The organism is Phytobacter cepae (genome assembly GCF_054165735.1).
This window is the reverse complement of the sequence record NZ_CM135107.1, coordinates 2,528,586-2,759,271: the sequence shown is the minus strand read 5'-3', so window position 1 is coordinate 2,759,271 and position 230,686 is coordinate 2,528,586. Positions and strand designations below refer to the sequence as shown.

Here is a 230,686-nt window from a genome sequence, read left to right as displayed (position 1 = left end):
CTGCCGATTGAGCCGGTTTCTCAGGCGTCGGCGAACCAGCGTAAAGGGCGCTGCGGTCGTGTGTCTGAAGGGATCTGTATTCGTCTCTATTCGGAAGACGATTTCCTGTCGCGCCCGGAATTTACCGACCCGGAAATTCTGCGCACCAACCTGGCCTCGGTTATTTTGCAGATGACCGCGCTGGATTTGGGCGACATCGGTGCTTTTCCTTTCGTTGAAGCGCCGGATAAGCGCAATATTCAGGACGGCGTGCGCCTACTGGAAGAGTTAGGGGCCATCACCACTGACGAGCAGCAAACGGCGTATAAACTGACGAACCAGGGCCGCCAACTGAGCCAGTTGCCGGTCGATCCGCGTTTGGCACGGATGGTGCTCGAAGCGCAGAAACATGGCTGCGTGCGTGAAGCGATGATCATCACTTCCGCGCTGTCGATTCAGGATCCGCGTGAGCGTCCCATGGACAAACAGCAGGCGTCTGATGAAAAACATCGTCGCTTCCATGACAAAGAGTCGGACTTCCTGGCCTTCGTCAACCTGTGGAACTACCTCGGCGAGCAGCAAAAAGCGTTGTCCTCCAATGCGTTCCGTCGCCAGTGCCGCGTGGACTATCTGAACTATCTGCGCGTGCGCGAATGGCAGGATATCTACACCCAGCTACGCCAGGTGGTGAAAGAGCTGGGCATTCCGGTCAACAGCGAACCCGCAGCGTACCGCGAAATTCACGTCTCCCTGCTGACCGGCCTGTTGTCGCATATCGGGATGAAAGATACCGATAAGCAGGAGTTTACCGGTGCGCGTAATGCCCGATTCTCCATCTTCCCGGGATCTGGCTTATTCAAAAAACCACCCAAATGGACGATTGTCGCCGAACTGGTGGAGACCAGCCGTCTCTGGGGCCGTATCGCAGCCCGCATCGATCCCGAATGGGTCGAGCCGGTAGCGCAGCATCTGATCAAGCGTTCCTACAGTGAGCCGCACTGGGAACGGTCGCAGGGTGCGGTGATGGCGACGGAAAAGGTGACCGTTTATGGTCTGCCGATCGTGGCAGCCCGTAGCGTAAATTACAGCCAGATTGATCCGGCGCTTTGCCGCGAGCTGTTTATTCGCCACGCGCTGGTGGAAGGCGACTGGCAGACGCGCCACGCTTTCTTCCGCGACAACCTCAAACTGCGGGCGGAAGTCGAAGAGCTGGAGCACAAATCCCGTCGGCGTGACATTCTGGTCGACGACGAGGCGCTGTTTGAGTTTTACGACCAGCGCATCAGTCACGATGTGATTTCTGCCCGCCATTTCGATAGCTGGTGGAAAACCGTCAGCCGCGAGACGCCGGATCTGCTCAATTTTGAAAAGAGCATGCTCATCAAAGAGGGCGCAGAGAAAATCAGCAAACTGGATTACCCGAACTTTTGGCACCAGGGCAATCTTAAGCTGCGTCTGAGCTACCAGTTTGAACCGGGCACCGATGCGGACGGGGTGACGGTCCATATTCCGTTGCCCCTGTTAAATCAGGTGGAAGAGGCCGGGTTTGAATGGCAAATTCCAGGCCTGCGCCGTGAACTGGTGATTGCGCTTATCAAGTCATTACCGAAACCCGTGCGACGTAACTTTGTGCCTGCCCCCAACTATGCGGAGGCCTTTTTGGGCCGGGTGACCCCCCTTGAGCTGCCATTACTGGACTCGCTTGAGCGTGAATTACGCCGCATGACCGGCAACAGCATTGATCGGGAAGACTGGCACTGGGATCAGGTCCCCGATCACCTGAAAATTTCGTTCCGCGTGGTGGATGAAAAGAACAAGAAGCTGCAGGAAGGCCGGGACCTGACGGCGCTGAAAAATGCGCTGAAAGGCAAGGTGCAGGAAACCCTCTCCGCAGTAGCCGATGACGGCATCGAACAGAGCGGATTGCACATCTGGAGTTTTGGCCAGCTTCCTGAAAGCTACGAGCAAAAGCGCGGCAACTACAAGGTGAAAGCCTGGCCTGCGCTGGTAGATGAACGCGACAGCGTCGCCATCAAATTGTTTGATAATCCGCTGGAGCAACAGCAGGCGATGTGGCGCGGTCTGCGGCGTTTACTGCTGCTCAATATTCCGTCGCCTATCAAGTATCTGCATGAGAAGCTGCCGAACAAGGCCAAGCTGGGCCTCTACTTTAACCCGTACGGCAAAGTGCTGGACCTGATTGACGACTGTATCTCCTGCGGCGTCGACAAACTGATTGACGAAGCGGGCGGGCCGGTCTGGACAGAAGAAGGTTTTGCGAAGCTGCATGAGAAAGTCCGCGCGGAGTTGAACGAAACCGTGGTGGTGATTGCAAAACAGGTCGAGCAGATCCTGACGGCAGTGTTTAGCATCAATAAACGGCTGAAAGGGCGCGTGGATATGACCATGGCGCTGGGGCTGTCGGATGTTAAAGCGCAAATGGCCGGTCTGGTTTATCGCGGCTTTGTCACCGGCAACGGTTTCCGCCGTCTCGGCGATACGCTGCGTTACCTGCAGGCCATTGAAAAACGGTTGGAAAAAATGGCCGTCGATCCGCACCGCGACAGAGCGCAGATGCTGAAAGTGGAGCAGGTACAGCAGGCCTGGCAGCAGTGGCTCAATAAACTGCCGCCGGCGCGTCGTGAAGACGAAGACGTGCAGGCTATCCGCTGGATGATAGAGGAGCTGCGCGTCAGCTTCTTCGCGCAGCAACTGGGAACACCGTTCCCGGTATCTGATAAGCGTGTATTGCAGGCGATGGAACAGATTGTCGTGTGAGCATCAGGCCCGGTGAGCAACACTTACCGGGCCACTTTGCCGCTACGGGTTCCAGCCGCCGCCCAACGCCTTGTACAAATCAATTTGTGCCACTAACAGATTCCCCTTCGCCTGCACCACGCTAAGCTGCGCTGAAAACAGCGTACGCCGTGCATCCAGCTCATCGATATACGAGGAGTACCCGTTACGGTACCGATTCTGGGCAATGCGCAACGTTTCCTGAGCGACCGTGGCCTGCGCCTGTAATTCGCTTAACTGTTCCTGCAAACGGATGATGGCATCGAGGCTGTCATTCACTTCTTTGAACGCATTTCTTACCGTCTTTTCATAGGTATAGAGCGCCTGATTGCGTTGTGACGCTGTCACGTCTACCTGTGCATTCAATGCCTGTCGGTTAAGCAACGGCGCTAAAATACTGCCCCCCACGCTCCACAACTGGAGTGGATTATCCAGCAGGCCAGGTAGCGTGCGATCCTGTACGCTACCCGTTGCCGTGAGATTAAGGGACGGCAGCAGACTGGCACGGGCTGAGGCCAGCGTCGCATCGGCAGCAATCAACTGCTGCTCCGCCTGGGCAATATCCGGGCGGCGATTCAGCAGTGAAGAGGGCAGTGAAGAAGGGAGCGTCAACGGGGTGAGCGCGTCCAGTCCCTGGGTGCGGGCAACGTTACCGGGATTAGCCCCGAGCAGCAGGCTCAGCGCATTTTCCTGCTGATTAATCTGATGGCGTAATCCTGGGATTTGTGCCCGGGTGGCGCGCACTTCAGAATCGGACTGCATCAGTTCCAGGCGTGAGCTGTAGCCCGTTTCAAACTGCCGCTGCGCCAGCTTAAGGGCTTCCTCTCGTGCCTCCAGCGTCGATTGCGTCACGCTTAATTGATCGTCGAGCGATAACAGTGTGATGTAGCCGGAGGCGACAGAAGACGCGACGGTAAGATCGGCCGCCGCTGCCGCGGCTTTTTGTGCGGCTAATGAAGCCCGTGCGGCATCGGCGGTACTGCGGTTAACGCCCCAGATGTCCACATCATAGCTGGCGGTCAGGCTACCTTTGTATAGCGTGCTGTAAACCGGCAGCCCGGTGGCGGCGGATTGCGAACGGGCGCGCGTACCGTTGAGACCGGCATCCAGTGACGGGAAAATACTCCCTTCTGCGCCATAGACCCGCGCCTGGTATTCATTCACCCGTTCGCGGGCAATCAACACATCACTGTTAAAGCGCAAGGCTTGGTCCACGTACGCGTTCAGGGCGTTATCGTGAAAGCGCCGCCACCACACTTTTTCGACGGGACTGTCAGGACCGGTGGCCGAACGCCAGGCCGCGGGGATCTGCAGCGAAGGTTTGGCGGGCTTAACGTCAACGGACTGGCAGCCTGCCAGCGCCAGACAGAGGGCAACCGCGAGGGGGCGAACGATCATTGCGCGTTCTCCCGGGTATCGATTTTCACCTGTACCGACATCCCCGGTCGCAGGCGGGCGACCTCTTCTGCTTTGCCTTCAACCTGGATGCGTACCGGGATACGCTGGGCGATTTTAACGAAGTTGCCGGTGGCGTTATCCGGCGATATGGCACTGAATTCCACTCCGGTTGCCGGCGAAATGCTCTCAACCCGGCCCCTGAACGCCTGACCGTCCAGCGCGTCGACGGTGAAATGGACCGGCTGACCGATACGCAGATTCGCCAGTTGGGTCTCTTTAATATTGGCAATCACCCAGTGTTGAGCGGGCACCAGGGTGGTGAGATGCGTTCCGGCTGAAACATAGGCCCCCAACCTGACGCTGATTTGCCCCAGTTGGCCGTCGCGCGGGGCGACGATGCGGGTGTTTTGCAGGTCAATTTCCGCCAGCTCCAGTGCGGCTTTGGCATTCTCGACGTCGGCTTCCAGCGAAGCGCGATTTACGATTGTGGTTTGCAGGTCCTGTTTCGACATCTCCAGCGTGGCCTGCGCCTGGGCAATACTCGCGCTGCCCTGAGCGGCGGTCGCCAGGGCGGCATCCCGTTCACGGATCGAGAGAGAACCGTCTGAAGTCAGGGCTTTGACGCGTTTCAGGTCCGCTTGTGATTGCTGATTCTGCGCTTTACTGCTGGCCAGCGCCGCTTCGTTACGTTTAATCACCGCTTCGGCGCTTTTTCGCTGCTGGATATTGTTGTTCAGCGCCGCGATTTTCATCGCCAGCTGCGCCTGGGCCTGATGCACTTTCTGACGATAAATGCGGTCGTCGATCTGCATAATCAGATCGCCCTTCTTAACCTGCACAAAGTCCTGCACCGGCACCTCAGTGATGTAACCATTCACCTGAGGGCTGATAAATGTGGTCAGCCCCCGAACATAGGCGTTGTCGGTGAACTGGGTGTGGCGGGTAAAGGGCGGCAATTGCCAGGCGTAAAGTATGACTAATACCCCAACGATGCCGATCGCGGCAGCGGCAAAAATCGATACAATGCGCAGGTTACTGCGGGTGTTGGCCCGCTCTTTGGCGGCGTCCTGCTGACTCATAGTTGCTCCAGTAAAAAATTCACGCGTGTCACTTTGTTCCCGTTGCCCGACGCAGGGCGATGCGCGCAGTAATGCGCAAACGCAGCAGTCGCCAGAGGATCCATACCAAAGTGGCGGCAGCCACCGAGGCGGTTAAAAGATAAGTATCGTTGTAAGCCAGAATATTCGCTTCCAGCGTGCTGGCGTTTTGCAACTGGAGGACCGCCTGTGTATTGAGCAACGTACTGTCGCCAATCATGTTCTGATAAAGCTGGTTGTAGGCCTGCAGGCGCTCATTGACGGCAGGATTGAGCGTGGTCAGTTGTTCGGCCAGGTGTGCGGAGTGGTATTTCTCCCGCCAGGTCTGGAAAGTACCGAGAATAGCCGACCCTAACAGGCCCCCAATATTCTGGCTCATACCAAATAAGACAGAGAAGCTCACGAGGTTACGCGGATCGGCGACCACGCCACCGATGCCTGCCAGCATCGCAGGGGCGAGGAAAAAGGCGCTGCCGAAACCGAGCAAGAACTGGCTGACCATGAGCTGGTCTGGCCGCGTGAGGCTGGTGGACTGGCTGTCCATCAAGGAGGCGATAATCATCAGCAACAGGGCCGTGATGATAGGCCACGCCAGCCGCTGGGGTTTAATGGTAAGGCAGCTTGCCGTGATACCGCAGACGATGCCGGCAAGAATCGACCAGGCCAGGTGCGTCATCTGTTCGTTCTGTAACCCCACGTACTGCAACCAACCGTAAACCCCGGTGTTCTGCTCCGCGAGGACGATGCGGATGAGCAGCATGATCAGCCCAAGGCGCATTATGCTGCCGCTGGAGAGCCAACGGGTATTGAGCAGAGGGTTGCTGCGGTTATGTTCAAAGACAATGGCGCTCACGATAAGCACCAGCGACAGTGACAGCGACCAGCCAATCCACGGGGCTTCGAACCACCAGTACAGGCGACCAAATGAGAGCACCGCGCACAACAGCGCCATGCCGGGCGCGAGCAGAAAAAAGGTAATAAAGTCTTTCTTCTCAAATACTTTTTTGCGATCGCCAGGCGGCAGCTTCAGACAAATGACGCAGGCGAGCGAAATCAGTGCCAGCCCTAGTTCAAAGAAGTAGAGTCCACGCCACTCCTCCAACTGCAGTAACTCGGTTGAGAAGAGACGGGCAATCGGGATTGCAAGGGAAGAACCGGTTATCCCTATAGTTAATGCTTTCAATCGATGCTTAGCGGGCCACGCCTGAATCTGGTAATAAATACCCAGCGAACTCAGTGCCGCCGCCACCATGCCGTGAGCGGCACGGACGAGGATGGCAGAACTCAAATCGTTCACGAACAGGTGAAAAAAAGTGACCAGCACATAGAGCACCAGAAAACCTTCGGTAAACGCACGCAGGCCAAACTGCTGGCGAAACTTTACCAACAGCAGGTTGATGGAGACGTTGGTCATCACGTAAACCGCGGGAAGCCAGGCGATTTCGGTGGACCAGGCCGCAAAGGTACCCTGCAGATTTTGCAGGTTTGCAGTCACCATCGCATTCCCCAGTGCGCCAGTCATGCACACCAGCAGGCCAACGATGCCATAGGCTATGCGGCGAGGGGTGCTATGAAACGGGGTCGAAGGGGAGCCGAGCAGCATCGGCTTTTCGTGGGGCGCCCATTCACGGGGGGCGTAAGGATCGTTTTTCGGCTGGCGCATTACTTCCTCTCGACCTCGCGTAACAACTTTTCCAGCACCTGACGTGTCTGCGCCTGCTCTTCAGGGGTGATTACGGACAGGATCTCCTCACGCAGATCGTCGGCGACCGTTTTGACCTGATGATATAACGCCATCCCCTGTGCGGTTGCCACCAGCAGGCGTTTACGTTTGTCCTGCTCGGTTAATACGCGTTGAACCAGTTGTTGGCTGACCAGCCGATTGATTAACGGCACCAGAGTGGCATTTTCCACACCCAACTCCTGCGCCAGTTCGCTTTGCGAAAGCGGGGTATCGTGACGGGCGATTGCGGCAACCGCTACCCAACTCGCCTGACTCATTCCCAGGCCCTTCAGGCGGCGGTCTACGGCCAGTCGCCAGTGATGCGCCGTTAAATACAATAAATGGGAAAAGGTGAGATCGCGGTGTTCCATACATTTTTCTAATAGATAGTTAGAGCTCTAACGAGTTTACCGTTAGCGCCGTGAATAATTCAAGTGTATTAGAGGACCGCAATTTTGGTGGGAAAAGAGGACGCATAGCGAAGTTGCTATGGCTTCGCGGCATAATAGCGGGCAAGGCGGTTAGGGCATTCCATGTGATCTCTATCGCACTTTACGATGTAGTGGCACTTAAGTAAGCTGTATTGATGCTTACAAAAAGGAGGCATTTATCCATGATCCATTTTCCTGCCTTACCTGAGCAGACCCTGAAGGCCGCCAACACGCTGGGCCAGTGGCTGGCGCAAAATGACTTTGCGAGCAAGCCTGAGCCTGTCCGCGCTGATGCGATCATCCTTGCCGGTAATGCGGTCATACCGGTTATCGATGCGGCATTCGACATGGCTTCCCGACAGCATACGCCGCTCATCATAAGCGGTGGCATCGGCCATTCTACCACCTTTTTGTATCACGCCGTGGCCCGCCATCCGACCTACAATTCGCTACGGACCACCGGTAAATCGGAAGCCGCTATCCTTGCGGAAATCGCCCAGCGTTTTTGGGGTATCCCGCTGAAAAACATCATTGTGGAAGACCAGTCAACCAACTGCGGTGAGAATGCCCGTTTCACTCTGGACACCCTGAGCTCACGGGGGATGAACCTGACGACCGCAATCGTCATGCAGGACCCGACGATGCAACGCCGCACCATGGCCACCTTCGCGCGCGCAAGCGCAGGTTATGCGGATGCGCCACACTGGCTTAGTTATCCTGGTTTTATTCCCGAACTGATTAACACCCGTGACGGACTCTCTTTTGCGACGCCAGCCGAAGGGTTATGGCCGGTCGAACGCTATCTGTCGCTGATCCTCGGCGAAGTACCACGACTGCGCGACGACATTGAGGGGTATGGCCCCAATGGGCGGAATTTTATCGTCCATGTGGATTTCCCCTCTTCTGTCGACAACGCCTGGCAAATATTACAGGCCGATGAGGTTCTGCACTCCGCTTTAGGCAGCCGCGCTCTGGCATAAGCCAATGCCCGTTTGCGCGATGGCAAACGCAAACGGGCACTCAATGTTGATTTAATGTTGCCTCGTGGTTGCTAAAAAGCATTTCTTTTATGATTTCACTCACAAAACTTCGCTGTCATCCTGGGAAATGGGCTGCACGCTTGTAGATTTTTAACAACGAATTTACTTGTTAAAAACAATGTTATTACAGGAGCAGTTCATGACAGCACCCGTACAGCACCCGATGTATATCGATGGTCAATTTGTTACCTGGCAAGGCGACGCCTGGATTGACGTAACAAACCCGGCGACAGAAGAGCTTCTGTCGCGCATTCCAGACGGTACCGCCGAAGATGCACGGCGCGCCATTGAGGCTGCCGATAAAGCGCAGCCGGCCTGGGAAGCGTTACCGGCCATTGAACGTGCGGGCTGGTTACGCAAAATCGCCGCAGGTATTCGTGCAAACGCCAGTGAAATCAGCGCGCTTATCGTGGCTGAAGGCGGAAAAATCCAGCAGCTGGCGGAAGTCGAAGTGAACTTCACCGCCGATTATATCGACTACATGTCCGAATGGGCCCGTCGTTATGAAGGCGAAATTCTGCAAAGCGATCGCCCTGGCGAAAATATCTTCGTCTTTAAACGCCCGCTGGGTGTCACCACCGGGATCCTGCCGTGGAACTTCCCGTTCTTCCTGATTGCCCGCAAGCTCGCGCCGGCACTGATAACCGGCAACACGATCGTTATCAAGCCCAGCGAATTCACGCCGAACAACGCCATTGCTTTTGCCAAAATCGTCCATGAGGTCGGGCTGCCGAAAGGGGTCTTTAACCTGGTGCTCGGACGGGGTGAAACCGTCGGACAGGAGCTGGCAGGCAACCCGAAAGTGGCGATGGTCAGCATGACGGGAAGCGTGGTGGCAGGCGAGAAGATCATGACCGCAGCGGCGAAAAACATCACCAAAGTGTGCCTCGAACTGGGCGGTAAAGCGCCCGCTATCGTGCTCGATGATGCAGATCTGGAACTGGCCGTTAAAGCTATCGTCGATTCCCGCGTGATCAACACCGGGCAGGTCTGTAACTGTGCCGAGCGCGTGTATGTGCAAAAAGGCATTTACGATCGCTTTGTGAACCGTCTGGGCGAAGCGATGAAAGCCGTGCAGTTTGGTAATCCAGGCCAACGCAATGATATCGCCATGGGGCCGCTGATTAACGGCGCAGCCCTGGAGCGTGTGGAAGCCAAAGTGGCTCGGGCGGTTTCAGAAGGTGCCCGCGTTGTGCTGGGCGGCAAAGCGGTTGAAGGGAAAGGGTATTTCTACCCGCCAACGCTGCTGCTGGATGTGCGCCAGGAGATGGCTATCATGCACGAGGAAACCTTCGGCCCGGTGCTGCCGGTGGTGGCATTCGACACCCTGGAAGAGGCGCTGGCGATGGCTAACGACAGCGATTACGGGCTGACGTCATCGGTTTACACCCAGAATCTCACGACCGCCATGAAGGCCATCAAAGGGCTGAAATTCGGCGAAACCTATATTAATCGCGAGAACTTTGAAGCGATGCAGGGGTTCCATGCGGGCTGGCGGAAGTCGGGCATCGGTGGTGCTGATGGTCGTCATGGCCTTGAAGAGTATCTGCAAACCCAGATGGTCTATCTGCAGGCGTAATGGGGTATGCCGCCATCAGGTTATGATGGCGGCAAGCGCTTTACACCTTCGTTGCAATCCAGTTCATCATTAACGTCGGCCAGATGGCTGCGGGCAGCCCCTGAGCATCACGAATACCAAATCCGTGGGCGCCTTGCTCAAACAGATGCATCTCAACGGGCACGCCCAGCTTTCGCAGGGCGGTGAACATCACCACGCTGTTTTCGACCTTCACCGCCGGGTCATCAACCGCATGCAGTATAAAGGTCGGCGGCGTATCGCCGCTCGCCCTCTCTTCCAGAGAATAGTGGCGAATCTGCTGCTCGGTCGGATTATCGCCAATCAATTCCTGGCGCGAACCAGGGTGGTCAATCTCGCGATGCATGGTAATGACCGGGTAGACCAGCGCCATAAATGCCGGTCGGGCAGGGAGGTCATCTATCTCATCTTTAGGCAGATAAACGGGTTCACTGAAGCGTGTGCCCAGGCTTGCCGCAGCGTGTCCGCCCGCAGAGAAGCCCAAAATTCCCATACGCTCAGGGTCCAGTTGCCACTCCTTTGCGCGTGCTTTCAGGGTCCGCATCGCCCGTTGCACATCCGCCAGCGGCGCATTGGCCCCTTCCGCATGACCATCCCCCGGCAGGCGGTAGCTCATCACAAACAGCGTGTAGCCTCTGGCATTGAAGAAAGGGGCCAGCGCACTGCCTTCTTTGTCGAGGACCACCCGGCGATACGAGCCGCCCGGTGTCACCAGAATCCCTACGCCGTTGGGTTTCTCAGGGGCATAAACGGTAATCTGCGGCGCACGGACGCCGGTGACGGAGCGATCAAAATCAGAAGGACCCGTGAGATTTTCTTCCAGCCGAAAGGTGACGAGACTGGTTGCCGCCCCCGGCGCCTCACCCTGGGGCCAGACGGAAAAGGTGACGGCATTCGCTACGGCAGCGTCCATCATCGCAACTAACTCTTGCTCGCTTATCGGTGTCACTTCGGATCTCCAAAATTTGAAACAGAGGTTTATATCATAGGCGGTGTACAGAAAGTGTGGGGGAGGTGGGAAAAAAGGGTGGCGGTGCCACCTGAGAGGTTAGGGATCCCCTGTAATATGTCGTTTTACAGCGATAATACTGCGTAATGAGAATAAAACAGTCACCGCGATGACTGGGTCCGGCTGAAAATCGACGAAGCGTATCCGTAAGGCCGGGGCGCCGCGCAGGGATGCGCGGCGAGGGCGACTTTACACGGACGTTACCTTCGCCCGTCCCCGATTAGCCTGAAGGAATACGCTGAGTGGACCGCGCCAGCGGCGATTTTCCTGGCCGGGAGCCCGGGTCGCCAGGGCGGTGGCGGTGAACCGCCCTGGCACGTTCACGGGTTCTGGAGCGATAGAAAAGCAAGGAACATAAGGTGAACGGAATGCCCCTCAGAGCCGCATTTTCCCCCTCACCCTAACCCTCTCCCCGGTGGGGCGAGGGGACTGTATTTGGTGGGTATCCCTCAGACCCGAGGGAGAATCAAAGCTGCCGGTATTTTTCCAGCACACGAACCAACTGAGTCACAAAACCATACTCGTTATCGTACCAGGAGACGGTCTTGACCAGTTGCAGATCGCCCACTTCGGTAATTTCGGTTTGTGTAGCATCGAACACCGAACCAAAGTGGCTGCCGATCACATCAGAAGAGACAATCTCTTCATCGGTGTAACCGAAAGACGCGTTGTTTTCGGTCGCTTTTTTCAGGGCCTGATTGACCTCATCGGCGGTGACTTTTTTGCCCAGAATCGAGACCAGTTCGGTGACCGACCCGGTTTTCACCGGTACGCGTTGCGCATGGCCTTTCAGCTTGCCGCTAAGGTCAGGGATCACCAGCCCAATGGCTTTTGCCGCCCCGGTAGTGTGCGGAATGATGTTCTCTGCTGCAGCACGCGAGGCACGCAAATCTTTACCGCGTGGACCGTCCACCAGCGCCTGGGTCCCCGTATAGGCATGAATGGTGGTCATGGTGCCCACTTTAATGCCGAAGTTATCATGCAGGGCTTTTGCCATTGGCGCCAGGCAGTTCGTGGTACATGACGCCACCGAGATGATGGTGTCCTGAGCGTCAAGAGTGTCGTCATTGACGTTGAAAACCACGGTTTTCATGTCACCCGCAGGGGCTGAGATCAACACTTTTTTCGCCCCTGCATCCAGGTGCGCCTGTGATTTTTCTTTAGCGGTATAAAAACCGGTACATTCGACAATAATGTCAGCACCCGCCGCTCGCCATGGAATGTGTTTGGCCTCTTTTTCGGCATACACCGTGATTTTTTTACCATCGACAATCAGCGCGTCTTCGGTGAAATCCACACTCCACTTAAACGGGCCATAGTTGGAGTCATACTTCAGCAGGTAGGCCAGCACTTTCGGGGAGGTGAGATCGTTAATTGCCACGACTTCGGCATCACTGCCGGTCTCCAGCAGCCGACGTAATACCAGACGACCTATACGCCCAAAACCATTAATGCCAATTTTACTCATTATGCTACTCCTGTCAGGAAGGGTTTTTTGCACTTCACCAGGCATAGCCTGGGTTGAACACAACGGCAAATGATTGCTTTTCATGACAGCGTAAGCGTTTGAAAATTGAAAAAGAAAAGTTAATGAATTTTTAAGAAAAGCTCGGTATGTTGGCGTTTTCGATCTTGTTTCAGGATGAGCTTATGCGCAGTAAATATTCCGGGCTTCAAATCGCCATTCACTGGCTGGTTTTTCTTCTGGTCATTGTGACCTATTGTGCCATGGAATTTCGTGGTCTCGCACCGCGTGCTTATCGGCCTTATTTCAACATCGTCCACGTCTCTTGTGGCATCACTATTCTGGTATTAATGGTCACGCGCCTGCTGGTCCGTCTGAAATCACCCTCGCCACCGATTGTGCCAAAGCCCTCGCCCATGTTAACGGGCATGGCGCATTTAGGACACCTGGTTATCTACCTGCTGTTTATTGCCTTACCGATCATCGGCTTGCTGATGATGTATAACCGTGGGGGAAACTGGATTGCCTTTGGCATCGTGATGCCGCATGCGCAAGAAGCGAATTTTGACCTGGTGGATATCCTGAAAAACTACCACGTGACTCTGGCGATGTTAGGGTATTACGTTATCGGGTTGCATGCGCTAGCGGCACTTGCGCACCATTATTATTTCAAAGACAACACGTTATTACGCATGATGCCGAAAAAACGTGTATAAAGGATAACGCGATAGCGGCGCTGCATGGCCGTTATATTTTAAGCCTCGCCTGGTGCGAGGCTTATTTTTTATTCGGCGAGGCGCGTAAGCCTGCGCTGAATAAAACGTTCGCGTAACGCGTCATAACTCCAGTTGAAGACCATGGTGTACGGCAGAAAGAACAGGAAAAAGCCAATTTCCAGTAAGAAAGCCGCGACCAGACCAATGCCCAGCACCAGCGAGGCGATGGTTACGCCAATCACGATAAATCCTCCTTCAAACCCTAACGCATGTAACACACGCACGCGGGCGGTACGGGGCACGCGATGCACAGGCCATAAGCGGTCAAAAATCGCATTGTAAATCACATTCCAGATCATCGCGGCGGTCGCCAGTAACAGCGTGAGCCCGCCCATTTCAAGTACCGGACGCTGCATTACCCAGGCGCTGGCTGGCGCGCAGATGGCAGTGGCAATGACTTCAAAACTCACCGCATGGAAAATGCGTTCGGTTAAGCCGCGACGCTGTACTGCATGCTGTTGCATTTAAAAACCTCTTTTTAACGGAGTCGGTGTAAATGTCATCGAAGAAGAGGATTTTCATCGTTTATTAAGATAAATTAAAGTGAGTTACCATCGATAAAATAGATACTTTTATGCGCTATTCACCTGAAGCCCTCACCGCCTTTGTCGAAACGGTTGCCGCCGGTTCCTTTTCCGCCGCCGCACGAAAACTGCGTAAGAGCCAGTCGACAATCAGTACCGCCATCGCCAATCTGGAAACGGATCTGGGGGTGACGCTGTTTGACCGCTCTGCCCGTCATCCGGTCTTAACGCCGGAAGGCGAAAAGGCGCTCAGCTACGTACAGGCGATTCTTGCCGCCAGCGACAGGCTGGATGAGTTAGCGGTGTGGCTGGCGGGCGAGATGGAAACGCGACTGACCTTTGTGCTTTCTGACACGCTGCACCCGGATATCCTCGCCGACCTGCTGGGGGCCTTTGACAAACGCTACCCGCACACCGAGTTTGAATGCCTGATTGGAGAAAATGAGGACGTTATCGATCTGCTGCAAAAAGGTCGCGCGCAACTGGGGCTGACCGAAGCGCAGGCACACTATCCCACAGATATTGGGGCCATGCGTCTGCCGATGCAAAGTGAGATGGATATTTTTGTGGCGCGCAATCACCCCCTGGCGAGTGAGGGCATGCTGTTGGAAGAACAGCTGCGTAGCTGGCGTGAGTTACGGCTCAATACTTATCTGGAGAACAGCAGCATGGTGGCCCGTGGTCCGGTGTGGTCTGCGCCGAACTATCTGATGTTACTCAGCATGGCGGAGCAAGGGTTTGGCTGGTGTGCACTACCGACAGCGCTGGTGGACGAGTTCTCAGGCGCAAAGAAACTGACCCGGCTGAATTTACCAGGCTGGCCGCGCAGCGTGTTGATCGACTTGTTGTGGAACAAACGCACGCCGCCCGGCGTGGCAGGGAGCTGGTTGCGTCATTATCTGCAACAATGGCGGCAAACACCCGCAGCGTCCTGACAGCAAAACGCCCGCGTTGGCGGGCGTTGAGCGTTAAGCAAACACGATTTAATCGTCTTCGTCGTCGTCGAGTTCAACCGGGGACTGATAATCATCCGGTTTGATGACCAGCAAATCGCATCGCAGATGGTCAATCACCTGTTCCGCAGTGTTGCCGAGGAAGGCAGCAGAAATGCCGGTGCGGCCCACAGTTCCCAGGACCACGATCCCGGCCTGCAGATGTTCCGACAGGTCAGGAATCACCTCTTCCGGCAACCCTTTTTCGACGTGTGTCATCTTCTCGTCAATACCGAACTTCTGACGCAGGGCTTTCATGGCAATTAAGTGCTGGCCGCGGATGGCATCGTTATAGACGCTGGGATCAAACTCCGGCAGCTCAATGGCAATATTAATCGGCGTAATGGGGTAGGCACCGACAAGATGGACTTCGGTATGGTTCACCTGTTCCGCCAGCATCAACGTCTCTTTAACCAGTTTTTCATTAAGCGAATTGTGGTACAGCTCTTCGCTGGCCAGATTAACGGCCACCAGCGCTTTACCCGCTTCTGGCCAGGGCTGGTCTTTCACCATCCATACCGGACACGGACATTTGCGCAGCAGATGCCAGTCAGTAGGGGTAAAAATAACGGATTCGAGTTTGTCATGCTGGTGCGTCATCTTCAGCAGGAGATCGTGCCCACCGGCAAGCACTTCCTGGATAATGGCCTCAAAGGGACGGTTGTGCCACACCACTTTGATATCGATAGGAACGCCGCTGTCGAGATAGTACTTCGCCTGTTCGCGGATCCAGGCGGTACGTTGGCTAATCACGCCTTGTCGCATGGCGGTGCGTTCGTCAGGGGACAGAAGGGTGGTCATCTCATATGAGAAATCATAGATGGGCAAAAAGGCTTTGATGCGCCCACCAATCCGTTGATGCAAATACACGGCACGTCGTAATGCGGGCTGATCGTCCTGATTAGGATCGATGGCGACCAGCATATTTTGATATCTAGCCATACAGGGTCTCCTTACATCTGTCACCACAGTCTGTAATTACAAGATAACCCATTAGTACTGAATGAAACAGGGGAAACCTTTTGCCAGATCAATAAATCAGAAAAATTAGACGACCGGGCAAAAGGTAAAAAAGAGAGGGAAAATCAGGCTACGTTGCGGGAATGACCGGCAAGCTGCGACAGAATATCGCTATTCTCAATGGTAATGTATTTGCCTTTTACCGCCAGCATGCCGCTTTTCTGGAAGCGACCCAGCAGACGACTGATGGTTTCGACAGTCAGGCCTAAATAGTTACCGATATCGCCACGCGTCATCGTCAGACGGAACTCGCGGGGAGAGAAACCGCGCTGAGCAAAGCGACGTGACAGGTTATAGATAAATGCCGCCAGACGCTCTTCCGCATTTTTCTTCGACAGCAGCAGGATCATGTCCTGGTCGCCTTTGATCTCGCCGCTCATCAGGCGCATCATTTGTTGGCGAAGATTAGGCATCTTACCTGACAGGTCGTCCAGGGTTTCAAAGGGAATTTCGCAAACCATTGAGGTTTCCAGCGCCTGCGCGAAGCTCGGGTGAAGACCGGTGCCAATGGCATCGAAGCCGACCAGGTCGCCCGCCAGATGGAAGCCGGTGATCTGCTCGTCACCTTGTTCGGTGATGGTATAGCTCTTGATCGTGCCGGAACGAATAGCGTACAGCGATTTCAGTTCATCACCGGCTTTAAACAGTGTCTGGCCTTTCTGAATCGGCTTTTTACGCTCGATGATGTTATCGAGCTGATCCAGCTCGTGTTCATTCAGCGTAAAAGGGATACAAAGCTGGCTGATACTGCAATCCTGGCAATGGATAGCACATCCGCCTGACTGAATGCGTCGTATAATTCGCTTTTCCGGGATCATAGGTATACTCAAGCCTTAATTGATTTTGGTCAATTTTAACACCTTTTTAGGGTGTGTGTAAGCCTGAGGAAACGTCAATTCAGTAGAATTAAAACGGTTATTGGAAACATAAGTTACCGAATACAAACCATCTATTTGATAATCCACCAATTTCTTGTGGGTTTGAACCCGCAGCACCGCGATTAAGCGCACTTATTGGGCCTTGTTCTCACAATAAGAAGTAGCCCTCATGACGCAGCAACCACTCTTTGCGCTGCACGCCGCCCGCATAGCCGGTCAGCGTCCCGTTACGCCCAATGACGCGATGGCAGGGCACCACAATACTCACCGGGTTAGACCCATTTGCGGCCCCCACGGCACGTGCCGCACCACTTCGGCCCAGCATTTCCGCCAGATGGCCGTAATGCAACACCTGGCCACAGGGAATGTCGCGCAAGGCTTTCCAGACTTCACGCTGGAAGGGGGTACCCGCAGTGGCGGTAGGCAGCGTATCGATGACCGCCAAATCGCCAGCAAAATAGTCGCGTAATTTCTGGCTAAGGCCGCCAGGGTTGGCGCTGGCAACGCGCGAGTAGCCTTCACGGCGATAGTGGGTAGCCAGCAACTGATTCATACGCACGCTGTGTTCTTCCCACTCAACGGCGCGCAAATGGTATGTCTCATCGCAGATTACCCACAGCGGGCCGAGCGGAGTATCAATTTTATCTTCAAGGAGTGTGAGCATCGAACGTCCTTTTTATCGAGCAGGCGGGAGTCAGCAAGCCTGCAATCTAGCACGTTCGAACGGGTGGAACTATACCTCAAAAGGGAGCCAGGCTTAGGTATATTGCGGGATATTCATCCGCTAAATATATTACAGGGCGTGTGGGAAGGTGCGCAGGAAATAGACAATATTTCTCAAAAAATAAATGCAAAAAAATAGAGCCTGCCGACATCGTCAGGCTCTACAGTACACACAGCAGCGCATCCTTTCGTTTATTTTTTGGATTTCATCCTTAGGTCAATAATACAGTTATAGCCTGGCTGAAAATTAATTCCAGTCGAATTGATGTTTGATTTCACAATAATTTAACTGAAATTTAGAATATTAACGCAGGTAAAGTTTTAGTTAAGTGCCGATAAATCGGCTATGCGGATGTACTATTAGCGGCGCTAATCTATTTCACAAAAATATATTAGCGCGATAAGTTCATTTATTTTGAACACATCACGGTGACCATAGCCGTTGTGTGACCTTGATGTGACCGCTATAGTATTCTGCAGAAATGCCGCGAGAGGACGTACCATGAACCCTGACGACAAATCGTTGTTCCTTGACGCCATGGAGGATGTCCAGCCCCTGAAGCGCTGTGCCGATGTTCACTGGCAACCGGGGCGTAAGACCCGTGCTCCGACGCAAATCGACACCTTGCAGTTGGATAATTTTCTGACCACCGGCTTTTTAGAGATTTTACCTCTTGGCTCGCCGCTGGCGTTTAAACGCGACGGCGTACAGCAGGGGGTGATTGATAAGCTCCGCTCAGGTAAGTACAGACAGCAGGCCAGCCTCAGCCTCTTGCGTCAGCCTGTTGAGCAATGTCGACAGCTTCTTTTTAGCTTTATGCACCAGGCTCATGCCGAGGGTTTACGCAACTTGCTGATTATTCATGGTAAAGGGCGTGACGATAATTCACACGCCAATATTATCCGCAGCTATCTTGCCCGCTGGCTGCCTGAATTTGACGACGTACAGGCATTCTGTGTTGCTCAGGCGCATCAAGGGGGCAGCGGAGCCTGCTATGTTGTGCTGCGTAAATCCGAACAGGCGAAACAGGAAAACTGGGAACGCCACGCCAAACGTAGCCGCTAACGGCGGCTATTGTCTCTTCGCTTTGTTCGTCATCACAACCCCCCACATCTTGCGAGTGTCACCCATCCTGTCTATCACTGACATCATCACGACGCTATTTCTGTTATTCAGGCTGTCTTTCATATCGTTAGCACCGCCAGTGCCCTTCAAATGAAGTTGAAAAGCACAAGGTTATCCACAGAAACGGGGGATAACCATGTGGATACCGGGCGGGAACGCCTGAATGGCGTATGGTTAACTATCCCGATCGGATGCTGCTCATGCCATTTGAGGTCTGATTATCGCCCCCGCAAGAAGCACCGGGTTGAATTCAATCATTAAAATATGTTCTGTATGAATTGTGTGCAGTTGGCTGGCGCCAGGTTAAGACGACCCCAAAACAAACTGCGCGGGGGAAGGAAGCCTGGCGTTCCCGTCCGTTCAAGCTTGTTCCTAAAAAGTTATCATAAAGTTAATGTCTGCCGTGACGATATATATTGAGCAATTTCTACTCTCCCACGGACTAAAGCTATGCTCAAAAATATACACGTCATTACCGGCATCATTATCGCGCTGTCGGTCTTTTGTCTTCTGCAATTGGTCACCGGGGGACTTTTTTACTCTGCGGTTAACAATGACAGAGTGAACTTTCAGAACACCGGGGTGCTCAGTGCACAGCAGGAAAATCTGGGTGACAGCGTTAACACGCTGATCAAAACACGTGTGACCGTCACGCGCGTCGCCATCCGCTTTTTAAAAAATCAACGCGATCCGGCCTCTCTGGCGAGTATCGAAAAATTGCTGACCACCGCCTCTGACTCATTAGGCAAGTCGGAAGGCTACTTCAACAACTACAAAAGCACACCGCGTGTGGCGGGTCAGGATCCGGCCCTGGCCGATGAAGTTTCGCAAAACATTACCAAAATGCACGATGTCCTCAAGCAGTCCATCACCTTCCTGCGTGCCAATAATTACGAAGCCTATGGCAACTTAGATGCGCAGCAGGCGCAGGATGATATGGATGCCAGCTACGCGAAATGGCGTTTGGAAAATAACTCCTTCCTGCAAGCCGCCGCCCGCGAGAACCAGAGCAGCTTCACCAGCATGCAGTGGACGCTGGGTGTGATTTTACTGGCCGTCATTGCGGTAATGACGATCATTTGGCTGGGTCTGCAACACCTGCTTCTTAAGCCGCTGCATAGTGTGATGAACCATATTCGCGCTATTGCTGGGGGGGATTTAACACAATCCATTTCAGCAGAAGGCCGTAACGAGATGAGCCAACTGGCGGCCGGACTGCACGAGATGCAGGTGTCGCTGGTCCACACCGTGGGTGCGGTGCGCAACAGTTCGGATTCGATTTACACGGGCGCAAGCGAAATCTCCACCGGTAACAACGATCTCTCTTCCCGTACTGAACAGCAGGCGGCGTCACTGGAAGAAACGGCGGCCAGCATGGAGCAACTGACCGCCACGGTGAAGCAAAACACCGACAACGCCCGTCAGGCGTCCCATCTGGCGAAGAATGCGTCCGATACCGCTGCGCGTGGGGGCCAGGTGGTCAGCGACGTGGTGCGCACCATGAGTGAAATTTCAACCAGTTCCCAGCAGATTGCGCAGATAACCAGCGTGATTGATGGCATCGCTTTCCAGACTAATATCCTCGCGCTGAACGCCGCTGTGGAAGCCGCGCGTGCGGGTGAGCAAGGACGTGGGTTTGCTGTAGTGGCGGGCGAAGTCCGCACCCTGGCCAGTCGGAGTGCTCAGGCTGCCAAAGAGATCAAATCGCTGATTGAAAACTCGGTCAACCGCGTCAATTCCGGTACCACGCTGGTGGCAGAAGCGGGCGACACGATGAAAGAAATCGTCAACGCGGTAACCCGTGTGACCGACATCATGGGAGAGATTGCCTCGGCCTCTGATGAGCAGAGCAAAGGGATTGAGCAGGTGAGTCTCGCCGTGTCGCAGATGGACAGCGTCACGCAACAGAACGCCTCGCTGGTGCAGGAGTCTGCGGCGGCTTCTGCAGCGCTGGAAGAGCAGGCTGAGCAACTGCGTCAGGCTGTCGCCGTCTTCCGGGTGAATAACGCGGGGACGTTGTTACAGAGCAAACCTGGCAAGCCGAGCGCGCCACCGCGTGCGGCACTGGCCTCCGCCGCGCCTGCTGCCAGTGACAGCAACTGGGAAACCTTCTAACTGCATTTCAGGCCGGGGTGTTATACCACCGGCCTGATAGTGCGTTTGGGCCTGCAAAGGAAAGGCTAAAAAAGTATGCGGTTTTTACCTGCGACCTTGGCCTGATACATCTTTGCATCGGCTTTTTTTAGCACCGCTTCTACGGGATCGTGAGGCATATGTTTCGCAATCCCGCCACTAAATGTCACCTGTAAGGAAGGTTCACGCCATTTTCGCAGAGAAACCATCTGCAACCAGGTGTCCATCATTTGACAGAAGAGGTCATGATCCTCGCCTGAGTAAATGACGCACAGCTCTTCGCCGCCAAATCGATAGATGCGATGTTCGCCGCCAACGACCTGGCAACCCGTCTGACCCACAACTTTCAGAACGTTATCCCCTGCATCGTGACCCCATGTGTCATTGATCGCTTTAAAGTTATCAATATCAATAATGGCAAGGTAAAAAGCTTTTCCGCTGTCGGCCAGCTTACGAATATCATCATCAAACTTTCGTCGATTAAAGAGGTTAGTTAAACCATCGAGCGTGGCGTCGCGAATCGCTTTATCAAGATTTTGTTTATTTTTCCTGATATTTTCGTAAATAGAACCTATCGTTAATTTATTCTTTTTGGGAATGATGCCATTCATCCCCATGTACAGCCGGGAGAGGATTTTCTCCATATATAACCTGGCGAAAAAAATGACAAAAAGATAGAACACCAGACAACACAACATCACTATCCAGAACGATTGTTTTGCATAGTTAGTAATGTTTCGGTATTCGCTTTCGTTGACGATAGTAAAGGCATACCAGTCAGGGTTCACATACGTCTTATAGAAAACGAATACCTTTTGTTTGCTGTCATAAAAATCGCCTTCGACGCTGTCGCCGCGTTCAACCCAGTCGTGCGGCACCCTTTTTTTGAGAATTTCTGCTTTGTTTTCACTCAGAATGATTTCCCCTGTGCTGGAGGTGATCAGAAACTTGCCGTTATAAGGGGGTAACTTATTGTTAATGGTTGAGCTTATCGACTTTAAATCCAGGTCAAAACCGATATTTCCAATGAATTCAGAACGCTTATTAAACAGGTTCATACTGGCGGTGATTGACTCTTTTTTCGACTTTGCGGTTCCGTTGACTTCATCAAGAATAGACTCATAAGGCTGGGAAAAGGTGATCACATCCTTTGTGGCCGTCAGTGGATACCAGGGGCGTGAGCGTGGAGAGATCTTCTTATCGCTCAGGTTGGGGTAAATCTTATAATTATCATTTGAATCAGAGACGATCACATTACTAAAAAATATCGTTGAATCCGTGATGGCAGGAATGAGTGTATTTAAGTCTGTAGGTTGACCCTGAAGATATTTTTCAATGTCGGTTTCGTCTATGCTTGCTGACAAGCTTCTGAAGATGAGTTTTATTTCATTCAGTGGTGTCTCTATATTCCCTTTTGAGGCATTAGCCGTAAAGCGAGAAAGGGTGGTTTTAAACTCTTTGTTACTGCTGTAATCAATATATAACCAGGTATAGGTGCAAACGACCATAAATGGGATCAACAATATAAAAACAAAAATGGCTATGCTCTTATTTAATTTATAGGTTTTCATGCTTGCTCTTCGCTTGATACTTCCAGAGTCCCCTAAAATGAAGGTTCTCGGCCAGAATTAATTACCGTGCGCAATTAGCAGTCTAGCTTAAGTGATGAGGTAGTCAAAGTAATTTTTATAGATGAATTTATGAGTGCTACCTATCTTTTTATAGTCTCAAAAAAGTGATTATTAACTCATTGTAAATAAGGGATTTTATTTGCATGGGAATGCCTGAGAGTGATGTAAAATGTCTATCTATCACACTATTGAGCTATAAACTTGTAATGAGAAAATAACGAGAAGTTGTTTAAACGTGATGAAGATGTTGCGCTTCACCAAGAGGAGAGACTTTACGCACTTTTTTATAGAAGATTTTCACTACAACGCGAAGAGAAATGGAGGGGCACTACGTTATTCGCGCGTAGGATTTGAAGAGGGCCGAATAATGGATTCACTATCCGGCCGAAAGACAAGTTTGAATCACTGCCATCTCTGTAGTGTTTGCATTACTCTTTTTTGCGAATCAGTTTATTTGCCGCTGCGGTCATTACGCCGATAAGCGGTAAGGCTATCGCACCGGCCATAAAGTTATGGTGATCGGTCGCTTTGTCTCTGCGAATATCCGCAAAGCGTGCCAGCGCACGTTTTTCGTTTATCGCTTCGATCTCTTCGAACTGTTTTTCAAAACCCTGTTCAATCAGTTGAGACGCGGCTTCCTGTTCAGAACTGTTGAGCGCAACGATTTGTTTATTTTTTATAAAAAAAGAGTATTCAGGCATCAGATACTCCTCAATCAGGAGGGTAGGAGTTCATACTATATACGCAGTGATTCCATTACGTATAGCTCTGTTTTTTTGTAGTGACAGGCACCGCCAATGCAAAGTCTTGTTATGAGGCGCAGTGGTATGACGCGGCACAAAGTTTTAAGCGAGACAGGAGAAAGGGAGGTGTTGTAAACGTATCGAGTGAGTTGGCGGCAGAATAAAATGAAGATAATAAAAAACCCGCACATGGCGGGCTTTTTTATTATCAGAGAACGGTATTGCTCAGACAGATGTCTTCATCGCTAACACTACTGCTCTGATAATCAGCATCGATTACAGCGCGGTAACGTTGCCAGCTGCAGGGCCTTTGGCGCCGCTTTCGATGGTGAAGGAAACTTTCTGACCTTCATCAAGAGTTTTGAAGCTATCGCTCTGAATAGCAGAGAAGTGTACGAATACATCTTTGCTGCCGTCGTCAGGAGTGATAAAGCCAAAACCTTTATCAGAGTTGAACCATTTTACTAAACCAGTCATTTTATTAGACATAGATAATTCCTTAATGAATGAGCCACGTAAGCGCGGCGGTGATGGCCTGTATTAAGAGAGTGACTTATGTGGCACTTAGGAGGAGGCTCATGAAGAAGGGATATCTTTGGATAACACTTGAACTGAGGACTGCTTTACTAAAACTGCTTTCATAAGGTCTGTTTTCCAAACCGATGGCGCTATTAAGACATAGCGACTCTGAATAAGCAATATTTATATTATTTATTTTAACCACTTAAACACCCGGATGGCTGAATGGCTACAGAATGACGCAGAGCCGTTTTTGTTAAGACCGGGTCATATAGCAAACCAGCGAAGTAGAGAGGCTCTTAACAATGACCCTCTCCACTTCACTGGGCACTGCATGTGCAGCGGCTAAAACAGGATGACTATCCATACCGACGCGACCATGATCAGTGCCATGGTTTGCGCGGCGCTGCCCATATCTTTGGCGTTTTTCGAAAGCGGGTGTTGCTCAAGCGAGATCCGGTCCACGACGGCCTCTATCGCCGAATTAAGCAGTTCAACGAGCAAACTGATAAATGAGACCGCCAGCAAAAGCGCACGTTCGACGGGGCTGATATGGAGCGCAACAGCGGCCACCATCAGCGCGCCGTGTAAGGTCATCAATTGACGAAAGGCGGCCTCACCCTGAATGGCGGCGAGGAAACCATCACGCGAATAGCGTAACGTCGCGAAGAGGCGGGTTATTCCGGTTTTGCCATGTTGATACTTGCCGGTTCCCGTAGGGCCTGATGCATGCATTGTGAACTCCAGTCAAAGAGAATGTGAGCGGAGTATGCAAAACAAAATGTCAGGAAAATGTCAGGCATCAGGCGGCAGGTTGCATCTTCAGCGTAAAGCAGCACCCCTGATCAGAACTTTCAACCGTCATGTGCCAGCCGAGATGCTCCACAATTCGCTGCACAATCGATAACCCCAGTCCTTCTCCCTCATGCGTGGGCGGGTGCTGGAAGCGTTGAAAAAACTGCGGATCGACGGTGGTGGGCAGGCCTGGACCGGTGTCTGAAATCCTGAGCGTTGAGTCTTCAAGCGTCAGGTTTACTTCGCCTTCATGGGTGTACTGACAGGCATTGCGCAACAGGTTAAGAATGACGCTGCGTGCCAGTTCGGGGTTGGTCCAGATGTGCGCATTTGTGGGCACATTCAGGATAATCCTCACCGATTTTTTGACCAGCCAGGGCTGGCAGCGCGCAATACATTCATCCATCAACGGGTGAAGAAGAACATCGTAACGGGGAAGGGTTTGCGGGTCGCGTGAGAGCAGCAACAGACAGGTTAACTGGCGCTGCATTTCATGCGTCGTGCGCACGATGCGTTCCGCGCCGGGCTTCAGATGGCTGTCTGTGGGCAACTGGTGAAGGATAGTTTCGCCCGCGCCACTAATAATGGCCAGCGGTGTACGCAGTTCATGACTGGCATCCCCGACAAAGCATCGTTCACGTTGCAGAAACCGTTCAAGCTCTTCGCTGTGACGCGCAAACGCCCGCGACAGGACGCCGATTTCATCTGTCGCATCCTGAAAGGGCAGTGGCTTGTCATTTCGCTGTACGGCTTCGGCCAGGCGGATAATGGGGGCGGTAACGCGTGCGGAGGTCAGGCGACCAATGAGGAAGGCGCAAAGAATGCACAACGCAATGACCAGCGGCGCAAAGCCATCAATCATAAGCTCCAGATAAGGATACTGCGCCCCGTCATGGAGCAGGTAGTAACGGCTATGTTGATACTCAAACACCAGCAAATGCCACGTTTCAGGATTTTCCAGACGATGGTAACCGGGCGCATACTGTCGCAGAGAATCAGGCACCGTTTGGGTATCATACAGGCGGCTGTTTTCGGGAAGAGCAGGGGGGATGCCTTTGGCAATGTCCTTTTCAATACCCGCTAACTCATCGCGAAGGCTTTCTGAGATTACCCAGGCTCGTAAATCATCGTAATCGAGTTGTTCAGCCACGATAATGAAGGTCATTACGGCGATCATCAGCAGCACAAAGGAGACGGTAATGCGGGTATTAAGCGTCATCTGCTGGTAACGGGATTTCATGTTGGGTGCGCTGTTCCTGATAATGCGTCTGCTCAAGCCACGTCGGATTTTTGCAGCCGTAAACCAATGCCATGTACTGTTTCTATCAGGGCAGATGTGAAGTTTTTGTCAATTCGCTGCCGCAGATCATGAATATGCGTACGCAGTGCGCCACTTTCTGGCGGTTCATCGCCCCAAAGCAGATATTCCATCTCCTGTTTTTTGACGACAACAGGCGCGGCGCGCATCAGACACAGCAGTAATTTATGCGTACTGGGCGTCAGACTGATGGCCTGACCCTGCCGCCAGGCCTGTGGCACGCGGGCGTCCACAACAAGGTCCTCCCACACCAGCGTGCCCTGTACCTGTCTCCCCTGAGCGCGACGCACCAGTGCCTGAATACGGGCATCAAGCTCCTTCAGAGAAAAGGGTTTGACCAGGTAGTCGTCTGCGCCAAGGGCAAAACCCTGTACCCGATCGTCTATCGGATCGCGCGCCGTCAGCATCAGTACGGGCACAGGATTTTGATACTCCTGGCGGAGTTGACTACACAGCGTCATGCCATCCAGGCGAGGCAACATCAGATCCAGCAGAATGGCATCGTAACTATTTTGCGTGGCCATGCGCAGGCCGGTGGCGCCATCTCTGGCATCATCCAGGACGTAGCCCAGCGGCTCGAAAAATTCATAGAGATTGGCGACAAGCTCAGGGTTGTCTTCAATAATGAGCAGACGAGTCATAAAAAGGTATCTGTGAGAGGGAATTCAACATCTTAACAACTTCCTGACAAACACTTTTTGATAATGCGCACACTTCCAATCCCGCTGAGAATTGCGCATGTTTCAACGACGCCTGTCTGTTCGGTTAAACCCAGTACAAATGACCTGGGTCGCCGCTTTTTTCTTCACCACCCTGGGTAACCTGGCGCTCTGGCAAACGCTCTGGTCCAAAGTCGAAGTAAGCAGCCTGCACGGCGTGCTGTTTTTTATCAGCCTGCCGGTGTTTCTCTTTTGCTTCCTCAACCTGCTGCTGACGCCGGTAATGATGCTGCCTTATCTGCGTAAAATCTTACTGGCCTTGCTTGTCATCATCAGTGCCAGTTGCAGTTACTTTATGCTGAGTTACAACATACTTATCGATCGCAGTATGGTGCAAAACGTTTTCGAAACGAACCAGGCCGAGCTTGCCGCCTGGTTTTCGTTTCCTTTACTGCTCACGCTCTTTTTGCTGGGCGGAGTACCCGCCGCAGCGCTGGTGTTACTGCCGGTTAAAAAAATTGGCCGGCCCATACCCACCCTGCTCTGGTGGCTGATGCATATCGTGGTGACCATGACCCTGTTCGCCGCCATTACGCTAACGTTTTACAAGGACTATGCGTCTTTGCTGCGTAACAATATGCAAATAAAGGATCAGGTCCTGCCTTTCAACGTGGTACGAAATACCCATGGTTACCTCAAGCGTAAATTTCACGCCAACGCCCAGCTGCTGCGTGCCGTCGCCAGAGATGCCACGCGGCCAACCGCAAACGCGGGAAAACGGTCCAAACTGGTTATTGTGGTAGTGGGTGAAACCGCGCGGGCGCAAAATTTTCAACTCAATGGTTATCCCCGTGCCACAAACCCCGCTCTGTCAACGCGTGAGGGCATCATCAGTTTCAAACATGTCTCCTCCTGCGGCACGGCCACGGCCATCTCTCTGCCTTGCATGTTCTCTCGTCTGACGCGCTCGCAATACAATGATGTTCGGGCCGCAACGGAAGAGAATTTGCTCGACATCCTGCAACGCACCGGTGTGTCCATTCTTTGGCGTAATAACAACAATGGCGGCTGCAAAGGCGTGTGCGAAAGGGTACCCTCGGAGAATATGCCAGAGCAAAAGATTGCCGCTCATTGCGTAAATAAAGACGGCACCTGTTATGACGAAGTTTTGTTAGACAGGCTCGCGGATCGTATCGACAAAATGCAGGGGGATGCCTTGATTGTCCTGCACCAGCTTGGCAGCCACGGGCCCACTTACTATGAGCGTTACCCGCCAGCAGGCAAAATTTTCAGCCCCACCTGTGACAGTAATCAGATTGATAAATGCAGCAATGAAGCGCTGGTGAATACGTACGATAACACGCTGGTCTATACCGATGGGATGTTGAGCAAGACGATTGATCTGCTGCAAAGTTATTCGGCTCAACGTGATGTCGCCATGATCTATGTGTCCGATCATGGTGAATCTCTCGGCGAGCGCGGAATGTATTTGCACGGCACGCCTTACTTCATCGCGCCGGACGAACAAACCCATATTCCTATGGTCATGTGGTTTTCCCCGAAATTTGCCCAGGATGCGCGGCTGAATCTTGCCTGCCTGCGCAACAGGGCTGAAAACGACGCCTTCAGCCACGACAATCTCTATCACTCCATGATGGGACTGTATGAGATACAGAGCAGCGTATATCACGCCGGGCTGGATCTGTTCTCAGCTTGTCGCGAGCGTTAAAAAGGCGTTTTACAGGCTGAACAAGCAGAAGGGGTTATGAGCATGACCTCAACCCGTTGCATCCGGGTTGAGGCCATGCCGCCAGGGTTCAGGCACGCGCAGCAGGAGGCGGGGTAAAACGCACAGCAATCAGAATCAACAGAACAATGCCTGCACACATGACGCCCCATGCGCTGTTTAAAGAGTCCGCGTGGTCACGCACAATACCGGCGATAAGGGGCATCAGGGAGGCAATCATATAGCCTCCGCCCTGAACGAAAGAGAGAAGTAAGCCTGCCTCTTCCGGTGTTTTTGCATGATCCAGCGTCACAATCAAAGACAAAGGGAACAACGCGCCAATCCCCAGACCCAGAAGCAGAGTTGGCAGCCAGGCATGCGCCCCGCCCAACATTATCAGGCAAACCAACCCCGCCAGGATAAGGCACAACACCACGATCAAAGGGCGGCGGCGATCCTGAAAGTAATGAATCGTACTCGAAAGCACAAACCCTGCGACGACTTCGGTGAGAGTCAGTGCGCCCAACAGATACCCACTCAGGCGCGGCGACCAGCCGTGTTGAATATAGAAGGGGGGTAACCAGGCGAGCACTAAGGTATACGCGCCCGTACCGATGCCAAAGAAAATCATCAATAGCGTTGCCTGCCGGGGCAGACGTGGTCGCGGCGGTGTCTCCCTTTTAAGGATTTTTTCACCCTGTAATCTTGTTTTCCAGATGAGTAAGGCCAGCAGGGCCGGTACAAAAGGCACCACCAATGCACCTTGCAAGCCTAGCGTATCCGCAAGCGGCGTTGCGGTGACGGCTGCCATTGCCGCGCCCGCCATAATGCCGGTCGAAAAAAGGGCCATTAACGTGCCCGCTTTGTTGCCATAACGTCGTTTGATGAGGGCAGGCATCATGGACTGAATCAGCCCGATTCCCATACCGGCCACCAGTGCGCTCATGATTAACGCCACTACAGAATGGATCATTCCACGGGTCAAACAGCTCAACATCAGGATGAGTAACCCCAAAGCGATGCCGCGCACTTCACCGAGCCTGTTAATTAAACTGGGGCCGGCCAGTGCAGCAGCGCCCATCATAAACACCGGTAGCGTGGTGAGTAAGCTGAGTTGAGTGCCTGAGAGCTGCATATCCTGATGAAGAAGTGAAAACAGCGGGCCAATAGCCGCCATAACGGGGCGAAGGTTGAGTCCAATAATAAAAGCGAACAGCGCAAAAGCGCCCGCAGCAGGCAGATTTTTAATCATGTAAGCGATCCCAAAGAACAAAGTATCTTAACGTTAAGATACTTTGTTCGGTGAAGATAGATTGCCTGCACAAAATGATAAACAGGCCGTCCTTCCGCTCGCTCGCGGTAGCACGGCATGCGAAGCCGGGGCTAAAAAATGGTATCGTGCTGTGTGGTGAAGAGTGCGCCATCTGGACGGAGAACATACGTGGCCGATCATATTGATTTCGTTGTCAAACAATGGGCGAATGCCATGCCCGCGCTGGACGTGTCATCCATGGAAGTGTTTGGGCGCATGCTGCGGATAATGAAACATCTGGCAAAAAAACGCGCCAAGGTACTTTCCGCGTTGGGTTTCCATGAGGGCGATTTTGACGTTCTTGCCACCTTAAGACGCGCCGGTGAACCCTATTGTTTATCTCCCACGACGTTGTATCAGTCTTTGCTGGTCACCTCGGGAGCCATGACCAACAGACTGAATCGGCTGGAAGCGCAGGGCCTGATTGTTCGACTGCTGGACCCGAGCGACAAGCGAAGCATGCGCGTCGCCCTGACGGAAACGGGATTACACCTTATCGAGCACGCGCTGGTGCTGCATGTAGACATGCAAAATGCGCTGCTTTCAACGCTTGATGACGCGCAGGTTCAACAACTCCGGCACTCGCTGAGCCAGTTGCTGATTTCTACAGAAGAGGGTGGCTGCTGAGGAATCCCCACAAAAATTGCGAGCACAATCGGTCCCCTCTCCCTTGAGGGCTGAGAGATCCCCACAAAATAATACGAGCACGGACAGTCCCCTCTCCTCTTTGGGGAGAGGGCAAGGGTGAGGGGAAACATGCGGCTCTGAGGGTCATTCCGTTCACCTTATGTTCCTTGCTTTTCTATCGCTCCAGAACCCGTGAACGTGCCAGGGTGGTTCACCGCCACCACCCTGGCGACCCGGGCTCCCGGCCAGGAAAATCGCCGCTGGCGCGGTTCACTTAGCTTCTCCTTCAGGCTTATCGGGGACGGGCGAAGGTAACGTCCGTGTAAAGTCGCCCTCGCCGCGCATCCCTGCGCGGCGCCCCGGCCTTACGGATACGCTTCGTCGATTTTCAGCCGGACCCAGTCATCGCTTTAACTGTTGTGTTCTTATTGAGCAATGTTATCGCTGCAAAACGTAATATTACTGGAGATTCCTCAGCCCTTGAGGGAGAGGGCCAGGGTGAGGGGGAAAATGCGGCTCTGACGGCCATTCCGTTCACCTTATGTTCTTTGCTTTTCTTTCGCTCCAGAACCCGTGAACGTGCCAGGGTGGCTCATCGCCACCGCTCTGCCGGCCTCGGCGACGCTCAGGTCTTATGGGGTGATGAATCGCGCAATAAAAAAGGGCTTTCAACGCGCGTCGTTTCCGTGTGCGTGAGGCCATTGATAATATGCAGGGCGCTCTGGCGTCCGATTTCATAATGCGGCAGTTGCACGGTTGAAAGAGACGGCAAAAACAGATCGCCAATGCCCACCATATTGTCGTAACCGATAACGCCGATATCTTGCGGGATCTTCAGACCCTGCGCCAGCAGCGTCTGATACACCATAAAGGCAATACGATCGTTGCCGCAAATCACTGAATCGAATTGTGGTCTGCCCTCAGGCAGATATGCCATCACTACCGAGGGAATATCACGATAATGTTGATCGCCATATTCCATATAGCTGTGGGTGAACGTGTCCGGGTCGATGCCCGCGTCAAGGCATGCTCTGTTCAGCCCTTGTCGGCGTCGGCGCGTGGCAAGATGGTTGGCCGGAAGATGCAGGCAAAGCGGCCGGCGGTAACCCGCGTCGAGCAACGCCTTTACCGCTGCATATTGACCGTTTTCATCATCGGGAATATAGCTGGCAACCCTTTCATGTTCGCTTTCGCAGTTCGCCAGCACGCAGGGCAGGGTGAGGAGCTTGGCGGGCAAAGGCACCTGACGTAGCCCCATTGTGGTGTAGATTATCCCGTCGGGGCGATGAGAAAGCAGGAGATCGACAATGGCGTCCGGGTCGTCGTCGGTAAACATGTTCATCACAAAACTGTTCCAGCCGTGTATTCTCGCGGTCTCTTCGATGGACAAGGTCATCTCTACCGAAAACGGCGTAGTCACGGTATCCAGTGCCAGCACGCCAATGGTTCTCGGCGAGGCATGGGCACCGCGTATTTTTTTCGCGGACAGATCGGGGACGTAATGGGTTTGTTCAATTGCCGCCTGAACGCGGGCAAGAGTGTCAGGTTTTAGCCGTTCCGGGCTGTTCAGCGCGCGGGAAACCGTCATCAGCGACACGTTTGCCAGTTTCGCCACATCCTTTAAAGAAGCCATTTTTCACTCCAATATTTCTCTTCGCTCAGGCTATACGACTCAGGGGCCGAAGGTAAAGCGATGAGAACCTTACTGTATCAACACGCTGCGCTGTGGTTGAAAAAGCCGATCTTGATCTCATTTTATCTATGTTAACGTTAACCTTTGTGATTAACATCATAAATCAACGCCAATTCACATGCGCCTGGTTTGTTGTTAACGTTAACATCATCGCATTACTCCAACACGAGAATGTTCCAATGAAAGCGCATCACTCGCACAGTTACACCTTACTCAGTGCATTGTTGTTCTTCTTTTTTGTGACCTGGTCTTCCTCAGGTTCATTACTCTCTATCTGGCTACATCAGGAGGTAGGGTTGAAACCGGGCGATACGGGCATAATTTATGCCGTCCTTTCCGTTTCGGCTCTGTTCGCACAAATATGTTACGGCTTCATTCAGGACAAACTTGGCCTGCGTAAAAACCTGCTCTGGTATCTGACAGGGTTATTGATTCTTTCCGGCCCGGCGTATTTATTATTCGGCTATTTATTACAAATCAATATCTTACTTGGCAGTATTTTTGGCGGGATTTACATCGGCCTGACTTTTAATGGCGGGATTGGCGTACTGGAGTCGTACACCGAACGTGTTGCTCGTCAGAGCCAGTTTGAATTTGGCAAAGCGCGGATGTGGGGCTCGCTCGGCTGGGCGGTGGCGACCTTCTTTGCCGGTTTACTGTTTAACATTAATCCAAAACTCAATTTCGCGGTGGCCAGTTGTTCCGGGCTGGTATTCTTTGTTCTGCTGGCGCGCCTGCGGGTCTCCTCTGCGCCGCATGCGATGCAGGTGGCGGTGTCAGGCGGCAAAGTCACGCTTGAAGATGCGCTGCGGTTGCTGACGCTGCCACGCTTTTGGGCGCTGGTCTTTTTCGTGATTGGGACCTGCATTTACGGCGTTTACGATCAGCAATTCCCGGTTTACTTCTCTTCGCAGTTCCCAACCCTGCAGGAAGGGAACGCGATGTACGGGTATCTGAATTCATTCCAGGTGTTCCTTGAGGCGGCCGGTATGTTCTGCGCCCCCTGGCTTGTGAACCGTATCGGTGCGAAAAATGGTCTGATTTTCGCAGGTATGGTGATGGCGCTACGCATGATGGCGTCTGGGCTTGTGGAAGGACCGCTCCTTATCTCCATTACCAAGCTACTGCATGCGGTTGAGCTGCCGATTTTGCTGGTCGCTATCTTTAAATACAACAGCCTGAACTTCGACAAACGCCTGTCATCCACGCTGTATCTGGTGGGATTCGCCTGCACCAGCTCGGTCATTGCGTCCGTGCTCTCGCCACTGGCTGGCTACAGCTACGAAAAATACGGCTTCGCGCAGTCCTATTTGATCATGGGACTGCTGGTGTTCAGCACCACCTTTATCTCCATCTTCTTGTTGCGTTCCAATACGTCGTCCTCCGACCCGTTGATTCCGCAACCTTCCGCCATCTAATTCAAGAGTAGAGAATATGACCCATTCCATCACCCGGGCTGAGCAGGAACTGCTGGCCAAACGTGACGCGCTGAACCTGCGCTGGTACCCGCGATATCATCTGGCCGCACGCGCAGGCTGGATGAACGACCCAAACGGTCTGGTCTGGTTTGACGGCTGGTACCACGCCTTTTATCAGCATCATCCGTACTCCACGCAGTGGGGGCCGATGCACTGGGGACATGCGCGCAGCAGGGATCTGGTTCACTGGGAGCATCTCCCTGTTGCGCTGGCGCCCGAAGGCGCGGAAGACAAAGACGGCTGCTTTTCCGGCTCAGCGGTGGTCGATGGCGACACCCTGGCGCTGATTTATACCGGGCATAAATTTGACGGCGACCCCAGCGATGAAGCCAACCTTTACCAGGTGCAGTGTCTGGCGACCAGTCGCGACGGCGTGCACTTTGAGCGGCAAGGCATCATCGTGGAAACCCCGCCGGGCCTGCACCATTTCCGCGACCCGAAAGTATGGCGTGAGGGCGATAGCTGGTACATGGTCGTCGGCGCGCGCGACGGGGAAACGGGGCAGGTGCGGCTTTATCGCTCAGCCGATTTGCGTCAGTGGCAGGATGCGGGCGTCCTTGATGAGGCCGAAAAAGAGATGGGCTATATGTGGGAGTGCCCGGACTTCTTCACGCTCAACGGCAAGCAGGTGCTGATGTTCTCCCCGCAGGGGATGGCGGCAGAGGGTTTCAGGCAGCGAAATCTGTTTCAAAGTGGCTATCTGCTCGGCGAATGGCAACCAGGGCAACCCTTTGTTCGCGAAGGGGCGTTTACTGAGCTGGATCATGGGCACGATTTTTACGCCCCCCAGAGTTTCACCACCCCGGATGGCCGCCGTATCGTTATGGCGTGGTTGGATATGTGGGAATCACCGATGCCGGAACAGCAGGATGGCTGGGCAGGGATGCTTTCGCTGCCACGTGAAGTGAGCCTAAGTGCTGACAATCAATTACAGATGCGCCCGGCGAAAGAGGTCGAAAGTTTACGCGGTGCCTGGTTCCCGTGGCCGGTCTGCACCCTCAATAACCAGCACACGACGGTGGTAGAACAGTGTGAAGCCATGGAGGTGGTTCTGCACTGGGATTGTGCTAACAGCGGCGCGGAACAGTACGGTATCCGTTTAGGCGACGGGTTACGTATTTACGTTGATGCACAGATGCAGCGACTGGTGCTGGAGAGGAATTATCCCAACTACGCCCTGTGTGGCATGCGTAGCGTGCCGTTGAGGGCAGGGGAGGCGCTGAAACTGCGCATTTTCTTTGATAGCTCTTCCGTAGAAGTGTTTGTTAATGAGGGCGAGGCCTGTCTAAGTAGCCGAATCTATCCCGATGCAGCGCGTCGGGAATTGGCCTTATTTGCCTGGAGTGGTTCAGCCTCATTATTCGAGGCGGGCGCATGGCAGCTCGAATAACGCCCCTTTGTTGAGGTTCATCAACGGGCATTGTGATTAAAAGCCCGTTGATGCCCGTGCGCTTACGACCGGTGGCGTCACCGCCCCACAAGCCTGGCCCTTTCACACCGCCTGCGCGGGGGAACGTTGTTTCTCAACATACCCGGTAGCCTGCGTCACGCTTGCTGCCGGGCTCGGCAACGTAAAGCGGCTGACGACGCCACGCAGGGTTTCGGTTCTGCCATGAAGGTTACCGGCAGACGATTTCACCTGCTGGACCAACGTCGCATTCTGCTGCGTGACCCGATCCAGTTCAGCCACCGCCAGCGTGACCTGGCCTATGCCTTTACTTTGCTCGTGTGAGGCCATCGCTATTTCGCCGATCAGATCCCGTACGCTGACAACGTGGTTTTTCACCTCACGCATTGCGCCGCTGGCATTCTGTACCACCTCACTGCCTTCATGAACGGAAGCAATAGCCGCGTTGATCAGCGCTTCGATCTCGCTTGCGGCCGCCGCGCTGCGCTGGGCAAGGGAGCGAACTTCGGTTGCCACCACGGCAAATCCGCGCCCTTGTTCACCGGCACGGGCGGCTTCAACCGCGGCATTCAGTGCCAGAATATTGGTCTGGAACGCGATGCTATTTATGGTCGACGTAAACTGGCGGATTTGGTCGGAACCTTCAGCGATGCGCTGCATGGTACTGGCGAGATTGTCGACCAGTTGACTGGCTTTTTCCGTGGTGCCCGCCGTCAGGACCGACAGGTCACGGGCCTGACTGGCGTTATCGGCGTTGTGACTTACCGTCGAGGTCAGCTCTTCCATACTGGCTGCCGTCTGCTCCAGTGCGGCGGCCTGCTGTCGGGTGCGATCGGCTAGATCGGTATTGCCCTCTGCGATTTCGCTGGCCTCCCGGTAGAGGGCATCGCTATTTTCGCTGATTGCCCGCACGGTGGTCAGGAGACTCTGCTGCATTTCGCGCACCAGCGGGACCATTTGCCCCACGCAGTTACGGCCCTGTTCTTCAGGCTCTTTGGTCAGATTCCCCTCGGCAATAACCCGAAAATGGGCACGAATATCCGCGACCGGCCGTACCAGATGCCTGACCAGATAGCGGTCACAAAATATCACCAGCAGACACGCGGCGATAAGCGCAACGAGCAGAGCAATTTCAAGACGGTGGCGGTCTGCGCTCACGCGCTCACGACCTTCATGAATCTGCTGTTTCAGGTCATACGCGCGCGCGTTAATCTCAGGAGCCCACTCCACTGGAGCACCTGATAACGCCTCGGATAATCGTGCCCATTGCGTATCCGCAGGGAGCTCATCGCGCAGAGCCTGTTTTTCCGCTGCGCTTCCCTGATGCAGTGCCGTGGCGACGCGTGCCAGTAATAATGCGCGATCGTTGAATACCGCGCTCTGGACTGCCTGCCGGTTCATCTCCCGGGCGATAAATGTGGCATAGCCGCCGGTGAGGGTGACCAGTACAATCGCCGTAAGAAGGATCCAAAGTACGACCCGACGGATAGTGAAATTCTTAAGATAGTTCATGATTATGCTCTGTTTAAAATTGCTGGCCTTAGGGATGTGTTGAGCAATTAAAGTTGTGTGAAATTATATCGTGCGCTATTTATTTATGTTCATAATGACACGCAAAGTGGCGAGCAACCTGAACGTCATTTTTAAACTAAGTAACGCTTGAGGTAACCGTGTAACGCTTGCGTCACCCACCTGTTCGGGTCTGTTGCTTCACCGAAAAAAACAAAATGAAACCCGGCGTGGGGCCTCATTTTGGATTATCACTGTAACCGAGAACCACTTCTAATGTCGTGCGTACAATATCGGCGTTGACGTGATTTTCTGACGTTTCAAGTTCCCGAATGAGCTCTAAGGCAATATATTTTTTCGTCAGTAAGGTATTTGACGCAATAAGCCTTCTGGTGATGGAACCTAACAATGCGTACTCTTCATCAAAGAGAAAAGGAGAATGGGTAAGATACTCAAAGAATCCATTATTCTTTTTTCTGGTAATGGCGTGGTCGCTGGCTACGTTATTCATTTTTTAATCACTATGTGTGCAAAATCTATTGCGGAATATTTCCATAACAGCCTCAGACTGATAATCAGCATAAAACCGTACCGGGGAAAAGCTGGATTTTTAACGCTGTTAAATCACGCGTTATCGACAGGCTTGATCATCAGATTAAGCAACGTCTGGAAATGTTGTTTGGCCTCATCTGATTCTGCTTTATGAAATTGCGTGAGCAGCTTTGCATAAATAAGCTGACGCGAAAGGCCATTCCCGCTGTGCAGAATGTCTACCACGATGCGCCCCAGCGTTTCCTGCTGAGAGGGAAGCGTCGCTTTGCTAAACCAGGTCGACAAAGTGTCCGCCGAACCCTTACCTGACAAACTCGTTCTCATTTTTTTCAATCCATTCGTTAATGATTTCGGAGTAAGTTATACAGGTTTTCGTAACTTGTACACAAAAAGTTGTACAAAAATGATTAATCTTAAATTGCACCTGCCAGGGGTAGGGTCTGAAAGCGAATTTTTAGCAGGGATGAATATGGGTGTTTTGTTTTAACTTTTTGTTATTTATCGTTTTTATTTAGTTTTCTTCCCTTGGGGGGAATTCCAGCCACCCCCGCTTAAAAAGAGTTTTTGTGCTTAAACCAGGCCTCAATGATACAGATAAACCCTAAAGCAAACTTGTACGACATCTAAAAAAAATGTACAAATACGCTGTCTTAACAAGTATGGCCCTGGCATTACTGGCCTTAATTGAGGAAGAAATGGTTTACTTAACTATCGGTGAAGTAGCCGAAAAATGCGGTATACATCCGGTTACTCTGCGTGCATGGCAACGTCGTTATGGTTTGCTCAGCCCAAAACGCACGGAAGGCGGGCACCGACAATTTGACGAACATGACCTCTCGCGTATCGAAGAAATAAAACGCCTGATTGACAGTGGTATTGCGGTAAGCCGTGTGCGGGAATTAATCGACGACCGCAACGATATGCTGGATGACTGGCAGTTACGCCAGGAAGCGTTAAAAAAAGTTGTCCTGGAGATTAAACCGGCGAAATTGAGTGAGGCATTGATATCGCTCAGAAGGGAATTCTCCATGGAAACCCTGATCGATAATATCTTTATTCCTCTTCGAAAAAGGCTCAGGACGCAACCGGGTCTCAATCGCCATATTTGCAGCTACCTCGATGGAACCCTGGTTCATTTTGCTGCACGCAGCATCAGTGATGCGCGTAAAAAGGCCGGAAAAGAAGCATTACTGATTGGTTGGGGAATTGATGATATGACAGGCCTGTGGCTTGAAGCATGCCGCTTAACCTATCAGGGCTGGAATATCTTTATGTTGAAGGACAGTTTTGAACACCCCCGCCCGGAGCTTTTTCCCGAACAGCATATTTTTTTATGGACGGGTAAAAAATTGTCCTTCCAACAGCAGCAGCAATACGCGCAGTGGCTGGAGCAGGGGTATTCTGTCTCGCTTCACCCTGTTATGCATTGACCGCAGGGTGGCATGCCGCACGGCTCAGGGAACGACGGCCACGCTGGCAGACAGCCCTGCGACTAACTCAACGCCTTCGGGGAGTTTATCGATATGGATGCGTACCGGAACGCGCTGAGCCAGCCGCACCCAGCTAAATGTGGGATTCACATCCGGCAAACCCAGACCGCCCGTTTCGTCATTATCATCCCCAATGCCATGCCCGATACTTTCAACATGACCGGTGATAACGGGCTCAAACCCCATCAACGCAATGCGCGCACGATTGCCGATACGTATATGGCGCAGTTTGGTCTCTTCGAAATAGCCTACGACCCAAAAACTGCTGGCATCCACGATCGCCACTTTGGTCACCCCGGCGGTAGCATAGTCACCGGGACGCAGTCGGAGATGGGTGACATAGCCCGCGACCGGAGCACGCACGGTCGCATGCGCTAAATTAAGTTGCGCCAGTTGCAGGGCCGCGAGCGCGCCCTGATAGTTCGCGGCTGCCACATTCGCCGCACTGCCTGTCTGCTGCAAATCTTCGCTGGAAATCATACCCTTGATTTGTGCTCGGCGCCTGGCGGCGTCCTGACGTGCCTGCATTTCATGGCGTTTTGCGTCAACATCGGCCTGCGCCGTGAGGACCGCAAGCTTAAGCCAGTGGGGATCGATCGAATACAAAATGTCGCCACGTTCAACCCACTGATTATCTTTAACCGCCACTTCCTGCACGGGACCCGACACATCCGGCGCAATTTGCACCACATCCGCACGCACCCGGCCATCGCGGGTCCAGGGCGTCTGGGCATAATGTTGCCACATAATAAAAGCAATAAAACTTGCCAGCGCCACAGCGCTCAGGGTCAGCGCATAGCGACCCAGGAGAGAGACAAAAGACGTCATGCTAATAACCCCAGTGCGTTCAGAGCCTGCAGGAGCAGGTAAAAAATGACGATACAGAGTGAAAAATCGATCAACGGACGACAAGGCAAACGGCAAAAGCGCTTGCTACAAGACAAAAGCGGCACCAGTAACAGCGTACAGGCGAGGCTGATAAGTGCGATCGTCAACAGACCAGGGATGAAGACCCCGCCTACATTCATATCATTCAACATTCCTCTCCTCCTTTTGCTGAACGCGTAAAACACAGTGCAGATCAACCAACCTGTCGACGACCTGCTGCGTGAAGGCATCCTGCACAGGTAAACCCGCGTTGATCATGGCGGTTAACTTTTCGCGCACGGCGTGGCTGTCGGCAGGATCGATCAGTAGGTTAAGCAGTTGCTGCATCGCCGGAGGCATTTCTCGCCTCGCCTGTGAATAACAGCGACGCAGGCGCATGATGCACAAGCCGATGCGCAGCGCGTGCAACATCGCATCAAGGGCCTGCGCGGAGGATGGCCTGCTGCGCTGCACGCGCGGTAGCAACAGCGCGCTTCTGTCGATCATCAAATTTGTCCAGTGCGTTTCATCGGGGTTCCAGATGCCTTTCACACTGCGGCGGATATCGCGTTGGCTTATCGCCAGCAAACGCTTTATTCCTGCGTCCGCTTGCACGGTTTGCAGCATACTCATGCTGAGCACCGCAAAGCCGGTAGCGGTGAAGAGCGCAATCGCGGTGTTTAACGCCGCGGCAAAGTCGCCGCTGTAGTGCGCACCTAACTCGCACAGCACCGGGAGGGTGAGCGTTATCCCCATCGCCATAAAGGTGGTGGGCGGTCTGGCCTGTAGCGACCCGGCCAACAGATACACCGGCGCGAGGACCGCAACCAGAACCGGGAAATCGCTGATTTGTGGAAGCAGGGCAAAGCTGTACAGCAGGCTTATCACCACCCCCCACAAGGAGCCGATGATGTATTTCACAATATGCGGAGCCGGCGTATCGAAACTGCCAAACAGCGTACAGCAGACCCCGAGTATCGACACTGCCGTGCTACCGTCGGACCAGGCGGAATAAATCCATGCCAGGCAACCGCTCATGATGATGGTGAAGGCCCCGAGGGCGGTGCGGGCAGCGGTAAGCGGATCGCGATGAAATACATAGCCTTTCGCGCCCTTATTCTCCGCCTACAAGGGGGTCGGTTTGGCATGCCGTATGGCGAAGGAGAGGCGCTCACACTCTTGCAGCAGAAGCAGAGTCTCTGTCAGATACCGCACCAGGCTTGCCCGTAGCCTGTCTTCGAACATCCGGGGCTGCGCGTCGTGCGGCATAAGCTGCTCGCTGCGTTTGATCAACGCCTCTGCGCCGGTTTTTCGCGTATGTTCATCCCCACCGGTAAGCCAGACCTGCACATCCTCCAGGAACACGCGTAACTCGGCGGGCATCGCGCCAATCATCGCCAGCCGATCGCGCAGTTCACCGTTCACCATCACCAGCCGAGCCAGCCTGTCGTGAATAGCTTTTCTGGCCTGTCGAACGGGCACCGAGAGGGCAAAGTCATAAGGAATATGGTGGCTAATGCCCTGTAAAAACTGCAGCGCCAGCGCCTGATGGAGGTCTTCAGACGCGCTGTGGGATTTGCCTGCTAACGTATCGGCTATTCGCTGGCGTTCTGCTTGTAGCACCTGCGATAACTTGCTGTTAAAGGCCCCTGAGATCCGCGCGGGTAAAACATACCTGTGAATCAGCCCGGCACAGAAAATTCCAATCACCACCTCCTGTACCCTGACGATGGCGGTGCTAAAAATTGCGCCTGGGTCCGCCACCGCCGGAAAACCAATCAGGCTTGCGGTGTAACCGGCCAGGACGAAGGCATAGGCTCGCGGGGTACGTTCCAGCAGTGACAGCCAGAGGCACAAGCAGATCCACCCGGTCAGCATCACGCTGCACACGACAGGCATATTGGCAAACGTGGGCACAATCCACACCGTCGCCGCTGCGCCCACAAGCGTACCCGACAGGCGATAGAGGCTTCTGCTGAGCGATGCACCCACCGAGGTTTGCGACACGATGTAAACGGTGATGATTGCCCACGAGGGCCTGTCGAGACCGATAGACAGCGCGATGTAATACGCCAGCATCGCGGCCGCAAAACTGCGGGCGGCATAGAGCAAGGCGCTGGCGTCACTCAGCAACGCAGGGGCGCCGAGCGTGCGCCTGAAAAGGGTCTTCAGGGGGAGAATATTGTTCATGCCGGGGATTATTACCGGCTTGCGAACGCCATTAAATACCCTATGCTGTCAAAAAATACCTAAATGTTGCCAATTTCATGACCTCATCGTTTGCCACAACCTTGTTCGACCCGGACACCACGGATTGCCCGGCTGTTGCCCGGCATCTGGATTTTGGCGATTACGCCTCAGAGGTGCCGGTACATACGCACCGGAAAGGGCAGTTGATTATTGCGCTGTACGGCGCGGTAATCTGTCGCGCAGAAAATGATATCTGGATCGTGCCCCCCGACTGCGCCATGTGGATCCCCGGCGGAATACCGCACAGCGCCAAAGCCACCTGGAACGCGCACCTGAACTATCTTTTCATCGAGCCTGGCGCGGCAGCGCTCCCTCCGCGCTGTTGTACGCTGGCGATTTCCCGGCTGATTAAAGAGTTAGTCGACCGCCTGACCCACGAGGGCGTGGCGTTTGCGGCAGATAGCCATGCTGCAAGGCTCACCCGGGTGACGCTTGACGAACTCGCCACCATGCCGCAGCAGAAACTCAGCCTGCCGGTCTCCTCTCACCCTAAAATACGCGCCATGGCCGAGGCGCTGGTCTCTCAACCTGACGATCGGAGTACGTTTAAAACGTGGGCGAAACGACTGGCGTTCAGTGAACGTTCATTAGCACGGTTGATGCTTCGGGAAACGGGGCTGACCTTTGGTAAATGGCGTCAACAGCTCCATTTAATCATCGCACTCCAGGAGCTGGCGAGTGGCGTTTCGGTACAAAACGTGGCGGCAAAACTGGGTTATGAGTCCGTGAATGCCTTTATCACCATGTTCAGTAAAGCGATGGGCAGCACACCCGCGCACTATTTTGCCGAGCGTAAATCCGACCGACGCTAACGGGTCTTACCAAGATGAGCGCTGGCCTCGTTCAGGCACGCAGCCGTAAGCCGAAAATGTGCTGCCCAAATTCGTATCGGTAATACGCATTGCCACCGTGTAAAGCGGCGATGGCGCTCACCAGCGAGAGCCCTAATCCGCTGCCGGCAGTATGGCGAACATTATCGCCACGCCAGAATCGTTCGAACACGTTTTCAGGTTCGGCCAACGCCTCGCCTGGGTTGGCAACCGTAATGTTGACATGGTCGCCGTCATGCACCGTGCGGACGCTTATCGTTGACCGATCAGGGGAATAGCGAATGGCATTGGTCAGCAGGTTAGTCATCGCCCGCTGGAACAGCAGGTTATCGACGGTGACGGTGCCCGTCGCACTGAGCGCGAGGGTGATTGCCTTTTCTTCCGCCACGGGTTCAAGAAAGTCGATCAACGTTTCCAGCGTGTCGTGCAGTACCACGCGCGCTTTGTGAAGTTTGACATTGTTATGCGCGGCGCGGGCGAGGAAGAGAATATTTTCAATCAGGCGTGACAACCCCTCCAGCTCCTCAATATTCCCTTCCAGCAGGCTCTGGTATTCCGCCGTCGAGCGCACCTGACTCAGGGCAACCTGATTCTGCCCCAGCAAAACATTGAGCGGCGTGCGTATCTCATGCGCCAAATCATCGGCAAACTGGGTGAGGCGAAGAAAATCTGTCGCGAGGCTCTGGCGCATGGTCGTGAGCGCCTCCCCCAGCGGAAGCAGCTCACGCGGCAGGGGCGGAAGGGGCTCCGGGCGCGTTAATCTGTCACTGCCCGTTTCTGCCATGACCTGACTTAAGCGCCCTATGGCGCGCAGCCCTCTGCGTATAAGAAGCGGGCTGATGGCCGCACTGAACAAAATGGCGGCCAGTGATACCAGAATGCTTTGCTGGCGATAGCGCTCCAGCATCACTGCGCGCTCCCGTGCGACGCGGGCAAGGGTAATCGTCACCGTTCCGGCTGGCGAGTTAGCCTGCAGGCTTAGCGCGGAGGCGTCCATCTCGTCCGCACTGGTCCAGCGGTAAAGTTGTTGTGCAGTCGGCGGGCTATTCACCGGCAAGGGGGAAAGGGCGGGCAGAGTGATACCGGTATGATTAATACTGATATTTTGTTCGTGCTGCGCGCGGATGGTGAGAATATCCTGCCGGGTATCCACCATGCGATTAAAGTAGAGCGGCAGCGCGCTGGGGTGCGCGCCATCTTCAAGCAGTTGCCGTAGCTGGGCAGCCCGGTTGATCAGGGTTTGATCGTCGCGCCACACCAGTTCGTGCCGTAACGCGTTATACAAAATCAGGCTGATGCCCCCGCAGGCCATCGCCATAATTAGCGTGAAAATCACCGTCAACCGCAGCGTGAGAGAAGGGCTATACATCGCCGGGCGCCTCTACAGAGAGGCAATAACCCATGCCTCTGACCGTGGTTATCAGTTTGTGCGCAAAGGGATCGTCAACTTTGCGGCGCAGACGGCGAATAGCCACATCCACAATATTGGTTTCACTGTCGAAATTGACCCCCCAGATTTCACTGGCGATCAGGGTTCGGGGGAGGATTTCACCGTGACGGCTGGCGAGCAGCCACAGAAGCATGAACTCTTTGCGCGTTAAGGTCACAGGTATGCCGTCACGCGTGACCAGCAGGCGTGCCGAATCCATCGCCAGGTCGGCCACGCGAAGCACGGTACCGTGCGGCGAGTGCTGGCGGAGCTGATTCTTAACCCGTGCCAGAAGCTCAGCGAAGGAGAAAGGTTTAACCAGATAATCGTTCGCACCCAGCTCAAGACCTTTAACCCGATCGTCCACGGAATCGCGGGCAGTGAGGCAGATAACGGGCATATTGCTGGCGGTGCGCAGGGTTTTCAGCACCTGCCATCCGTCCATACCCGGCAGCATAATGTCCAGTATGACCAGACGGTAAGGGTGCGCCAGCGCCAGATGCAGGCCATCGCGTCCGTCTGACGCATGGTCAACGATGAAGCCCGCCTCTTCAAGCCCCTTACGGACCCAGGCACTGGCTTTATGGTTATCTTCAATCAGTAGCAGTTTCATCGGCGCAGTGTGCCATGAATCCCCCGTGCGCCCCAGCGTTTCAGTGCCAGATGACAATATGGTCATCTTCCTGACAGGTGATGACGCCCGGCGCACAGGTATAACAAGAGGGTCATTAACAATGGAGATTCAAAAATGAAAAAAACACTCGCTGCCCTGACCCTTGCGACACTACTGGCAACCCCTGCAATTACCTTCGCTGCGGATAAAAATCCCCTGAGCGTGCATGTGCTGAATCAACAAACCGGCGTACCGGCGGCGGGCGTGGCGGTGACGCTTGAACAGAAGCAGGGTGAAGGCTGGAAGGTCCTGAACAGCGCCAACACCAACCAGGATGGCCGCATTAACGCGCTGTGGCCAGAAAAGCCGCTCGAAGCGGGTGATTACCGCGTGATTTTCAAAACCGGCGACTACTTTGCCCAGCAAAAACAGCAGAGCTTCTTCCCTGAAATCCCGGTGGAATTTCACATCACCAACACCTCGACCACTTACCATGTTCCGTTACTGCTCAGCCAGTATGGTTACTCTACCTACCGGGGAAGCTGAGGCAATGAGAGGGCTGACTGCGTTCTTTCAGTGAATCAGTCGGCACCGGTCTGTAAAGCGCCATGGGCTGACCGCTGCATCAGAACAGGGGCGCCTCGCCACCAGATGACCAGCGCCACGAGGGCGATGAGGCTCAGGACGCTGAAGGCGATGGCAAAAGAGTAACTGCCCGCAATCATGCCGGTTAATGCAGGGCTTAAGGCCGCGCCCACCCCCTGCATTAACATCACCACGCTCTGACCTGCGTTGACATGACCGCTATCGTGTAACAAAGAGACAATAAAGCCGGGCACGACCACGCCTAAAATTCCGGCCGCCAGTCCATCAAGGATTTGCACCGGCACCATCATTTCAGGCGCATTCGTGGCGGCGGCCAGTGCGGCTCTCACCGGCATGATCGCCAGCGCCAGCATAATTAATCGCCAGTAGCCATATTTATCAATCCGTCGTGCAACCCAAATGGCGACGGGAATCATGACGGACTGGGAAATAATTACCGTTGCGGCGGCATACACGCCGGGATTAATGGCACCGGGGGCGGCAGCAACGCGCATGCTCAGCATCGGTAATAACGCCGCATTGGCAAGATGAAAAAGCAGAAGGGTAACGCCGGTGATGAGCAGCGCGCTGTTTTTGGTGAGCACGGATAGGCCCGGCACCGGTTGGGGTACGGACTGTTTCATGCCGCGCGCGGCCTGATTATCAATATCCTTATTACGAATAGCCCCCAACGCGCAGAGCGTTAACAGGGTGGTAAAGGTCATTAACAGGAAAATGCCGCCGACGCCCCAGAACCAGGCTATCCCTCCGGCGAACAGCGCGGTGACGAAATTGCCGCCGTGATTGAAGGCCTCATTTTTCCCCATTTGCGCATTAAACCCCGTCTGACCCGTGAGGCCGAGCGTGATACCCGTTATCAACGGGCCCACAAAAGCGGCGCTGATACCGCTGACGATTTGCGAAAGCGCGACCACGGCGTTGTGCTGGCTAAACCACAATAACAGCGTACTGACGGTTATCATGATGCAGAGCAGCGCCAGCAGCGCGCGTTTGTTCTTAGAGTTGTCGGTGACAAACCCCGCCGGTAGTGTCGCAAGAAGTCCGGCCACGCCGCCGGTCGTCATCAACAACCCAATATCATCCGGCTGCCAGTGTCGCTGGGTCAGAAAGATCCCCAGAAAGGGGCCGAGGCCATCGCGCACATCCGCAATAAAAAAACTCGTCAGGCAGAGCGCCCGCAGTGAACGAAGAGACATTTTTCCGCCTTTACTCTCATTAACCTTGTTAGCGACGGCATGTGCCTCAACCAACGCGCACAACATCATCCAGAGCAAGTGTATCTGTGTTTGATGAAAATGTGATGTCACTGAGGCTGACCCGGAGCAGCCAGGTAAAGGGGATGCGACAGCGTCTGTTTAAACAGCAGAAGGCCCGCTGCGGGCGGGCCTCGATAAGATTACTGAATCTGGTTTTCGCCACGACCGGCGGCGAGGAGCGTCAGTAGCGCAACGACCGCTAACCCGCAGGCCAGCCAGAGCGTGTCGGTCAGCGCGAGCCTGTCAACTATCTCACCTCCGACCCAGGATCCCAACGCAATTCCAACATTGAATACGCCAACATAAAGCGCGGCGGCAATTTCAACCGCACGGGGGGCGGCTTTTATCATCCAGGTCATCAGACCGACAGACACTCCGCCATAAGCGAGCCCCCAGAACAGAAGCGTGGCGCCACCGCCGATGACCGAATGGCCCACGGTGAAAAACAGCAGCGGGGTCAAAACAAGGCCAGCCGCGATCCCCATCAGTGTGAAAGTGGTATGACGCATCGCCGTTATTCCCGCAAGAAAGTTACCTGCAAGGCCTGCCAGACCGTAGGCAAACAAAACGACCCCGATCCACTGTGTTTCAAACCCGGCAACGGTAATCAGTAGCGGGCGAACAAAGGTAAAGGCCACAAAATGGCTGGTCACCAGCAGTAACGTGACAAGCAGCCCGCGTTGTAATGTGCGATTGCCAAACTGAGCAATGAACTGGCGAGTGTCCGTTGAGCGGGCAACGGGCAGGGGCGGAATGACTACCGCATGGAGCGCCAGCACCCCGGCGCTGAAAAGCGCCATGCTGCCAAATGCCCAGCGCCAGCCGATGAGGTCACCCATAAACGCGCCGAAGGGGACACCCAGTACCGATGCGGCAGCCACCCCACCGAAAATAACAGAGGTCGCCAGACCAACCGCTTTTTCAGGCACCAGTCGGGCCGCCAGACCACCGGCAATGGCCCAGATACCGCCCATGCAGAACCCCACCAGGATCCGTGCTGCCAGCATGACGGGCAAATTACTGGCCAGTGCGCAGGCAAGATTGGCCAGCACCAGTAACCCCAGCAGGCCACATAATATCCAGCGGCGATCGATACCGCCCGCGGCAATCACCACAAAGGGGGCGAAAAGTGCAGCCAGCAGTGCGGGCAGTGAAATCATCAGGCCCGCCGTGCCGGTGCTGATATTCAGCGACGCGGCTATTGAGGTCAGCAAACCGACGGGGAGCATTTCGGTTGTCACCACCGAGAAGGTCGCCAGACCCACAGCGATGACCGCCGTCCACGCATGGTGCACAGAAGTAAGAGAGGAAAACATTGTCATTATTCAGATCCTTTTTTGTGTGCAGCATCCGGCGTGCTAAGCGCTTTTTTCAGGCGGGCATGAGTGATAAACGCCACCAGCATGACCACGACGCCGCCACTGAGCGCCACCGGTTGCCCCCAATCTGCTGCCCAGGCGACGCTGCCGATATCAACGGTACCGACAATAACTCCCATGGCCACCATCAGCAGCGTGAGCAACTGGACAACCGTGATTCGTATGACAGAACGGCTAGCGCAGTCGCGCCGGGCGGCGACAACGGGCGGTTCCGTTGCGCGCTGTATCACCAGCGCAAATACGCCAGAAAACAGCAGCAGCGCGGCGAGCAGCAGACCCGCCTCGGGGAACAGGGTCACCGAAAGGCCAATCGACAGGGGCGGACCGACAATAAACGTCAGTTCATCCAGCACGGTTTCCAGCGAGTATGCGGTCTGTAGCCGGGGTTGCCCCCGGTAGAGTGTCGTCCAGCGCGCCCTCACCATCGCCGACATGCTCGGCATAAAACCGGCGAGCAGTGCGCCCGGAAACAGCGCCCAGCCCACCACCTGCCGGAAAGAACCGGTTATCAGGATGAGAAAACCGAACATGCTTAAAACCGTCGCCGCAGGCAGAACACGGGATTGCCCATACCGATCGACATAGCGGGAGATGTGCGGTGAGAGCAGGGCGTAAGCCAGCACAAAGGTTGCCGACACGGCGCCGGCCAGAGCAAAGCCTCCGCGCTGTTGTGACAACAAAGTAATGATCCCGATGCCCGTCATCGGTAACGGCAGTCGCGCAATCAGGCCAGCAACGGCGAAGGAGCCGGTGCCGGATTCAGTAAACAGGTCTCGATAAAGGCTTGCCATCTTTTTCTCCACTAACATGGGCTTGCCACAGACGGGTGGCGAAGCGACAATACATACAGCGCGTATGAAAAGAATCTTATATTCATACGCTCTGTATGTAAATAATCATTCACGCCGTATGTAAGGAGAGATCTATGGTTCGCCGTACCCGCGCTGAGATGGAAGAGACGCGAGCAACTTTGTTAGCCACCGCCCGAAAAGTGTTTAGCGAGGTGGGTTACGCTGAAACGTCGATGGATGATTTGACGGCGCAGGCAGGGTTGACCCGTGGGGCGCTTTACCATCACTTCGGTGATAAAAAAGGGCTGCTTGCGGCCGTGGTCGCGCAGATCGACGATGAAATGGACGAACGCCTGCAGGCCATTTCTGATAGCGCAGAAGATCCGTGGGAGGGGTTTTGCCACCGCTGCCGGGCGTATCTGGAGATGGCGCTGGAGCACGAATTTCAGCGCATTGTATTGCGCGATGCCCGTGCGGTACTTGGTGGCGCTTCACCGGACGCACAACGCCACTGCGTGAATTCAATGCAGCAGCTCATCGGCAACCTCATTCAACAGGGCGTCGTCGATGACGTCGACCCGGAGGGGCTGGCGTCGATTATCTACGGCAGCCTGGCCGAGGCCGCGTTCTGGATTGCCGAAGGTGAAGAGGGTGATAAGCGGCTGGAGCAGGGCATCCGCGCGCTGAACCTGCTACTTCGCGGGTTACGCCGCCCTGCCTGATATGTTTCGCGCGCCCTGCGGTTTGATCCCGCCAGGCGAGTAGCCGAACCTGCGCAAAAATGCGCGTGAGAAAGCGGCGGCGCTACCAAAGCCAACCTGGGCGGCGACAGCTTTGACGCTGTGTCCCGCCCGCAGCCGGGCCGCCCCCAGCGCTAAACGCCAGTGGGTCAGATAGGCCCCTGGCGATTGCCCGACGGTTTTTTTGAAGACCTCAATAAATTGAGCACGTGAAAGCCCCGCGATGGAGGATAAGTCAGGAACCTGCCACTTTCGCGCCGGGTCATCGTGCATCGCTACCAGACTCCGGTGTAGTTTAGGGTGGGCGAGCCCCGCTAACAGCCCCGCATCCACCGTGCCCGTTGCGATTGCCCGACGAATAGCCAGCACCACGATAATCTCACACAGGCGGCTTCGAACGGTCGCCCCGCCGCAACGGGTCACGTCAAGTTCATCCACGATGAGTTCAGCAAGGCTTGATAATTGCGGCGTCTCAGCCAGAGAAAAGCACAATTCGTCAGGCAGTGCGCCGACCAGTGGATTCGCGCTGCCGCCAAAATCTATTCTCGCGGCGGCACACACGGTGGCCCCGACGGGCAACCCGGCCGAGGTCCTGGCTCGATAAAGCAAATGCGTCGGTCCGCCCGCGCGGCGGACGTCGACGATTAAAAGATTGGCTGAGTCAGCCGAGTCACAATTTTCCGCTCGCAGAGGAAAAGCCTGAAGGAAGGCGGTTAAGCGATCATATCTTTCTGAATTATTCAGACTTTCAGTCATGTTTTAGTCAAAATTTTTAATCATGAATCTTATATCCTACCTGATATACCTGTACATACCCATAATCAAAACCACTGACTGGAGACGCTATGACACAAGGTTCTGCTGCAAAATTTGATGCCGCGCGCGCGGGTGAATATGCCCAACAAAGCCGCATCGCACTGGCCGGTTATGATGCCTGCCACGAGCTTTCCGCCTGCATGCTGGCAGCCGCGACAGGAGAAGGAAAGCCTGCGCGTGTTCTGGTGGTGGGAGCGGGCGGTACAGCTGGAGAGATCATTGCTGCGGCAACACTGGAACCTGCGTGGTCATTTGTGGCCGTTGATCCCTCTGCGCCGATGTTGGATCTTGCTCGTGCCAACCTCACCCAGGCGGGGTTGGCAAATCGGGTAGAAACCGTACTCGGTGCGGTGTCTGACCTGGATGCGGCACCACATTTCGATGCTGCAATCATGATAGGTGTACTGCATCATCTGGCTGGCGATAAGGCAAAGCAAGACATATTGAGGCAGATTGCAATGCGTCTTAAGCCGGGTAGTCCGCTGGCCCTGGCGGGAAATTACCGTTCTTATGCGTCCGAACCCATACTGCTGGCGGCATGGGCAAATCGATGGCGGTTGAACGGTGCGGAGCCGGACGTCCGCCAGTCCAAAATGAACAGCATTCTTCAGGGAGCGGAGCCACCCCATTCTGAGGAGGCCGTGATCGCGCTGCTCGCAGAAGCAGGTTTTGCGGACCCGGTACGCTACTTCGCCAGCTTGTTCTGGGGCGCCTGGCTGGCGCGACGCTCGGCGTCATGAAAGTCTGCAACGTGCGCGCCATCACATTTTTAACGCCGCCGTATTGTTACCAAAGTCATCCTGTCTGTATTTTGTAATCGATTACTTTTTAAAAAGGAGAGAATGATGATGAAACGCGCGTTGCTTGCCGGGCTGTTAATGATTGCCGGTCTGGGGGCCTCGGCCCATGCCAAAACCAGCGAGGACCCCATCGCACTGCAAATGTACACCCTGAGAAATGTGGGTGAGGCAGATAAGCAGTTTGCGATGGCAGGAGAGGCGGGATTCAGGAACGTTGAGCTGGTGGGCACACACGGACTGGACGTGAAGAGCATGAAGCGCCTTCTCAGTAAGAACCACCTGAATGTGGTTGCCGCGCACGTACAGCTTTCTGCCCTTGAAACGGAGTATGCAAACACGGTTAGCTTCAATAAAGCCGTGGGTAATACACATATTGTGGTTCCGTGGATTGAGCCGGCTGACCGTCCTGACTCTGCATCAGGCTGGGCCGGGTATGCAAAACGACTCGATACGATGGGAGCGAAACTGCGTAAGGACGGGATGACCCTTGCGTATCACAACCACAACTTCGAGATGAAGAAATACGGTGCTGATACGGCGCTCGATATCATTATGAAGAACACCCAGCGTGAAAACCTGATGCTGGAGTTGGATGCGGCCTGGGTTGCGCGCGGCGGGCAGGATCCTGCGCAGGTCATTTCACGCTATTCAGGGCGAGTTTACGCTATCCATGCCAAGGACAACGCTGGCATTGGCGTCCGCGATGATGAGATGAATTTTGCCCCGCTGGGCGAGGGGCTGCTTGACTGGAAGTCTGTTCTGACCGCAGCGCGTAAAAGCGGTGTCCAGTGGTACATCGTTGAACATGATGCACCGAAAGACGCCTGGAGTATCATCACCACCTCTCGCGAAAATCTAAAAAAACAGCTGCAGCAACAGCCGTAGCGCGTATTGAGCGATGCCTGAAAAGCCTGACGGAGGAGGTCAGGCTAAATGCCTTAACGCTGCATCATTGTGCTTTGGCCACAAATAAACCGATGTTTGATGTGGCCCGCCTTTTTAAATTTCCAGCCCCAGTTCCCTGACAATCTTGCAGAGTTTAGTGGCACCATAAAAATTCAGATGGTCGGCATCATAATAATCTTCAGGGGTGAAAGATTGGTGAGCAGACAGATCGGTCATGAAGATATTGGTAGAATTCGTTACGCTTTTGATAAAGGCAAGCGTCTCATTCTTAAGGTTTTGGTCGTAATGCTGTCTGTAAAATTCAGTAAACGGCATAACGATAAAAGTAAGTGTTGAGTTCGTTGCTTCAATGAGGGACAGCAGAGACGAAATAACGTCTTTGTTGTTTTCGAAACTGTGCTTCCTTTGGTAATTTTTAGAAAGCTCTACAACCCGGTTATGAATTTCGGTTGATGAATAGGAAAAGTGAGTGCAATAACTTCTGTCGTTAATGAAATCGACAGACTTGCTTAAATTTGGCGTATCAAGAAGTAAGTCGTGCAGCCATGATAATTCTTCGTCATGATCAAACTGAGGATGATGTTGTTGCTTATAAATATGCTGAATCAGCAGATCAAGAGGGCCGGTGATATATGGTCTGGTATCGGTATTATTCGATCCGGCCTCTTTTTTTCTATAGTTATATTCAATGTGCTGACTTTTGCAAAAATAGCGAGCAATGGGAAAGGTTGGTGATCCCCCCATTGATAACTCGAAGAAAGCATCATACAGGCCGATGCAGATAATGAAATTTTTTATCTTTGTGGTTTCAACTGCCTTTTTTATCAGGCTGTAAGATAACGTAAAATCACCAGAAAAAAGTGAGAGGTTAACGGCTTTATCTAATAGTTTATCAGGGAACCCCTGATAGCCGTAAGATGAGCCCAGTATTAACGTTTTAACTTCTGGATCGTTAAGCAGTTTTTCATAACGAGAATTGAGAAGCGGTATGAAGCCAGCATCTATACTAAACCGATTTCTGTTTTTTTCTGGGAATTGCAGTGCGGTTAAGACATCCGGTAATTGTATGTTGTTGTTTTTAAGGAAGTTGAAACCTATATGGTCGGTAACGACGATGGGGATAAGGTTATCATCTTCCAGATTTAACTGGATGGTTTCAGAGCCTGTTTCCAGTTTGATTTCAAACGACGTTACTTTTTCTATCTTACATGGCAGGAACACGGAATTAAGTATATATTGGTGCCAGTCCTGCCCTACGAAGATAACATGGCATGAAAGGGTTGAAAAATAATGTATGAAAAAAGAATTCAGGTGTGAAATTAGATTATCCACATCATCAGGCGTCACGTTTTTTTCAGCGCAATAAATCAATTCATTGATAAATGATGCGGTATTTTCATCATCATTTAAAAGACTACTGTTTTGAATAAATAAATCTTTCAATTCATCAATGACTGAATCATTTTGGATCCAGCTCATTTTTTGTGCCAGCAAGTGAATGTTTTTTAGAAAAAGAACCGTGCTATTCATTTTTTCTGGTTGCCCGTAAATTAATTTAACCGAAAAAGGTCTCTGATTTCGTTAATAGGGGAGTATACAGGAGGCGATCAGAGATGGAAATAATGCGAGGGCCTTTCAGTGACAGAATTCCATCAACGTTTTACCTAAGGTAAATTTAGGGCGATGGTAAGAAACAGCGCGTTCCTCTCCGCAACGCTCTCAGCAATATTGCCACTTCGGCAGTAGCCTTAAAGTCAGGGCAAATGCTTTTGCCATAAGGAGATAGGGCTACCCGCTTCGAAAAGATTCGCATTTACAAATGTATACATAAAAAAAGAAACCTTTAACTTTTACCCACATTTTCTATGTGTAATAGTTTTGTAGCACTTTTTGCTAAAGCAATCAAAAGAGGGATTTTATGGGTATTATCAGAGAGTTAAGCAAAGACGAAATTATGCTGGTGAGTGGTGGCGGTAACTCAGGAGACCATGACAGCCTTTGCCGGCCAGGTACGGGGGCCAGAAATTCACTCGGAAGGAACGCTCCCACGCATATCTACAGCGACCCTAAAACCGTTCAATGCGCGAGTGGTGTATGTCAATGTGGGCTATTGACAATATTTCTGTTTATACCCCTCCATTTTCATAATGTTAAAACTACACCCGCCAGTATATAAAATAATGGCTGATATCAATTAAGCAAAAATAAGGCCGCTTATGGAAAGCGATGCTAAAAAAATGGTGTCAGATAATAAAGGCGCCGAACGCAGTGTTTTTGAAGTTGTCTCTATATTACTTATGATTATCTTTATGTCAGTGGGGTGGACTGCTGTCCCCCTGTTTACTATCGATGCTATAGGTTTGGATATTTCTGTATTCATCATGCTTATGGGGGAATTTATCACCGCAATTTGTGCGTATCAATTTTTCCTGAAAAAAAGACCAGGTATCAATTTTTGTTTTCATCAGCAAACAGGCATAATGCTTTTTTTTGCCGGGGCAGTGGTTGTTATACTGCTTTTGCAAATAAGTGCGTTTGCACTATCAAACGTACAGGATAATGGAGGGGAACAGGAACGTTTAACGTGGGTATCAATCTTTACACTTATTTTTATTGTGCCGATATATGAGGAGATTTATTACAGAGGATGTGTGATAGAACTCATACGATTAGTTTTTACAAAAAGCATGCTAATACCTGTTGTCCTATCATCAATATTTTTTTGCTTTATGCATACACAATATAACGATTATATCAGCTATTTCGTTCTCTTTGCCTCTTCCTTATTGATAGGTTATACGCGATTTAAAACCAATGGGTTGTTCTATCCCGTGCTCCTTCATTCAATGATGAACACCATTGCAATATTTTTGATGAGTATGCACTCAGCCTCATAGATTGAAGGTTACTCACCGGCAGGATGTGGTTAAAGAGCTCAGATTGAAGATATATTTTGTTACATATAAATACATAAAAAAAGAAATCTTCACCTTTTCCTCACATTCAGTGTGTGTAATAGTTGCTGAGCACTTTTTGCTAAAACTGACTAAGAAGGATTTTATGAAACAAATCAGAGAGTTAAGCTTGGATGAAATAGCGCTCGTGAGTGGGGGTAATAGAAACGGATCTGATCGTGACGACAGCCGTTCATGGAGCCATCTCGCAAGAAATGCACCTGACCATATTTACAGCGACCCAAGCACGGTCAGATGCGCTAACAATGTTTTTGGTGGCATGATCGGCGGCGCTATTAAGGGTGGAGTCGTAGGAATGGCACGTGGAGTGGTCGGGGGTGCTTTTACTGGTCAATGCCTTGCCGGTGGGCATAACGGAAATGATAACGGTAATAAAGCAGGATCAAGTAAATGTTCTGGCAATGGTGCTTCCGGTACCTGTAATCGATAAGTTGCCTTTATAAATAAATGTAAGGAGACATAATGGTTACCGCAAAAACGGTATCAGGTGTTTTAGGTACGACAGCTGGATTTATACTGCTTGGATATTCATCCATCATGTCTCCTTCGCTCTCAGATGGGGTTAGGTCATTTTCAGATTTCATGATAATTATTCTGACAATCTATGCTGCCACTGACATTGTCGAGAAGTTGGTGTCCTTTTATATCAAAAAAAGACGATCATAAAAAGAGTAGCCAATGAGTGTTTTACTATGACTTATTCATCATTTAAGGCTTAGGCGAAAGTAAGATCGTGCGTCAGGATGGCGGGTTAAGACAAGAGTAATGCAATAATCTCTAATAACTGAATCGGCATCTCAAATTTAATTTTTCATCGACATCACGATGCTGGGTAAACTTGTCATTTATGACGATTTAATTATTTCATGGTGTCATTTTGTGAACATCAAATGAGTTTATTCAGAAAAGAAGCATTAGATAATCAGGGTGACGTTATCCATGGTGATATTATTATACCTGCGTCCTTTGCTATGGCTTTAAGTGCATCAGCCACTGTGGTACTGCTCATCTTATTGGCCGTTTTTTTGTATTTTGGAACCTATACCAGAAAAGCACATTTGTCTGGAATCGTTATGCCCTCAACAGGCTTGATAAAAATAACGCCTCAGTACTCAGGAAATGTCACTAGCCTGACCGTGTCTGAAGGTCAGCATGTCACTGCGGGTAGTCCGCTTTATTATATTAGCGGAGAGCATTATAACGGCCAGGGGGCAGGCACGTTGGCCGCTGTCAATCTCTCCCTGCAAACTCAATACGCAATGCTCCTGACACAACAACAGTTGGAAAAGAATGATAATCAGCAACAACAAGTCGCTGCGAGACAACGCATTCTCTCTCTTCAACCTCAAATTCAGAGCGCTGAGCAGCGTTTACGTCAGGCTGAATATCAGGCTGATTTAGCGGTGTCAATGATGAACCGTTATCAAAAACTGGTGGCAAATCATTACGTGGCTGATGTCGAATATCAGCAAAAGCAGATTGACATGTCAGCAGCCAAAGAGAACGTTGAGAGCCAGAGGCAAGTCCTCCTTCAACTTCACACCGAGCTTGATAGAGCAGGGGATGAACTTAATCATCTGACCGTGCAAGGTGACAGTCGAAAGGCTGAACTCGACAGGCAACTTCAGACGCTGAAACAACAACAAGTAGAGCTTTCCGGGCAGGAGCATTTCACGCTTACATCGCCTGTTAATGGCACAGTAGCCGCCATACTCGTTCGACCCGGACAGGCAGTGAAATCGCTCGAACCAGTTATGACCGTCGTGCCAGATAACGCAACACTTCAGATAGAGTTGTATGCGACCAGTCAGAATGCAGGTTTTATACAATTGGGGCAGCGTGTTGCTTTACGGTTTGCCGCATTCCCCTATCAGAAATTTGGTGTGCAATACGGGACTATTCGTGAAATCAGTCGGACAACATTGACCCCTACAGATTTACTCTCTGTTTCTCCTGTCACATGGAAAGAAAATGAAGGCCATTATCGGGTCATCGTAGTTCCTGAACACGCTTTTATCCTCGCCTATGGACGAAAGGAACCGCTCCGTTCCGGCATGGCCCTTGAGGGCGATATCAATCTCGATAAAAGGCAGCTATGGGAATGGCTGACAGAACCTCTCTGGAGTCTAAAAGGAAAACTTTAATGGACAGCCTGAACTGGACTGGAAGAAAAAAACTTCCTGTTATACGCCAGACTGAGTCTGCAGAGTGCGGGCTGGCCTGCCTGGTTATGATTGCCGGTTGGCATGGTTTGCAGACAGACTTATCGACCCTACGTGAACGCTTCAATATTAGTACGCAAGGGATGACGCTTCAGCGGCTCATCGATTGCGCCTCAGGTTTACGTTTGTCATCTCGAGCCGTTCGACTTGAACCCGAGGAGCTTAAATCGCTTAGCCTGCCCTGTATCCTTCACTGGAATATGAACCATTTCGTCGTTCTGGAACGTGTGCGCGGCGATAAATTGGTGATCCACGATCCTGACAGGGGCAGGCATGTTCTTTCACTTAAGGACGCAGGCAAGCATTTCACCGGCATTGCTCTGGAGCTGAACCCAGCCAGCCATTTTGTTGCTCATAGTGAAAAAAAGAAAATTCATCTGCGACAACTCACGGGTAAAACACCTGGGCTTTTTTTTGCAATGTTACGGATTATTACGTTTGCACTCGCCCTCGAAGTCATCGCGTTGGGAAGCCCATTACTTAATCAGTTGGTCATTGATGAAGTGCTTGTCGCCTCTGATCAGAATCTTTTAACCATTATCATCATAGGATTGCTGCTGCTGACGTTAACCCAGATGTTGCTCTCGCTGGCACGTCAGTGGGCCAGTATCACCCTGTCAGTTAACTTTAATATGCAGTGGACAGCGCGGGTATTTCACCATTTGGTCAGACTCCCTTTGACGTGGTTTGATGCCAGAAGCAAAGGAAGTATCAATGCACGTTTTAGTGCGGTAGGTACCATTCAGGAGGCTCTGACATCACAGGTTCTTGAGGGGATCCTGGATGTTCTGCTCGTTGTAACCTCGCTTTGTATGATGCTTTTATACAGCTCAGCACTCACCCTCATTGCGATAATCGCGGCATTTATCTATGGTCTGCTCAGAGCTTTGTGGTATCCCGCTTTAAGACAGGCGGCAGAAGATGCCTGGGACGCCAGCGCACGTGAGTCCGGTCATTTTCTTGAAACACTTAACGGCATCCTTAGTTTGCGTATCAATGGTGTTATCGCGCATCGTGAAGCGGCATGGCTCAATCTTAATGTCGCTCGCAGAAACACCGAACTGCACCAGAGCAGGCTGCTTATGTGTTATGACATTGCACATACTCTCACTTCGAGCATCGTGACCGCGATAGTGCTTTGGAAGGGGGCGGGTGAGGTATTGGACGGTACCTTCACGATCGGGATGCTGGTCGCCTATCTCTCTTATCAAGGCAGGTTTTCATCAAGCATAAGTAGCCTTACCGATAAATTTTTCTCCTGGCGCATGCTGGACGTTTATAATGAGCGGCTCGCCGATATTGTGCTAAATCCAGCCGAAGGTGAAAGAAAAAAAGAATCGACACCTGATAGTGTGGCGATATCTGACATGCCGGATGCGGTGCATACAACCAGGCAGCAACCGAACATCCCCTTAACGCTTAATCAAATCACCTTTTGCCACAAAGGCGAGGGCGCACCCGTAATAAAACAACTTTCTTTATCACTCAACGTGGGCGAAGTGGTCGCAATTACCGGTAAATCCGGTTGCGGTAAATCTACGCTTGTTAAGCTTATTCTAGGAATTCATGTCCCTGACGAAGGTGTAATAAATACCTTTGGTATTCCACATACTCACCCTGATTATTTTCAGGTTCGTCAGCGGATTGGAACGGTATTGCAGGATGACCAAATTTTCAGGGGGTCGATTGCAGATAATATTATTTTCTTCAATGAATTTCGCGACTATGACTGGATGGTTAAGTGTGCCCAGTCAGCAATGATTGATAACGAAATTATGGCGATGTCCATGGGATACCAGACGTTATTAGGCGAATCCGGTGGTGGGCTGTCGGGTGGGCAGAAACAGCGAATTTTGCTGGCTCGGGCATTGTATAAAAGGCCGGGATTTATGCTTCTTGATGAAGCTACAAGCCATCTGGATGTGGAAAATGAAATCCTAATCAGTCAGACACTTCGGCAAACAGGTATTCCTGTATTACTTATTGCACATCGCCAAGAAACGCTGGCATCCGCTGATCGCATTCTCTATATGGAAAATGGATGTTTATATAACTGAAATACTTGGTTTTATCCGGTTGGTTGTATAATTTATGCGCCAGTTAATATAAAAATAATATGCCAATAATGCCCCTGTTTTGGTGTGCTGGAATATCGGTGATAAATAGACTGGCGCAGAAATGATGACGTTAGATTGCACGCTGCGCCAGACCAGTGAAAACAGAATATACAACGGAGGCATCCTTTAAGAAAGAATGCTACGGCTTCTTTTTAAAGAGGGATGAATGACATGTAATGCGTTATCTTACCTGCATACGGTATTCAATCATGCCGCTTTTTTTAGCAATCCAGTCATATAGCCGTTGACCACGATAGTTTGCTTCATGCGTATGCCAGTAAAGATGGCTGGCATGCCGTTTTCTGGCCTCTTTTTGCACATATTCTACTAACTGTTTTCCAACCTGTTTTCCCCGGATATTCTCGCAGACGTATAAATCTTCAAGATAACAATAGTCATTCTCGGCCCAGGTTGAACGGTGAAAAAGGTAATGTGCAAAGCCTACCAGTTCACCATTATATCTGGCTACCGCACAGAATACCGGTTCAATGGGGCTGGCAAATCGTTGCCAGGTGCGTTGGGTGACGGCCTCAGCAATATCAACGTTATAAAAGATTTGATAGTTTTTCCACATTGGCAACCAGTTTTCATAATCTGCTTCAGTGGCAGATTCAATGGTAATAATCATATTGCTCATAATAACCCCTTATTTATGTCCAGTAATTTATGTATTGGATGAGGACGTTCTTTCAAGCGAAAATAAAACAGCGATGCATGGGTTGGGTGATGTTTTTAACGCGTGCGCATTAAAAACAATTTTAATCCCGAATCCAGAAAGCTCAGAAAAGTCGCCACGCAGCACAATGCTCATCTGCTCTCGAATAGTCCCTGCCAGGTACGGGAAGAAGTATAAGCATGAATTGGCACGTTGAGCCCCACCAATTTTTTCACTATGAGCAGACCAATGTGTTTCTGCTATTCACCCTGGCTGGTATAGACTCCGTGGTCACAGGCGCAGGGATGGAGAATCTGATGTTTAAACATGCACAACTCGAAACCGTAAAGGCCGGGATCGTTGATCCGGCAAACGGGGCACTGCCTCTTCATGAACGCATCCAGCGGGCAATTCGGGCACTCATTCTCGAAGGGGTGTTAACGCACGGTAAAGCGCTGCCCGCCTCACGGGCGCTGGCAACCTCACTTAACGTCTCCAGAGATACCATTGAAGCCGCGTACAGCCGGCTGCACGCGGAAGGCTTCATTGAGCGGCAAACGGGCAAGGGCAGCTTTGTTTCAGCCAGCACCCGGTTTCTGAAATCACATACGCGGCAGCGTCAGTCAGCCGCGAAGGGGCGCGAGCCCAAACTCAGCGCGCGGGGGCAGGTGATTTATGACAGTGGTGGGGTCCGTGAATTTGCATTACCGCGTCCACTGGCACCCGGTATCCCGGAAACCCGTTTGTTTCCAATACCCACCTGGGAGCGTCTTCAACGGCAAATCCTGAAGGAATATCGCTATCAGGCACTGGAGCAAAGCCCGCCACAAGGGGTAACGCGGTTGCGGCGGGCCATTGCGGAGTATGTCAATCTGGAGCGTGGGGCCCACGCAACGCCGGAACGTATCCTTATTCTGACCAGCTCCCAGCAGGCGCTCGCGCTTTGTTCTCACGTCCTCATGGACAATAACGAGAGCATTGTCATTGAAGACCCGACCTATCAGGGGGCGCGTAAAGCCTTTACGGCCGCCGGGCTGAACTGCATTGCGGTGCCGCTTGATGATAAGGGTGTCTGTATTGATCACCTGAATTCACTCACCCATACTGCAAAAGCTATCTACCTTACGCCTTCACACCAGTATCCCACCGGCGTCACGCTGTCCCTCGACCGGCGGCTTGCGGTTATCGACTGGGCAAACCGTCAGCAGGCCTGGATTATAGAAGACGACTACGACAGCGAGTTTCACTATGAAGGGAAGCCGATGGCCTGCGTACAGGGGCTGGATACTTCTGATCGGACAATCTATATCGGGACCTTCACCAAATCACTTTTTCCAGGGTTGCGCATCGCCTATATGATCGTGCCTGAGGAACTTGTTGAGCCTCTGACGATGGCAAGAACCTTAATGGACGGTCACACCGCCTCAATCACGCAACTGACGCTGGCTAAATTTCTCGAAGGGGGGCATTTTGGCGCCTATGTGCGGATGATGCGCGGAGTTTACGTTGCCCGTCGCGACAAACTCGCCAGCCTGATTGAAACCTTTCTCTCCGATTTTGTTACCTTTACCACGCCAGCGGGGGGGATGCAGATGCCGTGTCATTTGAAAGAGGGGATACTGGAGGGCGAGGTGGCGGTAGCCGCTCGCCGTGCGGGTGTGGATATGCTGGGACTTACCGGGTTATATGCGCACGACCCCACCTCGACAGGCTTTTTGATGGGGTTCGCGGCCTATACCGAACAGGAGATGGAAGAGGCGGTCAAAAAACTCGCCGCCATCTTCCGTTCCAGGTAGATTGCCCTGCGGCTGAACGCGCGCCCGCAGAACGCGGCGGGCGCGCACACTTATGCCGCGCTGTTATACCCCGGCTCCGGCAGCAGCGTTTTGCCGCCTTTCAGGGTGAAGAGAGAGATAACCGTAAAGCTCAGCGTAATGCACCCCAGGACGAGATACGCCTGATGGAAACCGACGGTGTCGTACATCCGACCCACCCACGCCGACAGCACCACTCCTGAAAGCTGTTTTGATAAGTTAAAACCGATCAGGAACAGCGTGGCCGACAGTCTCGGGTTAAACGCAGAGGAAATGTATTTAAAGGTGCCCACCAACAGGAACGGCAGCTCAAACATATGCAGCATTTTTAAGATAACCACTTCGACCGCAGAGGACGCAAAAGAGGAACCTAAAATACGCGCTGACATGATCACACCCGCCGCGAGCAGGGCGTTCTTGGCGCCAATGCGGTTCACAATCGCAGGGGCAAAGAACATGATGGTGGCGTTGAGTAACTCCCCGCCGGTGGTGACGAAACCAAACACTTCGGTGCCACGTTGCGGACTGGAGAAGAAACCTTTAAAGAAGTTGGCAAACTGCTGGTCGAAGACGTCATACACGCTGGCGACCCCCACGACATACACAATGAAGCCCCAGAAACGTGGCATCCGCAACAACTCGGCGGCGGTGCGCATCGAAAACGCCTGACGATTGGCCCCCAGCGCATCAATCACCCGTTCGCTGTTGCTGCCTTCCGGCTTCGACATCCACAACAGCACGCCGAGCACTAGCGCAAAGCCGGAGGCGATCCAGAAGGTAATATTGGGGTCGATACCAAACAGAATACCGGTGATGGAGGCGCACAATGCCCAGCCGACGCAGCCGGAAACGCGCACTTTGCCGTATTCAAACCGATTGGCGCGGCTGACGCGCTCAATGTAGGCCTCTACCGCCCCGGAGCCGCTGGAGAAGACCACGCCTAAATAGATCCCGCCCGCCAGCGCACCGGCGAAAATATTCATCTGCAACAACGGCGACAGCACGAATATAAAGAAGGGCGCAAACAGAATGAGCAGAACCGTGATGGTCCACAGCAGGTGTTTACGTAACCCGAGCTTGTCGGAGATCAGGCCAAACACCGGCTGGAAGACAATCGCAAACAGCGAAATAGAGGAGAACACAATCCCCGTTTCTGTTTTGGTTAAATGGTTAACTTCCGCCAGCCAGACCGGGAAAAAGGGAAAATAGGCCGACATAATGAAGTAGTAGAAGAAAAAGAACAGCATAAAGTAGATAAAGTTATGCCGTTCTCTTGGTGCAAGTTCAGAGAGTTTCATGGGTGACTGTTCCATCCTGTTATGCCTGTAAGCCAGGGGGCTTAACGCCCCCCGATTATTATTGGAAGTGGAGCGTTAACTGATATTGCCATTGTGTCTCAAGCAGCAACCATTGCTGCAATACGCTGGGCGTCCAGGAGTCATCCCCGCCGATGCCCATATGCAGGCCATCGAGGGTTATCCAGACGCCATTTTCTGGCTGCATCCGGTGCCAGTGGTCGGTCTCCATTAACTGCGCGGTGCTGTAAGGCTGCACCGAAAAGTGAAAATCTCCCGTTACGTGCCAGCGCCCCCAGTCCAGCGCGGCGGTGTGGCAACGCAGGCCATTTTCGGTGGGAAAAATGTACGGCGTGGTCATCTCATCGAGCGGCAGCGTCCAGCGGGAGAAGCAGGCGCTGGTGCGGCGATCCGGGTAGTTTTCGTGCGGACCCAAACCGAGCCATGAGACGGGGGTGTTTTGATCCGACACCTGGAAATGCAGCCCGACACGCGGCAGCGGCGGCAGCGTCCCTGCGCGTTCGCCATCGACCGCCAGATGTAGCTTGCCTTCGGCATCAAAGGTCATCCGCCAGTGGCTGGCGATCACCACCTCGTCACCGTTCAGGTAGTGCCAGCGGCTGTCAATCACCACCTCATGGGCCAGTCGTTGCGCGTCGCACTGCACGCAGCGCGCGCTAAGGTTGTACAACCCCGCGCTTTTCCAGCGCTCGACCCAGGCGTTGGGATCGATGCGTTCCACTTCGCTGACGCCAATGTCGTTATCCAGCGGGGCGCGCACAAACTGGTCGCGCAGCGGCGTGAGCAGGCGTTCCACGCCGTCCACCTGCCAGTGGCTTAACAGACCGCTTTGCCTGTCGATAGTCCATTGTTGCGCGCCATGGCGCACCGTCCAGGCGCTCTCGCTGCCCTCAAGCTCAGGGGCGTCGCCACCGGCTTGCAAAGCTCGCAGCACCAGCGGGGCCGCAAGCGGGAACTGCTGCCAGGCGACACGGTGCCCGGCGTCAGACCAGGCGGTGGCCTGGGGTTGCACCACCGCAAGCGTTAACCACACTTTTTCGGCGCCAGCAGGTAGCATCAACGCATCACTGAGTGTCAGTTCGCACTGGCCTTCCGGTGAAATCTCCAGCGTCACACTGCCTTGGGCAAGGGTTTCGCCTGCGGCCTGAACCTGCCAGTGCAGCGCTTCGTTATCGGTCGGGCGGAAGAGATATTCGCTGGTGACGCTGACCCGCAGCGGGTTTTGCGACAGCAGGGCAAACTGGAAAAATTGCTGCGCATGTTTGGCTTCAATGAGCGACGGGTGCGGGCGGCGGTCGGGGAACACCAGACCGTTCATGCAGAACTGACGATCGTTGGGTTTGTCGCCAAAATCGCCGCCGTAGGCCCAGCCCGTGCTGCCATCTTCAAAGGTTTTGGTGATGGCCTGGTCGGCCCAGTCCCAGATGAAACCGCCCTGCAGGCGCGGGTACTCACGAAATGCCTGCCAGTAATCGGCAAAGTTGCCGAGGCTGTTACCCATGGCGTGAGCGTATTCGCAGAGGATCAGTGGGCGATCTTCGCCCGGCATACTGATCCACTTTTTGATCCCCCATTTCGGCACCGCCGGGATCGGCAGATCGCTGTCCACGCGGGCATACATCGGGCAGAGAATGTCGGTCGTCGTGCTGTTCGCGCCGCCGCCTTCGTACTGCACCGGGCGTGAGGGATCGTTACGCTTGAGCCAGTGGTACATGGCTTCATGGTTGCCGCCGCCACCGGATTCATTGCCCAGAGACCAGATGATGATCGAAGGGTGGTTGCGGTTGGTTTGCACCATTCTTGTCACGCGTGCGCTCCAGGCGGGCAGCCAGGCCGGGTCGTCAGAAAGACGGTTCATCGGCACCATGCCGTGGGTTTCGATATTGGCTTCGTCAACCACATACAGCCCATAGCGGTTGCACAACTCATACCAGCGCGGCGCGTTGGGGTAGTGAGAGCAGCGCGTGGCGTTGAAGTTGTTCTGCTTCATCAGCAGGATGTCCTGCACCATGTCCTCTTCGGTGACAACCTGCCCCCGCTGATGATGATGTTCGTGGCGGTTAACGCCGCGGATCAACAGCGGCTTACCGTTGAGTTTCAGCAGACCGTTGTCGATTTCCACCCGGCGGAAACCGATGTCCCAGGCTTCGGCTTCGAGAAGTTCATCGTCGCGCCACAGCGACACCACCGCCCGGTAGCAGTTCGGCATTTCTGCACTCCACAGTGCCGGGCGTTCGACCGGCATACGGATGACGGCGCGCTCGGTGTAGTTACCGCGCTCGTCAATCACTGGCGAGCCTGGCGGCTGTTGATGGCTGGCAACACAGTGCATGTCATCCCACAGTTCGACCTTGACCGACAGTGTTTCCAGCAACTGCGCCGGGGCCGCGACGGTGACCTTCACCTCAAGTTCGGCATCACGGTACAGAGCATCCAGCTGCGGGGTGAGTTGCACATCGCCCAGGTGTAGCGTGGGTTTGTTCAGCAGCCAGACGGAACGGAAGATCCCGCTCATCCGCCACATGTCCTGATCTTCAAGCCAGGTGCCCGCGCTCCAGCGCATGACCATCACGCAGAGCCGGTTATCGCCTGCGCGTAAATAGGGGCTGAGGTCAAAGGCCGCGGGCAGGCGGCTGTCCTGCGAGTAGCCGACCCATTCACCGTTGCACCACAGATGAAACGCTGAATTCACCCCGTCAAAGATAATCTGCGTCTGTCCGTCAGCCCGCCAGTTCTCCTCCACGCTGAACATCAGTGAGTAGCAGCCGGTCGGGTTCTCTTCCGGCACGCGCGGCGGGGTGGTCTCGATGGGGTAACGCACATTGGTGTAAATGGGGGCGTCATAGCCCTCCATTTGCCAGTTCGAGGGCACCGGGGTGGTGCGGCTGCCGGGCAGGTCGCCCTCCAGCCAGCGGGCCTCGACGTCAAACGGGCTGCGGGCATAGAAGAATTGCCACTGGCCATCCAGCAGGCGCCGTTGTGCGGAAGGCGCGTTTTCCCTGGCGGCGTTCACATCACGCCAGCTGGCGAAGCTCGGGTGAGCCGATAAACGGTTCAGATGGGTAATGGTCTGGTTTTGCCAGTCTTCACGGGCAAGCACCTCATTAAATTTTGGCCCCTGAAGAGCATGTAATTCATGATGTTGCATATTTATACCTGAAGAAAAAAGAAAAATGTCATTCGCTAGACAAGATGGGGGAGTTATCAGATATTTTGTTCAATGCCACAATATCGGCGAAAGTGAAACCCATTCACGATCACGAAACCGCGCAAAAGCCACCAATTTATGTCGTCTTTTCGACATAGAATGTTAGCGAGCGACATTGTTATTACAACGTTAAGGAGAAGGTGATGCAACGCCGTACGGCAACACTGGAAGATGTGGCGAGTGAAGCGGGCGTCTCGGAGCAGACCGTGTCTCGTGTGCTAAATAAACCTGAGGTCGTGGCGGAACGCACCCGGGAGAAAGTCATCCGTGCGATGCAGGCACTGCACTATGTACCCAACCGCTCGGCCCAACTGCTGGCAGGAAAGTCTGCGCCGTCCATTGGGTTGATTACTGCCTCATTGACGCTGCATGCCCCTTCACAAATTGCTGCCGCCATCAAAAGCCACGCCAGTGCGCACGAGCTGGAAGTCGCCATCGCGATGCCTGCCACGGCGGACTACAGCGCATTGCAGGCCCGGTTGAATGAATTTCGGGCGCAGAATATTCGCGGTGCGATAGTTAATCTGCCGCTGGAAGGGAGCATTGCGGAAAAACTGGTGAGTGAGAACCCGGACATCTGCTGTCTGTTTTTAGACATCTCGCCGGAAACCGATGTCTCCTGCGTGCGTTTCGACCACCTTGATGGCTGTGGCGCCTGCGTCACCCACCTTTGGGAACTGGGCCATCGCGAGTTTGGTTTGCTGGCCGGGCCGGAGAGTTCGGTTTCGGCGCGCATGCGCTTGAGTAGCTGGCGTGAAGCCTTGCATCGCCACGGGGTGAGCAATGCGGTGACGGTGTTTGGTGACTGGAGTGCAGCCAGCGGCTGGCACAAGGCCTTTGAGCTGTTACACCAGTACCCGAAGATCAGCGCGATTGTGGTGGCCAACGACCAGATGGCGCTGGGGGTGCTGAGCGCGCTCGCCCAGCTTAATCGCACCGGGAGCCGGGCGGTCTCGGTGACCGGTTATGACGATACCGCAGACAGCCTCTATTTTCAGCCGCCGCTGACGACCGTGGCGCAGGATTTCAACAAGCTGGGCAAGCGCGCCGTGGAGTTGCTCATCCAGCAGATTGCCGCGCCGCAGATGCGGATCCGTGAGCTACTGCCGACGCGCCTGGTGGTTCGCCAGTCCACCTGGCCGCTGGGCGGAGAAGCGCAAGAGGAAAAAACGCAGTTGATTACGCAGATAAAAACGCTGGTGGAGAGGCTGTAAGGGCGCAGCCTCCCACCCGTTCTTATAGGTCGCCAGGTCTTTTCCGTGCTGTATAGTGAAGCCTGCAAACCACGGTTAAAGGGAGAGAAAAATGACAGTATTCGTTACCGCTCAGGCGCAGCTCATTGTCGGTGAGGCGCAGGTCATCGAAAGCCTGGCACCAGAAGGGCCATGTGCGGCCGTTTTTGAAGACGATGGTGAGACCGGCTATTTCTACGCGCTGATTGAAAACGCGGAAGGAAACCCGATTCAGGATGCGCTGCATATTTACAACGCAGACGATGTGTCAGACGGAAAGATCCCATCGGATGTCAAAATCGGCTGGTCCGAAGACAACAAAAAATGCGTGCTGTTGATTAACGGATACCCACACGGTGTCTTTAATTTCGACACCAAAAATGGCTACTGCCGCACCGGATTCCCGCCAGCGGGCAATGAGGTCTGGTCGCTCTTCGGCCACGACTGGACGGATGACGTCGATGATTTTTTCAGGTAATGCAGGGTAAACAATGAAAAGACGTTATGTCGTTGCAGATGTTTTTACCGATACCCCCTTTCTTGGCAACCCGGTTGCGGTGGTACTCGATGCCGAAGGGCTCAACCCCGCGCAGATGCAGCAGATAGCGGCGGAATTTGGCTACAGTGAAACCACGTTCGTGCTGCCGCCTGAGGCGCCGGCGCACACCGCATGGGTGAGGATTTTTACCCCGACGCGGGAGATCCCGTTTGCCGGGCATCCTAATGTGGGTACGGCGTTTGTTCTGGCGCGTTACGCCGCAGCACGTGGTGAGCGCTTGCCCGAGACCTTGCTGTTCGAGGAAGGGGCGGGCCTGGTGCCGGTCAGGCTGATCGACGAGCACGGGGTGACAACAGGGGCCGAACTGCGGGTGCCGGAAGCGCTGTCCCGCCGCTCGCAGGTCAGCCCGGAGCAGGTTGCAGCCTGTCTCTCTCTCGACGCACATCAGGTTAACACCCAGGCCCACCCGCCGCAGGTCGTCTCGGTGGGGCTACCGTTTCTGGTGGTCGAACTGGACTCCCGCGAAGCGCTTCGCCGCTGCGTGCCAAATTTACAGGGCTTTCGGGCAATCCTGCCGCTGGATGGCGCGGTCTCCATTTACGCCTACACCCTGGACACGGCCGCTGATGACCAGTGCGATGTGCAGGCGCGGATGTTTACGCCACGTATGACCGAAGATCCGGCCACGGGCAGTGCGACTGCGGCGATGACGGCGCTGCTGGCTTCCCTCCAGGGTAAAACAACCCTTTCGCTGCGCGTAAGCCAGGGGGTGGATATGGGGCGGGCCAGCATGCTCTGGTCCGCGTTCGATGCTGCGTCAGGCTCGCCGGTGGTGCGGGTAGGGGGCAAGTGCGTGATGACCATGGAAGGCACGCTTGAGGTCTAGCGTGCCAGAGTCGGGAGGTGCCGGGCAACCGGCACCCACGTACGGCTGAGGGATCCCCAGAAAAAATGCGTGCACGAACAGTACCCTCGCCCCACCGGGGAGAGGGTTAGGGTGAGGGGGAAAATGCGGCGTTGAGGGTCATTCCGTTCACCTTATGTTCCTTGCTTTTCTGTAGCGACAGAACCCGTGAACGTGCCAGGGTGGCTCATCGCCACCACCCTGGCGACCCGGGCTCCCGGCCAGGAAAATCGCCGCTGGCGCGGTCCACTCAGCGTATGCCTTCAGGCTTATCGGGGACGGGCGAAGGTAACGTCCGTGTAAAGTCGCCCTCGCCGCGCATCCCTGCGCGTCGCCCCGGCCTTACGGATACGCTTCGTCGATTTTCAGCCGGACCCTGTCATCGCGGTGATTGTTCTATTCTCATTACACAGTGTTATCGCTGCAAGACGTAATATCATTGGGGATTCCGCAGCACGTACGGGGCAAGCGTGTTGGCAATTGGCGGTGGGTAACAATACCGGTGGATCAATCGAAGTATGTCGGGCGTTCGGAGGTGGCAATCTCCATGCTGACCAACAGTTCTTCGGGCACGATACGCGTCAGCGACAGCGCTGGCAGATCGTTAAGGGCGAAGAAACCGATATCGGTGGACTCATGGCTAATTGCCAGACTGCCGCCGGTTTCCTCACACAGAAAGATGAGTTTATAAACATGCCAGGGCAGGGGAGGATGGCCATGCAGATTACGATCCCACACGCCCAGCAGCTTGGTGGCTTTCACTTCCAGCCCGGTCTCTTCAAGTACCTCGCGGCAGACGGCCGCAGACGGGGTGTCGCCTACATCGGCCCAACCGCCGGGTAAACTCCACTTACCCTCGTCCGCTTCTTTCACCATCAGCAGTTTGCCATCACGAATGATAAAGGCACGAACGTCGGTCTTTGGTGTGGCATAACCGGATTCAGAGATGGGGTTTAAGGTTTCGGAATCGATGTCGAAACGGGAGAGAAGCAGGTATTCTGCGATTTGACGGAGGGTTTCATACCGCTCCTTATCGAACACATCTTTTGAATACGTTAGCCCGGTTTGGGCGATAGCATTGAGTTTCTGAGCGACGGTGTTGATATCAGTCTCTTTGAGTACGTCCGGCATTGTTTTCACCTGTTTCTGGCAGCATGGGGTTCTCAGTGAGACAACAACCGTAACAGTAAAATCAAAGCATTAAAATGGGAAAAGGTGAGGGCTACTATTTTTACAGTAAGTTCATTTGCTCCTCGGGAGCTGAGTGATCTCCACATAATAATAGGAGCTCGGACAGTTCCCTCGCCCCACCGGGGAGAGGGTTAGGGTGAGGGGGAAAATGCAGCTCTGATGGCCATTCCGTTCACCTTATGTTCCTTGCTTTTCTGTAGCGACAGAACCCGTGAACGTGCCAGGGTGGCTCACCGCCACCACCCTGGCGACCCGGGCTCCCGGCCAGGAAAATCGCCGCTGGCGCGGTCCACTTAGCGTATTCCTTCAGGCTTATCGGGTCGGGCGCGATGCAGCGTCCCTGCAACGCGCGCCCTGAACCCGCATCCCTGCGGGTTCCCCCGGCCTTGCGGATACGCTTCGTCGATTTTCAGCCGGACCCAGTCATCGCTTTAGCTGTTGTGTTCTCATGGCGCAGTGTTATCGCTGTAAACGTAATATTACTGGGGATCCCAGAGCCTCTGGAGAGAAGGCCGGGTGAGGGGAAACAAACGGCGCATAAACTCCCCCCACCACTTCAACCCAATCTTACTTCCCGAGAATATTGTTCACCGCGGCGACATGACCCGGTTTATCTTTCTGGTTCGAAATCACCTGAATCACGCTGAACTTGTTGTTGGCAGCCGCAATTAAGGTTGCCTGATACACATCGGTACCGTCCATTTTGCTGGTCGCTTCGATGTGATAAACCTTCAGACCCTTCACGTCTTCCGTTTTTTCACTGACCACGTTGTAAGACGGAGAAGATTGTTTCTGCTGGTCTTTGATGGACTTCATGCCCTCGAGGAAATCTGCTTCACTGGCGCCACGGGCCGCCAGCGGAATCTCATCTTCACCAATAATGAGCACACGCTTAGCCTGTTTATTCACGTACATTTTGCCCGGTGCGCCACCCGGAACAGGGTGAACCTCATAGCCCTGTAATTTGAAGTCCAGTTTGCCATCCAGCAGCGAGAGTGTTTCAGTCGCGTTGGCGGTTTGGGCCGCCGGTTTAGCGTCGGCGGCAGACGCCACATTTACGCTACAACCCAGCGCTGCGGTAAAGAATATAGCGGCGGACAGTTTAGCCAGGGCATTTAATTTCATGGTGAACTCCTCGTGTTGTTATTTCCATTTTTTAAAAATGCAGGGGGAATAGAGTAGAGTCTAAATAAAGATTCAGCAAGGAGGCATCATCACATCAAAAACCACATAAATAATGGCTATAAGAATAAAGGCAGCACCTTATATTCATTGTGGGTAAAATATTACCACTGACCAAAATGCGAATTATCCTATTGCACATCGGTTGTGTGATCGGCGCAAAAAGCATAATTTCGGCATACTTGTTTTTTTATAACAAAACGTATAATTCAGATGGGGAATTACCATGACGTAATTTTCGATAAAATCGTAATTATTTCATGGCATTAAGAAGAAGCTGACCGAATGGGTAAATGAGAGCTTTCGTTGGCCTGCCCATCCCAAACTGAAATTCTCGTTAAACGTCATTTCGCGTTTTCTATTACTAACAAAGGTAGGTTTACAATTCGCTGACTATTTGTAAGATAGTGTAAGCTTAGCGAGAGTGTGCTTGCCTCTTTAAATTTTACAGCAATCGCCTTTTGGCAAATTTCGCAAACGCTGTTTTCCCCATGACAAACATCGGATGAGTTAATAATTTTGAAAAACATAACGGAATTAAAGATGGGTTACACGAAGGTATTTTTTTGGCTTCTGTTAACCCTGTTCCTTCTGCCAGCAATCACATTAGTCTTTGCTGAGTACGGGAATAAATCGCTCAATGAGGAATACACGCAGTTCTTTATTGAGGATGCTCAAAAACAGCATCAGGATGTCGATAAACTCTCCGCGTTTTTGCAACAGAACCCGCCTTCAAGCGTCTGTGGCCCGGTTGACGACGATCTGCTCGACTACAAAGCGGCCGTCTGCTCGCAGAATTCTGAACTCTGGCAGTTCTACATGATGGATAAAGTCGCCTTCTGGACCCTGATTGCCGGCGTTGTCATTTTGCTGTTGGTGGTGTTACTGAGCGCGCTGGCCTTTAAAGACCGCCGCAGCCAGCTGTTAAGCCTGTCGCTGGCGCGTCCTTTCCTGATGTTCGCCGGTTCCCTTGAAGTCATTGTGCAGGGCGCGATGCTGGTGTGGCTCTCGTTCTGGGGAACCGCCTTCTTCACCCAGACTTACTACCCGAAACTGGTTATCGCCGTCGGCCTGCTGGTGCTGGCCGGTGTCTACTACATGATCAAAGGCATCTTCAGAAAGCTTCCGCCTGAAGAGAGTATCGAGGGTGAAGTGGTGAGTCGCGACGCTGCCCCTGAGCTCTGGTCACGGATTGATGCGTTGGCCGAGAAAGTAGGCACAACGCCGCCGGACCACATCATTGCCGGTATCGACACCAACTTCTATGTAACGGAAGCCCCGCTGCGCGTTAATGAGCACCTGTTAACGGGCCGCAAGCTCTATGTGAGTATTCCGCTGCTGCGTCAGTTGACGCTTGCTCAGGCCGATGGCGTGATGGTGCATGAACTGACGCACCTGCATGAAGGGGACACGGCGTCGAGTGCATTACTGGGGCCGAAGCTGCACCGTTTTGATCTTTACACCGCCCTGATGAGCGAGAACCTGGCCACGATTGTGGTTTATTATCCGCTCTATTTGTACCGCATGCTGTTTGAACTGGCCTGGCAGCGCAACAGTCGTGAACGTGAGTTCGTGGCCGATCGCAATGCCTCGGCGCTCATTTCACCCGCTGCGATTATCGAGTCGCTGATTAAAATTTCAGCCTACGCAAGCTATCGCAATCAGGTTGAGCGCACTCTTTTTGAAAACAATGTGCTGCACGAGAGCGAACTGGGGATCAGTAAAGCGATCGCCGCCGGTCTGCCTGCGCATGTGGGTTCACCGGATTTTGTTCACATGATGCGTGAACAGAACGTACCTCATCCCTTTGATTCACACCCGCCTCTCACCGAGAGAATGCGCAACGTGGGCTTCGCGGTCGAAGAAAGCGCGTATGCCGCGATGGCAGCCGAACGCCCTGCCGAGAGCTGGGTCGATTTGATGCCGGTGGCCGACAACATTGAACAGCAGCTGTGGCAGAAATACGAACGTGATTTCTCCTCTTCACATGAAGAGAGCCTGGCGTGGCGCTACCAGCCCACGGGCGAAGCAGAGACCGCGCTGGTCATGAAGTATTTCCCCAATGTCCCCTTTACGCTGAAGGACGGTTCGCAGGTCGAAATCACCTGGCAGGGGATTGTAACGCCGAAAACGGGCGAGCTGCTGGACTGGGATAACGTCAAAAATATCAATGTTATTCGTAACTTTGGCCGGGACATTTTGTATGTGCAGCACGAGCAACCGAACGCCCACGGCAAAAAACGCAGTGAAATTCGCCTGCCGGGTCTGAAAAAAGAGATTGAGCGATTTAAGGAAGTGCTGGCCTGGTACTGGCATCGCCATCAGACAGTACGCGCGCAAGCCGCACAACCTGAAACTGTAGCTCAACCCGACGCGTAACCGATAGTTCACCCTTCGTGGTCACGCCACGGGGGTGAGCTGCAACCCTTTTAAAAATGATGTTTACAAGGAACGACTGTGTTTAAAAAAGCGACCAGCAGTGTAGTCCCCGCCATTGTGGCAACGTTACTCTGTTTGCCTCTGGCGGCCTGCGACAACAACGACACTAAAACCACGACCAAAACTAGCCCCAACCCCGACGCGCCAAAGAGCCAACCTGTGGCGGCGGCGAGTGAGAAACCGGTGGCAGAAGACCCTACCGCGCTGCTCACCGCTAAGGTGAACTATTACATCGAATGCTTCAACCACGCGGATGGCAGCGTGCGCGACAGCGCAGAGCGGTACGTCAGCTGGATTGATAACGTGGCAACGGGGCCGACGGGTAAAGAGCGTAAGGTGAATACCCTCGGCCAGATCCAGGCCTATAAAGTGGAAAGCTGTACCAAAGCCATCAACCAGGCCGTGAAGGCTAAACCTGCCTTGCCCGCCCTGGATGACGCGGCGACAAAATACCTTGCTGAGTTGACGACGCTGACGCCTTTGGTTTCGCAAGCGAATCAGTATTACAGCCAGGAAGACTACAAAGATGATGGCTTTGCGAAGGGCAAGGAGATGCATCAGCCGCTGATGAAGGCGTTTAAAGCCTTTATGAGCGCCAGCGACGTGTACGGTGCGGAACTGGAGAAGGAGTCGAGTGCCCTTAACGCCGCGCAGCTTGCCGAGATCGAGAAAACCGAGGGGCGGCATCTCGCTTACTATCGACTGGCATTGGTCAGTCAGGGCAAAGACCTGACCATGCTGTTTGACGCAGAATCACCGAACATTAATGACGTCACCAAAGCGATTGACGCCTATGGCGCGCTGGTGGCAGAAGCCACGACCTCTACCGCCAACGAGCAAGATAAACCGATCGGCTGGTCGATTGTTCTGAGCCGCGCTGAGACCTTCCTGAAAGACAGCAAGAATTTGATGCGCCGTATTCGCGATAAAACACCCTACAGCCGTGGCGATAAGATGATGATGGACGCCGGCAGCGGCTGGATGGTCGAAGGTTCGCCGATGAAGGTTTTAAAATCCTATAACGAACTGGTCCAGGCCAGTAACAGCCTGTAAATCGCACGGCTCCTCTGGCGCTTGCATGCGTTTGTAGCAGGGGAGAACATGTTCAAAAAGACGGGGCTGGCGAGGATGCCGGCCCCGTTTTTACCTGACCAGCAGCGCAACCAGCGCTACCAGAGCCGGAAGCGCCTGAACATACAAAATCTTCCGACTCGCCGTTACCGCACCAAATACGCCAGCCACCAGTACGCACGCTAAGAAAAAGACGCACACCTGAACACCGCGTTCACCCAGCCACAACCCCCACAGCAAACCCGCCGCCAGGAAGCCATTATACAGCCCCTGATTCGCCGCCAGCACGCGCGTCTCCCGCGCAAACTCGGGGGTGAGGTTAAAGGCTTTACGACCTGTTTTCGTGTCCCACAAAAACATTTCCAGCACGAGGATGTAGAGATGGATGATGGCGACAAGGGTAATGAGGATGTTGGCGAGCACGGAGTGGGCCTTTTGGGTTTGGTGAGTTGAGAAGGAGTATAGGTGAGGATGGTGGGGAGGGGCGAGTAGGAAGGGAAAATTGCTCAGGAAGCGCGTTACCTGAGCAAATTAGTGATTACTCGTCGTCGACGTTTTTAGGGAATGTATACTTTAATTTTACTTGAGATGCATATACTAATGCTCTTCAGAACGAGCCATCAGATATACGATAATTTAATTGAGGGTAAGACATGTATCATGTCAGAAACTTAAAACCCTGAATCAGCCCAATAAATAATATCGAAAGTATTTGCTTCAGAAGTTTTATCAATATGCAATGCATATTGTAGTGGTTTGACTAAAGGAACATCTATATTACAAAAAAATGTAAGTCCAAAGGTTGGAAATGTGTCATGGTGTTAATTAAATGACACATTCCATGAAAAAACTGAGAGTTGGCAGTATGAATGAAATTAATTATAATTCACGCTTCCAAAATGTCAGCAATACCGGCTTTGATAGATGCTAAGATAAATTTTGCTGATAGTAAGCTACCAATTCTATGAAATGTATCACCTTTATTACTCCCCCCATCGTCAACAACGGATTTGGCTGCAAAAAAAACAGTACGAGGTATAGCGTGTCTGGCTGCCTCGTAAATTGAATATACTTCCATGTCAAATCCCTTTAGCTTACGTTGCCCAACCGCTAATGTTTCAGTTTTTCCTTCTTGAGCAAGCACTGCACTTCCACTGCTTGTTGTTGCATCAGTTATAAGTTTAAAACTAATTTTTTCTTTACCTTTCGGAAATTCATAAGTAGCCGGATTTAAGTTTGACTGTAAGTCGGTAATAAATGTACTCGATGCAATTTCAGATATTTTATTATGAACCTTAACATCCAATTGAACATCATAATGTTCTGACTTGAAGCCTGAACTGCTCCATTTACCAGCATCGTGTTGATGGCATGTTTGAGTGATTAATACATCATAAATCTCTGACTCACCAGATACCCCACCGCAAATTCCACTCATACAAATCAGGCGCGGCTGAAATCTCTCTAATGCTAATGAAGCTGCAACTGCAGATGAGACTAACCCCATGCGAGTAGGTCGAACAATTGCTGTTTTAAATTTGTCGATCATAGCTTCTCGGCAAAGTAAGCCAGAGATGGTTTTCAAAGGCCCCAGATTTTCAATGATATCCTCATACGCAGCAACCTCTTTCTCCAGCGCACATATAATAACCACGTCATATTTCTTTTCCGGTTGGGCTGACAGAAGTTTTAATTTTAAGGCATCACGCCATTTACCATGGTCATTAAATGATATTACGTTGATATCTACTAAATTAAGATCGAATACAAAATCACCATCATCAAGATTGTGCTGTGTTAACACAATTGCCGGGGTTTTGAATGATTTACTATCGAAAGCTCTTGTGGTTTCAACAAGTATGGAAGAATGGTCCTCAACTGTTTTATCCCTAGAGGAACGTGGTACGATTAAATCGAGAAGGATTAGATCAAATTTACTAGTGCTGATAGTTTTAGTATAGTCTAACCAGTTCTCAACTCGCTGAATAGTAACGTCATTTATTATTTCCCTAACATAAGTTTCGATTTGGATGAATTTATTATCCTCATCTTCTAATACTAATATTTTCATAGTTTATCCAAAATAGAAATAAGATCATTTTTCCAGTCATTATCATTTTCTAAATAACGCACGCACCCAGCAACTTCAATATTAAATTTGTCCAAAATCTCCATTTTAGCTAATTCGACAGGGATTGGTATGGTTTCAATATCAATGTCAGGGTATTGCGTAAGGATAATGCAATGAGTTTTGCTTTGGGTATAGTCAACCTCAAATAACACGTCTAGTCCTCCGGAGGACAGGGGAAAAGGAGAGCCAGCTCCGGCTTCAGGTTCATGGCTGTGTATAGACATATCAATAATTGCCAAGTGAAATTTAGTTATAGCCAATAAAGCAGTCGCAGAGGCTAAAGACTGACATTCATATGTTTCAATTCTATCATGGAAAATATATTGAAGGTGAGAACGAATACCTTCCATTTTGAATTGGTCGTCTTCAACTATCAAACAATTTATTTTTTCAATGTTCGAGAACATAAGATAGCCTCACTTTAACTTCGTTGCCCACAACTTCATATTGTTCAAGCTCGAAATCTTTTTGGTTGTTAGCTAATAGAAGTAATTTTGATATTCCACTTTTTTTATCATACATGTTTGCATCATGGTAATCAGCGGCTTTACGTAATTCAATATTTTTAGATATTTCAAGGGGGTCATCTGTTGATTTGATACTTGATTCTAATTCTATTATAAGTCGTTTCTCTTTTCCTGGAATAATCTCAAACTTACGTTTTAATGGGTATGTAGGGTCAGAATGTTTTGCAGCATTGCCAACAACAATAGCAAGAGCATCATAAATTAGATGATAGAAATTACCAACGAGTTGAATATCCTCAACGCTATGGTCAGCATCTTTAGGATCAAAATCAGGGTAAGTATCTTTAACTTCTTTAACTGTAGCAGCAAAAAGTAATGCAACAGATGCCTTAGGCGCTACAATTGATGGTCTTTTAAACCATCCGAGCATAATAGATAACTTCCTATCAATTGAATATTCTAAGTCTCGGCGGAAATTTTCGGCAAGTTGTTTATTAATTGTTACTGCAATAGGCATTAATTCGGCATCAAAAAAAACTTCATTCTTTAATGGTTTCTGCTGCGCTTTCAAAAAACGTATAATTGCAGTTAAATCCAGTTCGGCTAAACGCCAACAGTAGTCAATGATTGTAGGGCTAATGTCAGCAGTAGATGTGGTTTCAGTATAGTTATGAATTATAGTAGCTATTGCTGAGGATAGCACATCCTGCTTAGCTGGTGAATATACTTCTGGTGTTAAAAGTCCATAGGGTTTAGTTTTTGAATATACGTGAAGCCTCTCTGCTATAATCTGTTCTACAGCAGCATTATAAGTCTCTTTCCAAAATTCCCATTTAGTTACGAATTGATGGTTCGAAAATAACTTTTGATATTTGTCTGACATTTCCAACTGATTTATTATACTTGAATACATTTGTCCATGAAATGTACCATGTCGAATCCTACGGCCTATGTAGGACGCAATACCAAAAACAATATTGGAGCAGAAAGAATTGTAACTTTGCTTAACTACCATAGAGAGTATAGTTTCGTCATACGTAAATGATATGCCTTTTTTGCCAGATCCTGTTGATGCTAATGCACTATTTATTTCAAGCATCATCTCGTCTTCTAACCAAGATGTGAACCTCATCGGATCAACATATATTCTGTGATCGTCTATTTCATCTCTAACTCTGTTTATTTGATGATCAATTCTTACAGCGCGTGCACGTTGTAGATAATATTCATCATTGGAAAACCCTGCCATCCATTCGTGTAAGGATGCACGAATCTCTGGGATGTCAGAAAGATGTGGTGCAAGAGTTGTTAATTTTGCTAAGAAATCTTCTGTTGCTATGTCATAAATATATTCTGCTATGTAGGGGTGAGACACCTCATATGCCTTTACAAGTTCAACTAATGAACCATTGTAGTGTTTAACAGTTACCTCCTCTAATAGTTTTCGTAAATGAAAACTATCAAGTTCATTCTTGCTTCGTTTTGCTAATAATAGTAATAAAATTAATTTTACGAGTTTGTCTTTGGCTAATTTAGCTGCAGTCCTTACAGCTTTTATAGGTATTGTTCGAGCCAGATCTCTAGTTAAGCCCATAAGGGAAAATAAATCCTCTTTATCAAATCCAACTTCACCCTCTGATTCTGTAAGCCAATAGTTAAAAAGAGCAGATCTTGTAACATGACCTGAAACCTCTAATTTCTGTAGGGCTATGATATTATGTTTTGTAAATATTGAACCGCAAGCTAAATCTTTAAGACTAGGATTCCCTGCCCAATTGATTACTGTTTCTTTAAATTCAACCGGAATGATGGCGTTTTTTTCCTGAGATGAATCGTAATAACTGTCTATGACGACGCGATAGCAACGAATTTGATCATACTCCAACCATGCACTTGATTGTTTATAGAAGATATATTCACCTTCACTTGAGGATAAATCATAAGTACTAATCAATGCTTCAATATTATCACAACACCCAAGAATATTACATATTTCGGAAGTTGCTGGATAATGGTTTAAGTTTAAAAGGTGATTGTTAAATTTTGTTAAAATTATCGCATCAACTAAGGAGCATTTAAGAACTTCTTTTAGATAATCTTTTAAATCCTCTGCTGAGGACGCAAATGGTTGAACGCTTAATTTTGATAATGTTCGAGTGTAGCGGTTTATAGAACCACGATCAATAATGTTTAAAATGGATCTTTTGCTCATCAAAACATTTTGGTCATGTGAGAAAGTATGAATTAGGGATGATACAACTACGCCTTTAATCCCAGAACTCAAAACAAGGCCTTCAATTTTTTCCGTGATCTTATCCGTAGTTTGATTCTCTCTTATTAGTATTATTCTCCGAAGAAGAGCATGACTCCAGCCACTTGTTTCAATCGTACTGGCAATTAACCCAATACAATCCTCTATTTCCCCTTCAGCATACATTCTATCAATTGTATTGAGAGCAGTTGTCAGGTTTCTTAAGCGTTCAATGTTTTTGCTTGTATTTTTTTCTATTACAGAAAGTATTTCTTCTAAGCTATTCTCATGATGAGCTTGAAGTGTATCTGAAAACGGTGCTTTCTTTGGGAAAAGAGTTGGTGTTTTAAAAGCTTTAGTTAGTAATGAAGTTTTCAAAATCTGATCAAGTGTTGCGGCTTGAGATACACCTAGCGTAGAGCTCAATGCTATCAACTGTGATATAACATTGCCTTCCTTATCACTTAATATAGCTCTTATTTTATTTCGCGTCCTTAAATCGAATTTTTTTAACTGCTCGTATCTTCTCATTTCAATATCCTACAATTGATAAATGATTTGGTGAAATTGGAAAGTTTTTAATTGAAAAAATGTAAACTTGCGGTGTTATCAATAATAAATTGAATTCATCATTCTAAATGAATGTTATTAGCACTAACGGGGCAAGGAAAAGTAGAAAACCAATATTAGCTATTATATAGAATGAAATGCGGAAACATCTTCCATATGAAAACATGCTGAACAAGTTTGTATTAATGTTTTTATTGTTTTCATCGGCAGTGAAGATTTTTAAATTTTGGCTGCTGAAATGACTTTCAATATATATCAAGGCTTGCTCTGAGTTTTTTATTAAAAAAGATACTCTGGCATCTAGCTTATAAAAGATAAACGTAATAAATATAATGAAGGCTCCAAGCGAAGACGTAAGATAAATATATTTACCACCCTGCTGGAGACAAATCCCGCTGCCTGCAGCAAGCAATCCAATGATTGCTATATAGAAATTGAAAACAACCATCCTTTGCTGAGAATGCAGCTCAAAGTACTTCCATGCATGTTCGAAAACTGAGTTGGTCTCTTCCTTCATGAAAATCCTTAATGTTAACCATGACAAATGTACACTGTGATTTAGTTCATAAAACACACTCCCAAGTGGGAGGCGCAAAACAGTGTCAATAAAGAGTCTAATGTTCATTAAAAGCTACCGCTCTCAATGTATTGTGTTTTTACATAGAAAATTTTACACGATCGATATCCTTGGTCAATCGTAAATTTTACATTTAGTGACAAAAGAAAGAAAACCTTTGAGTCACTCAATCACTTTGATAATCCAACATTTAATGGAGTGTTTGCTAGAGCTTGTCGGGAGATAGTTGAAAACATTGATAAGTACATGGCTGCGCTAAACATAAGATTATTCGAATAGAGTTAGAGGTAAAACGGTTTTTTCATACTGTCATATGTAAATAGGTGTCAATTTGAAGAATAATCAGCTTATGCCAATTGGTAGGGCTTTAGTTTTATCGTATGAAATATAAGCATGTCGTGAAAGCACAGAGTAAAACCGATACGAATTAAAACTAGTTTTTGAATTATCTAATTTTATGATGTGGACATTAACATCTTAGTGAGGCTGTATGATTAGTTTAGTTGGAGTAAATTATTCTAACTTAAAAATTAAACTATTTTGGCATTAAACCCCTCCCGCTCAGGAAGAGAGGGGCAAATCCTAACCTAAAAAACCAATCTCATCCCTCTATCACCACCACACCCTCCACCGTCCTCATCCACCTCGGCGCTTTAAGCCTGTCACTAAAATATCCCACCAGTTCAAACAGCAAATCCTCAATTACTCTTCTTTGCTGTGCAGTTAGCGAGTTTTGCATCGTCAATTGGGCGAGTTCTTCACAGTAACGGCAGAGCGCATCGCTCTCGGGGTTGAACTCTGGTAAGCGGGTGGGGAATGAATCTATCGTCAAATAATCGCGCAGATGCTCTGGCACAGGTTCATACAGTGTTTGTTTCAATATAGAGAGGCAAGCGGACAGGCGACCACAAAGGGCGAGCTTTTCAGCGGGATCGTCAGACTCGACCAGCATTTCAACAAAGCGTTCGCAGTTGTCGGCCAGTTCGATGAAATCGGTGGCGTAGTTAAAGGGCAGGGTTAATAACGTTTGTACAGGGGTTAGGGTAGTAGCCATATTGGCAGCCTCGATAAGTGTTTTTTGAATTCCACCGACAGAGGTTCCAATCTCATGGCGATGGACTGAGCGAGGTTGGAACTACCGGCCTTATCGAAACCGGCGCATCTTGCGATGCCCCCGCCCAGCCCACCATTGAGGTGTAGCAAAGCGTACGACACAAAGAGACTTCATGTCATCGATAAGGTTGTCCAGGGTTCCAATCCCGGCGCCTGATTTTGCAGGCGCGGCGAAAAGATACAATGATATCAATGGAGTGACAAGCTGCATTCCTGGAAGCAGGCTCGCAAAACTGCAACGCAACAGCCGAACGGTTTTACATTCTCTGGAAAGCAACGTTAATTTATATACCCGATAAATATAACGTATTCGAAATTCATTAATACCGTCACGACCAGGGGGAATATATCCGCAGCACTAAAATTCGCGCTAACAAGCTAATTGCTTTCATCCCCCCCACAACACAATTCCCTCATAATCTGACCGCGATCAAAAACCATTTCCCTTAATCACGCTATTAATGCAACATATTCCACCAGTCATCTTTCTAATCCCATTTTTCAACTTAGCTTAGTCAAAAGCGCTTACTATATTTATTACCAAATAGTCTTTTTATTCGCGTAAGGTTTATTACTAGAGTGGTTTTCCGGACAATTTTGAAGGAAAACAACCATGACCGCATCAGGCAACATTGCCCGTCTCAATACGGATTTACTGGATATTCGCCCCGTCGCGGGCAACATCGGCGCGGAAGTGCGCAATATTTCGCTCTCAGCGGAACTCGATGATAACCATATTCAGCAAATAGAAAATGCACTCGTAAAATATAAGGTTTTATTCTTCCGCAAACAGAGTCATTTAACGGATGAGGCCCATCAGGCCTTTGGTGCGCGTCTGGGTAAAATCGTGGCGCACCCCACGGTGCCAGCGCCTGCGGGCACCAAACTGTTCGAACTGGATGCCTCAAAAGGGGGTGGCAGGGCGGACTCCTGGCACACCGACGTCACCTTTGTTGACGCCTTCCCGAAAATATCCATTTTGCGCGGCGTCACCATCCCGGAATATGGCGGCGACACCGTCTGGGCCAATACCGTATTAGCCTACGAACAACTGCCGGAATCCTTAAAACAATTCGTCGGCTCGCTGCGTGCGGTTCACAGTAATAACTACGACTACGGGGCGGAACGTATTGTCACCGAAGAGCATCGCCTTAATCACCATAAAAAAGTCTTCGTCTCATCCGTATGGGAAGCCGAACACCCGGTGGTGCATGTTCACCCGGTCACGGGCGAGCGGGCGTTATTACTCGGCCATTTTGTGAAAAAAATCGTCGGCTTCAGCAGTCGCGAATCGGCGCAGCTTTTTGAATTACTGCAAAACCGCATTATCCGCCTCGAAAATACCGTGCGCTGGAACTGGCAACAGGACGACGTGGTGATATGGGATAACCGCAGCACCCAGCATTACGCCGTCAACGACTACGGCGACCAGCCGCGCCTCGTGCGCCGCGTCACCATCGAAGGCGAGCAGGCCGTTGGCATTGACGGCAGCCGCAGCCGCACCGTGGCCCGCCCGCAGGATGCCGCCAACGGCTCCGGCTCCGAAAACCAGGACAGGGAAGTGAACTATGCAGCGTCGTGATTTACTCAAAGCCATGGCGGCGTTCGGGGTCTACAGCATGATCCCGGCCATCGCGCGTGGCGCAAACGTGGCGCGCAAGTACGACGGCGTCACGCTTAACGTCTCCACTTTCAGCACCGCCTGGCCGCAGTTGATTCGCCAGTGGCTGCCGGAGTTTGAAGCCCTGACCGGGGCAAAGGTGCAGCTCGACACCCCCGCGTTCCCGGTCTACAACCAGCGCGCCGACCTCGAACTGTCGACGCGCGGGTCGGCCTATGACGTGGTCAACGTCACCTTTATCTACACCAGCCGCTGGATCAACGCAGGGTGGCTGACGCCGCTCGATGAGTACATCACCAACCCGAACCTGACCCCGGCAGACTGGGGATTGCAGGACTTTTTGCCCGCTACCCTGGCGGCAGAAACCGGGCGCGACGGCAAGCTGTACGGCATTCCTTACGTGGTGGAAGCCATGCTGGCGGGGTCGTCGCGCTATGATCTTATTCAGCAGGCCGGGCTAGAGTTCCCGAAAACCACCGACGACCTGGTGAAGGTGTTGCAGGCGGTAAACAAAAAAGAGCGTGTGGCCGGGTATGTGACCGACAACCACTACGGCTGGACTTTTATTCCCTATCTGCAGGCTTTTGGCGGCAACGTGTTCCGCACGCCGCCGGACGATCTCTTCCCGACGCTCGATACCCCGGAAGCGGTGCAGGCGGCGGACTATTTTGCTCGCCTGATCCGCGATTTCGGCCCCAACGGTGGCATCACCTATACCGCTGACCAGTCATTGCAGGCGCTGAAGCAGGGCAAAGTGAATTTCTCCGATGCCAGCCAGACCTATCTGGCGCAGCTTGGCAATGCGCAGACCTCGCGCACCCTGAAAACGGCGCACTTCGGGCCGATGGTCAGCGGGCCGAAAGGGGCGTTCCCCGGTATGGCAACCCATGCGCTGGGTATTCCGGCCGGTTCGAAAAACAAAGAAGCGGCCTGGGCCTTTATTCAGTGGTCGCTCTCAAAGCAGATGACCGCCCGTGCGCTGGCCGCCGGATACGGTTCGCCGACCAGGCGCACGGATATCGATTCGCAGGTGTTTCGCAGCAAACAGGTCATCAACGGCGTCGATCTGGCGCAGTTGTCCATCGATGCCATCGACCAGGCAGGCAAGGGCGGTTACATGAAGTACCGCACCGTAGAGTTCTATCCGCAGGTGGATCAGCAACTGAACAAGGCCATTGCGCTGATTGCCTCCGGGCAGCTCTCCGCGAAAGAGGCGATGGCGCAAGCGCAGGCCGGCACACTCGCCGATCTCAAACGCGCCGGAGCGAAGATTTAAGAGCCTGAATACAGGCTATTTTATTTGCCATTTTGGCCCTGGGCAGTGCTCACAATCCTCACGTACTTCAAGTACGCTCCGGTTGTTCCGCGCTGTCCGAGTCCAAACTGCCTGCAACAATTACGCCTGTAGTTCAGGCTCTATGGAATTGAAACGATGGCACAAGTCAAAAGCTGGCGACACCGCCAGCGCACTGCCTGGCTGCTGGGGTTATCGCCGTCACTCGCGGTGCTGACGCTGTTAACCCTGGTCCCGGCGGCGGCGTTGCTGATAACAAGCCTCACGCCGTTCAGCCTTACCAACCCGGAGGCGACCTTCACCTTCAGCAACCCGCTGGTCAACTACCAGCAGTTGCTGCATGACGATCGTTTTCTCAACTCGCTGGTCACTCAGGTCAAGCTGTCGGTGGTGAGCGTGGTGTTCCAGGTGCTGATTGGCCTGCTGCTGGCGCTGCTGCTGAACGGCCCATCGCGGCTGCTCAACGGCGTGCGCACGCTGCTGCTGATCCCGATGGTGCTGCCGCCAATCATCGTCGCGCTGATCTGGAAGATTATCTACACGCCGGACATCAGCCCGCTGCACCAGGTGCTGGACCGCTTTGATATGCCACTGGACTCGCTGATTGCTAACCCGAGCACCGCGCTGTGGGCGATTGTGGTGGCGGACGTCTGGCAGTGGTTTCCCTTCACCATGCTGATGGTGCTGGCGGCGCTGCAAATGGTACCCAACGAACCGCGGGAAGCGGCGAGTCTCGACGGCGCGTCGTCGTTCAATATTTTTCGCTATATCGTCTTCCCGCACCTCAAACCGGTGCTGGCGGTGTGCATTCTCTTTCGCCTGATCGACAGCTTCAAAGCCTTTCCGCTGATCTACATTCTCACGGACGGCGGGCCGGGGTCGGTCACCGAAGTCACCAACTATTACGGCTTCATCCAGGCCTTCAACTTCTCCTGGTGGGGATACGGCAGCGCCATTGCGGTCGTGATTCTGGTCGGGGTGTTCATTTTAAGCTGGCTGATTGGCCGCGCGGGGTGGAACGATGACAGTGCAACAAACTGACGAACGCCGGGTGGCAGCGTATGCCCCCGTGCGGCGCAAAACCTGGCGCTTTAAAGGCAAGCGCACTTTGGCGGCATTACTGCTGCTCATACTGTTCCTTGCCCCGTTCTTATGGATGGTGATTATGTCGTTGCGCCCGTCGATGGACGCCTTCGAACTGACGCTGTTCTTTACGCCGACGCTGGAAGCCTACCGCCAGCTGATTGCCGGGAATTTTTTGCAGCCGTTTGGCAACAGCCTGATGGTCAGCGTGCTCTCGACGGTCTTCTCGCTGCTGCTGGGGGTGCCCGCCGCCTGGGTGCTGACCCGCTGGCGCTTTCGCGCGCGCCGCTACGTGGCGCTGTGGATCCTCGTCACCCGCATGGCGCCGCCCATCGCCTTTACCATTCCGTTCTTCCTTGCCTGGCGCTGGCTGGGCCTGCAGGACACGATTATCGGTCTGGCGATTGTCTATCTCACCTTTAACCTGGCGATTGTTATCTGGCTGATGCAAACCTTCTTCTCCGCCGTGCCGGTGGCGCTGGAAGAGGCGGCGTGGATGGACGGTTGCTCGCTGTGGGGCAGCTTCTGGCGCGTGTCGTTACCGCTGGTGAAACCCGGCCTCGCGGCGACCGCCATTCTCTGTTTTATCTTCTCGTGGAACGACTTTTTCTATGCGCTCATCCTCACCCGCACCAACGCCATTACGGCGCCGGTCGCGATTGTGAACTTCCTGCAATACGAAGGGTGGGAGTGGAGCAAAATCGCCGCCAGCGGCACCCTGGTGATGCTCCCGGTAGTGGCCTTTACGCTGCTGGTGCGCCGCTATCTGGTACACGGCCTGACCGCCGGTGGACTTAAGGATTAATCATGGCAACCCTGACATTAAGCAATATCGCAAAGACCTTTAACGGGCAGACCATTATTCCTGGTCTCGATTTGACCATTCACCACGGCGAGTTTATTGCGCTGGTGGGCCCGTCCGGCTGCGGAAAATCCACCCTGCTGCGTATGATTGCCGGGCTGGAGAGCATCGACGGCGGTGAACTGGTACTGGATGGCGAGGTGATTAACGATCTGTCGCCGCAGGATCGCAACATGGCGATGGTCTTTCAGAACTACGCTCTCTACCCGCATATGACGGTGGCGGAAAACCTCGGCTTCTCGCTCAAAATGCAGCGGGTGGCGAAAGAGAAAATCGACCAGCAGGTGCAGCAGGCGGCAGAAACGCTAGGGCTGACGCCGCTGCTGGCGCGCAAACCGTCGCAGCTTTCCGGTGGGCAGCGCCAGCGCGTGGCGATGGGCAGGGCGATTTTGCGCCATCCGCGCCTGTTCCTGTTCGACGAACCGCTCTCCAACCTTGATGCCAAGCTGCGCGTGGAATTGCGCACCGAAATCAAAGCCCTGCATCAGCGGCTCAACACCACCATGATTTACGTCACCCACGACCAGATTGAGGCCATGACCATGGCCGACCGCATCGTGGTGCTGCGCGACGGGCACATTGAGCAGGTGGGTACGCCGCTGGAGCTGTACGACCGCCCGGCGAACGCTTTTGTTGCCAGCTTTATCGGCTCGCCGTCGATGAACCTCTTCAGCGGGCGGGTAGAGAGGCAGGGTGTGGTGCTCACCGACGACGGCATTGCGCTGCCGGTGGCACAAAATACCGGCCTGCATGTCGGGCAACGGGTGCTCTACGGCGTGCGTCCGCAGCACTTTGTGCTGACGCCGGGTGCGACTATTGATGCGCAGGTCAATGTGGTGGAACCGACCGGATCGGAAACCCAGATTTTGCTCAACATCGGGCAGAAAAAGGTGACCACGCTGTTCCACCAGCGCGTGACCACCCAGCCGAGCGAAACCCTGAAAATCGCCCCGGATGCCCGCCATGCCCACCTGTTTGATGCCGACAGCGGCGTGCGACTGAATTAACCCTGAGGAATGTGATGAGCAGGAAAGTGATTGTGTTTGGCGTCGATGGATTAATGATGCCGCTGATTCAGAAATTTGCCGCCGAGGGCGCGCTGCCGCACATCAGCCGGATGCTGAACGAGGGTGCCGCGACCGAACTGCTGCCGTACATCTCCGCATGGGGTGATGTGAACTGGGCGAGTTTTATCTCAGGCCAGGCACCGGGCACCGCCTGGCGCGGGCAGGCGCAACCCGCAGATTATGCGCACACCCGGCCGCTGCTTAACAGGCTGGAAGAGAAGGGGCTTCGCGCCGCGCTGGTGCACTTCCCTGAGAGTGTCGCCTCGCCCGCACCGCATTTCACGCTGTCGCCGTACTGGTCGGCGGCAGAACCCTGCCCATACACCTTCGCCACGCCTGCTATTTTCACCACCGACGGTGTGCGTTTCGATGCGCCGCCGAAAGTGCGCCAGCAGACGCTCGGCTGGCCGCCTTCGTCGCCGCTGGCCTATCACGACAAAGGATTGTGGCAACCGCTGGTTGCGGGTGAAAAGGGGGATTATCGGCTGACAATCCAGCCCGCGCAGGGTAATGCCGTGACGTTGTCACTTAATGTCGACGCCCTGACGCTGAGCGCGGCAAATGAGTCCGTCACCTTGATACAAGGGCAATGGAGCGACTGGCTGCCGCTGGGCAGTGCAGCTGAAGGGGGGCAAGTCCGCTTCTGGCTGGCAAGCCTGGCGCCGCATATTGAACTGATTCAGAGCGAAGTCACTTACCCAACGCGCATTGCCTCTGACGAAAAAATTGCTCAGACGCTTATCAATGAACTTGGGCCGTTTTACAGCCAGTGGGCGGTAAAAGCCTCCCCGGACGAGGGGTATCTTGCTTCCACGTTGCAGGATGCGGAAAACCAGTCGCTGTGGCTGGCAGAAAGTGCGGTGCGCTTAACCCATCAGCACGGGTTTTCCCTGTGGGCGGCGGTGCATCATCTGATTGATGAGTCACACCACCTGTGCCTTGGGCAATATGACCCAAGTTCACCGTTTTACGATGCAGAGCAGTCGCCGCGCTATGAGGCGGTGATCCGCGCGTGTTACCAGGTGCTGGACCGCTCCATCGGGCGCATGCTTGAGCGCGTGGACAGCGACACCACGCTGCTGCTGGCCTCCGACCACGGTGCGGTGCCGAACCACTTTATGTGCGACGTGAACCGCTACCTGGCCAAACACGGGCTGGTGGTGCTGGATGCCGCCGGGCTGCCGGTGGTTAACCAAAGCCAGGTGTGGCTGAAGGATGAACGCGGCGGGCTGGAAATCTACATTAACCTTGCGGGGCGCGAGCCAGATGGCATTGTGCCGCAGGCGGATTATGGTCGCGTGCAGGACAAGCTGCTGCACCTGCTGCGTAACTGGTCTGTCACTCATAACGGTAACACCCGCCACGCCGTGGCCTGGGCGCTGCGTAAAGAAGACGCCGCCAGCGCGGGTTACTGGGGTGATGAGGCGGGCGATGTGCTCTTCACCTACGACAGCGGCTTTGTCTGGGGAACCAGCGTCACCGGGGAGGACATCTGCCCGGTCGTGTCGCCGGGGGCCAATCACGGTCCGCAAAAACCTACGGCGGAGACGGCGCATACCTCCAATTACGGTGTGCTGCTGGCCTGGGGAGCGGGCATTCGCAAGGGGTATTACCACGACCGCCATCAGTATGGGCCATACCGCATGGCGGATGCCGGCGCCACCATTGCTTACCTGCTCGACGTAAAACGCGATACCCTCGATGGCACGATAATGCAGGCGTTGCTAGCGTCCGGAGAGTAAGAGATGACCGATCATTGTTATACCCGTTACGGGAGTTTGCAGGGCAAAGTGGTGCTGATTACCGGCGGGGCAAGCGGCATTGGCGCGGATCTGGTGCGCGCCTTCAGCCAGCAGGCGAGCCGGGTACATTTTGTCGATATTGATGCCCAGGCGGGCGCGGCGGTGGCGCAGGAGACGGGGAGCCGCTTTCACGCCGTGGATTTGCGCGACATCACCGCACTGCGGGCAGTGATCGCAGATATTGCGGCAGAAGAAGGCGGCGTGGATGTGTTGATCAATAACGCCGCCCGTGATGACCGCACCGATACCCTGACGATTGAGCCCGAGGCCTGGCGCGAGAGTTTGGCGGTGAATCTCGATCATCAGTTCTTTGCCAGCCAGGCGGTGGCGGCGTTGATGAAAGCGCGCCATGGGGGCGCGATTATCCTCACCAGTTCCACCTCGTTTATGAAAGGCCGCCCTGGTATGGCGGGCTACACCACGTCGAAAGCAGCGGTGGTGGGGTTAACTCAGACCCTGGCGCGGGAACTCGGGCCATTTGGCATTCGGGTGAACTGTATTGTGCCGGGGGCGATTTCGACACCGCGTCAGCATGCGCTGTGGCGTACGCCGGAATCCGATACAGAGATTGCGGCCATGCAGTCGCTGGACATTGTGCTGGAAGGGCGCGATGTGGCAGCGATGGCGCTGTTTGTGGCGTCCGGGGATGCCCGTGGGTCCACGGGATCGCAGTTTTTTGTCGATGCGGGGATTCGGTTGGTTTAACGGCGGTGCGGTCAGTTCCCCTCACCCCGACCCTCTCCCACGGGGAGAGGGAAAAAAACGAGCTGAACTCAAGGCTGTGCAATTAATGTCGGCACAGTCTGCTCGGAAGGCTGAGGAGTCCCCACAAAAAAATGCGAGCACAGTCGGTTCCCTCTCCATTGAGGGCTGAGAGATCCCCAGTAATATGGTCAGGTCCCCATGACCATATTACTGTACTCTTTACCTAACGTTTTCAGTGCATTAACGATATTCATCCGCCTCAGTATTCCGGGCTCATGCCGCAGAACTTCAACCGCCAGCCTCACATAAGACAGGATCCTTTTGTCTTTCAGACTGTTTGCCTGGTAGCGCAGGTGGCGCTGTTTTTTCTCCGCCAGATATCCTGCCAGCCACATCACCAGACTTGCCATGGCCGCCACGACGCTCAGTACAGCCAGACGTCCCTTGCCCTGGCTGCGGCTCAGCCTCAGCCCGAACCCGAAGCGCGGGCTTTTTTCATCCCGGAAGTTCTGCTCTATCTGCATCCGGCGACTGTACAGCGTCATTATCTGTGCTGGCTCCATACCCGTCACATTACTGAACAGCAGCCACGGCTCCTGTGCGCTGCGACGGTGCTCCCTCTGCGTTTTTGGCAGTCTCCCTTTGCCGTGACGGCCTGCGCCCGGGCGTTTTTGCAGATAAAAGTGACCGTAACAGGGCGTCCGGGGTTTCCGGGCCAGAACACCATAACCCACTCTTACCGGGTATTCGCCGGCATGAAGGTCGCTGATTTTCATCCAGCGCGTATCGCCTTCCATCCGGAAGCACACGAGCCCTCTGACCCGGCCAATGAAGGACCAGCCCAGCAGACTGATGTGACGGAACCAGTCGGTCCGGAAGCCAGCATCGGTAATAATCGTGACTGTTTTTCCTGCCGGAACAGCAGCATGGAGGCGGTCGAGGAAGGCGCACTGTATCCCGCTGTTCTGGGCGAGTTCAGCCGGAACAACTTCACTCATCAGGGGAAGTGAGCGGCCGTTACAGACCAGACTGGCGCGCAGCAGATGCCAGTTTTTATCAGGCCATCCGGTCCAGTCGACAGCAATAACGCAGAACGGCATAAGGGAAATAATGGCATGAGTCAGTTGTTGCTGGATACGGGGAAGGTCGTGGTGAAGGGCCGGGTTACCGAGGGCGCGGTCGACCCGTTTGATTTTATTTTTGACGTGAGCGGAACCGGGAAGGGAGCGTCCGAGACTGGTCAGGGTGAGTTCAGCGCCGTTGCAGAGCGCAACAGCCATGGAAGTGAGGACATTAATGCGGAAAGAATGAATCCCGCGTAAAGACGAGGAAAAGAATTTCTGGCACACTGTTTTTAAAGGCACGATGAGGTCTCTTCTGATTTGTTAGCGCAACCAGTAGATCACACTTCATCGTGCCTTTCACTTTTTCTGGGGATTCCTCAGCCATTGAGGGAGAGGGTTAGGGTGAGGGGGAAAATGCGGCTCTGAGGGTCATTCCGTTCACCTTATGTTCCTTGCTTTTCTATCGCTCCAGAACCCGTGAACGTGCCAGGGCGGTTCACCTGCACTGAACCCCAGTTCCTGGACACTTTTTTATTCGTGTCTTTCTGCCTGAGCCCGGTATGCCACCGGGCTCATCCCGCCCGTTTTCAGGCTGATCCGTTCGTTATTGTAGTAGCGGATATACACCCTGATATCGCGCTCCAGTTCTTTCACGGAACCGTATTTCTTACGGTAGTACATCTCCACCTTCAGATGGCTGAAGAAGTTTTCTATCACTGCGTTATCAAGACAGTTCCCTTTACGCGACATGCTCTGGGTTATCCCGGCTTTCTCCAGCATTAACCGCCATGCCGGTGTCCGGTAAGCCCAGCCCTGGTCGCTGTGTAATATCAGACCTTCTTTGTGTCTGCCGGCTTTCACTGCCCTTTGCAGCATCCTGCAGACCAGAGGCTGTGACGGGCTGGTCGACATATTCCAGGCCACGATTTCATTGTTGAACAGATCCTGCAGGGCAGACAGATACAGTTTCTGCCCCGCGGCCCGGAACTCCGTCACATCCGTACACCACTTCATCCCACTTCGTTCAGCGCTGAAGTCCCGGGCAAGAAGATTAGAGGATGCCAGCCCGGCATCCGGCATGTACGAGCGATATCTTTTCCGGCGCAGCTGACAGGTCAGGCCGTGTTCTTTCATCAGCCTGCGCACGGTTTTGTGATTGAGCATGAAGCCCTGATCACGCAGCGCTTTTGTCATTCTGCGGTAGCCATAACGCTGAGCATGCCGCTGGCTGATGGCCTTCATCGCGCTGACGGCCTCCGCATAACGTTCAGTATCATGTGCTGGATGCGAGACATGATAATAATACGTGCTGCGTGACAGTCGCGCGGCATACAGCAGGCAGGGCAGCCTGTGTGCCGCCAGTAATGACTGCACTATTCTGGTTTTTTTTGCTGCTCCCTGAGCGCGCTTTCCTCCCTCAGGGCTTTCAGCTTTTTTAAATAAGCATTTTCCGCACGCAGATATTCCAGTTCCCTCTGAAGCTCTCTCGGGGTCATTTCACTGAATGGCTTCGCGCCAGGAATGTACTTTTTCTGTGACATAGCGGGTCCGGGTCTGGCAGAGTGAAGCGCCTTTTTACCCCCTTTCCGGTAACGCCTCATCCAGTCGAGAATAAGGGATTCATTGGGGATAGCGAAGCGCACGGAAGCCTCCGCGTAGCTGCACCTGTTTTCAATGACGTAGCGGACAACGCGGAGCCTGAATTTTGCAGTATAGGCACGGGCAGGACGGTCCTCCAGCCCGGCTTTACCCAGGCGTCTGAAGGCCCGCAGCCAGCGGGTCAGCGGTGTCCTGCCAACACTGAACAGGCGGGCCGTTTCCTTGATAGAGGAATGCCCGGCCATGTAATGCTGAACAGCAGCAAGCCGGATGTGAAAAGGATATTTCATCGTACTGAACCTCCAGACTGAGAAATCTGGTGTCCAGGATCCTGGGTTCAGTGCACCGCCACCGCCCTGGCGACCCGGGCTCCCGGCCAGGAAAATCGCCGCTGGCGCGGTCCACTCAGCGTATGCCTTCAGGCTTATCGGGGACGGGCGAAGGAAACGTCCGTGTAAAGTCGCCCTCGCCGCGCATCCCTGCGCGTCGCCCCGGCCCTGCGGATACGCTTCGTCGATTTTCAGCCGGACCCAGCCGTCGCTTTAACTGTTGTGTTCTCATGGCGCAGTGTTATCGCTGTAAAACGTGAGAGCCAGGGTGAGGGGATAAGCGAGCTCACCATTTTCATGTACTGCCCTCAATAAACGCCATCTGGCGCATCCTTCATTCCCTGTTCCCCGGCCAGGCTTTTTACAATCAATAAGATACACACTACACTTATCAACAGATTAACCAATGGATGGCGAATATGACGACGTTGAAAGTAAATAATTTCTTTTTTATTGTGCTGTTGCTCCTGGTCAGCGTAGCGTTTTTCACCCTGATTCAACCTTATTATTCGGCTATTATTTGGGCGGTAATCCTCGCACTTATTTTTTACCCCTTGCGTATTAAACTTAGCGCGCTGTTGCGTGGACGCGATGGCATCGCTTCGCTCATCACCGTGGCGCTTATTTGCGTCATCGTATTTATTCCGTTGATGGTGGTTATTTCATCACTGATCGTTGAGTTAAACGCGCTATATCAACGGTTACAAAGCAATACCACCGATTTGCCACAATTATTAAGCGACGGCATCAGTTATTTACCCGACTGGGCGAAAGGCTACTTGCGGGATAACAACTTTGATACGGTCAGTGCCATCCGCGAAAAAATCTCCGGTGCGGCATTAGGCGCCGGGCGCTATCTGGCGGGCAGCGCGGTAATTATCGGTAAAAATACGCTTGGGCTGACCATCGGCTTTTGTATGATGGTGTACCTGCTGTTCTTTTTACTCAAAGACGGTTCAACCCTGGTGCGCAAAATTTTTGTCGCCATTCCATTGAACGATAAAATTACACGTCGCCTGTTCCATAAATTTGCCGGCGTCTCCCGTGCAACGGTAAAAGGCACGCTGGTGGTGGCGATTGTGCAGGGTGGTCTCGGTGGGGCGGCCTTCTGGTTTGCTGGCTTTGACGGCAGCTTGTTGTGGGCGGCGCTGATGGCGTTCATGTCGCTTATCCCGGCGGTGGGGACGGCGATAATCTGGATCCCGGCGGTGATTTTCCTGTTCTCAACGGGCGCAACGGGTACAGCCATTGCCTTGACGCTCTATTTTGTGATTGTGGTCGGGCTTGCTGATAATATTCTGCGCCCGCTACTGGTGGGTAAAGATACCCGGATGCCGGATTATTTAATTTTGCTCACCACGCTGGGTGGTCTGCAATTCTTCGGTATTAACGGTTTTGTTTTGGGGCCAATGATTGCAGGTCTATTTATCTCGTCCTGGAATTTACTGGCCGAGGAAAAGGCAATAGCAGAAAAAGCCGGGCAATAATTAGAATTATTCTTAAGTGCGCCCCCCGTGTAAAAAGGGGCGCGCGTTTTATAGCCAACCCTGCATTTGTTCCTGGCGTAAAGAAGTGAAAATGACTTGTGCGAAAAATCTCACTTATGGTAGAAATATGCCGTGTTTGACTACTGAGGACAATCGTTCCGCCACGATGAGAAGCAACGCGCGGAAATTGTAATTTTATGGATAATCTGTTCAGAACGTTTATTTCTGGTCGTTCCCTCCCACTCTCCTCTACCTGCCTGCTGTGTGGTGAACAACACTGGCGCAACGCGCTTTAGTCTCCTTCTCTCTGCCTGTTTTTAATTTTTTATTTCTGGCTTCCCCGCGCGGGTAAGTCTTGCTGTTGTTATTCTCAAGCAGGAGAAGACGTATGTTTTATTGGTTATTATTAGCTCTGGCTATCGTCGCAGAAATTACCGGCACGTTGTCGATGAAATGGGCAGCGGAATCCGGTGGTAACGCAGGGTTTATTTTGATGCTGGTGATGATCGCCATCTCCTATATTTTGCTTTCCTTTGCGGTAAAAAAAATTGCGCTGGGCGTCGCCTATGCCTTGTGGGAAGGCATCGGCATTTTACTGATTACCTTGTTTAGCGTGACCCTCTTTGATGAAACGCTCAGCACTGTGAAAGTGGTCGGTCTGGCAACCCTGGTCTGCGGAATTATCCTGATTAAATCCGGTACCCGCAGTGTGAAAGCCGTGAAACAGGAGCGCCATGATGCAACAGTTTGAGTGGATTCATGCCCTGTGGCTGGCGCTGGCGATCGTCCTTGAAATCATCGCCAATATTTTACTGAAATTCTCCGCAGGCTTTCGCTATAAACGCTACGGCTTTGGCTCCCTGATCGCGGTACTGGCTGCTTTCAGCGCGCTTTCTCAGGCCGTCAAAGGTATCGATCTGTCGGTGGCTTACGCGCTATGGGGCGGATTTGGTATTGCCGCGACCCTGGCAGCAGGCTGGATCCTCTTCGGCCAACGACTCAATAACAAAGGTTGGGCCGGCGTTATCCTGTTAATCCTCGGAATGATTCTGATTAAGCTCGCATGATCCGTTCGCTGCCTGAAATAGGGGCAGCGAATTTTTCACCACTGTATTACGCTTAAGCTAACACTAACAAAAATGAATGCTTTTTCCTGCCAGGACATGAGGTATGAATGCTTAACCCGTTTAGCTGGCGTAATATTCCCCGTGCAAAAACGCTGTTCGTTATGGTCTTTATGGCGGGGATAGCACTGATTATTTCTATCGTCGCGCTGTTGTACCTGTCCCTGCATCTTATTAGTAGTAAAGCCAATGAAATTGATGAGCACCGGACGGCGTTATCGGTACAGGGGGCGGTTCAGACCTCCATAAATCGCATGAAATCACTGGTGATTGATAATGCCGTCTGGGATGACGCGGTAGACGAAATTTACCGTCCACAACTCGACACCCAATGGCTCTACAAGACCTGGGGAACCGGCTTTAAAATCAATAATCTCTACGACGGCACTTTTGTGCTGGATGAAAATTTTCGCGTGCTGTGGGGATCGTTTCGCAGCAAGCCCTTCAATGAACCGTCTCTGGACTTTTTTGGTAATGGTCTGCAGGCGTTGATTCGCAACAATGTCTCCGCGCTGCCAACCCAAAATGACATTTATGCCGGGATCACCCGAACGCGGGAAGGTGTGGCATTTGTGGGCATCAGCTTGATCCGGCCCATGGTGGGGCAGTTACAGAATGTGGGGTCAATGCGGCGTTATCTGGTGATCACCCGTCATCTCAATACCCAAATCCTCAGTGATTTAGGCGATACCTTCCAGATTGCTGATCTGACCTTTACGGCGGAAAAACCTGATCTTTCCAGCGTGCCGCTTGAAAGCTCGGCGGGGGAAATTCTGGGCTGGCTAAACTGGAACCCGCGCCTGCCAGGGGCAGAGGCGGCGAGTGCCGCAGGGGATAATATCCGTCAGATTGCGTTACTCGCCTCGGGATTGATTCTGCTGTTTATCATGCTGAGCAGTGCCGGGCTCTACAAACTGGCAAAAGGGGAAAAAAGCGCGCGTCGTATCGCCTTAACCGACTGGCTCAGTCGTCTGCCTAATCGCCGTGCACTCATTGAGAAACTGGATCATTTAAGCGTGATGGGGGATACCAATCGCATCAGCGTGGTGTTTATTGACCTCGATGGTTTCAAAGATGTGAATGATATTTACGGTCATGATGTCGGCGATCGGCTGATTGTGACCATTGCGCAGATCTTACGGGAAAAAGTTCCTACCGATGGCACCCTGGCGCGGATGGGGGGAGATGAGTTCGCCATGACCATCAGCGGCCCGTGGGCTGAAGAGAAAGCGGACGAATTTGCCACCGAGGCGTTAAAAGCCCTGAATACGCCCCTTAAAGTCAGTAAACACACCCTTCATATTGGCGCCAGTATTGGCATCGCCAGCGGCACACTGTTAAATAGCTCCAGTTCAGAGCTTTTCCGGCGTGCAGATATTGCGATGTACCATTCAAAAAGTACCGGAAAAGGGCGTGTAACCCACTATGACGCCGAGCTTAACAGCGCCCGCGAACGGCAATTAATGATCGAAAACGACATACGCAGCGGCCTGGACAATGATGAGTTTGACGTCTGGTATCAGCCCATTGTTGATGCAAGAAGCCTTGTCATGGTTGGCGTGGAGGCGCTGGTACGCTGGCCGCGCCGTCCTGGCGGTGAGCTTAAGCCCGATGAGTTCATTTCGATTGCCGAAACCAGCGGGCTGATTTATGCCCTCGGGCAGTTCGTGCTGCGCCGCGCCTGCAGCGATCTTCAACCTTTCAGCGATCTCAAATTGTCGGTCAATATTTCCCCGGCGCAATTCCGCGACCCGGATTTTGAAACAAAAGTGGCCAGCGCGCTGGAAAGTACCTGTTTTCCGGCGACCCGCCTGCAGCTCGAAGTGACGGAAACCTATGTGCTTGAAAACCCTGAGCGCGCGCACTCTGCGGTCACCAATTTAAAAGCACTGGGTACTGCGGTCGCGCTGGATGATTTTGGCACCGGTTATTCGAGCATTGGCTATTTGCGCCGCTTTCACTTTGAAACCATCAAGATAGATAAATCTCTTGCCGGGCTGGTGGATGACGACGAGCAGGCTTCAGCGCTGGTTAGCGGTACTATCCGTATTGCCAGTGCGCTGGGCATGTTGGTGGTGGCTGAAGGGGTGGAGAACGAAATGCAGATGAAACTGCTGCGCCTTGCGGGTTGCGATCAGCTACAGGGCTATTTCTTCAGTGAGCCAAAGCCACTGGCGCACATTTTAAACATGCACCAGCAGCAAAAGCTGGGGTAGGTTACTGCGAAAGGGCCTCAAGTTTGTCACGAAAACCGGTTACCGAGATGGCACGGTTGTCGGCTCGCCAGCGATCTTTAGCGGCGGGGGCAGAGCTTTGTACCGCGATCAGCTGCCAGCCTTCTGGGGTTTTAAGCATTAGCGGAGAGCCACTGTCCCCCGGCAACGTATCACACTGGTGAGACAGCACGCTGTTTTGCGCCCAGCCGGTAACGATACAGTCGTGGTGACTGTAAAGCGTTTCCAGATGATCGAGCGGATAACCCGACTGCGTCACTTTACGACCTGCCACTTTGAGGGCTTCGGTGAGGGCCTCTTTGTCGCCGACAAACACGGGCAACGGGGTGATGCCGGAAGGAGGGTTACGCAAAATGATCAGCCCAAAATCCCAGGGTGCCGCGGAGGACGGAACAATCCAGCCATCACCATCGGCTTTCAGTCGCTTTCCTAACGATGAATCGACGCGGCCTTCGATGCCGTGAATTTCATAACGCCAGCTTCCTTTCTGCGACACAAAACGTAGCGCGACGGCCTTGTCCAGTTTGCCATTCGGCGGCGTCAACAGGCAGTGACCGGCAGTCAGGGCCAGATGGGGAGAAATTAATGTCGCGGTACACAAATTACCGCTCGCGGTCTCCAGTTGCCCGATGGCATCCCACGGTGAACGCGTCGGCGTTAACACCGGGACTCTGTCATCCTGACCAAAAAACAGGGTTTTCACATCACGGGCACTGAGGGCCTCTTCGTCACCCTCATCGGCGTGACCGTTTGCGGAGAAAAGAAAAATCGATCCCAGTAATAGCACAGCGGTTTTTCGCATATCTCACTCTGAAAGGGGTAATTATGATTTTTTAAGTAAACCCTGGTAATTAACTATAGACGGGGCGGGAAAAAAGTGGGAGTAAAATCAGCGTGCTACATCAGGAAAGATAGAAGCGAAAGGCGATAAGCGCACACAGAATGAGCATTAGCATAATTAACTCGAAACGGTAACGTCGCAGCATATGCCCTCCGGAGAAAAAACGGCGCTTCACCCAGAGGTTCAGCGCCGATGTCAGACTCTACCTTAACGACAGGCAGGTGTTACACGGAGACTTATGCTGCTGGCTGAGCAGCCGGCTGAGTCGCGGTGTGTTTTACATGTTTTTTGTGGTGCTTAGTGGTTTTAGCCGCCTGCGCTTTCTGTTCTACAGCCGGTTTAGCCGCATGTTTTACATGTTTTTTGTGATGTTTAGTGGTTTTTGCAGCCTGCGCTTTCTGCTCTACAGCCGGTTTAGCGGCGGCTTTTTTGTGATGTTTTTTCACTTTGGCAGCCTGCGCTTTCTGGGCCACAACTTTCTTGTGTTTGTGAACTTTCTTCACTGGCGCTTTCGCAGCCGGTGCAGCGGTTGTGGTCGTTGTGGTCGCAGCAGGCGCAGCCGTGGTGGTGGCAGCATCAGCAGCGAAAGCAACAGAAGACAGACCCATAGCAGCGGCAACAACCAGAGCTAATACTTTTTTCATGCTGATATCCTCGAATTTGGTTTTTCATTCAACCCCACTGCGGGGCCGTTGAAAACACTATATCCCTGTAAATACGCCGCTTCCGTGAGTCATTGGTATCGGCGTGTAACCTATTGTACAAAACGAGGAATGACGCTCTGGCGTCGCTTAAGCCGGTTCCGCTGACAATAACCGGCTTTCAAAGGTGGTACCCGGCATCATGGATTGCAGGCCGTCGGTGAGCATGGTTCCTGCGGCCCACAGCGCGTCAAGGGGCATCTCCGGCAGGCTTTCCAGAATAAACCACATGCTGGTATCCGAGGCGCTCAGGCGGGTGCGTACCCCCTGACGCCAGTTCCAGCGCCGACAGGTGACGCCTGCATCATCACGCCAGACAACTTCACCTGCATCCGGGGATTCCACGGTATCCACACCGTCTTTCAGCGTGTCGAAGGCTTCATTACCCTTGGCAATGACCAGACGGGGTGAACCCTGATAGGCCTGGCTGTTTTCCCCACCGACCGGGATGGCATAGCGCAGGCTGACCGCGTTATAGAGATCGACCACCGGGTCCAGTGCTGCCAGCGTCCCGTCGCGCAGCACACGTTTACGTAACGCCTCAGCAGAGCAGGGCGTGCGCTTTGGCTTCGCGCCAAAGGATTTAAATACCGCCCCCCAGGCGTCAAGGTGTGCCTGCGCCCACTGCGGCTCACCGGCGAGCACGGCAGCACATGCATCACGGAGCGCCGCCTCGCCCACGGAAGCATCCACCAGCGGTGCGGCAGTAACCTGAATGCTTAAGGCGCGAAACCCAGGGGCAAGACGATAAATCTCAGGGCTAATTGACGGTATGAGTAGAGACACGAGATAATCCTATAATGACCAATTTAATTCATGATATCGACCGATGACCAAAAAAGTCAATATACCGACCGTGGCGGGTGCAGACGTAGAGAGCGTTAATGAAGCGGTTTCTGCGCGCATCAAGTTGTACCGTAAACTCAAAAAAATATCGCTGGATGAACTTTCCCGCCGGGCCGGGATCAGTAAAGGAATGCTGGTGGATATTGAGGGCTGTCGTGCCAACCCGAGCATTGCGCTGCTGTGTCGGCTTGCCGCCGCGATGGGCGTTTCCGTCGCAGACTTTGTTAATGTCGCCAGCACGCCACCGGTGCATCTGATTAACGCCGAGGAGATGCCCGAGCTATGGCAAGGGGAGCGCGGAGGGTGCGCGCGGTTGCTTGCGGGCTCCAGCGGCCCGGACATGCTGGAATTGTGGCAATGGACGCTGATGCCTGGTGAACGCTATACCTCACCGGGGCATCCAGAAGGGACGACTGAGCTGCTATATGTGCTGTCAGGGGAACTGACGCTGACGGTGAATGACGATGCCTGGACGGTCGTGGCAGGCAGCTCTGCGGTGGCAAAAACCGATGCTCCGCATGCGTACATTAATGATGGCCAGGATGAGTTGGTATTCGTGATGACGGTGAGTGAACGGGCGCAGTAGCGGTGAGGAAATTGTCCCTCACCCTGGCACGTTCACGGGTTCTGGCGTGACAGAAAAACAAGGAACATAAAGTGAACGAAATGCCCCTCAGAGGCGCATTTTTCCCCTCACCCTAAGCCTTTCCCCGCAGGCTGAGGAATCCCCAGTAATATTACGTTTTACAGCGATAACATTGCTCAATGAGAATAAAACAGTCACCGCGATGACTGGGTCCGGCTGAAAATCGACGAAGCGTATCCGCAAGGCCGGGGGAACCCGCAGGGATGCGGGTTCAGGGCGCGCGTTGCAGGGACGCTGCATCGCGCCCGACCCGATAAGCCTGAAGGCATACGCTGAGTGGACCGCGCCAGCGGCGATTTTCCTGGCCGGGAGCCCGGGTCGCCAGGGTGGTGGCGGCGAGCCACCCTGGCACGTTCACAGGTTCTGGAGCGACAGAAAAGCAAGAAACATAAGGTGAACGGAATGGCCACCTGAACCGCATGTTTCCCCTCACCCTAACCCTCTCCCCGGTGGGGCGAGGGGACTGTCCGTGCAACCCTCAGACGCACAGTGGAGATGAAGAAAATCGAGCCGCCTGAGCGGCTCCGGGTAATCTTACAAATACCGCTTCGTTAAATGGTCACGGAAATAGCGGCTGTTCAGCGCTTCGCCGGTGGCCTGCTCAATAAGTTGCGAGGTTGAGAAGCGACTGCCGTGCTGCCAGATGTTCTGACGCAGCCAGTCAAAGAGTGCAGAGAAATCCCCGCTGGCCACGGCGTTATCCAACCCCGGTAACGCTGTGCGCGCGGCCTGGAACAGCTGGGCGGCATACATGGCGCCCAGCGTGTAGGATGGGAAGTAACCGAAGCCGCCGTCAGTCCAGTGGATGTCCTGCATACAGCCGTTCTGGTAGTTACCTTCGGTTGATAAACCCAACCAGGACTGCATTTTCTCATTCCACAGCGCAGGGATATCATCCACCTCGATATCGCCATCAATAAGCGCGCGTTCAATCTCGTAGCGCAGGATGACATGCGCCGGGTAACTGACTTCGTCGGCATCCACACGAATAAAGCCCGGCTTCACGCGCTGGTTCCAGGCAATAAAGTTGCTCTCTTCAAATGCGGGCTGTGGGCCAAAGTGTTGCACGATGGCGGGCAGCAGTTGCTTCAGGAAGGCATCGCTACGACCGAGCTGCATCTCAAAGAAGAGGCTCTGGGATTCGTGGATCGCGGTCGATCGGGCAAGAGCAACTGGCTGGCCCAGCCACTGGCGCGGCAGGTTTTGCTCGTAGCGCGCATGCCCAGTTTCATGCACCACGCCGAACAGGGCGCTCAGCAGTTCGTTCTCATCGTAGCGGGTGGTGATACGCACATCTTCCGGCACGCCGCCGCAGAATGGGTGAGCGCTGACGTCCAGGCGACCGGCGTTAAAATCAAAGCCCAGCAGGGTCATGGCTTCTAATCCCAGCTCACGCTGCGTGGCGGTTGGGAAGGGGCCTTGCGGAGCAATCAGGTGTTCACGAGACTGTTTATCCACCACCTTTGCCAGCAGATCCGGCAGCCAGGATTTCAGGTCGGCAAACAGCACGTCCAGTCGGGCGCTGGTCATATCCGGTTCGAAGATGTCCAGCAGCGCATCGTAAGGAGAGCAGCCTTTGGCCTCAGCGCGAATGTGCGCTTCCTGGCGGCTCAGTTTGACCACCTCTTTCAGATTGGCACTGAAGCCCAGCCAGTCGTTCGCCGGGCGCTGGCTCCGCCATGCATGTTCACATTTACTGCCCGCCAGCGACTTGGCTTCAACCAGGCTTTCCGGCAGTAACGCCGCCTGCTGATAATGACGGGTCATTTCGCGCAGGTTAGCCTGTTCCACATCGTTAAGATCTTCTGACTCGGCATTGTGCAACCACTCGCCGACGCGCTTATCGGTCAGGATCTGATGCTGTAACACGCCAAGTTCCGCGAGTGCTTCACCGCGTGCGGTGCTGCCCCCCGGCGGCATCATGGCGAACATGTCCCATCCGGCGATGGCAGAAAGGTGGGCGAATTTACTCAGACGGCTGAAGGTGCGGGTAAGGGATTCATAGTTTTCATTTTTTTTCATGCGTACCAGCTTCGGTGAAGAGAGTGAATGAAGATGCCAGTCATGAAGGATAACAAAAAAATGCGCTGGTTGACCCCTCTCTCCTGAAAGGGAAAGAGAGGAGTGTCATTAACGGTCAGGCGGCGGAAAGCCGAAACACGCTCACCAGCTTGTTCATGGCGCTGGCCTGGTCATTAAGCATGGCAGACGCTGCGACAGATTCTTCCACCAGGGCCGCATTCTGCTGCGTTGTGGTATCAATCTGGCCAATGGCGATATGGATTTGATGGATTCCATCGCTCTGTTCATTACTGGCCTGTTCGATTTCTTTTAAAATATGCGTGACGCTATCGACGTTAACCACCATTTCATCCATTTGGGTATTCACTTGTTTTACCATTGCCAGCCCGCGCTCGGTTTGTTCGTTGGCATTCAATATTAACGCGCGAATATCTTTCGATGAGACTGTCGTTTTTTGTGCCAGATTTCGCACTTCCTCTGCCACCACGGCAAATCCACGGCCATGTTCTCCCGCTCTGGCGGCTTCAACGGCGGCATTTAACGCCAGAATATTGGTCTGGAAAGCAATGGAGTCAATAAGGTTGATGATGTCCGACATTTTTTCCGCAGACCCACTAATATTCTGAATTTCATGGGTCAGGGATGCCATCATTTTACCGTTATTTTTAGCGGCCGAGCTTGCCATCTCGGAAAGCTGAACGGCATTGACGGTATTATCACTGGTGTTTTTAACCGTCGATGAAATCTGTTCCATTGACGCTGCCGTTTCTTCGATGGAACTGGCTTGTTCCTCCGTTCTCGCCGATAAATCGCGCGTGCCAGACATAATCTGTGTCGCACCAGTGGCGATGTTTTCAGCGCCTGAGCGAATATCAGTGACAATTCGTCTTAACTCTTCCTGCATGTTATGTATGGCGCGCGCAAGGAGGCCCGTTTCATCCCGCGAGGTAATTTTAATATCCATGCCCAGATCGCCAGCGGCAATTCGGCTGGCGGCTTCGACGGCATGATTTAGTGGTGAAACAATTGCGCCGGAAATGATAATAGACAAAATGATGCCAATGGCGAGACACAGGATCAGCAGACCGGACATGACTACCCTGCTGGTGTTGAAGTCGCGCAGAAAATCTTCATAGGAGGTTTGCATTTCATCGCGTTGCAATTCAATAAATTCATTTATCGCTGCGGTGTATTTCTCTTCTGCAGGCTTGGTGATTGAGACATATTCAGCAATGGCGGACTGCGGAGAGGATTCTAATTTAGTGAGTACATTCCCTCGAGACTGGATATAGGTCTGGCGTACTGCTGTTATATTGTGAAGCATCGACTGAGATTGCGCATCGGACGCTGACTGATTCAGCGTTGTATACAACTCACTGATTTTACTTGTTCTACCTTCTATCTGTTGTTTCAGTGCGGCAATTTCTGCGGGCCGGGTTTCTACCAGAATATTCAGCAAATCGATGGAGGAGGCGTTGGCGGCGCGTATCAGATTATTCCCCATCGCGGTGGTAGGATAATCCTCTGTCACTATCTTAGAAATTTTATCCCGGGCTTCATTAAGGCGGTATAAAGAGTTGGCTGACATCACAAGCATCAGCACTAATATTATCCCAAAGGATATCATGAGTTTTTTTCTAATGCTTAATCCTGCCATTTTTACTTTCACGTTGTTTTTCATTTCCTTTCCTTAGTGAAGTGAATCATTTTTTGTCTGTGCATAGCTTCTGTCGACCGATCTGGTATCGGCAGGGAAAGATAAATAATTAGTGATTGATCGTTGAAAACTTTTGTAAAGTTAATTATGATAGCCTTGGCCTATCAATCTTAATATATTGATCGGTTCATTTAAAATAAATGTGACGCATCCAGTTTTTTTGTTGAATTAAGCCTCGGGTGCGTCAAGTTCACTGATTTACTTTTATCTGGACTGCCTTAAACATTAATTTTATCGAGAGTGGAATTTTACTTAAATTCAGTATCAGGGCGTTGCTGCCTTTGCACCTTTGACGTTTTAATGGCGATTCTGGACCTGACGGGTAATACAAATGGAGTAGTGAATAAAAAAGTCCTGAGCCCGTTTCGCGCTCAGGACTTTTGCTTAGCATACGTCAGTCAACCGATGCCGCATTTTCTGCCCATAAAGCTGGAAATGCGTTCGCGCGCAATGCGGGGAGGACAGTCAATACATTGACGCTTACCATCTTATGTATCACGAAAGGATCCTCGGCCAGATAGCGGTGGATGTTCTTAACATCTTCACTGTGAAACAGAATATAACCACCGGTACCGCTGCGTAACGGACCCGCAAAAATGATAATACCTGCGTTGATACCCTTAATGAGCCATTGCTTATGCGCATCACGTTGTGCGGATAAGGTTTCCTCGGGGCATAAGTAATATAAGGTAACGGCATGCAGCATAATAAGTACCTGTTATGGATAAAGGCTATTAAGAATAAGTGGGATGGTTGTAAAAGCAGCGGCTATCTCATGTTGTTTGACATCTTCGCCTTTTGAAATGCCCTCTGCGCGAATAAATTCCACCTGAGCAATACCGAGAAAAGCAAAGAACTGGCGTAAATAACGCTCCTGAAAATCCATCTCTGAGAGGGGGGTATTAAAATAAAAACCACCTCGTGCTGACACAATAATGACCGTTTTACCGCCTGCAAGACCCACCGGACCCTGCGCCGTATAGCTAAAGGTTTTCCCCGGCTGCGCCAGTCTGTCGAGCCAGGCTTTGAGCTGGCTTGAAACGGAAAAGTTGTACATTGGCGCACCAATGACAAGGGTATCGCTGGCCAAAAATTCATCGACCACCTGACGGGAGGTCTGGTGTTCATTCGCTAAGGCCTCGCCGCCAACCGCTTTCCCTGGTACGGGCCTGAATCCGGCAGCGACAGGCGCGGTGAGATGATGAATGGCGTCCTTGACAACATCACGGTACACCACACTGTCATATCGTCCTGTCTCCGTCAGTTGCCTTACCACTTCCTGGCTGAGTTGCCGCGTAACGGAATGTTCCTGGTTAATGCTTGAGTCAATATGGAGGATTTGCATCGTTTATGTGCCTCAGTGATGTAACGCATTGATACCCAGTGCCGCCTTATCGATAAGCGCAGCAACGTCGTCGGGGTGAGAAAGCATAGACATATGACCAGAAGGAATGCGGGTGAGGTCGGCACCCATTTCTTTAGCTATCCGCTCCTGGATGGCCGGTTTAAGGGCATTGTCGTGGGTGGTTAACAGGTACCAGGTCGGTTTGTCATGCCACGCCGCATGGCGGATTTTTTGCGTGAAGGCAAGCGCGGCGATAGGTTGCTGAACGGCTGACCATAACCGGGCCTGGGATTCAGGCAGATCGTTGGCCATCACATGATGAAAGGCCCGGGGATCATCAAGCCAGATAAGCCCGTTTTTGTCCGCTGACAGGCCTTCCATAGGGGCATCGATCCGGTGTAGCAGATCGGTAACGGATTCGCCGCTGTCAGGTGCCAGTGCCGACAGGTAAACCAGCCCCTTAACGTTTGACGCATTGCCCGCCTCGCTGATGACCGCGCCGGCCCATGAATGGCCGACCAGCAGCACATCACCCTGTTGTCGCGCCAGCACGCGCTGGGTTGCGGCAACATCATCCTGTAAGGACGTCAATGGATTTTGCACGGCGGTGACGTGGTAGCCTTTTGCCTGCAGGCGCTGGATGACCCCGGCCCAGCTTGAGCCGTCGGTAAAGGCGCCGTGCACCAGAACGATATTCTTAATTGGCGGTGTTCCGGCCTGCACGCTGAACGTGGCGACGGCAGACAAGCACGTCAACAACAAACCGGCATATTTGATGTGTTTAAAGAGTGTACGCATCGAAAAACCTCAGCAGCAAAAGTGAGCGTGATGCTGAGCAGTGTAAGCGGGGCGATATGGCCTATGAAGTGTCTTTAATGACGTATATCATGCAAAATCGGACATTATAAAATAGAGGACAGGATTATGCGTGTTGCTCTGCTGGCGCTGCCTGGCAGTATGAAATCCGCGATTGCCGGACTCGCGGATATGTTCTGGCTGGCCAATCAGGTTATCGCTCAATATCCGCAACCAGCACACGCTGAACCTTTTTTTAACGTGACGGTGGTGAGCGAGGATGGCCAGGCGGTGCCGGATGCCCAGGGCCGGCAAATCGACTGCGACGGCGCCTTTGCGGACGGTGACACGTTTGAACTGATTATTGCCAGCGGTATGCGTCTGGACGAGGAAAAATTCCCGATAGCACCAGAAGCGGTAGCCAGCGCAGCGGAGTGGATTAAAGCCCAGGCTGCACAGGGAACATGCGTCGCGGGGGCCTGTGCGGGCGCATTCGTGTTGGGCGAGGCGGGATTACTGGACGGGCGAAAGTGCGCCACCACCTGGTGGCTTTACCACACCTTCACTGAACGGTATCCACGGGCAAAACCGATATGGGGGCAGGTGCTGGTCGACGATCGTCATGTGATTACCACCGGCGGGCCGCTGTCGTGGGTTGAACTGGTGCTGCATGTAGTGGGGATGTACGCAGGTAAGGAGATAGCCAAACTGACCGCGGATATGGCGGCGGCCGATAGCCAGCCGCTCTCTCAGCAACTCTATGCCCCGGCAGGCTTTCGCCATGCGCGGCATCCGCTGCTCATCAAGGCGGAACAGCTGGTGCGTTATCAGAATCCGGCTATCACGGTTGAAGATCTTGCCGCCGCGCTGAACATGACCACCCGAACGCTCAACCGCAAAATGGCTGAACTGATTCATGACAGTCCTAAAAACTTTATTACCCGCGTGCGCATCGAAACGGCAACGCTGATGCTCGAAAAACCGGGCATGACCATCGCTAAGGTCGCCAGTGCGTGCGGGTACAATGATGAAACCGCCTTCCGACGCGCGTTTAACACCGTGATGGGGATGTCTCCCGGCAGCTATAAAGAGCGAGTAAAAGGCCGCAATACCCGCGCTTTTTGAAACCGGCAAGGCCTATTTTTGCAACTTAGCCACAAAGGGGAGGTTACGATATTTACCTTCCCAGGGCATGCCATAGCCAATCAGTAAATCGTCATTCTCCATTTCGAAAGCGTAATACTGTTTAACGGGAATAGTGACCCGACCAGGTTTGACAAATAACACTGCAACCGAGACCGAGGCCGGAGAGTAATGTTGCGAAATATACGCCACCAGACGCTTCATGGTGCCGCCAGACTCAATGGCATCGTCAATGATAATGACCGGTTTATTGGTGATGTCGATATTGTGGTGATAGACAATCTCGGACTGATTCTCTCTGTCGCCAGGGGTGTGCGGGCAGGAAATATAATCCATCTGAATAGCGAAACTGAGCTGACGGGTCAGATCGGCTGTAAACAGCGTGCCGCCCGGTACGACGGTAATCACCACCGCCTCGGTAAAGTCCTGATTCATGGCGGTGGCGATCTGACTGACGCCGCTGGCGATGGTTTCGCTGGAGAGCACGATCTCGCCCACGGGATTGGTATGCATGCGATTTCCTGAAAGATTACGTGAGTTTTCTTAATGAAAATATCACAATCGAGCATTATGACAACCTAAAACCCATTAAAGGCTGCATGATTAATCATGATGCATCACAAAAGTACATCGGCGCCTGATTCCAGGGCCTGGCTCCAGAGCTGGTCACGGGCGAGGTTCTTCATCTTGACCTCGCACATGATGTCGAAATCTGAAAAAGAGAGAGCCCAGCTATTCAGGGTGGGGTTGAAGTAAAAATCGGAATGCGCCCGCAGTTTGGTTTTCGCTATGCCCAACTTATTCTGGTCGGGAAAGCCCTGGTCGGGAATAAGCCCCTCTTGCGACATGGAGTAGTGCATAACCGGACGCACACCGCGCCAGGATTCAACAATACTATCTATACGGAGATCGTCAGGTTGGATAAATTCATTCTCTTTCACCCAATGGTGATGAATATCAAGCACGATCGGGCATAACGCTCTGGCCTGCAAGACGTCATCCAGCGAGCAGGAGATTTCATCGTTTTCGACCGTCAGCATCAGCCTTGCTTCCGGACTGAGCCTGCCGAAAGCGTGTTTAAAGCCGTCAAAACCTGCTTTGCCATTCATATGAATATTGATTTTAAAATCCTGGAACGCCTTACCGTAGCCCATCATGGTGGCGCAAAGGGCATGATATTCAACGTCTTCCAGCGCACGCTCCACCACCAGTGGGTTATCTGAGGCGAGCACCGAATACTGACCGGGATGGAAAGAGAGGCGAATGCCGTTGGCGCGGGCGATCTCACCGCACTGGCTAAACAGCGGCTGCAACTCGCTGTGCAATTCCTGATAAATCGCAGTGGCTTCGGGTACCGTATAGAGCGGCAACAGATCGCTGCCGATGCGCATCATACGCAGGGCAGGTGGCTCGGTAGCAATGTGCTGAAAGGTTAGCCAGAGATGCTTCAGGTTGGTGGTTGCCAGCGCGTGCAGCAGCGTGGTTTGCGCATCGCGATTCAATGCCAGAAAACGGGTGCGGGTCGTCGATTTGAACGGAAATGGTTGTTTATATTCTGCATCCAGAAACTTGCAGGCAAAGCCTAATTTCATGTATCCCCCTATTTGTTTCGCCAGTGAGTGTAGCAGGCGGGCAGATTTTGCTGGTTGAGGGCGGGAAAAACCGGAAAGAAGGACCATCAGAAAGGGGGGATGACGAAATGCCCGCCCCGCCGTAGCGGGGCCGGAAATTGACACGCTTTAGCATAAACGACGGCGGAGATGATGGCCTACGAAGAGCGCCACGACCAGCATCAGGGCAATAAACCCGCCGACACCGTTCCAGCCATAGTTGTGCCAGAACACGCCGCCCAGGGTACCCGCGATGCTGGAACCAAGATAATAACTAAACAGATACAGTGAAGAGGCCTGCCCTTTGGCACGGCGGGCACGGGGGCCAATCCAGCTGCTGGCAACCGAGTGTGAAGCGAAGAACCCGGCGGTGAACAGCAACATGCCGGCGAAGATCACCCATAAAGAGGGGATTAGCGTCAACAATAAGCCGATGAGCATGATGGCAATGGCGCCAAGCATCACCGGGCCGCGACCGTATTTCGCCGTCATGGCACCGGCTTTCGGCGAACTCCATGTGCCGGTGAGATAAGCCACGGATAACAATCCGACGATGGCCTGGCTCAGCATCCACGGTGATGCCATCAGGCGATAGCCAATATAGTTAAACAGCGTAACGAACGACCCCATCAGCAGGAACCCTTCGAGAAATAACAGCGGCAGCCCGCGATCGCGCCAGTGGAGACGCAAATTAATCAGTAGCGTCCTGGGGTGCAGAGAAGATGGGCGAAAATGGCGCGATTCCGGCAGAATGCGCCAGAACATTATCGCCGAGGCCAGAGCGAAACAGCCAATCGCCGCAAGCGCTATGCGCCAGCTAAAGAAGTCAGTCAACACACCGCTGAGTAGGCGACCGCTCATCCCGCCAATCGAGTTGCCGCTGATGTACAGTCCCATGGAAAAGGCCACAAAGCTCGGGTGAATTTCCTCACTTAAATAGGTCATGCCGACAGCGGCCACGCCGCTCAGCGATAGCCCTAATAGCGCACGCATCACCAGGATACCGTGCCAGCTGGTCATCATGGTTGAGAGTAGCGTACAGCCTGACGCTAACAGCAGCGCCGTTACCATCACTTTTTTGCGCCCGATGGCATCTGATAAGGGGCCGGTAAACAGCAGACCCACGGCCAGCATAGCGGTAGAGACGGACAGAGAGATACTGCTGCTGGCAGGCGACACGCCAAATTCCTGCGACAGCACGGGCAGTATCGGTTGCACGCAGTAAAGCAGCGCAAAGGTTGCCAGTCCGGCTGAGAAAAGCGCCAGGGTGACGCGCATGAATTGGGGGGTACCACGTTTAATGTATTGGGTCGGTAAAGCAGGGGCGGTGTCGTCAGTACCGCTCAGGGGAAGGGTATCGACGGTTGATGTACGGCTCACTTTTTATCCTTACATGAGTATCCCGATAAGACGGGGATAACAATAAGGGTATGAAAGGCAAATTATTCTGTCTAATATATTAATAGTCTTAATTGATATGTTTAAAATATGAATATTGAACTGCGTCATTTGCGTTACTTTATTGCGGTTGCCGAAGAGCTGCATTTTGGTCACGCCGCGGCACGCCTGAATATCTCTCAACCACCGTTGAGCCAGCAAATACAGATTCTGGAGCAGCAGATTGGCGCGAAGCTGCTGGCCCGCACCAATCGTAGCGTCAGTCTGACACCCGCTGGACGGCAGTTCCTCGCCGACAGTCGGCAGATCCTGAGCCAGGTGGAAGAGGCCGCAGCGCGTGCGGCGCGCCTGCATCAGGGGGAGACGGGGGAGTTGCGCATCGGCTTTACCTCGTCTGCGCCCTTTATCAAAGCGGTATCTGACACCCTTTCATCCTTTCGTCAGCTCTACCCGGATGTACATATCCAGACGCGAGAGATTAACACCCGCGAGCAGATAGCGCCGCTCAATGACGGGGGACTGGAGCTCGGCCTGATGCGAAACACGCCGCTGCCGGACACGCTGGCCTGGGAGGTGATTCTGCGCGAACCGTTGCTGGCAATGATTCATCGCAACCACCCCCTGGCGGCGAAACCCGGTGTCTCGCTGGAGGAGCTGGCACGGGAACCGTTCGTGTTTTTCGACCCTCATGTCGGGACCGGTCTTTATGACGATATCCTGGGGCTGTTGCGGCGCTACAACCTGACGCCAACTATCACTCAGGAGGTTGGAGAGGCCATGACCATTGTCGGGCTGGTCGCCGCCGGCCTGGGGGTATCGATACTGCCTGCCTCATTTCGGCGTGTTCAGCTTAATGAAATCCGATGGGTGCCGATTCTCGAAGCCGATGCGATTTCAGAGATGTGGCTGGTATGGGCAAAACACCGTGAACAGGGAACGGCGGCACAACGTTTCAAACAAAAACTCATTTCCGCGGTGAATGGGTGAAAAGTGCGCAGATTCACCCTGTAAAATGTGCTGTAAATCACAAGGCTACGTAAATATTTGACGGCGAGTGATGAAGTGCTTCACCATATCAAAAAGTTTATTTCGAGCTCAAAAATAAAGGGAGTCAGAGGTGGTTGCTGATAGTCAGCCTGGTCATATTGATCAAATTAAGCAGACCAACGCGGGGGCGGTGTATCGCCTGATTGATCAACTTGGCCCGGTATCGCGCATCGATCTTTCACGTCTGGCTCAACTTGCGCCAGCCAGTATTACTAAGATTGTGCGCGAAATGCTCGAAGCACACCTGGTGCAGGAGACCGAAATTCAGGAGCCCGGTAGTCGCGGACGCCCGGCCGTCGGACTCATGGTGGAGACCGAAGCCTGGCACTACCTCTCTTTACGCATCAGTCGCGGTGAAATTTATCTCTCTCTTCGCGATCTCAGCAGCAAACTGGTGGTGGAAGAACAGCGCGAGTTGGCGCTGTCCGATGAGACGCCGCTGCTGGCGAGAATCATTGACCATATTGATACGTTCTTTACCCGCCATACGCAGCGGCTTGAACGCCTGACGGCCATCGCCATCACGCTGCCCGGCATCATTGATACCGAAAACGGGATCGTGCATCGCATGCCATTCTTTGAGGATGTAAAGGACATGCCGCTGGGTGAAGCGCTGGAAAAACACACCGGTGTGCCGGTCTATGTGCAGCACGATATCAGCGCCTGGACGATGGCGGAGGCGCTGTTTGGCGCCTCACGCGGCGCAAGGGATGTGATTCAGGTCGTTATCGATCACAACGTCGGCGCAGGGGTGATCACCGATGGCCGCCTGTTGCATGCCGGAAGCAGCAGTCTGGTGGAGATTGGCCATACTCAGGTCGATCCCTATGGCAAGCGCTGTTACTGCGGGAACCACGGTTGCCTGGAGACCATCGCCAGCGTGGACAGCGTGCTGGAGCTGGCGCAACTGCGTATGAGTCAGTCGATGAGCTCAATGCTTCACCAGCAGCCTCTGACCGTGGAATCTTTATGTGACGCCGCGCGGCAGGGCGATCTGCTGGCGAAAGATATCATCAGCGGCGTGGGGGCGAACGTCGGACGCATTCTTGCCATCATGGTGAATTTATTCAATCCACAAAAGATCCTTATCGGTTCGCCGCTGAGCAAGGCCGCCGACATCCTCTTTCCCGCTATCGCCGACTGCATTCGCCAGCAGTCTCTTCCGGCCTACAGTCAGCACATTGCCGTCGAAAGCACGCAATTTACCAATCAGGGTACGATGGCGGGTGCCGCACTGGTCAAAGACGCAATGTATAACGGCTCATTGCTTATCCGTTTGTTACAGGGGTAACATTTTTTCACTGTTGTCATAAAGATTGCGCTATCTCAAGCCGGGCTGAATATGCCTGGCGTAGACTTTCGCTACTGAATTATTTTTCTGATTTATATTTTCGTAGCAAAACGGTGGGGTTAGCGATGCATAAGCGTTTCTTTGTAACGGGTACAGATACCTCTGTCGGTAAGACCGTCGTGTCCCGCGCACTGCTTCAGGCGCTGGCGGCGAGTGGCAGAACCGTCGCGGGTTACAAGCCCGTCGCTAAAGGAAGTAAAGAGACGCCGGAGGGCCTGCGCAATAAAGATGCGATGGTTCTGCAAAGTGTCTCTTCCATAGAATTACCTTATTCAGCGGTCAATCCTGTTGCCCTCAGTGAAGATGAAAGCAGCGTTGCGCATAGCTTTCCTATTAATTACACCCAGTTGTCCAATGGCCTTGCGCACCTCTGCGACAGGGTTGACCATGTGGTGGTTGAAGGCACGGGCGGCTGGCGTAGCCTGATGAACGATCTGCGTCCTCTTTCCGAATGGGTCGTGCAGGAGCAAATGGCCGTGGTGATGGTGGTGGGGATTCAGGAAGGCTGCATCAATCACGCTTTATTAACCGCCCAGGCGATTGCCAGTGACGGTCTGCCGCTGATTGGCTGGGTGGCAAACCGCATTAATCCGGGTCTTGCGCATTATGCTGAAATTATCAATGTGCTGAGCCGCAAACTGCCCGCACCATTGGTCGGAGAACTGCCATACCTGCCCCGCGCTGAACAGCGTGAATTATCACAGTATATTAATCTGACGATGGCAAAAGGGATGCTGGTGGCAGAGCGTATTCTGGCGTAACCGTTTGACTCCTTTGAGCCTCTCCCTTAAAGGCTGAGGAATCCCCAGTAACTTTACGTTTAACAGCGATAACACTGTGCCATGAGAACACAACAGTTAAAGCGATGACAGGGTCCGGCTGAAAATCGACGAAGCGTATCCGTAAGGCCGGGGCGACGCGCAGGGATGCGCGGCGAGGGCGACTTTACACGGACGTTACCTTCGCCCGTCCCCGATAAGCCTGAAGGAATATGCTAAGTGGACCGCGCCAGCGGCGATTTTCCTGGCCGGGAGCCCGGGTCGCCAGGGCGGTGGCGGTGAACCGCCCTGGCACGTTCACGGGTTCTGGAGCGATAGAAAAGCAAGGAACATAAGGTGAACGGAATGCCCCTCAGAGCCGCATGTTTCCACTCACCCTGGTCCTCTCCCCAGAGGCGAGAGGGGAATACCCATCACGTGTTATCACACATCACTGTGAATATTCAGCTCACGGCGGGTACGCCCGGAGCTTAAGTACTCAGCAATATAATCCTGGGAAATCTCCCCGTTGTAGCGCCCACCTTCATCCACGATGGGCATCCAACTGGTGTTACTTTCGTACAGTCTCGACAGCACAATACGCAGGTTATCTTCGGCTTTACCGGTAATGCGGAAAGGGTGGAGCAGATCGGCACAGCTGCTCTGCGCGCCACGCGCTTCACGACGTTTAACGAAGCCCAGCGGTTTACCTTCGCCATCCACGACGGTAATGGCGCGAATATCATTATCGTCCATCAGCGCAAAGGCTTCTGCGGCGGAGGTGGTTTCGCGAACGGTGATCGTCGGCTGTTTATCCGTGACGTCGCCTGCAGAGACCAGCAGCAGGCGCTTAAGCGTACGGTCCTGCCCGACGAAGGAACCCACAAATTCGTTGGCTGGTTTGGCTAACAGCTCATCCGGGCTGGCGCATTGCACAATGCGCCCCTGGCGGAACACCGCGATACGGTCGCCAAGCTTCAGGGCTTCATCAATATCGTGGCTCACCAGCATGACGGTCTTTTTCAGCGCACGCTGCATCTCCAGGAACTGATTCTGAATGACTTCACGGTTAATCGGGTCGACCGCGCCGAAAGGCTCATCCATCAGCAGCACCGGCGGATCCGCCGCCAGCGCGCGAATCACGCCGATACGCTGTTGCTGACCGCCGGACATTTCACGAGGATAGCGATGGAGAAACTTCTTCGAATCCAGTGCGACCATCTCCATTAGCTCCTGCGCGCGGGTTTTGCATTTGGCTTTATCCCAGCCCAACATGCGCGGCACAACGGTAATGTTCTCTTCAATGGTCATATTGGGGAACAGACCAATCTGTTGGATGACATACCCGATGTTACGTCGCAGGGTGACGATATCCATCTCGCTGGTGTCTTTGTTATTAATTAAAATTTTGCCGCTGCTTGGCATGATCAGGCGGTTGATCATCTTCAGGGTGGTGGTCTTGCCGCACCCGGATGGCCCCAGCAGCACACACATTTCCCCTTCCGGCACGTTCAGGTTGACGTTATCCACGGCCTTCATCGTCTGGCCATTTTTCTGGTTAAATTGTTTGGTCAGATTTTCCAGTTTAATCATTATCGAATCCCCTTCGGTGTCAGAACCACCTGCAAACGGTGCAGTAACCAGTCAAGCACGATGGCCAGAAAACAAATCATCAGCGCACCGGCAATCAGCATACGAATATCGCTCCCGCCGATGCCGTTCAGTAACAGTAACCCCAGGCCCCCGGCGCCGATAACGGCGGCAATGGCCATCACGCCAATATTCATCACCACAGCGGTACGAATACCGCCGAAAATCACCGGCAGGGCCATTGGGATCTCCACCCAGCGCAGACGCTGCCAGAAGGTCATGCCGATGCCGCGTCCAGCCTCTCGCAGACCGGGTGGCAGGCTGTCGAGGGCCGTGTGGGTATTACGCACAATCGGCAGCAGCGAGTAGAGGAACACGGCGGTGATGGCGGGCAGGGCGCCAATGCCCTGACCGACGAGTGAAAAGAGCGGAATCATCAGGCCAAACAGCGCGATAGAGGGGATGGTCAGCACCAGCGTTGCCAGCCCAAGTACCGGTGTTGCCAGCCATTTGTGGCGCACGATCAAAATGCCGAGCGGCACACCAATCACAATCGCCATCCCTACCGCTAACAGCACCAGCCACAGGTGCTGAAACGTCAGTTGCGCCAGGTAGCCCCAGTTATCCATCATGTAGTGAATTGTATCCATGGGTTCTCCTTACAGCAGTTTCTTGTCGCGCAGAAAATCTCGCGCCACCTGCTGCGGCGTTTGATGGTCGATATCGACTTTTGCGTTGAGGTTAATGATGACGTCGTTGTTCAACTGGCTGGACAGCGTATTGAGCGCCTCTTCGAGACCCGGATTGGCTTCCAGCGTGTCTTTACGCACAACAGGCGTGACGGCGTAGCTGGGGAAGAAACCTTTGTCATCTTCAAGCACTTTCAGGTCGAACCCTTTGATTCGCCCGTCGGTGGTGTAAATCAGCCCGGCGTCAACAAAGCCATCGCGCACGGCGTTGTAAACCAGACCGGGGTCCATCTGACGAATCTGCGGCCTGTCCAGTTCAAGGTTGTAGGCCTGCTGTAAGGGCTTCATACCGTCGCTGCGGCCTGAAAATTCAAGGTCGAGGCCCAGCAGCCAGTTATGTTTCGGATCGGTTTGACGAATCTGTTCGATCTTCGCTACCAGTTCCGACATGGTATTGATGTGCTCTGCTTCGGCGCGCTTACGCTGCATCGCAAAGGCGTAAGTGTTGTTCATATCTGCCGGTTCAAGCCACACCAGGCCGTGTTTGGCATCCAGGCGTTTTACCGTTTCGTAAGACTGCTCCGGCGTCATGCGTTCTTTAATGTGGTTAAAGATGATGAGGGAGGTGCCGGTGTACTCCCAGGTCATATCGACCTGCTTGTTGATCATCGCGTTACGGGAAATAACCGTCGCAATGTTGGTTTGCGGCTGCACCTGGAAGCCTTTCTTTTGCAGATACTGCACCGTCAGGGCGGAGAGAATATGCTGCTCGGTAAAGCTTTTGGTGGCAAGAATCAGCGGAGCGGCCTGTACCTGTGCGCTGGCGGCAAAAAGAAGGGCAGTGCTCAGCAGGCCGAGCAGTCGGGGAAATCGTCTCATAAGGTATCCTTTTTATTGTTCTCAGGCGGTGTGCGGGCTCAGGAAACGGCCCAGCGCTGCCAGCAAGGTGTCCAGAATGAGAGCAAACAGCGCCGTGGCGGCGGCTCCCAGAATCAAAGTCGGGAAGTCATTAAGGTAAATGCCCGGGAAGATCAGTTCGCCGTAGCTGCTGGCACCAATCAGGAACGCCAGCGGGGCCGTCCCCACATTAATGGCGGTAGCAATACGCACACCCGAGAGGATGACCGGCAATGCATTTGGCAATTCCACCTGGTAAAGACGTTGCCATTTCGTCATGCCAATCCCGTTCGCCGCTTCAAGAAGGGACGCAGGGACGGAACATAAACCGGCATAAGTGTTACGTACGATAGGCAGCAATGAGGCCAGGAACAGTGCAATGATGGCTGGCGTATCGCCGATGCCAATCACCACCATCGCCAGCGCCAGAACCGCCAACGGGGGAAGCGTGTTGCCGACGTTAAAGATTTGCATTACATATTCAGCCACTCCCCGGGCTGCGGGGCGACTTAAAGCAATCCCACTGGGAATACCGATAAGCAGCGCGAAGAACATTGAGCTAAACACCAGAATCAGGTGCTGTTGCCCGAGATAGAGTAAATCGACCTGGCGGGCTTTGATGGTTTCAGGACCAATCCCCCAGACCAGAAGCGCCAGTACGGCAGCAATCCCCACGATGAAAAGCAGGGTGCGTGTGAGTGCGGAAGTGTGCATTGCAGTGTGTCTCCCTGAGTGCATGCGTTAATACAACGACCCATTGCCTGTTGTTATGCCATGTGCGGCAGGGTCTATGTGCTATAGCAAGCACCTGGGAAGGATTCCAGTTTTACGAATCTTTTTTAAGATACGGATTTTGCTGATGATTTGTTTAATACCAGTCAGCATAATGGCTTGCGGGGTAGGTAGAGAATTGTCTTAAAAGAGAGAGGTGAAAGTGACACTGTCACTCACACCCCTTTTATCGGTCTGAAATAATGTCAGCGGTAAAGCGTTTTTTGCGCCACCGGCATAACGAGGCGTGACTGCCAGTCCGCCAGGGTTTTTTGTGCCAGCAAACCGAGGGCGCGCCAGAACGGATGCTGCGCTTCCTGAATGAAGACGGTAAGGAAACGCCCTGACCAGGGCAGCAGGTGCCAGGCCAGCAGCTCGTTGCAGGCGGTGAACTGCTGATTTTCAGCCAGCCACGCGACCAGCATCAGCAGAGTGCCGAAGTGATCTTCCGGCACGTTCTGTTCGCTGTCCCAGGCTATCTGGTTGTCCCGCATCCACTGGCGAAGTGCAAGCGTAGAGTCACCAAAGATCACGCTTTCCTTATCCAGCCAGACCGAGCCCCAGGGCGGAGCAGGCAGTGCCCATGGGCCAATGAACAACCGCTGCCAGGCCGCTTCAATCGGCTCATCAGACGGGTTCATAAAACCGCAGGCCAACGGGGCCAATGCGTCCTGCTCCAGCGGCCATTGTGCTTGCCACTCCCCGCTGATAAAGGCATCGACGACCGGTTTTATCTGTTCGTCATCGGGCGGGAAGGAAAACAACGCACCCAGTATCCTGGCACTGAAGGCGAAATCATCGCGGTATAAGGTCCCTGACATCTTCACTCCTTGCGTGATTTAACCGGCAACGGCCATGCCGACCGTCATATGCAGTCCGTAGAAGAGACCACGACCTATCAGCTCGCCGACGACCACCAGCGTCACGCCCGCAATCAGACTCACCACGCGCGGCTGTTTGCGCATTGCAAGCGGGCAAATCCAACAGCCGAGTCCCGCAGCCAGCAGCAGCATCCGCACTACCTGCAGACTACCGTAGTCCGGCACCAGCGTGCCTGCCTGCACGACGGAACTGTGGATTGTACCAAGGCTGACACCCTGCAAAATGACCAGCGCCAGGCTTGCCAGCAGCGCGGCCACGCTCAGTGAGGCGAAGGTCGCGCCATTAAAGGACGTCCGCGCTACGCGCAGCAGCAGGGCGGCAAGCAGGGGGCCGCCCAACAACATGGTCAGGAAGAAACCCATCGTGGTGTAAGCGGTATGCCAGGTGGGAACCGTGTCGATCTGGTACACGCGGGTCATCGCCCAGACGAAGACCACGCCCAGTATCATGCTGACAACGAGCCAGATTTTGCCCAGTGCCGCGGGCATTTTACCGAGCATCGTCACCAGCCACCAGAAACCGCCGACGGCAAAGAAAATCGAGCCGGCGGCAATTTCGTTACTGAGGGCCGAGGCACCCACCCGGTTAAGCGAGTTAAACGCACGCAGCGGTGAGCCAAGGTGCAGCATCGAGGCGATAAAACCGATGCCCATCAACAGCCATAAAAAGAACATGCTCTGCGTGATGCGCCGCTGGTTTGCAGTATTGTCTTTCGCTGCCATCCAGCCGAGCCCCATCACGATTAACCCGCCTGCCACACACTGGCCCAGCACGGTAAACAACACCAGTGGCCATTCATGCCATCCGTTACCCATCTCACACCTCCCGCGGGTTTGCCAGGTAGCCGGTGGTATCCCCGGTGGGGCGGCTGTTGGCGTTGGGTTTAATCACAATGCTCGGTTTGGTAAAACGTGCTGCCGGAAGAGGCGCAATGGCGGCCAGATCGCCGTGTTTTTTGCGCAGTTCCTCAATGGGACCAAAATCCAGCGCACGCAGCGGGCATGACTCCACGCAGATGGGCTTATGACCTTCTGCGACGCGGCTATAGCAGCCGTCGCATTTGGTCATGTGACCTTTTTTCGCGTTGTATTGCGGGGCGCCATAAGGGCAAGCCATATGGCAGTAGCGGCAGCCGATGCAAATTTCTTCATCGACGACCACAAAGCCATCTTCGCGTTTGTGCATCGCACCGCTGGGGCAGACTTTGGTGCAGGCGGGGTCTTCACAGTGGTTACAGGCAATCGACAGATAGTAAGCAAAAACGTTCTGGTGCCAGACGCCGTTATCCTCCTGCCAGTCTCCCCCGGCGTATTCATAAATGCGGCGGAAACTGACGTCAGGGGTCAAGTCCTTGTAATCTTTACATGCCAGCTCACAGGTTTTGCAGCCGGTACAGCGGGCGGAATCAATAAAAAATCCGTATTGGGTGGTCATCGGCTACTCCTTAAACCTTCTCAATTTCAACCAGATTGGTGTGCTGAGGGTTGCCTTTTGCCAGTGGCGAAGGGCGCTGTGTGGTCAAGGTGTTCACACATCCCCCATGGTCAACCCGGTCGCCCTGCATATTGGCGTCGTGCCAGGCGCCCTGGCCCATTGCCGTGACGCCGGGCATGATGCGCGGGGTGACTTTGGCGGCAATACGTACTTCACCGCGTCCGTTAAACACCCGCACCGTATCCCCATCAGCAATGCCGCGTTTCTGGGCGTCAATCGGGTTAAGCCAGACCTCCTGACGACAGGCGGCCTCAAGCACATCAATGTTGCCGTAGCTGGAGTGAGTACGCGATTTGTAGTGGAAGCCGTACATCTGTAGCGGGAAGGTACTACGCGCCGGATCGTCCCAGCCCTCAAAGGTGGAGGCATAGACCGGCAGGGCGCTCACCACTTCATCTTTTTGCAACTCCCAGGTACGGGCAATGTTGGCCAGACGGCTGGAGAAGATTTCAATTTTGCCTGACGGGGTTTTCAGTGGGTTTGCTACAGGATCATCGCGGAATTTTTTGTAAGCCACAAAGTGCCCGTTAGGATCTTTGCGTTTGTAGATGCCCATCTTTTTGAGCGCGTCGTATGTAGGTAACTGCGGATCTTTCGCCAACATTTTGGCGTAAAGATACTCTAACCACTGCGCCTGCGAGCGCCCTTCAGTGAACTGCTGGTAGATATCCGGCCCAAGGCGGCGGGCGATTTCGCTGGTAATCCAGTAGATAGGTTTACGTTCAAATTTCGCGGAGGTGATCGGTTGCAGGAAGATCAGGTAGCCCATGTTCCCGGCGTAATCGTTCGGGATGATATCTTCCTGTTCAACGGTCATCAGATCCGGCAACAGGATATCGGCATATTTGGCCGAGGAGGTCATGAAGTTCTCGATGACCACAATCATCTCGCACTTCGTTTCGTCCTGCAGAATGTCGTGGGTACGGTTGATATCGCCATGCTGATTGGTAAGGCAATTGCCCGCATAGTTCCACAGGAACTTAATCGGCACATCGAGTTTATCTTTACCCTGTACGCCGTCGCGCAGCGCGGTCATTTCCGGGCCACGGGCGATAGCATCAGTCCAGGTAAAGCAGGAGATTTTGGTTTTTACCGGATTTTCCGGCATCGGCATGCGCTCGATGGTAATGGTATACGTCGATTCGCGTGCGCCACTGTTACCGCCGTTGATGCCGACGTTCCCGGTCAGAATGGGCAACATAGCGATAGCACGAGCGGCTTGCTCACCGTTTGCCTGACGCTGTGGCCCCCAGCCCTGGCATATGTAAGCCGGTTTGGCGGTACCGATTTCGCGGGCCAGTTTTACGATGCGCTCGGCGGGAATCCCGGTGATTGCCGACGCCCATTGTGGGGTTTTCGCGATGCCATCGTCACCCTGACCGAGAATATAGGCTTTGTAATGACCGTTGGCCGGGGCGTCCGCCGGCAGGGTTTTTTCGTCATAGCCGATACAGTATTTATCCAGGAAAGGCTGGTCGACCAGGTTTTCGGCGATCAGCACCCAGGCGAGACCGGCAACCAGGGCGGCATCCGTGCCGGGGCGGATCGGCAGCCACTCATCCTCACGCCCGGCAGCGGTGTCGGTGTAACGCGGGTCAATCACAATCATCCGTGCGTTGGAACGTTCACGCGCCTGTTCAAGGAAATAAGTGATGCCGCCACCGCTCATCCGCGTCTCGGCGGGGTTGTTACCAAACATCACCACCAGTTTGCTGTTTTCAATATCGGAGGTGCTATTGCCGTCGTTTGAACCGTAGGTATAGGGCATGGCATAGGCGATTTGCGCCGTACTGTAGGTTCCGTACTGGCCGAGGAAACCACCGTAAATACTCATCAGACGCGCAATGATGGAGGCGGAGGGGGACGAGCGGGTAATATTGCCGCCGACGATACCGGAGGAGTAGTTGATGTAGACCGCTTCGTTACCGTATTTGGCCACCGTATTTTTCAGGCTGTTGGCGACCGTGTCGAGAGCTTCATCCCAGCTGATGCGTTCAAATTTACCTTCCCCGCGTTTACCGACCCGTTTCATCGGATAATTCAGTCTGTCCGGGTGGTTGATGCGACGGCGAATAGAACGCCCACGCAGACAGGCCCGAACCTGATGATTGCCATAAACATCGTCCCCGGTGTTGTCTGTTTCAACCCAGGTTACGGTGTCATCGCTGACGTGAAAGCGCAGCGCACAACGACTGCCGCAGTTGACAGAACAGGCTCCCCAGACAACCTTGTCGTCGGCAGGGTGCATCGCACTTTGTACCGCCGCTGCCGCTGTTCGCATACCGAAGGGAAGAGAAATACTGCTGGCGGCCAACGCCAGCGATCCCAGCGCAGTAGTTTTGACGAGCGTTCGCCGGCTGATGCCAGCAGGAAGTTCATCGTTGGACATAGCTCACTCCACTATAAGTTATATCAAAAAGTAATAACATGCCGGAACTAATGCCTGGCTAAGTATGCCTTTATGCTACTTAGTAAGGAGTAGGGAGATATTATTGGGGATCAATAAGAGGACCGATCCCCATGATTTTAATGAGAGGAGGAAATTACTGGGCTGCAGGTGGGGTGGCGTCAGAAGCGGAATTTTCATTGGACTGACTTTGATTATTCCCGCTACGGGTATAGAGAATTTTCCATCCATCATTAGCGCAATGCCCGACAACCTGCGCGTCCGAAGCACTATTTTGGTCGTTCGGTTCAATCGTTAGGGTAAAGCCCGATTTAGGTACGCCGTTGTTGATAATCTTTTGTTGGATATCACTTTTCACCCGCTCACAGGAGTCGGGTGCCGCCAGGGCTGAGGCCGAGAGTGAGAACAAAACGGTACCTAATAAAAGTGTGTATTTCATATCAACTCCTTATTTAGTCTGCCTGCCAAAAGCGTAGCAGGTGTTCAGTAAGGTTAAGGTAAATCTCAGATTAATAGCCTCCAACGCGGCGTTAATCTTCATTCGCACTATATTATGGGGCATATCGAGGGGCGTGCTGTTGTAAAAACCGGGCCAGCTTATCGATATTATTTTGCCGTTTTGAGTCCTGGGGCCAGACAAGATAATAGCCGTCACCGGTTTTGATGGGCTGGGGAAAGGGCATCACCAGCAGATGCTGATCGAGAGCCGCCTGACACAGTAGCAGGTCGCCGATTGCCACGCCGTGCCCTCCCATTGCCGCCATCATGCCTTGTTCCAGGGTGTCGAATATTTTGCCACCGGCCAGGCTAAGACCCGCATGTAAGCCTGTTCCTGCCAGCCATCTGCGCCAGTCACGGCGGTCACGGGAGGGGTGTATCAACTCACAAAGGGCCAGATCATCCTGGGCTTTAGCCAGCAGGCCCGGTGCGCAGATGGGCACCAACCATTCATCAAATAAATGAAGGCTACACGTGCCTGCGCCAAACTGACCATTGCCCAACAGGATGGCGCAATCAAAGGGCTCTTGTTGGAACGCCACGCTATCAATGTCCATCCAGACGCTGGAAATATTGATTTCGGGCGCGGCGTGTTGCTCATGAAATTTTGCCATTACATCAAGCAGCCAGCGCATGGTCAGGGTTGAAGGGGCTTTAAGTCGCAGTTGCTGATGATGACTACGCAAATGCTGGCATGCGGTCTCCAGCTGAGAAAAGCCTTGTTGCAAATCACCCGCCAGCATGTTGCCTGCGTCCGTGAGGGTTACTTTCGGGCCATTGCGGGTAAAGAGCTGGCAGCCAAACCACGCCTCAAGGGTACGAATATGGCGGCTGACCGCGCCTGGCGTTACGTTGAGAAAATCTGCGGCCTGACTGAATGAGTTGTACTGTGCTGCAACGGAAAAGGCCCGTAGCGCATAAAGATGGGGGAGGTTTTTAGGCACGCCTGAGACCTTATCTTGAGTTTAATTCACAATGAAATCCAGTTTAACTCGTTTTCCCTGACGGCGGATTTTTTTCATACTCTGCCCACCGTAAGCGATGTGGAAGGAATGATGCACACTCTGAATGTGGCGCTGTTGAGTGCTTATATGCTGGCAATTTTGGCCTTGCTGGTGACACCGGGGCCGGTTGTGATGTTGGTGACGGGCACGGCTGCGATGTCGGGCTACAGCAGGGCCTTTCTGACCACGCTCGGCACCAATCTGGCATCGCTGGTGCTGATTGCCGTCGCCGTGATGATGCTCAGTGGTGTGGTGACCTTAAACGCCGGATACCTTTCGGCGCTGGGACTGGCGGGATCGATGTTCATCGGCTGGGGCGCGGCACAAACGCTGTGGCACATCAGACAGCCAACTGAAAGAGGGCAACCAGAAGGCGCAATGGCGGGCGGTTTCAGGCGTGGCTTTATCACGGGCGTCGCTAACCCAAAAGACATTCTGTTTTTCGTCTCTTTTTTCCCGCAATTTATTGCCGTCAGTTCCGACTTTACCACCAGCATCGTCACGCTTTCGCTTATCTGGATCCTGTTCGATTTTGTGGTACTGACCAGTTACATCGTGGTTGTTAAACGCTTTTTGCCGGTGACCCATAGCCGCCGCTTTACCGCCGGGTCAGCCCTGGTGTTGCTCCTGATTGCAGCCGGGGGCATCGTGTGGAATTTCGCCGGAGTGAAAGCACTGATTTTCGAATGACGTTAAATTGTCATTGCCAGAATGATTAAAGGTTTTGCTAATATATACCCGACATACTTCAGGTTGCATGTGCGTTGGCTCGCCTCGCTTGCCCCAGACACTTACCCGCGTAAGCGCCCGGAAGGCAATGGTTTGCCACCTGCCTGCAACTCGAATTATTTAGGGTATAAGCGATACGCATCGCGAATTTTGGGTGAACCTATTGAATAAACAAATGATACTCATCGCCCTGGCCGTGCTGGTGGCCGGATGTGATGACAAAAAGGGACCTGTATCCTTTACGCCGGAGATGGCCAGTTTTTCGAATGAATTTGATTTTGATCCGCTGCGCGGCCCGGTCAAAGATTTTAGCCAGACACTGCTTAATGAAAAAGGCGAAGTCTCTAAACGGGTGAGTGGGACGCTCTCTAAAGAGGGCTGTTTTGATACGCTTGAACTGCATGATGTGGAAAACAATACGGGCGTCGAGCTGGTGCTGAACGCCAATTACTACATCGATGCCGATACCCAGGAGAAACGGCTGCGCTTGCAGGGTAAATGTCAGCTCGCTGAGTACCCGAGCGCCGGGCTGACCTGGGACACGGACGATCGCGGCTTTATTTCGGTGGCACGGGGTAAAGACGTTGAAGTGACCTACCGGTATGACAGTGAAGGCTACCCCCTGGGTAAATCCACCTCATCAAAAGAGGCGCATTTATCCGTCGCCTCGACCCCTTCAAGGGATGCGCGTAAAAAGCTCGATTACACCGCGGTTAGCCTGTTGAACAACAAACCGCTGAGCAATGTGAAACAAACCTGCGATTACGACAGGCACGATAATCCGGTTGCCTGTCAGTTGGTGATTGTCGATGAAAGCGTTACGCCCAACGTCGAGCATAAATACAACATCAAAAATACCATTGAGTATTATTAATCGTCAGGCCCGCCGCGCTATTGTGCGGTGGGTTTTAATAAGGTGCCGCCAGGCTGTTTATGCTCCGCCAGGTACTGCTGCTGAAAAATACACATTCGGATCGTGTTGCGGTATTCGCCGTTGATAAAGAATTCATGGATGAGTTCACCTTCCACCTGAAACCCCAGCTTGCGATAGATGTGGACGGCCTTCTCATTCTCTTTATCAACAATCAAATACAACTTGTATAAATTCAGCACCATAAAGCCGTAATCCATTGCCAGCCTTGCCGCTTTTGAGGCCAGCCCCTGGCCCTGAAATTCCGGCGAGATGATGATCTGAAATTCTGCCCGTCGATGAACGTGGTTAATCTCAACCAGTTCGACCAGACCCGCTTTCACTTCATTGCATTCGATAACAAAACGGCGTTCGCTCTGGTCGTGGATATGTTTATCGTAAAGATCGGAGAGTTCGACAAACGCCTCGTAGGGTTCTTCAAACCAGTAGCGCATAACGCTGGCGTTGTTATCCAACTGGTGGACGAAGCGCAAATCCTCCCGCTCAAGCGGACGAAGTTTGACCTGTCTGTTATCAGTCATGGGGAAATCCTTTTGGGTACGGCGAAGCAGAAGGGCGTCAGGCGACGCCCCGGTCGTGCAGAAGATTAAGGTGTAATCTGGCGGCCAGTGCGGCGGTCAAGGCAGCGCAGCGTGTTCGGCTCCCAGTAGGCATTGACGTTCGCGCTTTTGTGGCAATTATCCTGCGCATCAAAGGCAACGTCGGTTTTATCCCACTCTTTTTCCACACGCTTGTTCACTTTATGGCGCAGGTTGCGCGTGTCGTCCCACTGCTCTTTTTCCATGGAAGCCTGCTGGCGCGATTGTGCGCTGTCGCCGGATTCAATGATCAGTTTATCGGTTTTTGCGGATGCGCCGGCGGTGTACATAATGGCAGCCAATGTTAGCATTGCCGTCAGGCACAGGCGTTTGCTCAGTGTAATATTCATGGTGATTTCCTTCAGTGAAAGTGGCGCAACGTCCATGCATCAAGTGTACTTGATTCACCCGTACGAAGGTAGCCGCCGGGAAGTCCCAATCTTAGTGGATTTTCCGGTAAGATAGTTCAACCTGAGCTTAATGAAAATCCTCTCTGATGCTGAAAACAACCTGTCTCTTTTTCCTTACCGCCTTGTGCGAAATCATTGGCTGTTTCTTACCCTGGCTCTGGCTTAAACGCGGTTCAACGCCGTTATTGTTGATCCCTGCGGCCATCGCGCTGGCGCTGTTTGTCTGGCTGTTAACCCTGCATCCTGCCGCCAGTGGGCGGGTTTACGCAGCCTATGGCGGCGTGTACGTTTGTACGGCGCTGTTGTGGCTCCGGGTGGTGGATGGCGTCAGGCTCAGTCTCTACGACTGGATGGGCGCGGCTATTGCCTTATGCGGCATGTTAATTATTGTGGCGGGTTGGGGGCGTGCAGGATGAGTCGTTAATTTTCTGTGATCGGAAGCGCTTTTTTCGATCATTATACTTGTATGGTAGTAGCCCTGTTGCGTAAATTCTCTGCATCAAGAGACATGATGTAAGGAATTTGTGCATGAAAATCGTAGGGGCTGAAGTGTTCGTGACCAGTCCGGGTCGCAACTTTGTCACATTAAAAATCACCACCGACGAGGGGATCATTGGCCTCGGCGACGCCACGTTGAACGGGCGTGAATTGTCCGTGGCGTCCTATCTGAAAGATCACCTTTGCCCGCAGTTGATTGGTCGCGATGCACATCGCATTGAAGACATCTGGCAGTTTTTCTATAAAGGCGCGTACTGGCGTCGTGGCCCGGTCACCATGTCTGCAATTTCTGCAGTCGACATGGCGCTATGGGACATCAAAGCCAAAGCCGCCAATATGCCGTTGTATCAGTTGCTGGGCGGGGCCTCACGCGAAGGGGTGATGGTTTACTGCCACACTACCGGTCATACCATTGATGATGTGCTGGAAGATTACGCGCGTCACAAAGAGATGGGTTTCAAAGCCATTCGCGTTCAGTGCGGCGTGCCGGGAATGAAAACGACCTACGGTATGTCGAAAGGTAAGGGCCTGGCCTATGAGCCTGCTACCAAAGGTCAGTGGCCGGAAGAGCAACTCTGGTCCACTGAAAAATACCTCGATTTCACACCCAAGCTGTTTGATGCGGTACGTAATCAGTTCGGCTTCAACGAACACATGCTGCATGACATGCACCACCGCTTGACCCCCATCGAAGCCGCGCGCTTTGGCAAGAGCATTGAAGATTACCGTCTGTTCTGGATGGAAGATCCGACCCCGGCAGAAAACCAGGAGTGCTTCCGCCTGATTCGTCAGCACACCGTCACGCCCATTGCCGTTGGCGAAGTCTTTAACAGCATCTGGGATTGTAAGCAGCTGATTGAAGAGCAGCTTATCGATTACATCCGTACCACCATCACCCACGCGGGCGGCATCACCGGCATGCGCCGTATTGCCGATTTTGCCTCGCTTTACCAGGTGCGCACCGGCTCACACGGCCCCTCTGACTTGTCACCGATTTGCCACGCCGCCGCCCTGCATTTTGATCTGTGGGTGCCGAACTTTGGCGTGCAGGAGTACATGGGGTACTCCGAACAAATGCTGGAGGTCTTCCCGCACAGCTGGCGCTTCGATAACGGCTACATGCACCCGGGTGATAAGCCAGGGTTGGGCATCGAATTTGACGAAAAACTGGCCGCTAAATATCCCTACGATCCTGCCTATCTGCCGGTCGCCCGCCTGGAAGATGGCACGTTGTGGAACTGGTAACCGAGGTAAAAATAATGAAAAGCGTAGTAATAGAACAACCGAATCAGTTAGTGATTGAAGAACGTGCGTTGCCTGAACCGGCCAACGGAGAAGTGCGCGTGAAAGTGCAACTCGCCGGGATTTGCGGCTCAGACAGTCACATTTATCGCGGGCACAACCCGTTTGCCAAATACCCGCGCGTCATCGGTCACGAATTTTATGGCCTGATTGATGCCGTCGGGGAAGGCGTCTCTGCTGACCGTTTAGGCCAGCGAGTCTCCGTTGACCCGGTTATCAGCTGCGGCCACTGCTATCCGTGCTCCATCGGCAAACCCAACGTGTGTACCTCGTTGGTCGTGCTGGGTGTGCACCGTGACGGTGGGTTCAGTCAGTACGCGGTGGTGCCTGAACGCAATGCGTTTGTCATACCGGATTCTATTCCTGATGAAAACGCCGTCATGGTCGAACCGTTCACTATCGCTGCAAACGTCACGGGGCAGGTGAGCCCAACCGAGAATGACATTGCACTGATTTACGGTGCCGGCCCCATGGGTCTGGTCACGCTGCAGGCGCTGAAAGGTGTTTACAACGTCAAGCAGGTTATCGTGGCGGATCGTATCGACGAGCGGCTGGCAATGGCGGAACGTAGCGGTGCGGACTGGGTAATTAACAACAGCGAGAAAACGCTGCAATCCGTGCTGGAAGAGAAGGGTATCAAGCCGACCATTATTGTTGATGCGGCCTGTCATCCGTCGATTTTGCAGGAAGCCATTACGCTGGCCTCTCCGGCGGCGCGCATTGTCATCATGGGCTTCTCCAGCGACCCGTGCCAGATAGTGCAGCAGGGCATCACCGGTAAAGAGTTGTCTATTTTTTCCTCACGCCTTAACGCCAATAAATTCCCGGTGGTGATCGACTGGCTGGCGCGCGGCCTTATCGATCCCACAAAGTTAGTGACGCATAAATTTGACTATCAACATGTCACAGACGCGATTGAACTGTTCGAAAAAGATCAGCGCAAGTGCTGCAAGGTCTTGCTGACGTTCAATTAATTACAATGAAAAATGCGGTGAAGCGGTACGCATCTTACTCTTTTTTGAGATAGCCATTATGACGCAAGTTAAACCTGAAAGAACGACCTCTGACCTGGTGAAGGCCGCTGTATCCGGCTGGCTGGGTACCGCGCTGGAGTTTATGGACTTCCAGCTCTACTCGCTGGGCGCTGCCCTGGTTTTCCATGAGATCTTTTTCCCTGAACAATCCGCTGCTATGGCACTTATTCTGGCAATGGGTACCTACGGCGCGGGCTACATCGCGCGTATTGTCGGCGCCTTCTTCTTTGGCCGGATGGGAGACCGCATTGGCCGTAAGAAAGTACTGTTTATCACCATTACCATGATGGGGATCTGTACTACCCTGATTGGCGTGCTGCCAACCTATGCGCAAATCGGTATTTTTGCGCCGGTGTTACTGGTGACGCTGCGTATTATCCAGGGGCTGGGCGCAGGGGCTGAAATCTCCGGTGCGGGGACGATGCTGGCAGAATATGCGCCAAAAGGTAAACGCGGGATCATCTCTTCCCTGGTCGCCATGGGCACCAACTGCGGCACTTTGAGCGCGACGGCTATCTGGGCTGTCATGTTCTTTGCCCTGAGCCGTGAAGAGCTGGTGGCATGGGGCTGGCGTGTGCCGTTCCTGGCAAGTGTGGTGGTGATGATCTTTGCCATCTGGCTGCGTATGAACCTGAAAGAGAGCCCGGTATTTGAGCAGGTTAGCGAAGGTGAAAGTGCGCCAGCGAAAGCCCAGCCTGAAAAAACGGGCCTTGGCGCAATGTTCACCAGCAAATCATTCTGGCTGGCGACAGGTCTGCGTTTCGGGCAGGCAGGTAACTCCGGTTTGATTCAGACCTTCCTGGCAGGCTACCTGGTTCAGACACTGCTGTTTGAAAAACGTATCCCGACCGATGCCCTGATGATAAGCTCCGTGATTGGTTTCCTGACCATCCCGTTCCTCGGTTGGCTGTCCGATAAGATTGGTCGCCGCATCCCGTACATTATCATGTGTATTTCGGCGATTATCCTCGCCTACCCGATGCTGTCGATCATCGTCGACAAGAGCTACAGCCCGGGCGTGATCATGCTGTCTATCATCGTCATCCATAACGTTGCTGTCCTGGGGCTGTTTGCGCTGGAAAACATCACCATGGCCGAGATGTTCGGCTCCCGTAACCGCTTTACCCGTATGGCGATTTCGAAAGAGGCGGGTGGTCTGGTGGCGGTGGGCTTTGGTCCTGTTCTGGCCGGTATTTTCTGTAACATGACCGGCTCATGGTGGCCCATCGTGGTCATGTTGATCAGTTACTCCGTAATTGGTCTGATTTCAGCACTGCTGATGCCGGAAGTGCGTGACCGTGACCTTAACCTGCCGGAAGATGCGGCGGAAGCTTCGCCCACCGTTTCGACCGCAGCCTCGCGTAACTTTGTTTAATTCCTGACCCTACACCGAGTGGAAAGATAAGCCACGGCGCAGGGGAGAATTAAGCAACATTTAGTTACCATTCTAGTCAGTGTAGTCAGCAAAAGCTGTCGCAAATCATAGTCTGGTTTGCGGCAGTCATTAATCTAATGAACCACTGTTTCATTTAATAAGACGAGTCTCTCCATGGAAAACAGACTGTTAACGGCGACAGCCACATTACCCTCTTACGATCGTAGCAAACTGGTTCCCCGCATTGTGCATCTTGGTTTTGGCGCATTCCACCGTGCGCATCAGTCGGTCTATGCCGACATTCTGGCATCTGAACACGGCAGCGACTGGGGATATTGCGAAGTCAATCTGATTGGCGGTGAGCAGCAGATCGCCGATCTGAAAGCGCAGGATAATCTTTACACCGTGGCAGAGATGTCTGCCGATGCATGGACCGCGCGCGTGGTGGGTGTGGCTACGCGTGCATTACATGCCAATGTGGATGGTATGGAAACCGTACTGGCGGCCATGTGTGAACCTCAGGTCGCCATCGTCTCTTTGACCATCACCGAAAAAGGTTATGGCCACTCGCCGGCGACCGGTCAACTGGTGCGGGATACGCCGTTTATCGCGGCCGACCTGCAAAACCCGCATCAGCCAAAATCCGCTGCCGGGGTGATCGTTGAAGCACTGGCGCGCCGTAAAGCCGCAGGGCTTGCGCCGTTCACCGTGATGTCCTGCGACAACATGCCGGAAAACGGTCATGTCACCCGCAACGTTATTTGCGCGTTTGCCCGTGCCGTTAACGCCGAACTGGCTGACTGGATTGAGGCGAACGTTACCTTCCCGTCAACCATGGTTGACCGTATCGTGCCCGCCGTAACGGCGGATACGCTGGACAAAATCGAACAGATTACCGGCGTGCGCGATCCGGCAGGCGTAGCCTGTGAACCGTTCCGTCAGTGGGTCATTGAAGACAACTTTGTGGCCGGTCGCCCTGAGTGGGAAAAGGCAGGCGCTGAGCTGGTGGCAGACGTGGTGCCTTTCGAAGAGATGAAACTGCGCATGCTCAACGGCAGCCACTCTTTCCTGGCCTACCTGGGCTATCTTGCGGGCTATCAGCACATTAATGAATGCATGGAAGATGACAATTATCGCCGTGCAGCGCACACGTTGATGTTGGCTGAGCAGGCACCAACGCTGAAGGTCAAAGGGGTGGATCTTGCCCACTATGCAGACCTGTTGATCGCGCGCTACAGCAACACCGCGCTGCGTCACCGCACCTGGCAGATTGCCATGGACGGCAGCCAGAAACTGCCACAACGTATGCTGGACTCCGTACGCTGGCATCGGGTACACAATCACGAATTCAAACTGCTGGCATTGGGCATTGCAGGCTGGATGCGTTATGTCGGTGGTGTTGACGAGCAGGGTCAGGCGATTGAAGTGAGCGATCCGCTATTGGCTGTCATTCAGCAGGCGGTAAATAGCAGTGCAGAAGGCGAAGCCCGCGTGAAGGCGCTGCTAGGGATTGAGGCGATTTTTGGTACCGAACTGCCGTTGGATACGACTTTTGTTCAACAGGTGCTTGCTGCCTATCAGGCTTTGCTGGCCAACGGCGCGAAAGCCACGGTTGCCCAGTACATCGCGACGTTCTGAGTCATGAATGCCGCCGTCCGGCGGCATTCTCACCATTAGTGCAGGCCGAGGCGAATCAGTTCAACCGGTTCAAACTGGCCTTCACAACCCTCTACTTCCACCGTTTTGCTGCGACGAAGCTGGCCCGCATTGAGGCCATCGCCGTGTATAGCCACGATTTTGCCGGTACGGCCAGTGCCATTAATCATCACACGGCTGCCAGTGGTAATAGGATTACGATTACGATCATAAGTCATCATGGTGGTTTCTCCTTTTATCATCCGCAAACTATGCCGGGGCAGAAGGCGTCCCCGTAACGGACGCCCTTATAAATACGCTTTTGCTGAGATGATTTTTTGTTTTTGATCAACGTCACACTTTTTTATCGGCTAAAAAAGCACGACGTTGCACAAAGGGAGAAAAGAAGTAGGGGTTAGTCTTCGCTAAACCAGTCGCGGTTTTCCTGGCTTATCAGTTTTACCGAGGCGCTGATCTCCTGCAAATGCTGGGTCATAGCTTTGTCCACGGCATCGGCATCGCGCTTTTCCAGCGCCACGAAAATATCGTTATGCTGACGCAACAGCATCTCCGGCGGCGAGACATGGTCGAGACTCATGTAACGCACGCGGTCAATGGTCGCTTTGATGTTTTCAATGGTGTCCCAGGCGAGCTGGCAATCGGCGATTAAGGCCAGTTTCTGGTGAAATTCATCGTCAAGCTGGAAGAAATCATCAAGCTGTTTGCGCTCAATGGCGATCCGCTGCTGATTCAGGTTCTGTTCCAGCTGATAGCAATGGCTGTCGGTCACCATGCCAGCCGCACGACGGGCAACCGCACACTCAATCGCCTGACGCACAAAGCAGCCATTGCGTACCTGACTCAGGGAAATTTTGTTGACGTAGCTGCCACGCTGAGGGCGGATCTGAATCAGACCATTTTCCGCGAGCTTGATAAAAGCTTCACGAACGGGCTGCCGTGAGACATCGAAACGCACCGACACTTCTTTCTCAGAGAGGGGGGTACCCGGGGGGATCAGGCAATGGACGATATCCTGACGCAAAATGCGGTAGATTTGCTGATTAACGGGCTGTGTCGGATTGAGTTGGGTTTCGACGGTCATTCGCGCTTACTTTTTATGAGGTTAACCTGGGTACCATACCACTTATTCACCGCCGTTCCCATACCCGGCCCGCAGGCCGGGAGGAGAAAATTAACCTTCGCGGTGAACGCTCAGACCCGCGTAGGTCTGACTGACCGGCATCATTTCCAGAGTGTTGATGTTGACATGTTTTGGCAATGTGGCAACCCACCAGACCGCTTCGGTGACATCTTCAGGGGAGAGGGCGTTGGTGTTTTCGTAGGTTTTTCCGGCTTTGTTGTCATCGCCTTTGAAGCGAACGTTGGAGAATTCCGTGCCACCCACGAGGCCCGGTTCAAGGTTGGTCACACGGATCGCCGTGCCGTGCAGGTCAGTACGCAGGTTCAGACTGAACTGACGAACAAAGGCTTTGGTTGCGCCGTAAACGTTGCCGCCCGCGTAAGGCCAGCTTCCTGCGGTGGAACCCACATTGATGATATGACCACGATTACGTTCAACCATGCCAGGCAACACGGCGCGCGTCATGTAGACCAGCCCTTTGTTGTTGGTATCAATCATCGTTTCCCAGTCATCAATATTGGCTTTGTGCGCAGGCTCAAGTCCCAGCGCCAGGCCCGCGTTGTTCACCAGTACATCAATGTCCTGCCATTCTGCAGGAAGACTGGCGAGCATTTCTTCGATAGCCGCGCGGTTACGCACATCCACCTGCGCGGTGTAGAGGTTGTCGCCCAGTTCATCTTTCAGTTCTTGCAGACGTTCCTGACGGCGACCGGTAGCAATGACCTTATGCCCGTTTTGTAAGAAACGACGCGTAATACTCTCACCAAAACCCGCCGTTGCTCCGGTAACTAAAATAATCATCTCACTGTTCCTCAACGCTTTTTATGATGTATTACCATAGCATGCACGACAACTCAGGGTTAGCCCTGATATGTTGCAGTATTGTGCTTTCTTCATCATTTTATGTTGCCCGCCGCTGATGCGGGTAAGATTTTTTATGCAACCCGATGAATGCATTGCGATACGTTCAGCGCATGCCTAATCTGCTGTGACTAACCCTATCAGGAGTGGAACATGTTGGTAACAAATCCTTTCTTTGGCATCAGTGCGCTGCCGTATCAGGCTCCTCCCTTCGATCGCATTCATCAGGATCATTACCGACCGGCTTTTGATAAGGGGGTCGCGCAAAAACGCGCCGAGGTGCAAGCTATCGCGGAAAACGTGGAACCCGCGACGTTTGCCAATACTGTTCTTGCCCTGGAAGTGAGTGGAGAACTCCTGACGCGGGTGACCCAGGTCTTTTTTGCGATGACCTCTGCGCACACTAACGATTTTTTGCAGCAGCTTGATGAGGAATTTTCCACCGAGCTTGCGCAACTGGCGAACGATATTTACCTCAATGGGGCGTTATTTGCTCGCATTGATGCCGTGTGGCAAAACCGTCAAACCGCTGGACTTGATGCAGAATCGCTGCGGCTGGTCGAGGTGCTCTGGCAAAAATTTAAGCTGGCAGGGGCGACACTGAATGATGAAGATAAACAAGCCCTCAAGGCACTGAATACGGAAGCCGCAGGCCTCACCAGTCAGTTCAACCAACGTCTACTGGCCGCTGACAAAGCGGGTGGGCTGGTGGTGGATTATTTGCACCAGCTCGATGGGCTGAGCGAGGAAGCGATTGCTGCTGCGGCCTCTGCGGCAAAAGATAAAGGGTTGAAAGACCGCTGGCTGCTCACGTTGCTCAATACCACCCAACAGCCTTTACTCGCCTCACTGCGCGATCGGCAAACCCGTGAAAATCTGTTTCGTGCCAGCACCCAACGAACGTCTAAAAGCGACGCTAACGACACCCGCAGCATCGTGTTACGGCTGGCCGAATTGCGGGCGAAGCAGGCACAATTGTTGGGCTTCCCGGATTACGCCAGCTGGAAAATTGCCGATCAGATGGCAGGAACGCCGCAGGCTGCCTTCGAATTTATGCGCGGGATTGCGTTGGCTGCACGCTTCAGAGCGGAGCGAGAGCTGGCCGATATCCAGAAGGTTGTTGACGATCAGCAGGGTGGATTTACCGCGCAGGCATGGGACTGGTTGTGGTATGCCGAGCAGGTGCGACTGGCAAAATTTGATGTTGATGACGCGCAAATTGCGCCGTACTTTGCCCTCGACAATACCCTGATTGACGGTGTCTTCTACACCGCAACGCAACTGTTTGGCATTCGCTTTGTCGAGCGTTTCGACATTCCTGTTTACCATCCTGATGTGCGTGTCTGGGAAATTTTCGACGCCGATGGCAAAGGTATGGCGCTGTTCTATGGCGATTTCTTTGCCAGGGACTCGAAAAGCGGCGGTGCATGGATGGGCAATTTCGTGGAACAGTCCACTCTGGCTGACACCCTGCCGGTTATCTATAACGTCTGTAATTACCAGAAACCTGCCGACGGCCAGGCGGCGCTGCTCTCCTGGGACGATGTGGTAACACTGTTCCACGAATTTGGCCACACGCTGCACGGTCTGTTCGCCAGTCAGCGTTATGCGACGCTCTCGGGAACCAACACGCCGCGGGATTTTGTCGAATTTCCGTCACAAATCAATGAGCACTGGGCCAGCCATCCGGCGGTATTTACCCGATACGCTCGGCACTACCAGAGCGGTGAGCCAATGCCGGAAGCATTGCGCGATAAAATGCTGCGCAGTACTCAGTTCAATAAAGGCTACGACATGACCGAACTGCTCAGTGCCGCCCTGTTGGATATGAACTGGCACAGTTTGCGTGCGGATGAACAAATTGATGATGTGGATACCTTCGAAACCGAGGCCATTCACCGTGAATCACTCGACATGGATGCCGTCCCACCTCGCTATCGCAGCAGCTATTTTGCCCATATTTTCGGCGGCGGCTACGCGGCGGGGTATTACGCCTATCTGTGGACGCAGATGCTGGCGGATGATGGTTACCAGTGGTTTGTCGATAACGGTGGATTGACGCGTGAAAACGGGCAAAAATTCCGCGACGCGATTTTATCACGCGGGAACAGTACTGATTTAGCTGAACTTTATCGGCAGTGGCGCGGGCACGACCCGTTGATTGAACCGATGCTGGTGAATCGCGGATTGAGCGAATAGCACATTTCAGTGAACAAGGAAGCCGGGCAGATAATCCCGGCTTTTTGCTTTCTGCCGTCCACAATGCACCGTGAAAGAAAAAAATAGGATATATCTTCATATTGTGAATACTGACGTCACAAAACCATCAGAGCAATATGCTACAAAACGTTTCGCGCATTAATTAAAAGGTATTTTCAATGGGTAGCGAGCAAGAGATTTATGCAGCCATTAAGAAAGCGCTCAGCGAAGCTCCGCCGCGTGCAAAACTGGCAGAGATGCATTTACAGCTCATTAAATACGCCGATCAACTCAAGCACCTTCCACGGGACGAAATCTGCGACGGAATAGGGATTAATCAATCCTTCAGGACCGTGGTGGCAAAAATGTTCAAAATTGTCGATCGGCTGAAAGCGGCGGGGCTTGATACCAGGAAGATTTAAACGCTGTCTCAGTGAGGCAGTGAGCAGGTTGATGTTTTGCTTTAAATACCCATAGCGCATGATACATTTGATATAACCATAACGCTCTGGCACTGGCCGGAGCTTTTTCTTTTTAAACGCTTGCAAAGCAGGGCAGTCAACTCATGACAAATCACGCAGCGGAAAATATTCTGTCTATTTACGAGCGTCATGCCGACGCTTTTGCAACGCGCCGCGCGCGTACGTTGCAGGAGAAATCATGGTTGGATAAATTCGCGCAAAGACTGAAACCCTCAGCGACGATTCTGGATATCGGATGCGGTAATGGCCAGCCTATTGCTGAGTATTTCGTGCAACGTGGGTATACCCTCACCGGGGTTGATGGTGCCGCGGCCATGATTGGGCGAGCTCGGACGTCTTTCCCGCAACAGCGGTGGTTCCATCAGGATATGCGCCAGCTCCGGCTGGAAGAAACCTTTGATGGTTTGCTCGCCTGGGATAGTTTTTTTCACCTGAATCAGCAGGATCAGCGCGCCATGTTCCCGATATTTGCTGCTCATAGCCATAGTGGCAGTCTGCTCATGTTCACCAGCGGGCCCGATAATGGAATTGCAATGGGCGAATTTGAAGGTGAGCCATTATTTCATGCGAGCCTGTCTCCGGGTGAGTATCGTGCTTTGCTTAGTGACAATGGATTTGAAGTGATAGAGGTCGTGTTTGAAGATCCAGACTGTACCGGGCATTCGGTCTGGCTCAGTCAAAGAGGCTAGCTCGGTATTTTTCTCATACCAATGGCGGGTTTTTGTAACCTGTGCTGGACGTTGCCTTAAGCTGTGCTAAATTTTTTTCGGGCACTTTTGTGGAGAATCATGCTTATGAAATTCAATGACGAGCGCACGGGACTCATTGGATTAGCCATTGGCGCGGCGGTCATTGGGCTGGTATCGGCGGGTAAAGCCATTAACCGGGACAGCATCATTGAAGAGATCGAGCGTCAGGGCCGAAACCGGGGTGATGGCGTTGAAGATGAGGTCTTTACTGAAGCGGCCAGGCTGGTGATGAAAGGCAAATAGGTCGAGCGGACTTCGCTGAATGGCTTAATTTAACACGTCAGATGTTGAGAACTGTCACACATTGAACAAAGAGTGGGTCTGGACTGGGGTAACCCTCACGCCGTTTAGGATTCATTGAAGATGCGGTGGGTAGAGTGATTTTGATCCGCAAATCTCCTCACCGAAGCGGGATGGCGATAAGACCAAAACACAAATCTATCCATGCAAGCTTTTACCGTCAGTTCACTGGCGGTTTTTTTTCATCTGCAATACTGAAATGAACAAAAGCCCCTTACGTCTTCACGTAAGGGGCTTTCACTGCGGGGGATTATCGCCGTTCATTAGTCATCCCATTTATGGCTAAAATACGCAGCCAGAAATCCAGAAAATATGATGATTCCCAGTACTGCAATAAATACGTGCATATTTCCTAACATGATTACTCTCCCATTAATTAATTTTACCTTCCTCACTTACCTTAATCGTTGCCGCGATGGGAGAGAGATTACCTTATTGAATCTAAACAAACGCTGAATTAGGTGAATTATTTAGCGGTGAGGGTAAATTTTTGCCGAAACTGCCCGGGGGACAGGGCGTAATGCTGTTGAAAATGATGACGTAAGGACGCCGCATTATTAAATCCGCATTGCCCGGCAACCTGTTCCAGCCCTATTTTTGACTGAGTGAGTAATTCTCTGGCCCGATGTAAACGTTCCTGGAGAATCCATCGTGCGGGTGTCATGCCAGTCGATTCTTCAAAGCGTCGCAAAAAGGTGCGGGGGCTCATCCCCACACGAGCGGCCAGCGACGCTACCGTATGGCGGGCGGTCAGTTGTTGATGAAGATAATCAAATAATTTTCCCAGCGTCTGGCTCTCGCGAGAACGCGCGACGGGGCGAGTGACGTGCTGAGTCTGCATCCCATCACGGTGGGGCTGCACCACCAGCCTGCGGGCAACGTTGTTGGCAACCTCCCGACCAAAATCCTGCCGGACGATATGCAGGCATAAATCGATGCCCGCTGCACTGCCTGCCGAGGTCATTACGTTGCCTTCATCGTAATAGAGGGCATCCTCCAGCACCTCAATGTGCGGGAAAAGATGCTGTAGCTGTTCGGTATAGCGCCAGTGCGTCGTGGCTTTGCGACCATTGAGTAATCCTGCTGCGGCAAGGACAAAAACGCCTGAACAGATAGACACAATACGGCAACCGCGCTGATGTGCCTCTTGCAGGGCTTTGCATAACGCATCGGGTACCGGCGTGTGCGCACCACGCCACCCCGGCACCACAATCGTATCCGCCTCGGTTAAGCGCTCCAGCCCCCCATCCGTCATCACGCGGATCCCACCTGTTGCCTGTAGCGAACCTTCATCCGCGGCCGCAACGGCAAACCGGTACCAGTTCTCTCCCAGTTCGGGGCGAGGTAAGCCAAAAATTTCCACGGCAACGCCAAATTCAAACGTACACAAGCCGTCATAGGCGAGGGCAACAACCTGATGGGGAGAACGGGGGGATCCTGAAATTGTCATTATTTTGCGGTTTTCTGTCATAACGCTATGCAGTCAGCGGTTGGGGTATTCATTACAGTAGAGTTAACACAAACACGGAGAAAACACGATGAGCACGGTAACTGACTTTCCAGCTGCATCACCAGAAGAAGCCGTTGGCCATTTTATGCGCCGCCTGAGCGTCGAGACAGATTGTGCCGATGTGCATTATGCCCTTAATAATGAAGAACAGGATTTCGTCCTGCTTCACGTGGTAGGGAGCGCTGAAGCCTTTGCCCGCAGGCATGTGCCTGGTGCATTACATCTTCCGCACCGGGAAATGACCCCGGCACGCATGGCCGAGTGGCCAAACGAGACGGTATTTGTTGTTTACTGCGCGGGTCCCCACTGTAACGGTGCGGACAGAGCGGCGCTTAAGCTGGCCCGAATGGGGCTGGCGGTCAAAATCATGATCGGTGGCCTAACCGGTTGGGAGGATGAAGGCTTCACCTTTGCCGCAACATGAAAATAATTCACGTGGGCTGAGGAATTCTCATTTGCGCGCCAGGAGGGATTATGGCATTTTGTTTGGACATTTAGCCATCCAGATGGCTAAAAATTCAAATAATGAACTATCACGTCAGGCAACTATCTTGCCTGCCGCGCAAGGAGAACACCATGCAACGCCAACAGGCCCCGTATCGCGCAGACGTCGTCGGCAGCTTTTTACGCCCCGACAGCATCAAACTCGCCCGCCAGCAATTTGCTCAGGGCGATATCAGCGCTGCACAACTGCGTGCGGTAGAAGATGCCGCCATCAAAGAGGTGGTACAGGCGCAGTGCGAGTGTGGATTGCATGTGGTCACCGACGGCGAATTTCGTCGTGCCTGGTGGCATTTTGACTTCTTTGATGGGCTGCAAGGCGTTGAACGTTATGAATCTGAGCAGGGTATTCAGTTCAATGGCGTGCAAACCAAAGCGCACAGCGTTCGCGTAACCGGCAAACTGGGCTTCGGTACGCACCCAATGCTGGAAGATTTCCGTTACCTGAAAAGCATCAGTGGCAATGCACAGCCGAAGATGACCATCCCAAGCCCGAGCGTGCTGCACTTCCGCGGTGGTCGTAAAGGCATAGATGCTGACGTTTACCCGGATCTGGCGGAGTACTTTGACGATCTGGCCACCACCTGGCGCGATGCAATCCATGCGTTTTATGAAGCCGGTTGTCGTTATCTGCAACTCGACGATACCGTCTGGGCCTACCTCTGTTCAGACGATCAGCGCCGCCAGATTTCTGAGCGTGGTGAAGATGCAGATGAGCTGGCACGCATATATGCCCGGGTATTGAACAAAGCGCTGGAAGGCAAGCCGGAAGACCTCACCATCGGGCTGCACGTCTGTCGCGGTAACTTCCGCTCGACCTGGATTTCAGAAGGCGGGTATGAGCCGGTTGCAGAAGTGCTGTTTGGCAGCGTCAACGTCGACGCCTTTTTCCTTGAGTATGACAACGATCGCTCCGGCGATTTTGCCCCGCTGCGCTTTGTGCGTCCGGGCAAACAGCAGGTGGTGCTGGGGCTGATCACCACCAAGAACGGCGAGCTGGAAAACCCGGAAGGCATCAAGGCCCGCCTGGAAGAAGCCGCGAAGTATGTGGATCTCAGTCAAATCTGCCTCAGCCCGCAATGTGGTTTTGCCTCTACGGAAGAGGGCAATTCCCTGACACCTGCGCAACAATGGGATAAAGTACGCCTCGTGACCCAAATTGCTGAGCAGGTCTGGTAAGCCAGACGGGCTAACGCATTCCATTTTTTTAAACGGACAGGTGGGGAAGCCCGCCTGTCCGTTTTGTCGTTCTCTCGTCACGGTGGACAAAAACAGAATAAGGACCGCAGGTGAAACAAATAAACGGCCAGGTCGGGAGTGTGCAGTGACTCCTCGGCGCGCTCTCCATTCAGCATCATTTCGCAACCTCTTTTCTGCCCGTTTACTCACCGTTCTGGGTAACGGCATCGCGCCGATTGCGCTGGCCTTTGCGGTCCTGGATATTGGCGGATCTGCTGCCGATCTGGGCATCGTGGTCGCCGCTCGCTCACTGTTTAATGTGGCATTTTTGCTGCTGGGAGGGGTACTGGCGGATCGTTATTCGCGCAGTCGGGTTATGGTCTCCTCTTCACTTGCCGCTGCGATTACGCAGGGCGTCGTGGCCTGGATAGTACTGGATGGCAGCGCAACGATCCCCTTATTAGCCATCCTTGGCGCATTAAACGGTGCCGCAGCCGGTATTGCACTGCCTGCCTCTTCCGCCATGGTGCCGCAGACGGTGTCGTTGCATAACCTGCGTGAAGCCAACGCGCTCATTCAGTTAGGGGTATACGGCGGGACGGTGATTGGCGCCTCCATGGGAGGATTACTGACCAGTGCCATCGGTCCGGGATGGGGACTGGCGATAGATGCCCTGGGTTTCGCTGCTGCTGCACCGCTCTATCAGCGAATTCGGGTGAACGCGATGCAGACGGAAAAATCGACGTCCAACATTTTGCAGGACCTGCGCGAAGGCTGGAAAGAGTTTATCGCCCGCAGTTGGGTCTGGGCGATAGTGGCACAGTTCACCATTATTAATGCAGCATTCAGCGGCGTGGTGATGGTGCTTGGTCCGATAGTGGCAGACAACACCTTTGGCCGCACCGGGTGGGGGTTTATCGTTGCCGCACAAAGCATTGGTCTTATTGTTGGTTCACTGATTGCGCTGCGCTGGCGGCCTCGTCGCGATCTGTTCGTGGGCGTTATTCTGGTCGGGTTATGCGCCATTCCGATGGTCATACTGGGCTTTTATCCGTCCACGCCGCTTTTAATGGTGGCCTTTTTCATGGCGGGCCTAGGCTTCGGTCAGTTTGGCGTGGTCTGGGCACAATCACTGCAAACCCATATCCCCGCACAAAAACTGGCGCGGGTATACGCTTACGATGCGATGGGATCGTTTATCGCGATCCCGGTAGGGGAAATTGCCGCCGGGCCACTGGCATTACAGTTTGGTAGCCCGACGGTACTGCTGGCCTGCGCCAGTGCGGTGGTGCTGGCAACCCTGGTGACGAGCTGGACGCCCTCTATTCGCCAGCTTGATAACCGGGCCCCGTTGCGCACCCATTCCTAAACCGGTTCGCTTTTGCTCATCTGCAACGGACCCAACGGTTTTGCCTGGATGCCGCGAACCATCGCAAGCCAGGCAAAAAAGGTCACCATAATGAGGATGGCAAACAGCGACCAACCAGGCATTGACGACAAAATTATCCCGGTCATCATCGGGTTCATTGCTGCCCCTAACCAGCCCAGCGCCTGGGCGGAAAAGTAGCTCGCTTTCATACCCGGTGGGGCAATATTGTCGATGAGCATGTATTCGCCCGGCGCATAGATAATCTCACCGACGGTAAACACAGCGGCCGATAACCCCCAGAACCACAGATTGCCACCCGAAAGCATAAACCCGACCAGACCCAGCATAAAACAGACCGTCCCTGCACCCATTAACGGGCGCAGGTTGGTCGCGCTCAATCGCCGGCCCACTGCATACTGAAGCGTCACCACCATCGCGGCGTTAACCGGGAGAACAACGGCGACCACTTTCTCAGCAAACGCATTGTCTGCCACCGACATCAGATACTGGGAAATACAGGACGCAAAAGAGCCGGCAACAAAAGAGGCAAGGAAACCGGAAAAGGTGAACCAGCGCAGCGCACGATCCTTTAACAACACCGATGGCGACCAGGCCACGCTGTTATCTTCGTTCGCATTGACGGTGATACGCTGGACGAACATCTGAATCACCACCACCGGAATAGCAGAGCAGGTGGCCGCCAGCAAAAAGGGCAGATTCAGGTTATACATCACCAACAGCGTGCCCAGCGGTGGGCCCACCGTCCAGCCGATGTTGATGACGCTGTAGTTAAGCGAGAAAATTTTTGCCTTGGCCGTCGCGCCCAGCGTGTCAGAAAAATAGGCTTTCAGTACCGTCGAGAAAACGGAATAAGCGCAGTTAATGATGGCGAAAAAGAGGACGACTAACCCGGCGTGATCCACGGCCGGAATGGCCGCAAAGCCAAGTAAAAAAGCGGACACCGCCAGTAGCATATAGCGTTTTTTATCGAATTTATCCGCAAGAATGCCAAAGCCTAAGCTGAACACCACGCCAATTGTCAGGGCGACAGTCAAGGCATAGCCCACCTGTTCCACACTCATACCATACTGGCGATTGAGGTAGATGGTCATGAAAGGCAGCGTTGCGCCGCGGCCAATGGTTAAAAGTAAAGAAGACGCCAGTAATGCGGCGATGGACCGCTGTTGTGATGAGATCATTTTCCTGCCCGACATGCTTGTTGTTATATTTTTTTGTGATGACTAACAGCAATATCATGCATAAAGCGTGATGTACACCGGTTGATTTGTTGGCAAATGCCAAAACTGACCTGCCAAAATTAATGATCTGTCTCTGGACTGATTTTTGCGTTAACGTAAATTCTTTACAAAAATTGAACAAAGACAGGGGCGATGAATGACGCGTAAAGATGGGTTGCTGGCACTGTTAGTGGTCGTGGTATGGGGCCTGAATTTTGTGGTGATCAAAATTGGTCTGCATAACATGCCGCCCTTGTTGCTGGCCGGTCTGCGTTTCGTGCTGGTGGCGTTTCCGGCGCTGCTTTTCGTTGCGCGCCCAAAAGTGCCCCTGACCTTATTGCTCGGTTATGGTCTGACCATCAGCTTCGGGCAATTTGCTTTCTTGTTTACTGCCATCAAATTTGGCATGCCGGCGGGTCTGGCCTCCCTGGTGCTGCAGGCGCAGGCTTTCTTCACCATCGTGCTGGGTGTCGGCGTATTTGGCGAGCGTTTACAGGCGAAGCAGGTGGCAGGCATCACCCTGGCGATTATCGGCGTGCTGGTGTTGATTGAATCGAGCCTCAACGGTCAGCATGTTCCACTGCTGGGCTTCCTGCTTACCTTGTCGGGCGCATTTTGCTGGGCCTGTGGCAACATCTTCAATAAAAAAATCATGCAGCATACGTCGCGTCCGGCAGTGATGTCGCTGGTGGTCTGGAGCGCGCTCATTCCGATTATTCCTTTTATGGTGGCCTCGCTGATTTTCGATGGCCCGGCGTTAATGCTGCAAAGCCTCGTCTCCATCGACCTGACGACAATTTTATCGCTGGTGTATTTGTCGTTGTTTGCCACCATTATTGGTTATGGCATCTGGGGGGCGTTGATGGGCCGTTATGAAACCTGGCGTGTTGCGCCTTTGTCACTGTTGGTGCCTGTAGTGGGTTTGGCTAGCGCCGCATTGCTGCTGGGTGAATCCATGACGCTTCTGCAACTCGCCGGGGCGGTGCTGATTATGGCGGGATTATATATCAACGTGTTTGGCTTACGATTCCGTCGGCAGGTCGCGGTCAAACCATAAAAAAAGCCCCGCAGGTGCGGGGCGAATACGGTCAGGTGCGCGTGTTGTAATAAGGCACGCCTAACTCGTCGGATTTATCACTGCCTGCACCCATATGATTGAAGTCGAACGGTGACTGGTCGTGGGCAGTGGGCATCACCATCACATCACGAATGTTCTGTTGTGCGGGGTGAGCGAATTGCTCCGCATAACTCTGGCCAGAAAACAGCACCATGAGGGTGATGGCGGCACAGGTAATACGTTTCATGATTTCCTCGATACGTCTTAAAACAGGCGAATTAGTAACTACAGTTATTGATGGGGAACAAATACCGGTTCTCACCGGGAATGTTGGTGACACGATACTTATGCGGCGGTACGTCAAAGTAGTTTTTGAACGTCCGGGTCAGGGTTTGTTGCGATTCAAACCCATAGCGCTCCGCAAGATACAGGATCGGTTCATTACTTTCTTTCAATTTTTGTGCGATTTCGGTCAGCTTACGGCTGCGGATGTATTGACCGAGCGAATGGCCGGTTTCTTTTTTAAACATCCGTTGCAGGTGCCATTTCGAATAACCCGAACGTTCTGAGACGCGCTCAAGCGACATCGGAGATTCCAGGTTCTCTTCAATCCAGCCTAAAATGCTATGAATAGTGATGGCGTCAGTATTGCGTCTGGACATCGTCATACCTCGTTGTTTTACGGCAAGACTTTCTTGAGCAAATACTCAAGCGTTGCCACTTCGTCTGCCGATAAGTTTTTTGTTAGTTCCTGGTGCAGGTCTTGCCCTACTAATTGGTGACATTGCTCAATCAACGCCTTGCCCTCGGTGGTTAACTGCACAAGGACGCCGCGCTTATCGTGTGGATTCGGGTGACGTTCAATCCAGCCTTTACAGACGAGCCTGTCCAGCATGCGCGTCAAAGCGCCCAAATCGACCGATAACACTTTTTTTAATTCGACCGGCGTGATGCACACCTGGCAGCGGATAGAGCAAAGCACCTTAAATTGCGTTGCCGTGATATCGAACGGAGACAGGTAGTCATTCAGTAAACGGTCTTTTTTCTGGTTAACCATATGGATCAAGCGACCAAGTGGAATGATTTCGTTAAACAGATCACTTGTGCTTTTCACAATGGTTGCCCCGGCAAGTAGATTAATCACGGTAGATATTATTGCTCAGGCAAGTATAAGTCAACTGAATGAATTAGCTTATGCCACGAATTGCTAAAGCAGCATAAAGGGCGCGCTTTAAGCGCACTATGCGGCTGAATTTCAACAGGAAAAGTATCCCTACGTAAAGCAATGTGAAGGGGCGCGGCGATAACGATATACTTCCCGCTACGATGGACTCTGCCGGAGAATGCAGCAAATGATGGATCTTTTTAAAGCAATTGGACTGGGGCTGGTGGTCTTGCTGCCACTGGCGAACCCGTTAACCACCGTGGCGCTGTTTCTGGGGCTTGCCGGGAACATGAACAGCACCCAACGCAACCAGCAGTCGAAAATGGCGTCGATCTATGTCTTCGCTATTATGATGGTGGCTTACTATGCCGGCCAGGTGGTGATGAACACCTTCGGCATCTCCATCCCCGGCCTGCGGATCGCAGGTGGCCTGATTGTGGCCTTTATCGGTTTTCGCATGCTGTTCCCACCGCAAAAAGCGCATGAAGCGCCTGAAGTGAAAACGAAGTCGGAAGAGCTGGAAGAAGAGCCTACGGCAAATATTGCCTTCGTGCCGCTGGCGATGCCGAGCACGGCAGGGCCCGGAACTATCGCGATGATCATCAGTTCTGCCGCCACGGTTCGCGATGGCAGCACCTTCCCTGAGTGGGTGGTATGGGTCGCGCCACCGCTGATTTTCGCTGCCGTTTCGCTGATTTTATGGGCAAGTTTGCGCAGTTCCGGTGCCATTATGCGTCTGGTGGGCAAGGGGGGGATTGAAGCCATTTCCCGTCTGATGGGCTTTCTGCTGGTCTGCATGGGCGTGCAGTTTATCATTAATGGCGTGCTGGAAATTATCACCCACTTCCCGGCGACACATTGATGGTGAGGAACGCTGGCATGCAGGTGATGAAAGAGGGGGTTTCGGGAAGGTAAGTCAGGCCAGATGAGCTGGCTACGCCGTCATCCCGCAAGTGAGGCAGGATGACGGCGTAACAGATTACATATGATGTGGCTGCTGGTTATCTTCAAGCGACACCGGCCAGCGACGGAAAATAATCACCGACCATACCAGCGCCGCAACGGCGGGAATGGCGCCGGCGTAGCCAATTGCCGACATCGACCACTGCAGGCTAATCTGATTCCCCACCAGCGCACCGGCACCGATGCCGATATTGAAAATCCCCGAGAACAGCGCCATCGCAACGTCGGTGGCATCCGGTGCCAGCGCCAGCACTTTTACCTGCATGCCAAGACCAATAATCATAATGGCCACGCCCCAGAACAGACTCAGCATGATGAGATGTTGTTCGCTGTCTGCGGCAGAGCGCAACAGCAACAGCGAAAGCACCAGCAGGCCGATTGCTCCGCTGATCAGCAATGAAGCATGTTTATTGCCGAGCTTGCCAAACAGAATGCTGCCCACAATGCCCGCACCGCCGAGAATCAGCAACAGCACCGTGGCGAAGTTACCGCTGAAACCGGCGACATCACGCACAAAGGGTTCAATGTAGCTGTAAGCCGTGTAATGCGCGGTCACGACGACAACCGTCAGCAGATAAATACTGAGCAGCGCCGGACGGCGAAAAAGGGCCGGCAGACTGCGCAGGGAACCGGAATGCTCGCTCGGCAGCGAAGGCAGCAGTTTGACGAGGCAGACCAGAGTCACCAGCGCGCCAAATCCGATGGCGAAGAAGGTGGTGCGCCAGCCAAAGTACTGCCCGACAACACGGCCAATCGGGATGCCAAGTACCATTGCCAGGGCGGTGCCGGTAGCAATCAGGCTCAGCGCCTGTGCACGTTTTCCTGCCGGTGCAAGGCGAATGGCCAGCGATGCCGTAATCGACCAGAAAATGGCATGCGCAAAGGCGATGCCAATACGGCTTATGACCAGAATCTCGAAATTCCACGCCAGGAATGAGAGCACATGACTGGCGATAAACAGGACGAAGAGGGCAATCAGCAGCTTGCGTCGCTCAACCTTACTGGTGAGCAGCATAAAGGGCAGCGACATCAAGGCCACGACCCAGGCATAGATGGTCAACATGATCCCCACCTGCGGCGTTTCCATATTGAAACTTTGCGCAATGTCCGACAGCAGCCCCACCGGCACGAATTCGGTGGTATTAAAAATGAACGCAGCAACGGCAAGCGTAACGACTCGCAGCCACGCGACTTTTCGTGAAACTATTTGTGTTGTCATAGTGTTTTGGGATTCGTAGCAGGAGAAGGAGTTGCGATGATCTTAAATCCATTTCTGCTCAAAATACAAACTTTTTGTGACGAAGATCTCAATTTCTATCGGATATGAACAATGACGTATGAATGTGATAAAACTAGGGAGGAAAAACAAAAGGAAAACAAAAGGAAACGCTATGCACACAATCGACTTTTACATGGTAGATGCTTTTAGTGACCGCACCTTTGGCGGTAACGCCGCCGCCGTCTGCCCGCTGACCGAATGGCTGTCTGACGCGCAACTGCTTAAGATGGCACAACAGCATAACCAATCTGAGACAGCGTTTTTTGTCCGCAATGACACTGGCTACGAACTGCGTTGGTTTACCACGCAATATGAAATCAACCTGTGCGGCCACGCCACGCTCGCCGCCGCGCATGTGATATTTGAATATCTCGACTTCCCGGATACCCAGATTCACTTCGATACCCGTTTTGTGGGCTCTCTCACCGTCACCCGTAACGGCGACTGGCTGACCCTCGATTTTCCGGCCTGGCAGACCGAAACGGTGGATGCACCGCCAGCATTGCTTTTCGAGACCCTGGGCATCAGTAGCGCCAAAGAGGTACGCGAGGCGCGTGATTACCTCGTCGTGCTGGAAAACCAGCAGCAGGTGGAGGCCATCACGCCAGACATTGCGGGCATGATCCCATTGGGTAAGATGGTCTGTATCACCGCCCCAGGGGACGATGACGATTTCGTCAGCCGTTTCTTCTGCCCGGGCGAGTCAGTGCCGGAAGATCCGGTGACGGGGTCCACGCACAGCATGTTGATTCCTTACTGGGGCGAGAAACTGGGTAAAAATGTGATGCAGGCTCGTCAGGTCTCTGCGCGTGGTGGTGATTTGCGCTGTGAATGGCGTGGCGACAGGGTGCTGATCGGCGGCCAGGCCACGACCTATTTGATGGGTAAGGTGTATCTGCGGGATTGATTTTTGCCGTATGGAGACTGACACTTTATCCGGCCTTCAGATTTTATCCTTCTTCCTGTGAGAGAGGGCCGGGGTAGGCGGCACCGGGGTTTGTTACGTTTACTGCCAGACTGGCTGAACCAGCAAAGGGGCGCGCTTTTCCCCCTCGCCCCACCGGGGAGAGGGCCGGGGTGAGGGGAACAGGCGGCACCGAGGTGTGTTCCGTTCACTTCCAGACCTGCTGAACATACTAAATCTGTCACCCGTGAACGTGCAAAGGGGGCCACCGCGGCCCCCTTTGCAATCCCCGCGGCCCCGCACGGAAACCGGTGCTGCGCACTGCGCTCGCCTCCCGGCCCTCAGCCTGCGGCCGGTTTGACTCGCCGTCCTGGCTCGACAAACCTCTGCCCGCCCTCCCTGGCGGCCAGACCTTGTCTTCCGGCCTCCGGCTCGCCGGTTTCAGCGGGGACACAACACCCTCGCTGTAAGTCCGGAATCAAATGAAAAAAAGAGTAGCTTCAGGATCTCCAACAAACAGCGAAATCGTTTTATCTTCAGCGCAGTTTCTTGCAGCGAGGGTTTTCTGATCCGGCTGAAAATCGATGCGGTGTTGACGGCTGGCCGGGGCCGCCCGCAGAGAGGCGGCGACGAGCCTCCCTTGCACGTAAAGTGAACGGAACATTCCGCTGTTCTGGCATGTTCACCTCAATACTGAGCACCCGCTCTGGTGGCTTTCATTTCAACGATGCCCCCCCACACATCACCAACTCCTGACCGGTGATTGCCGCCGCATCCGCCGACAGCACAAACCCCACCAGTGCCGCCACTTCACGAGGTTCAATCAATCGCCCGATAGGGGGTATGTTGGGTGGGGAACTCGACCGCCCCGGTGCGTTTAACATCGGCGTTTGTGTAGCACCTGGCGCAACCACATTCGCTGTAATGCCCCGAGGGGCAAGTTCCGCCGCCCAACTGCGTACCATGCCAACGAGTGCCGCTTTAGTCGCCACGTACTGAGAGCGATCCGCCGCGCCACGGGAGGTGCGGCTGCCGATAATCACAATGCGGCCGCCATGTGACATCTGCGGGGCAAAATGATTGACCAGGGTTTCAGCGGCCAGCACATGCAGTTGCCAGAGCTGCTGACTGACATCCGCAGTTAACTTACCCAATGGCGCGGCGGCCATCATACCCGCGGCGTGGATCACCGCGTCCGGTACTGGCAGCGTGGTCAGCGTATCAGCCAGAGCGACACTGTCGCTCAAATCCACACACACGCTCTCAAACGCAGGCGCGTCACGCACTACCTTTGAGCGACTGAGCCCCGTCACCCGCCAGCCTTGCTCAAGCAACCTGCTGACAATCGCTTCACCAATCCCCGAACTGGCCCCGGTAACAACCGCATGTGGCATCTCTACACCTCCAGTAACGTGCGTGGGACTTTGAACACTGCTTTACGCACAACTAATGGCTCGACGGCGGCACACAACGCCTGATGTGGCTCGCCTGGTAAAAAAACCGCAAAGTCACCCGCCTGCAACAGGATGTTGACCGGCAGTTGCGCCGTGGTGGTGATAAACAGATCCGGCTTACGCTCTTCGTCCGTTATCAGTGGCTCGAACTGTGAACCGGCATAGATAATCTCTTCCCCTTCCAGCATGACCTGAATATCTGCCCATTGGTGGTGATACTCGGTATGGCGCTGTTCGCGATACTGCGTACTGGCCGGACCCACAGTGCAGAACCACGGCGCGCCCGGTAACTGAAAGCGTCCGTCGTCCCGCGCCTGCAATGCTGCCAGATCACACTCTGGCAGGTCGAGAATGGCACGTAACGCGCGGGGTAACCCTGCCAGCGGCAGGGCGTTGAGGTGTCCCAGAATCATCGGTTACTCCTTTACCCACTCAGGTGAGACGCGCACGTATTTGATCGCCTGGCGGAAGTAAGTGTAAGCAATGTGCAGCGTGCCGTCGGCGCTCTGCTTAATGCTTGGATAAGAGAACTCACGGTTGAGTTTTTCCTGCGAGTTGTTGGTCATGCAGTAGCCATCGCCTTCATCAAGGTGACGCTGCCACGGCCAGCTTTTGCCGCCATCCGGGGAGATCGCCACGGTCATTGGCGCTCTTGGTGCCCCCCAGAAGGCGCTGGGGCCACTGGTAACGTCCGGCTCTTTACGCCCGTCGCCGTCGTCAATTTCGTCGTACAACGACGCACGGCGTTCCCGCGCACCGGCTGCGCTCATAAAGTTGAAGACCAGCGCCAGATTGCCGTCCGCCAGGGTCGTTACCTGAATAGACGAGTTGTTATTGGGCAGGGTAGTCGGCTCTGGCACCGACCAGCTTTCACCGCCATCGGTGGACTGGCTGTAATAAATGTTGTCGGCCCAGCGACTGCGGAACAGGGCCACCAGGTTGCCATCCCTGAGCGCGGTGATGTTCATATGCACACAGCCCAGGCTCTCCGGCACCTCCACATCACGCCAGGTTTTCCCCTTATCTGAGGAGATTTTCACCGCGCTGATGTCATCATTGCCGACCCATTTCTCACCCGGTTGGGTGCGGCAGTAAAAGACCGGTAGCAGCCAGTTGCCGTTTTCCAGCACGGTGACCGGCTGGCGAATAAAGGTGCCGGGTTTGTCCAGCAGGGTGGCAATTTCGCCCCAGCTCTGGCCCAGATCCTGAGACTGGCGAAAACGCACAATCGCTGTATCCTGGTTGCCGGACAGCTGCGCGGTCCACATCAGCCACAACACGTTATCCGGAGCGAGGAACAACACCGGATTTTGCTCAGAACGGGTTGGATCGTCAGACAACTTCACGGCGTCGCTCCAGCGGTCACTGCCCGGCGTGAGGCGCGAACCCCACACCGAAATATCCGCCACGCCTTCCTGCGTACCGCCAAACCAGACGCACATCAGCGAGCCATCAGGCAGCGGCAGAATGTTGGCCGCATGGTTTTGCGGGCAGGGTGACGGCAGCATGGCACTCAGTACCTGAGCATCCTCCTGCTGACGAATGACACCATCACGATTAACGGTAACGGACATATTAAACTCCACTATTTTGAACGGATGTTGGCGCTTTTGCGGTCTCTTTATGGGGGATCAGGCGGTCAAGCATCATGATCACCGCAGGCGTAATCAGCGCGATATACATATTGTTAATACCAAACGGGTCACCCAACAGGTACCAGACGGAGGTCACCACACAGGCACCAATCAGACCGGCATTCGCACCGCGGGTGCTTTTAAAGAACGGCGCGTAGAAAGCGATAACGGCGACAACGGTAATGGACAGGCGAATCGCACGCGTAAAGAAGGAGAGCTTCAGCACTTCCGGTACCAGCAGCACGAAAATCAGCGGCAGGAAACCAATGAACAGTGACAACCAACGCGTTGCCTTGAACTCTTGCTCCGGCGTTGGGTTACGGTAAGGGACGTAGAAATCTTTGACTACCAGCGAGGCGATAGCCAGCGCAACGGTACTAACGCTCACGAAAATAGAGGCAACAAGTGACGTTGTCACAAGTCCGGCAATCCAGGGATTCATGTCCTGCAGGAAAATAGGCATGGCGTACAGGCTGTTGATTTCCGGGTGCAGGTATTTGGCTGCCACCCCAATCACTGCGATAGCCAGCGAAATCGGCAGGCAGAACCAGAAAGCGATCCAGGTTGAGCGCTTCGCCGTTTTCACATCTTTGGTTGAACAAATGGCCTGAATAACAAACTGGGTGCAGAAAATTGAACCAATCGTACCAATTAGCCACGCGAAGATGGTGCTCGGGCCGAAATTACCGTCCCAGGTCCAGTAGAAGTGCGGCATCTCTCTGATCATCGGGGTAAAACCGTCGGTTTTGTACAGGGCGAAGCCCATGATGACCAGAATACCGAAATATTTCAGCGCACTGTGCAGCAGGGTGACCCAGGCCACACCCTTCATACCGCCATACGCAAAATAGAACGTACTGACGATAGCAGTAATGAAGGCGGCAACCGGCAGGCTCACTTTCAGTACGGTGGCAATCGCCGCCGCACCACTGACGTAGTTGCCTACGTTAACCAGCAGCAGGGCGTAAATCATAATGATAGAGATGATATTTTTGGTGCTGTTGCCGTATTTCTCGGCAATCGCACCTGAAATGGTAATTTTCCCGGTGTTATAGATGCGCTTAACCAGCAACAGACCAAACAATGGGAAGCCAATTGCCGCACCCAGTACGGACCAGGACGCAGCAATTCCGCCTTCGAATGCGGCCTGCGCGGTACCAATGGTGGATTTTGCACCGATGTACTCAGACATTAATAAAATCCCCACCAGGAAGGCTGGCATGGCACGGGAGCCTTCCATAAAATCGCCGGAGTTTTTACTGCGTAAACGGAACGTAAGCCAGGTGGTAAAGACGATATAGGCAATCACTATACCGACGATGATTAGGGTATCTTGTGAAGTAAAAGTGTTCATCTTTGCCTCTCTTCAGGGCGTGTGAATTCTGGGCACCTGAGGTGCCCTATGTAAGGTAACGATTAAAAAAATGCGCCTTAGTGCAGGTACTGGGTCACTATCTGGCGAATTTGTTGTTGTTGTTCTTCGCTAAACGTGACGGCGTAACGGCTGGCACCAACGTCATAGCCCATGAGTTGCAAGGCTTTTTTGACGGCTGCGGGTGAGAACCCGACGCTGTACAGGTCGGTACGCAGGCCGGTGACATTGTCCTGCGCCAGGCGGGACCCCTCGATATCACCCGCTTTGAAGCGCGCCCAGATGGCGTTGATCTCCCTCGGCGCCACGTTGGCAAGACCCGAGATGCAGGCCGAGCAACCATCAACAAAGCCTTTATGAATTAACGAATCCGGCCCATTTAGCACATTGAAGTTGTCGATATCTTTCACGGCGTTCAGATAACCGCTCAGGCTTTCATAGCTGCCTGCGCTGTCCTTAATGCCGATGATGTTCGGGTGTGAGGCCAGGGTGCGAACGGTTTGGGGTTCAAGGGTGTTCCCGGTGCGGGCAGGAATGTTGTAGAGAAATACCGGTACGCTGAGGGCATCCGCAACGGCGGTATAATGGCTGATTAATTCGTTTTGTTTTAATGGCACAAAATAGGGGGTGATAACCGACACCGCATCGACACCCCGTTTTTCAATCTGTTTTCCCAGACGAATAGTTTCGCGTGTCGATATTTCACCAATGTGCGCAACGACGTTGGCGCGCCCCTGGACATGCTGCACGCAGGTTTCGGTAACGGCAATTTTCTCCTGCTCGTTCAGCACGAAGAATTCACCGTTAGTGCCGCCGCAGAAAATGCCGTTTCCGGCGTCGAGCTGGCGATCGACCTGTTGTTTTAGCGACGCAAGATGCAGTGCACCTTCCTCATCAAAAGGCGTGACGATCGCCGTCAACACGCCCTCAATTTTCTTGTTCATTACACGCTCTCCTTGAATCAATATTTAAACAGTGTCTGGTAAATCGCCTGCACGTCGCCATGGTTCACGGCGCAGGGCGCGTTATTCATTAAGCGTTTGACGTTCAGCGCGGCGTCGGCGAGAGACGGGATATCGGCGCGCGGCACGCCCAGGCTTTCCAGGTTGTCCGGAAGGTTGAGGCGCTTAACTAAATCGGCAAAGAACTGCACCAGCGCGTGGGATTTCTCTTCGTCATTCAGCGAGGTATCCGCACCGGGCACCAGGTCCCAGACCTGTGCAAACTTCGCCACCGCATGCGGGCGAACCACTTTCATGCACGGTGCCAGCAGGATGGCGTTGGCTACGCCATGCGGCAGGTGATATTTCCCGCCGAGCGGATAAGAGAGCGCGTGCACCAGATGCGTGCCCGCATGGGTAATCGCTGCGCCGCCGTAGTAAGAGGCCCACAGCATTTCCAGACGGGCCACCAGGTTATGGGGCTCATTTACCGCGGTTTCGATGTTGTGCAACAGCTTGCGCAGGCCGGTCAGGGCAACGTTGTCGCTTACCGGGTTGGCGATGGTGGCGGTGAAGCACTCAATCAGGTGGCACAGGGCATCAATGCCGGTGGAAGAAGCAATATGCGCAGGCATGCTGGTGGTCAGCTCCGGCAGCAATGCCACGTAATCCGGTAACAGTACCGGTGAGATGATGCCAATTTTGGTGTCCTGCTCGGGGATCGCCAGAATCGCGTTTGGCGTGGCCTCTGAACCGGTTCCGGCGGTCGCAGGGATCAGTAACGAGGCGATACGTGCCACGGGTTTTACGCCATCAAGCAGGGCGTCAAGGCCCGGTGACTGCGGGTGGTGCAGAACGGACAGCAGTTTGGTGACATCCAGCACGCTTCCGCCGCCTATTCCTACGATCAGATCAAAGGCGCTCGCCGGAGCAGTCGCCATAATCTTCGCCACGTCATGTTGGCTCGGCTCGGGTGGAACAGTGTCGATAATCTCTACATGACGACCCTCTGCGGCCAGCAGGGCGAGGATCTGCTGGGTCGCAGCAAGTTTAATGACATTGCTGTCGCTCACCAGTAAGAGGTTTTTTCTGCCTGTCAGCAACGGTGCCAGTGAGGGGATGGCACCCGCGCCGCTGATAAGCGTGCTGTTAATCGTAACCACAACGTTCTCCTATCTTTTTATGTGGTGATTGAAATCAATCATAAAAATTCAACCACGGTCACTGTATGGCCTAAATTTATAATTTATTCGCAAATTAAATAAGTTGATCTTGCTCACATATAATCAATCATGATTGAATATAATCATATCCAGTTGAGATAACCCGGAGTGGGGATGAACACACAAAACGCAGAACACAACATTGTGATGCTGGCCGATGACTTTACCGGCGCGAACGATGCAGGCGTGAGCCTGGCGCAGGCGGGGATAGGTGTCGAAGTGGTACTGGACGAAACCACCTTCAGTCATGCCCAGGCGCGCATCTTCAATACCGACAGCCGGGCGCTGCCCGCACACGTTGCCGCTGAACGGGTTGCGGTGCTGACGGAAAGGGTGTTGCGTCAAAACGCGCCTGACTGGCTGGTAAAGAAGATTGACTCCACGCTGCGGGGCAATCCAGGGGCTGAAGTGGCGGCGATGCAGCAGGTATTGGGTGCCGCGGCGGTCATTATTGCGCCTGCATTCCCGGCGGCGGGGCGCGTCACCCGTAGCGGGAAGTGCTATGTCAGTGGCGTACTGCTGACGGAAACCGAATTCGCCAGCGATCCCAAAACGCCTGTCACGCATGCCGACGTTGGGTCGCTGTTTACCGGACCGAGTATTAATGCGCAGCCGGGCGATTTACCACAGATTCTGGCGCGCGCGACAGTCGATGCGCCGGTTATGGTGGTGGTGGACGCACAAACCGACGCGGATCTTGATGCCATCGTCAGACACGCCAGCCAGGCTGCCAGGCGCCCTTTGCTGGTGGGTTCTGCGGGGATTTGTGATGCCTTATCGCGCCTGCTTGCCCCGGTAAACCAGCAAACGGTACTGGCGATGGTCGGCTCTATGAGTGAAATCGCGCAAAAACAGATTGCTGTAGCCGCTGCGCATCCGCGCTGCTTCCCCCTCTTTATTGATATCAACAATGCGTTTGCGTCTGAGCCGGTGGATTACCGGGCGGAGATTATTGCCGCGCTAAAGGCCGGAAAACACTGTCTGGTGCATACCTGCCCGGACGATCTGGCACGCCATCAGATAGCGGCCCTCTGTGAGCGCTGGGCTGTTTCACGGGCGGAGTGCGGCGAGCGTATTTGCGAATATTTGGGCCAGATTACCCGTGACGTGCTGGCTGAAGTGCAACCGGATGCGCTCTACCTGTCAGGTGGCGATGTTGCCATCGCGGTCGCGCGCGCGCTGGGGGCAAAAGGGTTTCGAATCCAGGGCCGCGTCGCCGGTTGCGTGCCGTGGGGATATTTTTCAGGTTGCGAATGGCAACGACCCGTGATGACCAAAGCAGGGGGCTTCGGCGACGAAACCACGCTGCTTAAGGTTTTGAATTTTATTGAGGAGAGATCGAGTGACTAATGTTATTGCCGTAACGATGGGCGACCCGGCAGGGATTGGCCCGGAGATTATTATTAAATCGCTGGTTGAAGGCGCACTTTCCGGGGCGCCGGTTGTGGTGATAGGTTGCGCACAAACCTTCAACCGCGTACTGGCACTGAACGTTACTCCTCATGCGGAACTGCGTATCATTAATAAGGTACAGGATGCGCATTTCGCACCGGGCGTAATTAACGTGCTGGACGAGCCGTTGGCGGAGCCGCAGGCGCTGGTGCCGGGTAAGGTCCAGGCGCAGGCCGGCGATCTGGCGTACCGCTGTGTTCGTCGCGCCACCGAACTGGCAATGGCGGGAGAAGTAAAAGCGATCGCCACCGCGCCGCTGAACAAAGAAGCGCTGCATCTGGGGGGGCACCACTACCCAGGCCACACCGAACTGCTGGCGAAGCTCACCCACATTAATGACTACGCCATGGTGCTTTATACTGACAAGCTCAAAGTGATTCACGTCACTACCCACATTGCGCTGCGTAAATTCCTCGACACGCTGAATCAGGATCGCATCAAGACGGTGATTGGCGTGGCCGACCGCTTCCTGAAGCGCGTCGGTTTTGAGAATCCGCGTATCGCCGTGGCCGGGGTGAACCCGCACGCCGGGGAAAACGGTCTGTTTGGTGACGAAGAGATAACCACCGTCGGGCCTGCCGTTGAGGCAATGAAGGCGCAGGGGCTGAATGTGACCGGGCCGTGCCCGCCGGATACCGTGTTTATGCAGTGCCATGAAGGCATGTATGACATGGTGGTAGCGATGTACCACGACCAGGGCCATATTCCGTTAAAATTGCTGGGCTTTTACGATGGGGTTAATATCACTGCGGGCCTGCCGTTTATCCGTACCTCTGCGGATCATGGTACCGCATTTGATATTGCCTGGGCCGGGAAAGCAAACCCGGAGAGTATGGCGGTATCCATCCAGTTAGCGATGCAAATTACGCGAGAATAATATGAAGGGATATAACCGGTTAGAGCAGATTATGGACTATCTCAAAGGGCATAATCTGGTCACTGTGGATCAACTGGTCAGCGCAACCAATGCGTCGCCTGCGACCATCCGTCGCGACCTGATTAAACTCGATCAGGAAGGGGTGATCAGCCGTTCTCACGGAGGCGTCACCCTTAACCGGTTTATTCCTTCTCAGCCGACGACGCTTGAAAAGATGCAGCGCAATCTGACGGAGAAACATGCCATCGCTACGGCGGCGGCCTCGCTGGTGAAAGCGGGTGACGCGATAGTCCTCGACGCAGGCACCACGATGATTGAGCTTGCGCGACAGCTCACCCATCTGCCGCTGCGGGTGATCACCAGTGATTTGCATATTGCGCTGTTCTTGTCGGAATTTAAGCAAATCGAAGTGACGATTATTGGCGGGCGAATTGACGATTCCAGTCAGTCCTGCGTCGGTGAACACGGACGGAGACTGTTACAGGGGATCTGGCCGGATTTAGCGTTTGTCAGCTGTAACGGCTGGGATATGGAAAAGGGCATTACCTCCCCAACCGAAGAGAAAGCGGCCCTGAAAAGGGCGCTTATCGACAACGCCCAGCGCCGTGTACTGCTGGCGGACAGCAGCAAATACGGGGCATGGTCACTGTTCAATGTCGCAAGACTGGACTCACTCACTGATATCATCACCGATGCCCAACTCGGCGATGATATTCGCCAGCAGCTTGCGCTCCTGCCGGGGCGATTAACCATCGCCAATTGAGCGTTCTGACGGCTACGGCAGTCGGGAGATATTCTCTTTAATCACTGACACGGAGTGGTCAAACTTCGCCACTTCGTCACCTTTCAGTTGTAGCTCGATAATCTGCTGCACACCGTTTTGCGCCAGCACTGCCGGTACGCCGATCGCCACATCGTGCACGCCATATTCACCATCCAGCACGCAGGAGATAGCCAGCGCCCGGTGGCTGCCGGTGAATATGTTGCGGCAAATCTCCGCTATCGTCCCGGCGATACCATATTCGGTACATCCTTTACGGGCATATATTTCAAAGCCATGTTTGCGCACGCTCTCTGCCAGCGCATCACAATCCAGCACTTGCCCGGTTTTACGCAGCCAGACGTCGGCAATCGGAGAGCCGTAAACCGAGGAGTGCGACCAGACCGGAAACTGGGTATCGCCGTGCTCACCCAGAATAAAGGCATCAATGCTCTGCGCGCCGATGTCCAGCGTTTGCGCCAGGGCGCGACGCAGGCGGGTGGTATCCAGCCAGACGCCGGTGCCGATCACCTGATTACGCGGCAGGCCGGAGAGCTTCCACACCTGCCAGGTAATGATGTCACAGGGGTTGGTGGCAATCAGGAATATGCCATTAAAGCCGTTTTCCATCATCGGCGGCACAATGTTTTTGACGATCCGCGCCGTGCTCTGCAACTCATCCAGACGCGTTTGTCCGGGCTTGAGGGGGCCACCGGAAACGGTAATGACCGCGATATCAACATCCGCGCAGTCGGTGACCTCGCGAGTGGAAAGGGTCATCATCCCCGGCATATACGCCGCAGCATCGGCGAGATCCTGCACATGCCCTTCCACACGGTCACGGTTCAGATCCACAAGGATTAACTCTTCAGCAATATTTTGATTGAGCAGGGCGTAGGCGGCAGACGCGCCGACATTGCCGGCGCCAATGATCATCACTTTGCGGGCTTTGGTATTCATTTCGGTTCCGTTGTCAGGAGTACGTTTGAGCGTAAAGTACCGCTCAGGGAACGCATTACGCAATCCAGGCAAGGAGATATAAGTTAATTGTATGGCCGACGGGGCAACCTTTTCGCGTAATTTAACAGGACATTAACAGGAGATTGCCATGTACACCGTGATACCCGCGACCCCTTCGCAGCCCGATATCCGCGCCCTGATTGCCAACCTCGATGCGTGGCAAAGCCAGCTCTATCCCGAGGAGAGTAATCATCTGCTGGATCTCAGCGACATACCCGAATCGACGCTCATTCTGTTCGCGATTCGCCACGAGAGCGGCGAGACCGTGGGCTGTGGTGCGGTGGTGCTGGACGGGCATGGCGCCGGGGAGATGAAACGGGTCTATATCGACGAACGCCATCGTGGGCAAAAACTGGGTGAACGACTGTTAGAGACGCTGGAAAAAGCGGCACTTGAACGGGGGTGCCATACGCTGCGTCTTGAAACTGGCATCAAACAACCGGCCGCGAAAACGCTCTATACGCGCTGCGGATACCAGCAACGCAGCGCGTTCGCCCCCTATGAAGACGATCCGTTAAGCATCTTTATGGAGAAAGGGCTGGTTGAGGATGTTCGTTCAGCAATTCTATAAAGGCATCGAGGTGGCGGGTTTTCGCGTCTCGTCGCCAGACCAGCCAGGTGGTTAACCAACGCCATTTTTCTGCCAGCGGCCAGGCCCCGACCTGATGATGACCGGGCATACTTTCCAGCATACTGCGCGGGATCAGCGCCAGCCCCGCCCCGGCAATCACACAGGCCAGCATGCCATGGTACGACTCCATTTCGTGAATTTTACCGGGTGTCGCCTGGTCGGCGCGAAACCAGCTTTCGAAATGGCGGCGATAAGAGCAGTTGGCACGAAACGCATAAATGCTTGCGCCGTTCACCTGCGAGGCGCGGCGGACAGGTTCATGCCCGTGGGGGGCGACAATCATCATCTCCTCCTGATAGACCGGAATACCTTCAAGACCGGGATGCATAATCGGCCCATCGACAAAGGCTGCGCTCAGGGTGCCGTCAAGCACGCCATCAATCATCTTGCCTGACGGACCGGTGGCCATATCAAACTGAATGCGCGGGTATCGCTGATTGTATTTCGCCAGCGTCGCCGGAATGCGCACCGCGGCGGTGCTTTCCAGCGAACCGAGGGAGAAAAGCCCTTGCGGTTCGTCTCCGGCCACCACCAGGCGAGCTTCATCCACCAGAGCCAGTATTTGCTGGCTATAGCGTAGAAAACTGTGGCCGGCCGGGGAAAGACGCAGGCGTTGATTTTCACGAATAAAGAGATCCACGCCCAGATCCGCTTCCAGTTGCCGAATGCGGGTAGTGAGGTTCGATGGCACCCGGTGCACCTTGTGTGCGGCCTGGGTAATACTGCCTGTCTGCGCCACGGCGTTAAACATTTCAAGCTGGGTCAGGTCCATTTCATTCTCTCATTGTGAATGGTTTACTTAATATTATTCACTTTTCAGAAAGAGTAAACCCGGCCAGGATAGTCGCAGTCCTGAACAAAGAGAGAACATCATGTCACTATCACCTGCTACCCATGCCTTTTCTGTTAACCCGGCGACCGGGGAAACCCTGGCCGCCAGACCCTGGGCCAGCCGCGAAGATGTTGATGCCGCGCTGGCCCTCGCCGCGAGCGGGTTCCGCCAGTGGCGTCTGCAGCCCGTCCAGGAGCGGGCTTCTCTGTTGCGTAATGTCGGCGCGGTGCTGCGTGCCCACGGTGAAGAAATGGCGCAACTGATCGCTCTCGAAATGGGTAAACCGATAGTCCAGGCCCGTGCTGAGGTAAGCAAGTCCGCCAACCTGTGTGACTGGTACGCCGACCACGGTCCGGCCATGTTAAGCAGTGAGCCCACGCGGGTAGAAAATCACCGCGCGACAATCGAATACCGTCCGCTGGGGCCGGTTCTGGCCGTGATGCCGTGGAACTTCCCGCTCTGGCAGGTGCTGCGCGGAGCGGTGCCCATCCTGCTGGCCGGGAATAGCTACCTGCTCAAACATGCGCCTAACGTGCTCGGTTGCGCGGAGCTGACGGGTAAAATTTTCGCTGAAGCTGGCGTTCCTGAAGGCGTGTTCAACTGGGTGAATGCCACTAACGACGGGGTGAGCCAGGCGATAAACGACTCACGCATCGCGGCGGTGACGGTCACCGGCAGCGTGCGTGCCGGTGCGGCCATTGGTGCTCAGGCCGGGGCAGCACTGAAAAAATGTGTACTGGAGCTGGGCGGTTCCGATCCCTTTATCGTACTGAATGATGCAGACATAGAACTGGCGGTCAAAGCGGCGGTCGCCGGGCGTTATCAAAACACCGGGCAGGTCTGTGCAGCTGCCAAACGCTTTATCGTCGAAGCGGGCATTGCCGATACCTTCACTGAGAAATTTATCGCCGCTGCCGCTGCGTTGAAGCAGGGTTCACCTCAAGAGGAGCAGAACGACCTTGGCCCGATGGCCCGCTTTGATCTGCGCGACGAACTGCACCAGCAGGTACTGGCAACGGTGCAAGAAGGGGCAACCCTGGCGCTCGGCGGTGAAAAATCGACCGGAGCAGGGAACTTCTACCCGGCGACGGTACTGACCCACGTTACCCCGCAGATGACTGCGTTTCGACAAGAGATGTTTGGCCCGGTGGCAGCCATTAGCGTGGCCCGTGATGCTGAACACGCGCTGACGCTCGCTAACGACAGTGAATTTGGCCTTTCCGCCACTGTCTTTACCGCCAACGCTGCGCTTGCGGATGCGTTCGCTTCGCGCCTTGAATGTGGCGGCGTGTTTATCAACGGCTATAGCGCCAGTGATGCCCGGGTAGCATTTGGTGGGGTGAAGAAAAGTGGCTTTGGTCGCGAACTGTCACACTTCGGTCTGCGTGAGTTCTGCAACGTGCAAACCGTCTGGAAAGACAGAGTCTGATCTTCTGCGCGCCCATCCAGGGCGCGCCATTCCTGCCCGTCATGGTTCTGTCATTATTCTTTCGTAGACTCACGTGAATCGTAAGGTTACAGAAGAATATCATGAACTTAAAACAAATTTTCCGCCGTATCTTTCGGCGCGTCACTCCACGGAATTTCGGCTTACTGGCAGGTATCTTCTGGATTATTGGGCTCTTTTCAGCCCTGCAAATTGCCACATCCATTTTGCTTTCTACCTCCCTGAACGACGCAAAGCACAACGAACAGCTGAATCAGCGCGCTCATCAACAACAGGTTAAGGTTGACGAAGCGCGCGTATCGCTACTGGCAGCAAGCGATCTGCTCAACCGCGCCGGTGTCTATTTTATGCAGGACAAAGAGACCGGTTCCGACGGTAGCTGGCATAGTCTGATGGATGAAACCCAGCAGGCGCTGGCCACGTCGCAGAAGGCCTGGCAGGCGTGGCAGTCTCTCAATCCTCCCAAAGATGAGGGGCTGGTTAACAGTTATCAACGCTTCTATGACGCCATTAAAGAGCAGGCGGATGGGCTGGTAAAAACACAATCGATTGACGCTTTCTTTGCCGTTCCGGCGCAGGCCTTCCAGGCCGATTTCAACGACAACTACGCCCGCTTCCAGCAGGCCAGTGAAAAGCAGGCCGAGCGGGGGCGTCAGGCCTTAATGGGCAATCTGTCTTCGCTACAGCATCTCTTTGTGCTGGTGCCCGCACTGCTGATTGTCATCGCCATTACTGTCTGGTTCGCTATGTCGCGGTGGGTTATTACGCCGCTGCGTCGTTTGATTGCGCATGTGAATACGCTTGCGGCGGGGGATTTGTCGGCAGAGTTGCCGGACATCAAACGCTTTAATCGGGAAATTGACCAGATTGGTCTGAGCATCGACACCATGCAACAGGGGTTACAGCAGTTGGTGATGCAGGTTAGCCATGCCACCCGTTCAATGGTCAGTCATATCGACACGCTTGCCGAAGGGAATCAAAAGCTCTATCAGCAGTCCACCCGTCAGGCGCAGCAACTCGCGGATGTTACCTCGCACATTGCCAGCCTGGAATCGCATGTCGAAGGCAATACCGGTTACGCCCAGCTCGCCCGCCAGCGCGCGGAAGAAGCGCGTAAAGCGGCGGCAGGGGGCGACAGCATGATGGACACCGTCAATCAGTCGATGCGCCACATTGTTGACCGGGCCTCAGAGATGCGCGGCATTGTTGAAATGATTGACGGCGTAGCCTTCCAGACCAATATTCTGGCATTAAACGCGGCGATTGAAGCGGCGCATGCGGGTAACCATGGTCGTGGATTTGCGGTGGTGGCGAAAGAGGTAGGCTTACTGGCGCGTAAAAGCAGCCACTCGACGCAGACGATTCAGCAGTTAATCAACCACTCCCTGCAGGGGATCGATGATGGTTCTGAGGCCGTGAGCAAACTGGAAGATAATCTGCAGAATGTCACCGGGCTGGTAGGGCATCTGAGCGGTCTGTTAAATGAGATCTCCTCCGCGACCCTGAGTCAGGGAGAAAACATTCACCATATGACCCGGCAGTTGCACTCACTGAACACGGTGGCGCAACGTACCGGGGAACTGGTGACCCACACCACTGAGGCTTCCGTCCAGTTACATGAGGATTCCCATCGCCTTATTCAGGCGGTCTCCCGTTTTCGTCTCCCTGCCTGAAGTTTGGTATACTCGCAGCCCGATTTAAGCGGCAAGTAAGGTTAAACAGTGGCGAATGTAATGGGAAATGGCGTGCTTGAAGCACTGCTGGAACAGGTGCGCCCGCTTTTGGGGCAAGGGAACGTCGCCGATTACATTCCCGCGCTGGCAAAGGTCAGCGGATCAAAACTGGGCATTGCCATCAGTACGGTTAACGGCGAGCACTACCAGGCAGGCGATGCGGATGAACGCTTCTCTATTCAGTCACTGTCTAAAGTGCTCAGCCTGACGGTGGCGATGAACCACTATGATGAAGGTGAAATCTGGACGCGGGTGGGTAAAGACCCCTCCGGTCAACCCTTCAACTCACTTCTTCAGCTTGAGATGGAGCAGGGAAAGCCGCGAAATCCGTTTATCAACGCCGGGGCGCTGGTGGTCTGTGATATGTTGCAAAGCCGTCTCAGTGCGCCGCGCCAGCGGATGCTGGAGATCGTCAGAAAGCTCGCCGGAACACCGGACATAGGGTTTGATAGCGTGGTGGCACGTTCTGAATTTGACCACTCGGCCCGCAATGCCGCCATCGCATGGCTGATGAAATCCTTTGGTAACTTTCACAACGATGTCACCACCGTACTGCAAAACTACTTTCATTATTGCGCGCTGAGAATGAGCTGCGCTGAGCTCGCGCGTACCTTTCTGTTTCTTGCCGATCGGGGCCGTTCACCGCAGAGCGATGCACCGATATTAACGCCTCAACAGACGCGTCAGGTCAATGCGCTAATGGCAACGAGCGGCATGTACCAGAATGCCGGTGAATTTGCCTGGCGGGTCGGTTTACCCGCCAAATCAGGCGTAGGTGGGGGCATTGTGGCGGTGGTACCGCATGAAATGACGATCGCCGTCTGGAGCCCCGAGCTTGACGAGGCCGGCAATTCCCTGGCGGGTATTGCGCTACTGGAGGCGTTAACCCAACAACTGGGGCGATCGGTTTACTGATGACAAATCTTGATTCTCTCTTCGCGCGGCTCTCGCGATCGACCTTTCGCTCCCGCTTCCGTCTGGGCGTGAAAGAGCGTCAGTACTGCATCGATAAAGGTGCGCCGGTGATAGCCCAGCACGCGGCGGATTTTGTTGCCCGCAGGCTGGCCCCCATGAACCCCTCTAACGATGGCAAACAGACACCCATGCGGGGTCATCCGGTGTTTATTGCTCAACATGCCACTGCAACCTGCTGCCGGGGATGTCTGGCGAAATGGCATAGCATTCCTGTGGGCGTCGCGCTGACGGATGCCCAACAAGGGTATGTTGTGGAGGTCATTTATCACTGGCTGGTACAGCAAATGAACGCCTGAGGCGAGCGAAGCGAGGTATTGGGCATGTTAGCAAGCTGTTATCAGAGCATTGCATCTGAAGCTTTGTGCTAATTTTTGCCACGCCCAATTGATTCGTACCGCCAATGAACTGGATTACTCCCTGATGCGTGCTTTTTTTGCTGGACCCTTCCGACCTTTTCGTCAGGGCAGACCGCTGGTCAATGCGGTTCTCATTTTTAGCGTAACCACGCTGTTTTACTTCATTGGCGCTATGCTGCGTTTAGTAGATGAACTGTCGCTGTTCTGGCCACTTAACGCGGTGATGGCAGGGGTGTTTGCCCGTTACGCCTTTCTGAATCGCTGGTATTTGTACCTGCTTTGCTACCTGGCGATGCTCGTCTATGACGGCGTGACTACCACCTGGGGCATGGCTTCGGTTCTGATTAATCTGTCCAATATGGTGTTTATCCTCACCATGGCCTCGCTGGTGCTGCGTGAAAAACACCGCATTCGTCAGACACCACAACCGATAAATGCCCTCAATTTGTTCAGCTACTGCCTGATCTCCGCCATGCTCTGTGCCCTGTTCGGCGCCGTGGCCTCGGTAGGTATCGGTGGGCTGGGTTTCATGACCCTCTATTGTGACTGGTTCAGTGAACAATTCTCGACCGGGGTGTTAATTCTGCCCTGCATGCTGACCTTCAGTTGGCCACGAAAGATCCCGGTATTAAAAGGTAAGCATCTGCTGCCCGTGCTGGCGCTGCTGGCGTCGGTCATGGTCTCCGTCAGCATAGGGGGCGCGGGGAGTCTGGCATTTCCGCTGCCTGCGCTTATCTGGTGCGCCGTGCAGTATCCGCTGCCGGTCACCTGTCTCGTCACGCTCCTGACGGGAGGCGTTGAAATCATCCTGATGGCGAATGGCATTATTAATATTTTCGTCGCCTCGCCGCTCGAAATGCCACGAATGTTTTCCGCGCGACTGGGCATTGCCACCATGGCGATTTGCCCCGTCATCGTCTCGGTGAGTGTGGCGACTATTAATCGCCTGATTCGCCAGGTGTCACTGAGAGCAGATTTTGATTTCCTGACTCTCGTGTATTCACGTTCGGGCCTTTATGAAGCGCTGCGTCATGACAATAATGTCTTTGCAAAAAAACACCTCACGGTGATGCTACTGGACATTGATTATTTTAAAAGCGTCAACGATAACCATGGCCATGAGTGCGGTGACAGGGTGTTGAAGTCTTTCGCTAAAAAAGTAAAACACGAGATTGGCGAGCAGGGCCTGGTGGCCCGGATGGGCGGAGAAGAATTTGCGGTCGTTGCAGCGACCACCGATCCGTTTCAGGGGTACCAATTGGCAGAAAGAATTCGCATCGCCATCGAAAAACATACCTTTATGTGGCAGCAAAATAGCTTACGCCTGACCGTCAGTATTGGTTTAAGTAATGGGCAAACAGGGGCTACAGGTCTTACCGACGTCTTCAACAAACTGTTGGCTCAGGCGGACGAATACCTGTATCAATCGAAGAGAGCAGGGCGTAATTGCACCAGTATGTCGGGTATACAACGATCGGAAAAAAACGTGGCTATGCATGAACAAAGGCCAGAGAGCTGAACGGGCGTAGCCCGCAATCTATAAGGCGAAACGATAGGGGTAACTTATTATATTGCTTGCTACTTATTTTTATCGTTAATAGTATAACTAAGTAAATGTTTCGGAATTACATCGCTTCATGAACGGGTCTGACAATTTGAATATAAGTTCACGGGTAACGGGTAGACCTTTTGTCAGAAGAATGTACCTGATGCGAATCCTGGGAACGTTTTTATGTTTCTTCCCCATTCTCTCTGTCCTTCTGGAACTTAACCGACCTTACTGGTTGATTGCACTGCTCAGTGCTAACGCATTTGTCTGGCCTACCGTGGCTTTTTTGCGTGCACGCCACTCGCCGACCCCGCTCACCGTTGAACACTATAATCTGGTTTTCGATGCCGCCGCCGGTGGATTCTGGATTGCGATGATGGCTGTAAATCCGCTGCCATCGGTGGTGATTGCTACCATTTTACTTTCCGATCGACTCTCGGCCGGTGGCTTCGACCTGATGCGTAAGGCCGGTATGGCGATGGCAGGTGCTTTTGCTGCGGCCTGGATTGCGCAGGGGATGCAGATTGAAGGGTTTGTGACCCAACGCACCATGTACGCCACTCTGCCTTTAATCGCCCTGTATATGGTCGCACTCAGCGTACTGACCGATACGATAGCGGTGAAATTGCGCATTAAAAGCCGTGAGCTGGAGCGCATCGCAATGATGGATCCGCTGTTGGATATTGCCAACAGACGTCTGCTCGAACAGCGCATCCAGGATGAACTGGATCTTTACAATCGGGCACCCCGACACTCGGCGCTGATTTTTATCGATATTGATAATTTCAAAGAGGTCAACGATCGCTTTGGTCATGAAGTAGGTGACGCGTTATTGGTGTCGGTGTCAAAAATTCTTCACGCCGCCACGCGCAAGAGTGACACACCTGCCCGTCTTGGCGGCGATGAGTTCGTGATTCTCTTGCCCGACACGACGCCGGAAGAGGCGATGGTGGTCGCCACCCGCATTCTTGAGGCCTCGGCGCTGCTGACCGTGAAGCCTGAACACCGGTTTCGCTGCACCCTCAGTATCGGTATCGCCAGCGCTGCACCGGGGATGTTCCTTGTGCCCCACTGGCTGAAAGCCGCCGACGATGCGCTATACCGCGCAAAACGTTTGGGAAAAAACCAGATCTACGCCCACTAAACTTGCTGAATACGCTACGCTTTATGCATGACACCGCGACGTTAACGCCTGGTTCTCTCATCGCGGAAAACATCAGGTAATGAATAGCGAGAACGCACCCTATGAAAACACCTGCACTGCCTGCTAATGAGGAACAAAGGCTGACGTCGTTACGCGACTCCGGCCTGCTCGACACCGGTACCAATGAGCGTTTTGACCGTCTGACCCGACTGGCAAAGCGGTTGTTCAATGTGCCGGTAGCCCTGGTCACGCTGGTGGGTGAACATACGCTCCATTTCAAGTCCAGTGACGGGCTGCCTCATGAAAATTTGCCGCGCGATATCTCGTTCTGCGCCCACACCATTCTCAGTGAATCGCCGCTAATTATTAACGATACTCGCGAGGATTCGCGCTTCGCCGATAACCCGTTGGTCATCGGTGATTCAGGTTTATTGTTTTACGCGGGTTACCCGTTGCATCTCCCGGACGGGGCCGTGGTGGGGTCATTTTGTTTGATTGACCAGTCCCCACGCGATTTCTCATCTGCTGAACTGGATATCCTGAAAGATTTTGCGCTGATTGTGGAAAATGAGTTCGCGGTAATGAGCGCTGCCACCACCGATGAGCTGACGGGGTTGTTCAATCGTCGGGCGTTCGACAGTCTGGTGAAATTTGCCATTTCAAGTGCACGTCGCCGTGCGGAGCCGCTGGCGCTGGCCTGGCTGGATCTCGATGGTTTCAAAAAAATCAATGATACCTGGGGCCACAGCGAAGGGGATGAAGCGCTTAAAGCGATGGCAGACATTATGCGTGCCAGTTTCCGTGACGCCGACCTGCTGGTGCGGTATGGCGGTGATGAATTCGCTGTGCTTTTCTCTGACACACATGAGAAAGGGGCATGGATAGCCGTAGATCATCTGGCCGAACAGACCAAAGCCTGGAATTTGACCTCCGGTAAGCCCTGGAAACTGGCTTTCTCATGGGGCGTGAGCGAGTTTGATCATAATGGTGACGGCGATGTTAAGCCGTGGCTTAAGGATGCCGACAGTAAAATGTATGCCATGAAATCGGATAACCAGCATACGCGCTAGCGTCATCATAAAAAACGATGACAAGGTTGGTTGTGTTATAAAAATGTTAAATGCATAGTGGTTATTTTTAAGGAGCAAAAATGACCACTTCTTCGCTTTATTCCCTGTCGGCTGACGACATCCTTTCGCGCATTGATGAACTTTGCGACGTCCTTGAAAACTGCGTGCAAGGCGGGGCCTCCGTCAGTTTTATGCTGCCTTTTGGACGGGAAAAATCCCAGGCCTTCTGGCTAAACGTCGTGCAAAGCGTCAAGCGTGGCGAGCGGATGCTGCTGGTCGATGAGCTGGAGGGCGAGGGGATCGTCGGTACGGTACAACTTATTCTCGACCAACCCGAAAATCAGCCGCATCGTGCGGATGTGGCTAAATTGCTGGTACACGATCGGGCACGGCGTAAAGGCGTTGCTGGTCGTTTAATGAATGCGCTGGAAACCGCCGCGCGAGATAACGGCAAGTCGGTGCTGGTTCTCGACACCAGCACCGGCAGCGGGGCAGAAACATTTTATGTCAACGCGGGCTGGGAAAAGGTGGGCGAAATTCCGCGTTATGCATTGATGCCGGACGGGGAAATGACAAGTACCAGCGTTTTTTATAAGATTTTGTGATAGCCCTTAAATTTGTCTGCTCACTTTGATCAAAACATGGGTTCATGGTTTAAAAGTCTGATAAGTTATTACACCAATCTTCCGAGGTTGTATGACTAATCAAAAAAGGAACCCATTGTGAACACTGTTAACCGTCGCGATTTCCCCGGTGCGTCTTACCCTGAGCGCGTGATTCAGTTTGGTGAAGGCAACTTCCTGCGCGCTTTCGTTGACTGGCAGATCGATTTGCTCAATGAGCATACGGATCTCAATGCTGGTATCGTGTTGGTTCGTCCAATCGATAGCACCTTCCCGCCATCACTGAGCACCCAGGATGGCCTGTATACCACCATTATTCGCGGGCTGAATGAGCAGGGTGAAGCGGTCAGCGATTCACGTCTGATCCGTTCTGTTAATCGGGAAATCAGTGTTTACAGCCAGTACGATGAGTTCCTGAAGCTGGCCCATAACCCGGAGATGCGCTTTGTCTTCTCCAATACCACTGAAGCGGGTATCAGTTACCATGCCGGTGACAAATTCGATGATGCGCCTGCCGTGAGCTATCCGGCAAAACTGACCCGTTTACTGTTTGAGCGCTTCACCCATTTCTCCGGCGCGGCCGATAAAGGCTGGGTGATCATTCCTTGCGAACTGATTGATTATAATGGCGATGCACTGCGTGAGCTGGTGCTGCGTTATGCGCAGGAGTGGGCGCTGCCAGCCGCATTTACTCAGTGGCTTAATGATGCCAACACCTTCTGCTCAACGCTGGTTGACCGTATCGTCACTGGTTACCCTCGTGATGAAGTGGCAAAAATTGAAGCGGAGCTGGGTTACCACGATAGTTTCCTTGATACCGCAGAACACTTTTACCTGTTTGTGATTCAGGGGCCGACGTCGCTGGCGCAGGAGTTACGTCTGGACCAGTTCCCGCTTAACGTACTGATTGTTGACGACATTAAACCTTACAAAGAACGTAAAGTTGCCATTCTCAACGGCGCCCATACTGCGCTGGTACCGGTCGCTTTCCAGGCGGGGCTGGATACCGTCGGCGAAGCGATGAATGACACGCAAATTTGTGCGTTTGTTGAAAAAGCGATTTACGAAGAAATTATTCCGGTACTGGACCTGCCGCGTGATGAGCTGGAGTCCTTTGCCAGTGCGGTGACAGGCCGTTTCCGCAACCCGTACATTAAACATCAGTTGCTGTCGATCGCGCTAAATGGGATGACCAAATTCCGCACCCGTATTCTGCCGCAGTTGCTGAAAGGGAAGGAACAAAACGGAAAATTGCCAACCCGTCTGACCTTCGCCCTGGCGGCGTTGATTGCATTCTATCGTGCCGAGCGCAACGGCGAAGCTTATCCCGTGCAGGATGATGCGCACTGGATTGAGCGCTATCAGCAGTTGTGGAGCCAGCATGGCGACCGTCAGATAAGCACAACTGAACTGGTCAGATCGATTCTTGTGGTCAGCGAACACTGGGAGCAGGATCTGACGCAGATTCCAGGATTGGTAGAACAAGTTTCGTTAGATCTCGACGCCATTCTTTTACGTGGGATGCGTGAAGCGGTAAAACCTCTTTGCTAAGGTGCGCTAAATAAGTCGCGAAAAGGGAGTCCTGTTCATCAGCACTCCCTTTTAATTTGCAGCATCATTAGTTACAACATACCAATCGCGTTTTTTTAAAGCGGGTGCCTCAACATCAGCGCCAAAAACACAAATTGCTCATCAGGATGGTGGTTCCTTTCTATACTTTACACTGCAACATCAGCGTCGACTCTGTCGACCAGGGAAAAACGTTGTCGCCGATGCTGGCGCAACCCGAACGAAGAGAGGAACAAGCAATGGAAAAGCTGGAAAAAGCGTTACCGCTCGTTATGGGGCTGGTATTCGGTATCTCGCTTGTTGCCACGGCATGGGATATCTCATTCGTCAGTGCCTTGCCCTGAGTAGTTGCCTGAGAGGGGGCTCACCCCCTTTCGGGTCTATTACCAGCTACCGTAGGGGTAGGTTTTATCTCTAATGAATTCCTGAGTAGTTTTGGTATAACCATACCCCTGAGTATGGGTTGTGATGCCTTTACAGACATCCAGTTTATCGCCCGAGAGGGTGGTGATTTTTTTCGGGGTAAGCGGGATATTCTCAACGGGGGCGCTGTTCTGCAGCCAGATGCGAACTTTACCTTCGGGTGCCAGACCAAACAGCAGGGTGTCATACCATGCCGTATCGCCGTAACTGTCCTTGCCGGTGGGTGTCAGCATGGTTTCACGCAACGAGGGTTCGAAAATAATGCGCGTTTCGTAGGTCCGTTTATCGATGATGGAGTCCCAGCAGAACAGCATTGCTGCGGGTGGATATGTGGCTTTGTTAAACAGTACCTGTATGTAAACCTGATTATTCCATGTTGAAACAGTACCAGCATCATCAGGCGTGTTATCCAGGGTGCGAAAAACGGACACCATACCGTCTTTATCAATGATCATGGCCCGGGTGACGCTCGCAGGGAGGGCATGAGGAGTAAAAAAAACAAAATCCCATTTCCCATAGGGCATACCACCAATTTCAGCGGCGGTGCGCTGTCCATGAGCGGTGCATCCCGTTAGCAGGCTCAGCATAACGAGCGAGTATTGTGCTATCTGTTTCATAGTTTACGCCCATCCATGTCGTAAATTGTCCGTAGCCAGTTCTCATCTGGTCGGTTAACAAATCCAATCAATTTGGAAAGTGCCGCGCCTCCCTGAATCAACCCCTGATGGTTTGAAACAATGGCATTCCAGTGTGCTGAACAGTGAGTAAACTGCTCGGCAATGATATCCAGCTCAGCCTGACTGAACGGTGAGCCGATATTGCCGGAACGAACTGCTTTTCCCATGGCAATAGCTTTTTCGCAAAGAGAGGTAAGTTCATGAGGAAGGCTAAATTTATCGTCTTCCTGTATATCATCAAATAACACACCAGCCTCTTGCGCGGCATCGAGCATGACCCGTAGCACCACTTTCGACCAGTCGTTTTTGACCTTCCTGTTTCGTAAGGTAATGGCCGCATAATTCCTTTTTTGTGGTACGCCATAACGGTCCGGCTGCAATCGATCGTCAAACCAGGTTTCAGCCGAGACCTCGCTGGTGCGCATAATGGGTGCCATCGTGGGTGCCTGATCCAGCACGCTCATTTGCTTTACAGAGTAACGATACCCTCGGGTTTGCTCGCCCGGCAGCCGGGTGGGAACCGTATCGGTTTCGGGGCGAGTGAGGAATAAATTTTCCGTGGAAACCGGAAGGTAGCCGCCGCCAATATCCGAGTGCACACCAGGCAGGCTAAGTTCTGGCCATGCGGGTTTAACACTGTTAAGGGCAAAGTTGAACCGACATTCATTTGCAGCCGTAATATGGAAGACCTTTTCCGCCACACCAGGTCGTAATACGATATTCACATCACCGGTGTCAGCCGTGTGGGGGTTTAAACCATTTGCCGGTGTGCCAATCGCGGCCACGGTGTCAATAATGCCGATAAAGCGAATCTTGCCAGCGGGTGCACCGTGGTAGATCGTGTCTCCTAATCCTTGGCGGACAGCGTCGATAATTGCGGACTCTTCAGAATGAATGCGGTTAGCAAAATGTCGGGCCGCCGCCGCACCACGGCTGAAACCAAAAAGGTCAAACTGGAGGGATTTGATAACGAGTTCGGTATCTGCATGTAGAGTAGAAGATATCTGTTGGATACTTTGCTTAAGTGTTGCGGGAATAAGGGAAATGGCTTTGTCCGTTTTGGCTAAAACGCCGGTATCGGAAATGCCTAGACCTTGTCCAATAATGCTGTCAGGCTTGCCTGCTTCAGTACCAATTCCATCAATATAGATTGCTTGCTGTATATCTAAATCATCAGCAAATAAATTTTTCCTGTACAACGTCGCCAGCCAGTGCACATTGGTGTAATGCCCCAAATAACTGGTTGCACTGTTACCCGACACACCAAATGAATCATCTGCACATCGTCGCCACAGCGCTTCTGCATCAGGGTCAGAAAAACCAAAGTAATTAGCCGAACAAACCTGCTGCATGTTGTGGGTGTTGACAGCATTGTTGCCAGTACCATCAAAGAAAATCCCGAGCGTGAGTGTGATTTCTCGTTGCTTTTTCTCAGGCCCGGAAAAAGCTTTTTCTTCTGGAGCGTGTTGTACACCTGACGTTAATCCCTTACGGGCTGCCTGCGCCCGTTGTTCTGGTTCACCCTGTTCGTCATAGGTTCCGTAGTCAACGTCCAACATTGATGCGATAAATGATGACTGACATGGGCAACTGCTTTTGCTATGCAAATTGCCGGCCATTCGCCTGCCACCTCGATAAATTTCTGGTACGCCGCCAACGATCGTGTAGACACCGGAATATCGACCACATGTGACATGATCGGACTCACGTGCTTGTGGGATCCCGTGAATGTTGCAGTCGTCTGAGCCATCAATAATGACCCCACCGCAGGTGGTTTTGTCTCCAATGACCAAAAAATGACCTATTGCCATAATCCTCTTTCCTTGAGTTGTAATCCTTTGCTCGTTGATTGCGAGGGTGAGCGTCGCCCCTGACAGTGTGAGCATTTAAGTGGCATACGTAACGTAGGCAGTAGAGTAAATGAAAGATATTGGTGAGGAAGCGGGTCGCGTGGTGTTTAAGGGGGATAGTGCGAAATTAGGATATCGGTATGGGGAAAAAAACAGGTAAAAAGACGCCGATCATTCGGCGTCCTGATTCTCAGCCATCAATGACTACGCATTTTGCATCCGCAACTGGAAAAAGCGTACGGAATCACGCAGCATTTCGCTCTGCTCGGTCATTGACTGGGCTGCGACAGCGGCTTGCTCAACCAACGAGGCGTTCTGTTGGGTGACGGTATCCATCTGATCAATGGCCATACTGATCTCTTTAATACCCTGATGCTGCTCGGTTGAGGCGGCGGAAATCTCTGCCACGATATCGGTCACTTTATTTACTGAAGACACAATCTGCTCCATCGCACGGCTGGCCGTATCGGCATAACGTGAGCCGTCGGTAATTTTGTCCACCGTCCCTTCAATCAAAAGCTTGATCTCTTTGGCAGCAGAAGAGCTCTTCTGAGCCAGATTACGGACTTCACCGGCAACGACGGCAAAGCCTTTGCCTTGCTCACCGGCACGCGCGGCTTCGACCGCGGCGTTTAACGCCAGAATGTTGGTCTGGAAGGCAATGCCCTCAATCACCGAAATAATGTCGACAATTTTCTGCGAGCTATGGGCGATTTCATGCATACGTTTAAGCATGTCATCCACTTCTTTACCGCCTTTAACGGCGGTCTGAGAGGTCTCCCGCGCCAGTTCGCTTGCTTTACGGGCGTTATCGGCATTGCTTTTCACGTTTTCAGTGATTTGCTGCATATTGGAGGAGGTTTGCACCAGTGAAGCCGCTTGCTCTTCGGTGCGCTGAGACAGATCGCTGTTACCCTGAGCAATCTCATTGGCGGCCAGCGATATAGATTCGCTACCGTTAATGATGCCATCAATGATTTCGGCCAGCTTACTGTTCATCAGCTTGATGGTGGCCAACAAACTATTGCTATCGTTATCACGTAGTTTCACGTCAGCTTTGAGATTGCCTGCAGCGATTTCATGCATGATGGAAACGGCATAGGCGGGTTCTCCCCCCAGCTGGCGGGATAAACTGCGGGAGATAAACAGGGCGATAAAGCCGGTGGCAATCAGGGCCAATAACAGCAGGCCCGAGAAGGTGTACAGCGCGCTGGTATAACCTGCCAGGGAGGCGCGCCCGGCGGCGTCACCCATTGCCACCTCCTGATCGACCAGTTTTGCGAGGTCAGCCATGAGCGTTGTGCGATATTTTGACGAGACCGCACCGCTGATTTTGGACGCTTCATCCAATCTGCCGGCGCTAACGGCTTCGATCACTTTGCCATTTACATCTACAAAGTTTCGGAAGTTATCGGCAACTGTTGTAAAGAGGGCGCGCATCTCTTCCGGGGCTTCCTGACTGAGCCTGGCATACTGCTGCTGGGCATTGAGGAAGATGGCTTGATTTTGCAGCAACTCTACGCGATGTTTTTCCCGCTCCTCAGGAGTGACTGAGGCAATATACTGCGTTTGTTGTAAACGCATTTCAGATAATACGCCACGCATTTCGAGCGTATAGCGAATGCCGGGCATACGGTTTTCCCGGAATTTGTCGATGTGCTGATTACTGGCGTTGAGTTGATAAATTGCAACGGCGCCTAAAATGAGCATCATTGCAATGAGAATCGAAAACCCCGTAAGTAATTTTGTTAATACTGATGCCTGAGACAATTTTTTCATGGTCGTCATTTTTGTTATGAATGGTAATAGTAATAACGGCACGAAGGCGGGAAGATTGATTTTATTTAATTGATCTTAATCACACAATTATATCGTCATAAAGATGTGAAAATGCCCAAGGTGTTAATTTGGCTTAAGGTGTTTTATAAATGTTAAAAATGTGAATTATTTGAAAAAAATTTGCATCTTGTTAATGTGAAATAACGTTTCAATTGAAACAATTGCAACCAGTAATAATATGGGGCGAAAGGGGTTGGGGTTATTTCCCAAACCCTACCGGTATTTCATCTGCCCATTTAGTGGCTCTGTTCATCATTTTCATTATGGTGTGCTCAGAAATACCCAGCTCGCCTGCCATGTCACTGGCTTCCGTCCACAAACGCTGCTCATAAAGCTGCGCCAGGGTGACATAACGATAAAGCTCACCGTCCTGATGTTTCAATGCCTTAACGACATCCGGCGACACTGCGATTTGCCCCATCAATTCATCCAGCGGGGTTTCAAGAATGACATCCAGTAAGGAAAACAGACCCACCATAAACGCTTCGCTCGCGACTTCATGTGAGGCCGTTCGGCTGGCCAGTAATTCGCAAAATTTCGCGCGGATCAGGCTAAGATAATAGATCTCAGCGGTTCTGACGGTTTCAAATGACGTTAAGCAGGCCACCAGCACGAAACGGCGTAGTTCATTGATCCCCAGATAGAGCACGATATCTTTTAATGACTGATTACGAAAACCGGTGAGTCCTCGGGTGTTATAAAGGATATTTTGCGCATAACGCATGATTTTAAACGAGAGCGAAACATCCCGCTTTAGCAGATCTTCAATACGGTTGAGATTCGGGAATTCAACGTTAATTTCCTGCATAAGCTTGAGGGCAAATGCCCGATTATGCATCAGTTTGTTTCTTTTATAGACAACGGGCTTGCTGAAAAAGTAGCCCTGAAAGAGCTTGAAGCCCATTTTTTTAAAGGTTTCATACTCCTCGTTGGTTTCAACTTTTTCTGCTAACAGCACGGTGGTTCTTAACCGCTGATGGTTATTGCTAATATATTGATCAATTTCCTGGGCAGTGTTTTTTTGTACATCGAATTTAATCACGTTGATGTACGGAATAAAGGCGTCCCACTCGGGGCTCATGGTGAAATCATCAAGCGCAAGGCGAAAACCCAGGGTATGCAAACGTTTTACGGCGATTAATAGCTTGTGATCGGGCGTCGACGTTTCCAGAATTTCGATCACCACACGGTTTTTTGGCAAAGTTTCCGCGAGACCGTCAACGATTAATTGATGCGGAAAGTTGACGTATACAGAATTCGTCTCATTTTTACGCCCTACGGGCGCACCAAAAAACTGCTCTTCGATCAGTTGGGTCGTCGCCTGTTCCGATGAGACATCAGGGAAGCGGTTGGTCATACTGTCCCTGAAAAGCAGCTCATAGCCGACGGTGTTCATTTGATTATCGAATATCGCCTGTCTGGCTACAAAAGCGTACATTTTCTACCTCGTTAATCCACTCGCACTCATAACTCTACGTGATACAAGGTACCTTAACAGGGTAGCGAAATGAAACTGTTAATGCTGCAAAATATTTGCGAAATAAATGTTAAAACCAGACGAATGACTGATAAAGGTCACACATTCCTGGAAATGTGCACACTTTGTTTATTAATGCATCTCACAGCTGACCTGTTATTTGCAGCAGGCCGCGCTTCCGCAAAAAGGAGAGCGGGTTTACATCACAGTTCAAACATCTTGCCGCAGGGGAAAAGAGATTGAAAAGCATAAGTTGAAGAGGCACATTTTTCTGCGTGCCACCATGGAACTGGCCCGACTTAGCGGACCAGACCGTTTTCAGGGGGCAGGGGAGCAATAATTATTCATTGCCCCATTGGTTCAGGAAGTTCGCGATCTCATCTATGCGCGTGGCATTGATACCCGCTTCAACAGCCATCTCCCCCTGTGCTTCTTCGCTGATTTCTTCATTATTCATTAAACGGGTAAGCAAAAGCTCGAAATAGCGCGCTAAAGCATCGCGTTCGGCATCATTCACCGGCTCATCGGTCTCCGTCGCGTACTCATCAGCAATGTCATAATATTTCAGCGGTATTTCTTCGTTCATCTTTTACTCCCAGGTCAACACCAGTATCAGTCAGGCTATCAGCTCAGCCCCGAATAATAGCATTGATCTCCGCGGTAAGCGCGGTGGAAGTGGGGGGATGCACATCTCTGTGATGCTACCATGACGGCACTGTTTTTACGGCATAGGTGCTGGCTCAGAGCCTGATGTCACCCGCAAAAATGACTTTTCCAGTTCAATCTCGACTGCGTCTCAGTAATGCAAAATTTTATTACATTCCGGGCAGAAAATGCCGATAAGCATTGAACAGATGAACCGGGCCGATCCCTGGAATAATAACGTTGAGAAGTGTGATATGAGCGGCAATAACAGAGATCTAACCTACGAAGAGCCTGGCAAATCCAGATGGTTGATAATGAGAACCTTTATCATTCTGGTTACGGTTGTTGTGTGTGTATTTATTTTTGCCTTGAGTTCTCTGTTTTCTATTTCAAAGCAGGTTAATGGCATTACGGACAAGCATGACAGTTTTTTAATCACCCAGGCCTTTGACAAAAGGCAGGTTGATATAAAAAATCATTTACAGGATAACGCTGAGTGGGGTGAGGCATATATTCATTTGCATAATAAAGTCGATACTCAATGGGCCTGGGGCAGTCAGAATCTTGGTAAGTCTATTTTTGAAAACTTTGGCTACGAAGGCGTATTTGTGGTTTCTGAGGATGGCATCACTCGCTACAGCGTTGTTAACGGAAAAAATAAACAGCAAGATGTCAAAATCTGGCTTGGAAGCCAACAGTTTTTGGATGAGCTCGTTGAGCGTGTCAGGCAAAATAAAGGAAAAACCGTATCATTACTTGCAGTAACCCAATCGGTATTAAGTGTGGTCTCAGCCGCATGGATTTTACCGGGTGATGATAATAATGTGGCGTATGAGCCAACTGAACACTCGATGATGGTGTTTATTGATCAGTTGACACCGACCAAGCTGCAAAAAATAGGCAATGAAATCGGCGTTAATAACGTTCATATCATTAATGATTCTCCGCAGGATTTCATTTCTAATCGAAGAATTCTCTCTGTTAAAGCCCATGCCGGCAATGTGAGTATAGGTTGGGACAGTGAAAATCCCGGCAAAAGCCTGTTGCTCGTACAAATACCCTTGCTCTTTATCATGATGCTCGCGACCGTGACGCTTTTGCTGGTCTTGCTTCGCTATTTATTAAATAAAGCGAAAATTCAGGATCAAAAAACAGTCCTGGTCTGGCAAACACGGCAGGCGCTGCAAAAAAGTGAGGAAAGATTCCGGGATGCCAGCGACATGACAAGCGACTGGTTATGGGAGGCCGATTCATCTTTAAATATCACCTGGATATCAGACAGATTTTCGGGCGTAACGGGTCTTGAGAAGGACGACTGGCTGGGTAAAAACCTGTCAGCACTGTTTCCCGAGCAGTATCCCGCGCTGCAAGCATGGCGCCAGGAAGAGCACAATGTTCATCAGTTTGTTGCCGAAAACTGTCGTTATCAAACAAGCGAAAATGGGATGCGTGTTTGTTCCCTTGTCGCCAGGCGATTTACCCTCGAAAACGGCGCATCAGGTTACCGGGGCGCCGTCACGGATATTACTGATGAAGTTGAAGCAATAAAACGTATTCACTACCTTTCATTTCATGATGAGCTTACGGGTTTACCTAACCGTCATCATATTCAACAATCTCTTAGCGCTCATATTCATGCTTTACACACCAGTCCTTTCGCCCTGATCAGTATTGATCTGGATAAATTTAAACCTGTTAACGATTTATTTGGCCATTCAGCAGGCGATGCCCTCCTGCGGGATGTTTCAGTACGCCTTCAGCGTTGCCTCAGAAAATGCGATCTGGTTGCCAGGCAGGGCGGAGATGAGTTCCTCATCGTGGTGTCAGCGGTAGATGAAATTAACAATCTTAGTGAGGTGTGTTCCCGAATCCTTGAGGAATTGAATACGCCATTTATTGTAGAAGGGAATGAAATATTAATTGGTGTCAGTATGGGGATTTCACTTGCCCCTGAACACGGCACAAACAGCCACGATCTCTTACGGTATGCGGACATCGCTTTGTACCGGGCAAAGCAAACGGGGAAAAACAAATGGGTGCTGTATCATCCTGACATGTTCCAGGAAATATCAGAACGCAGAAAGCTTGAATTGGCGTTAAGGCATGCGATACAAGCCAATGAACTTTTCCTTGTTTATCAACCTCGATATAACATTAATAATAATAGCATTGATGCCGTAGAGGCCCTTGTTCGCTGGTATCATCCAGTAGAAGGCATGATTATGCCTGATACCTTTATCAGCGTCGCTGAAGACGCAGGGTTGATCATTGATTTAAGTGACTGGGTGTTAACCCGGGCCTGCACCGATGCACTTATTTACTTCAAAGATAAATCTATTTCAGTCAATATTTCAGCGTTAGAATTTGGTACCAGCGATCTGTATACGCGAATTGTTAGAATTATCGACGAGACAGGGTTTGATCCGCACCGACTGGAAATTGAAGTGACCGAAAATGTGGTCCTCGCCGATCCTGATAATACGTTTAATACAATGAAGAAATTGAAAGAGTTAGGGGTTCGTTTCCTTATCGATGACTTTGGAACAGGCTATGCCTCCGTCAGTTATCTGCGTAAATTTCATTTCGATGGCATTAAGCTCGACAGAAGCTTTATTAATGCTATTGACGATTCAGTGGAAAGCCAGAATGTGGTTGAAAAAATGATCGCACTCGGTAAAGCCTACTCAATGGAGGTTACCGCAGAAGGGGTAGAAACGGTAACGCAATTTGATTTTTTGAAAGAGAATAAATGTGACGTTCTTCAGGGCTATTACATTGGTAAACCGGCTGAGCGACAGTCTGTTGATTTCAGTTTTAAAAAATAAGCATATCAAATCATTGTGTTAGAATGAGGGGGATCTTCCCCCCTCATTCTTCATGTCTGTGAAAGCACGCGTGTGCGCCACAATTATCCCTAAAGTTAAACGGGTTATGATCCGATAAAGTAAGAGTGGCCTTAAGCAACAATTTATTATGAGTAAGACTGACTTTACAGCAGCTTAACGTTCAATACCGACATCGAGGGACTTATGATTATAAAAAACATGCAAGTAGGAACACGTATGGGGACGGGTTTCTCACTGCTATTACTGATGCTTGTAATCATGGGGGCAAGTTCGTACTGGCTAACCGTCAACAGTGAAAAGAAAGTCGATGAGATTATTACCTGGCATTTAGTGAAGGAAAGATTAATAAGTGACTGGTTACGATTAGTTAGCAGTAATAATGGCCTGGCACTTGCTGCAATGAGTTCGCAGGATGAAAAATTTCAGAATGAAATTTTGAAAACAATGAAAAAAAATTCCGAGCAAATAAATACTCTGCAAAAAGATCTCACCCCATTGCTGCGGCTGGCAACAGGAAAACGTCTTCTGGAAGAGGTTATCACCGCCAGAGAAAAGTACGTCGCACTTCGTCAGGATGGGTTTAAATTGGCCAGGCAAGGCAATGCGGATCTTACTAACGCCTACATTTCAGCACAATTTTATCCGGCTACTGAAGAGTATGTTAATGCCCTTATGGCGCTGAGGGCGTTCCAAAAATCCCTGATCGATCACTCTTATCTTGCGGTTCATCAAGAGTCATCATCATCCAAAACCATTATTCTTGCTTTTATTCTGCTGAGTATTGTTTCCGGGGTTGTTATTGCGTGGTATATCACCCGCAGTATTACTCGTCCGCTGGCAGAAGCGGTCTCTATTGCTAAACGGGTATCTGCTGGCGAGTTAACCGTAGATGTTCAGGTGCATTCAAAAGATCAGTTAGGTACGCTGCTGTTATCTCTCAAAGAGATGATAACGGGTCTGAATACCACCGTGCTGCGGGTGAGAAATGGCGCGGAGAATATTTCTTCTGCCGCTAACGAAATCAATGCAGGGAATCAGGATCTAGCGTCAAGAACAGAGTCGCAGGCGGCAAGCGTTGAGGAAACAGCTGCGACGCTGGAGCAGTTAACCGCGACCATCAAAAGCACCGCAGAAAACTCCCGCAGCGTTAATCATCTTTTCACTGAGGCGGGGAGCGTCATCAATAAGAACAGTCAACGTATGCATGACGTCTCTTCAAGCATGCAGGATATTTATGCGGCATCCGGGCAGATGAACGCGATTGTTACGGCGATTGAAGGGATTGCCTTCCAGACGAACATTCTGGCGCTGAATGCTGCGGTAGAAGCTGCACGTGCGGGGGAGCAAGGCAGGGGATTTGCGGTGGTGGCTGGCGAAGTCAGAACACTGGCGCAGCGGAGCTCTTCTTCAGCGAAAGAAATTAAGGAAATTATAGGGTCTTCCCTGGGGAAAATTGACAGTTGCCGTATGTTAGTCGACGAAGCAGACCATGGGATGAAAGAGATCGTGTCCAACGTTGCCAGCGTTCAGAAACTGGTCGATGAAATCACTAAAGCCAGCCTGGAGCAAAGCGATGGCGTTCATCAGATCAACTTAGCGATGGGGCAAATCGACACCACTACGCAGCAAAATGCGTCGTTAGTTGAGGAATCTTCTGCAGCCAGCGCCGCTTTACAAGAGCAAGCTATCAGCCTGGTGGATAGCGTAAAAGTGTTTACCTGTCATGACGCCGGGTTGGTCTCTGCTATAAAAGCACGCGAACCAAAAAGCGAACCTAAGGCCCGGGTGAAGCAAAACGCGGGAACATTGGCCGACACTAACTGGACGACGTTTTAAATGCAGTAAGGCTGACAATAGCGGGTGTGGCATAAAAAAGAGTCCGCTTGCGGACTCTTTTTGCTGCCAGGGAGGGTAAACAGAGGGATTTTAATCTCAGGATGTCACCGAGAGGTGAGCTCCCGGCGGACAATCTCTGCACCCGCGCTCAGTGCGTTCAACTTGCCATTGGCTACCTGGCGAGACAACGGCGCCATGCCACAGTTGGTGGAAGGATAGAGCTTATCGGCGTCGACAAATTGCAGCGCTTTGCGCAAGGTGCTGGCAACGTCCTCTGGGGTCTCGATGTGATGACTGGCCACATCAATGGCGCCGACCATCACTTTTTTGCCACGAATCAGTTCAAGCAGATCCATAGGCACATGCGAGTTATGGCACTCCAGTGAGACGATATCAATACTGGACGTTTGCAGTTTAGGAAACGCTTCTTCGTATTGTCGCCACTCTGTCCCCAGCGTCTTTTTCCAGTCTGTGTTGGCTTTGATGCCGTAACCATAGCAAATGTGCACCGCGGTCTCGCATTTGAGCCCTTCGATGGCTCTTTCTAACGCCGCGATACCCCAGTCATTCACTTCGTCAAAAAAGACATTAAAAGCGGGCTCGTCGAACTGAATAATGTCGACGCCAGCGGCTTCTAACTCGCGGGCTTCTTGATTGAGAATTTTGGCAAATTCCCAGGCCAGTTTTTCGCGGCTTTTGTAATGCGCATCGTAAAGCGTATCAATCATCGTCATCGGCCCCGGCAGCGCCCACTTTATGGGTTGTCTGGTCAGCTTGCGTAAAAATTTGGCATCGTCCACAAACACCGGCTTCTGGCGAGAGACGGCTCCCGTGACGGTCGGCACGCTCGCATCGTAACGATTACGGATTTTCACCGTCTCGCGTTTTTCGAAATCAACGCCACTGAGATGTTCAATAAATGTGGTCACAAAGTGTTGGCGTGTTTGCTCTCCATCGCTAACGATGTCGATCCCTGCGCGCAACTGATCAAACAACGCGAGGCTAAGGGCATCTTTTTTCCCTTCAACTAACTCGTCGTTGTGTAATTTCCAGGGAGACCACAGTTTTTCTGGTTCGGCGAGCCAGGACGGTTTAGGCAAACTGCCGGCGGTTGAGGTGGGGAGCAATGTTTTCATAACAGGTGACCTTATCGTTTTAATTAATCAAAGCGCGTACTGAGCAGACCATTGCTCCAGAATATTCTTGTATTTTTTAATGAAGTGTTCTTCGGTAAATTTTCCCTGCTCGATAGCTAACTGACTGCGTTCATCACGGTCATAAACAATTTTTGTTAATGAGTGATCCTGATGATTCAGGTTGGGCTGATAGTCGTGTCCTGCCGCGGAGTTAGCATTGTAAATCTCAGGACGATAAATTTTCTGGAATGTCTCCATCGTGCTGATCGTGCCGATCAATTCCAGTTCGGTATAATCGCGCAGTAAATCGCCAATAAAATAGAACGCCAGGGGGGCAACGCTATTTTCAGGCATGAAATAGCGGACCTGTAATCCCATTTTTTTGAAATACTCTTCCGTCAGCGATGTGCCATTTTGCTGATATTCAATGCCCAGCACCGGATGCCGATTCCCATTCTGCTGGTAAGTGTTTTTATTCGACACGCTCAGGCAAATCACCGGGGTTTTACTGAAATTCTCTTTAAACGCCGTTGAATTCACGAAATGTTTAAAGATATTGCCATGCAGACAGCCAAAGTCCTTCGGCAGGCTGAATTGTGCCTGGCCGTCATTATGTGCGGGCAATAAGACGCTGAAATCGTAATCGCGAACGTAAGAAGAGAAGTTATTGCCCACAATGCCTTCAATACGCTCGTTGGTCTTTTTATCAATAATATAGGTTTTGAGTATCTCGATAGCCGGGAAAGTGGCAGTACTGTTTTCTGCTTCGATATTCATCTCGGCAGAGATGATTTCCAGCTCAACGGCATAACGATCGCCTTTAGGGTTGTCCCAGCTTGCCAGGGTATTAAAACGATTGTTGATCATCACTAACGTATTGCGCAGATTCTGCTGACGATTGTCACCTCTGGCCAAATTAGCAAAGTTGGTGGTGATCCGCGTATTTTCTGAAGGATTATAATTTTCATCAAAAGCACTGCTTTTAATGGTGAAAGTAAAATTTTTATTCATCGCGATCGTTACCCCAGGTGCTGATATAGAGACAGAATGTATTTCTGCACGTCCGCCAACGGCGGCGTTATCTCTCTTCGTGTTATCAATAAGTTAATAGGGTAATGTTATGCCAGAGGCAGGAGGGGAGAGAAAGCGACTTAATTTCACTGCAACATGAGTTATCTTCATGATCGGGCAGAACACGACATGTTGCCCGTGAGGCTTACGTCTCACGGGTTTCAGCTTGTTTGGCTAAGGTTCGGGCAAGAATGGAAGAATAGAGCGGTTTACCGCCGAGGAATTGCGCCAGTAGCGTAGCCCCGAGGCAGGTGATGATCATCGGTAAAATAAGCTGGTAGTTATCCGACATCTCCAGCACCAGCACTATGCCAGTAAGCGGAGCCCTGACGGAGGCGGCAAACAGCGCGCCCATGCCGGCGATGGCAAATGTACCGGCTTCCAGTCCGTAAGCCGGGAACAGATCGGCTACGCCGACGCCATAAGCCGTGCCCAGCACGGTCCCTAACGCCAGCATAGGCGCAAAAATTCCGCCCGGCGCACCTGAACTGAAGCAGAGCAACGTGGTCAGCAGGCGGACCAGAAACAGGGCAATCAGGGCGTAAAAGGTGAATCCCCCTTTTGCTGCCTCAGGAATCAATGCAAATCCACCGCCTGCGCCGGGTGCGTAAAACAGTGCAAGGATCCCACACGCGCCGCCAATGCAACTGCCGATCACCACTGCGCGCCCATTACGTCCGCCGTACAGGCGCCGAAAACCATCCTGAAAAATGAAGACGAGGCGGTTGAATACCACGCCGACAACCCCGAACAGCATGCCGAGAATCAGGTAGAGCCATAACGTATTTACCGGGGCGTTGGATAACTGGCCGACGGCAATGACCGGGTTTTCACCATTGAAAATCCGAAAGACGATGCTGGCCATTATCACGCCAATGAAAACGGCCTTGATGGAGATGAGGTTGTAGCGAAATTGCGGGCGCATCTCTTCAAGAATAAAAAGGATGCCCGCCAGCGGTGCGTTAAAGGCCGCGGCCAGCCCCGCAGCAGCACCCGTTGCTAACAAAGAGTGACGCGCTTCAGCCTGTTTTACTCCCAGCAGGTCCGTCACCATGCGGCCAATATTGCCGCCAAGCTGAACTGTCGGGCCTTCTCTGCCAAGCACCATGCCTGCGCCCAGTGTGCCCATACCGCCAAAAAACTTCACGGGGATAACACGCCACCACCGTACCGGGCGCAAATCCTCCAGCGCGCCTTCAATCTCAGGAATTCCTGAACCCGATGCCTCGGGGGCAAAAAACCTGACCAGCGCATACCCGACCATGGCTAACAGCCCGGAGAGGGCAAAGGCCATAAGGCATAACGTCCATCCGCTGAAACCAGACTGTGAGAGCAGTGTGGTTCGAAAATGCTCTACGGCATTCACAGCACGAAAAAATGCGACGCCAACCAAACCCACCAGGGTGCCCACCAGTGCGGCGCAGACCAAAACGGCGACGGGCGTTTTGTCGCGGTAAAGCAGGGCCCTGAACATCCCTTTTCTGGCGCGTTCTGATTGCGGGACCTTAACCTCTGAAGTGTCTGTATCCATGATTCAATTCAACAATATTCTTTACCCGAAAGGGGTAGGATTTTATCCATCCTGAAAAGATTAAACAAAACCCTTCTCGTTACAATACGTATCGGGCGTGCGGATCCAACGATACAGCACCCACGCGTGGCTTCGTGCTAAACGGTGAGCAGTCTGGTGTTTTAGGCAGCATCGTACCCGGAACCGCTGAAAAGCGCAGGCGTTCAGTCTGCGCTCAGCATCAGGTCAAGGTTTTGCACCGCCGCGCCCGATGCGCCTTTACCAAGATTATCAAAAACGGCGGTGAGCAGAATCTGCCCGGTTTCCGGGTTCGAAAAGACGCGAAGCGCCATGTTATTGGTACCGTTAAGCGCTTCAGGATCAAGCCGTTCTGCCTCCCCGGCCGTGGTCTGCGCCAGCACCTTGACGTGGCCGCAGTGACGGTAATGGTGTGAAAGACAAGCCTGGATGGCGGCAGGCGTGGCAGAGTGAGGAAGCAAGCGTTGCTGGAGTGGCACGCTCAGGACAATTCCCTGGCGATAGGCACCGTAGGCGGGCATAAAAAAGGGTGCCACCGTGAGCTTCGCGTACTGCACGATTTCAGGCACATGTTTATGTTTCAGGGCCAAACCATAGGCCTGGAAAGTGGGCACGGATGCCGCGTTTTCACCCTCATAAAGCGCGATTGCCGACCGTCCGCCTCCCGAATAGCCGGACACCGCATGAATCGAGACAGGGTAATCCGCTGGCAGCAGCCCTGCATTCACTAACGGCAGCAACAGGCCAATGGCACCGGTGGGGTAGCAGCCTGGGTTGGTGACGCGTTTCGAGATGCGAATGTGCTGAGCTTGCTCCGCGCTCATCTCAGGAAAACCGTAGGTCCAGCCTGGTGAGACCCGATGCGCTGAGCTGGCATCAATCACCCGAACATGAGGATTCTTCACCATCGCGACGGCTTCTCTGGCCGCCTCATCGGGCAGACAAAGCATCGCGATGTCACAGCTGTTAAGCATTTCCGCCCGCCGGTGTGTGTCTTTGCGCTCTGCGGGCGGGAGCGTCAGCAGCGTAATGTCCTTGCGGTCACGCAAGCGATCGTGGATTTGTAAACCTGTCGTGCCTTGTTCGCCATCGATAAAAACCTGCATCTTCATTATTTCCTGATTGGGGAAGGGGGATATCAGGATGTTGAGCCCGCTTTAAGTGTGGGTAAAGTTGAATTATCTTAACGTCAGATTCAGTTTTTCTGAGGCATGCTATGCGGGAAATAAACCTTGACCAGCTACGTACCCTGGTCACCATTGCCGATACCGGTTCCTTTAACGAAGCGGCGCAACGGCTTCATTTATCGCCGCCCACGGTCAGCCTGCATATTTCCGAACTTGAAAACCGGCTGGGCACAACACTGCTTTCACGCACCCGGGGCAACATCAGGCCGACGGCGATTGGCGAAAACCTCGTGACGCATGCACGTCGTCTGCTGGCCGATGCGGCATGGGTGCTTGAGGACATATCCCGCCAGGCCAGGGGATTAACCGGGCAGGTCAGAATAGGCGCGTCGACAGGGGCCATCGCTAATCTGTTGCCCAGGGCAATTGAAAGACTTGCGCTGTCTCACCCCGGTATCGATGTCCAAATTTCCGTGCTCACCTCCCAACATACGCTCGAACACCTGAAATCCGGCGCACTGGATATCGGTATTGTCGCGCTCCCGCAACCGCGGATCGCAGGGCTGAAAATTGACGCCTGGCGGCGGGATCCGGTCGTGGCTTTCCTGCCCGCAAGCTGGCAGGCGCCTGAGACGGTGACAGCGGATTGGCTGATGAAGAAACCCCTGATACTGAATGGGTCAGGCACACATTTATCCCAACTGACCGACCACTGGTTTGCAGGAGCAGGCCATCACCCGGTGGCTAAAATCACGCTCGATTACAACGATGCCATTAAAAGCCTGGTGGCGGCCGGCTATGGCGCAACGCTTTTACCGCTGGAGGCGGGAACGTCATTATCCAGCGATAACCGTATCGTCTGGCGCGCCTTAACACCGCCTTTATGGCGAGAATTAGGATTAGCCTATCGCGAAAGCGCGCACGATCTTTCCACCCGGCACTTACTTTCAACGCTGCAGGATTTAGAACAGGAATAAGGGACGGCAAAGCATTATCGCAATGGCGCGCAGCTTGTCTTAATCACATCTCGTAGCCAAAGGTGTGCGGGATCGTGATTTTTTCGCGCATGCCAGGCCTGTTCGAAGTCAAAGCCGGGAAGGGGGAACGGCGGTGTAAATCTGGCCAGGGTTTCATCACCGCTATCGGGCGAAACGGTATGGCTCGCCACGGTTAATACCAGATCGGTGCCCGGAAGCAGATTGATGGCTGCGCCCCAGTGCACAAGCGACACGCAGATGCGGCGTTTGAGTCCCCTGGCAAGTAATGCTCTCTCTATTTCATCGACCGCATCGGGTTCAGCAGCGAGCTTAATATGGGGTCTTGCCAGCCACTCTTTAAGGGTCAGTTCACCTTTCGCGGGCAGAAATCGTTTATCAGCAAGGCAGATAAACGCCTCAGAAAAAAGCACCTCTCTCTGTAGCGTGTCCGGGGCATCGGGGAAAACGCCGAGCGCCAGGTCCACTTCGCCGTCGTTCACTTGCGCCAGCATGCGTTCCCGACTTGCCTGAGTGATGACCAAATCCAGGCCCGGCGCCTGCTCCCGTAAATAAGCAACCAGAGGCGGTAACACGATGCGAGCGGCGTAATCCGACATGGCGATCCGAAAGCGTCCCTGTGCCGTGGCGGGGGTAAAGGCGGCGGGACTCAGCAGGTTATTCAGCTCGTACAGCGCGGTTTCAAGCGGCCCAAGCAGCGTTTGTGCTCTGGCTGAGAGCGTCATTTTCCCTTTGCCTGCAATAAGCAGCGGATCGTCAAAATGGGTTCGCAGCAGGGCCAAAGAGTGGCTCACCGCAGGCTGGCTGCGATGAAGCCTGAGTGCGGCGCGGGTGACATGTTTCTCAGTGAGAAGAGCATGCAGCGTCAGGAGCAGGTTCAGATCTATCTTTCTCAGCTCATCCATTTCATGCATATCCTCTATGCGAATTACTGATTTCAATAAATATAACGGATAGTGAAAGATAACGGCATCGAAACATCTCCCGCTGAGGTCGTACATGTTCATCAAAACGTTAATCATTGCCTTTATCCCCACCGGGATTGCTTTTCTCGCTGGCGCACTGCTCCCCATTCAGGTGTCTGGCAATGCTGCGGTAGGTAAAGCGCTGGGGCATCCGTTGTGGGGCGCGCTGGTCTCGCTGACGGTCAGTATGCTTGTTCTTGTCCCGCTGCTGTGGGTTATCAAAGTCCCATCACCGCGTTTGGCGGTGGCCTTAGCCGGCCCCTGGTGGCTGTGGATTGGCGGTATCGTCGGGGCCATATACGTGCTCAGCGCCACTGCGTTGACGCCTGTACTGGGTGCCGCCAGTTTTATTGTTCTGGTGGTCGCCGGTCAGACCATTGCGGCAATCGCCGTCGATCACTGGGGGTTAATGGGGCTTACACCGCGCCCCGTCACGCTTGCCAGGTTGGCAGGGGGAATGTTGATCGTTGTCGGCGTGGTGTTGGTTCAGTACACCGGACGTAGCGGAGGTTAACGTCACCCCGTCTCTGTTTCGGCCCTTTGTTTTGACAACGGGCCGGTCGGGCGTGATGGGCCAGCAGACGTCTGTTCATTCGGCCTTGCCAGCTAGCGGGGCGCTTTCAACCGCCTCCTCACGCTGGTTTTTCCCCACAGTTTTCCCTGCTTTATTCTCAATACGATAGTCAATGACCACCTTATGATCGCTCGGCGGCGTAACGGTGACTTCGTTTATCATTTCACCTGAATCCGGGGGCAGAGTATGTGTTGAACGCCCTCTGGAGAGGATTTGCCCGTTTTGTTTTACCTGCCAAATAAGACGACAATCTTCGCATGCCGACCAGGTGTCGTTTATGGCCCACAATCGAACGGTCACTGTACTTCCCTTACGCCATGTGGCCGTCACCGGTTCAATGGAGGGCAGGAGCGGCTGATAAGCATTCTGCAGCGCGTAGTATCCCGCTTTCGGTTTGCGTAGATAATCCACGACGCCCCAATTCACTGAGGGCCAGGTCTCCACAAACATGAAGTGGAAAAGGGCGGTCACGGGTTGATAACGCTGCCGGCGATAGCTTTCCGCCGCCGTAGCGACCAGCTGTGCCTGATAGTGCTGGGTGTTATCAATCATCTCGTTAATATTTTTCCCGCGCGGGATGCCGGCAAACTTAAAGGTCTGAAAAGGCTGGAAGTTATGATACTTCCACAGCGCCCATCCTGGATCATCAGCGGCGGTGCTCTTCGGCCAGAGCAAGGCGGGGGGCACAATGGTTTTAAGCGTCGAAAGACGTGGCAGCGCCTGAGCACCGAACTCGGTAATGACGGCGGTTTTAGCCGGCGCCAGCAGATCGCGTAGGGTGCCGAAATACCATCCGGCCCAGTAATGTTCTTCGACCGCTGAGAAACGATGCACGAGGCGGGATGTATCTTCTGCCAGCGTGTCGCCCACTCTTTGGGTCAGCGCGCGGTTTAAATCCTTATTCCAGTCAGGAAAACGTTTTTCCATCCACGGTGAATTCCACGGCGGTTCATTATGACCGCCCCATACGATAATGGCGGGGGAATTACCGAATTGTTCGACCATCTCGCGGGTCTGTCGGACAGCAATGTCGGCAAATTCAACGCTGTTATCATAGCCCCACTGGAGAGGGACATCCTGCCAGATCATCAACCCCATCTCATCGGCCACGGCATAGAGTTCACGACCTGCCACGTGCCCGTGCACCCGGATCGCATTGGCGTTCATCCCCTGAACCAACTCAAAGTCCTGGCGGTATTTTGCGCGCGTCATGGTGCTGAGCCACGGGGAGCCGATATAGTTACTGCCTTTGATAAATAAGCGTTTTTCGTTGATGCGCCAGCCTTTATTCTCAGGCTGTTCTTCCAGCTTTCGCAGCCCTGTCCGCGTGACGGCGGTGTCCATTATTCCCTTATCATCAATCAATGAGGCGCGAACCCGGTACAGGTTGGGTTTGCCAAAACCTACCGGCCACCAGAGCCTGGCCTGTTTCATCGGAAGGCGAATACTCAGGCTTTGTGTTGCGCCATCGGTTTTGTTCAGCGTAACGGGATAGTCCTGCTGAAAGCGTTGACCAAAGAAGTTGTCTGGCGAGGCTATCAGTCGCAGGGTGGCTGTTCCCGTGGCTTGCGCACGGTAACGAATATCGGCTCGCAGTACGGGATTTTCCAGTCCATCCTGCCAGTCGGGACGAAGGATCACATTATCTATCGTGACGCCGCGGCTCAGATGCAACCTCACCGGGGCCCAGATGCCGCCGGAGTTGGCATCCTGACCCTTTTCGGACCAGGCGCCGCCGGGGCGCGTGTCATGCTGATTCAGCACCCCTTTCACCAAGGTTTTATGCAGCGGCCAGATGGTTTTCGGATCTTCATACGGACTGTCCACACGAACGGCGAGCTGATTATGGCGCTTCAGCGCAGCGCTGACGTCGACCGGGAAACGCTGAAAATAGCCCTCATGGCGCGCAAGTTTATTCCCATTAAGCGTGACATCGGCGAAATAATCGACACCATCAAACACCAGCGTTGCCATCTGGTCGGGGGCCAGAGCGGGTACGCTAAATTCATGGCGATACCACAGGGCGCCCTGATGATCGTAACCGACACTGTACCAGTTGGCGGGAACCTTAAGCGCATGCCAGCCATCGACAGGGCCGGTCTTACCGTTGAAGGCGCTATCGTTAGCGTCATGGATTTGCCACGTCCCGGCCAGCGACCAGGTCACGGGGAGGGGCGTCGCCAACGCCGGTGGCAGACACATTAATAGCAACCAAACCCCTTTACGGATCATGCTTTATCTCCTGCATTCGGTGCTGTAACCAGGCGGCGACACGCCTGGACTCCTCTCCAAGTTGCTGGCGCAATGCCCCGAGTCCGGCCCGGTCCCCGGAGGTGGCCTGGTGCTCAAGATGTTGCAGCACATCGGTGAGGTGAGAAAAACCGAGGGTCACGGCTTCGCCGCGAAATTTATGTGCAGCCCGTTGTAAGCCCTTACGATCGTCCTGATCGATGGCGTTTTCCACGGCAGCGGTCGCCGCGCTAAGACCTGCACTGAAGAGGGCAAGCAGCTCATTCACCAGGTCGGGATCATCCGCGCACTGCTGCAAAAGCAGCGCCTCGTCTGGCATCCCTTTATTGTCCGGAGACACCAGACGCATAATTTCACTGCGCATGGCGTCCTGGCTTACGGGTTTGGCGATATAACCGTCAAAGCCCATCATCAGACAGCGCGCTTCATCACCCTGCATAGCATGGGCGGTCATGGCGATAGCGGGCTGATGTCCTGCCCCCCGGACACGCTCCTCTTCACGAAGGAGACGAATCGCGGTTTCGCCGTCCATTTCCGGCATTTGCAGGTCAATCAGCAGGATGTCCCAGCGCTCCGCCTGCCAGCGCGTCAGGGCATCACGTCCATTATTGACCACCTCGCACTGATGGCCGAGCCGCTCCAGTAAGCGTCTGGCGACTTTCTGATTTACCACATTGTCTTCGGCCAGCAGAATTCGCAGCCCGCTCTGGGCCGGTTCAGGCGTATCGACGGGCGGGGGGCGGGGACGGTGTTAGCCGTGACCTCGAATACGCTGGCGATAACCTGATAAAGCTCGGCCTGCGTGACGGGTTTATGCAGATAGTGCGCGATACCAATGCGTTTGAGCATGTTCGGGTCAAAATGGCGACTCATGGAACTGAGCATAATGATATGGCTTTGCTCTACCTGTGGAAATACAGAGAGTTCAAGCGCCAGAGAAACACCGTCCATTTCCGGCATTTGCGCATCAAGCAGGATCAACGGCCAGAACGCGTCTCCCCCCGCCAGTCGCAGCGCCTCGCTGGCATTATTGACACAGGTCGGTGCCAATCCCATCTGGTTTAGCATGGTATCGAGTAGACGCAGATTCGTGCTGTTGTCGTCAACGACCAGGACCCGCTCACCGTTGAAGCGAACTGCCGATTTCCGTTCCGTCAGCGAGGTCTGGGGTTCAGCCAACGGCAGGCTGAAGGCAAACTCACTGCCGACGCCGGGCTCGCTCTCCACCGTCAGGTTACCGCCCATCAACGTGACCAGCCGGGCGGAGATGGTCAGCCCCAGACCCGTTCCGCCATAGCGTCGGGTTGTTGAACTGTCCGCCTGACTGAACGCCTCGAAAATGGCCTTCTGTTTTTCTACCGGGATGCCGATACCGCTGTCGCGGATGCGAAAACGCCACCGGTTTTCCCCCTCGTCGGGTTCAACAATCAGCAGAACCTCGCCCTGATGAGTAAACTTCAGCGCGTTACCCAACAGATTGGTAAGGATCTGGCGCAGCCGTGGCCCATCGGCCAGTAACCTGTCCGGCACGGCGGGGGAGATGTCGACCAGTAGCTCAATCCCTTTTTCACTGGCAGCGGGCATATGCGGACGAATCAATGACTGGATAAAAGGACGGATGTCGACCGGTTCGAGATCCATCTCAATTTTGCCGGACTCAATGCGGGAAAAATCGAGAATGTCATTGATGATATGCAGTAAGGATTGGGCTGAACTCATGACCAGTGAAAGGTACTCTCGCTGATCCTGATTGAGAGGGGTATCCAGACAGAGTTGCGTCATGCCTAAGATGCCGTTCATCGGGGTACGAATTTCATGGCTCATGTTAGCCAAAAAAGCGCTCTTCGCCTCGTTGGCCTCATGGGCGACCTTAGCGGCCTCAATGGCGAGCAATTCGGCCTCCTTGCGGCGGGTAATATCCTGCAGGGTGCCAATGACCCTTTCAGCCGCCTGGTGCATGTCGAGGGTGACGACCTGCCCGGAAACCAACATCCAGCGCCAGCCCTGCGTCGGATGCTCAACGCGAATTTCACATTCAAACACGGGCCGATGCTCTTTTTTCGCCGCGGTCATCGCGTTACGCAGGGTGGCACGGTCCTCCTCATGGACCAGGTTCAGCAGAAAATGCAACGGATAGCGCCACTGCGATCGTGACTGGCCCAACATTGCCAGCAGCGTATCGTTCACCTGCAGGTTATCCTGCGACACCTGCCAGTCCCAGATACCGATCTGGATTGATTCGGCAGTGAGTAAAAAGTCATCATGCAACTGGTGGCGAGATTGCTGCGCCTCGTCAAGTTCAGTGATGTCAGTATGCAGACTCACAATACCGCCATCCTTAAGCCGCTGATGTTGAACATAGATTCGTCTTTGTCCTGACTGCCTGACTTCGCAGTGGCGTGCCTGTCGGCAGTTGCGAACGATCGCTTCCCGCAACGTCTGTTGACGGCTGGGATCGATGCTATAACCTACATCAATAAATTTACCGACCAGATATTCGAGAGTCGCACCGGTCTTTAACCACGGGGCCATCACCGGGTAAAAAACCGTGACCTGGTCATTCCACACCACCAGGCGTTCGGTGCTGTCGTAGATCATCACCGCCGAGGGCAGCATGTTGACATCGAAACGGGATGGGGTTGGCATCGTTACTCGCTCCCGGCTCGATAGTGCAACTCGGCCTGGCGACGCAGGTATTCCAGGCCGGGCGCAATGGCCATCGCCCAGGCGGTCAGGATCTCTTCATCGCAAAGGGGATCGTGCGCACGTACGGTTCTGAGCATCGCTTCGCGCCAGTAGGCAAAAAAACGGGGCGGTAACCGCAGGCCAGCCTGGCTCTGTTCGCGAGCCAGTCGCTCAAGAAAATCCGGCACGAAGAGCGCCCCGTCTACCGCCAGCATGGCGAAGAAGCACTTGAAGATCATCTGCTGTCCTTCCTCACCGGGTCGTTGGGCAAAGTGCTGCTCGGTTTCAGGCGACATATGCAAAAAAGCGCTGTAAAAAGAGTGAAAGAAGCGCTTCTTGTCATTCTCCGGCAAGACGCGGTTCAGGCTTGCCTCAAAAAGATCGCGATAAAATTTCATGGCTTAGCCCTCACAGACCATTCTCCCGGCAGGCACAGACCCGGTGGGTTAAATTCATCTGACACGCGCCGGGAAAAATAGCTTTTCTCATCAACGAGGCCGTTTTTAATGAGTGGCCCGGCCTTATGCTTATAAAGAAGTGATTCCAGAACGATGGCGTTAGTAGAGAGGGTTATCATCGAATTCGTGTCGCCGGTTGCCTCGACACGTCCCTCAAACCAACCCTGCTGCGGGTTGTTCAGATGCTGCGTCACCGCCATGAGGGCGTCGGTATAGTCGTTTTCCCAGAGCGTCCACAACACGAAAACGGCCTTGGTTGTCACCTGCGCCAGGCGCGGATAGTAACGACCGTCATCGCCCAGGGTGTTCCAGGCATAACCGTTACCCCACACGGTATCTTCAACGTGCCACGGCGCTTGCGATAAGGCGAAATCTGCGCGCGCGGTGAGAACGTTATCGCGCTCCCAACGCGATTTTTGACTGAGCCACACCCCTTCAGCCCTGGCGCGGAAGGCATCTGTCACCTCGGCAGGTAAGCCCGGCGGTTGCCAGCCGAACTCGAGGCCAGGCAGCATAGCGGGCAGGGTGGTCAACAGCGAAGGCTGCCAGGTGGTGCGCGGGTCTCGTGTGTCAACGGCGAGGCTACGTTGGTAGAGGATTACGTTGCGGGACGGCGGAGTGAGGGCTTTCCCGACCGGGAATCCCCACAGTCGAAACGCGCTGGCGGCATATTCGCTCTCGCCCAGACGAAGCTCCTCGCGGGTCACCGTCTGTCCGTTTTCTAACGAAGCGGACCACAATTCGCCTTCGTTATCCAGCACCGGGCAGAAATTCCAACGCAGGACGATTTTATCCAGGTATTCCCGATATTGCGGCGCGTATTCGGCGGTCAGCCTTAGCGCCAGCATCAGCCTTGCCATATCCTTTGCTGACCAGCCGCTCTTAACCGGTTTACCGCTGAAATCAATGGGCTTCGCCGTCTGACTGGAGTAAAGCCTGCCCGGCACCCGGGCATCGGTCAGCGTCAAACGATTCAGTGTCCCGAGCAGTCGCGTCAAGCGGGCATCAAACTCGGCTCCGTTTATTAGCCCAAGCTCTCTGGCTGAGACCAGCGCCACGAGGGTGTCGCCCATTTGCCAAAGCGTGACACGTGGTTGCTTGTCGCTGCCGTTAACCAGGCCAGTCTGCGCTTGCGTATTATTGGCGAAATAGCGCCATGCGATACGCGCCCACTCGTGCTCCTGCGGCGTCAGGCTGCTAATGCGTGCAGAGGTGTGCCAGCCTCCGTTACTTAGCCAGCGCCAGCCCGCACCGTGTTGACCAAACAGCGCAAAGGCGATGAGCGTAACGAGGATGATAACGGTCAGCCACCGCGCTACTGTTTTAAGCATTGCGCAGTCACCGGCGGCAGTTTAATGGGTTCGTCCGCATTGCAGGATGGGCACTGACAGGCCTGGCAGGCAGATTGTGTTCGCATCGTCGTCCCGGTTTGTTCACACCAGCTCTTCACGGCGGGCGTGCTTTCCAGGAAAGGGCGGTTGCGCGGTTTGTTATTGGGATCAAACAGATCGACGAGCTTTTTGTCCCAGAGAGAAGGGGCGAAATCGTGATTTTTAGGGTTATCGCTATTAAATTGCAGCAGTTTGCCCTCTTTTTTGAAGAGCAGTGCTTCCAGCATGATGCCGTTATTATTCGCCGTGAACTCTTTAATCGGGCCATCACCATTTTCGTAAAGCCCTTCGTAATAGCCTTTGCCCTCTTCGTTGGCGTTTTCGATAGTCGTGAGCAGCCGGTCGGTATACGGAGAATCCCAGAGCACCCACATGCCAAGCGCGGCTTTCAGTGATACGGCAGCAGTGTTGGGAACGAACTGGCCTTTATCGGTGATGGTATTCCAGTTGAAGCCGTCGCTGAAAACGGTGTCGTAGACAAAATAAGGGGATTTATCAAGCTGATGCTCTGAACGCGCAGTGAGTATCCCCGTGATGGCATAGCGGTTTTCCTGCGCCTGATAAACGCGGTCGGCAAAGTTCTTCATCCACGGATGAGAATAATTGCGCGGACTGTTGTTACGATCTGTTGGATTATCAAAGCCAAATTCCAGACCATACAGCAGGTAAGATTCGGTAACGACATAGTTATGTTGCGACGTCATACGCGGGTCGCGCGAATCATAAGGCACCAGCACACAGTAAATTTCTGCCAGCTCATAGGGCTGAGGACGACTGGCCTGGCAGGTGCGAAATCCCCAAAGCTGAAAGCCCGCTGCGCCATACTCCTCATAGCCCAGTCGGCCTTCCTGCACATATTTTGGCTGACCGTTTTCAAGGTAAGCGCCGTACAGGGTGCCACAGGGATCGATAGCATGACTGAAGTCCCAGCCAAGCACGACGTTATCCACACTGTTGCCGTATTCCGGGTAACGCTCTTTAATGACTTTTAACCAGACCAGCATCCTGCCGATGTCGAGCGCGGAAAAACCGATTTCACCGGGTTTATTCTGGTAATCCACTTTCTGCCCACTGATGGTGTTATAGGCTTTGTTGGGTAATTCGTTACGAAAAAGCACCAGCGTATTCAGGGTGGCGAGAAATTTCAGCATCCTGCGGTCGAACTCGGCTTTATCAATAATGCCCAGTTCGCGCGCTGCCGTCATCGCGGCCAGATAAGAGGCGCTGTCCCACATCGTGGTGGAGGGATATTTGTTTACAGCATTCACCAGCCCAGTGGTGGGCTGGTAGTTGGTGACAAAATACTGCCACGCGTTTTTCGCGATGGCCATCTCTCGCGGACTGAGCTCACCGCTGCGTGGCGCATAATCTGATGCCGGAAGCCCGGATGCCGCCTGCACCCCCGAGAGAGTGAGCCAGAACGCCATGAAGCCGGCCAGGATGGGAAATAACAAAAATTTCAGCTTCATGGCGTCGCTCCTGCTGAAGACGTTGAGGGAGAAGAGGGGGTGAGACAGGCGAGACACAGCATCTGCCCGCGGGTAATGTAAGCCAGGCTTTCAAGCACAATGGCATTGGTGTCGGCGTCAACGATATCGTTCACGCTGTTATTCAGATTCAGCCCTCTTTGCCAACCTTTGCCGGGTATCTGCAGTGATTTCACCTGTTGGCGCAGTGCTTCGCTCCAACTGTTACGAAACAGGGCGTACCAGGCAAAGGCCGTGCGCGTTGAGGTGATCGCCGTCTGCTCCGGGGTGGCATCGCGCAGGGCGCTGTTTTGTAGCGGCTGGCGATTAGGCAGATCGTTAACGTAATCTGGCGCAGGCTCTGCGTAATCTGTACTGATGGGCGGTTTACTGACCCGCAGGCTGTGGCGACGTTGTTGAACTTGCATGATGCGCCAGGTGATTTCCGCGCTCTGGGCGTCAAAGCCCAGCTCCAGCCCGGTTAACAGATAAGGCAGGCTGATGAGCGACGGTTGGCGGCCCCACGGGGTGCGTAGCCCCTCGTCAGGCACCATGATGCCGTCGATGTCGATCATCTGCTGCCCTGAGGGCGGGTTAGTGACTGCCAGTCCAGCGGCGCTATTTATCAGTCGAAGCATATGGCTGGCATACAGCCGATAGCCGAAGCTGTTACGGGGTTCGTCCGTCGCAAGAGCCCAATGGTGCAGCGGGGCCGCGGCAGCACTGGCCGTGTTATTTTCAATTAACGCGCCGACATTCCACTGATTAAAAATATCGCGTATGGCGGCAGCATGCTGGGGGTAACGCCATAGCAGTGTTTGCAGCGCGTTCAGCAAACGCCCCATTCCGATGGCCGAAGAGTCGGGTTTACCCAATATCTTCAATGTGTCCGCGTGATAATACGCCGCAGGCAGCCCCTGAGCGTTAAGCGGAATTTGTCCAAGCGTGAACAGGGCCGCCGTAATACGCTCATCGAACTCATCGGTTGTCAGAATGTTGAGCTCTTTGGCTGAGGCCACGGCAAAAAGATAACTGCCAACACTCCACAGACTGAACCACGGCTCGCCATCGTGCGCATTGGCAAGCCCGTTCGGCTGGGTATTGTTGACATAGTACTGCCATGCCACTCGCGCCCAGATCGCCTCGTCAAAGGTCAGCGCTCGCGCGCCAGGTAATGGTGGGAAGTCTTTACTCAGCGTCATTCCCGTACTGCTTTCTACCCGCGTCGGCATCTGTTTTTCTACCCAGACGACAATGGCGAATCCCAACAAAAAACCGATGAGGATAGTGAGGTAGCTCCGCGCGGTCAGTAATGCGTTGCCTTTACTCATGCGCGCGTCTCCTCTTCTTCGGGCGGTGTCCACATGGCGGCGAGGATAAGCGGCAGCATGGCCGCAATGTTCACCGCTCCCCAGAAGATATTGATGACGTAGCCGGAAGGATCATCAACTTGTCCACGCGCAACCTGGACGCCCCCCCAGATAAGCCCCAGCAAGGTCAGAAGGACGATGGCAATCTGGGGTTTTACAAGATAGAGGAAACGGCCTTTTTGTCGCTCTTTGGGGGTGACGTGAAATTTAATTTGCTCGCCCCGCAGGACCGTATTGAGCGCCCGCAAATTCATCGAAAAAAAGGAGAGGTAAGAGGCTCTCCCGTCCCAGGCCGAAATGCCCCATGTCCCGAACATAAAGGCCAACTCTGACAGGATAAAAAAGGGCAAAAAGTGAAGATAAAAGGGTTCTGACCAGGCCGAGACCGGAGGGATGCCGGTAAAAAGGTAAATAATGGGCGAAATCAGAAAGACGGTGTTCCATACGCAGGCCATATAAGACCAGAAGGTTGTCGCGTACATCAGCGTTTGCGGTAACGAGAGCTTAAACCGGCGGCGGCTAAAGATATTGTCGTGAAAGAGAATATCCAGCGATCCTGCGGCGTATTTAAAACGCTGAATCATCCATGTCAACATATCCTGCGGCGATAGCATTTTGGATTCCACGCGCGGATGCATGACCGAACGCCATCTGCGCGCGGCGTCGCCGTGCAGCAGAATTGAGGTATAGATATCTTCGGACACATGGAACTTATAGGGGGTTAATTCTGTATCGAATGCGACATGAGGGCGCATGGCGTCCTGCAACGTTTTACGCATAACGGGATCGTGAATATCACGGGTATGTCTGTCTATTTCCTCTTCCACGGTCCAGACGTAGCTCCGCAATGCCGCCTGCATAACGGCTTCACGGCGATGTATTGATGCGGCGCCGCAGCAGAACGCGGCGTTAGCCCAGTTCCGGCGGCGTAAGATTACATCGTAAAACATGCGGGGATCGTTGAAGAAAGGGTCTCGCCCGACGGTAATCGGTCCGACGATTTTTTGCGCTATCCAGCCAAGTCCGTAACCCGCTTTGCCTGCTTTGCGCTCCAGCCAGCGCGCCAGGTTTTCACCTTCCGGCAGGTCGAAGAACCATTGCGGCGTCTGAACCCAGGCGACATCCGGATCGCGAAAATACCCCAGCGTGTGGCTAAGCAGCGTGGGGAAGACCCGGGTATCGGCGTCGCAAATGATCAGGAAGTCTCCGTCGGTCTGCTCCAGCCCGTTACGAAGATTACCAGCCTTGTAGCCGATGTTGGTCTGACGGGAAATATAATTGACCCCTTCCTGTTCACATACGGCTCTCATTTCCGGTCGCCGACCGTCATCAAGCACATGCACACGGTAATCCAGGGGAACGGGATAGGTCATTTTCATGGCATCACGGATAGAAAGCCTGACGAGCTCCACGTCTTCCGAATAGGTGGCAATGAACAGGTCGACTTTAATGGGCCGCACCTCAACCTGCTCGTCAGTGAGCAGACAATCGTTGATTGTCTCAGGCGGTGACGTTTGCGGCGGATCTTCTTCCTTCCATAAATTAATGGTGAACAAAATCGTCCCGATCCAGGCCAGCGTTTCCGCCAGTACCAGCGGAATGGCATACCATAATGCATCGGTATTTAATGAAGCAGTCCAGCGCCAGTAAATATAATTTCCGCCGAGGATCAGCGCCGCGACTGCTAATACCTGCCAGGTCATCATTACCCAGCGCGGCGTGTTGAGCGGCTCAGGGGGTTGGCGATTTTCAAAACGGGAAAAATAAAAATCCATAGTAAAGGATATCCTGATTCCGCAATGGCTCTGGATTAAACACGTTTTGCCAGCCACTGGCCGTTAATAAGAAAATAACACCTTGCTAAACAGTGCTTAAATTGAGTGTAGATGGCATAAAAAAAGTGTCCAGAAAACAAAAGTATCTATTATTAAGTGGCGCTTAACTTAATGGTCACTGCAATTAATATATTCTGGCATCGGTTAACAATTGCCAGAAACGTATCTTTGAGCTATCTAAATAATTTACCAGATGTTTTTTGTAACGGATGAAAGGTCCTGCCATGAGCCACGTCGCACCCGTCCTTCCGCAAAAAGAGATAAGTAAATCAATGTCATGGAGATATGATGTTGCGGGGGCGCGTGATTTGCGAATTGATTTAATGCGCGGTATTGCATTAGTGATGATGGTGGTGGCACATATGGAAATCATGTCAATATTTAATATATTCACATGGGAGCGATTTGGGCTTACCACTGGGGCAGAAGGTTTTGTCATTCTCTCTGGCTTCATGTTAGGAATGCTTAATCGTGCCAGATTACGCAAGTCAGTCTTACTGACGGTTTCATGGGGGCTTTATCTTAGAGCGTGGAAAATATATCGCGTTAATATCATCATCATAATTTCATTACTGCTGTTAGGGTACATTCCTTTTTTGAACTTGTTTGAGGTCACGCACTTTACAGATCGTTATTCAGGGACCAGTTGGGCGCTTTATCCAGTCACGCCACAAATTAAGGAAACCTGGTTTAACATTATTCTCTATCTACAAATTGGCCCCCATCAAACACAAATCCTGGGGCTTTATATTTTTCTTCTGCTGCTCAGTCCGCTGTTTTTAGGCATGCTACAAAGAGGAAAAGTGTACTGGCTGTTGAGCCTTTCACTGTTGGTTTATGGTTGCTGGCAGCGCTGGCCGATGCGTCTGACCGCAGCCGAATTTGAGTTCGCATTTCCTCTGTTAGCCTGGCAATTTATTTTTGTGCTGGGGATGAGCAGTGGCTGGTACAAAGAGGAGTTACTCTCTTTTGCCCGCACCCCACCCGGAAAAATGACGGTCGCGCTGTTAGTACTCATTGCACTGGTAATGGGATTTATCGCGCAAAATCACACCAATCCCTTCATGCCGCCCGCTTTGCTGATGCATACCATTTCGCCGGAAAATTTTAATGCCTTTTACCACACGTGGGCGGCAAAAAATGGGCTGGGACCGATGAGGGTATTAAACGACATAAGTCTTATGGTCGCGGTCTATCTGCTATTGACGTTTTGCTGGAAACCCATCTTCCGCCTGACAGGGTGGTTTCTCATCCCGCTGGGCCAGCATTCTCTTTATACCTTTATTTTACATGTCTACGTTGTCCTGCTGGTTAGCCAAGTCGTCACCTTCGATTTGTGGCGTCAGGCGTGGATTGAAAACACACTGGTTCATGCCGCTGCGCTGGTCGCACTGTGGCTAATGGCGAAATATAACGTCGCCGCGCGCTGGATACCTAACTAAGGATGGGCAGATGCGTGTGAAATATTTACTGGTATGTGCGCTCCTGAATGCAACATCGGCGGTGGGCGCTACACCGACCGATGAAAAAGAGCTGCTCAGGGACAAAAATGGTGAGCCGGTACAAGCGGGGGTATTTACCAGTCGCTGGGGACGGCTTTTCTCGGGCAATGACAAAGTCTTTTCAGGTGCACTGAGCTTCAGTTCTGGCCTGAAAGAGCAATGGATGACCATCCCCAACAGTTCCAACAGCGCAGAGCAGAAGAAAAAGATTAATCAGACGCTCAATTTAAGCCTGCAGTACTCTCCTTATAGCTTCTGGTTTGCCAACGTGACATCGCGTCTGCCAGTCACCGATACCAGTCGCTACACGGCAGATTATCGCTACAGTTTTGGCTATGACGACTGGCATGCCAACACCCTTAGCCTTGTCTATAGCAACTACGGTGATAACCATTTCTGGACCTCAGGGAGTCGCCGCAATACCTATTTTGAACAGGGTGCGGTGACGCTGGCTTATAAGTTCTCATTGCCGAAGCCCGTTGAACAGTCGCTGCTCATCAACAAAGGCGACAGTATTATTTGTCAGGTCGGTTACAGCTGGGTACCGCGCTACTACGATCTCAGCAGCAATGATATTCGCAAGAATAAAAATGTGATGCTGGGTGGGTGTGGCTACACCTTTGAACAACATTTCTTTGTCCGCGCGACGGCGTTCTGGTTCCCTGACAGCAGCCAGCAACAGCCCTGGAACGGTGATTACAGCTACAGCTTTGGTTACGCAGGTTACACGCCGGGTTCTTTCTCAGTGCAATATGCGAATTTTTCCGGCACCCGCTATCCGGGCCACCAGAGTGGAAATGGAAAATTTCGTGAGGGCTCGGTCAGCCTTATCTGGTTTTTACCGCTTTAAGGGGGGCGACATGTCTGCATTACATGTACTGATTGTTGAAGACTCCGTGATATACCGCCGCCTGTTAAGCCGGATGCTGGTTCAATGGGGCTACATTGTCAGCGAAGCGGAGAACGGTATCGCCGCGCTGGAGATCCTGGCAACTCAACCGGTCAGTTTGATGATCAGCGACTGGGAGATGCCGGAGATGGATGGGCTGACGCTGTGTCGGGAGATCCGCAGCCGTCAATTTGGACGCTATATCTATTTAATTCTCCTCACGGCACGCGAGGATTCAGGCGATCTGATGCGGGGATTTGATGCCGGCGCGGATGATTTCCTGAAAAAGCCCGTCGAACAGGGAGAGTTACGGGCACGTCTGCACGCTGGCGCACGCATTCTGACCCTTGAAGCCACCCTGGCCGCACGCAATGCACGGCTTAGCGAGGCGCTGCAACAGATTGAGCAGGATCTTGAGATGGCGGCGCGGGTTCAACAATCCATTCTGCCTTCTCACCAGCTGCGCTATCGGGATTATTTCTCTGACTGGCTTTTTCTGCCGTCGGCCTGGGTCTCGGGAGACATTTTTAATGTCTTCCCGCTGGACAATCACCTGGGATTTTACTGCGTTGACGTTTCAGGCCATGGCGTTGGCGCGGCCATGATGTCCCTTGCGGTGGCACGCCAGTTTCTTCACGGCAGGGCGGTTGAGCGTTTTCTTTTTTCCGCAGACGACGAGGTCGCCTCCCCGGCGGAAGTCGTTCGGATTCTCAACGGGCGTTTTTGCAGTGACGAAGCGGACATTGTGAGCTATTTCACCATGATCTACGGCGTGATTGATCTGGATACGGGGGTGGGGAGGCTATGTCAGGCAGGGCACCCGACCCCCTTTATCGTCACCACAACCGGAGAAATCAGGCCGGTTGGTACCGGCGGCGCGCCAGTGGGGCTGATGCCCGATCTTCACTGGACGGATACCCGTTTTGCGTTGGCGCCAGGTGAACGGCTATGCCTGTTCAGCGACGGAATTACTGAATGTGAGAATCCGCATGGCGAGCAGTTCGGGCAGGACCGTCTGCAGCGCTGGCTAAAAGAGAGCGCCGACCTCACGCTGGACGCGCTTCTGCCGCGATTTGGTGAGCATCTTATCGGCTGGCGCGGTGCTGATGAGGCAGAACAGACCACGATGGCCGATGATGTTTCACTCTTAGTCATAGAACGTACAGGAGAAAATGGATGAAAATCGAAACTGAGCGTCAGTCCACTGTGAATATCCTCACCCCGGCGGTGCGCAGGCTGGATGCCTCGGTGGCTGCCGCCTTCAAAGAGGCCTTCACGCGCGAGATAGGGGACGATAAAAAAGCGCTGATCGTTGATTTCTCGAAAATTGATTTTATCGACAGTAGCGGTCTGGGCACCTTGGTTTCATTATTGAAAATGATGAATGGCCGAGGAGAGATGATATTGTGCGCGCTAAATCCAGGGATCCACAATATGTTTACCCTCACGCGCATGGATCGCATTTTTCGTCTCTGCCCGGATCGCGCGTCTGCCCTCGACCTGTTGAATCAGTGACGCGCCAATGTCCAGTCAGATGACGTTTCCCGCTGCGTTAAATACGCTTTCGACGCTGGCGGCGTGGCTGGCGGAAACACTTGCCTCGTTGCCCCTGAGCGACGAATGGCGTTACGCCTTTGATCTTGCCGCCTGTGAGACAGCCACAAATATCATTCGCCATGCGTTGCACGAAGATGAACGCCGCACATTCAGCGTGGAATGTCTTGTCACCGGCCAGAGCGTCATGTTGCGTTTTACTGATTCCGGAGACGCCTTATCCAGCGAACGCCTTGCGGCGGCGCGCAGGGCGGCCTTCTCTGACGACGGACTGTTATCGGAAAGCGGCAGGGGACTGATGTTGGTTTTGCTTTATGTCGATACCTTCAATGTGGCGGCCAGCAAAGGCATCAATGTCACGACGCTGGAAAAGTTTTTTTCATCTCCGCCAGGAACAGGCAGTTAATCACTTCAGCTCATCCCATCCTGCTTTCTGGTCACGATAGCTGCCGTTGATTAAGGGGTTAACCGTTGATACGCGCGTGCAAAAAATCGATAAAGCGTCTCACTTTTTCAGGGACATGACGCGTACCAGGGTAGAGGGCGTAGATGCCTTGTTGCGGGAACTGATGGTCCGGCAACACCCTGACGAGGCGATGGTGTTCCAGTGCTTCTTTAACCAGCCATGACGGCAAAAGCGCCACGCCCGCACCGTTGAGTGCAAAGGCCAGCAGCGCCGACGCGCTGTCGGCCATCATTTTTACAGGCTGGCTGGCTTCAAAGATCACATGCTCCCCTTCAGGCGTGAGCACATGCCAGTTCAAGGGTGTTGAAAGGCGGCTGTGTGCAATCCAGTTGGCCTCAGCGAGTTGCTGCAGAGTGTGGATCGTTTCTTCGTTGAAGCGCGCTAAATATGCCGGTGACGCGACGGGAAAAATAGCGAAGTTGTCGATAAGCCTTGCATGATGATTCGAATCCGTAAGCTGCCCGAGCCGGATCGCCACATCAAATCGCCCGGCAATGAGGTCGTCATTTTGCGAGGATGAAACAAACTGAATGCGCAGTTCAGGGTGCTGTGAAACGAACTCCGCCAGTGCGGGGGCCACGACGCGCGCCCCATACTCCGGGGTCGTTGTGATACGCAGCGTACCGGTCAGTCCGGCATGATCGCCGCGAACATCCTCCAGTACACGCTCCGCTTCCTGAAGAAGCCGCAGACAGTGGTGATAAAAGCGTTCGCCGGTCTGCGTCACCGAGATCTGTCGGGTGCTTCTGGTGAGTAAAGCGACACCCAGTTCCTGCTCCAGTTGTTTGATATTGAAACTCACCACGGCTTTTGTCAGCCCCAGCGTTTGGGCAGCACGGGTGAAGGTTCCGGCTTCAACCACCGCAACAAACATTTCGAGTCGCTGCATATTCACCATCACGGGGTTCCTTTTTACTTTTATTGTCAAAAATTTTTTGACAGTAAAACAAAACAGCGTGAATTTATCACGACAATTAAACTTCTTATACTGCGCGCTTCCTGCTGTTTCCAATGAGTAAGTTATGAATTATCGCGTGCGCGTGGCCAGTGTGTATCTGCTGGGATTTTTTATCGATTTGGTCAACATGTTTATCGCCAATGTTGCTTATCCCGAGATAGGCCGCCATTTTGCTGCCCCTGTAAGCGAACTGGCATGGATAAGCAATGGCTATATTCTCGGGCTGACGCTGGTGATTCCAGGCAGTAGCTGGCTGGCAAAACGCATCGGCGCAAAGCGTGTATTTATGCTCTCGTTACTGGTGTTCATGGTCGGGACAGCCGGCGTGGCGGCCTCTTCAGCGGTTTCACAGCTTATTGCCTGGCGGTGTCTTCAGGGAGCTGGCGGTGGAATGCTGATACCGATAGGTCAGACGCTGGCCTATGCGTTGTATCCTCGTCATCAACGCGCAAAACTCTCATCGGCGGTTATGCTTATCGCTTTGCTGGCGCCGGCACTGTCGCCTGCCTTGGGTGGTGTGCTGGTAGACAGCGTAAGCTGGCGCGGCGTTTTTCTGGTGAGTTTGCCGCTCGCGGGCCTGGCACTAATACTGGCCGGCTGCTGGCTCAAACCCGATCGTAAAGCGCAAATCACGCCACCCTTCGATCTGTTCGGATTACTCACGGCCTGTTGTGCCCTGATTCAACTCATGCTGGGGCTGACTTTTCTGGGCGAGAAGAACCACCTTCTGGCAGGGGGACTGTTGCTGTTGTCGGGCATACTCGTCATGACAATCTATGTCAGGAATGCGCTCAAGAAAGCCCATCCGCTGCTAAACCTGCGTTTGTTAAAGGATCCTCTTCTGCAGACCGCAATGCTGGTGTATCAACTGATCCCCGGCGTCTTTACCGGCGTGAATCTTATCGCCATGTTTTACCTTCAGGATCAATTGGGTATGCCTGCATCATCGGTGGGCGCATTGATGTTGCCCTGGGCCATGGCATCCGCTGTGGCGATCTCGCTGACGGGAAAAAGGTTTAACCGGTCGGGGCCACGGCCCCTGTTTATCACCGGTTGTCTGGTACAGGGGCTCGGCATCGGTCTACTGGCAATGACGGCTGATGCCGCCGAGGTACTGACGGCCGTAACGGCATTCACATTGATGGGATTTGGCGGCAGCTTGTGCAGCAGTACGGCGCAGAGTGCAGCTTTTCTCCAGATAGCAGAGCAGGATCTGGCAGATGCCAGCGCCCTGTGGAATATCAATCGGCAGCTCAGTTTTTGTGCTGGCGTGACGCTCATCAGCCTGATGTTCACGCTCATCGCGGGGACCGGGTTGCCATCAGGTCAGGTCTGGACACTATGCTTCTTGCTTGCCGCGTTCAGCGCCATCATTCCCCTGGCCTGTTGTTTACGCATTAACAACCCGAAAATTATCTTCACTCTTCATCAGGAGCAAAAATGAATCGTTATTTGCAAGAAGTACTGGACGCGCACGTCCTGATTGGCGACTGGCTGGGCAATGCCGCTACCCCGGCGAGCCTCTGCGACGATTTGTTATCGCGTTTCAGTCCTGCCTTTACAATGGTGACGCCCGCAGGAACAGCGCTTGATTTTACGTCGCTTGCGCGTTTCTTCCGTTCCCAGCATGGCGCGCGCCAGGGATTGAAGATTGAGATCGAAGAGATGCAACTCATCGCTGAGCATAAATATGGGGCGACTGTGACCTATAAAGAGAGACAGCATATCCCCGGACAGAACATTACCTGCCGTTTTTCAACGGTGGTATTCGAATGTACCGAAGAGGGGAGCATGCGTTGGCGGCATCTGCATGAAACGCTGCTGGCCGCCTGAACACATTCACCGGCTTAACCGCAAGCCGCTCGCCGCCAGGCAATTTATCATCCACACTTAAAGCAAAGGAATGGTCTGTGCAGGCATTGTGATTTACACTGCGCGCTGCAAAATTTTGAGCAGATAATCGATTAATCAGGCGGTACAGGCGATGAACGGAACGATCACAACGTGGTTTAAAGATAAAGGTTTTGGATTTATCAAAGATGAGAACGGCGAGAACCGCTATTTTCACGTGATTAAAGTCGCCAATCCGGACCTGATCAAAAAAGATGCGGCGGTGACGTTTGAGCCTGGTACCAATAACAAAGGCCTGTCGGCGTTTGCGGTAAAAGTTCTCCCGGAGAGCAAGTACATCTATATCGCGGGCGAACGCATCAAACTGACGTCGATCAAATCGTATGTGGTCTTTAGTGAAGACGTGCCTGTCGAAAGCGGTATTGATAAAGAGAACGCCGTTCTCTCCGTGGGCGTACTGCTGAATAATATCAGACCGAAAGCAGCCGCTAAGACCGGTGAAATGCGCAGCCTGAAGAAACTGGCGATCACCACCTTCCAGGGCACCACGTTAATCTTCTCGGAAGATGAAATCGATGTGGAAGCCACGGTAAAAATGCTGAAAGTCTGAGACTCCCCATCAAGGCCGTGACTTCACGGCCTTTTTTGTTTTCACCCTTTATTGATTCCTGAAACACCTGCATCATCATGACTCATACCACCATCATGCGAGTTGCAGGAAGGCGGCGAGGCCGGATTCGTTGTCTTCATAAGGAATGAAATCATGCCAACCGAACAGCGTTACCGTCTCCAGCCCATACCCGCGCCTCAAACCTTTAGTGATGTTCCTTCTGTCGTTCTCCCCGATGACACGCTGGCCGCGCGCCTGCAACAGGTTCTGCTCGCCATACGTCAGGCCGGATTGTCTCATCTGGTGATTTATGCCGATAAAGAACACGGCGCAAACTTCGAATACCTCGCCGGGTTTATCCCGCGTTTTGAAGAGGCATTGTTGGTGGTCAGTGCCGATGGCGACCTGAACTACATCATGGGTAATGAAAACCTGAAACTGGTGCCTCATGCCCGTAATCCGGGTAAGTGCCTGCATATGCCGCTGTTTTCGCTGCCCAATCAGCCTGCGGAGAATGACGTCCCGCTGGCTTCTCTTTTAAGCGCCTGCGGCATTTGCAGCAGGGGAAATGTTGGCATGGTGGGGTGGAAACTCTTCCCCCATCATCCGACGCTGTTCGATGTTCCTGCGTTTATTCTGGATGCGGTGCGAGAGGCCGCAGGCGGGCAGGAGAAAGTGGTCAACGCGACCGGACTGTTTATCTCCCCTGAACAGGGTGTACGCACGCTTAACAATGCCAGTGAAATTGCCTTTTATGAGTACGGCGCAAACCTGGCCTCAACGCGGGTGTTAGCTGCCCTGAACGCCATCGCGCCGGGGAAAAGTGAAAAAGCGATTGGTCAGCATCTCGCGGCTGAGGGGCAGCCTAACAACGTGGTCATGATTGCCGCTACCGGAGAGCGCTTTGCCCATGCCGGACTCTACCCGAGCGATAAAACCGTTACCCGTGGTGATAAGTTCTCGTTAACCGTCGGATACAAAGGCGGCTTAACCAGCCGTTCGGCATATGTGGTTGCCAATGCCGCTGAACTGCCTGCTTGCGTCGCGGACTACCTTGAACGTGTGGCCATTCCTTATTACCACGCGGTAGTCAGCTGGCTGGAGTTCATCCGACCCGGCATTACCGGTGGCGAAGTTTATCGCCTGGTAGAGTCAGTCTTGCCTAAAAAAGCGTTTCACTGGCATCTCAATCCCGGTCATTTTGTGGCCGATGAAGAGTGGTTAAGCTCTCCCATTTATGCTGACTCAACGGTGACGTTGAAAAGTGGGATGCTGTTGCAGATTGATATCATTCCTTCGGTGCCGGGCTATGGGGGAAGCAGTATTGAAGATACGGTCGGCCTTGCCGATAAATCCTTGCGTGACGAACTGGCGCGGGACTATCCGCAAACCTGGGCGCGCATGCAGGCACGGCGAAAATATGTGACCGAAACCCTGAACATTGCTCTGCCCGAGGAGGTGATACTGCTCTCCAACACGGTGGGTTACTTACGACCGTTCTTGTTGGACCAGGCGCAGGCGCTGGTCAGGGTATAACAGAGGCTGTAGCCGGGCACTGCGCTTGCTTTGAGCGGCTTTTTAGCATGCTTTTTACGTATTACCGTCACGATGACGATGACTTACACCCAGGCTTTGTATGGGTGTGAACTGGGCTAAACTTTGCTGATATTCTGTCAGATATTAAGAGTGAAAAAATGACTGAAACCATTCCGGAAATGATTCCCTTCTCTTACGTCCTTGCCGTACGCAACCTGCGCCGCACCACCGTCTGGTTTCGTGATGTTCTGGGATTTGAACTGATGTGGCCGGAAGGCGGGGGCTGGCAGCTGGCGAAGCGCGGCAGCGTGCGGGTCATGCTCGGGGAATGCCCGGAGGCGCAGAAAGCGGCGGATTTGGGCGATCACAATTATTTCGCTTATTTGCATGTCACTAATGCCGCCGCCTTGCATGACGAATGGACCCGTCGGGGAGCCACCATCGTGTCGCCGTTGACCGATCAGCCCCATGGGATGCGCGAATTTATGGTTTCCACGCCGGATGGTCACCGAATGATGATAGGGCAGACGCTGGATTTACCGTCTGCCCCATAATGACTTACTTCAGCGCCAGAGAGGTGAGCACAGCGTTGAGCTGTGCTTTTTCCGCGCCGCCCAGCTCGCGCAGCGGGAAGGGCAGGCAGGGCGGCTGCGTGTAGCCGAGTATGTCCGCCGCCGCTGCCACCACGCGCAGGCTGCCGTGCTGGCGGAACAGTTGCCAGAGCGGTTCAAGACCTTCAGAGACCCGTGCGGCGCTTGAATGGTCACCGGCCTGTGCTGCACGGGTTAGCGCCAGACAGACGGCCGGGAACAACCCGCCTGCCACGGAGTACCAGGTATCACAGCCTGCGGCAAACCCCTCAGCCGCTTGCCAGTCCCCGCTAATACCGATGGAAACGGAGTGTGGTATCCGAGCGCGTAACGCCGCCACCCGCGCTTTACCGCTGAGAGGTGTCCCTGCGACCGTGGAGAGTTTAACGGAACCGACGGACGGCATCGCTGCGATCTCCGCCAGCAGATCGTCGGTGAAGCTAAAGCCAGTGGTGCCGGGGTTATCGTAGATGCACAGCGGAACCGACAGCTGGCGAGTGACGGCCTCATACAAAGCCAACACTTCATCGGGTTTCAGCCGTTGGTATGAAACGGGGGCCATCATCACCGCGCTCACGCCTGCCTGCTGCGCCGCTTCGGCCAGTGCCAGAACCTCATCCAGGCGAATCGCCCCAATGCTGACCATCACCGGAATTCCGCCCGCCTGATCGACCGCGACTTTCGCTAAATGCTGGCGCTCCTGGCGTGTTAAATAAGCATAGCTTCCCGTTGAGCCCAACGCGCCAATCGCATCGACACCGGCCGCAGCGAGGTGATGGATTAACTGAATAAAGGCGTCCTCGTCCACTTTGCCATGGGCAATGGGCGTCAAAGGGAAGGCGCAAAGACCTGTCATCATCATTTTTCTCCGGCAATAGGTTAACGACTGAATTTGCGTGAGCCCGCCACGCACAAAATAACACCCAGGGTCACGAACACCATCATCAGACTGACCGATTCGTGCAGCAGGGTGGCGGCAAGGGCGAGAGCAAAAACGGGCTGCAACAACTGTAACTGACCCACGGCGGCAATGCCTCCTTGCGCTAAACCTTTGTACCAGAAAATAAAGCCAATCAGCATGCTGAAGAGCGAAACATAGCCCAATGAGAACCACGCCGCGCTACTGACGCCGCTGAAGCTGACGGGACGTGTTAACTGCGCCAGCAGTAGCATAAAGGGCAGGGAAAGAATCAGTGCCCAACTGATGACCTGCCAGCCGCCGAGCACGCGCGTGAGACGCGCCCCTTCGGCATAGCCGAGGCCGCAAACCACAATGGAAGCCAGCATTAACAGGTCACCTTTGAGTGAGGCCGCGATCCCCTGACTGAGCGCATAACCGATGACCAGAAGACTGCCGAGACATGAGCAAACCCAGAAGGCCGGTCGCGGTCTTTCGCCACCACGAATGACGCCAAAAAGAGCCGTTGCCAGCGGCAGCAGCCCCAAAAAGACGATCGAGTGCGCGGAGGTCACATGCTGTAACGCCAGTGCGGTGAGCAGGGGAAAACCGATCACCACGCCCAGCGCCACGACGATCAATGACACTACCTGAGCACGGTCAGGGCGCTGTCCTTTGAATGCGATAACCAATATCAATGCCAGAGTTCCGGCCACCGAGGCGCGGGCGACGGTGAGAAACAGCGGGTCAAAGTCGAGCACCGCTGCGCGTGTCGCCGGCAGTGAACCGCTAAAAATGAGCATGCCTAAAAAGCCATTCATCCATCCGCTCATGGCGGAGTAATCTTTTTTCTGCTGCACCGTGCGACCTCTTCTCGTTGTTATTGTCCGTCAAGTTGTTTGACAGCGATGAGCATACGGCTGAGAATTCATGACAATCAAATTATTGTCATGGATACAATCGTGAAAGCGCGGTACAAATCGATCGTCGATGAATTCGCAGCAGCCATTAAATCCGGCGAATTACCTGCCGGCACCCGGCTGCCAACGCATCGGGTGCTTTCCGCTCAGCATCGTATTTCGCTGGTGACCGCGACGAGGGTCTATGCCGAACTGGAAGGAATGGGCCTGGTGAGCGGTGAGACCGGGCGGGGCACATTTGTGCGGGAAATCATGCTGCCACGCGGGCAGGGTATCGATCGTCTTGCGATCGCCAGCGATGTTATCGATCTCAGTTTTAACTACCCGGCGCTGCCCGAGCAGGCTGAATTGCTTCGTACCGCGCTGCGTCAGCTCTCGGTCAGTGGCGATCTGGAGTCGTTACTGCGCTACCAGGCGCACGGCGGTAAGCCCAGCGAGCGCGCCGTGTTTGCGCATTATCTGGCGGGGGCAGGCGTTAAAACCGATCCCGATAATCTGTTGGTGGTTAACGGAACGCAGCATGGCTTAACCGTCGCAGTCATGGGGCTGTTAAAGCCGGGGAATGTGGTGGCGGTAGATGCGCTCACCTATCCTGGATTCAAGGTGCTGGCGGAGCAGTTTCATCTGGAGTTGGTGGGCATTCCGGCAAAGGGTGAAGCGATGGACTTAGAGGCGTTGCGCCAGGTGTGCAAAAAACGGCGCGTCAAAGCGATCTATACCATGCCGACATTGCATAACCCGCTGGGTTGGGTGACTGACGAGGCCTGGCGTCGCGAGATGGCGCTGATTGCCAAAGAACATAACCTTTTAGTGATAGAAGATGCCACCTACGTCTGGCTGGTGGAAAACCCGCCGCGGCCAATTCATCACTACGCGCCGGAGCGAACGGTCTATCTGGCCGGTTTCTCCAAAAATGTGGCCTCCGGTTTGCGCGTGGGGATGGTGGTAGTGCCGGAAGAGAAGCGCCATTGTGTAGAGCGGGCTATTCGGGCGACGACCTGGAACACGCCTGCGCTGATGACCGCGATTGTCTGCGGCTGGGTGCAGGATGGCACCGTGGCGCGGCTGGAAAAGCTGAAACGGGAAGATGCGCGTTTTCGCCAGACGGTGGTGCGAGAACATCTGGCGCCGCTGCCGTATCAGGCCCACCCGTTGTCTTATTTCATCTGGCTACCTTTACAGGAAGAGGTGCGGGCAGACCGCGTGGTGAGCGCATTACTCAAAGAGAACATCTCATTGACCACCGCGGAGCCGTTCAGCACCTCACACCACACCCCTCACGCTCTGCGCATGGCAATTGGCTCCGTGGACATCGACACGCTCAAAAAGGCGGTGATCACCGTGAGAGAGACCATTGAGTATTTTAATGCGCAGTAAAGTCCAGCATCGGCTTGCGGACCTTTCCCGCCGTTTTGTAATGCGTTATGGCCGATTGCCACTGTTGGAACGGGAAGAGGGTGACGTCGCAGAGCGGGGTCTGGCGCAATAACGCCCAGATAACCTGAAATTCAGTTTGCCATGCCGCGGCATTCATTGTCGCAAGAGAATGACGCATGTGAAACCAGTGCAGTCTGGCGGCCCGGTTTTGCATATTAAACGGCTGGCCGGACAGCGCGCCATAGCTGACAAAATGCGCGGTTTCCGGCAAGTGACTGAGCAGGGTGTTCGCAAGCTTGCCACCGACGGCCTCATACACCACATCGGCGCGCTGCGCGGCATGGACAATGGCTTGCATGTCCTGGTGCGCAACGGGGGCAATCCCAAGACGCAGGAGTTTGTCTGCATGAACGGAGGAGCGGTATACGCCGATGACGTCGCGCGCACCTGAGCGTAACGCCCACTGACCGAGCAACTGTGCGCATTCTGACCCCGCCGCCGTCACCAATACCCGCTTTCCCGTGGGCGAGAAGCTTTTCAGCATCAGGGTAGCGGCCAGCGGATTGATCCAGGCGCGTGCAGCCTGTTCATCGCTGATATCATCCGGGACCGGCACCGCCAGTTCCGCCGGGCAATCAACGAACGCTTGCCAGGTGCCCTGGCCCCGCAAGGGCAGCACACGCTTACCGCGTAAATGGGCGTATTCCTCAGGCGCCTCGGTCACGACGCCGACACCTTCATACCCTGCAACCTGCGGCGGTGAAAGGCGGTGTCCATACGCGCCGGTGATCGGAATCAGATCGGAGGCATTGACAGGCGCGAGCCGCATCCGTACTCGCAGTGTATTTGCCTTGCGGGGTAGCAGCGGTTCAGTAATGAGCTCAAGGGTGGATTCGGGTTCACCAAAACGGCAGTAGCGCAAAAGGGTGTTGCTCATGGCGTTTACTTCACCTCCTCTCGCACAATCAATTTACCCCTCAATAGCAGGATAAATGTCTTCAGGATCAAGAATCCCATCACCAGATTGGCACCGATAAACAGCGGGAAGGAGATCCAGTAGAGTGCACCGCCGGGCGCACTGTGACCCAGTTTAATGGAGGTGGTCGCCAGCGAGGCGACGCCGAAAGAGAAGCTCCAGAAGCTGGGGTTGAAGGGCTGGACGCTATACCACGGGATCAGTCGAAGCATAAACAGCATTTGCAGAAGCCCGTAGCCAAACAGCAGTTTGGCAAACACATCGGCGTTGCCACCGTTAAGGCTGAGCCAGGCACTGCAGGCAACAAACGCCGGGGCCATCTGGATGCCAAGCGAGGTGCGTACCGCCGGGCTCATCTCATCGAGGTTACGCAGTCGGCTTAATATTGCCGGTTCGAGGCTCAGCCAGGAGAGAATGCCCGCCCCGAGAAACAGCAGCCCGACATCCGTAAACCCCATCGCACCACAGGCCATGGCGCTGATAAAGTTATTAGCGACGGTCGGCAGGTAAAGACCGGGCGTAGTCGCTTCTTTCGGGTGCGTCCCGCGCCAGAGGCCGGCCGTTTGCCAGGCGGAATAGGCCAGTTGTGATGTAACAGCCACGAGGAACAGCACGAGGGCAAGCATAGGGAACCACGGCGTCAGGCCGATGGCGACTAACATGCTGGTCGCCGGAATAAGACTGACAAAACTACTCTTCAACGGATGCGTTATCTCGTCGATGATGGTTGCTCGATGGCGCAGGACACGGTTGGCGAAGGCCACCAATAACAATCCCCAAATCGCAATCGCAAGAATAATCAGCGCATCAGCGGGAAGCGTGGTGACGGGCCAAATGGTGGCCGCAAAACGCCAGGCCAGCCCCAGCCCAATGATGCCGAGAACCATGCCAAAGTAGCCAGCCGGGAGAATAATAGATTTGTTTTTCATGATGTGACTTTTTGAACGAGCGAAGCGCAAAGTGTATAGCGTTGGCCGACCAGCGTAAATTGGCGGTAGAAAAGAGAAGATACGGCGTGACAAGTGACATTGTCACGCCGTGAGGGTGTTATGGTCTTCTGAACAGCACCAGACTGCGGCCTTCAAGTTCGTAATCAGCTTCCTGGGTGATCACCTTGCCACGCTCGTCGGTCTCTGAGGTGGACAGTTCCAGCACCCAGCCCCCTTCACCAAACTGCGGAATACGGAAAGGCACGCTGCCTTCATACGGGTTGAACAACATCAGCACGTCATGCCAGATGCCGGGTTCCGTTTGCAGATCCGGTCGGCCAATATACGCTCCCAGGGTTGTGCCTTCTTCCCATTGCTCAGGCTGCTGGAAACCGCCACCGGCATTAAACCACTCGATCACCATACCGTCGCGCCAGTTTTCCCGGCGCAGCAGGGGCTGGGACGCGCGCAGTTCAATGAGATGGCGGGTAAATTCCCGCATCGCTTCATTGGATTCAGGCAGGTCGTCCCAGTGAATCCAGGAGACTTCACTGTCCTGACAGTAACCATTGTTGTTGCCCATCTGGCTACGGCCAAACTCATCGCCCGCCAGCAGCATGGGCGTACCGTGCGAGAAGAAGAGTGTGGCGAGGAAATTACGTTTTTGCCGTTCACGGACCGCATTAATGCCCTCGTCCTCCGTCGGACCTTCGGCTCCGTAATTGTATGAACGGTTATCGTTGTGACCGTCGTTATTATCCTCGCCGTTTTCGTCGTTATGCTTCTCGTTATAGGACACCAGGTCATTGAGCGTGAAGCCGTCGTGAGCGGTAATAAAGTTGACGCTTGACCAGGGGCGGCGGCCGCGCTGATCGTAGAGGTCGCCGGACCCCAGCAGGCGAGCGGCAAAATCACCGGAGACGTTATCGCCTTTCCAGTATTCGCGCACCGTATCGCGGTACTTATCGTTCCACTCCGCCCAACCCGGCGGGAACCCGCCGACCTGATAGCCGCCGGGGCCGATATCCCAGGGTTCACCAATCAGTTTCAACCGTGAGAGCACCGGGTCCTGGGTTATCGCGTCAAAAAAGCCGCCGCGCTGGTCAAAGCCTTCCGGCTCGCGCCCGAGAATGGTGCCGAGGTCGAAACGAAAACCATCGATATGCATCGACTCAGCCCAGTAGCGCAGCGAGTCCATCACCATCTGCAACACGCGCGGGTGCGAGGTGTTCACCGTGTTCCCGGTGCCGGTGTCGTTGATGTAGTAACGATGCTGGTCAGGCAGGGTGCGATAGTAGGAGAAGTTATCGATACCCTTGAAAGAGAGCGTCGGACCGAGTTCATTACCCTCCGCGGTGTGGTTATAAACCACATCCAGAATCACTTCGATACCTGCATCGTGGAACGACCGCACCATATCGCGGAAGCCCTGAATACCTTTCGGGCCGTAATAACGGGAAGCGGGGGCAAAAAAGCCGAGGGTATTGTAGCCCCAGAAATTTTTCAGCCCTCTGTCGAGCAAGTGCTGATCGTCCGGGAACCAGTGAACGGGCAGCAGCTCTACCGAGGTGATCCCCAGACTTTTGATGTAATCGATGCTGGCCTTATGCCCCATGCCTTCAAAATTGCCGCGCAGCTCAGGGGGGAGCGCGGAATTGAGCTGGGTAAAGCCTTTCACGTGGGTTTCATAAATGACTGATTTTGACCACGGAATAACCGGGCGATTGGCATCCTGCCAGTCAAAGGCATTGGGGTCGATCACCTGGCACTTCGGCATAAAGGGCGCACTGTCGCGCGCATCAAAGGTCAGATCTTTGTCTTCATGGAGCAGTTCATAGGCAAAATGCGCCTCGTTCCATTCAATATTCCCCACCAGTTCCCGTGCATAGGGGTCAATCAGCAGCTTGTTCGGGTTAAAGCGATGACCGTTTTCCGGGTCGTAAGGCCCGTATACGCGATAGCCGTAAAGGGCGCCTGGCTGCAGACCTGGCACATAGCCGTGCCAGATTTCATGGGTATATTCCGGTAATTCAAGGCGGGCGATTTCCGTTTTCCCGCTTGGGTCGAACAAACAGAGCTCGACCCGTTCAGCGTGTGCAGAAAAGATGGCGAAGTTGACCCCTTCGCCGTCAAAGTTTGCGCCGAGCGGCAGGCTTTCACCCGCCGTAATTTCAAACGGTTTTCCGTTAGCCATTCATCCTTCTCCATAACATGTTAATTTTATAATGTTTACAACGGACCAGAATCTTTTTATGGCAAACAAATCAGCCGCTTAGCACCAGCATGCCGGTGATAGTGTCGAGCGTCATTCTGTCTGTCAGCGAAAGGGTTTCGCCGGTCAGGAGGTTCTGATATGAACGCCCCGCAAGGGAGGCGGGGAGCATCACTTCAGTGGCTTCCCATAACCCCTCCTGTGCATTCAGAACCAGACGGGGGAGGACCACGATTAGGGCCTCATCGTCGTGCTGTCGTGCAAACGCAATAACTTGCCTGCTGCGTTTTCCCGTTGGAGTCAGCGGCAGATAGTCGCCATGACGGAACAGCGCAGGGTGTCGTTGGCGAAAATGCAGCAGTCTGGCAATCAATTGCTGCTTGAGTTTACCGCTTTGCATATCAGCATCATCAAAGACAACAGGGTCGCCGATGTCGCCCAGCCTGCTCGCGAGCGCCGCATAATCGGGTTCACGACGGTTATCTGGATCAACCAGGCTGAAGTTCAGCGCCTCGCTGCCCTGATAGATGTCCGGTACGCCGGGTGCCGCCAGTTTTATCACCGTCTGCGTCAGGCTGTTGATCAGCCCGGCACGGATAAAGGGCTGGAGGGAGCGGGTAAAATCCGTGAGAAAGCGTTCATCGCGCAGTAAGTGGGAGACGTAGCCAAGTACCGCCTGCTCGTAGGCGTCATTATTGTTGTCCCAGTTAGTGCGCAACTTCTCTTCACGCAGCGCTTTTTCAACATAGGGTAAAAATCGTTCTTCGAGGGCTTGCAGTCCCGCACGATCGTTAGGTTTCAGCGAGACCGGCCATGCCCCCGCCAGCGCCTGATAAATCATCCAGATACTGCCGGAACGGGGAGCCAGGCCATCTTCAATCCTGACCACCTGCGCCTGATTCATCTCCCGCCAGCGCACAACATTGTCTGCCCACTGCTGGGGAGCTTCGGTGAGAGTATAAAGACGCGCACGGGTGTCCTCGCCGCGTTTGGTATCGTGGGTTGAGGTAGTGGAAATGGCGTCCGGCTGGCGCTCCCGTCGTGTCTGCATATCCTGATGGAAACGCTCAATGGAGTAGCTGCGCGGCAGCGGCTCAGCGCCCACTTCGTTAAGCGCCAGATCCATATGCTGGCGGAAGAAGAGGGTATCTTCTACCGATTTCGCCATCAGCGGCCCGGTGAGCTGCTGGAAGCGAGTGCGAAATTCATTGGCTTGCTCGGCCGCTTCCGGGCTGACGTCCCCAGCCAGAATACTGACCAGCAGTTGTAACGCTTCCGGGTGCGGGGCGTTGGGGCTCGCGCTCACGGTTTTCGCCACCGTTTCAAGCATGGCGTTGTCGGCAGCGGTCAGTCCATGGGTGGTGCCATAGGTACGGTACACCGGAAACGCCACCAACAGCTCGCGCAGCACGGCTCGCACCGGGGTTTCACTGAGGCTGGCGTTTTCGGTCGCAGCAATCGTCATGCTCATAGAGAGCAGGCGGCTGAATTCCCCCTCAAAGTTACGATCCACCATTAACAATTTGGCTTTACGTAACTCGCTCTCCATGTCCACCGAGCGATCGAGCACCGCTTCGTACAAATTAAACAAGGCTTCGGTGTTCTCGCTGTCCACCAGGGCATCTGAGAGCGACGCAATAAATTCATACCCGGTGGTACCCGAAATAGGCCAGTCCGACGGCAGATGTTCACCTTCGCCGAGGATCTTCTCGACGGTGATATAACACTCTGGCCCGGCATGGTGGCGTAACTGCTCAAGATAACCTTTGGGATCGGCGAGGCCGTCCACATGATCAACCCGCAAACCGTCTACAGCACCCGAGTGCACCAGTTCAAGAATCAATCGGTGCGTGTCAGCGAACACCGCGTGGTCTTCAACGCGCATGCCCACCAGCCCGGTTATCTCAAAGAAGCGACGATAGGAGAGTTCGAAAGGGGCATTACGCCAGCAGATAAGCCGCCAGGGCTGCCGCTCATGCAGTTCGGCGATAGCGGCGTTATCACTCAGGTTGAGGCCGTCGGTAGTGCCTGGCGCGAGCGGATAAAAGTTATCAAAGTAGGCCAGCGACAGCGTGCCGCTGTTCGGATCTTCTTTAACGCTGAGTTCCCCGTTCTCCAGCACGTTTTCAAAGGTATCGCCTAAAAAAGGCAACGTCAGAGGACGTGACCAGTCGATGTCAAAGTGGTTAGCGTAACGACTCTGTTCGCCGTGCTCGATAACGTCCCGCCACCATGCATTTTCCAGCGAGGCGGCCATGTGGTTTGGCACGATATCGAGTATCAGACCCAGTCCGGCGGCTTTAAGGGCGGTACTCAGGCGGTCAAAGCCCTCGCGCCCCCCAATGGCCGGATCGATGTCATTGGCATCCGTCACATCATAACCATGGGTGGAGTCGGTCGTGGCGGTGAAGATCGGTGAAGCGTACACATGGCTGATGCCTAATTTTTTTAAATAGGGTATCAGCGTAACCGCACGATCAAAGGTCATACCATTACGGAACTGCAGGCGATAAGTCGCGGTTGGAATACTCATTGCGCATCTCCTGACGCAAGACGAACCAGCACCGAATTCGGTGGCAGTTCATGGCCCAGATTGGGCAGAGCAAACAGAGTTTCACCCGGTAAATCCGGCGCGGTATGGGTCTCGGTACTGATATTGACCGCCAGGGAAAGCGTGCCTTTCGGGAAGGTCCACGAGACAGCGAAAAAGCCCGGTGCCGTTTGCACGATCTTGCCGGAGTGCCCGCTTGCCGTCGCCAAAAGTGGAACGATATGCTGCTGACGCAGACTCAGCAGATTGCGACTGAGCGCCAGCCAGGCTTTGCCTTCCGGGGTGTCCAGCGCCGTCCAGTTCAGTTTTGACGCTGTAAATGTGCTGAGTGCGTTCGGGTCAGGGACATCGGTACCTTCATAACCCGAGTGGCCTTCGAACTCTTTAGCGCGCCCCTCACGGACGGCGGTGGCAAGATCGCCATGAAAATCAGTAAAGAAGAGGAAAGGCTGCGTCTCGCCGTACTCTTCGCCCATAAACAGCAGCGGAATATGCGGGGAGAGCATCAATGCTGCATACAGTACCTGGGTGCGTTCAGCGCCCGCCAGCGTGATCAGCCTTTCCCCCAGCGCCCGGTTGCCCACCTGATCGTGATTCTGAATAAAATCGACAAAGGCCACCGGCGGCTGACCACGGCTATCGACACCGCGTGTTTCCCCGCTTTGCGGCGACACTTCACCCTGATAAACGAAACCTTCAGTCAGTGCGCGCGCAATCATTTTTTCGGGCGCGTCGGCGAAATCCTGGTAATAAGCGTGGGTTTCACCGGTCGCAAAGACATGCACGGCGTTGTGGAAATCATCATTCCATTCGCCAGAAAACAGCGGCACGGAACCATCTTCCTGACGCGGATGCAGGGAAATGATGTTGCGACAATCTTCCGTGGTGAGGTGGACAGGGCGGTCGGTAATCTCTCGACGAATGCGCTCAGCAATTTCATTGAGGAGGTGTTTTTCGGAATTATCTTCAATCTGATCGATGGCATCGAAGCGTAAACCGTCGAGTTTAAATTCCTTCAACCAGTAAAGTGGCGCGTCGGCAATATAGTGTCGGGCGGCTTCCACATCATAGGCAATACCGGCCCCCCACGGGGTCGAACGCGCTTTATCAAAGAACGCCGGTGAGAGCAGCGGAAGATAATTGCCTTCCGGGCCGAAGTGGTTAAGAACGATATCCAGTACGACGGACAGCCCAAAACCATGTGCGGCGTCGACAAACGCTTTCACATCATCCGGTGTCCCGTAGGCGCTGTGTGGGGCATAAAGCAGGACGCCATCGTATCCCCAACCACGGTTACCCGCAAATTGTGAGAGCGGCATTAACTCAATCTGGGTAATGCCCAGCTCAGCGAGATAAGGGAGCTTGCCGATCGCCGCCTGGAAGGTGCCTTCCTCAGTGAATGTGCCAATATGTAATTCATATACAACGGTTTCTTCCCACGGGCGACCCTTCCAGTTGGTATGCTGCCAGCGGTAGTTTTCCGGATTATAAACCTGTGATGGGCCGTTGACGTCGGCCTTCTGCGCACGTGAAGCGGGATCGGGAACGACCAGCCCATCGGCCAGAACATAATTGTATTCTGTCCCCGGTTTGACGCCTTCAACACGTCGCTCAAACCAGCCATCGCCAGTGGATTGCATCGGCAGATCCTGGCCTGCGAGTCTGAGCGTGACGGTTTGCTGCCCGGTCGCCCAGACGCGAAAAAGCACAGCACCGTCTTCTAGATACTCGGCGCCCCAGCGTTTACTCAATGATTTTGACTCCATTCAACTCCCTCGTTCAGTACAAAGCTGTCAATGGACGGCAAAGGTGCCCGAACCGCCGGACACCCGAAGTCATACGATGAAAATCATAGTCGATTATTGGAAAAGAGATGTGACAGTGTCACACATGAAAGGGGGTAATTTGCGGGTAATGAAAGGTGGAGGACACGTTTTCAGGCTGAATCCTGGTCAAGAATGGCCTGGTTTTTCGTAGTTCGACGGATGTGAAAGGATGCAGATATCTTCATATGAGCGGATATCTGCCAAAAGATAACTACAAAATACCCTTCAACGCCACGTGGTAGAGCAGCATGATGGTTTTTGCATCGACAATCATTCCGCTTTCGATTGCCGACAGCGCCTCATCGATCGTCAATTCCAGTACTTCGATATCTTCTCCCTCATCTTCAAGACCACCGCCCTGGCTGACTTTGTCGTCCGCGTGGTACTCCGCAATGTAGAAGTAAAGTTTTTCGGTCACCGAGCCGGGGCTCATGTAGGCCTCGAAGATTTTCTGCACATTCTCAACGCGATATCCGGTCTCTTCTTCTGCTTCCGCTTTGATACGGCGTTCCGGGTCCATGTTATCAAGCAGGCCGGCGGCCGCTTCGATAAGATTGTCCTCATGCCCGTTTATAAAGACCGGAAAACGGAACTGGCGGGTCAGGACGACGGTCTGTTTTGCCCGATTGTAGAGCAGGATGGTTGCGCCGTTTCCACGGTCATACACCTCTCGATTCTGCCGTTGCCATTCGCCGTTCTGCCTGCGCAGGTCAAAGGTGAATTTCTTTAACGTATACCAGTCGTCGGATAATACTTTACTGTCCGCAATGCGTACTTCTGCACGTTTTGATTGCACGATCGTTCCTCCATACGTAGAGTGGTTATCATAAACGGCAATTTCGTGCATGATCAAGATCAATCGTGCAGCAACAGGAAACAACCATGCTCACCAGCCAACGTAAAAGTCTCATCCTCGAACAGCTCGCCCGCGAAGGGCAGGTGCTATCGAAAACGCTCAGTCAGCAGTTTAACGTGTCGGAAGATACCGTTCGGCGCGACCTGCGAGAACTGGCGGCGGCAGGCGAGTTACAGCGCGTACATGGCGGCGCGCTGCCCCCTTCAGATGCCATAGTGAACTTCGCCGGTCGACAGTTACTTAACCTTGATTCCAAAAAGCGGGTGGCAAAAAAAGGCGCTGAACTCATTTCTGCGGGGCAGGTGGTGATCATTGACGGTGGCACCACAACGGCGGAGCTGGTGACCTTTCTTCCTGCGGATTTAAACATTACCGTTGTGACTCATAGTCCTGGCATCGCGCTTGCGCTGGTTGAGCATCCCTTGATTGAGGTGATTCTCATCGGTGGAAAATTGTTTAAACATTCCGTGGTGACAACGGGCACGACAGCCATCGAAGGCATTGCCGCCATTCAGGCCGATCTCTTCTTCATGGGAGTGACCGGGATTCATGCGCAGACAGGGTTGACCACCGGCGATTATGAGGAAGCAAGCGTGAAGCGCGCCTTCTCAAGGCGGGCAGCCGAGACCATCGTGCTGGCCTCAGCGGAAAAAATGAATGCGGCTTCGCCTTTTGTGATTGGGGAGTTGTCACTGGCTAACACCATGGTGATTGACGAGGAGATTGAACAGAATCTGCTGCACTCTCTGGAAGCCGCAGGGGTGATGGTGGTGACTGCGCGTCAGGAATAAGTACACAAGGCCAGCCACACGGCCTGGCCTTGTATCTGGCCTTTCTTAACCCAGCATTTCCGCGTCCGGTGCCGCTGTTTTTATCTCAATACGTTTAATCGGACCGACAATCACCAGGTAGCTGAAGATTGCCACTAATGCATGAAGCGAGACATAAACCAGAGCCCACTCAAAATGTCCCGTCGCTTTTACGATGTAGCCAATCACCACCGGGGAGACAATCCCGGAGATGTTGCCGCACAGGTTAAAGATGCCACCGGCGGTTCCGGCCATCTCTTTCGGTGCCACGTCGGACATAACTGCCCAACCCAGTGCGCCAATACCTTTACCCAGGAACGCCAGCGCCATAAAGAAGACCACCATATAGATGGAATCCACGTAGTTGCAGAAGATCATCATCATCGACATTATCATTCCGAAGACGATGGGGGTTTTACGCGCAATGGAGAGTGACTGGGTGGCTTTCAGAATACGGTCAGACAATACGCCGCCTAACAGACCGCCCAGGAAGCCGCAAATAGCCGGGATCGCTGCAATAAAGCCCACGGTTTTAATATCCAGATGCTTCTCCATTGCCAGGTAGAGCGGGAACCAGGTAATAAAGAAATAGGTGATAACGGTAATGCAGTATTGCCCAAGATAGATACCCAACAGCATCCGGTTGCTCATCAGTTGTTTCAGCGCACCGGCTTTTTTGCTGGGGGCTTTTTTGATTGACTGTTGGTCCATGTCGACCAGCGCGCCACCTTCACGGATGTAATCAATCTCTGCGGCATTGGCTTTCGGGTGAGAGAGTGGGTTATGAATCACCCTGGCGGCCATGAGCGTGACCAGCAGGCCCAGAAGCCCCATAAAGATAAAAATGGATTCCCAACCCATCGACATCGTCAACCAGCCCATGATCGGGGCGAAGATCACGGTCGCGAAGTATTGTGCTGAATTAAACACAGCGGCAGCCGTAGCGCGTTCCTTTGACGGGAACCAGGCCGCAATAAAACGGCTATTACCAGGCATCGAGGGGGCTTCTGCCAGCCCGACGAAGAACAGCAATACCGCAAGGCTAATCACCGCGCCATAACCATCAAAAACGGCCACGAAACCTTGCAGGAGGGTGAAGATGGACCACAGGCTGAGGCTCCACAGGTAGATTTTTTTCGAACCAAAGCGATCCAGCAACCAGCCGCCTGGGATCTGCGCAATACAATAGGCCCAGGCAAATGCTGAGAATATCCAGCCCATTTGCCCAGGGTTAATGCCCAGCGCAGAGGACATATCTTTGCCTGCAATTGCCAGCGTTGTACGGTCACCAACGTTGACCGCCGTAACAATAAAAAGCATGATGACGATATGCCAGCGGATATTGGTTTTTTTGGCGTAGGCAACGCCCTCAAGATTATTAACCTGACTCATAAAGAACCACCTCGAAGTTATTAACTTATTCGAAATTTAAAAAAATATTACGTACCGCAACCTTTTATTGTGATTTTTCTTTGGCCGAGCATTGTTTATCTATGCGGGGGGGCGACTCGTGCAATGTGTGAAAGATAAAGCCGTGAGATGGCCGTCACAATGTGCATCTGCATAAACAAACGGCCCTGTTTTTCACCTTTGATGTCAATGCGCTAAAATATTTGAAGTGGATCACACTTTTATCTGGATATTGCGTTTGCTGTTAACATTCTGAATCATTTTATTTCTGACGGTTCTTTACGTTCATTTTTTTATTTTTTGAATAATTACCATCAGGGATTAATTGTTTTTGTTGCCAGCATGGAGTGAATGTAAATAAAAATCGCACAATGCCATGATGATATTTCTCATGCATAATAATAACGACAGAGTGAGGGTTTCATATGTATGCCTGATGACGGTTTTCATCAGGCATAGCGGTTGGAAACAGCGAATGCGTATCGCTATTTTTTATTTCTATTGAGATTTAACCTATTAACACGGTTGTTAAGGAGTCCAGGGGTCAGCGGTTTTCACTGCGCCAGTGTACAAACAGGCCCGACCCGGCAACGGCTGCGGCCCCGACCGGTAACCACCAGAGTGAAACGTCAGCGCCGACGACCAGGCCGCCAGCAATGGCCCCCATTGCGCTACCCAGATAAAGCGCCGACTCATTAAGTGCGACGGCCAGATTGCCGTCGCCATAGCGCTTGCGGACGTCAAGGAGAGCATGGTTTTGCGGCACCTGTAATGCCCAGCCTGCGGCTCCCCACAGGAACAGAGGAAACGCCGCCAGCCAGAGATGCAGATGGGCAGCAACTGGCAGCAAAGCTAATGACAGCGTCAGCAGCGTCATAATCAGCCGGGTTAATATTGTCGCGCGCAGGCGTGTCGACAAAGGCCCCACGAGGAGGCTGCCACAAATGCCACCGGCTCCCCAGATCCCTAACCAGAGTGTAACGGTGCTGAAGCCAGCGAAGGGCATGGAACGCATGAACGGCGCGAGAAAGGTATACATGCCCAGGCTGGCGATGGCGGCCAGGAGTGAGACAGCCAGAATCTTCACTGTCTGGCGATCGGTCAGTAAGCTCATTTTTTGCCGTAAACTGCTCGGGTGACTGGCGGGCAGAGCAGGCAATTTTAGTATCAGGCCGATAAATGCGATGGCGCCCAGGGCTGCGGTTAACCAGAATGCGGCGCGCCAGCCCTGCAAGTCAGCGAGCCACAGGCTTAAAGGCACCCCAAGTACCGTCCCGCTGGCCATGCCTCCCATAATCCATGCGATCCCTTTTCCGGCCTGCCCGGCAGGCAGCAGGGCTGCGCTTGCGCTGATGCTTAATGCCAGATAGACGCCTGCCCCGGTCCCTGCAATCGCTCTTAACAACAGCAATAACCTGTAATCATCAACCATGGCGCTTGCCGCATTAGCCGCAATCAGTATCAGGAGCGCACCCGTTAAAACTTCTCGTTGTCGGTGTGGCGGCAATAACGCGACGGCCACCGGGGAAGCTAGCCCGTAGGCCAACGTAAACGCCGTCACCAGTTGCGCAGCGGCCTGAAGGGATATCTGTAATGATGCGCCAATGGGGACAATCAGCCCGGCGGTCATGTAAGACGCCATTCCCAGCGTAAATGCCCCCAGGGCGAGGGCAACGATGATGCTGCTCGCCCGGCCATGAGTATGTTTACCGTGGGTTCGGCAGCATGAGTGAGATTCTGATCGCATAATGGCTCCGTCTGTGCAGTAGGGAGCCAATCTGATACGATTTTCAAAGCTATTACAATTTAACACGTTATCCTATTACTAAGAGCAACAGGCACTATGCGCACTCTGGAAAGAACCCGCCAGGATCTGGCAGCATTTTTACGCACCTGTCGTGAACGCACGCAGCCCGAGCAGGTGGGATTACCCGGCGGAGCAAGACGGCGCACGCCCGGTCTTCGGCGTGAAGAGCTTGCAGCGCTGGCAGGCGTTGGCGTCACCTGGTACACGTGGCTGGAACAGGGGCGGGATATTGGTGTTTCAGCAGATTTCCTTGACCGTCTGGCGCGCGTGCTCAGTCTCAGTGCAGCAGAGCGGCACCATCTGTTTCTGCTTGCCCATAATCGCCCGCCGGTAGAGCAGGGTAAGACCTGGTGTACCGTGCCGCCATTGGTGCTGAGGCTAATGCACGATCTTCCGCACGCGGCCTACATTCTTAATTTACGCTGGGACATTCTGGCCTTTAATTCCGCGGCGGATGCGCTGTTTGGTTTTGTGCACCATGAACCGATCCAGCGCAATCTGTTGTGGTTAATGTTTATGGATCCTGACCTGCGCGCGCGCTTTGCTGACCCGCAAGCACAAACAGCCCAGGTTATCTCCCGTTTTCGCCAGGATTACGCTCGTGCCGCAAAAGCGACGGACATTGACGCGTTGGTTGATGAATTAGGCACACTTTCGCCTGAGTTCAGGGAGATGTGGTGTGACCAAAGTGTGCCAGCGCCGAGCCCTGGCGTTAGCACGCTCAACCTCAACGGCGAAAGGGTGAATGTCGAGCACACGTCTTTCATGACCGATGCCGATCGGCATCTGCGCATGGTGGTTTATGCGCGCCAACAGGCAGGGTGATGCCTGTTGGAATCAAAGGCCAGCGGCGTTTACTGCGGATCGATAAGCGGAATATGCGGTGCGGCATGGCGCGGCAGATGGCCGGTCAGACGCGGATCCGGGCGCACTTCGACCTGGAATGCGTAAGGCGTGAAGCCGGAACGAATATAAAAATTGAGCGCAGAAGGATGATCGAAGGTGCAGGTATGGACCCAGAATCGCTCAAGCGGTTTCGACCAGGCCAGTTCACTGGCTTTATTGATGACTGCACGTCCCAGCCCTTTGCCGGTGGTGCCCTGAACCAGCCCTAAAAATACCAGTTCACACTGGCCTTGCTCGGAAAAATCCAGCTCCAGTAGGCCAATGTCCTCTGCACCATCGCGAATAATATAAATATCGATACTGTCATTATTAAGGATGTTTTTCAGTGTCTGGTCAGGCATAAATAAACGTGAGAACCAAAGCCAGTCCTCTCCCACCTTACGAAAAAGTGCACGGTAGGCGTTCAGGTCATCGCCCACGAAGGGTGACAGCGTCACGCCTTCGGGCAGGGAGGCCGCGGGGGTGTTTGGTTTTTCCCGCATTTCGAGGCAGGTCACCACCGAGGCAACATGCCCGGCCGGGATATCCGAATAACCAAATGCGATGTTGATGTTAGATGTACTCATTTTTCTTCCTGGATAACGTCCGGTGTTTTTAACAAGTCCATCACTATGCCATATCAATATAAAT

General features: G+C 53.2%; 205 protein-coding genes and 3 pseudogenes (1 of these 208 running past the window's edge). 91 read left to right on the top strand and 117 right to left on the bottom strand.

The window, feature by feature from the left end:
- On the top strand, positions 1-2,757 hold the 3' portion of the coding sequence (gene hrpA / locus ACUY4Q_RS12785) for an ATP-dependent RNA helicase HrpA (RefSeq protein ID WP_458047335.1). 1,146 nt of this gene lie to the left of the window's left edge; 2,757 of the gene's 3,903 nt are visible here — the last part of the coding sequence; its start codon lies off the left edge, out of view; the stop codon is at positions 2,755-2,757.
- A 42-nt stretch (positions 2,758-2,799) separates the two neighbouring features.
- Here the strand turns inward: hrpA and ACUY4Q_RS12780 are convergent, their stop codons facing one another.
- The 4 genes from ACUY4Q_RS12780 to ACUY4Q_RS12765 are packed head-to-tail and all read right to left on the bottom strand — an operon-like array spanning position 2,800 to position 7,364.
- Complete coding sequence (locus tag ACUY4Q_RS12780; RefSeq protein ID WP_458043142.1) at positions 2,800-4,173, bottom strand: efflux transporter outer membrane subunit; 1,374 nt, start codon at positions 4,171-4,173, stop codon at positions 2,800-2,802.
- Positions 4,170-5,252 (bottom strand): HlyD family secretion protein, encoded by a 1,083-nt coding sequence (locus ACUY4Q_RS12775; protein ID WP_458043141.1) that lies wholly within the window; start codon positions 5,250-5,252, stop codon positions 4,170-4,172. The genes ACUY4Q_RS12780 and ACUY4Q_RS12775 overlap by 4 nt, the downstream gene beginning before the upstream one ends.
- A 28-nt stretch (positions 5,253-5,280) precedes the next feature.
- Positions 5,281-6,933: an MFS transporter gene (locus tag ACUY4Q_RS12770; RefSeq protein ID WP_458043140.1), complete on the bottom strand. Its 1,653-nt coding sequence runs from the start codon at positions 6,931-6,933 to the stop codon at positions 5,281-5,283.
- Positions 6,933-7,364, bottom strand: coding sequence for a MarR family winged helix-turn-helix transcriptional regulator (locus ACUY4Q_RS12765; protein WP_458043139.1), 432 nt, complete (start codon positions 7,362-7,364; stop codon positions 6,933-6,935). Before ACUY4Q_RS12765 ends, ACUY4Q_RS12770 begins: the two co-directional genes overlap by 1 nt.
- A gap of 242 nt (positions 7,365-7,606) precedes the next feature.
- On the opposite strand from ACUY4Q_RS12765, the gene ACUY4Q_RS12760 reads away from it, so the two are divergent.
- Together ACUY4Q_RS12760 and aldA are read left to right on the top strand one after the other, a co-directional pair.
- Positions 7,607-8,404: a YdcF family protein gene (locus ACUY4Q_RS12760; RefSeq protein WP_458043138.1), complete on the top strand. Its 798-nt coding sequence runs from the start codon at positions 7,607-7,609 to the stop codon at positions 8,402-8,404.
- 199 nt (positions 8,405-8,603) lie between these two features.
- Positions 8,604-10,043, top strand: a complete 1,440-nt coding sequence (gene aldA / locus ACUY4Q_RS12755; protein ID WP_458043137.1) for an aldehyde dehydrogenase — start codon at positions 8,604-8,606, stop codon at positions 10,041-10,043.
- A 40-nt stretch (positions 10,044-10,083) separates the two neighbouring features.
- On the opposite strand, the gene ACUY4Q_RS12750 is transcribed toward aldA, so the two are convergent.
- Positions 10,084-10,977, bottom strand: a complete 894-nt coding sequence (locus tag ACUY4Q_RS12750) for an alpha/beta hydrolase (protein ID WP_458047334.1) — start codon at positions 10,975-10,977, stop codon at positions 10,084-10,086.
- 559 nt (positions 10,978-11,536) lie between these two features.
- Entirely contained in the window at positions 11,537-12,538 is a 1,002-nt protein-coding gene (gene gap, locus ACUY4Q_RS12745) for a type I glyceraldehyde-3-phosphate dehydrogenase (protein ID WP_458043136.1), read from the bottom strand.
- Positions 12,539-12,720: 182 nt separating this feature from the next.
- Here gap and cybB point away from each other — a divergent pair, with 182 nt between their 5' ends.
- Entirely contained in the window at positions 12,721-13,251 is a 531-nt protein-coding gene (gene cybB, locus ACUY4Q_RS12740; protein ID WP_458043135.1) for a cytochrome b561, read from the top strand.
- A 68-nt stretch (positions 13,252-13,319) separates the two neighbouring features.
- On the opposite strand, the gene ACUY4Q_RS12735 is transcribed toward cybB, so the two are convergent.
- The gene (locus ACUY4Q_RS12735; protein WP_458043134.1) at positions 13,320-13,775 is read right to left on the bottom strand and encodes a multidrug/biocide efflux PACE transporter; all 456 of its coding nucleotides are present in this window, start codon (positions 13,773-13,775) and stop codon (positions 13,320-13,322) included.
- 110 nt (positions 13,776-13,885) lie between these two features.
- Here ACUY4Q_RS12735 and ACUY4Q_RS12730 point away from each other — a divergent pair, with 110 nt between their 5' ends.
- Positions 13,886-14,770, top strand: a complete 885-nt coding sequence (locus ACUY4Q_RS12730; RefSeq protein ID WP_458043133.1) for a LysR family transcriptional regulator — start codon at positions 13,886-13,888, stop codon at positions 14,768-14,770.
- A gap of 48 nt (positions 14,771-14,818) precedes the next feature.
- Here ACUY4Q_RS12730 and uspE read toward each other — a convergent pair whose 3' ends face one another.
- From uspE to ogt, 3 genes are all read right to left on the bottom strand, one after another.
- Complete coding sequence (uspE, locus tag ACUY4Q_RS12725; RefSeq protein ID WP_458043132.1) at positions 14,819-15,769, bottom strand: universal stress protein UspE; 951 nt, start codon at positions 15,767-15,769, stop codon at positions 14,819-14,821.
- 143 nt (positions 15,770-15,912) lie between these two features.
- Positions 15,913-16,665, bottom strand: a complete 753-nt coding sequence (fnr, locus tag ACUY4Q_RS12720; RefSeq protein WP_458043131.1) for a fumarate/nitrate reduction transcriptional regulator Fnr — start codon at positions 16,663-16,665, stop codon at positions 15,913-15,915.
- 208 nt (positions 16,666-16,873) lie between these two features.
- Positions 16,874-17,389, bottom strand: coding sequence for a methylated-DNA--[protein]-cysteine S-methyltransferase (gene ogt / locus ACUY4Q_RS12715; RefSeq protein WP_458043130.1), 516 nt, complete (start codon positions 17,387-17,389; stop codon positions 16,874-16,876).
- Between the two features lie 561 nt (positions 17,390-17,950).
- Between ogt and smrA the strand changes: the two genes are divergently transcribed.
- Positions 17,951-18,514, top strand: coding sequence for a DNA endonuclease SmrA (gene smrA, locus ACUY4Q_RS12710; RefSeq protein WP_458043129.1), 564 nt, complete (start codon positions 17,951-17,953; stop codon positions 18,512-18,514).
- A gap of 510 nt (positions 18,515-19,024) precedes the next feature.
- Positions 19,025-20,689 carry a methyl-accepting chemotaxis citrate transducer gene (gene tcp / locus ACUY4Q_RS12705; protein WP_458043128.1) on the top strand — a complete coding sequence of 555 codons (1,665 nt, stop codon included), beginning with the start codon at positions 19,025-19,027 and terminating at the stop codon, positions 20,687-20,689.
- Positions 20,690-20,754: 65 nt separating this feature from the next.
- Here tcp and ACUY4Q_RS12700 read toward each other — a convergent pair whose 3' ends face one another.
- The 6 genes from ACUY4Q_RS12700 to ACUY4Q_RS12675 form a co-directional block, all read right to left on the bottom strand.
- The gene (locus ACUY4Q_RS12700) at positions 20,755-22,278 is read right to left on the bottom strand and encodes a sensor domain-containing diguanylate cyclase (RefSeq protein WP_458043127.1); all 1,524 of its coding nucleotides are present in this window, start codon (positions 22,276-22,278) and stop codon (positions 20,755-20,757) included.
- Positions 22,279-22,766: 488 nt separating this feature from the next.
- Complete coding sequence (locus tag ACUY4Q_RS12695) at positions 22,767-23,039, bottom strand: hypothetical protein (protein ID WP_458043126.1); 273 nt, start codon at positions 23,037-23,039, stop codon at positions 22,767-22,769.
- Between the two features lie 318 nt (positions 23,040-23,357).
- Entirely contained in the window at positions 23,358-23,570 is a 213-nt protein-coding gene (gene cspE, locus ACUY4Q_RS12690; protein ID WP_458043125.1) for a transcription antiterminator/RNA stability regulator CspE, read from the bottom strand.
- Between the two features lie 375 nt (positions 23,571-23,945).
- Positions 23,946-24,335, bottom strand: a complete 390-nt coding sequence (locus ACUY4Q_RS12685; RefSeq protein WP_458043124.1) for a diacylglycerol kinase — start codon at positions 24,333-24,335, stop codon at positions 23,946-23,948.
- A 67-nt stretch (positions 24,336-24,402) separates the two neighbouring features.
- A complete protein-coding gene (locus ACUY4Q_RS12680) occupies positions 24,403-25,635 on the bottom strand; it encodes a HAMP domain-containing sensor histidine kinase (RefSeq protein ID WP_458043123.1) in 1,233 nt (410 codons plus the stop codon).
- 32 nt (positions 25,636-25,667) lie between these two features.
- The gene (locus ACUY4Q_RS12675) at positions 25,668-26,354 is read right to left on the bottom strand and encodes a response regulator transcription factor (RefSeq protein ID WP_458043122.1); all 687 of its coding nucleotides are present in this window, start codon (positions 26,352-26,354) and stop codon (positions 25,668-25,670) included.
- 97 nt (positions 26,355-26,451) lie between these two features.
- Here ACUY4Q_RS12675 and ACUY4Q_RS12670 point away from each other — a divergent pair, with 97 nt between their 5' ends.
- On the top strand, positions 26,452-28,101 hold the full coding sequence (locus tag ACUY4Q_RS12670; RefSeq protein ID WP_458043121.1) for a phosphoethanolamine transferase: 1,650 nt from the start codon (positions 26,452-26,454) through the stop codon (positions 28,099-28,101).
- 88 nt (positions 28,102-28,189) lie between these two features.
- Here the strand turns inward: ACUY4Q_RS12670 and ACUY4Q_RS12665 are convergent, their stop codons facing one another.
- Complete coding sequence (locus ACUY4Q_RS12665; RefSeq protein WP_458043120.1) at positions 28,190-29,350, bottom strand: MFS transporter; 1,161 nt, start codon at positions 29,348-29,350, stop codon at positions 28,190-28,192.
- 189 nt (positions 29,351-29,539) lie between these two features.
- On the opposite strand from ACUY4Q_RS12665, the gene ACUY4Q_RS12660 reads away from it, so the two are divergent.
- The gene (locus tag ACUY4Q_RS12660) at positions 29,540-30,037 is read left to right on the top strand and encodes a MarR family winged helix-turn-helix transcriptional regulator (protein ID WP_458043119.1); all 498 of its coding nucleotides are present in this window, start codon (positions 29,540-29,542) and stop codon (positions 30,035-30,037) included.
- Between the two features lie 625 nt (positions 30,038-30,662).
- Here ACUY4Q_RS12660 and ACUY4Q_RS12655 read toward each other — a convergent pair.
- Entirely contained in the window at positions 30,663-31,670 is a 1,008-nt protein-coding gene (locus tag ACUY4Q_RS12655) for a LacI family DNA-binding transcriptional regulator (RefSeq protein WP_458043118.1), read from the bottom strand.
- A gap of 239 nt (positions 31,671-31,909) precedes the next feature.
- Here ACUY4Q_RS12655 and ACUY4Q_RS12650 point away from each other — a divergent pair, with 239 nt between their 5' ends.
- Both ACUY4Q_RS12650 and ACUY4Q_RS12645 read left to right on the top strand, forming a co-directional pair.
- Positions 31,910-33,148, top strand: coding sequence for an MFS transporter (locus ACUY4Q_RS12650; RefSeq protein ID WP_458043117.1), 1,239 nt, complete (start codon positions 31,910-31,912; stop codon positions 33,146-33,148).
- Between the two features lie 16 nt (positions 33,149-33,164).
- Entirely contained in the window at positions 33,165-34,598 is a 1,434-nt protein-coding gene (locus ACUY4Q_RS12645) for a glycoside hydrolase family 32 protein (protein WP_458043116.1), read from the top strand.
- Between the two features lie 102 nt (positions 34,599-34,700).
- Here the strand turns inward: ACUY4Q_RS12645 and ACUY4Q_RS12640 are convergent, their stop codons facing one another.
- From ACUY4Q_RS12640 to ACUY4Q_RS12630, 3 genes are all read right to left on the bottom strand, one after another.
- Entirely contained in the window at positions 34,701-36,128 is a 1,428-nt protein-coding gene (locus tag ACUY4Q_RS12640; protein ID WP_458043115.1) for a methyl-accepting chemotaxis protein, read from the bottom strand.
- Between the two features lie 235 nt (positions 36,129-36,363).
- Complete coding sequence (locus ACUY4Q_RS12635; RefSeq protein WP_458043114.1) at positions 36,364-36,636, bottom strand: biofilm development regulator YmgB/AriR family protein; 273 nt, start codon at positions 36,634-36,636, stop codon at positions 36,364-36,366.
- A 113-nt stretch (positions 36,637-36,749) separates the two neighbouring features.
- The gene (locus tag ACUY4Q_RS12630) at positions 36,750-37,001 is read right to left on the bottom strand and encodes a biofilm development regulator YmgB/AriR family protein (protein WP_458043113.1); all 252 of its coding nucleotides are present in this window, start codon (positions 36,999-37,001) and stop codon (positions 36,750-36,752) included.
- A 371-nt stretch (positions 37,002-37,372) separates the two neighbouring features.
- Here ACUY4Q_RS12630 and ACUY4Q_RS12625 point away from each other — a divergent pair, with 371 nt between their 5' ends.
- Entirely contained in the window at positions 37,373-38,107 is a 735-nt protein-coding gene (locus ACUY4Q_RS12625) for a MerR family transcriptional regulator (protein ID WP_458043112.1), read from the top strand.
- Positions 38,108-38,131: 24 nt separating this feature from the next.
- On the opposite strand, the gene ACUY4Q_RS12620 is transcribed toward ACUY4Q_RS12625, so the two are convergent.
- From ACUY4Q_RS12620 to ACUY4Q_RS12610, 3 genes and pseudogenes are all read right to left on the bottom strand, one after another.
- Positions 38,132-38,995 (bottom strand): efflux RND transporter periplasmic adaptor subunit, encoded by an 864-nt coding sequence (locus tag ACUY4Q_RS12620; protein WP_458043111.1) that lies wholly within the window; start codon positions 38,993-38,995, stop codon positions 38,132-38,134.
- Entirely contained in the window at positions 38,992-39,207 is a 216-nt protein-coding gene (locus ACUY4Q_RS12615; protein WP_458043110.1) for a DUF1656 domain-containing protein, read from the bottom strand. Before ACUY4Q_RS12615 ends, ACUY4Q_RS12620 begins: the two co-directional genes overlap by 4 nt.
- A pseudogene (locus ACUY4Q_RS12610) lies at positions 39,197-41,224 on the bottom strand (FUSC family protein). Before ACUY4Q_RS12610 ends, ACUY4Q_RS12615 begins: the two are co-directional and overlap by 11 nt.
- 77 nt (positions 41,225-41,301) lie before the next feature.
- On the opposite strand from ACUY4Q_RS12610, the gene ACUY4Q_RS12605 reads away from it, so the two are divergent.
- Positions 41,302-42,096 (top strand): AraC family transcriptional regulator, encoded by a 795-nt coding sequence (locus ACUY4Q_RS12605; protein WP_458043109.1) that lies wholly within the window; start codon positions 41,302-41,304, stop codon positions 42,094-42,096.
- 31 nt (positions 42,097-42,127) lie between these two features.
- On the opposite strand, the gene ACUY4Q_RS12600 is transcribed toward ACUY4Q_RS12605, so the two are convergent.
- Both ACUY4Q_RS12600 and hprR read right to left on the bottom strand, forming a co-directional pair.
- On the bottom strand, positions 42,128-43,483 hold the full coding sequence (locus ACUY4Q_RS12600) for a heavy metal sensor histidine kinase (protein WP_458043108.1): 1,356 nt from the start codon (positions 43,481-43,483) through the stop codon (positions 42,128-42,130).
- Complete coding sequence (hprR, locus tag ACUY4Q_RS12595) at positions 43,476-44,156, bottom strand: response regulator transcription factor HprR (protein ID WP_458047333.1); 681 nt, start codon at positions 44,154-44,156, stop codon at positions 43,476-43,478. The genes ACUY4Q_RS12600 and hprR overlap by 8 nt, the downstream gene beginning before the upstream one ends.
- 135 nt (positions 44,157-44,291) lie before the next feature.
- On the opposite strand from hprR, the gene uraH reads away from it, so the two are divergent.
- Positions 44,292-44,702 carry a hydroxyisourate hydrolase gene (gene uraH / locus ACUY4Q_RS12590; RefSeq protein ID WP_458043107.1) on the top strand — a complete coding sequence of 137 codons (411 nt, stop codon included), beginning with the start codon at positions 44,292-44,294 and terminating at the stop codon, positions 44,700-44,702.
- 35 nt (positions 44,703-44,737) lie between these two features.
- On the opposite strand, the gene ACUY4Q_RS12585 is transcribed toward uraH, so the two are convergent.
- The 3 genes from ACUY4Q_RS12585 to ACUY4Q_RS12575 form a co-directional block, all read right to left on the bottom strand.
- Positions 44,738-45,958 (bottom strand): MFS transporter, encoded by a 1,221-nt coding sequence (locus tag ACUY4Q_RS12585; RefSeq protein ID WP_458043106.1) that lies wholly within the window; start codon positions 45,956-45,958, stop codon positions 44,738-44,740.
- 200 nt (positions 45,959-46,158) lie between these two features.
- Positions 46,159-47,340, bottom strand: coding sequence for an MFS transporter (locus ACUY4Q_RS12580; protein WP_458043105.1), 1,182 nt, complete (start codon positions 47,338-47,340; stop codon positions 46,159-46,161).
- Positions 47,340-48,188, bottom strand: coding sequence for an MFS transporter (locus tag ACUY4Q_RS12575; RefSeq protein WP_458043104.1), 849 nt, complete (start codon positions 48,186-48,188; stop codon positions 47,340-47,342). The genes ACUY4Q_RS12580 and ACUY4Q_RS12575 overlap by 1 nt, the downstream gene beginning before the upstream one ends.
- Positions 48,189-48,322: 134 nt before the next feature.
- On the opposite strand from ACUY4Q_RS12575, the gene ACUY4Q_RS12570 reads away from it, so the two are divergent.
- Complete coding sequence (locus tag ACUY4Q_RS12570; RefSeq protein WP_458043103.1) at positions 48,323-48,910, top strand: TetR/AcrR family transcriptional regulator; 588 nt, start codon at positions 48,323-48,325, stop codon at positions 48,908-48,910.
- On the opposite strand, the gene ACUY4Q_RS12565 is transcribed toward ACUY4Q_RS12570, so the two are convergent.
- Positions 48,893-49,537 (bottom strand): helix-turn-helix domain-containing protein, encoded by a 645-nt coding sequence (locus ACUY4Q_RS12565; protein ID WP_458043102.1) that lies wholly within the window; start codon positions 49,535-49,537, stop codon positions 48,893-48,895. The genes ACUY4Q_RS12570 and ACUY4Q_RS12565 overlap by 18 nt on opposite strands.
- Before the next feature lie 236 nt (positions 49,538-49,773).
- Between ACUY4Q_RS12565 and ACUY4Q_RS12560 the strand changes: the two genes are divergently transcribed.
- The gene (locus ACUY4Q_RS12560; RefSeq protein WP_458043101.1) at positions 49,774-50,484 is read left to right on the top strand and encodes a class I SAM-dependent methyltransferase; all 711 of its coding nucleotides are present in this window, start codon (positions 49,774-49,776) and stop codon (positions 50,482-50,484) included.
- Positions 50,485-50,589: 105 nt separating this feature from the next.
- On the top strand, positions 50,590-51,429 hold the full coding sequence (locus tag ACUY4Q_RS12555; protein ID WP_458047332.1) for a sugar phosphate isomerase/epimerase family protein: 840 nt from the start codon (positions 50,590-50,592) through the stop codon (positions 51,427-51,429).
- Between the two features lie 114 nt (positions 51,430-51,543).
- On the opposite strand, the gene ACUY4Q_RS12550 is transcribed toward ACUY4Q_RS12555, so the two are convergent.
- Positions 51,544-52,980: a hypothetical protein gene (locus ACUY4Q_RS12550; protein WP_458043100.1), complete on the bottom strand. Its 1,437-nt coding sequence runs from the start codon at positions 52,978-52,980 to the stop codon at positions 51,544-51,546.
- A gap of 686 nt (positions 52,981-53,666) precedes the next feature.
- On the opposite strand from ACUY4Q_RS12550, the gene ACUY4Q_RS12545 reads away from it, so the two are divergent.
- Together ACUY4Q_RS12545 and ACUY4Q_RS12540 are read left to right on the top strand one after the other, a co-directional pair.
- Positions 53,667-54,347 (top strand): CPBP family intramembrane glutamic endopeptidase, encoded by a 681-nt coding sequence (locus ACUY4Q_RS12545; protein WP_458043099.1) that lies wholly within the window; start codon positions 53,667-53,669, stop codon positions 54,345-54,347.
- A 25-nt stretch (positions 54,348-54,372) separates the two neighbouring features.
- A complete protein-coding gene (locus ACUY4Q_RS12540) occupies positions 54,373-54,855 on the top strand; it encodes a Blp family class II bacteriocin (protein WP_458043098.1) in 483 nt (160 codons plus the stop codon).
- Between the two features lie 7 nt (positions 54,856-54,862).
- Here ACUY4Q_RS12540 and ACUY4Q_RS12535 read toward each other — a convergent pair whose 3' ends face one another.
- A complete protein-coding gene (locus ACUY4Q_RS12535) occupies positions 54,863-55,009 on the bottom strand; it encodes a hypothetical protein (protein WP_458043097.1) in 147 nt (48 codons plus the stop codon).
- A 306-nt stretch (positions 55,010-55,315) separates the two neighbouring features.
- Here ACUY4Q_RS12535 and ACUY4Q_RS12530 point away from each other — a divergent pair, with 306 nt between their 5' ends.
- Positions 55,316-56,569 (top strand): HlyD family secretion protein, encoded by a 1,254-nt coding sequence (locus tag ACUY4Q_RS12530; RefSeq protein ID WP_458043096.1) that lies wholly within the window; start codon positions 55,316-55,318, stop codon positions 56,567-56,569.
- Positions 56,569-58,704, top strand: coding sequence for a peptidase domain-containing ABC transporter (locus ACUY4Q_RS12525; RefSeq protein WP_458043095.1), 2,136 nt, complete (start codon positions 56,569-56,571; stop codon positions 58,702-58,704). Before ACUY4Q_RS12530 ends, ACUY4Q_RS12525 begins: the two co-directional genes overlap by 1 nt.
- Positions 58,705-58,945: 241 nt before the next feature.
- On the opposite strand, the gene ACUY4Q_RS12520 is transcribed toward ACUY4Q_RS12525, so the two are convergent.
- Entirely contained in the window at positions 58,946-59,401 is a 456-nt protein-coding gene (locus tag ACUY4Q_RS12520; RefSeq protein WP_458043094.1) for a GNAT family N-acetyltransferase, read from the bottom strand.
- A gap of 335 nt (positions 59,402-59,736) precedes the next feature.
- Between ACUY4Q_RS12520 and pdxR the strand changes: the two genes are divergently transcribed.
- Positions 59,737-61,215 (top strand): MocR-like pyridoxine biosynthesis transcription factor PdxR, encoded by a 1,479-nt coding sequence (gene pdxR / locus ACUY4Q_RS12515; RefSeq protein WP_458043093.1) that lies wholly within the window; start codon positions 59,737-59,739, stop codon positions 61,213-61,215.
- Positions 61,216-61,265: 50 nt separating this feature from the next.
- On the opposite strand, the gene ACUY4Q_RS12510 is transcribed toward pdxR, so the two are convergent.
- Both ACUY4Q_RS12510 and ACUY4Q_RS12505 read right to left on the bottom strand, forming a co-directional pair.
- Positions 61,266-62,531 carry an MFS transporter gene (locus tag ACUY4Q_RS12510; protein WP_458043092.1) on the bottom strand — a complete coding sequence of 422 codons (1,266 nt, stop codon included), beginning with the start codon at positions 62,529-62,531 and terminating at the stop codon, positions 61,266-61,268.
- 58 nt (positions 62,532-62,589) lie between these two features.
- Positions 62,590-65,697 carry a beta-galactosidase gene (locus ACUY4Q_RS12505; protein ID WP_458043091.1) on the bottom strand — a complete coding sequence of 1,036 codons (3,108 nt, stop codon included), beginning with the start codon at positions 65,695-65,697 and terminating at the stop codon, positions 62,590-62,592.
- Positions 65,698-65,900: 203 nt separating this feature from the next.
- Here ACUY4Q_RS12505 and ACUY4Q_RS12500 point away from each other — a divergent pair, with 203 nt between their 5' ends.
- The 3 genes from ACUY4Q_RS12500 (at position 65,901) to ACUY4Q_RS12490 (ending at position 68,374) form a co-directional block, all read left to right on the top strand.
- Positions 65,901-66,971, top strand: coding sequence for a LacI family DNA-binding transcriptional regulator (locus ACUY4Q_RS12500; protein WP_458043090.1), 1,071 nt, complete (start codon positions 65,901-65,903; stop codon positions 66,969-66,971).
- A gap of 91 nt (positions 66,972-67,062) precedes the next feature.
- Positions 67,063-67,467 (top strand): DUF2251 domain-containing protein, encoded by a 405-nt coding sequence (locus ACUY4Q_RS12495; protein ID WP_458043089.1) that lies wholly within the window; start codon positions 67,063-67,065, stop codon positions 67,465-67,467.
- Positions 67,468-67,480: 13 nt separating this feature from the next.
- Positions 67,481-68,374, top strand: coding sequence for a PhzF family phenazine biosynthesis protein (locus ACUY4Q_RS12490; RefSeq protein ID WP_458043088.1), 894 nt, complete (start codon positions 67,481-67,483; stop codon positions 68,372-68,374).
- Between the two features lie 525 nt (positions 68,375-68,899).
- Here the strand turns inward: ACUY4Q_RS12490 and ACUY4Q_RS12485 are convergent.
- The gene (locus ACUY4Q_RS12485; protein ID WP_458043087.1) at positions 68,900-69,523 is read right to left on the bottom strand and encodes an NUDIX hydrolase; all 624 of its coding nucleotides are present in this window, start codon (positions 69,521-69,523) and stop codon (positions 68,900-68,902) included.
- Between the two features lie 627 nt (positions 69,524-70,150).
- Positions 70,151-70,708 (bottom strand): DcrB/PsbP domain-containing protein, encoded by a 558-nt coding sequence (locus tag ACUY4Q_RS12480; protein WP_458043086.1) that lies wholly within the window; start codon positions 70,706-70,708, stop codon positions 70,151-70,153.
- Between the two features lie 600 nt (positions 70,709-71,308).
- Between ACUY4Q_RS12480 and ACUY4Q_RS12475 the strand changes: the two genes are divergently transcribed.
- Positions 71,309-73,144 (top strand): M48 family metallopeptidase, encoded by a 1,836-nt coding sequence (locus ACUY4Q_RS12475; protein WP_458043085.1) that lies wholly within the window; start codon positions 71,309-71,311, stop codon positions 73,142-73,144.
- A gap of 78 nt (positions 73,145-73,222) precedes the next feature.
- Complete coding sequence (locus ACUY4Q_RS12470; RefSeq protein WP_458043084.1) at positions 73,223-74,257, top strand: YiiG family protein; 1,035 nt, start codon at positions 73,223-73,225, stop codon at positions 74,255-74,257.
- Between the two features lie 90 nt (positions 74,258-74,347).
- Here ACUY4Q_RS12470 and ACUY4Q_RS12465 read toward each other — a convergent pair whose 3' ends face one another.
- The 6 genes from ACUY4Q_RS12465 to ACUY4Q_RS12440 all read right to left on the bottom strand — a co-directional run bounded on the left by ACUY4Q_RS12465 (position 74,348) and on the right by ACUY4Q_RS12440 (position 81,325).
- Complete coding sequence (locus ACUY4Q_RS12465) at positions 74,348-74,698, bottom strand: DUF1304 domain-containing protein (protein ID WP_458043083.1); 351 nt, start codon at positions 74,696-74,698, stop codon at positions 74,348-74,350.
- Between the two features lie 463 nt (positions 74,699-75,161).
- Complete coding sequence (locus tag ACUY4Q_RS12460; RefSeq protein ID WP_458043082.1) at positions 75,162-76,346, bottom strand: phosphorylase family protein; 1,185 nt, start codon at positions 76,344-76,346, stop codon at positions 75,162-75,164.
- Complete coding sequence (locus ACUY4Q_RS12455) at positions 76,343-76,813, bottom strand: hypothetical protein (protein WP_458043081.1); 471 nt, start codon at positions 76,811-76,813, stop codon at positions 76,343-76,345. Before ACUY4Q_RS12455 ends, ACUY4Q_RS12460 begins: the two co-directional genes overlap by 4 nt.
- Entirely contained in the window at positions 76,797-79,655 is a 2,859-nt protein-coding gene (locus ACUY4Q_RS12450) for a hypothetical protein (protein ID WP_458043080.1), read from the bottom strand. Before ACUY4Q_RS12450 ends, ACUY4Q_RS12455 begins: the two co-directional genes overlap by 17 nt.
- 103 nt (positions 79,656-79,758) lie before the next feature.
- Positions 79,759-80,211, bottom strand: a complete 453-nt coding sequence (locus tag ACUY4Q_RS12445) for a hypothetical protein (protein WP_458043079.1) — start codon at positions 80,209-80,211, stop codon at positions 79,759-79,761.
- Between the two features lie 661 nt (positions 80,212-80,872).
- On the bottom strand, positions 80,873-81,325 hold the full coding sequence (locus ACUY4Q_RS12440) for a hypothetical protein (RefSeq protein ID WP_458043078.1): 453 nt from the start codon (positions 81,323-81,325) through the stop codon (positions 80,873-80,875).
- A 672-nt stretch (positions 81,326-81,997) separates the two neighbouring features.
- On the opposite strand from ACUY4Q_RS12440, the gene ACUY4Q_RS12435 reads away from it, so the two are divergent.
- From ACUY4Q_RS12435 to ACUY4Q_RS12405, 7 genes are all read left to right on the top strand, one after another.
- A complete protein-coding gene (locus tag ACUY4Q_RS12435; protein ID WP_458043077.1) occupies positions 81,998-82,966 on the top strand; it encodes a TauD/TfdA dioxygenase family protein in 969 nt (322 codons plus the stop codon).
- Positions 82,953-84,281, top strand: coding sequence for an ABC transporter substrate-binding protein (locus ACUY4Q_RS12430; protein ID WP_458043076.1), 1,329 nt, complete (start codon positions 82,953-82,955; stop codon positions 84,279-84,281). Before ACUY4Q_RS12435 ends, ACUY4Q_RS12430 begins: the two co-directional genes overlap by 14 nt.
- Before the next feature lie 156 nt (positions 84,282-84,437).
- Complete coding sequence (locus ACUY4Q_RS12425) at positions 84,438-85,340, top strand: carbohydrate ABC transporter permease (protein WP_458043075.1); 903 nt, start codon at positions 84,438-84,440, stop codon at positions 85,338-85,340.
- Positions 85,321-86,187 carry a carbohydrate ABC transporter permease gene (locus tag ACUY4Q_RS12420; RefSeq protein ID WP_458043074.1) on the top strand — a complete coding sequence of 289 codons (867 nt, stop codon included), beginning with the start codon at positions 85,321-85,323 and terminating at the stop codon, positions 86,185-86,187. The genes ACUY4Q_RS12425 and ACUY4Q_RS12420 overlap by 20 nt, the downstream gene beginning before the upstream one ends.
- A gap of 2 nt (positions 86,188-86,189) precedes the next feature.
- The gene (locus ACUY4Q_RS12415) at positions 86,190-87,251 is read left to right on the top strand and encodes an ABC transporter ATP-binding protein (protein ID WP_458043073.1); all 1,062 of its coding nucleotides are present in this window, start codon (positions 86,190-86,192) and stop codon (positions 87,249-87,251) included.
- 14 nt (positions 87,252-87,265) lie between these two features.
- Positions 87,266-89,053 (top strand): alkaline phosphatase family protein, encoded by a 1,788-nt coding sequence (locus ACUY4Q_RS12410; RefSeq protein WP_458043072.1) that lies wholly within the window; start codon positions 87,266-87,268, stop codon positions 89,051-89,053.
- 3 nt (positions 89,054-89,056) lie between these two features.
- Positions 89,057-89,818: an SDR family NAD(P)-dependent oxidoreductase gene (locus ACUY4Q_RS12405; protein ID WP_458043071.1), complete on the top strand. Its 762-nt coding sequence runs from the start codon at positions 89,057-89,059 to the stop codon at positions 89,816-89,818.
- 188 nt (positions 89,819-90,006) lie between these two features.
- Here the strand turns inward: ACUY4Q_RS12405 and ACUY4Q_RS12400 are convergent, their stop codons facing one another.
- Together ACUY4Q_RS12400 and ACUY4Q_RS12395 are read right to left on the bottom strand one after the other, a co-directional pair.
- On the bottom strand, positions 90,007-91,182 hold the full coding sequence (locus tag ACUY4Q_RS12400; RefSeq protein ID WP_458043070.1) for an IS4 family transposase: 1,176 nt from the start codon (positions 91,180-91,182) through the stop codon (positions 90,007-90,009).
- Positions 91,183-91,413: 231 nt separating this feature from the next.
- Positions 91,414-92,771, bottom strand: a protein-coding gene (locus tag ACUY4Q_RS12395; protein WP_458043069.1) for an IS3 family transposase whose coding sequence is annotated in 2 segments (ribosomal slippage) — positions 91,414-92,321 and positions 92,321-92,771 — 1,359 coding nt in all. Because the reading frame shifts where the segments join, the coding sequence is not laid out codon by codon here.
- A gap of 458 nt (positions 92,772-93,229) precedes the next feature.
- Here ACUY4Q_RS12395 and ACUY4Q_RS12390 point away from each other — a divergent pair.
- The 5 genes and pseudogenes from ACUY4Q_RS12390 (at position 93,230) to ACUY4Q_RS12370 (ending at position 97,637) form a co-directional block, all read left to right on the top strand.
- Positions 93,230-94,297 carry an AI-2E family transporter gene (locus ACUY4Q_RS12390; RefSeq protein ID WP_458043068.1) on the top strand — a complete coding sequence of 356 codons (1,068 nt, stop codon included), beginning with the start codon at positions 93,230-93,232 and terminating at the stop codon, positions 94,295-94,297.
- 176 nt (positions 94,298-94,473) lie between these two features.
- Positions 94,474-94,593, top strand: a pseudogene (locus tag ACUY4Q_RS12385) (protein YdgV); the annotation flags it as partial.
- Between the two features lie 92 nt (positions 94,594-94,685).
- The gene (gene mdtJ / locus ACUY4Q_RS12380; protein ID WP_458043067.1) at positions 94,686-95,048 is read left to right on the top strand and encodes a multidrug/spermidine efflux SMR transporter subunit MdtJ; all 363 of its coding nucleotides are present in this window, start codon (positions 94,686-94,688) and stop codon (positions 95,046-95,048) included.
- Entirely contained in the window at positions 95,035-95,364 is a 330-nt protein-coding gene (gene mdtI, locus ACUY4Q_RS12375) for a multidrug/spermidine efflux SMR transporter subunit MdtI (RefSeq protein WP_458047331.1), read from the top strand. Before mdtJ ends, mdtI begins: the two co-directional genes overlap by 14 nt.
- Before the next feature lie 107 nt (positions 95,365-95,471).
- Positions 95,472-97,637, top strand: coding sequence for a bifunctional diguanylate cyclase/phosphodiesterase (locus ACUY4Q_RS12370; protein ID WP_458043066.1), 2,166 nt, complete (start codon positions 95,472-95,474; stop codon positions 97,635-97,637).
- A gap of 1 nt (position 97,638) precedes the next feature.
- Here ACUY4Q_RS12370 and ACUY4Q_RS12365 read toward each other — a convergent pair whose 3' ends face one another.
- The 4 genes from ACUY4Q_RS12365 to ACUY4Q_RS12350 form a co-directional block, all read right to left on the bottom strand.
- Positions 97,639-98,457 (bottom strand): trypsin-like serine peptidase, encoded by an 819-nt coding sequence (locus ACUY4Q_RS12365; protein ID WP_458043065.1) that lies wholly within the window; start codon positions 98,455-98,457, stop codon positions 97,639-97,641.
- 100 nt (positions 98,458-98,557) lie between these two features.
- Positions 98,558-98,641: a small membrane protein YdgU gene (gene ydgU / locus ACUY4Q_RS12360; RefSeq protein ID WP_458047330.1), complete on the bottom strand. Its 84-nt coding sequence runs from the start codon at positions 98,639-98,641 to the stop codon at positions 98,558-98,560.
- Between the two features lie 91 nt (positions 98,642-98,732).
- On the bottom strand, positions 98,733-99,140 hold the full coding sequence (gene asr, locus ACUY4Q_RS12355; protein ID WP_458043064.1) for an acid resistance repetitive basic protein Asr: 408 nt from the start codon (positions 99,138-99,140) through the stop codon (positions 98,733-98,735).
- Between the two features lie 147 nt (positions 99,141-99,287).
- A complete protein-coding gene (locus tag ACUY4Q_RS12350) occupies positions 99,288-99,983 on the bottom strand; it encodes a B3/B4 domain-containing protein (protein ID WP_458043063.1) in 696 nt (231 codons plus the stop codon).
- A 43-nt stretch (positions 99,984-100,026) separates the two neighbouring features.
- Between ACUY4Q_RS12350 and ACUY4Q_RS12345 the strand changes: the two genes are divergently transcribed.
- Positions 100,027-100,629 carry a helix-turn-helix domain-containing protein gene (locus tag ACUY4Q_RS12345; RefSeq protein ID WP_458043062.1) on the top strand — a complete coding sequence of 201 codons (603 nt, stop codon included), beginning with the start codon at positions 100,027-100,029 and terminating at the stop codon, positions 100,627-100,629.
- Positions 100,630-101,223: 594 nt separating this feature from the next.
- On the opposite strand, the gene ACUY4Q_RS12340 is transcribed toward ACUY4Q_RS12345, so the two are convergent.
- The 5 genes from ACUY4Q_RS12340 to ACUY4Q_RS12320 all read right to left on the bottom strand — a co-directional run bounded on the left by ACUY4Q_RS12340 (position 101,224) and on the right by ACUY4Q_RS12320 (position 106,571).
- Positions 101,224-102,711, bottom strand: coding sequence for a carboxypeptidase M32 (locus ACUY4Q_RS12340; RefSeq protein ID WP_458043061.1), 1,488 nt, complete (start codon positions 102,709-102,711; stop codon positions 101,224-101,226).
- A 115-nt stretch (positions 102,712-102,826) separates the two neighbouring features.
- Positions 102,827-104,392, bottom strand: coding sequence for a methyl-accepting chemotaxis protein (locus ACUY4Q_RS12335; RefSeq protein ID WP_458043060.1), 1,566 nt, complete (start codon positions 104,390-104,392; stop codon positions 102,827-102,829).
- Positions 104,393-104,822: 430 nt separating this feature from the next.
- Positions 104,823-105,134: a YciI family protein gene (locus ACUY4Q_RS12330; protein ID WP_458043059.1), complete on the bottom strand. Its 312-nt coding sequence runs from the start codon at positions 105,132-105,134 to the stop codon at positions 104,823-104,825.
- 12 nt (positions 105,135-105,146) lie between these two features.
- The gene (locus tag ACUY4Q_RS12325) at positions 105,147-105,773 is read right to left on the bottom strand and encodes an FMN-dependent NADH-azoreductase (protein WP_458043058.1); all 627 of its coding nucleotides are present in this window, start codon (positions 105,771-105,773) and stop codon (positions 105,147-105,149) included.
- 12 nt (positions 105,774-105,785) lie between these two features.
- Complete coding sequence (locus ACUY4Q_RS12320; RefSeq protein ID WP_458043057.1) at positions 105,786-106,571, bottom strand: alpha/beta fold hydrolase; 786 nt, start codon at positions 106,569-106,571, stop codon at positions 105,786-105,788.
- A 126-nt stretch (positions 106,572-106,697) separates the two neighbouring features.
- Here ACUY4Q_RS12320 and ACUY4Q_RS12315 point away from each other — a divergent pair, with 126 nt between their 5' ends.
- Positions 106,698-107,693 carry a GlxA family transcriptional regulator gene (locus ACUY4Q_RS12315; RefSeq protein ID WP_458043056.1) on the top strand — a complete coding sequence of 332 codons (996 nt, stop codon included), beginning with the start codon at positions 106,698-106,700 and terminating at the stop codon, positions 107,691-107,693.
- 12 nt (positions 107,694-107,705) lie between these two features.
- On the opposite strand, the gene ACUY4Q_RS12310 is transcribed toward ACUY4Q_RS12315, so the two are convergent.
- The 3 genes from ACUY4Q_RS12310 to ynfM all read right to left on the bottom strand — a co-directional run bounded on the left by ACUY4Q_RS12310 (position 107,706) and on the right by ynfM (position 110,701).
- The gene (locus ACUY4Q_RS12310) at positions 107,706-108,224 is read right to left on the bottom strand and encodes a phosphoribosyltransferase (RefSeq protein WP_458043055.1); all 519 of its coding nucleotides are present in this window, start codon (positions 108,222-108,224) and stop codon (positions 107,706-107,708) included.
- Between the two features lie 104 nt (positions 108,225-108,328).
- A complete protein-coding gene (locus ACUY4Q_RS12305) occupies positions 108,329-109,303 on the bottom strand; it encodes a UV damage endonuclease UvsE (protein ID WP_458043054.1) in 975 nt (324 codons plus the stop codon).
- A gap of 147 nt (positions 109,304-109,450) precedes the next feature.
- Positions 109,451-110,701, bottom strand: a complete 1,251-nt coding sequence (ynfM, locus tag ACUY4Q_RS12300) for a multidrug efflux MFS transporter YnfM/SxtP(Kp) (protein WP_458043053.1) — start codon at positions 110,699-110,701, stop codon at positions 109,451-109,453.
- A 108-nt stretch (positions 110,702-110,809) separates the two neighbouring features.
- Between ynfM and ynfL the strand changes: the two genes are divergently transcribed.
- The 3 genes from ynfL (at position 110,810) to bioD (ending at position 113,878) form a co-directional block, all read left to right on the top strand.
- Entirely contained in the window at positions 110,810-111,706 is an 897-nt protein-coding gene (gene ynfL, locus ACUY4Q_RS12295; RefSeq protein ID WP_458043052.1) for a multidrug efflux transcriptional activator YnfL/SxtR(Kp), read from the top strand.
- A gap of 130 nt (positions 111,707-111,836) precedes the next feature.
- The gene (gene mlc / locus ACUY4Q_RS12290) at positions 111,837-113,057 is read left to right on the top strand and encodes a sugar metabolism global transcriptional regulator Mlc (RefSeq protein WP_458043051.1); all 1,221 of its coding nucleotides are present in this window, start codon (positions 111,837-111,839) and stop codon (positions 113,055-113,057) included.
- Positions 113,058-113,182: 125 nt separating this feature from the next.
- Positions 113,183-113,878: a dethiobiotin synthase gene (gene bioD / locus ACUY4Q_RS12285; protein ID WP_458043050.1), complete on the top strand. Its 696-nt coding sequence runs from the start codon at positions 113,183-113,185 to the stop codon at positions 113,876-113,878.
- Between the two features lie 441 nt (positions 113,879-114,319).
- On the opposite strand, the gene osmV is transcribed toward bioD, so the two are convergent.
- From osmV to ACUY4Q_RS12235, 10 genes are all read right to left on the bottom strand, one after another.
- The gene (gene osmV, locus ACUY4Q_RS12280) at positions 114,320-115,468 is read right to left on the bottom strand and encodes an osmoprotectant ABC transporter ATP-binding protein OsmV (protein ID WP_458043049.1); all 1,149 of its coding nucleotides are present in this window, start codon (positions 115,466-115,468) and stop codon (positions 114,320-114,322) included.
- On the bottom strand, positions 115,468-116,115 hold the full coding sequence (osmW, locus tag ACUY4Q_RS12275; protein ID WP_458043048.1) for an osmoprotectant ABC transporter permease OsmW: 648 nt from the start codon (positions 116,113-116,115) through the stop codon (positions 115,468-115,470). Before osmW ends, osmV begins: the two co-directional genes overlap by 1 nt.
- 9 nt (positions 116,116-116,124) lie before the next feature.
- Positions 116,125-117,033 (bottom strand): osmoprotectant ABC transporter substrate-binding protein OsmX, encoded by a 909-nt coding sequence (osmX, locus tag ACUY4Q_RS12270; protein ID WP_458043047.1) that lies wholly within the window; start codon positions 117,031-117,033, stop codon positions 116,125-116,127.
- Between the two features lie 21 nt (positions 117,034-117,054).
- Positions 117,055-117,765: an osmoprotectant ABC transporter permease OsmY gene (osmY, locus tag ACUY4Q_RS12265; protein ID WP_458043046.1), complete on the bottom strand. Its 711-nt coding sequence runs from the start codon at positions 117,763-117,765 to the stop codon at positions 117,055-117,057.
- A 263-nt stretch (positions 117,766-118,028) separates the two neighbouring features.
- Positions 118,029-118,643, bottom strand: coding sequence for a Tat proofreading chaperone DmsD (gene dmsD, locus ACUY4Q_RS12260; protein ID WP_458043045.1), 615 nt, complete (start codon positions 118,641-118,643; stop codon positions 118,029-118,031).
- A gap of 18 nt (positions 118,644-118,661) precedes the next feature.
- On the bottom strand, positions 118,662-119,519 hold the full coding sequence (locus tag ACUY4Q_RS12255; RefSeq protein ID WP_458043044.1) for a dimethyl sulfoxide reductase anchor subunit family protein: 858 nt from the start codon (positions 119,517-119,519) through the stop codon (positions 118,662-118,664).
- Position 119,520: 1 nt separating this feature from the next.
- Entirely contained in the window at positions 119,521-120,138 is a 618-nt protein-coding gene (locus ACUY4Q_RS12250) for a DMSO/selenate family reductase complex B subunit (RefSeq protein ID WP_458043043.1), read from the bottom strand.
- Positions 120,139-120,148: 10 nt separating this feature from the next.
- Complete coding sequence (gene ynfE, locus ACUY4Q_RS12245) at positions 120,149-122,587, bottom strand: selenate/tellurate reductase subunit YnfE (RefSeq protein WP_458043042.1); 2,439 nt, start codon at positions 122,585-122,587, stop codon at positions 120,149-120,151.
- Positions 122,588-122,741: 154 nt separating this feature from the next.
- Positions 122,742-123,044, bottom strand: coding sequence for a DUF1161 domain-containing protein (locus ACUY4Q_RS12240; RefSeq protein WP_458043041.1), 303 nt, complete (start codon positions 123,042-123,044; stop codon positions 122,742-122,744).
- Between the two features lie 112 nt (positions 123,045-123,156).
- Positions 123,157-124,047 carry a LysR substrate-binding domain-containing protein gene (locus ACUY4Q_RS12235; protein WP_458043040.1) on the bottom strand — a complete coding sequence of 297 codons (891 nt, stop codon included), beginning with the start codon at positions 124,045-124,047 and terminating at the stop codon, positions 123,157-123,159.
- A 120-nt stretch (positions 124,048-124,167) separates the two neighbouring features.
- On the opposite strand from ACUY4Q_RS12235, the gene ACUY4Q_RS12230 reads away from it, so the two are divergent.
- Positions 124,168-124,797 carry a LysE family translocator gene (locus ACUY4Q_RS12230; RefSeq protein WP_458047329.1) on the top strand — a complete coding sequence of 210 codons (630 nt, stop codon included), beginning with the start codon at positions 124,168-124,170 and terminating at the stop codon, positions 124,795-124,797.
- Positions 124,798-125,011: 214 nt separating this feature from the next.
- Complete coding sequence (locus ACUY4Q_RS12225) at positions 125,012-125,710, top strand: YnfC family lipoprotein (RefSeq protein WP_458043039.1); 699 nt, start codon at positions 125,012-125,014, stop codon at positions 125,708-125,710.
- A 17-nt stretch (positions 125,711-125,727) separates the two neighbouring features.
- On the opposite strand, the gene speG is transcribed toward ACUY4Q_RS12225, so the two are convergent.
- Together speG and ACUY4Q_RS12215 are read right to left on the bottom strand one after the other, a co-directional pair.
- Positions 125,728-126,288 carry a spermidine N1-acetyltransferase gene (speG, locus tag ACUY4Q_RS12220; RefSeq protein WP_458043038.1) on the bottom strand — a complete coding sequence of 187 codons (561 nt, stop codon included), beginning with the start codon at positions 126,286-126,288 and terminating at the stop codon, positions 125,728-125,730.
- Between the two features lie 65 nt (positions 126,289-126,353).
- Positions 126,354-126,695 (bottom strand): DUF1283 family protein, encoded by a 342-nt coding sequence (locus ACUY4Q_RS12215; RefSeq protein WP_458043037.1) that lies wholly within the window; start codon positions 126,693-126,695, stop codon positions 126,354-126,356.
- A 146-nt stretch (positions 126,696-126,841) separates the two neighbouring features.
- Between ACUY4Q_RS12215 and ACUY4Q_RS12210 the strand changes: the two genes are divergently transcribed.
- The 5 genes from ACUY4Q_RS12210 (at position 126,842) to ACUY4Q_RS12190 (ending at position 132,602) form a co-directional block, all read left to right on the top strand.
- Entirely contained in the window at positions 126,842-127,171 is a 330-nt protein-coding gene (locus tag ACUY4Q_RS12210; protein ID WP_458043036.1) for a YnfA family protein, read from the top strand.
- Positions 127,172-127,283: 112 nt separating this feature from the next.
- Positions 127,284-128,498: a starvation-sensing protein RspA gene (gene rspA, locus ACUY4Q_RS12205; protein WP_458043035.1), complete on the top strand. Its 1,215-nt coding sequence runs from the start codon at positions 127,284-127,286 to the stop codon at positions 128,496-128,498.
- Positions 128,499-128,512: 14 nt separating this feature from the next.
- Positions 128,513-129,529, top strand: coding sequence for a Zn-dependent oxidoreductase (locus tag ACUY4Q_RS12200; RefSeq protein ID WP_458043034.1), 1,017 nt, complete (start codon positions 128,513-128,515; stop codon positions 129,527-129,529).
- A 58-nt stretch (positions 129,530-129,587) separates the two neighbouring features.
- A complete protein-coding gene (locus tag ACUY4Q_RS12195) occupies positions 129,588-130,964 on the top strand; it encodes an MFS transporter (RefSeq protein ID WP_458043033.1) in 1,377 nt (458 codons plus the stop codon).
- A gap of 174 nt (positions 130,965-131,138) precedes the next feature.
- Positions 131,139-132,602 (top strand): mannitol dehydrogenase family protein, encoded by a 1,464-nt coding sequence (locus ACUY4Q_RS12190; RefSeq protein WP_458043032.1) that lies wholly within the window; start codon positions 131,139-131,141, stop codon positions 132,600-132,602.
- A gap of 35 nt (positions 132,603-132,637) precedes the next feature.
- Here the strand turns inward: ACUY4Q_RS12190 and ydfZ are convergent, their stop codons facing one another.
- From ydfZ to ydfG, 3 genes are all read right to left on the bottom strand, one after another.
- On the bottom strand, positions 132,638-132,841 hold the full coding sequence (gene ydfZ / locus ACUY4Q_RS12185; protein ID WP_458043031.1) for a putative selenium delivery protein YdfZ: 204 nt from the start codon (positions 132,839-132,841) through the stop codon (positions 132,638-132,640).
- A 173-nt stretch (positions 132,842-133,014) separates the two neighbouring features.
- A complete protein-coding gene (locus ACUY4Q_RS12180) occupies positions 133,015-133,701 on the bottom strand; it encodes a GntR family transcriptional regulator (protein WP_458043030.1) in 687 nt (228 codons plus the stop codon).
- Positions 133,702-133,791: 90 nt separating this feature from the next.
- On the bottom strand, positions 133,792-134,541 hold the full coding sequence (ydfG, locus tag ACUY4Q_RS12175) for a bifunctional NADP-dependent 3-hydroxy acid dehydrogenase/3-hydroxypropionate dehydrogenase YdfG (protein ID WP_458043029.1): 750 nt from the start codon (positions 134,539-134,541) through the stop codon (positions 133,792-133,794).
- 213 nt (positions 134,542-134,754) lie between these two features.
- On the opposite strand from ydfG, the gene dcp reads away from it, so the two are divergent.
- The 4 genes from dcp (at position 134,755) to ACUY4Q_RS12155 (ending at position 138,274) form a co-directional block, all read left to right on the top strand.
- Positions 134,755-136,800: a peptidyl-dipeptidase Dcp gene (gene dcp, locus ACUY4Q_RS12170; RefSeq protein ID WP_458043028.1), complete on the top strand. Its 2,046-nt coding sequence runs from the start codon at positions 134,755-134,757 to the stop codon at positions 136,798-136,800.
- Positions 136,801-136,979: 179 nt separating this feature from the next.
- Positions 136,980-137,222 (top strand): HTH-like domain-containing protein, encoded by a 243-nt coding sequence (locus ACUY4Q_RS12165; protein ID WP_458043027.1) that lies wholly within the window; start codon positions 136,980-136,982, stop codon positions 137,220-137,222.
- Positions 137,223-137,365: 143 nt separating this feature from the next.
- Complete coding sequence (locus ACUY4Q_RS12160; RefSeq protein ID WP_458043026.1) at positions 137,366-137,971, top strand: class I SAM-dependent DNA methyltransferase; 606 nt, start codon at positions 137,366-137,368, stop codon at positions 137,969-137,971.
- A 105-nt stretch (positions 137,972-138,076) separates the two neighbouring features.
- The gene (locus ACUY4Q_RS12155) at positions 138,077-138,274 is read left to right on the top strand and encodes a hypothetical protein (protein WP_458043025.1); all 198 of its coding nucleotides are present in this window, start codon (positions 138,077-138,079) and stop codon (positions 138,272-138,274) included.
- Positions 138,275-138,594: 320 nt separating this feature from the next.
- Here ACUY4Q_RS12155 and mgtS read toward each other — a convergent pair whose 3' ends face one another.
- Both mgtS and ftrA read right to left on the bottom strand, forming a co-directional pair.
- Positions 138,595-138,690, bottom strand: a complete 96-nt coding sequence (gene mgtS / locus ACUY4Q_RS12150; protein WP_458043024.1) for a protein MgtS — start codon at positions 138,688-138,690, stop codon at positions 138,595-138,597.
- 107 nt (positions 138,691-138,797) lie between these two features.
- The gene (ftrA, locus tag ACUY4Q_RS12145) at positions 138,798-139,802 is read right to left on the bottom strand and encodes a transcriptional regulator FtrA (RefSeq protein ID WP_458043023.1); all 1,005 of its coding nucleotides are present in this window, start codon (positions 139,800-139,802) and stop codon (positions 138,798-138,800) included.
- 67 nt (positions 139,803-139,869) lie between these two features.
- Here ftrA and ACUY4Q_RS12140 point away from each other — a divergent pair, with 67 nt between their 5' ends.
- The 3 genes from ACUY4Q_RS12140 to ACUY4Q_RS12130 all read left to right on the top strand — a co-directional run bounded on the left by ACUY4Q_RS12140 (position 139,870) and on the right by ACUY4Q_RS12130 (position 142,890).
- On the top strand, positions 139,870-140,265 hold the full coding sequence (locus tag ACUY4Q_RS12140) for a rhodanese-like domain-containing protein (RefSeq protein WP_458043022.1): 396 nt from the start codon (positions 139,870-139,872) through the stop codon (positions 140,263-140,265).
- A gap of 152 nt (positions 140,266-140,417) precedes the next feature.
- Entirely contained in the window at positions 140,418-141,521 is a 1,104-nt protein-coding gene (locus tag ACUY4Q_RS12135) for a cobalamin-independent methionine synthase II family protein (RefSeq protein ID WP_458043021.1), read from the top strand.
- Between the two features lie 145 nt (positions 141,522-141,666).
- Positions 141,667-142,890: an MFS transporter gene (locus tag ACUY4Q_RS12130; RefSeq protein ID WP_458043020.1), complete on the top strand. Its 1,224-nt coding sequence runs from the start codon at positions 141,667-141,669 to the stop codon at positions 142,888-142,890.
- Here ACUY4Q_RS12130 and ydeE read toward each other — a convergent pair.
- On the bottom strand, positions 142,887-144,089 hold the full coding sequence (ydeE, locus tag ACUY4Q_RS12125) for an efflux MFS transporter YdeE (protein ID WP_458043019.1): 1,203 nt from the start codon (positions 144,087-144,089) through the stop codon (positions 142,887-142,889). The two genes, ACUY4Q_RS12130 and ydeE, sit on opposite strands and share 4 nt — an antisense overlap.
- 196 nt (positions 144,090-144,285) lie before the next feature.
- Between ydeE and eamA the strand changes: the two genes are divergently transcribed.
- Positions 144,286-145,185, top strand: a complete 900-nt coding sequence (eamA, locus tag ACUY4Q_RS12120) for an O-acetylserine/cysteine exporter (protein ID WP_458043018.1) — start codon at positions 144,286-144,288, stop codon at positions 145,183-145,185.
- Between the two features lie 31 nt (positions 145,186-145,216).
- On the opposite strand, the gene marB is transcribed toward eamA, so the two are convergent.
- The 3 genes from marB to marR are packed head-to-tail and all read right to left on the bottom strand — an operon-like array spanning position 145,217 to position 146,299.
- Complete coding sequence (gene marB / locus ACUY4Q_RS12115) at positions 145,217-145,432, bottom strand: multiple antibiotic resistance protein MarB (protein WP_458043017.1); 216 nt, start codon at positions 145,430-145,432, stop codon at positions 145,217-145,219.
- 31 nt (positions 145,433-145,463) lie between these two features.
- Positions 145,464-145,847: an MDR efflux pump AcrAB transcriptional activator MarA gene (gene marA / locus ACUY4Q_RS12110; RefSeq protein WP_437434031.1), complete on the bottom strand. Its 384-nt coding sequence runs from the start codon at positions 145,845-145,847 to the stop codon at positions 145,464-145,466.
- Positions 145,848-145,864: 17 nt separating this feature from the next.
- On the bottom strand, positions 145,865-146,299 hold the full coding sequence (marR, locus tag ACUY4Q_RS12105; protein ID WP_437890648.1) for a multiple antibiotic resistance transcriptional regulator MarR: 435 nt from the start codon (positions 146,297-146,299) through the stop codon (positions 145,865-145,867).
- A 238-nt stretch (positions 146,300-146,537) separates the two neighbouring features.
- Between marR and ACUY4Q_RS12100 the strand changes: the two genes are divergently transcribed.
- A complete protein-coding gene (locus ACUY4Q_RS12100) occupies positions 146,538-147,212 on the top strand; it encodes a MarC family NAAT transporter (RefSeq protein ID WP_458043016.1) in 675 nt (224 codons plus the stop codon).
- Between the two features lie 117 nt (positions 147,213-147,329).
- Here the strand turns inward: ACUY4Q_RS12100 and ACUY4Q_RS12095 are convergent, their stop codons facing one another.
- Positions 147,330-148,532: a sugar transporter gene (locus ACUY4Q_RS12095; RefSeq protein WP_458043015.1), complete on the bottom strand. Its 1,203-nt coding sequence runs from the start codon at positions 148,530-148,532 to the stop codon at positions 147,330-147,332.
- A 172-nt stretch (positions 148,533-148,704) separates the two neighbouring features.
- On the opposite strand from ACUY4Q_RS12095, the gene ACUY4Q_RS12090 reads away from it, so the two are divergent.
- Positions 148,705-149,499, top strand: coding sequence for a PhzF family phenazine biosynthesis protein (locus tag ACUY4Q_RS12090; protein ID WP_458043014.1), 795 nt, complete (start codon positions 148,705-148,707; stop codon positions 149,497-149,499).
- 475 nt (positions 149,500-149,974) lie between these two features.
- Here the strand turns inward: ACUY4Q_RS12090 and ACUY4Q_RS12085 are convergent, their stop codons facing one another.
- The 7 genes from ACUY4Q_RS12085 to ACUY4Q_RS12055 form a co-directional block, all read right to left on the bottom strand.
- A complete protein-coding gene (locus tag ACUY4Q_RS12085) occupies positions 149,975-150,160 on the bottom strand; it encodes a hypothetical protein (RefSeq protein ID WP_458043013.1) in 186 nt (61 codons plus the stop codon).
- Between the two features lie 52 nt (positions 150,161-150,212).
- A complete protein-coding gene (locus ACUY4Q_RS12080) occupies positions 150,213-150,890 on the bottom strand; it encodes an SDR family NAD(P)-dependent oxidoreductase (protein ID WP_458043012.1) in 678 nt (225 codons plus the stop codon).
- A gap of 2 nt (positions 150,891-150,892) precedes the next feature.
- Positions 150,893-151,363, bottom strand: coding sequence for a NanQ anomerase/TabA/YiaL family protein (locus ACUY4Q_RS12075; protein ID WP_458043011.1), 471 nt, complete (start codon positions 151,361-151,363; stop codon positions 150,893-150,895).
- 3 nt (positions 151,364-151,366) lie between these two features.
- Positions 151,367-152,524 (bottom strand): sialidase family protein, encoded by a 1,158-nt coding sequence (locus ACUY4Q_RS12070; RefSeq protein ID WP_458043010.1) that lies wholly within the window; start codon positions 152,522-152,524, stop codon positions 151,367-151,369.
- Position 152,525: 1 nt separating this feature from the next.
- Positions 152,526-153,938, bottom strand: coding sequence for a sodium:solute symporter family protein (locus ACUY4Q_RS12065; RefSeq protein WP_458043009.1), 1,413 nt, complete (start codon positions 153,936-153,938; stop codon positions 152,526-152,528).
- Between the two features lie 77 nt (positions 153,939-154,015).
- On the bottom strand, positions 154,016-154,900 hold the full coding sequence (locus tag ACUY4Q_RS12060; RefSeq protein WP_458043008.1) for a dihydrodipicolinate synthase family protein: 885 nt from the start codon (positions 154,898-154,900) through the stop codon (positions 154,016-154,018).
- A 17-nt stretch (positions 154,901-154,917) separates the two neighbouring features.
- Positions 154,918-156,060, bottom strand: coding sequence for an iron-containing alcohol dehydrogenase (locus ACUY4Q_RS12055; RefSeq protein WP_458043007.1), 1,143 nt, complete (start codon positions 156,058-156,060; stop codon positions 154,918-154,920).
- A gap of 174 nt (positions 156,061-156,234) precedes the next feature.
- Here ACUY4Q_RS12055 and dtnK point away from each other — a divergent pair, with 174 nt between their 5' ends.
- Genes dtnK through ACUY4Q_RS12040 form a run of 3 tightly spaced genes read left to right on the top strand, consistent with a single transcriptional unit; the run spans position 156,235 to position 159,212 of the window.
- Positions 156,235-157,470 (top strand): D-threonate kinase, encoded by a 1,236-nt coding sequence (gene dtnK / locus ACUY4Q_RS12050; protein WP_458043006.1) that lies wholly within the window; start codon positions 156,235-156,237, stop codon positions 157,468-157,470.
- The gene (locus ACUY4Q_RS12045) at positions 157,463-158,449 is read left to right on the top strand and encodes a D-threonate 4-phosphate dehydrogenase (RefSeq protein WP_458043005.1); all 987 of its coding nucleotides are present in this window, start codon (positions 157,463-157,465) and stop codon (positions 158,447-158,449) included. The genes dtnK and ACUY4Q_RS12045 overlap by 8 nt, the downstream gene beginning before the upstream one ends.
- A 1-nt stretch (position 158,450) precedes the next feature.
- A complete protein-coding gene (locus tag ACUY4Q_RS12040; protein WP_458043004.1) occupies positions 158,451-159,212 on the top strand; it encodes a DeoR/GlpR family DNA-binding transcription regulator in 762 nt (253 codons plus the stop codon).
- A gap of 12 nt (positions 159,213-159,224) precedes the next feature.
- On the opposite strand, the gene ACUY4Q_RS12035 is transcribed toward ACUY4Q_RS12040, so the two are convergent.
- Positions 159,225-160,169 carry an L-lactate dehydrogenase gene (locus tag ACUY4Q_RS12035; RefSeq protein ID WP_458043003.1) on the bottom strand — a complete coding sequence of 315 codons (945 nt, stop codon included), beginning with the start codon at positions 160,167-160,169 and terminating at the stop codon, positions 159,225-159,227.
- A 148-nt stretch (positions 160,170-160,317) separates the two neighbouring features.
- On the opposite strand from ACUY4Q_RS12035, the gene ACUY4Q_RS12030 reads away from it, so the two are divergent.
- Positions 160,318-160,800, top strand: a complete 483-nt coding sequence (locus ACUY4Q_RS12030) for a GNAT family N-acetyltransferase (RefSeq protein WP_458043002.1) — start codon at positions 160,318-160,320, stop codon at positions 160,798-160,800.
- Here ACUY4Q_RS12030 and ptrR read toward each other — a convergent pair.
- Entirely contained in the window at positions 160,754-161,632 is an 879-nt protein-coding gene (ptrR, locus tag ACUY4Q_RS12025) for a putrescine utilization regulator PtrR (RefSeq protein ID WP_458043001.1), read from the bottom strand. The genes ACUY4Q_RS12030 and ptrR overlap by 47 nt on opposite strands.
- A 100-nt stretch (positions 161,633-161,732) precedes the next feature.
- Here ptrR and sad point away from each other — a divergent pair, with 100 nt between their 5' ends.
- From sad to ACUY4Q_RS11980, 9 genes are all read left to right on the top strand, one after another.
- Positions 161,733-163,121, top strand: coding sequence for a succinate-semialdehyde dehydrogenase (gene sad / locus ACUY4Q_RS12020; RefSeq protein ID WP_458043000.1), 1,389 nt, complete (start codon positions 161,733-161,735; stop codon positions 163,119-163,121).
- Between the two features lie 101 nt (positions 163,122-163,222).
- Entirely contained in the window at positions 163,223-164,812 is a 1,590-nt protein-coding gene (locus ACUY4Q_RS12015) for a methyl-accepting chemotaxis protein (RefSeq protein ID WP_458042999.1), read from the top strand.
- Positions 164,813-164,872: 60 nt separating this feature from the next.
- Entirely contained in the window at positions 164,873-165,787 is a 915-nt protein-coding gene (glsB, locus tag ACUY4Q_RS12010) for a glutaminase B (RefSeq protein WP_458047328.1), read from the top strand.
- Positions 165,787-166,143, top strand: a complete 357-nt coding sequence (locus ACUY4Q_RS12005; RefSeq protein WP_458042998.1) for a DUF4186 domain-containing protein — start codon at positions 165,787-165,789, stop codon at positions 166,141-166,143. Before glsB ends, ACUY4Q_RS12005 begins: the two co-directional genes overlap by 1 nt.
- A gap of 124 nt (positions 166,144-166,267) precedes the next feature.
- The gene (locus tag ACUY4Q_RS12000) at positions 166,268-167,722 is read left to right on the top strand and encodes a GGDEF domain-containing protein (protein ID WP_458042997.1); all 1,455 of its coding nucleotides are present in this window, start codon (positions 166,268-166,270) and stop codon (positions 167,720-167,722) included.
- A gap of 181 nt (positions 167,723-167,903) precedes the next feature.
- Positions 167,904-168,896 (top strand): sensor domain-containing diguanylate cyclase, encoded by a 993-nt coding sequence (locus ACUY4Q_RS11995; protein ID WP_458042996.1) that lies wholly within the window; start codon positions 167,904-167,906, stop codon positions 168,894-168,896.
- Positions 168,897-168,997: 101 nt separating this feature from the next.
- A complete protein-coding gene (locus ACUY4Q_RS11990) occupies positions 168,998-169,966 on the top strand; it encodes a sensor domain-containing diguanylate cyclase (protein WP_458042995.1) in 969 nt (322 codons plus the stop codon).
- Positions 169,967-170,046: 80 nt separating this feature from the next.
- Positions 170,047-170,571, top strand: a complete 525-nt coding sequence (locus ACUY4Q_RS11985; RefSeq protein ID WP_458042994.1) for a GNAT family N-acetyltransferase — start codon at positions 170,047-170,049, stop codon at positions 170,569-170,571.
- Between the two features lie 117 nt (positions 170,572-170,688).
- Positions 170,689-172,140: a tagaturonate reductase gene (locus ACUY4Q_RS11980; protein ID WP_458042993.1), complete on the top strand. Its 1,452-nt coding sequence runs from the start codon at positions 170,689-170,691 to the stop codon at positions 172,138-172,140.
- 401 nt (positions 172,141-172,541) lie between these two features.
- On the opposite strand, the gene ACUY4Q_RS11975 is transcribed toward ACUY4Q_RS11980, so the two are convergent.
- The 5 genes from ACUY4Q_RS11975 to ACUY4Q_RS11955 all read right to left on the bottom strand — a co-directional run bounded on the left by ACUY4Q_RS11975 (position 172,542) and on the right by ACUY4Q_RS11955 (position 179,010).
- Positions 172,542-173,198 carry a DUF2931 family protein gene (locus ACUY4Q_RS11975; RefSeq protein WP_458042992.1) on the bottom strand — a complete coding sequence of 219 codons (657 nt, stop codon included), beginning with the start codon at positions 173,196-173,198 and terminating at the stop codon, positions 172,542-172,544.
- On the bottom strand, positions 173,195-175,069 hold the full coding sequence (locus tag ACUY4Q_RS11970) for a type VI secretion system family protein (protein ID WP_458042991.1): 1,875 nt from the start codon (positions 175,067-175,069) through the stop codon (positions 173,195-173,197). The genes ACUY4Q_RS11975 and ACUY4Q_RS11970 overlap by 4 nt, the downstream gene beginning before the upstream one ends.
- Before the next feature lie 243 nt (positions 175,070-175,312).
- On the bottom strand, positions 175,313-176,887 hold the full coding sequence (locus tag ACUY4Q_RS11965) for a methyl-accepting chemotaxis protein (protein WP_458042990.1): 1,575 nt from the start codon (positions 176,885-176,887) through the stop codon (positions 175,313-175,315).
- A gap of 259 nt (positions 176,888-177,146) precedes the next feature.
- On the bottom strand, positions 177,147-178,385 hold the full coding sequence (locus tag ACUY4Q_RS11960) for an EAL and HDOD domain-containing protein (protein ID WP_458042989.1): 1,239 nt from the start codon (positions 178,383-178,385) through the stop codon (positions 177,147-177,149).
- A gap of 379 nt (positions 178,386-178,764) precedes the next feature.
- Positions 178,765-179,010, bottom strand: a complete 246-nt coding sequence (locus ACUY4Q_RS11955; protein WP_458042988.1) for a DUF2543 family protein — start codon at positions 179,008-179,010, stop codon at positions 178,765-178,767.
- 313 nt (positions 179,011-179,323) lie between these two features.
- On the opposite strand from ACUY4Q_RS11955, the gene ACUY4Q_RS11950 reads away from it, so the two are divergent.
- Complete coding sequence (locus tag ACUY4Q_RS11950) at positions 179,324-181,894, top strand: bifunctional diguanylate cyclase/phosphodiesterase (protein WP_458047225.1); 2,571 nt, start codon at positions 179,324-179,326, stop codon at positions 181,892-181,894.
- A 204-nt stretch (positions 181,895-182,098) separates the two neighbouring features.
- Positions 182,099-183,751, top strand: a complete 1,653-nt coding sequence (locus ACUY4Q_RS11945) for a methyl-accepting chemotaxis protein (RefSeq protein ID WP_458047224.1) — start codon at positions 182,099-182,101, stop codon at positions 183,749-183,751.
- Between the two features lie 104 nt (positions 183,752-183,855).
- Here ACUY4Q_RS11945 and ACUY4Q_RS11940 read toward each other — a convergent pair whose 3' ends face one another.
- The 4 genes from ACUY4Q_RS11940 to argC form a co-directional block, all read right to left on the bottom strand.
- Positions 183,856-184,887: a methionine synthase gene (locus ACUY4Q_RS11940; RefSeq protein ID WP_458047223.1), complete on the bottom strand. Its 1,032-nt coding sequence runs from the start codon at positions 184,885-184,887 to the stop codon at positions 183,856-183,858.
- Between the two features lie 27 nt (positions 184,888-184,914).
- Positions 184,915-185,898 (bottom strand): DUF1852 domain-containing protein, encoded by a 984-nt coding sequence (locus ACUY4Q_RS11935; protein WP_458047222.1) that lies wholly within the window; start codon positions 185,896-185,898, stop codon positions 184,915-184,917.
- A 205-nt stretch (positions 185,899-186,103) separates the two neighbouring features.
- Positions 186,104-187,489: a H(+)/Cl(-) exchange transporter ClcA gene (gene clcA, locus ACUY4Q_RS11930; protein WP_458047221.1), complete on the bottom strand. Its 1,386-nt coding sequence runs from the start codon at positions 187,487-187,489 to the stop codon at positions 186,104-186,106.
- Between the two features lie 203 nt (positions 187,490-187,692).
- On the bottom strand, positions 187,693-188,619 hold the full coding sequence (gene argC, locus ACUY4Q_RS11925; protein WP_458047220.1) for an N-acetyl-gamma-glutamyl-phosphate reductase: 927 nt from the start codon (positions 188,617-188,619) through the stop codon (positions 187,693-187,695).
- Between the two features lie 104 nt (positions 188,620-188,723).
- On the opposite strand from argC, the gene ACUY4Q_RS11920 reads away from it, so the two are divergent.
- On the top strand, positions 188,724-189,611 hold the full coding sequence (locus ACUY4Q_RS11920) for a LysR family transcriptional regulator (protein ID WP_458047219.1): 888 nt from the start codon (positions 188,724-188,726) through the stop codon (positions 189,609-189,611).
- Between the two features lie 14 nt (positions 189,612-189,625).
- Here ACUY4Q_RS11920 and ACUY4Q_RS11915 read toward each other — a convergent pair whose 3' ends face one another.
- Positions 189,626-190,534, bottom strand: coding sequence for a LysR family transcriptional regulator (locus tag ACUY4Q_RS11915; protein WP_458047218.1), 909 nt, complete (start codon positions 190,532-190,534; stop codon positions 189,626-189,628).
- A gap of 94 nt (positions 190,535-190,628) precedes the next feature.
- On the opposite strand from ACUY4Q_RS11915, the gene ACUY4Q_RS11910 reads away from it, so the two are divergent.
- Positions 190,629-191,108, top strand: coding sequence for a DMT family transporter (locus ACUY4Q_RS11910; RefSeq protein ID WP_458047217.1), 480 nt, complete (start codon positions 190,629-190,631; stop codon positions 191,106-191,108).
- Between the two features lie 75 nt (positions 191,109-191,183).
- On the opposite strand, the gene ACUY4Q_RS11905 is transcribed toward ACUY4Q_RS11910, so the two are convergent.
- From ACUY4Q_RS11905 to ACUY4Q_RS11875, 7 genes and pseudogenes are all read right to left on the bottom strand, one after another.
- Entirely contained in the window at positions 191,184-193,400 is a 2,217-nt protein-coding gene (locus ACUY4Q_RS11905) for a glycoside hydrolase family 2 protein (protein WP_458047216.1), read from the bottom strand.
- Positions 193,390-196,064 (bottom strand): annotated as a pseudogene (locus ACUY4Q_RS11900) (response regulator). Before ACUY4Q_RS11900 ends, ACUY4Q_RS11905 begins: the two are co-directional and overlap by 11 nt.
- A 2-nt stretch (positions 196,065-196,066) precedes the next feature.
- The gene (locus tag ACUY4Q_RS11895) at positions 196,067-196,501 is read right to left on the bottom strand and encodes a globin family protein (RefSeq protein WP_458047215.1); all 435 of its coding nucleotides are present in this window, start codon (positions 196,499-196,501) and stop codon (positions 196,067-196,069) included.
- A complete protein-coding gene (locus ACUY4Q_RS11890; protein ID WP_458047214.1) occupies positions 196,498-197,892 on the bottom strand; it encodes a DUF3131 domain-containing protein in 1,395 nt (464 codons plus the stop codon). The genes ACUY4Q_RS11895 and ACUY4Q_RS11890 overlap by 4 nt, the downstream gene beginning before the upstream one ends.
- Positions 197,877-199,421 carry a DUF3131 domain-containing protein gene (locus ACUY4Q_RS11885; RefSeq protein ID WP_458047213.1) on the bottom strand — a complete coding sequence of 515 codons (1,545 nt, stop codon included), beginning with the start codon at positions 199,419-199,421 and terminating at the stop codon, positions 197,877-197,879. Before ACUY4Q_RS11885 ends, ACUY4Q_RS11890 begins: the two co-directional genes overlap by 16 nt.
- Positions 199,418-200,749, bottom strand: a complete 1,332-nt coding sequence (locus ACUY4Q_RS11880; protein ID WP_458047212.1) for a DUF3131 domain-containing protein — start codon at positions 200,747-200,749, stop codon at positions 199,418-199,420. Before ACUY4Q_RS11880 ends, ACUY4Q_RS11885 begins: the two co-directional genes overlap by 4 nt.
- Positions 200,746-202,563 (bottom strand): glycosyltransferase family 2 protein, encoded by a 1,818-nt coding sequence (locus ACUY4Q_RS11875; protein ID WP_458047211.1) that lies wholly within the window; start codon positions 202,561-202,563, stop codon positions 200,746-200,748. Before ACUY4Q_RS11875 ends, ACUY4Q_RS11880 begins: the two co-directional genes overlap by 4 nt.
- A gap of 284 nt (positions 202,564-202,847) precedes the next feature.
- Between ACUY4Q_RS11875 and opgC the strand changes: the two genes are divergently transcribed.
- The 5 genes from opgC to ACUY4Q_RS11850 are packed head-to-tail and all read left to right on the top strand — an operon-like array spanning position 202,848 to position 206,974.
- The gene (gene opgC, locus ACUY4Q_RS11870) at positions 202,848-204,065 is read left to right on the top strand and encodes an OpgC domain-containing protein (RefSeq protein ID WP_458047210.1); all 1,218 of its coding nucleotides are present in this window, start codon (positions 202,848-202,850) and stop codon (positions 204,063-204,065) included.
- Positions 204,066-204,075: 10 nt separating this feature from the next.
- Positions 204,076-204,975 (top strand): hypothetical protein, encoded by a 900-nt coding sequence (locus tag ACUY4Q_RS11865; protein WP_458047209.1) that lies wholly within the window; start codon positions 204,076-204,078, stop codon positions 204,973-204,975.
- 10 nt (positions 204,976-204,985) lie between these two features.
- Positions 204,986-206,194, top strand: coding sequence for a PP2C family protein-serine/threonine phosphatase (locus ACUY4Q_RS11860; RefSeq protein WP_458047208.1), 1,209 nt, complete (start codon positions 204,986-204,988; stop codon positions 206,192-206,194).
- A complete protein-coding gene (locus tag ACUY4Q_RS11855; RefSeq protein WP_458047207.1) occupies positions 206,191-206,529 on the top strand; it encodes an STAS domain-containing protein in 339 nt (112 codons plus the stop codon). Before ACUY4Q_RS11860 ends, ACUY4Q_RS11855 begins: the two co-directional genes overlap by 4 nt.
- Positions 206,530-206,548: 19 nt before the next feature.
- Positions 206,549-206,974 carry an ATP-binding protein gene (locus tag ACUY4Q_RS11850; RefSeq protein ID WP_458047206.1) on the top strand — a complete coding sequence of 142 codons (426 nt, stop codon included), beginning with the start codon at positions 206,549-206,551 and terminating at the stop codon, positions 206,972-206,974.
- A 58-nt stretch (positions 206,975-207,032) separates the two neighbouring features.
- Here ACUY4Q_RS11850 and ACUY4Q_RS11845 read toward each other — a convergent pair whose 3' ends face one another.
- The gene (locus ACUY4Q_RS11845) at positions 207,033-207,932 is read right to left on the bottom strand and encodes a LysR family transcriptional regulator (protein ID WP_458047205.1); all 900 of its coding nucleotides are present in this window, start codon (positions 207,930-207,932) and stop codon (positions 207,033-207,035) included.
- A 124-nt stretch (positions 207,933-208,056) separates the two neighbouring features.
- On the opposite strand from ACUY4Q_RS11845, the gene ACUY4Q_RS11840 reads away from it, so the two are divergent.
- The 5 genes from ACUY4Q_RS11840 (at position 208,057) to ACUY4Q_RS11820 (ending at position 212,543) form a co-directional block, all read left to right on the top strand.
- A complete protein-coding gene (locus ACUY4Q_RS11840; RefSeq protein WP_458047204.1) occupies positions 208,057-209,436 on the top strand; it encodes an MFS transporter in 1,380 nt (459 codons plus the stop codon).
- Positions 209,433-209,825: a DUF4440 domain-containing protein gene (locus ACUY4Q_RS11835; protein WP_458047203.1), complete on the top strand. Its 393-nt coding sequence runs from the start codon at positions 209,433-209,435 to the stop codon at positions 209,823-209,825. The genes ACUY4Q_RS11840 and ACUY4Q_RS11835 overlap by 4 nt, the downstream gene beginning before the upstream one ends.
- A 151-nt stretch (positions 209,826-209,976) precedes the next feature.
- Positions 209,977-210,453, top strand: a complete 477-nt coding sequence (locus ACUY4Q_RS11830; RefSeq protein ID WP_458047202.1) for a cold-shock protein — start codon at positions 209,977-209,979, stop codon at positions 210,451-210,453.
- 153 nt (positions 210,454-210,606) lie between these two features.
- Positions 210,607-211,989 carry a M24 family metallopeptidase gene (locus ACUY4Q_RS11825; protein WP_458047201.1) on the top strand — a complete coding sequence of 461 codons (1,383 nt, stop codon included), beginning with the start codon at positions 210,607-210,609 and terminating at the stop codon, positions 211,987-211,989.
- Between the two features lie 158 nt (positions 211,990-212,147).
- Positions 212,148-212,543: a VOC family protein gene (locus ACUY4Q_RS11820; RefSeq protein ID WP_458047200.1), complete on the top strand. Its 396-nt coding sequence runs from the start codon at positions 212,148-212,150 to the stop codon at positions 212,541-212,543.
- 4 nt (positions 212,544-212,547) lie between these two features.
- On the opposite strand, the gene ACUY4Q_RS11815 is transcribed toward ACUY4Q_RS11820, so the two are convergent.
- Both ACUY4Q_RS11815 and ACUY4Q_RS11810 read right to left on the bottom strand, forming a co-directional pair.
- A complete protein-coding gene (locus tag ACUY4Q_RS11815; protein ID WP_458047327.1) occupies positions 212,548-213,438 on the bottom strand; it encodes a dihydrodipicolinate synthase family protein in 891 nt (296 codons plus the stop codon).
- Positions 213,439-213,458: 20 nt separating this feature from the next.
- The gene (locus ACUY4Q_RS11810) at positions 213,459-214,310 is read right to left on the bottom strand and encodes a DMT family transporter (RefSeq protein WP_458047326.1); all 852 of its coding nucleotides are present in this window, start codon (positions 214,308-214,310) and stop codon (positions 213,459-213,461) included.
- A 129-nt stretch (positions 214,311-214,439) separates the two neighbouring features.
- On the opposite strand from ACUY4Q_RS11810, the gene ACUY4Q_RS11805 reads away from it, so the two are divergent.
- On the top strand, positions 214,440-215,774 hold the full coding sequence (locus ACUY4Q_RS11805) for an aminotransferase-like domain-containing protein (RefSeq protein ID WP_458047199.1): 1,335 nt from the start codon (positions 214,440-214,442) through the stop codon (positions 215,772-215,774).
- Here ACUY4Q_RS11805 and ACUY4Q_RS11800 read toward each other — a convergent pair.
- The 6 genes from ACUY4Q_RS11800 to ACUY4Q_RS11775 form a co-directional block, all read right to left on the bottom strand.
- Positions 215,761-216,711, bottom strand: a complete 951-nt coding sequence (locus tag ACUY4Q_RS11800; RefSeq protein ID WP_458047198.1) for a zinc-dependent alcohol dehydrogenase family protein — start codon at positions 216,709-216,711, stop codon at positions 215,761-215,763. The genes ACUY4Q_RS11805 and ACUY4Q_RS11800 overlap by 14 nt on opposite strands.
- A 5-nt stretch (positions 216,712-216,716) precedes the next feature.
- Positions 216,717-217,679: a dicarboxylate transporter/tellurite-resistance protein TehA gene (gene tehA, locus ACUY4Q_RS11795; RefSeq protein ID WP_458047197.1), complete on the bottom strand. Its 963-nt coding sequence runs from the start codon at positions 217,677-217,679 to the stop codon at positions 216,717-216,719.
- Positions 217,680-217,797: 118 nt separating this feature from the next.
- Positions 217,798-219,873: a glycogen debranching protein GlgX gene (glgX, locus tag ACUY4Q_RS11790; RefSeq protein ID WP_458047196.1), complete on the bottom strand. Its 2,076-nt coding sequence runs from the start codon at positions 219,871-219,873 to the stop codon at positions 217,798-217,800.
- A 70-nt stretch (positions 219,874-219,943) separates the two neighbouring features.
- Positions 219,944-222,424: a malto-oligosyltrehalose synthase gene (treY, locus tag ACUY4Q_RS11785; RefSeq protein ID WP_458047195.1), complete on the bottom strand. Its 2,481-nt coding sequence runs from the start codon at positions 222,422-222,424 to the stop codon at positions 219,944-219,946.
- The gene (gene treZ, locus ACUY4Q_RS11780) at positions 222,421-224,208 is read right to left on the bottom strand and encodes a malto-oligosyltrehalose trehalohydrolase (RefSeq protein WP_458047194.1); all 1,788 of its coding nucleotides are present in this window, start codon (positions 224,206-224,208) and stop codon (positions 222,421-222,423) included. The genes treY and treZ overlap by 4 nt, the downstream gene beginning before the upstream one ends.
- 271 nt (positions 224,209-224,479) lie before the next feature.
- A complete protein-coding gene (locus tag ACUY4Q_RS11775) occupies positions 224,480-225,064 on the bottom strand; it encodes an NUDIX domain-containing protein (protein WP_458047193.1) in 585 nt (194 codons plus the stop codon).
- Positions 225,065-225,150: 86 nt separating this feature from the next.
- Here ACUY4Q_RS11775 and ACUY4Q_RS11770 point away from each other — a divergent pair, with 86 nt between their 5' ends.
- The gene (locus tag ACUY4Q_RS11770; protein WP_458047192.1) at positions 225,151-225,915 is read left to right on the top strand and encodes a DeoR/GlpR family DNA-binding transcription regulator; all 765 of its coding nucleotides are present in this window, start codon (positions 225,151-225,153) and stop codon (positions 225,913-225,915) included.
- Positions 225,916-225,960: 45 nt separating this feature from the next.
- Here ACUY4Q_RS11770 and ACUY4Q_RS11765 read toward each other — a convergent pair whose 3' ends face one another.
- Together ACUY4Q_RS11765 and ACUY4Q_RS11760 are read right to left on the bottom strand one after the other, a co-directional pair.
- Positions 225,961-227,325 carry an MFS transporter gene (locus tag ACUY4Q_RS11765; RefSeq protein WP_458047191.1) on the bottom strand — a complete coding sequence of 455 codons (1,365 nt, stop codon included), beginning with the start codon at positions 227,323-227,325 and terminating at the stop codon, positions 225,961-225,963.
- A gap of 562 nt (positions 227,326-227,887) precedes the next feature.
- Positions 227,888-229,090 (bottom strand): MFS transporter, encoded by a 1,203-nt coding sequence (locus ACUY4Q_RS11760; protein WP_458047190.1) that lies wholly within the window; start codon positions 229,088-229,090, stop codon positions 227,888-227,890.
- A gap of 96 nt (positions 229,091-229,186) precedes the next feature.
- Between ACUY4Q_RS11760 and ACUY4Q_RS11755 the strand changes: the two genes are divergently transcribed.
- On the top strand, positions 229,187-229,975 hold the full coding sequence (locus ACUY4Q_RS11755; RefSeq protein ID WP_458047189.1) for a helix-turn-helix transcriptional regulator: 789 nt from the start codon (positions 229,187-229,189) through the stop codon (positions 229,973-229,975).
- 29 nt (positions 229,976-230,004) lie between these two features.
- Here ACUY4Q_RS11755 and ACUY4Q_RS11750 read toward each other — a convergent pair whose 3' ends face one another.
- The gene (locus ACUY4Q_RS11750) at positions 230,005-230,622 is read right to left on the bottom strand and encodes a GNAT family N-acetyltransferase (protein ID WP_458047188.1); all 618 of its coding nucleotides are present in this window, start codon (positions 230,620-230,622) and stop codon (positions 230,005-230,007) included.
- Positions 230,623-230,686: the final 64 nt, after the last annotated feature.

Excerpts from the sequence above, each read along its gene's own strand:
- ACUY4Q_RS12780 (WP_458043142.1), bottom strand. The coding sequence starts at position 4,173 with ATGATCGTTCGCCCCCTCGCGGTTGCCCTCTGTCTGGCGCTGGCAGGC.
- ACUY4Q_RS12775 (WP_458043141.1), bottom strand. The coding sequence starts at position 5,252 with ATGAGTCAGCAGGACGCCGCCAAAGAGCGGGCCAACACCCGCAGTAAC.
- ACUY4Q_RS12770 (WP_458043140.1), bottom strand. The coding sequence starts at position 6,933 with ATGCGCCAGCCGAAAAACGATCCTTACGCCCCCCGTGAATGGGCGCCC.
- ACUY4Q_RS12765 (WP_458043139.1), bottom strand. The coding sequence starts at position 7,364 with ATGGAACACCGCGATCTCACCTTTTCCCATTTATTGTATTTAACGGCG.
- ACUY4Q_RS12760 (WP_458043138.1), top strand. The coding sequence starts at position 7,607 with ATGATCCATTTTCCTGCCTTACCTGAGCAGACCCTGAAGGCCGCCAAC.
- aldA (WP_458043137.1), top strand. The coding sequence starts at position 8,604 with ATGACAGCACCCGTACAGCACCCGATGTATATCGATGGTCAATTTGTT.
- ACUY4Q_RS12750 (WP_458047334.1), bottom strand. The coding sequence starts at position 10,977 with ATGATGGACGCTGCCGTAGCGAATGCCGTCACCTTTTCCGTCTGGCCC.
- gap (WP_458043136.1), bottom strand. The coding sequence starts at position 12,538 with ATGAGTAAAATTGGCATTAATGGTTTTGGGCGTATAGGTCGTCTGGTA.
- cybB (WP_458043135.1), top strand. The coding sequence starts at position 12,721 with ATGCGCAGTAAATATTCCGGGCTTCAAATCGCCATTCACTGGCTGGTT.
- ACUY4Q_RS12735 (WP_458043134.1), bottom strand. The coding sequence starts at position 13,775 with ATGCAACAGCATGCAGTACAGCGTCGCGGCTTAACCGAACGCATTTTC.
- ACUY4Q_RS12730 (WP_458043133.1), top strand. The coding sequence starts at position 13,886 with ATGCGCTATTCACCTGAAGCCCTCACCGCCTTTGTCGAAACGGTTGCC.
- uspE (WP_458043132.1), bottom strand. The coding sequence starts at position 15,769 with ATGGCTAGATATCAAAATATGCTGGTCGCCATCGATCCTAATCAGGAC.
- fnr (WP_458043131.1), bottom strand. The coding sequence starts at position 16,665 with ATGATCCCGGAAAAGCGAATTATACGACGCATTCAGTCAGGCGGATGT.
- ogt (WP_458043130.1), bottom strand. The coding sequence starts at position 17,389 with ATGCTCACACTCCTTGAAGATAAAATTGATACTCCGCTCGGCCCGCTG.
- smrA (WP_458043129.1), top strand. The coding sequence starts at position 17,951 with ATGAACCCTGACGACAAATCGTTGTTCCTTGACGCCATGGAGGATGTC.
- tcp (WP_458043128.1), top strand. The coding sequence starts at position 19,025 with ATGCTCAAAAATATACACGTCATTACCGGCATCATTATCGCGCTGTCG.
- ACUY4Q_RS12700 (WP_458043127.1), bottom strand. The coding sequence starts at position 22,278 with ATGAAAACCTATAAATTAAATAAGAGCATAGCCATTTTTGTTTTTATA.
- ACUY4Q_RS12695 (WP_458043126.1), bottom strand. The coding sequence starts at position 23,039 with ATGCCTGAATACTCTTTTTTTATAAAAAATAAACAAATCGTTGCGCTC.
- cspE (WP_458043125.1), bottom strand. The coding sequence starts at position 23,570 with ATGTCTAATAAAATGACTGGTTTAGTAAAATGGTTCAACTCTGATAAA.
- ACUY4Q_RS12685 (WP_458043124.1), bottom strand. The coding sequence starts at position 24,335 with ATGCATGCATCAGGCCCTACGGGAACCGGCAAGTATCAACATGGCAAA.
- ACUY4Q_RS12680 (WP_458043123.1), bottom strand. The coding sequence starts at position 25,635 with ATGAAATCCCGTTACCAGCAGATGACGCTTAATACCCGCATTACCGTC.
- ACUY4Q_RS12675 (WP_458043122.1), bottom strand. The coding sequence starts at position 26,354 with ATGACTCGTCTGCTCATTATTGAAGACAACCCTGAGCTTGTCGCCAAT.
- ACUY4Q_RS12670 (WP_458043121.1), top strand. The coding sequence starts at position 26,452 with ATGTTTCAACGACGCCTGTCTGTTCGGTTAAACCCAGTACAAATGACC.
- ACUY4Q_RS12665 (WP_458043120.1), bottom strand. The coding sequence starts at position 29,350 with ATGATTAAAAATCTGCCTGCTGCGGGCGCTTTTGCGCTGTTCGCTTTT.
- ACUY4Q_RS12655 (WP_458043118.1), bottom strand. The coding sequence starts at position 31,670 with ATGGCTTCTTTAAAGGATGTGGCGAAACTGGCAAACGTGTCGCTGATG.
- ACUY4Q_RS12650 (WP_458043117.1), top strand. The coding sequence starts at position 31,910 with ATGAAAGCGCATCACTCGCACAGTTACACCTTACTCAGTGCATTGTTG.
- ACUY4Q_RS12645 (WP_458043116.1), top strand. The coding sequence starts at position 33,165 with ATGACCCATTCCATCACCCGGGCTGAGCAGGAACTGCTGGCCAAACGT.
- ACUY4Q_RS12640 (WP_458043115.1), bottom strand. The coding sequence starts at position 36,128 with ATGAACTATCTTAAGAATTTCACTATCCGTCGGGTCGTACTTTGGATC.
- ACUY4Q_RS12635 (WP_458043114.1), bottom strand. The coding sequence starts at position 36,636 with ATGAATAACGTAGCCAGCGACCACGCCATTACCAGAAAAAAGAATAAT.
- ACUY4Q_RS12630 (WP_458043113.1), bottom strand. The coding sequence starts at position 37,001 with ATGAGAACGAGTTTGTCAGGTAAGGGTTCGGCGGACACTTTGTCGACC.
- ACUY4Q_RS12625 (WP_458043112.1), top strand. The coding sequence starts at position 37,373 with ATGGTTTACTTAACTATCGGTGAAGTAGCCGAAAAATGCGGTATACAT.
- ACUY4Q_RS12620 (WP_458043111.1), bottom strand. The coding sequence starts at position 38,995 with ATGACGTCTTTTGTCTCTCTCCTGGGTCGCTATGCGCTGACCCTGAGC.
- ACUY4Q_RS12615 (WP_458043110.1), bottom strand. The coding sequence starts at position 39,207 with ATGTTGAATGATATGAATGTAGGCGGGGTCTTCATCCCTGGTCTGTTG.
- ACUY4Q_RS12605 (WP_458043109.1), top strand. The coding sequence starts at position 41,302 with ATGACCTCATCGTTTGCCACAACCTTGTTCGACCCGGACACCACGGAT.
- ACUY4Q_RS12600 (WP_458043108.1), bottom strand. The coding sequence starts at position 43,483 with ATGTATAGCCCTTCTCTCACGCTGCGGTTGACGGTGATTTTCACGCTA.
- hprR (WP_458047333.1), bottom strand. The coding sequence starts at position 44,156 with ATGAAACTGCTACTGATTGAAGATAACCATAAAGCCAGTGCCTGGGTC.
- uraH (WP_458043107.1), top strand. The coding sequence starts at position 44,292 with ATGAAAAAAACACTCGCTGCCCTGACCCTTGCGACACTACTGGCAACC.
- ACUY4Q_RS12585 (WP_458043106.1), bottom strand. The coding sequence starts at position 45,958 with ATGTCTCTTCGTTCACTGCGGGCGCTCTGCCTGACGAGTTTTTTTATT.
- ACUY4Q_RS12580 (WP_458043105.1), bottom strand. The coding sequence starts at position 47,340 with ATGACAATGTTTTCCTCTCTTACTTCTGTGCACCATGCGTGGACGGCG.
- ACUY4Q_RS12575 (WP_458043104.1), bottom strand. The coding sequence starts at position 48,188 with ATGGCAAGCCTTTATCGAGACCTGTTTACTGAATCCGGCACCGGCTCC.
- ACUY4Q_RS12570 (WP_458043103.1), top strand. The coding sequence starts at position 48,323 with ATGGTTCGCCGTACCCGCGCTGAGATGGAAGAGACGCGAGCAACTTTG.
- ACUY4Q_RS12560 (WP_458043101.1), top strand. The coding sequence starts at position 49,774 with ATGACACAAGGTTCTGCTGCAAAATTTGATGCCGCGCGCGCGGGTGAA.
- ACUY4Q_RS12555 (WP_458047332.1), top strand. The coding sequence starts at position 50,590 with ATGATGAAACGCGCGTTGCTTGCCGGGCTGTTAATGATTGCCGGTCTG.
- ACUY4Q_RS12550 (WP_458043100.1), bottom strand. The coding sequence starts at position 52,980 with ATGAATAGCACGGTTCTTTTTCTAAAAAACATTCACTTGCTGGCACAA.
- ACUY4Q_RS12545 (WP_458043099.1), top strand. The coding sequence starts at position 53,667 with ATGGAAAGCGATGCTAAAAAAATGGTGTCAGATAATAAAGGCGCCGAA.
- ACUY4Q_RS12535 (WP_458043097.1), bottom strand. The coding sequence starts at position 55,009 with ATGAAATCTGAAAATGACCTAACCCCATCTGAGAGCGAAGGAGACATG.
- ACUY4Q_RS12530 (WP_458043096.1), top strand. The coding sequence starts at position 55,316 with ATGAGTTTATTCAGAAAAGAAGCATTAGATAATCAGGGTGACGTTATC.
- ACUY4Q_RS12525 (WP_458043095.1), top strand. The coding sequence starts at position 56,569 with ATGGACAGCCTGAACTGGACTGGAAGAAAAAAACTTCCTGTTATACGC.
- ACUY4Q_RS12520 (WP_458043094.1), bottom strand. The coding sequence starts at position 59,401 with ATGAGCAATATGATTATTACCATTGAATCTGCCACTGAAGCAGATTAT.
- pdxR (WP_458043093.1), top strand. The coding sequence starts at position 59,737 with ATGTTTAAACATGCACAACTCGAAACCGTAAAGGCCGGGATCGTTGAT.
- ACUY4Q_RS12510 (WP_458043092.1), bottom strand. The coding sequence starts at position 62,531 with ATGAAACTCTCTGAACTTGCACCAAGAGAACGGCATAACTTTATCTAC.
- ACUY4Q_RS12505 (WP_458043091.1), bottom strand. The coding sequence starts at position 65,697 with ATGCAACATCATGAATTACATGCTCTTCAGGGGCCAAAATTTAATGAG.
- ACUY4Q_RS12500 (WP_458043090.1), top strand. The coding sequence starts at position 65,901 with ATGCAACGCCGTACGGCAACACTGGAAGATGTGGCGAGTGAAGCGGGC.
- ACUY4Q_RS12495 (WP_458043089.1), top strand. The coding sequence starts at position 67,063 with ATGACAGTATTCGTTACCGCTCAGGCGCAGCTCATTGTCGGTGAGGCG.
- ACUY4Q_RS12490 (WP_458043088.1), top strand. The coding sequence starts at position 67,481 with ATGAAAAGACGTTATGTCGTTGCAGATGTTTTTACCGATACCCCCTTT.
- ACUY4Q_RS12485 (WP_458043087.1), bottom strand. The coding sequence starts at position 69,523 with ATGCCGGACGTACTCAAAGAGACTGATATCAACACCGTCGCTCAGAAA.
- ACUY4Q_RS12480 (WP_458043086.1), bottom strand. The coding sequence starts at position 70,708 with ATGAAATTAAATGCCCTGGCTAAACTGTCCGCCGCTATATTCTTTACC.
- ACUY4Q_RS12475 (WP_458043085.1), top strand. The coding sequence starts at position 71,309 with ATGGGTTACACGAAGGTATTTTTTTGGCTTCTGTTAACCCTGTTCCTT.
- ACUY4Q_RS12460 (WP_458043082.1), bottom strand. The coding sequence starts at position 76,346 with ATGAAAATATTAGTATTAGAAGATGAGGATAATAAATTCATCCAAATC.
- ACUY4Q_RS12455 (WP_458043081.1), bottom strand. The coding sequence starts at position 76,813 with ATGTTCTCGAACATTGAAAAAATAAATTGTTTGATAGTTGAAGACGAC.
- ACUY4Q_RS12450 (WP_458043080.1), bottom strand. The coding sequence starts at position 79,655 with ATGAGAAGATACGAGCAGTTAAAAAAATTCGATTTAAGGACGCGAAAT.
- ACUY4Q_RS12445 (WP_458043079.1), bottom strand. The coding sequence starts at position 80,211 with ATGAAGGAAGAGACCAACTCAGTTTTCGAACATGCATGGAAGTACTTT.
- ACUY4Q_RS12440 (WP_458043078.1), bottom strand. The coding sequence starts at position 81,325 with ATGGCTACTACCCTAACCCCTGTACAAACGTTATTAACCCTGCCCTTT.
- ACUY4Q_RS12435 (WP_458043077.1), top strand. The coding sequence starts at position 81,998 with ATGACCGCATCAGGCAACATTGCCCGTCTCAATACGGATTTACTGGAT.
- ACUY4Q_RS12430 (WP_458043076.1), top strand. The coding sequence starts at position 82,953 with ATGCAGCGTCGTGATTTACTCAAAGCCATGGCGGCGTTCGGGGTCTAC.
- ACUY4Q_RS12425 (WP_458043075.1), top strand. The coding sequence starts at position 84,438 with ATGGCACAAGTCAAAAGCTGGCGACACCGCCAGCGCACTGCCTGGCTG.
- ACUY4Q_RS12420 (WP_458043074.1), top strand. The coding sequence starts at position 85,321 with ATGACAGTGCAACAAACTGACGAACGCCGGGTGGCAGCGTATGCCCCC.
- ACUY4Q_RS12415 (WP_458043073.1), top strand. The coding sequence starts at position 86,190 with ATGGCAACCCTGACATTAAGCAATATCGCAAAGACCTTTAACGGGCAG.
- ACUY4Q_RS12410 (WP_458043072.1), top strand. The coding sequence starts at position 87,266 with ATGAGCAGGAAAGTGATTGTGTTTGGCGTCGATGGATTAATGATGCCG.
- ACUY4Q_RS12405 (WP_458043071.1), top strand. The coding sequence starts at position 89,057 with ATGACCGATCATTGTTATACCCGTTACGGGAGTTTGCAGGGCAAAGTG.
- ACUY4Q_RS12390 (WP_458043068.1), top strand. The coding sequence starts at position 93,230 with ATGACGACGTTGAAAGTAAATAATTTCTTTTTTATTGTGCTGTTGCTC.
- mdtJ (WP_458043067.1), top strand. The coding sequence starts at position 94,686 with ATGTTTTATTGGTTATTATTAGCTCTGGCTATCGTCGCAGAAATTACC.
- mdtI (WP_458047331.1), top strand. The coding sequence starts at position 95,035 with ATGCAACAGTTTGAGTGGATTCATGCCCTGTGGCTGGCGCTGGCGATC.
- ACUY4Q_RS12370 (WP_458043066.1), top strand. The coding sequence starts at position 95,472 with ATGCTTAACCCGTTTAGCTGGCGTAATATTCCCCGTGCAAAAACGCTG.
- ACUY4Q_RS12365 (WP_458043065.1), bottom strand. The coding sequence starts at position 98,457 with ATGCGAAAAACCGCTGTGCTATTACTGGGATCGATTTTTCTTTTCTCC.
- ydgU (WP_458047330.1), bottom strand. The coding sequence starts at position 98,641 with ATGCTGCGACGTTACCGTTTCGAGTTAATTATGCTAATGCTCATTCTG.
- asr (WP_458043064.1), bottom strand. The coding sequence starts at position 99,140 with ATGAAAAAAGTATTAGCTCTGGTTGTTGCCGCTGCTATGGGTCTGTCT.
- ACUY4Q_RS12345 (WP_458043062.1), top strand. The coding sequence starts at position 100,027 with ATGACCAAAAAAGTCAATATACCGACCGTGGCGGGTGCAGACGTAGAG.
- ACUY4Q_RS12340 (WP_458043061.1), bottom strand. The coding sequence starts at position 102,711 with ATGAAAAAAAATGAAAACTATGAATCCCTTACCCGCACCTTCAGCCGT.
- ACUY4Q_RS12335 (WP_458043060.1), bottom strand. The coding sequence starts at position 104,392 with ATGAAAAACAACGTGAAAGTAAAAATGGCAGGATTAAGCATTAGAAAA.
- ACUY4Q_RS12330 (WP_458043059.1), bottom strand. The coding sequence starts at position 105,134 with ATGCTGCATGCCGTTACCTTATATTACTTATGCCCCGAGGAAACCTTA.
- ACUY4Q_RS12325 (WP_458043058.1), bottom strand. The coding sequence starts at position 105,773 with ATGCAAATCCTCCATATTGACTCAAGCATTAACCAGGAACATTCCGTT.
- ACUY4Q_RS12320 (WP_458043057.1), bottom strand. The coding sequence starts at position 106,571 with ATGCGTACACTCTTTAAACACATCAAATATGCCGGTTTGTTGTTGACG.
- ACUY4Q_RS12315 (WP_458043056.1), top strand. The coding sequence starts at position 106,698 with ATGCGTGTTGCTCTGCTGGCGCTGCCTGGCAGTATGAAATCCGCGATT.
- ACUY4Q_RS12310 (WP_458043055.1), bottom strand. The coding sequence starts at position 108,224 with ATGCATACCAATCCCGTGGGCGAGATCGTGCTCTCCAGCGAAACCATC.
- ACUY4Q_RS12305 (WP_458043054.1), bottom strand. The coding sequence starts at position 109,303 with ATGAAATTAGGCTTTGCCTGCAAGTTTCTGGATGCAGAATATAAACAA.
- ynfL (WP_458043052.1), top strand. The coding sequence starts at position 110,810 with ATGAATATTGAACTGCGTCATTTGCGTTACTTTATTGCGGTTGCCGAA.
- bioD (WP_458043050.1), top strand. The coding sequence starts at position 113,183 with ATGCATAAGCGTTTCTTTGTAACGGGTACAGATACCTCTGTCGGTAAG.
- osmV (WP_458043049.1), bottom strand. The coding sequence starts at position 115,468 with ATGATTAAACTGGAAAATCTGACCAAACAATTTAACCAGAAAAATGGC.
- osmW (WP_458043048.1), bottom strand. The coding sequence starts at position 116,115 with ATGGATACAATTCACTACATGATGGATAACTGGGGCTACCTGGCGCAA.
- osmX (WP_458043047.1), bottom strand. The coding sequence starts at position 117,033 with ATGAGACGATTTCCCCGACTGCTCGGCCTGCTGAGCACTGCCCTTCTT.
- osmY (WP_458043046.1), bottom strand. The coding sequence starts at position 117,765 with ATGCACACTTCCGCACTCACACGCACCCTGCTTTTCATCGTGGGGATT.
- dmsD (WP_458043045.1), bottom strand. The coding sequence starts at position 118,643 with ATGTCAGGGACCTTATACCGCGATGATTTCGCCTTCAGTGCCAGGATA.
- ACUY4Q_RS12255 (WP_458043044.1), bottom strand. The coding sequence starts at position 119,519 with ATGGGTAACGGATGGCATGAATGGCCACTGGTGTTGTTTACCGTGCTG.
- ACUY4Q_RS12250 (WP_458043043.1), bottom strand. The coding sequence starts at position 120,138 with ATGACCACCCAATACGGATTTTTTATTGATTCCGCCCGCTGTACCGGC.
- ynfE (WP_458043042.1), bottom strand. The coding sequence starts at position 122,587 with ATGTCCAACGATGAACTTCCTGCTGGCATCAGCCGGCGAACGCTCGTC.
- ACUY4Q_RS12240 (WP_458043041.1), bottom strand. The coding sequence starts at position 123,044 with ATGAAATACACACTTTTATTAGGTACCGTTTTGTTCTCACTCTCGGCC.
- ACUY4Q_RS12225 (WP_458043039.1), top strand. The coding sequence starts at position 125,012 with ATGATACTCATCGCCCTGGCCGTGCTGGTGGCCGGATGTGATGACAAA.
- speG (WP_458043038.1), bottom strand. The coding sequence starts at position 126,288 with ATGACTGATAACAGACAGGTCAAACTTCGTCCGCTTGAGCGGGAGGAT.
- ACUY4Q_RS12215 (WP_458043037.1), bottom strand. The coding sequence starts at position 126,695 with ATGAATATTACACTGAGCAAACGCCTGTGCCTGACGGCAATGCTAACA.
- ACUY4Q_RS12210 (WP_458043036.1), top strand. The coding sequence starts at position 126,842 with ATGCTGAAAACAACCTGTCTCTTTTTCCTTACCGCCTTGTGCGAAATC.
- rspA (WP_458043035.1), top strand. The coding sequence starts at position 127,284 with ATGAAAATCGTAGGGGCTGAAGTGTTCGTGACCAGTCCGGGTCGCAAC.
- ACUY4Q_RS12200 (WP_458043034.1), top strand. The coding sequence starts at position 128,513 with ATGAAAAGCGTAGTAATAGAACAACCGAATCAGTTAGTGATTGAAGAA.
- ACUY4Q_RS12195 (WP_458043033.1), top strand. The coding sequence starts at position 129,588 with ATGACGCAAGTTAAACCTGAAAGAACGACCTCTGACCTGGTGAAGGCC.
- ACUY4Q_RS12190 (WP_458043032.1), top strand. The coding sequence starts at position 131,139 with ATGGAAAACAGACTGTTAACGGCGACAGCCACATTACCCTCTTACGAT.
- ydfZ (WP_458043031.1), bottom strand. The coding sequence starts at position 132,841 with ATGATGACTTATGATCGTAATCGTAATCCTATTACCACTGGCAGCCGT.
- ACUY4Q_RS12180 (WP_458043030.1), bottom strand. The coding sequence starts at position 133,701 with ATGACCGTCGAAACCCAACTCAATCCGACACAGCCCGTTAATCAGCAA.
- ydfG (WP_458043029.1), bottom strand. The coding sequence starts at position 134,541 with ATGATTATTTTAGTTACCGGAGCAACGGCGGGTTTTGGTGAGAGTATT.
- dcp (WP_458043028.1), top strand. The coding sequence starts at position 134,755 with ATGTTGGTAACAAATCCTTTCTTTGGCATCAGTGCGCTGCCGTATCAG.
- ACUY4Q_RS12165 (WP_458043027.1), top strand. The coding sequence starts at position 136,980 with ATGGGTAGCGAGCAAGAGATTTATGCAGCCATTAAGAAAGCGCTCAGC.
- ACUY4Q_RS12160 (WP_458043026.1), top strand. The coding sequence starts at position 137,366 with ATGACAAATCACGCAGCGGAAAATATTCTGTCTATTTACGAGCGTCAT.
- ACUY4Q_RS12155 (WP_458043025.1), top strand. The coding sequence starts at position 138,077 with ATGAAATTCAATGACGAGCGCACGGGACTCATTGGATTAGCCATTGGC.
- mgtS (WP_458043024.1), bottom strand. The coding sequence starts at position 138,690 with ATGTTAGGAAATATGCACGTATTTATTGCAGTACTGGGAATCATCATA.
- ftrA (WP_458043023.1), bottom strand. The coding sequence starts at position 139,802 with ATGACAGAAAACCGCAAAATAATGACAATTTCAGGATCCCCCCGTTCT.
- ACUY4Q_RS12140 (WP_458043022.1), top strand. The coding sequence starts at position 139,870 with ATGAGCACGGTAACTGACTTTCCAGCTGCATCACCAGAAGAAGCCGTT.
- ACUY4Q_RS12135 (WP_458043021.1), top strand. The coding sequence starts at position 140,418 with ATGCAACGCCAACAGGCCCCGTATCGCGCAGACGTCGTCGGCAGCTTT.
- ydeE (WP_458043019.1), bottom strand. The coding sequence starts at position 144,089 with ATGATCTCATCACAACAGCGGTCCATCGCCGCATTACTGGCGTCTTCT.
- eamA (WP_458043018.1), top strand. The coding sequence starts at position 144,286 with ATGACGCGTAAAGATGGGTTGCTGGCACTGTTAGTGGTCGTGGTATGG.
- marB (WP_458043017.1), bottom strand. The coding sequence starts at position 145,432 with ATGAAACGTATTACCTGTGCCGCCATCACCCTCATGGTGCTGTTTTCT.
- marA (WP_437434031.1), bottom strand. The coding sequence starts at position 145,847 with ATGTCCAGACGCAATACTGACGCCATCACTATTCATAGCATTTTAGGC.
- ACUY4Q_RS12100 (WP_458043016.1), top strand. The coding sequence starts at position 146,538 with ATGATGGATCTTTTTAAAGCAATTGGACTGGGGCTGGTGGTCTTGCTG.
- ACUY4Q_RS12095 (WP_458043015.1), bottom strand. The coding sequence starts at position 148,532 with ATGACAACACAAATAGTTTCACGAAAAGTCGCGTGGCTGCGAGTCGTT.
- ACUY4Q_RS12090 (WP_458043014.1), top strand. The coding sequence starts at position 148,705 with ATGCACACAATCGACTTTTACATGGTAGATGCTTTTAGTGACCGCACC.
- ACUY4Q_RS12085 (WP_458043013.1), bottom strand. The coding sequence starts at position 150,160 with ATGTTCCGTTCACTTTACGTGCAAGGGAGGCTCGTCGCCGCCTCTCTG.
- ACUY4Q_RS12080 (WP_458043012.1), bottom strand. The coding sequence starts at position 150,890 with ATGCCACATGCGGTTGTTACCGGGGCCAGTTCGGGGATTGGTGAAGCG.
- ACUY4Q_RS12075 (WP_458043011.1), bottom strand. The coding sequence starts at position 151,363 with ATGATTCTGGGACACCTCAACGCCCTGCCGCTGGCAGGGTTACCCCGC.
- ACUY4Q_RS12070 (WP_458043010.1), bottom strand. The coding sequence starts at position 152,524 with ATGTCCGTTACCGTTAATCGTGATGGTGTCATTCGTCAGCAGGAGGAT.
- ACUY4Q_RS12065 (WP_458043009.1), bottom strand. The coding sequence starts at position 153,938 with ATGAACACTTTTACTTCACAAGATACCCTAATCATCGTCGGTATAGTG.
- ACUY4Q_RS12060 (WP_458043008.1), bottom strand. The coding sequence starts at position 154,900 with ATGAACAAGAAAATTGAGGGCGTGTTGACGGCGATCGTCACGCCTTTT.
- dtnK (WP_458043006.1), top strand. The coding sequence starts at position 156,235 with ATGAACACACAAAACGCAGAACACAACATTGTGATGCTGGCCGATGAC.
- ACUY4Q_RS12040 (WP_458043004.1), top strand. The coding sequence starts at position 158,451 with ATGAAGGGATATAACCGGTTAGAGCAGATTATGGACTATCTCAAAGGG.
- ACUY4Q_RS12035 (WP_458043003.1), bottom strand. The coding sequence starts at position 160,169 with ATGAATACCAAAGCCCGCAAAGTGATGATCATTGGCGCCGGCAATGTC.
- ACUY4Q_RS12030 (WP_458043002.1), top strand. The coding sequence starts at position 160,318 with ATGTACACCGTGATACCCGCGACCCCTTCGCAGCCCGATATCCGCGCC.
- ptrR (WP_458043001.1), bottom strand. The coding sequence starts at position 161,632 with ATGGACCTGACCCAGCTTGAAATGTTTAACGCCGTGGCGCAGACAGGC.
- sad (WP_458043000.1), top strand. The coding sequence starts at position 161,733 with ATGTCACTATCACCTGCTACCCATGCCTTTTCTGTTAACCCGGCGACC.
- ACUY4Q_RS12015 (WP_458042999.1), top strand. The coding sequence starts at position 163,223 with ATGAACTTAAAACAAATTTTCCGCCGTATCTTTCGGCGCGTCACTCCA.
- glsB (WP_458047328.1), top strand. The coding sequence starts at position 164,873 with ATGGGAAATGGCGTGCTTGAAGCACTGCTGGAACAGGTGCGCCCGCTT.
- ACUY4Q_RS12005 (WP_458042998.1), top strand. The coding sequence starts at position 165,787 with ATGACAAATCTTGATTCTCTCTTCGCGCGGCTCTCGCGATCGACCTTT.
- ACUY4Q_RS12000 (WP_458042997.1), top strand. The coding sequence starts at position 166,268 with ATGCGTGCTTTTTTTGCTGGACCCTTCCGACCTTTTCGTCAGGGCAGA.
- ACUY4Q_RS11995 (WP_458042996.1), top strand. The coding sequence starts at position 167,904 with ATGTACCTGATGCGAATCCTGGGAACGTTTTTATGTTTCTTCCCCATT.
- ACUY4Q_RS11990 (WP_458042995.1), top strand. The coding sequence starts at position 168,998 with ATGAAAACACCTGCACTGCCTGCTAATGAGGAACAAAGGCTGACGTCG.
- ACUY4Q_RS11985 (WP_458042994.1), top strand. The coding sequence starts at position 170,047 with ATGACCACTTCTTCGCTTTATTCCCTGTCGGCTGACGACATCCTTTCG.
- ACUY4Q_RS11975 (WP_458042992.1), bottom strand. The coding sequence starts at position 173,198 with ATGAAACAGATAGCACAATACTCGCTCGTTATGCTGAGCCTGCTAACG.
- ACUY4Q_RS11970 (WP_458042991.1), bottom strand. The coding sequence starts at position 175,069 with ATGGCAATAGGTCATTTTTTGGTCATTGGAGACAAAACCACCTGCGGT.
- ACUY4Q_RS11965 (WP_458042990.1), bottom strand. The coding sequence starts at position 176,887 with ATGAAAAAATTGTCTCAGGCATCAGTATTAACAAAATTACTTACGGGG.
- ACUY4Q_RS11960 (WP_458042989.1), bottom strand. The coding sequence starts at position 178,385 with ATGTACGCTTTTGTAGCCAGACAGGCGATATTCGATAATCAAATGAAC.
- ACUY4Q_RS11955 (WP_458042988.1), bottom strand. The coding sequence starts at position 179,010 with ATGAACGAAGAAATACCGCTGAAATATTATGACATTGCTGATGAGTAC.
- ACUY4Q_RS11950 (WP_458047225.1), top strand. The coding sequence starts at position 179,324 with ATGAGCGGCAATAACAGAGATCTAACCTACGAAGAGCCTGGCAAATCC.
- ACUY4Q_RS11945 (WP_458047224.1), top strand. The coding sequence starts at position 182,099 with ATGATTATAAAAAACATGCAAGTAGGAACACGTATGGGGACGGGTTTC.
- ACUY4Q_RS11940 (WP_458047223.1), bottom strand. The coding sequence starts at position 184,887 with ATGAAAACATTGCTCCCCACCTCAACCGCCGGCAGTTTGCCTAAACCG.
- ACUY4Q_RS11935 (WP_458047222.1), bottom strand. The coding sequence starts at position 185,898 with ATGAATAAAAATTTTACTTTCACCATTAAAAGCAGTGCTTTTGATGAA.
- clcA (WP_458047221.1), bottom strand. The coding sequence starts at position 187,489 with ATGGATACAGACACTTCAGAGGTTAAGGTCCCGCAATCAGAACGCGCC.
- argC (WP_458047220.1), bottom strand. The coding sequence starts at position 188,619 with ATGAAGATGCAGGTTTTTATCGATGGCGAACAAGGCACGACAGGTTTA.
- ACUY4Q_RS11920 (WP_458047219.1), top strand. The coding sequence starts at position 188,724 with ATGCGGGAAATAAACCTTGACCAGCTACGTACCCTGGTCACCATTGCC.
- ACUY4Q_RS11915 (WP_458047218.1), bottom strand. The coding sequence starts at position 190,534 with ATGGATGAGCTGAGAAAGATAGATCTGAACCTGCTCCTGACGCTGCAT.
- ACUY4Q_RS11910 (WP_458047217.1), top strand. The coding sequence starts at position 190,629 with ATGTTCATCAAAACGTTAATCATTGCCTTTATCCCCACCGGGATTGCT.
- ACUY4Q_RS11905 (WP_458047216.1), bottom strand. The coding sequence starts at position 193,400 with ATGATCCGTAAAGGGGTTTGGTTGCTATTAATGTGTCTGCCACCGGCG.
- ACUY4Q_RS11895 (WP_458047215.1), bottom strand. The coding sequence starts at position 196,501 with ATGAAATTTTATCGCGATCTTTTTGAGGCAAGCCTGAACCGCGTCTTG.
- ACUY4Q_RS11890 (WP_458047214.1), bottom strand. The coding sequence starts at position 197,892 with ATGCTTAAAACAGTAGCGCGGTGGCTGACCGTTATCATCCTCGTTACG.
- ACUY4Q_RS11885 (WP_458047213.1), bottom strand. The coding sequence starts at position 199,421 with ATGAAGCTGAAATTTTTGTTATTTCCCATCCTGGCCGGCTTCATGGCG.
- ACUY4Q_RS11880 (WP_458047212.1), bottom strand. The coding sequence starts at position 200,749 with ATGAGTAAAGGCAACGCATTACTGACCGCGCGGAGCTACCTCACTATC.
- ACUY4Q_RS11875 (WP_458047211.1), bottom strand. The coding sequence starts at position 202,563 with ATGGATTTTTATTTTTCCCGTTTTGAAAATCGCCAACCCCCTGAGCCG.
- opgC (WP_458047210.1), top strand. The coding sequence starts at position 202,848 with ATGAGCCACGTCGCACCCGTCCTTCCGCAAAAAGAGATAAGTAAATCA.
- ACUY4Q_RS11865 (WP_458047209.1), top strand. The coding sequence starts at position 204,076 with ATGCGTGTGAAATATTTACTGGTATGTGCGCTCCTGAATGCAACATCG.
- ACUY4Q_RS11860 (WP_458047208.1), top strand. The coding sequence starts at position 204,986 with ATGTCTGCATTACATGTACTGATTGTTGAAGACTCCGTGATATACCGC.
- ACUY4Q_RS11855 (WP_458047207.1), top strand. The coding sequence starts at position 206,191 with ATGAAAATCGAAACTGAGCGTCAGTCCACTGTGAATATCCTCACCCCG.
- ACUY4Q_RS11850 (WP_458047206.1), top strand. The coding sequence starts at position 206,549 with ATGACGTTTCCCGCTGCGTTAAATACGCTTTCGACGCTGGCGGCGTGG.
- ACUY4Q_RS11845 (WP_458047205.1), bottom strand. The coding sequence starts at position 207,932 with ATGGTGAATATGCAGCGACTCGAAATGTTTGTTGCGGTGGTTGAAGCC.
- ACUY4Q_RS11840 (WP_458047204.1), top strand. The coding sequence starts at position 208,057 with ATGAATTATCGCGTGCGCGTGGCCAGTGTGTATCTGCTGGGATTTTTT.
- ACUY4Q_RS11835 (WP_458047203.1), top strand. The coding sequence starts at position 209,433 with ATGAATCGTTATTTGCAAGAAGTACTGGACGCGCACGTCCTGATTGGC.
- ACUY4Q_RS11830 (WP_458047202.1), top strand. The coding sequence starts at position 209,977 with ATGAACGGAACGATCACAACGTGGTTTAAAGATAAAGGTTTTGGATTT.
- ACUY4Q_RS11825 (WP_458047201.1), top strand. The coding sequence starts at position 210,607 with ATGCCAACCGAACAGCGTTACCGTCTCCAGCCCATACCCGCGCCTCAA.
- ACUY4Q_RS11820 (WP_458047200.1), top strand. The coding sequence starts at position 212,148 with ATGACTGAAACCATTCCGGAAATGATTCCCTTCTCTTACGTCCTTGCC.
- ACUY4Q_RS11815 (WP_458047327.1), bottom strand. The coding sequence starts at position 213,438 with ATGATGACAGGTCTTTGCGCCTTCCCTTTGACGCCCATTGCCCATGGC.
- ACUY4Q_RS11810 (WP_458047326.1), bottom strand. The coding sequence starts at position 214,310 with ATGAGCGGATGGATGAATGGCTTTTTAGGCATGCTCATTTTTAGCGGT.
- ACUY4Q_RS11800 (WP_458047198.1), bottom strand. The coding sequence starts at position 216,711 with ATGAGCAACACCCTTTTGCGCTACTGCCGTTTTGGTGAACCCGAATCC.
- tehA (WP_458047197.1), bottom strand. The coding sequence starts at position 217,679 with ATGAAAAACAAATCTATTATTCTCCCGGCTGGCTACTTTGGCATGGTT.
- glgX (WP_458047196.1), bottom strand. The coding sequence starts at position 219,873 with ATGGCTAACGGAAAACCGTTTGAAATTACGGCGGGTGAAAGCCTGCCG.
- treY (WP_458047195.1), bottom strand. The coding sequence starts at position 222,424 with ATGAGTATTCCAACCGCGACTTATCGCCTGCAGTTCCGTAATGGTATG.
- treZ (WP_458047194.1), bottom strand. The coding sequence starts at position 224,208 with ATGGAGTCAAAATCATTGAGTAAACGCTGGGGCGCCGAGTATCTAGAA.
- ACUY4Q_RS11770 (WP_458047192.1), top strand. The coding sequence starts at position 225,151 with ATGCTCACCAGCCAACGTAAAAGTCTCATCCTCGAACAGCTCGCCCGC.
- ACUY4Q_RS11765 (WP_458047191.1), bottom strand. The coding sequence starts at position 227,325 with ATGAGTCAGGTTAATAATCTTGAGGGCGTTGCCTACGCCAAAAAAACC.
- ACUY4Q_RS11760 (WP_458047190.1), bottom strand. The coding sequence starts at position 229,090 with ATGCGATCAGAATCTCACTCATGCTGCCGAACCCACGGTAAACATACT.
- ACUY4Q_RS11755 (WP_458047189.1), top strand. The coding sequence starts at position 229,187 with ATGCGCACTCTGGAAAGAACCCGCCAGGATCTGGCAGCATTTTTACGC.
- ACUY4Q_RS11750 (WP_458047188.1), bottom strand. The coding sequence starts at position 230,622 with ATGAGTACATCTAACATCAACATCGCATTTGGTTATTCGGATATCCCG.